This is a genomic window from Streptomyces sp. NPDC093149 (assembly GCF_044754145.1).
Classification (GTDB): domain Bacteria; phylum Actinomycetota; class Actinomycetes; order Streptomycetales; family Streptomycetaceae; genus Streptomyces.
This window is the reverse complement of sequence record NZ_JBIVON010000004.1, coordinates 480,858-676,070: the sequence shown is the minus strand read 5'-3', so window position 1 is coordinate 676,070 and position 195,213 is coordinate 480,858. Positions and strand designations below refer to the sequence as shown.

Genomic DNA, 195,213 nt, shown 5'->3' with positions numbered 1-195,213 from the left:
CTGCAGGGGGGACCCTGTGGGAGAGTAGGACGCCGCCGAACTCCTTTTACGGGAAGCCCCGTGTCCTTGTGGCACGGGGCTTTTCCGCGTTTCAGAACCCATTCATGCCGTCGTTCGGCTCTGCCGGCTCTGCCTGTCCTCCTCCGGGTCGGCGACATCGGTGCGACGTGGCGAGACGGCCAGTGGGGCGAGAGGGCCGGTGGGGTGGATGAGGGCTCATCAGAATCTTCTGTGGCCAGTGGTTTTGAGTACCCCTGAGTTCAGGGTATGCTTTACCTCGTTGCCACAGCGCAGCAGGCCCCAATAGCTCAGTCGGTAGAGCGTCTCCATGGTAAGGAGAAGGTCTGCGGTTCGATTCCGCATTGGGGCTCAGTGAAAACAAAGGCCCCCGCCGTTCGGCGGGGGCCTTTCGCATGTTCGGTGCGTCCTTACCCAGTGCCCGTGTGGTGCGAATCGAGGCGGGCGATCTCGTCGTTGAGAGGCGCAAGGCCCCTGCGGCCACGTTCTCCGCCAAGTGGTTCGGATTGCCGGTGCCGGGGATGGCAAGGACGTGTGAACCCTGATGCAGCGTCCAGGCCAGCCGTACCTGCGCCGCTGTCACACCGTGCGCGTGGGCGACGGCGAGCAGTTCGTCCGCGTCGGAGCCCCCGGAGCGTGTGGCACCCGCGCCCTGCTCACGTCCCTGGCCGGCCAGGGCGAAGAAGGGGGCGAATGCGATGCCTCGCTCACCACAGATTCGCAGGACGTTATCCGTGCCCGCGCTGGGCGTATCGAGGCCGTAGCGGTTCTGTACACAGACCACCGGGGCGATGGCCCGGGCCTCGGTCAGATGGACTGCCTTGACTCCGGAGATGCCGAGGTGGCGTACGAGGCCCGCCTCGCGCAGCTCGGACAGTGCACCGAAGTGCTCGGAGAGCGACTCCTGGCCCATGAGACGCAGATTCACCAGATCGAGGTGGTCGCGCCCCAGTTGGCGCAGATTCTCCTCGACCTGGCCGCGCTGCTCGTCCGGCCTCACGGGGGCGATCCACTCGCCCGAGGCGTCCCGTCGCGGACCGACCTTGGTGGCTGTCACCAGGTCCTCGGGGTACGGGGCGAGCGCCCGGTTGATCAGCTCGTTGGCAGACCGCAGAGACGAGAAGTAGAACGTGGCGGTGTCGATGTGGTTCACACCGAGCTCGATCGCCCGTCGGAGCACGCCGATCGACTGCTCACGGTTGCTCGGGGTGCCCAGATGGAAGGCTGCGTTGCCGGTCAGGCGCATCGCACCGAAGCCGAGCCGATTGACTGTCAGATCGCCGAGTTCCCACGTACCCGCGGCTGATGCGCTGATCGTCTTTGGGTTCATGGGCCGCAGTTCCGCAGCGGGCCCGAGCCTCGATGGAATGTGTTCAGAGGGTGGGGGGTTCGGGGACACGCATGGCGAGGATGGCCATGTCGTCGGAAGCCGGATCCACGGCGAAGCGTTCGACTGCCCGCAGGATGCGTGCCGCCACCGCGCCGGCCGTCAGACCGGTACACGTGGAGAGGACGTCCGCCAGACCGTCGTCGCCGAGCATGCGGGTGCCCTCACGGCGTTCGGTGACGCCGTCGGTCACGCACAGCAGGACGTCGCCCGGGGCCAGGGTGACCGTCTGCTCGTACAGTTCGAGGTCCTCGATCACGCCCAGCAGCGGCTGAGGTTCGGCCGCTGCCTCGACCGAGCCGTCCTGACGCAGGCGCAGCGGCAGGGGGTGGCCCGCGCAGACCACCTTCAGGAGCGCGCTCCCGTCCTCCTGGGGCCACAGCTCCCCGTACAGGAGGGTCAGGAAGCGGCTGCGGGCTCCCTCGTCCAGGATGGCGGCGTTGAGACGCTCGAGGACCGCCGGGCCGCCGAAGCCCTCGCGGGCGAGGAGGCGCAGGGCGTGGCGGGCGAGGCCCGTGACGGCCGCGGCCTCCGGACCCGTTCCGCAGACGTCGCCGATGGCGAAGCCGTAGGCACCGTCGCGGATCGGGAAGACGTCGTAGAAGTCGCCACCGACCTCGTTGCCCTCGCCCGCCGCGCGGTAGATGACCTCGATCTCGACATTGGGGACCTCGGGCAGCCCCGGCGGCAGCAGGCTGCGCTGGAGGGACTGACTGATCGCCATGCGCTCCGAGTAGAGGCGGGCGTTGTCGAGTGCGAGGGCGGCACGGCGGGAGAGGTCCTCGGCCAGTTCCAGGATCTCCTGGCGGAAGTGGTCGTCGGAGGGCTTTCCGAGCGTGAGCATGCCGATGACGCGGTTTCGGGCGACGAGTGGCAGGACCACTGTCTCTCCACCCACCGCGGCGGCGGTGGCGAGTGTCGTACGGGCGCCGGAGCCGAGCCCGTCGGGCTCACCGAGGCCGAGCGTACGCATCGAGGCGCGCAGGGCCGCCTGATGGGCGGCCGCGGTCGGGGCCGTCCAGACCCGGGCACCGGGGGTCGGTACGGGGTCGGGGGGAGCGATCCTGGAGAGCAGAGCCTTCAGACCGTCGATGCGCTCCTCGTCCTCGTGCAGGACGTAGGAGAGGTAGGGCTCCGAGGACTGGTCGGCGATCGTGTAGACGGCGCACCAGGTGGCCAGGGTAGGGACCGTCATCTGGGCCATCAGGGCCAGGGTCTGGTCCCGGTCGAGGGTGCCGGCGAGCAGATCGGACGCCTCGACGAGGAAGGAGAGGGAACCGCGGCGCAGGCGCTCCAGTTCGCCGAGCCGGGCCGACTCGACGGCCAGCGCGATGCGGTCCGCGGCGAACTGGAGGCGCAGGGCCTCCTCGTTGGAGTAGCGGCCGGCGGCTTCCGCGGCGACGCCGAGCGAGCCCGTCAGACGTCCCTCGACCTTCAACGGGACGGTGACGACCGAGCGCATCCCCGTACCCCCGAGCAGCGGGACGGCGCCGGGGACGTGGTCGAGGTCTTCGTGGACGGCGGGCATCCGTGCGGAGCCGTAACGTCCGGTACCGGCCTCCACCGGAACCCGGGCGAAACGCTGACGGGCGGAGGGCAGGCCGGTCGTGGCCCGTACCTCCAGTTCCGTCTCGTCGTCCGTCGCCAGCAGCAGGAAGGCCGAGTCGGCGTCGAGCATGTCGCGCGCCCGTTCGACCGTGCGCTGGAGCAGGCCGTCGAGGTCGTCGGGGGCGGGGGAGCCGATGAAGATCTCGAACGGGTCCGCCTTGCGGTGCTCGGTGTTCGCGTCGGACACGGGTGCGCGTGCGGGGGACTGGAGGACGGCGCGTTCGTAGTCGCGGACGAGCAGGCAGACCGTGGACGGTTCACCGCCGGTGTCGCGGACCCGGAGGTGCGAGGCGTAGACGGGGATGGTGCGGCCGTCGGCGCCGCGGATTCCGTAACTGCCCTCCCAGCGTGAGAGTTGCAGTGCTTCGACGATGCCCGTATTGGTGCCGGGTGTCTGCGGCCAGGCGGTGAAGTCGGTGAGCTGCTTCCCGGTGACCTGGTCCACGGCGTATCCGAAGAGGAACGCGGCGTCCTCGTTCCAGGCGGCGATGGAGCCGGTGCTGTCGATCTGCACGACGGCCACCCGGACGCGCTCGTCGGCGACCGGGAGCAGGCCGACCGGGAGCAGGGGACCGGCGGAACGGATGCCCACCGGGCGCTCGGGAAGATCGAGCTGGAACCAGACATGTTTGTGGGTGGGCGAATACTCGACGCCCCACCGGGAGGCGAGTGCCGCGCAGAGCAGCAGCCCGCGGCCGTTCTCACGGTCCGGGCTGCCGAATTGCGGCCCCGAGCTCTGGAGCGGGACCTCGCGCTCCGGATAGTGGTCGGAGACCTCGATGCGGACGCCGTCCTCCGTACGCAGGCACAGCACGTCCGCGGCGGTGCCCGCGTGCACCACCGCGTTGGTCACGAGCTCGCTGGTGAGGACGACGGCGTCGTCGACGACATCCGCGTATCCCCATCCCTGGAGCGTGTCACGGACGAATGCGCGGGCGGTCGCGACCGAGCGCCCGACCGGGTCGAAGGTGGCAGCCGCGCGCGCGGTGATCACAGCACTCCCCATTTGGTGTCTCGTCGCTTCCCCGAGTCCTGTGCCCGTTTCTCGCCGCTTCGATTCGCCTGCCAGGCTAGACGCTCGGTCTCGGTGCCGGATACACGAGGGCCGACTTCGGGCAGGAACGGTGAGGAACAGGAACGTGACGGGACAAGTGTGGGCTTCCCGACAGGGTGATGTGGGGCAACCCTTGGAGGCTGCACCCTGATCGGGTGGGGCCTGGTACGTTTCAACGATTTGACGTCCGCATGGTCACCCGTCGACGGTGGGCTGTGGCGGTGAGCCAATGAGGAACTGGGCAAGCTCCCAGACAAGGACCGAGCTAAACGGTCAACCCCTGCGGGAGGGATCACGGTGGAGTCTGGCGTGGCGGCGCGGGGATCAGGCACGCGCACAAAAGGCGGACAGTCCGTGAAGAAGCAGCGCAATGGAACCATCGAGGTCGACGCGGCGGCACTCAACAGATTGCTGGCGGGCCTGGTGGCCATGCGAGACGGGAATTTCCGCAGGCGCCTGACCGTCTCGGGCGACGGCGTGATGACGGAGATCGCGGCAGTCTTCAACGAAGTAGCCGACCGCAATCTCCATCTCACCGGCGAGCTGGCTCGGGTGCGGCGGGTCGTCGGGCGTGAGGGGAAGCTCGCGGAACGGCTGGAGACGGGTGCCTGCGAGGGCTCCTGGGCCGCAGCCATCGACGCCTCCAACGAACTGGTCGACGATCTGGCCCGTCCGGTCTCGGAGGTCGGCCGGGTGCTGTCGGCGGTGGCCGACGGTGATCTGGAACAGCGCATGGAGCTGCGGTCGCACACCTCCGACGAGACGGTGCGCCCGCTGCGCGGTGAGTTCCTGAAGGTTGCCCGTACGGTCAACAACCTGGTCGACCAGCTGTCGGCGTTCACCGAGCAGGTGACACGGGTCGCGGTCGAGGTGGGTACCGAGGGGAAGCTGGGTGGACAGGCCCAGGTGCGCGGCATGTCCGGTTCGTGGAAAGACCTCACGGACTCCGTGAACACCATGGCCTACCGGCTGACCGCACAGGTGCGGGACATCGCCCTGGTGACGACGGCAGTCGCCAAGGGTGATCTGTCACGGAAGGTCACCGTGCACGTGGCCGGCGAGATGCTTCAGCTGAAGAACACCGTCAACACGATGGTCGACCAGCTGTCGTCGTTCTCCTCCGAGGTGACCCGGGTCGCCCGCGAGGTGGGCACGGAGGGCGAGCTGGGCGGGCAGGCGACCGTGCCCGGTGTGGCAGGGGTCTGGAAGGACCTGACCGACTCCGTCAACACGATGGCCGGGAACCTGACCTCCCAGGTGCGCGGGATCGCCGAGGTGACGACCGCCGTCGCCAACGGTGACCTCTCCCAGAAGGTCACGGTGAGCGCCCGCGGCGAGGTCGCCCAGCTCGCCGAGACGATCAACCAGATGACCGAGACGCTGCGCACCTTCGCCGACGAGGTGACGCGTGTGGCGAGCGAGGTCGGCGGCGAGGGCCTGCTCGGCGGCCAGGCCCAGGTGCCGGGTGCCGCGGGCACCTGGAAGGACCTCACCGATTCGGTTAACACGGTCTTCCGCAACCTGACGACCCAGGTGCGCGACATCGCGCAGGTGACCACGGCAGTGGCCAGTGGTGACCTGTCGCAGAAGGTCACCGTCAACGTGGCCGGCGAGATGCTGGAGCTGAAGAACACCGTCAACACGATGGTCGACCAGCTTCAGTCGTTCGGGTCCGAGGTGACGAGGGTCGCCCGGGAGGTCGGTGTCGAGGGCCGGCTGGGCGGCCAGGCGGAGGTGCCGGGTGCCGCGGGCACGTGGAAGGACCTCACCGATTCGGTGAACACCGCTTTCCGCAACCTGACCGGTCAGGTGCGGGACATCGCCCAGGTGACCACGGCGGTCGCCAACGGTGATCTGTCGCAGAAGGTCACCGTCGACGTGGCCGGCGAGATGCTGGAGCTGAAGAACACCGTCAACACCATGGTGGCGCAGCTGTCCAACTTCGCCGACCAGGTGACGCGGATGGCCCGCGACGTGGGCACGGAGGGGCGCCTCGGCGGCCAGGCACGGGTCGACGGTGTCTCCGGTACGTGGAAGGAGCTCACCGACTCCGTCAACTTCATGGCAGGAAACCTGACCTCCCAGGTGCGCCAGATCGCGCAGGTGACCACGGCGGTGGCGCGGGGCGACCTGTCGCAGAAGATCGACGTGGACGCGCGCGGCGAGATCCTGGAGCTGAAGAACACCATCAACACGATGGTCGACCAGCTCTCCGCCTTCGCCGAGCAGGTGACGCGGGTGGCCCGCGAGGTGGGTACGGACGGGCGGCTCGGCGGCCAGGCACAGGTGCCCGGCGTCGCCGGTGTGTGGCGCGATCTGACGGACTCGGTGAACGGCATGGCCGGCAATCTCACCGATCAGGTCCGCAGCATCGCCCAGGTCGCCACGGCGGTGGCGCGGGGCGACCTGTCGCAGAAGATCGACGTGGACGCGCGCGGCGAGATCCTGGAACTGAAGAACACCCTCAACACGATGGTCGACCAGCTCTCGAACTTCGCCGAGCAGGTGACGCGGGTAGCGCGTGAGGTGGGGACGGAAGGCATGCTCGGCGGCCAGGCCGAGGTGCAGGGTGTGTCCGGTACGTGGAAGGACCTCACCCAGTCCGTCAACGGGATGGCGAACAACCTGACCCTCCAGGTCCGTAACATCGCCGAGGTCACCACCGCGGTCGCCAAGGGCGATCTGTCCAAGAAGATCACCGTCGACGCCAAGGGGGAGATCCTCGAACTCGTGACGACGGTCAACACCATGGTCGACCAGCTGCTCAACTTCGCCGACGAGGTGACGCGGGTCGCCCGCGAAGTGGGTACCGAGGGAATCCTCGGCGGTCAGGCCCGGGTGCGTGGTGCGACGGGTATCTGGAAGGATCTCAGCGACAACGTCAACCTGATGGCCAACAACCTGACCAGCCAGGTGCGGAACATCTCCCGGGTCTCGTCCGCGGTCGCCACGGGCGACCTGACGAAGAAGGTCACCGTCGAGGCGCGCGGCGAGATCGCCGAGCTCGCCGACACCGTCAACACGATGGTGACGACGCTGTCCTCGTTCGCCGACGAGGTGACGCGGGTCGCCCGTGAGGTGGGCACGGAAGGTGAGCTGGGCGGCCAGGCACGCGTTCCGGGTGTCTCCGGTACGTGGAAGGACCTCACCGAGTCCGTGAACTCGATGGCGTCCAATCTGACCGGTCAGGTGCGGCAGATCGCCACGGTCACCACGGCCATCGCCAAGGGCGACCTCACCAAGAAGATCGACATCGACGCGCGCGGTGAGATCCAGGAGCTGAAGAACACCATCAACACGATGGTCGATCAGCTGTCCTCGTTCGCCGAGCAGGTGACCCGTGTAGCCCGTGAGGTGGGCACGGAGGGGCAGTTGGGTGGCCAGGCCCGGGTCCGGGACGTCGACGGCACCTGGCGCGACCTCACCGAGTCGGTGAACGAGATGGCCGGGAACCTCACCCGTCAGGTGCGGGCCATCGCGGCCGTCGCCACGGCGGTCACCCGCGGCGATCTCAATCTCAAGATCGATGTGGACGCGTCCGGCGAGATCCAGGCACTGCAGGACAACATCAATACGATGATCGCCAACCTGCGTGACACCACGGCCACCAACAAGGAGCAGGACTGGCTCAAGGGCAATCTCGCCCGGATCTCCGGTCTGATGCAGGGTCGGCGTGATCTCGACGACGTGGCCTCGCTGATCATGAGCGAGCTGACTCCGGTCGTCTCCGCGCAGCACGGTGCGTTCTTCCTGGCCATGCCGACCGGTGACACCGACGCGGTGGGGCCGGAGAGTGACAAGGACAGCTCGTACGAACTCCGGATGAGGGGCAGCTACGGATACTCGGCGGGTTCGATGCCGACTTCGTTCCGGCCCGGTGAGACGCTGATCGGCACCGCGGCGGAGGAGAAGCGGACGATTCAGGTGGACAATGTTCCGCCTGGATATCTGAAGATTTCCTCCGGGCTCGGTGAGGCGCCGCCCGCGCATGTGATCGTGCTGCCGGTGCTGTTCGAGGGGAAGGTCCTCGGTGTGATCGAACTTGCCTCGTTCCAGCCGTTCACCCATATCCAGCGGGACTTCCTCAATCAGCTCGCCGAGATGATCGCGACGAGCGTCAACACCATCAGCGTCAACACGAAGACCGAGAAGCTCCTTGAGCAGTCGCAGGAGCTGGCCGAGCAATTGAGGGACCGTTCGAAGGAGCTGGAGATCCGCCAGCAGGCGCTTCAGGCCTCCAACGCCGAGCTGGAGGAGAAGGCCGAGCTGCTGGCCCAGCAGAACCGCGACATCGAGGTCAAGAACACCGAGATCGAGGACGCCCGGCAGGTCCTGGAGGAACGCGCCGAACAGCTCGCGGTCTCGATGCGCTACAAGTCCGAGTTCCTGGCAAACATGTCGCACGAGTTGCGTACCCCGCTCAACTCGCTGCTCATTCTGGCCAAGCTGCTCGCGGACAACGCCGAGGGGAATCTCTCGCCGAAGCAGGTGGAGTTCGCCGAGACGATCCACGGGGCCGGTTCCGACCTGCTGCAGTTGATCAATGACATCCTCGACCTGACGAAGGTCGAGGCGGGCAAGATGGATGTCAGTCCGACCAGGATCGCGCTGGTCCAGCTGGTCGACTATGTGGAGGCGACCTTCCGGCCGCTGACCGCGGAGAAGGGGCTCGACTTCTCCGTACGGGTGTCGCCGGAGCTTCCCGCGACGCTGCACACGGACGAGCAGAGGCTGCTCCAGGTGCTGCGCAATCTCCTTTCCAACGCGGTGAAGTTCACCGACAGCGGAGCGGTCGAGCTGGTGATCCGGCACGCCAGCACGGATGTGCCGAACGCCATCCGTGAGCAGCTGCTGGAGGCCGGATCGCTGCATGACGCCGACGCCGATCTGATCGCCTTCTCGGTCACCGACACCGGCATCGGGATCGCGTCCAGCAAGATGCTGGTGATCTTCGAGGCGTTCAAGCAGGCCGACGGGACGACCAGTCGCAAGTACGGCGGCACGGGACTCGGCCTGTCCATCAGCCGGGAGATCGCGCGGCTGCTGGGCGGTGAGATCCACGCGGCGAGCGAGCCGGGCCGCGGCTCGACGTTCACGCTGTATCTGCCGCTGCACCCGAGCGAGCTGCCGCCGCAGGGCTATCCGCAGGTGGGTCCGGGGGCCGTCGAGGCACACGGTGCAGTGGTCGAGGAGGGTCCGTTCACGGGCGTCCGTCCGGGCGTCGGCCCGGCGGTGAGTGTGCACGATCCGGCCGGAGCCGGCGGACCGGCGCGGAGCCGCAAGCCCCTGGGGAGCTCGGTGCGACGGCTCGCGCTGCCGTCGCGCGCCGCCGCACCGGCGTCTGCACAGGAGCCGTGGGCGCTCGGCGGGCAGGAGGAACCGGAGGTGCGCAGGACGTTCCGGTTCCACGGCGAGAAGGTGCTGATCGTCGACGACGACATCCGTAACGTCTTCGCGCTCACCAGCGTGCTGGAGCAGCACGGTCTCGCCGTGCTGTACGCGGAGAACGGGCGGGTGGGCATCGAAGTCCTGGAACAGCACGACGATGTGACGGTCGTACTGATGGACATCATGATGCCGGAGATGGACGGCTATGCCACGACGGCGGCGATCCGCAGGATGCCGCAGTTCGCGGGGCTGCCGATCGTCGCGCTCACGGCCAAGGCCATGAAGGGCGACCGGGAGAAGGCCATCGAATCCGGCGCTTCCGACTATGTCACCAAGCCTGTCGATCCTGATCATCTCCTCTCCGTAATGGAGCAGTGGATGCGCGGAGAGTGATCATTTATTGAGGGAATCGCGATGAGTTGATGATTGGCTGTGCTCACAGGGGTGTGAGAAGGCGCTGTACGGGGAACCTTCTGGTCCCCCACCGCGTTTTTCCTGTGTGCACAGTGACATCGCGGTGACAGGGTGTGGCGACGGGCGGGGTGCAGCTACCATGACCGGCACAAGGACGGACGGCGCAAGGGAGTCGTCCCCTGGGGCGGCGCCCGGTGCAATTCCGGGGCGAGGAGGACGGGCCATGGTGCAGAAGGCCAAGATCCTCCTGGTCGATGACCGGCCGGAGAATCTGCTGGCGCTGGAGGCCATCCTCTCTGCGCTCGATCAGACCCTGGTACGGGCATCGTCAGGGGAGGAAGCGCTCAAAGCGCTGCTCACGGACGACTTCGCGGTCATTCTGCTGGACGTCCAGATGCCGGGCATGGACGGTTTCGAAACGGCCGCGCACATCAAGCGGCGGGAACGGACCCGGGACATCCCGATCATCTTCCTCACCGCGATCAATCACGGTCCGCATCACACCTTCAGGGGTTACGCGGCGGGCGCGGTGGACTACATCTCGAAGCCGTTCGACCCGTGGGTGCTGCGGGCCAAGGTCTCGGTCTTCGTCGAGCTGTACATGAAGAACTGCAAGCTGCGCGAACAGGCGGCGTTGCTGCGGCTCCAGCTCGAAGGCGATGTCAACGGCGACACGGGCCACGAGAACGAGCCCGCGGGACTGCTGGCCGAACTCTCGGCGCGTCTCGCAGCCGTCGAGGAGCAGGCCGAAGCGCTGTCCAAGCAGCTCGACGACGAGTCGGCGGACGCCGCGGCCGTGGCCACCGCCGCCCACCTGGAGCGGAAGCTGACCGGCCTGCGCCGGGCGCTCGACGCGCTGGAACCCGGCACCGGAAGCGGCGCGAGCGTCGTTCCCTCGTAATATCGTGCCGCGGCGCGGAGCCACGGCGGGAGCGGTCCGGCCGTGCGACCTGCCGTCGGCCAACGGCGCTTGTCCGGGGCTTCGACCCAACTTCCCTGCCGCCCGGCCCGTTCGACAGCGGGAACGAGGGCTTCCACCGGTACGGACACGTGAGAGCGCGTCAGTTTGCTGCCTCTGCAAGGCGACACGGACGGGTGAAGCGGCAGGCGCGCGTGTTCACGGCCGTCGACACCGGTAACCTCGGCACCATGGCCTCACGTACGTCCGGCAAGGGTTCCCAGGGCACGGCGGGCACCGCGAAGCGCGTCGGCCGTACCGCGGGGCCGGCCAAGAAAGCCGCGCCCGCGAAGAAGACCGCCGCGAAGAAGACCGCGCCTGCGAAGAAAGCTCCCGCCAAGAAAGCGGCCGCGCCCAAACCGGCACCGTCGCCCACCGGTGGTGTGTATCGGGTGGCTCGTGCCGTCTGGCTCGGCGCGGCCCACGCCGTGGGTGCGATGTTCCGCGGCGTGGGCCGCGGTGCCAAGGGACTCGATCCCGCACACCGCAAGGACGGCGTCGCCCTGCTGCTGCTCGGCCTCGCGCTGGTCGTCGCCGCGGGTACCTGGTCGAATCTGCGCGGACCCGTCGGTGACCTCGTCGAGATGCTCGTCACCGGGGCCTTCGGGCGACTCGATCTGCTGGTGCCCATACTGCTCGGCACCATCGCGGTACGGCTGATCCGCTACCCGGAGAAGCCCGAGGCCAACGGCCGTATCGTCATCGGGCTCTCCGCCCTGGTCATCGGGGTGCTCGGGCAGGTGCACATCGCATGCGGATCGCCCGGCCGGGGAGACGGCACCACGGCGATGCAGGACGCGGGCGGACTCATCGGCTGGGCGGCCTCCAAGCCGCTGATCTACACGATGGGTGAGGTTCTCGCCGTACCGCTGCTGCTGCTGCTCACCGTCTTCGGGCTGCTGGTCGTCACCGCCACCCCGGTGAACGCCATTCCGCAGCGGCTGCGTCTGCTCGGCACCAAGCTGGGCATCCTCGACCCGGTCCACGACCCCGAGGCGGACGAGGAGAACGACGACGAGCGCTACGACGAGCAGTGGCGCGAGTCGCTCCCCGCCCGCTCCCGCCGCTCCTCCGCACGCCGTTCTGAAACATCCGCGGAGTACGACCCCGACCGGGCGGAGGCCGACGCTCTCTCCAAGCGCCCGAGGCCGCGCAGGCCTTCCGTGCAGCCCGCGATGAACCGCACCATGGACGCGGTGGATGTGGCCGCGGCCGCGGCCGCGGCGCTCGACGGGGCGGTGCTCAACGGCATGCCGCCCTCGCCGATCGTCGCCGACCTCACCCAGGGCGTCTCCGTCGAGCGTGAACGCCCGGGTACGCCGGTGCCGGGCGCCAGGGAGGGCGAACCCGCCACCGGGGGAGGCAAGCCGGACAAACGGGCGGTGCCCGCGGGTGGTGTTCCCGATCTGACGAAGCCCGCGCCCGACCGGTCGCAGTCCGAGCCGCTGCCGGCCCGCGCCGAACAGCTGCAGCTCTCCGGCGACATCACCTACTCGCTGCCCTCGCTCGACCTGTTGGAGCGTGGTGGCCCGGGCAAGACCCGCAGCGCCGCCAACGACGCGATCGTCGCGTCCCTGACGAACGTCTTCACCGAGTTCAAGGTCGACGCCGCCGTGACCGGCTTCACCCGCGGACCGACGGTCACCCGCTACGAGGTGGAGCTCGGTCCTGCGGTGAAGGTCGAGCGGATCACCGCGCTCGCCAAGAACATCGCGTACGCCGTCGCCAGCCCCGACGTCCGGATCATCTCCCCGATCCCGGGCAAGTCGGCGGTCGGCATCGAGATCCCCAACACCGACCGGGAGATGGTCAACCTCGGCGATGTGCTGCGCCTCGCGGACGCCGCCGAGGACGACCACCCGATGCTGGTCGCGCTCGGCAAGGACGTCGAGGGCGGCTATGTGATGGCCAACCTGGCGAAGATGCCGCACGTCCTGGTGGCCGGTGCGACGGGTTCCGGCAAGTCGTCCTGCATCAACTGCCTGATCACCTCGGTCATGGTGCGGGCGACGCCGGACGACGTCCGCATGGTGCTGGTCGACCCCAAGCGGGTCGAGCTGACCGCGTACGAGGGCATCCCGCACCTGATCACACCGATCATCACCAACCCCAAGCGCGCCGCCGAGGCTCTCCAGTGGGTCGTACGGGAGATGGACCTCCGGTACGACGACCTCGCCGCGTTCGGATACCGGCACATCGACGACTTCAACCAGGCCGTCCGCAACGGCAAGGTCAAGCCGCCGGAGGGCAGCGAGCGCGAGCTCTCGCCGTACCCGTACCTGCTCGTGATCGTCGACGAGCTGGCCGACCTGATGATGGTCGCTCCGCGTGATGTGGAGGATGCCATCGTCCGTATCACCCAACTGGCCCGCGCCGCCGGTATCCACCTGGTGCTCGCGACGCAGCGGCCCTCGGTCGACGTCGTCACTGGTCTGATCAAGGCGAACGTGCCTTCACGGCTCGCCTTCGCGACCTCCTCGCTGGCCGACAGCCGCGTCATCCTCGACCAGCCCGGTGCCGAGAAGCTGATCGGAAAGGGTGACGGTCTGTTCCTGCCGATGGGGGCCAACAAGCCCACCCGTATGCAGGGTGCCTTCGTCACCGAGGACGAGGTCGCGGCCATCGTCCAGCACTGCAAGGATCAGATGGCGCCGGTCTTCCGCGAGGACGTGGTGGTCGGAGCGGCCAAGAAGAAGGAGATCGACGAGGACATCGGCGACGACCTGGACCTGCTGTGCCAGGCCGCCGAGCTGGTCGTCTCCACCCAGTTCGGTTCCACCTCGATGCTGCAGCGCAAGCTGCGGGTCGGCTTCGCCAAGGCCGGCCGGCTGATGGACCTGATGGAGTCGCGAAACATCGTCGGTCCGAGTGAGGGATCCAAGGCCCGCGACGTCCTGGTGAAACCGGACGAGCTGGACGGGGTGTTGGCACTGATCCGCGGGGAATCCGCTTCGTAGGTGAAGTACGGGCAACCGTTTCGCCGGGTCGTACGTCAAGTTGAAGGGAGGGACGGCAAAATTGTCCTTCTCGGGGTGGCCCGGTGAAGCCGACGGCGTTCGAGTCTGATGGCGTACAAAGTCCTTCCTCCCGGTTGCCCCACCCTTTCGTACCCCCCCTAGACTGAACATCCAGCAGGTGGCTCACGCTCGAAAGGCGCCCCCGTGTCCATCGGCAACTCCCCCGAAGACGACCGGCCTTCGATCGGTCGAGTGCTCCAGCAGGCTCGTATCGCCGCAGGTATCACGGTCGAAGAAATCAGTTCGTCCACCCGGGTGCGCATCCCCATCGTGCACGCGATCGAAGAGGACGACTTCTCCCGCTGCGGCGGCGACGTGTATGCGCGCGGCCATATCCGTACCTTGGCGCGTGCCGTCGGCATCGATCCGGAACCGCTGGTTTCGCAGTTCGACGCCGAGCACGGCGGCCGTCCCGCACCCACGCCCGCGGCGCCGCTGTTCGAGGCCGAGAGAATCCGTTCCGAGCCCCGGCGGCCCAACTGGACCGCGGCCATGGTCGCGGCGATCGTCGCCGTCGTCGGGTTCGTCGGCTTCACCTTCTTCAAGGGCGGCGACGACACCCCCAAGACCACTCAGGTCGCCGAGGGCTCGACACCCAACACGAAGAGCCCCGCGCCGAAGACCAGCAAGTCCGTCGATCCGAAGCCGGCGCCCTCCGACAGCGCCATCGCCGCGGCACCCCGCGACAAGGTGACGGTGAAGCTCAGCGCCAACCAGGGCAAGAGCTGGATCTCCGCCAAGGACCACAACGGCCGGCTGCTCTTCGACGGTCTGCTCCTCCAGGGCCAGTCCAAGACCTTCCAGGACCAGGAGCGGGTCGACCTCGTCCTCGGTGACGCCGGGTCCATCGAGCTCTTTGTGAACGGCAAGAAGGTCGAGGACAAGTTCCAGCCCGGTCAGGTCGAGCGGCTCTCGTACACGAAGGGCGATCCGGCGGTCGGCTGACCAGTACACGCGAGGTTCCGAAGCGGGACCGGCGACAGGGCGGGTGCCCGGCAGGACTGCCGGGCACCCGCCCTGTTGTTACTCGGTGTAACGGGGGAACCCTGCACGGCAGGGCGAGTGCTGGGACAAAGTAGTCTTGAGCCCATGCCCGAACGCCGTACCGTCGCCCTTGTCACTCTTGGCTGCGCCCGTAACGAGGTGGACTCGGAGGAGCTCGCAGGCCGCTTGGCAGCGGACGGCTGGGAGCTCGTCGAGGACGCCTCCGACGCCGATGTCGCCGTCGTCAACACCTGTGGATTCGTCGAGGCCGCCAAGAAGGACTCCGTCGACGCCCTCCTCGAAGCCAATGATCTGAAGGACCACGGCAGAACCCAGGCCGTGGTCGCCGTCGGCTGCATGGCCGAGCGCTACGGCAAGGACCTCGCCGAGGCCCTGCCCGAGGCGGACGGCGTCCTCGGATTCGACGACTACGCCGACATCTCGGACCGCCTCCAGACCATCCTCAACGGCGGCATCCACGCCTCGCACACCCCGCGCGACCGCAGAAAGCTCCTGCCGATCAGCCCGGCCGAGCGGCAGGACGCCGCAGTGGCCCTGCCGGGGCACGCGCAGGACGCCGCACCGGTCCCCGCGCCCGCGGACCTCCCCGAGGGCGTCGCACCGGTCTCCGGACCGCGGGCGCCGCTGCGCCGGCGGCTGGGCACCAGCCCCGTGGCCTCGGTGAAGCTCGCCTCGGGCTGCGACCGTCGCTGCTCGTTCTGCGCCATCCCGTCCTTCCGGGGCTCCTTCATCTCGCGGCGCCCCTCGGACGTGCTGGGGGAGACCCGCTGGCTGGCCGAGCAGGGCGTGAAGGAGGTCATGCTGGTCTCCGAGAACAACACCTCGTACGGCAAGGACCTCGGCGACATCCGACTGCTGGAGACGCTGCTGCCGGAGCTCGCCGACGTCGAGGGGATCGAGCGGATCCGGGTCAGCTACCTGCAGCCCGCGGAGATGCGGCCGGGCCTCATCGACGTACTGACCTCGACCCCGAAGGTGGCGCCGTACTTCGACCTGTCCTTCCAGCACTCGGCTCCCACCGTGCTGCGGGCGATGCGGCGCTTCGGTGACACCGACCGCTTCCTGGAGCTTCTGGACACGATCCGCGGCAAGGCGCCGCAGGCCGGTGCGCGCTCCAACTTCATCGTGGGCTTCCCCGGCGAGACCGAGGAGGACCTGGCGGAGCTGGAGCGCTTCCTCACCGGTGCCCGGCTCGACGCCATCGGAGTCTTCGGCTACTCCGACGAGGAGGGCACCGAGGCGGTCGGTTACGAGAACAAGCTGGACGCCGATGTCATCGCGGAGCGGCTCGCGCACATTTCGCAGCTGGCCGAGGAGCTGACCTCGCAGCGTGCGGAGGAGCGCCTCGGGGAGACCCTGCAGGTGCTGGTCGAGTCCGTCGACCCCACCGAGGACGAGCCACGCGCGGTGGGGCGCGCGGCGCACCAGGCCCCCGAGACGGACGGCCAGGTCCTCTTCACCACACGCGAGGGTCTCGCGCCCGGCCGTATGGTCGAGGCAAAGGTGGTGGGCACCGAGGGAGTGGACCTGGTGGCCGAGTGTTCCGAGCTCGTGGAGGCAGCCAGATGACGGGAGTCCCGGCATCCGCGGCAGGCGGCTCCGGCGCGAAGCCGGTCCGCGGCGGCAAGCTGGGCAGTGCGGCCGTCAACCAGGCCAGCCTGTGGAACATCGCCAATCTGCTCACCATGCTGCGTCTGGTGCTGGTGCCCGGCTTCGTGCTGCTGCTGCTGCACAACGGCGGTTACGACCCGGTCTGGCGGTCGTTCGCCTGGGCGGCGTTCGCCGTCGCCATGATCACGGACCTGTTCGACGGTCATCTCGCGCGCACGTACAACCTGGTCACCGACTTCGGAAAGATCGCCGACCCGATCGCGGACAAGGCGATCATGGGCGCGGCGCTGATCTGCCTGTCGTACCTCGGTGATCTGCCCTGGTGGGTCACGGGTGTGATCCTCTTCCGCGAGATCGGCATCACTCTGATGCGGTTCTGGGTGATACGACATGCGGTGATTCCGGCCAGTCGCGGCGGAAAGATGAAGACTCTGGCGCAGGGGACGGCTGTCGGGATGTACGTCCTGGCGCTGACCGGTCCACTTGCCACCCTCCGCTTCTGGGTGATGGCGGTGGCCGTCGTGCTGACGGTCGTCACCGGGCTCGACTATGTGCGCCAGGCCGTCGTACTGCGGCGCAAGGGGCTCGCGGCCGAGCAGGCCGCTGGAGCGAAGGCCACCTCAGGGGCTGCCGCGGGGACCGCGGATTCTGCGGGGAATGCGGGCTCCGGGACGTCCGAGGGAACTGCCGGTTCCGAGGGAACTGCCGGTTCCGGGGGAGCCGGGGCGTCCGAGGGGGCCGGCCCGGTCTCCGGGGCCCGGGGTGGCCGTGGTTCGGCGGAGGCCGAGCGGTGACTGCCGCGGCCCAGGTGCTGGAGCTGCTGGAGCAACGCGGGGAGACCCTTGCCGTCGCCGAGTCGCTGACCGGCGGTCTGGTCGCGGCGGAGCTGACGTCCGTACCGGGTGCCTCCCACTCCTTCCGCGGGTCCGTGACGGCGTACGCAACGCCCCTGAAGAGGGAATTGCTGGGTGTGGACGGTGGCCTCCTGGCGGAACGCGGCGCAGTCGACCCGGAGGTGGCGCGCCAGATGGCGGCAGGCGTGCGCCGGGTTCTCGGTACAGACTGGGGTATGGCCACCACCGGCGTCGCGGGCCCCGAGTCACAGGACGGCAAGCCCGTAGGCACGGTCTATGTTGCGGTGGCCGGGCCGGACGGCGCGGAGAATGTGGCCGCGCTGCGATTGAACGGCGGGCGTGAGGACATCCGTAGAGAGAGCGTACGGAGCGTGCTCGCATTGCTCTGCGCCGAACTCGGCAAGAATGCAAGCGCACAGGATACGGAACAGAACGGGGGGAATTGATGTTTGCAGCCCTGAGTGAACACGACATCGCTCCCCGCACGGCCGCGGCGCAAGGCGGTACGGTGGGGCGTGAAGGATGCGGCTACGCGGTCCGAGGAGGGAGCCACCGATGATTCTGCTCCGTCGCCTGCTTGGTGACGTGCTGCGTCGGCAGCGCCAGCGCCAAGGCCGTACTCTGCGCGAAGTCTCCTCGTCCGCCCGAGTCTCGCTCGGCTATCTCTCCGAGGTGGAGCGGGGGCAGAAGGAGGCATCCTCCGAACTGCTCTCCGCCATTTGCGACGCGCTTGACGTACGGATGTCCGAGCTCATGCGTGAAGTGAGCGATGAGCTGTCGCTGGCCGAACTGGCCGAGTCGGCAGCAGCCGGCGATCAGGTGCCTGTGCCGGTACGTCCCATGCTCAATTCCGTCTCCGTGACGTCGGTCGCAGGTGTGCCGACGGGACGGGTGACCATCAAGGCGCCCGCGGAAGCGGTGGATGTCGTCGCCGCCTGACCCGCGCGGTCCGGTGTGAATCGGAGCCCCGGTCGGCCCCTCTGGGGTAGGCCGGGGCTTACGCATGTCCGGGTGATCCCGGGCGTGCAGAGGGCCAGGCGGAGAGCGCCTGGACCGTTCGGAGCGGGAGGTGCGCCCTGAACGGGGCAGAGCGGCAGATCGCCGTGCCCGAAGGGGCCGCGGTGGTTGAAGAAGGTTCCAAGGACGAGATCAAGGGCAAGGCCGAGGAGGCCATGGGCAGGATGACCGGCGACCGGCGCAAGGGGGCCGGAGGCAAGGCGGGCCGGGCCGAGGGGGCCGGCCGAGGACGCCGCGAGTGGGGTTCGGGAACGGACTGCGGGTGTCAAGGATCGCCTCCCCGCCCGTGACAAGCACTGAGCGTGGTTGTCGGGCCCCGTTCGAGGCGTTGGGGGCTCAGCGCCTCCGCGGCGTCGTTCGCTCTGGATGCGGTATGGGCACTACCGGGTGAGACTGCGGAGAGAAGGGCGCCGATCGGCGTGATCGCACAGGGGTCGCGCATCGGGCCCCCGCCGGCGAGTCTCCGGCAGAGGCAGGGCACAGCACGCTCGGGGAGTTCCAGGCGAGAGCGCACAACGGTATACGGCTGCGTACTGCGCGCCGGTGGTGCACCGGTGCGCCCTCCCGCCGCGCGAGCGGACCGGACTAGGTTCGGCCGGAGGAGGCAGCCATGGTACGGCGGTGGGTACCGGCGCTCGTTCTCGGCGGAGCGTGGTGGTGGGCCGTGCTGCGGCTCATGCTGGAACCGGCCCATGCGGGGCTTGTCGAGGGTGCGGTGGCGGCGGGCGGATGGGGGTTGAGCCTTCTGCCCGTGCATGCGGCCGCGACCGCCGGGTCCGCGGGGGCCGGCGGGGCGGATGCGGACACGGGACGGTGGTCCGGTGTCCCGGTACGGTGCGCGCGTTGGTGCTCTACTGCCGGGACGCGCTACGCGGGTCGATGGCCCGGTGCTGCGATACGCGGCGTCGACCGGGCTCGGCGGACTACCAGGGCATGGCTACGCCGCCGTTCGGGCGGAGGATCTGGCCGGTCATGAAGGCCGACGCGTCGGAGGCGAGATACAGCAGGGCATGGGCGACGTCCTCGGCTTCGCCGACCCGGCCGAGCGGGGACATCCGCGCCATCGTGGTCTCCGCCCGGTGTTGCAGGTCCGCGTCGTGGCGGGCGGTCATGGGTGTACGGATCCAGCCCGGGGCGACGGCGTTGACGCGGATCGAATGAGGTCCCAGCTCGGTCGCCAGGGTTTTCGTCAGCTGGACGACCGCCGCTTTGGCCGCGCTGTAGCAGAGCAGTCCCGGGCTTGCGGCGTCGACCGCCCCCGAGGCCATGGTGATCAGCGAGCCGGGCGCGCCGCGCGCGATCATGCTGCGCGCCACTTCCTGGCAGGCGGACAGAACACCCTTGAAATTGACGGAGAGCACCCGGTCGAGGTCCTCGTCCGCGGTCTCCAGGACGCTGCTCGTATGCATGATCCCGGCGACGGCAGCCAGTATGTCGAGGTCGCCCGCGGCGGCGACGGCGGCCCTGATCCGACTGCGGTCGGTGACATCGAGGGTGTGTACATGGGATGTGCCACCCGCTTCGGCGATCAGGTCCCGGGTCTCCAGCAGGCCCTTCTCGTCGCGGTCCGCACAGTGCACGGTGGCGCCCGCTGCCGCGAGCAGGACGGCTCCGGCGCGGCCGATGCCGCCGGCCGCGCCAGTGATGAACGCGGAGCGGCCGGTGAGGTCGTACGCGGTGAGGGACATGACCGGGACGTTACGACTGGATCTGACGGATCGTCAACTAGTGTGTGGGGCCCGATTGGCAGCGCGGACACCAGTAGGCGGGTCGGGAGTCCTGGTCCGCCGTGCGGATGGGTGTGCCGCAACGCAGGCACGGCCGGCCGGTCCTGCCGTAGACCCAGAGCCTTTCGTGCGGGCCGTGTCCGCGGAGTACGGCACCGGTGGTCGTGCGCATGGGGCGGTCACGGTTGGCTTCGAGGAGCCGCTTGGCCGTGGTGACGAGGCCGGCGGCGGTGGGGGCGGCCAGGTCGCCGGCGGGGAGCCAAGGTGTGACACGGGCGAGGAAGCAGAGCTCGGCCGTGTAGACGTTTCCGATTCCGGCAAGATTGCGCTGGTCCAGGAGGGCCTCACCGAGGGGGCGGGCGGGGTCGCTGAGCAGATTGCGCAGAGCGGTGTCAGGGTTCCAGTCGGGGCCCAGCAGATCGGGGCCGAGATGTCTGACCGCCTGATCCTCGTCGCGGGTGCGGAGGAGTTCGAGTACGGGGAGCCGGTAGCCGACGGCCGTGTGCTCCGTGTTGGCGAGGACGGCGCGGATCTGGTGGGCGGGTCCGCCGCGCCAGCGCTCACCAGGGGCGTAGACCCGCCAGGCGCCGTCCATCCGCAGGTGGCTGTGGAGGGTGAGACCGCCCTCGAGGCGGGTGAGGAGATGCTTTCCGCGCGAAGCGACGTCCAGAACCGCCCGGCCGGTGAGGTCTGCGGTGGCGAACCGCGGGACGCGCAGGTCGGAGCGGGTGAGGATCCGGCCGGCCAGCGCGGTGCGCAGACGTCCGGCGGTCTGCAGGACGGTGTCTCCTTCGGGCATGCCTCCATGATGCGGGGTGCGGGACGGTGGGGCGCGAGGTGAACGGAGCGCCGGGGGCGCGAGGCGTGCGGCGGTTCAGGCGCGCAGACGGAGTCCTCTCGGCGTGGCCAGGAAGCCGGCTGCCTCCAATGTGCGGCCGAGGGGAGAGGTCAGGGACGAGGCGCCGTTGGTGCGCTCCACCGTGACCGTGCCGAGCGCCCCCGCTCGGGCGGCGGCCGCCAGCGCCGCGGCTGCCGCGAGAAGCGTCGGATCCTCCGGATCGGTGGGCCAGGCCAGCAGCGTCTTGCCGCCGCGCTCCATGTACATCGTCAGCTCGCCGTCGACCAGCACCACCAGGGCGCCGGCCTTGCGGCCCGGCTTGTGCCCGGCACCGTCCGGCGGCTCGGGCCAGGGCAGCGCCGCGCCGTAGGCATTGGCCGGGTCCGCCGCGGCGAGAACCAAGGCGTGGGAGGCGGCGCCCGGTTGTGTACGGTCGTGTGCGGTGGAAATGGCACGCAACCGGTCGACCGCCCCGTCCATCGCGAACTGGGCCGCCCCCAGGCCCTCGACGACGTAGCCGCGCCGGGCCTGCCCGTTGTCCTCGAAGGCGGAGAGGACGCGGTATGTGGCGGAGAAGCCGCCCTCGACACCCTCGGCCTGGACCGCGCCGCGGGTCACCACCCCGTGACGGTCGAGGAGGGTGCGGGCCAGGGCGTGCGCACGGTGCGTGGGGTCGGGTTCGATGACGGGGAGCAGGGACCAGCGGCCCGAGACGGTCGGGGGGCCGGTGCGGGACGCGGGCCGGGCGGCGGCGGTGAGCGAGCCGTAACGCGCGCGCGGCACGCTCCGTTTGGCGCGGTGGGCGGTCGACCCCGCCGTGCGACCGGAGCCGAGGAGCGAACGCAGCGGGGCGAGTGTGTCATTGGTGAGCCGGCCCGACCAGGCCAGGTCCCATACGGCGTCCGCCAGTTGCGGATCGGTGCAGTCCGGGTGCGTGGTGGCGCGGACCTGATCGGAGATCTGCCGGAAGAACAGTCCGTAGCCACCGCTCAGGGCGGTCAGGACGGATTCGTGCAACGCGCTGAGTTCGAGCGGGTGCGGCGGCGGGAGGAGCAGAGGTGCGCTGTCGGCGAGGTAGAGGGAGAGCCAGCCGTCCTTTCCGGGAAGGGCACCCGCCCCGGCCCAGACGACCTCTCCGGTGGTGGTCAGCTCGTCCAGCAGCGCGGGGGTGTAGCCCGTGACCCGGTTCGGCAGGATCAGCTTCTCCAGAGCCGACGCGGGGACCGGCGCGCCCTGCAACTGCTCGATGGCGCGGGCCAGTCCGTCGATTCCGCGCAAGCTGTTGTTGCCGAGGTGCTGCCACTGCGGAAGGAATCCGGCGAGGGCGGTCGGCGGGACCGGCTCCAGCTCGTGGCGGAGCGCGGCGAGCGAGCGGCGGCGCAGTCGGCGCAGCACGGTCGCGTCGCACCACTCCTGACCGATGCCGGCGGGGTGGAACTCGCCCTGCACGATCCTGCCGGTCGCGGCGAGCCGCTGCAGTGCGCCGTCCGTGACGGCCGTGCCGAGGCCGAAACGTGCGGCGGCCTCGGTGGAGGTGAACGGCCCGTGCGTACGGGCGTACCGGGCGAGGAGATCACCGAGGGGGTCCTTCACCGGTTCGGTGAAGGCCTCGGGCACGCCGACCGGGAGGGCGGTGCCCAGCGCGTCGCGCAGCCGTCCCGCGTCCTCGATCGCGGCCCAGTGGTCCGCTCCGCCGATCCGGACCCGGATGGCCCGGCGGGCGGCGGAGAGCTCCGGAGCCCATGGAGGCCGGGCGCCGCGCTCGACCAACTCCGCCTCGGTGAGCGGGCCGAGAACGCGGAGGAGATCGGCCACCCCCTCGACGTCCTTGACCCGGCGGTCCTCGGTCAGCCACTGGAGCTCCTGCTCCAGCTCGGTCAGGACATCGGCGTCCAGCAACTCGCGCAGCTCGGCCTGGCCGAGGAGTTCGGCCAGGAGGTGGGAGTCGAGGGAGAGCGCGGCGGCCCGCCGCTCGGCGAGGGGCGAGTCGCCCTCGTACAGGAACTGGGCTACATAGCCGAACAGGAGCGAGCGGGCGAAGGGCGAGGGCTCCGGGGTGGTCACCTCGACCAGCCGGACCCGACGGGCTTCGAGGTCACCCATGAGTTCCGTGAGCCCGGGGACGTCGAAGACGTCCTGGAGGCATTCGCGGACCGCTTCCAGGACGATCGGGAACGAGCCGAACTCGGAGGCGACCTGGAGCAGTTGCGCGGCGCGCTGCCGCTGTTGCCAGAGCGGGGTGCGCTTGCCGGGGCTGCGTCGCGGCAGCAACAGGGCCCGCGCCGCGCACTCGCGGAACCGTGAGGCGAACAACGCTGATCCGCCTACCTGGTCGGTGACGATCTGACCGATCTCACCCTGGTCGAAGGTCACGTCCCCGGCGCCGACAGGCGGCTGCTCGCTGTCGTACGAAGGGCCCGGCAGCGGTACCGGATCCCGGACAGGGTCCTGCGCCGCGCCCTGCACCGGATCGAAGTCCAGGAGGTCCAGGCCCATCAGGTCCGCGTCGGGCAATCGCAGCACTATGCCGTCGTCGGCATGCATCACCTGGGCATCCAGTCCGTACCGCTCGGCGAGGCGGGCGTTCAGCGCCAGCGCCCAGGGGGCGTGCACCTGCGCGCCGAACGGGGAGTGCACGACGACCCGCCAGTCACCCAGCTCGTCACGGAAACGCTCGACGAGGATGGTCCGGTCGTCCGGCACATGACCACAGGCGCGGCGCTGTTCGTCGATGTAGGACAAGGTGTTGTCGGCGGCCCAGACGTCGAGGCCGGCGGCGAGCAGGCGCTGCCGGGCATCCTCCGGAGACATCCCGCCGATTTCCCGGAGGAACGCACCCAGCGCACGTCCCAGCTCCAGCGGACGGCCCAGTTGGTCGCCCTTCCAGAACGGCAGCCGGCCCGGAACACCGGGGGCGGGCGACACCAGGACCCGGTCGCGGGTGATGTCCTCGATCCGCCAGGACGTGGTGCCCAGCGTGAAGACGTCGCCGACCCTGGACTCGTACACCATCTCCTCGTCCAGCTCACCGACCCGGCCACCGCCCTTCTTGGGGTCGGCACCGGCGAGAAAGACCCCGAAGAGCCCACGGTCGGGGATGGTCCCCCCGGAGGTGACGGCGAGCCGCTGGGCACCGGGGCGGCCCGTGACCGTACCGGCCACCCGGTCCCAGACCACACGCGGACGCAGTTCGGCGAAGGCGTCGGACGGATAGCGGCCGGCGAGCATGTCGAGCACGGCGGTGAACGCCGATTCGGGCAGGGACGCGAAGGGGGCGGCGCGACGCGTCAACGCCAGCAGTTCGTCCACCTGCCAGCTGTCCAGGGCGACCATGGCGACGAGCTGCTGGGCCAGCACGTCCAGCGGGTTGGACGGGATACGGAGCGCCTCGATGGAGCCCTCGCGCATTCGCTCGGTGACCACGGCCGCCTGCACCAGATCGCCCCGGTACTTCGGGAAGACCACGCCGGTGGAGACCGCACCGACCTGATGCCCGGCCCGGCCGACCCGTTGCAGACCGGAGGCCACCGACGGCGGCGACTCCACCTGGATCACCAGATCGACCGCTCCCATGTCGATGCCCAGCTCCAGACTGGAGGTGGCGACCACGGCCGGCAGCCGCCCCGCCTTGAGGTCCTCCTCGACCTGGGCACGCTGTTCCTTGGAGACCGAGCCGTGGTGGGCGCGGGCGAGCAGCGCGGGGGCGCCCTTCGCCGCGCCGGACTCGGCCATGATCTCGGCGGGGGAGTGGGCCTCGGCGATCGTCTCACCGGTGAGCCGCTCGTACGCGATCTCGTTGAGCCGGTTGCACAGCCGCTCCGCGAGGCGGCGGGAATTGGCGAAGACGATCGTGGAGCGATGCTCCTGGACGAGGTCGACGATGCGTTCCTCGACGTGGGGCCAGATCGACGGCTTGTCCGCCTGGCCCGCCTGGTCGGTGTCGGTGGCGGGCGAGCCGCCGAGTTCGCCCAGATCCTCGACCGGCACGACCACCGACAGGTCGAACCGCTTGGTGGACGGTGGCTGGACGATCTCCACCTTCCGCTGCGGTGAGAGGAATCGCGCGACCTCGTCGACCGGACGCACCGTCGCCGACAGCCCGATCCGACGGGCGGGCCGCGGAAGCAGTTCGTCGAGACGCTCCAGCGATACGGCGAGGTGCGCGCCCCGCTTCGTACCCGCCACGGCATGCACCTCGTCGAGGATCACCGTCTCGATGCCGGACAGCGCCTCCCGGGCCGAGGAGGTCAGCATCAGGAACAGCGATTCGGGCGTGGTGATCAGGATGTCCGGCGGCCGGGTCGCCATCGAACGACGCTCGGCGGCGGGGGTGTCGCCGGAGCGGATTCCCACGCGGACCTCGGGCTCGGGCAGCCCCAGCCGCATCGACTCCTGGCGGATGCCGGTCAGCGGTGAGCGGAGATTGCGCTCGACATCGACCGCGAGGGCCTTGAGCGGCGACACGTACAGCACACGGCAGCGCTTCTTCGCCTCGGCGGGCGGCGGGACGGACGCCAGCCCGTCCAGCGCGGCGAGAAACGCGGCCAGGGTCTTGCCGGAGCCGGTGGGCGCGACGACCAGCACGTCCGAGCCCTCGCCGATCGCGCGCCAGGCGCCTTCCTGCGCGGCGGTGGGCGCGCTGAAGGCACCCGCGAACCAGCCGCGGGTCGCGGGGGAGAACGAATCGAGCGCAGAGCCGGCCATGTCCCCCATCGTGCACCCCGCCACTGACAACGGCCGTGACGGCCACCGTCGACCCTGTCGCGGGGCCTGCGAGAATTCGCCCGTGGGAGCCGGACCGGAGCCGGGGTCGGGAGAGTGGGCGAGGTACTGGCAGCACGCGGAGCTGCCCGGCCTCGATCTGCTGCGTGCCCGGTACGTGCGCCACACCTTCCCGCGCCACAGCCACGAGGGGTATGTCCTCGGCACCATCACCCGCGGGGTGGAGGACGTCGGGCTGCCGGGCGGCACCGTCCACGCGGGTCCCGGAGTCGTCGTCATGATCAATCCGGAGGTGCCGCACACCGCCCGCGCGGGTGTTCCCGAGGGCTGGGTGTACGCCACGCTGTACCCGTCCGCGCGGGTGATCAACGACATCGCGGCCGATACGACGAGCCTGCGCGGCACGGTCGGTTTCGCCGAGACCAGCGTCGTGGACGCGTACGCGGCCCGGCTGATCGGTGAGGTCCACCGGGCCGCGGAGGAGGGCAACGCGCTCGCCGCCGACACCGTGCTGCGGGTCATGGTCGCGCGGCTGCTCAGCCGGCACGGCGGCGCGCTGCCCGTGCACGCGCCCCGCTCGGCCGGTGCCCGCGACGCCGCGCGGGCCCGCGTGCTGCTGGAGGACCGGATGGTGCGGCCGCCCACGCTGGCCGCGCTGGCCGCGGAACTCGGCACCAGTCCGTTCGCGCTGCTGAGAGCTTTCAAGAAGCAGTACGGGATGCCTCCGCACGCCTGGCTCACCGATGCCCGTGTGCGGGCCGCACGCCGGATGCTCGACAAGGGGAGGGCGCCCGCGGAGGCGGCCGCCGAGGTCGGCTTCACCGATCAGCCGCATCTCAATCGTCATTTCACCCGGATTGTGGGGGTGCCACCCGGCGCGTACCAGCGCGAACGTGCGAGAACGAACCAGCGCGAACGTGCAAGGACCTGGAACCAGCGCGAACGTGCAAGAACGTACAAGACCGGTCAGGATCTGCCCCCGTAACGTTCCGGCCGTGGCAGAACAGACAACATTTCCAGAGGGCGTCGGCAGAGCAGCCGGCCCGCCCCACGGGAGCCCGGCGCTCCCCGGGGCGCAGCCGGACGTGGCTGCGACGAAGTCGGACGCGGCCGTGGTGCGCGACGCACTCGGGGTCGGCACAGCCGTCGGACTCTCCGGTTTCGCGTTCGGTGTGACCTCGGCCGGCTCCGGGCTGAGCCTGCTGCAGACCTGCGCGCTCAGCCTCGCCGTCTTCACCGGCGCCTCGCAGTTCGCTCTCGTGGGCGCTCTCGCCGCGGGCGGCAATCCGTACACCGCGGCGGCCGGGGCCTTCTTCCTCGGCGTACGCAACTCGTTCTACGGCCTGCGGCTGTCGCAGCTTCTCGCGCTTCCGCGCACGCTCCGCCCCTTCGCCGCCCAGTGGGTCATCGACGAGACCACCGCCGTCACACTGCCGCAGCCCACCCGGCGGGCCGCACGGATCGGTTTCGCCGTCACCGGACTCACCCTCTACGCCTTGTGGAACCTGACGACGCTGCTGGGGGCCCTCGGTGCCGAGGCGCTCGGCGACACCGACGCCTGGGGGCTGGACGCGGCGTCGCCCGCGGTCTTCCTCGCTCTGCTCGCGCCGATGCTCAGGACCACGACGGAGCGGATCACCGCCGCCGTCGCGGTTCTGCTGGCGCTCGGACTGCTGCCTGTTCTGCCCGCAGGTGTCCCCGTCCTGGTGTCCGCACTCGCCGCACCCGCCGTCCTCTTCCTGGGCGGGCGCCGGAACGGAACGAGCGGGAGCACGGCCACGACGCGGACGAACACGGCGGACTCGGCCACGGTGAAGACGACAACTGCGGATACGACAACTGCGGACACGACAACCGCGGGTACGACAACCGCGGACACGACCACGGTGGAGGAGAACCGATGAACGTCTGGATCGCCATCGCGCTGACCGCCGTCGGCTGCTACCTCGCCAAACTGCTCGGACTCCTGGTGCCCGCCGGTGTCCTGGAACGTCCGCTCGTGCAGCGGCTCGCCGCGCTCCTGCCCGTGGCACTGCTGGCCGCCCTCACCGCGCAGCAGACGTTCGGAGCCGGCCGGCACCTGACGCTCGACGCCAGGGGCGCCGGGCTCGCCGCGGCGGCGCTCGCACTCGTCCTCCGCGCGCCCTTCCTCGTGGTCGTGGGGGCCGCCGTGGGCGTCACCGCGGGGGTACGCGCCCTCGGTTAGACACCGCGGTCGGGCTCACGCTCCCCGATTCGTCGCTCCACGTCTCAGTCGAGGCTGCGTCCATGGGCCCGCAGTGTCATGAGCGCCTTGAGCGTCACGATGGGGCGCCCCTCCAGAGCCGTTCCCGGCGCCCACTGCCGCCAGTTCACCGGCCAGCCGCCGTCCGCCTGCTGCTCGGCGGCGAGATGGTCGAGCGAGCGCTCCAGCTCCTCGTCGGTGAACCAGCGGCGGGCGAGCGAGTCGGGTGTACGGGCGTAGTCGTACGGGAAGTGCTGCTCGGCCGGTGCGTATCCGGCCGCCACCGGGTACTCCGCGCGCCGCTGCGGATCGAGCACGGCGAGCCGCTGGTCCCGCACCAGTCGGCCGAGCCGGTCGGCCGCGGCCTCCGCGCGGGCCCGGTCCGGAGCGCCGTCCAGAAAGGCGATCGCCGCCTCGATCTCGTACGGATGCGACCGGTCCAGGGCGTCGATCGCGGCCCAGCAGAAATCGGTGGCCCGGAACAGCCAGGCATGCCACACCGCGTTACGGTGCAGAAGCCCGACGACGGGGCCGGTGGCCAACAGTTCCGCGGGTGGGTCGTCGAGGATCGGGATGAACGGCGCGGCCGGATAGCCGCGCTGCGACGGCAGGAGAGCGGGCAGCGCCCCCTCCTTGGTGGACACCTCGGTCAGGAAGCGGCAGATCCGCTCCACCCGGATCCCGCCGCAGTGGCCGATGGAATCGAGGACGTTGAGCGCGTGTGCGGTGTGCAGCGGCTGACTGACGGGGCCGCGCAGGTCGGGTTCGAGCGCGTGCCCGTACCCGCCGTCCTCGTTCAGATAGGCGGCGAGTGCCGTTTCCACGGCATCCGCACTTCCTTCCAGGAAGTGATGGGCGAACCGCCGCTGTTCCAGGGCACGGGCCGTGAGCCAAATGAACTGCTCGGCGCGGTTGAGGGGACTTGTTCCGGTTCCAGCCATGGACCGACCGTAGGGCGGTAAGCGCTCTCGGCAAGACGTAGCGGCCCGGCTGCACTCTCAGGAGCGGGATACTGAGGTCATGCGGTTGACGATTTTCTGGGAACGGATGGCGGACCACTTCGGCGCGGGTTACGCCGATTCCTTCGCGCGCGATCATGTGATGGCCGAGCTGGGCGGACGGACGGTGCACCAGGCGCTGGCCGCGGGCTGGGACGCCAAGGATGTCTGGCGCGGTGTCTGTGCGGCGGTCGACATTCCCGCCGACAAGCGCTGATCCCGGCCGGTCCGGTCGCTCCCGCCGATGAACGCCGACCCGGCCGGTCCGGTCGCACCCGCGGATGAACGCCGACCCTGCCGGTCCAGTCGCTCCCGCCGGCAGGCGCTGGTTTCCGGCTCGTCAGCCCCGGCCGGTCCAATCGTCCCCGCCGACGACCGCTGAGCCCGGTCGGCTCGGTCGTCCCCGCCGACAGGCGCCGATTTCCGGCTCGTCAGCGGCCGGACCTGTGCTGTTGTCCGGGGCGGGCCGCTGTTTGTCACTGCCGTAGGCGAGACTGGAGCCGTGTCACCGACAGACGAGACAGCCCAGACCCAGACGACTTTCCCCCAGCCCGCCCCGTCCCCCTCGCCGGCCGCGCCGTCCGGCAATGGGCCGACCCGTATGCCCGCATGGCTGCCGCGTGCCATGGTGCTCGCCCTGACGCTCTACGCCTGTTTCCAGCTCGGCAGCTGGGCGTTCGACCAGCTCATCGGGCTGCTGATCAACGTGCTGATCGCGTTCTTCCTGGCGCTCGCCATCGAGCCCGCGGTGAGCCGGATGGCAGCGCGCGGCATGCGTCGCGGCATGGCCACCTTCCTGGTCTTTCTTGTCGTACTGACAGCCGCCGCCGGTTTTGTCGTACTGCTGGGATCCATGCTCGCGGGCCAGATAGTCGACATGGTCGAGGAGTTCCCGAAGTATCTGGACTCGGTGATCAACTGGGTCAACCAGAACTTCCACACCGAGCTCTCCCGCGTCGAGGTCCAGGACAGCCTGCTGCACTCGGACTGGCTGCAGAAGTATGTCCAGAACAGCGCGACCGGGGTGCTCGACATCTCCACCACTGTGCTCGGAGGGTTGTTCCGTCTTCTGACGATCTTCCTGTTCTCGTTCTACTTCGCCGCCGACGGCCCCAGGCTGCGGCGTGCCCTGTGCTCCGTACTGCCGCCCGCCCGGCAGGCCGAGGTCCTGCGGGCCTGGGAGATCGCGGTCGACAAGACCGGTGGCTATCTCTACTCGCGCAGCCTGATGGCACTCATCTCCGGGATCGCGCACTACATCCTGCTGGTGATCCTGGGCGTTCCGTACGCACCCGCGCTCGCCATCTGGGTCGGACTGGTCTCCCAGTTCATCCCCACGATCGGTACGTATCTCGCAGGCGCCCTGCCGATGCTGATCGCGTTCACCGTCGACCCCTGGTACGCCGTGTGGGTGCTCGGCTTCGTCGTGGTTTATCAGCAGTTCGAGAACTACGCGCTGCAGCCCAAGCTCACCGCCAAGACCGTCGACATCCATCCGGCAGTCGCCTTTGGATCGGTCATCGCGGGCACGGCGTTGATGGGCGCTGTGGGCGCGCTGATCGCGATTCCGGCCGTCGCCACGCTCCAGGCGTTCCTCGGTGCCTATGTGAAGCGGTACGACGTGACGGACGACCCGCGGGTGCACGGCCGCCATCATCAGCAGCGTGGCGGGACGGTGCTCGCACGGCTGCGCCGCTCCCTGGGGGGCGTCGAGAGCGATGAGGCCCGGGGCGGACCGGGCGGGGCCGGGACACCGGAGGAACCGGAGCGTGCCTGACGGCCTCGATGGCGCCCGGCCGGCGAACGCCGGGCTCCCGGGGCCGGCGGAGCGGGGAGGGTCGCGCCTGCGTCACGTCGATCCGCGTCCGGTGACCATCGAACCCTGAGCGTGTGTCTTCGAACTCCCAGGGCCTCCGGGGCGGCCGTGGATGCCGGCATCTCCGATGAATATGCAGGCGAGGGCGCGCAGCACCGCCCAGCCGCGGGCGCGACGCAAGGTCGCGGCGTCCGGGGTCGGCTGATAGGTCCCGTAGAAGCGGTCGGCGGCGCCGTCCGGCAGCAGTACCCAAGGGGCGGCGAGGTCGCAGGCCGGATCGCCTGCGAAGAGGGCACCGAAGTCGATCACACCGCAGAAGGTGCCGTCCGCGGTGAGAACGTTGGCCGGATGCAGGTCGCCATGGAGCCACAGAGCTGGGCCCGCCCGGTCGGGCGCGGCGGCGGCGTTCTCTCAGACCGCGCGGACGGCGTCCGGGTCGGGGATCAGCCCCGGCTCGGTGGCCGAGGCGAGCATCTTGGCGAACCCCTCGGCATGGCCGGCCAGCGGCCCCCCGCGATCATGACTGGCGGGCGCCCCGGTGGGAGCAGGTCGGTGAAGAGCCGTCAGGAAGGCGGCCAAGGTGTCGGCCGCCTCCGCGGCCCGCGTGGCGGGGGCGGGGTCGGCGGGCTCGCCCGGCACCCACGTGGTGACGATTCAGGGGCGCGGAAACCGCTCGGAGGGCTCGCCGAGGCGCTGCGGGACGGGGACCGGCAGAGGAAGCCGCGGGGCGAGGGAGGGCAGCCAGGCATACTCCTTGCGCAGGAGCGCGTCCGCAGACAGCGTCGCCCAGGGCAACCGCACGGCGCGGTCGTCGCCGAGCCGGCACAGCTGGTTGTCCCAACCACGAGCGCCGAGCGTCACAGGGCGATCGGCCAGGTCAGGGTGCTGGTCACGCAGAAGGTCCCGGACCTACTCCGCAGTGATCTCGATCTCGGTATGGGCCATGCGGAGCGACGATAGCCGGACGGTGATCCACCGTTTGTGACCCCCAGCACTCAGTGCCGCTCAACTTTCGACTGCACGAACTCACGATCATCAACCTTCGACGGCCAAGACCTCGGTGGCACAGGACAGGGACACTTGAGGGGCGGTTCGGTCCGGCGCGGTGCGCTTGACACTAAAATCGAACATCCATTCTTATGGGATTCCGGCCGGGTTTTCCCGGGCCCGACCGTGGAGTTGTCCACAGGCCGGGAGGACGTCGAGGCCCATTGTCAGTGGCAGGGGTTAGCGTCTTTGACGTGAAGCGATCGACTCAAGCAAATCGGGTGGAACCCATGGCAGGAACCGACCGCGAGAAGGCGCTGGACGCCGCACTCGCACAGATTGAACGGCAATTCGGCAAGGGCGCGGTGATGCGCCTCGGTGAGCGGCCGAACGAGCCGATCGAAGTGATCCCCACCGGGTCGACCGCCCTCGATGTGGCCCTCGGCGTCGGCGGACTGCCGCGCGGCCGTGTGGTGGAGGTGTACGGACCGGAGTCCTCCGGTAAGACGACGCTGACGCTGCACGCGGTGGCGAACGCGCAGAAGCTCGGCGGCTCGGTGGCCTTCATCGACGCGGAGCACGCCCTCGATCCCGAGTACGCGAAGAAGCTCGGCGTCGACATCGACAGCCTCATCCTGTCCCAGCCGGACAACGGTGAGCAGGCTCTCGAGATCGTGGACATGCTGGTTCGTTCCGGCGCCCTCGATCTGATCGTCATCGACTCCGTCGCGGCGCTCGTGCCGCGTGCGGAGATCGAGGGCGAGATGGGCGACTCGCACGTGGGTCTGCAGGCCCGCCTGATGAGCCAGGCGCTCCGCAAGATCACCAGCGCGCTCAACCAGTCCAAGACCACCGCGATCTTCATCAACCAGCTCCGCGAGAAGATCGGTGTGATGTTCGGCTCGCCCGAGACCACGACCGGTGGCCGGGCGCTCAAGTTCTACGCCTCGGTGCGCCTCGACATCCGACGGATCGAGACGCTGAAGGACGGCACCGACGCCGTCGGCAACCGCACCCGTGTCAAGGTCGTGAAGAACAAGGTCGCGCCGCCCTTCAAGCAGGCCGAGTTCGACATCCTCTACGGCCAGGGCATCAGCCGTGAGGGCGGTCTGATCGACATGGGTGTGGAGCACGGCTTCGTCCGCAAGGCGGGCGCCTGGTACACGTACGAGGGCGACCAGCTCGGACAGGGCAAGGAGAACGCCCGTAACTTCCTCAAGGACAACCCCGATCTCGCCAACGAGATCGAGAAGAAGATCCTTGAGAAGCTCGGGGTCGGCGTCAGGCCGGATGCCGATGCCGGCGAAGCCGGTGCGGATGCGGCAGGCGGCGCCGCGGCTCCGGCCGACAGCGCGAAGTCGGTGCCCGCTCCGGCCGGCAAGACCAAGCCGGCCAAGGCTGCGGCCAAGAGCTAGACCGTGACGCGTCGTACGGAATGGCCGGTCAGCGCCCATGACGATGGCGCCGGTACCGGTCCCGGGTTCGCCGTCACGAGACACACGGCCGAGTCCGAAGGCGGGTACGAGCCGGAGGCCGGTCCAGGCCGTGGCACCGGCTCGGACGCCGGATTCGGTGAGGGGGCGGGGCGTCGTGCCCGCTCCCGCTCCAGGAGCAGCGGCTCCCCTTCCTCGTCGAGGGCCGAGAAGGGGGAGCCGCGAGACCCGGTCGAGCAGGCGCGCAACATCTGTCTGCGGCTGCTCACCGGGACGCCACGCACCCGAAAGCAACTCGCGGATGCCCTGCGCAAGCGGGAGATCCCGGATGAGGCGGCCGAAGAAGTGCTGTCGCGCTTCGAGGATGTCGGGTTGATCGACGATGCCGTTTTCGCGGACGCCTGGGTGGAGTCCCGGCATCACGGACGAGGGCTGGCGCGCCGCGCGCTCGTCCGTGAACTGCGTACCAAGGGGGTGGATTCCGCCGTCATCGACGAGGCGGTCGGGCAGCTCGACTCCGAGCAGGAGGAGCAGACGGCCCGTGAGCTGGTCGCGCGCAAGCTGCGTTCCACTCGCGGCCTGGACCGGGACAAGCGGATGCGCCGACTCGCGGGCATGCTCGCCCGCAAGGGATATGGGGAAGGCATGGCCCTGCGCGTGGTGCGGCAGGCGCTGGAGGAGGAGGGCGAGGACACGGAGGGCCTGGACGAGCCCTTCTGAACGGCGGCCCGCACCGCGCGATGAACGTGGGGGAACCATGACACGGGGCGGGCGAGGCACACGGGGCGGACGGGTACGGGACCGTCCGGGTACGGGACCACCCGGGTTGCTTCGTGCCGACGAGGCGCGGGCGAGGGACAGCGGAAGGCGCATTGCCGGGCACGGCCAGCCGTGCAGGACCGGAGCCTGGGACTGGCGTGCGCGATCAGGGCCGTCGTGTGGGACCGGAGCGTGGGACTGGCGTGCGCGATCAGGGCCGTCGTGCAGGACCGGAGCCTGTCGTTATGGGGATCGAGATCGGTCGTACGGCTCCGGAGTTCGGCGTTGTGCATCCGCTCCCGCTCCGATCCGCGGCTGAACCCGGGGCGGACGGCCCGGCGGTCGGCCCTCCGCGGGGTCGGGGACGGGGGGTGATCGGACGGTGGAAGCAGTTCGCGGGAAGCAGCCCGCGCCGGTCGCATACGACAGGGCACTTCGCGTCGATCTCGGGAAGCGGCAGGCGGATGAGGCGGTGGGAGACGGCCCGTGTCCGCTCCGGCCGGGGCGGACACGAGCCGTCGGTGTTCAGTGCCGTGCGGCCGCCGGGGCGTGCCGGAGGCCGGCCGCCGCGATGACGGCGCCCAGCAGGCAGAGCACCCCGGTGACGGCGACGGCCGTGTGCACACCGTTCATGAAGGCCTGGCCACTGCCTTCCACGACGGCCGCCCGGAGCCGGGCCGGCATGTCGGGCGAGACCGGCGCGACCCCCATCGCCACCGCGTCCTTGGCCTCCGTCATCCCGGCAGCCACCTCCGCCGGCACCCCTGCCCCGGTCAGCTCGCCGCTCAGTGTCGAGCCGACCCGGCTGCTGATCAGCGAGACCAGTACGGACGTGCCCAGTGCGCCACCGATCTGCAGAGCGGTGGCCTGGATGCCGCCCGCCACCCCGCCGTCCTCGACGGGTGCCTGGCCGACGATGGCGTCGGAGGAGGCGGACAGCACCATGCCGACGCCGAGGCCGAGCGCGACGAACGGCGGCCACATGGTGGCGTAGGAGGAGCCGGTGTCCCAGGTGAGCATGGCGAAGGCGGCCGCGGCCTGGAGCAGCATGCCCAGAGGCATGGAGAGCCGGGGTCCGAAGCGGGCGGTCAGGGCCGCACCCAGGGGAGAGGCCACCAGGGAGGCGAGGCTGAGCGGCAGCGTGCGCACACCGGCCCCGACGGGGGTGAAGCCCCGCACGTTCTGCAGGTACAGCATCACGAAGAAGATCAGGCCGAGCATCACGAAGAAGTTCAGCGCGGTGATGACCGTACCGGTGGTCAGCGCTCGGTTGCGGAACAGCCGCATCGGCAGCAGTGGGTGCTCGATCCGGTTCTCGTACCAGCCGAAGGCGGCCAGGATCAGCACGCCCGCCGCGACGAACCCCAGAGTGCCCGCCGAGGACCAGCCCCAGGTCTCACCCTTGACGACGCCGAAGACCACACACAGCAGCCCCAGCGCCAGCAGCACGACACCGGGGACGTCGAAGCGGTGCCGGCGGCCGGTCGCGTTCTTGCTCTGCGGCAGCACAGCAGCGCTGACCAGGAGTGCGATCACGCCGATGGGGGCGTTGATGTAGAAGACGGATTCCCAGTCGATGTGCTCGATCAGCAGGCCGCCGACGATCGGGCCGAGCGCGGTCGAGACCGCCGAGACCATGGCCCAGATGCCCACGGCCATGCCGAACCTCCGCGGTGGGAAGACCGCGCGCAGCAGGCCGAGTGTGTTGGGCATCAGCAGGCCGCCGAAGAAGCCCTGTGCCGCGCGGAAGGCGATGACGCCCTCGATCGAGCCCGACAGACCGATGGCGACCGACGCGAGGGTGAACCCGACGACGCCGACCAGGTAGTAGGTGCGCCGTCCGAAGCGGTCGCCGAGCTTGCCGCCCAGGATCAGCGAGGCCGCCAGGGCGAGCAGATAGGCGTTGGTCACCCACTGCAGGCCGGCGGTCGACGCCTTGAGAGCGCGGCCGATCTCGGGGTTGGCGATCGCCACGACGGACGCGTCGAGCTGGACCATGAAGAGGCCGAAAGCGACCGCAAGGAGGGTCAGCCAGGGGTTGGAGCGTCTGCCCCGGCGCGGGCTCGCGTCCGGCGGTGACGCGGCGGGCAGGGATGAGTGATCCACGGTGGTGGACGGCATGGAGGTGCCTTGTCTGTCGGGAGTGCTACGGGAATCGGGGCGGGAACAGGGCGCGCCGGGCCCCGGCCGCCGGTGCGGCCGGATTCGGACCTGCCTCCGGGCACGGGGGATTCCCGCGGGCACGGAGAAGGCCGTGCGCACGGTCGGTCGTGTCCCCGATGGGGAATCGCGGGGATCTACTCGGCGGCGGGCACGGGGCGCAGATGGCGCGTGAGCGATGTCAGCGCACCGACGGCCGAACCGAGAGCGTCCATCTCGCCGTCGGTGAGGGACCGGAGGGCATGGGCGAGGTGTGCGCCCTCGAGGCGTCGGACCTCGGCCAGCTCCCGCCGGGCCCTGGGGGTCGGATACAGGTGGGCGATCCGCTTGTCGCCGGTGTCCTGTCGGCGCTCCAGCAGTCCCTGCTCGGTGAGCTGGGAGACGAGCGCGCTGACGTTGTTCGGCCGCATCAGCAGTGCGTCGGCGGCCTCGCGCACGGTGGCGCCCTCCTGTTGCGACACGAAGCGCAGCAGCGCGAGCTGTCCCTCGGGCGGCTTGGGCCGCTCGAAGTCCTGGGCGATCCGCCGGTCGAGAGCCCGGTTCAGCGCGGGCAGGCACGCCGCGAGCGCAGAGGCCACACGGTCGAGATCCTGGACGGACGCGCGGGAATCGGACATGGTCCGACATATTAGTCTGAAGCCATAGCTATGTCAAAGGATGTATCGGGCCTCTGTGTGTGCGGTACATCCGTGCCGACGGACAAGGTCCTGCTCCCGTGCGCGGTACGCCGCCCGGAGGCTCGTCGGCCGACGTACCGGGTGGCGCCGGGCGGCTTCCGCCGGCCCTCCGCTGCGGGGGCCGGCGGGGTCGACGGAAGCCGCTGAGGGGCTGACGCCCGGATCAGACTTCGGCCGTGGCCTGCTCGGGTGCGGCCGCCCTGTTCCCGCCGTCGGCGCTCGACATGGCGCGGGCGGCCGGGATGACACTCGCGAAGACCGCGGCGACCAGTGCGATGCCGCAGCCGATGATCAGGCCCGTGCGGAAGCCGCTCTCGGAGGTGAAGGTGTGACCGCCCATGGTGACCGTCAGCTGGGAAAGGACCACGCCCATCACGGCGGCGCCGACCGAGGTGCCCAGTGACCGCATGAGGGTGTTGAACCCGTTGGCGGCGGCGGTCTCGGAGAGCGGCACCGAGCTCATGATCAGTGCGGGCATCGAACCGTAGGCGAGGCCCACTCCGCTGTTGATGACCATGAGGGCCAGCATGAGGCCCCACGCGGAGCCCATGAGCATCAGTGACAGGCCGTACCCGGCGGCGAGCACCAGGACGCCGCAGATCAGGGTGAACTTCGGGCCGCGGGCGTCGGTGAGCTTCCCGCCGAACGGCGAGACGATCATCATCATGACGCCGCCGGGCGCCATCCACAGGCCGGCGGCGAGCATCGACTGGCCCAGGCCGTAACCGGTGGCCTCCGGGAACTGGAGCAGCTGCGGCACGACCAGCATGCTCGCGTACATTCCGAAGCCGACGAAGATCGAGGCGACATTGGTGAGCAGCACCCGGGGGCGGGCCGTGGTGCGCAGGTCGATCAGCGGGTCCCGAGTGCGCAGTTCCCAGGCGCCCCAGGCCAGCAGGATCACGACGGCGGCGGCGAACAGTCCGAGGGTGGTCGCCGAACCCCAGCCCCAGTTGGCGCCCTTCGACACGGCGAGCAGCAGGCAGATCAGTCCCGCGCCGAGGCCGACCGCGCCGAGGGTGTCGAAGCGCTGACCCTTGGCGCCGGGCGGGACGTCGGGGATGAGGAACCAGATCGCCGCGGCGATCAGCACGGCCAGGACGGTGGAGCCCCAGAACAGCACGCGCCAGTTGGCGTACTGGGCGACCGCCGCGGCGATCGGCAGGCCGAGCCCGCCCCCGATGCCCATGGAGGCGCTCACCAGCGCGATGGAGGAGCTGAGCTTCTCCGCCGGGACCACGTCGCGCAGCAGGGCGATGCCCAGGGGCACCATGCCCATGCCCATGCCTTGCAGCCCGCGCCCGATGATCATGGGGACGACGGAGGAGGCGAGGGCGCAGACCAGTGAGCCGGCCACGAGCGGTACGGAGCACGCGAGAAGCATGCGGCGCTTGCCGATCAGGTCGCCGAGGCGCCCGGAGATCGGTACGCAGATCGCCCCCGCCAGCAGGGTGACGGTGATCACCCATGCCGCGTTCGACGAGGTGGTGTGCAGGATCTGGGGCAGCTCCGCGATGAGCGGCGTGACCAGCGTCTGCATGATCGCGGCAGTGATGCCGGCGAGGGCCAGCGTGGCGACCACACCGCCGGTGCGGGCCGTGGGCTGGGGGGCGTCCATTCGGGACTCCAGAAGGTGAGGGGGCCGCCGGGCATCTTTCGCTCGCCCGGAGCCATAAGTAAACATCTGCTTACATAGACGCTAGGGCAGGTGCGGGAGTGAGGTCAACATCTGTTTACACGCGGCGCGGGCGGTACCGTTCGAGCAGAGAGAGGACAGCCATGAAAGCCAGCAGTTCCCAGGCCGGTCCCGCGCCCCTGACGCCGACGGACAACAGCCCGCCGCCATCCCGGCGGGGTGCCGCTGCCAGGACCCGTGGGCTGTTGCTCGACTCGGCCCGCCGCCGCTTCGCGTACGACGGGTACGCGGCCACCACCGTGCGCGACATCGCCGATGACGCCGGCGTCAACGTTGCGCTCATCAACCGCTACTTCCGGTCCAAGGAAGGCCTCTTCGAAGCCTGTCTGAAGGCGGTCATCGACGAACTCGTCCACGCGGCCCGCACGGTGGCCGACCTGGAACAGATCCCGGAGATCATCGTCAGCCACACCGCGGGCGTGCTCGCCGTGGACGGTCCCAGGGACGCCCTTCTCCTGCTGCTGCGCTCCTCCGGAGACGAGCGCACCGAGCAGATGCGCACCGGCCTGTTGCGCACATTCAGCGAACGGCTCGCCGCGGCGGCCGGATGGCGGCCGGACGACCCCGCGGGCGACCAACTGCTCCTGCGCGCCCAACTCGTGCTGTCCGTGGCCTTCGGTATCACGGTGCTGCGCGCCTCTCCGGGGCTGGAGCCGCTCGGATCGGCCACCGAGCAGGACCTCACCGGGCCGCTGCGCGATCTGGTCGAAGCGCTGCTCACCCGTCACTGAGACGAGGCGCAGCGTCCGGTCACCGGCCGCGCCCCCGCCCTCGCACGCCCTCGTCGATCGCGGGACCCGGCGGTTCATGGCTGCCCTGGGGCGGGTCACTGCCCGGCGCGGGCGGCGCGTTCGATGGTGGCATCGATCAGGGCGAGCGCCTCGTCGGCCGTACGTCCGGGCTGCCGGTTCCACGGCCCGATCAGCCCCGTCCAGCCCCGTGAGCGGAGCTCGGCGACGAGCCAGGCGCCCGCCCGGTCCACGGTGTCGAGGGAGCCGTAGCCCAGACGGTGTGCGGTCAGCATGGCCCCGCAGACGCACCGGGCGCCGCGCGCGTTGCGGAGTCGGTACGGGGTGTTCTGCCAGCCCCACTCGGTCAGGACCCGTCGTGCGTGGGCGAGGTGGGTGGAGGGCCGCACCTCGGGCTGCCCGATGCGCCGCCAGGAGTGGAACCGGTCGGGGAGGATCGCGCCCAGCCGACCGGGAAGGGGCCGTTCGCGCGGTGCGGCGGCAGGCAGAGCACGCACGGATTCGGCGATGAGCTGATCGACGGGTACGGACAGCAGGCCGCGCCAGTCAGCCGGCTGACGGTCCGGCAGGTGATCCGCGGTGCCGAGGGAGACGGGGCGTGCGGGTTCGGCGGCGGTGAGATCCCATCCGGTGACGATCTGCTGCCATGCACCGGTGTCGTGGAGGCGGGCGACCCGGTCGTCGAGCCGGTCGGGAGTCAGGGTGGGCGTCGGCATGGGTGCGAGGTCTCCGTCACGTCGGTCCTTGGCGTTGAGCCGAATGTCCGTCGGTTACGGGGATCGCTCCACCGGAGCGTGGCGTTCGGGTGTGTCACCGCGGATTCGGGGCCGACGAACGGCGCGGAGGGCGGCGCGGCGCGATGCCGGGGCGCGCGAGCCCGGCATGATCCGAACGAGAGGCGCTGGCCGACGCGAAGGGCGGCGGGGAGCGGTTCCGCACCGCACGGAGCCCGGAGTGACCAGGAACACGGAGCGCGGGGGACCTGCCTACTGGCTGTTGTGCCCACCCACGGGGCGGGAACGCCCCGGATCAGGAGCAGGAGCCCTGGTCCCGGCACGTACGGATCCGGGGACGGCGCCTCCGGGGCGGGATGTCCCGCCCCGGAGACCCTCCCTCACGCCTCGACGGGAAGTCCCGCCGCGCGCCACGCCTGGAATCCGCCGATCAGATCCGTCGCCCGGTGCAGTCCCAGCTGACGCAGGGACGCGACGGCCAGGCTCGACGCGTAGCCCTCGTTGCAGACCACCACGATGCGCAGATCGTGGCTCACCGCCTCCGGAGCCCGATGGCTGCCCTGTGGATCGAGCCGCCACTCCAGTTCATTGCGCTCGACGACGAGCGCGCCCGGAATGAGTCCGTCCCGTTCCCGCAGCTCCGCATAGCGTATGTCCACGAGCAGCGCACCGTCCGCGGCGGCGGCGATCGCCTCCTGAGGGCCGACCCGGACGAACCCTGCCCGGACCCGTTCCAGCAGTTCGTCGATCCCCACCGGTCCCGAACCGCTCCCACGGCTGACGCTCACTGCCAGTCCTCCGGTCGTTCGACCTGTTCGAGGCGGAGCACCGCACCGGTCCGGCTGTAGCGCCGGATCCGCGGCAGCGGCGGGTAGTACGCATGGACGGAGACGGCGTGCTCGGTGCCGGATTCGTTCAGCACCTCGTGGACATGGTGGCGGCCGAACGTCCTGCCCTGCCCGGTGGCCAAGTGCCGGGAACGGTCGATGCCTTCGGTGAGTTCAAGGGTCTTCCAGCCGTCGGTGGGCAGCCGGGCGGCGAGCGACAGCTCCTTGAGGGTGCCGGCCGCGGTGGTGAAGGCGCCGATCGAGTCGGCGTGGTCGTGCCAGCCGGTGCCGCTGCCGGGCGGCCAGCCGATCAGCCAGGCCTCGCTGCCGCCGGGCCCTTCGAGAGGGATCCAGGTGCGGCCCTCGGGGTCGAGCGGGAGCGAGGCGACGATCTCGGTGTCGGCGGCGACGCGGCGGACGAATTCGAGCAGCTCCGCTGCCGACGGACCGGAGCCACGACCGCGTACGGATGCGGGCGTGCGTACAGAGGGTGATGAAGGGGCAGACACAGGGACCGTCCTGGGAGTTCGCGCGGATGCCCGGCCGCACGGTGGAGCGCACGGCGGGGCAGGGAGAGGCGATTCAGCAGGCCGGGCGACACACGCAGCCCGCATAGCGGACGAGGTCCATATGGACCCTCCGCCACAGGCGCACATCGGTGTCGGTCACGTTCCGGAGTACACCATGCGCGCCCGCGGCGGTCAATTGATGCCCGCAGTCTGGTCCGGGCGTACCGAGCCGCGCGCCGGTCCGCCGCGCACGGTGTCCGCCGCCGCGAAGAGCTCCCGGGGCCGGACCCCGCCGAACGACGCCACGAGATGACCGTCCGGCCTGATCAGCAGCACGGTGTGGGCCGCCGCCCCCGGATAGCTCTCGGTCACCAGCAGTTCGCCCTTCACCGGCATCGCGTCGACGGCCGCGACCAGACGGGGCATGACACCCGCGCTCATCCAGTGACGCCGGTCCCACACCCCTGTGCCGGGCGCCACCAGGACCACCAGCAGGTGCCCCTGTCCCAGCCGCTCGTGCAACCGCACGGTCGTGCCGTCGGGTGCGGTCACCCGTACATCGGCGACCGGCGCACCAGGGGGCGTATCCACGGACGTGTGCGCCTCGGCGCGTGGGGGCGCAAGGGGCGAGTGCGAGTACGAGGGGGGCGCACCGAGCGGGCCCCGGCCCAGATGTCCGTCGGTGAGCAGCGAGTCGTGCCCCCGTGCGCTCCCCGGGACCAGGGTCCGCAGACCTCCGCCGCCGCGCAGTATCGGCAGCGACTGGTCCGCGGCGCGCAGCCGTGCGGCGACGGCCGCCCGGCGCTCCGCCTGGTAACTGTCCAGCAGTACGTCCGAGGCGCCGTGGTGCCAGGCCTGGCCCAGCTTCCAGGCCAGGTTCTCGGCGTCCCGCAGTCCTTCGTCGAGCCCCTGGGTTCCGAGGGCGCCCAGCAGATGGGCGGCGTCCCCGGCCAGGAAGGCCCGGTCGACCCGCCAGCGCAGGGCGAGCCGGTGGTGCAGCGTGTACACGCCCGTGTCCAGCAGTTCGTACGGCGGTGTCTCGCCGCACCAGCCCGCCAGGGTGTCCCGGATCCGGGTGATCAAGGCATCCGGAGTGACGAGCTCACCGCGCGGCGGCAGCAGCCAGTCCAGCCGCCAGGCGCCGTCCGGCAGCGGTCGTGCGGTCACCTCGGCGCCCCCGGTGCGCCAGGGCGGCAGCCGGTGCAGCACGGCCTGCCCCGGCCAGGGAAGCTCGGCGCGCAGCGCCGCGACGGCGTGCCGCTCCACCGCCGTCCTGCCCGGGAAGCGGATGTCGAGGAGCTTGCGCACGGTGGACCTGGCGCCGTCGCAGCCCACCAGGTAACTCCCGCGCCACCAGGTCGCGTTCGGCTCCCTGGTGCGCACCGTGACCCCGGTCGCGTCCTGCTCCAGCGTGTCGATCCGGCTGTACGGTGCCACCCGCACCAGCTCCTGTGCGGCCACCGCGTCCCGCAGCCCGCGCGTCAGGACGTGCTGCGGCAGATGGATGGGGGCCGGCAACGGATCGCCCTCGGGGGATTCCTCGCCGAGCGACAGCTCGCGCACCAGCTGCCTGCGCCGCATGGACCGCCAGCCGGACCACCGGATGCTCTCGTGGTGGAGTGCCTTGCAGCCGAGCCGCTCCACCAGGGCCGCGGTGTCGTCGCGCAGCACCACCGTCCGGGCCGGACGGGTCTCGTCCTTGGCCGGGTCCTCGTCGAGAAGGACGGAGGGAACGCCCTGTGCCGCGAGGGCGAGCGACAGCGTCAGGCCCACGGGCCCGGCGCCGACGACGATCACCGGGTCCACGGAGCGGCTCCTCGGATCCGTGCGAACGACGCCGAGGACGCGGACGAAAGGAGCCGACGGCTCGAAAGAGGGGTAGGCGGCGGAGTATGTGTGGCGGCGGCGGGGGCTGGGGGCGCGATCACAGAACGTATGCAACCTACTGCCGGTGCCTGCGTCAAGCGACATCGGAAGGCGGCGAGGGGCGGTGGCTCATCTGCCACCGCCCCTCGGGAACCTCATGCGACGAGCCGTCAGACGGCGCGTCCGTCGTCGACGACGAGCGACGGCGTACCGATGGTCTCCGGTGCGCCCCCGGGCGCGGTGCCCTTCCCCTTCTTGTTGCGCCGGAGCCACCGCTCCAGCCAGCTCGCGAAGGAGGTGAGCGCGAAGTTCACCACGAGGTAGATCAGGGCGACGACGGTGAAGCACGCGATGGTGTTCGCGCCGTAGTTCGCAGCCATCGGGCGGATCGAGGCCAGCAGCTCGGGGAAGGTCATCACGGCACCACCGAGCGCGGTGTCCTTCACGATGACGACGAGCTGGCTGACGATCGCCGGCAGCATCGCCGTCACCGCCTGCGGCAGCAGCACGAACACCATGGTCTGGCCCTTGCGCATGCCGAGCGCCTTGGCAGCCTCGCCCTGGCCCTTCGGGAGGGTGTGGATACCGGCTCGCACGATCTCGGCCAGCACGGAGGCGTTGTACAGCACCAGGCCGGTCACCACGGCGTACAGCGGACGGTCGTCGGCGCTGATGGTCGTGTACTTCGAGTACACCGCGTTCGCGATGATCATCAGGATCAGCACCGGGATGGCGCGGAAGAACTCCACGACCACGCCGGCCGGCACCCGTACCCACCGGTGGTCGGAGAGTCGGCCGATACCGAAGAGCGCTCCGAGCGGCAGCGCGATGATCAGGGCGAAGAACGCGGCCTTGAGCGTGTTCTGGAGGCCGGGCCAGATGTACGTCACCCAGGGCTGGGAGCTGGTGAAGAAGGGCTCCCACTTGATCCAGTCGAGCTGGTGCTTGGAGGCGAGGCCGTCGTAGACCCACCACGCCACGGCCGCGGCGCACAGCACGAACAGCACCGTGTACAGGATGTTGCGCTTTTTGGCGCGTGGTCCTTGGGCGTCGTAGAGGACGGAACTCATCGCTTCACCGCCACCTTCTTGCTCACCCAGCCGAGGATCAGGCCGGTCGGGAGGGTCAGGACGATGAAGCCGAACGCGAAGACCACGGCGATGAGGATCAGCTGGGCCTCGGCCTCGATCATGCCCTTCATCAGGTACGAGGCTTCGGCGACCCCGATCGCGGAGGCGACCGTGGTGTTCTTCGTCAGCGCGATCAGCACATTGGACAGCGGGTTGACGACCGCGCGGAACGCCTGCGGGAGGACGATCAGCCGCAGCACCTGGGTGAAGCTCAGACCGAGGGCACGTGCCGCCTCGGCCTGGCCGACCGGGACGGTGTTGATGCCGGAGCGCAGGGCCTCGCACACGAACGCGGAGGTGTAGGCGATCAGGGCGAGCACCGAGAGCCGGAAGTTGATGTCCTTGGAATCGCTGGCGCCGAGGGTGATGCCCAGGGTCTGGTAGAGGCCCAGCGACGAGCACACGATGATCACGGTCAGTGGAATGTTCCGGACCACGTTCACATAGGCGGTGGCGAAGCCGCGCATCAGGGGGACCGGGCTGACCTTCATGCCGGTCAGCAGCGTTCCCCATATGAGGGAGCCGAGGGCGGAGTAGACGGTCAGCTGCACCGTCACCCAGAAGGCCCCCAACAGGTCGTAACCTTCAAGAAAGTCGAACACGATCTCCCGCGCTTCCGCGTGTAGGAGGGCACGGCGCGCCGCCGTTCACGGACGGCGCGCCCGGTCAGCCCTGCTTCACTTGACGATGTTGCCGATCTTCGGGGCGGGCTCGTTCTTGTAGTTCGCCGGGCCGAAGTTGGCCTTCACGGCCTTGTCCCAGGAACCGTCCGAGACCATCTTGGTGAGCGCGTCGTTGATCTTCTTCTTGAGGTCGGCGTCGCCCTTCTTCAGGCCGATGCCGTAGTTCTCGTTGCTCATCTTGAAGCCGGCCAGCTTGAACTTGCCCTGGAAGTTCTGCTGTGCGGCGAAACCGGCCAGGATGGAGTCGTCGGTGGTCAGTGCGTCGACGACCTTGTTCTCCAGGCCGGTCAGGCACTCCGAGTACCCGCCGAACTCCTGGAGGTCGGCCTTCGGGGCCAGCTTGTCCTTGACGTTCTGCGCCGAGGTGGAGCCGGTGACCGAACAGAGCTTCTTCTTGTTCAGGTCGGCCGGCGACTTGATCGAGTCGTCGTCGGCACGGACGAGGATGTCCTGGTGCGCCAGCAGGTACGGGCCCGCGAAGTCGACCTTCTGCAGCCGCTCGTCGTTGATCGAGTAGGTGGCGGCGATGAACTTCACGTCACCGCGCTCGATCGCCGTCTCGCGGTCGGCGCTCTTGGTCTCCTTGAAGACGATGTCCTTGGCGTCGTAGCCGAGTTCCTTGGCGACGTACGTGGCGACGTCGACGTCGAAACCGGTGTACTTGCCGTCGGGGGTCTTCAGACCCAGGCCCGGCTGGTCGATCTTGATGCCGATCGTGATCTTCTTGCTGCCGCCCGCACTGTCCGAGCCGCCGTCCTTCTTGTCGGAACCACAGGCGGTGGCGGTCAGGGCGAGGGCGAGCACGGCGGCCGAGGCGGCGGTGACCTTACGAAGCTGCATGGTGAGATTCCCTAGAGTTGACGCGATGTGAGTGATCGGCCGGTCCGGGTACCGGCGGTGAAGGATCAATCAGTGGTGAAGGATCTTCGACAGGAAGTCCTTGGCCCGGTCGCTGCGCGGGTTGCTGAAGAACTGGTCGGGCGTGGCCTCTTCGACGATCTTTCCGTCGGCCATGAAGACGACGCGGTTCGCGGCCGAGCGCGCGAAGCCCATCTCATGGGTGACGACGACCATCGTCATGCCGTCCCGGGCGAGCTGCTGCATGACGTCCAGCACCTCGTTGATCATCTCCGGGTCGAGCGCGGAGGTCGGCTCGTCGAAGAGGATCACCTTCGGATCCATCGCCAACGCCCGTGCGATGGCCACGCGTTGCTGCTGACCGCCGGAGAGCTGGGCGGGGTACTTGTCGGCCTGCGTCGCCACGCCCACCCGGTCCAGCAGCGAACGGGCCTTGTCCTCGGCCGCCTTCTTGTCCGTCTTGCGGACCTTGAGCTGGCCCAGCATCACGTTTTCGAGCACCGTCTTGTGCGCGAAGAGATTGAACGACTGGAAGACCATGCCGACATCGGCGCGCAGCCTGGCCAGCTCCCTGCCCTCCTCGGGCAGCGGCTTGCCGTCGATCGATATGGCGCCCGAGTCGATCGTCTCCAAGCGGTTGATCGTGCGGCACAGCGTGGACTTCCCGGACCCGGAGGGCCCGATGACGACCACGACCTCGCCACGGGCGATGGTCAGGTCGATGTCCTGGAGCACATGCAGCGCGCCGAAGTGCTTGTTGACGTTGCTCAGTACGACAAGGTCGTTCGCCGCAGGTGCGGCGTCCTCGGCGCCCTTGGTCACTGAAACTCCGCTCATCGGCTTCTTGCTCCGTCCTCCTCGGTTGGGAAGGACCCTAGGACGCGGTGAGATCAGCGTCATCACATCTGAGCGAGAATTGAGGATAACGATCCGGCGGCACTCGGACACACCGTGTGAACAGGGCGGCAGGCGGTGCGCCCCGGGCGTACCGGGTGCATAACGGATGGCTCGATGCGAGGGGCGGGCCCTTGACTGACGTACCGGTCATCGGAGTGGATGCCCTGGTACGCCATGACGTGAAACACCTCGGTACGGGGAAGTGACGAGAGGTGTACGAAGGCGTACAGGAGACCGCACCGGCAGCCCGTCCACGGGAACCGGCATCGCACCATCGGAAAGGAGGGGGCATGAGACTGCTGCTCGTCGAGGACGACAACCATGTCGCGGCCGCCCTCTCCGCGGTCCTCGCCCGGCACGGCTTCCGGGTCGTGCACGCCCGCAGCGGCGAGGAGGCGCTGCAGGCGCTGCTGCCCGCGGACACGGAGCCCTTCGGCGTCGTGCTCCTCGACCTCGGCCTGCCCGACCAGGACGGCTACGAGGTGTGCGGGAAGATCCGCAAGCGCACCTCCACCCCGGTGATCATGGTGACCGCGCGCGCCGATGTCCGGTCGCGGATCCACGGCCTCAACCTCGGGGCCGACGACTACGTGGTCAAGCCGTACGACACGGGCGAGCTCCTCGCCCGCATCCATGCCGTCAGCCGCCGCAAACCGGCCGGCGAGGACACCGTGCCCACGCCCGTCGCCGCCCTTCGGCTCGGCCACGTCCGGATCGAGCTGCCGACCCGGCGGGTCAGTGTCGACGGCTGTGAAGTCCAGCTCACCCGCAAGGAGTTCGACCTGCTCGCGCTGCTCGCCCAGCGCCCCGGGGTGGTCTTCCGCCGGGAGCAGATCATCAGTGAGGTGTGGCGCACGAGCTGGGAGGGAACGGGGCGCACACTCGAAGTGCACGTCGCGTCCCTGCGTTCCAAACTGCGCCTGCCCGCACTGATCGAGACGGTGCGCGGGGTCGGCTACCGCCTCGTCGCCCCGTCCGCGTAGAGGCGTACGTCCCAGGTGCGCACCCGGCTGCTACCCCTGCTCATCGTTCTCATGGCGAGCGTGCTGCTCGCACTCGGCTTCCCGCTGGCCGTCAGCGTGGCCGGCGCCCAGCAGCAGCGCGTCGTCATCGACCGCATCGACGACACGGCACGCTTCGCCGCGCTCGCCCAGTTCATCGCCGAACGGACCCCCGGTTACGACGAGCGCCGCCGCACCCTGCGCAGCGAACTGGACACCTACGCCTCGGTGTACGGCATCCGCGCCGGTGTCTTCTACCGGGACGACAGCGCCATGGCGAAGGCCCCGGCCACCTGGCAGCTGCCGATCGAGGGGGAGGGGAGGGAGGCCTTCAAGGAGGCGCTCCTCGGGCGTCGCAGCCACGATCCGCCGCAGGTCTGGCCCTGGCAGCGGGGCAGGGTCGTCGTCGCCTCGCCCGTCGTACGGGACGGCGATGTGGTCGCCGTCGTCGTCATCGACTCGCCCACCACCGAGATGCGCGCGCGCACGCTGCGCGGCTGGCTGCTCATCGCGGCCGGTGAAGTGGTCGCGATGCTGGTGGCGGTCGGCGCCGCGATCCGGCTCACCGGCTGGGTGCTGCTGCCCGTGCGGACCCTGGACGCGGCCACCCACGACATCGCCAGTGGCCGGATGCGATCCCGGGTCGCGGCCTCCGGAGGGCCGCCCGAACTCAGGCGTCTGGCCCGCTCGTTCAACGAGATGGCCGACAACGTCGAGAACGTGCTGGAGCAGCAGCGCGCCTTCGTCGCGGACGCCTCGCACCAGCTGCGCAACCCCCTGGCCGCTCTGCTGCTCCGCATCGAGCTCCTCGCGCTCGAACTCCCCGAGGGCAACGAGGAGATCGCCTCGGTGCGCACGGAGGGCAAGCGCCTCGCACAGGTCCTGGACGACCTGCTCGATCTGGCGCTGGCCGAGCACGCCGGGGCCGACCTGCAGCTCACGGACATAGGTGCCCTCACCGCGGAACGCGTCGCCTCCTGGCGGCCGGTGGCCGAGGAGAGGGGGGTGGCGCTCAGGGCGGACGGTTCGGCCGCCGTGACGGCCTGGGCGGACCCCATCGCGCTGTCGAGCGCCCTCGACGCCATCATCGACAACGCCCTGAAGTTCACCCCGGCCGACGAGGAGGTCCGCGTCACGGTCGCCTCCGGCCGCGACGACGTCACGGTCGTCGTCGCCGACCGCGGACCGGGCCTCAGCGCACAGGAGATGGAACGCGTCGGCGACCGCTTCTGGCGCAGCACCCGGCACCAGAACGTGCAGGGTTCCGGCCTCGGGCTCTCCATCGCCCAGGCCCTCCTGGCCGCCGGGGGCGGCTCCCTGAGCTATGCCGCCCATGAGCCGCACGGGCTGCGGGTGACGGTGTCGGTGCCGCGCGACAACCCGCAGGGCTGAGAGCCTGTCGGGCGACCACCGATCGAAGGTCACCCGGCCGACCCTGGGCGGGGCGGGCAGGGGAGCGGACCGGCGATCAGGGCTTGACCGACCGGTAGTAGCGCCTGGCCCCCTCGTGCAGCGGCAGCGGATCGGTGTAGATCGCCGTACGCAGATCCACCAGCTGGGCGGCGTGCACCTCGCGCCCGATCCGGTCCCGGCTGTCGATCACGGTCCGGGTGAACGCCTCGGTCATCGCCGGATCCGTACGGTCCGTGGTCACCAGCACATTGGCGACCGCCACCGTCGGCACCGCCTGCCCCTGCTGGGCGTTGCGGTAGGCGTCGGCGGGCATCACGGCCGAGCGGTAGTAGCGGGCGGAGCCGCCCACGGCCTGGAGCTCCTTGATCAGGGGGGCCTCCAGCGGCACCAGCCGGATCGCGAACCGGTCCGACAGTTCCTGCACGGCGGAGGTGGGCAGTCCGCCGGACCAGAAGAAGGCATCGATCCGGCCGTTCTCCAGCTCCTTCGGCATGGTGTCGATGCCGTTGGGGACCGGCGTCACATCGTCGGTGGGATCGAGACCGGCGGCCGTCATCAGCCGGTCGGCGACCAGCCGCACGCCCGACCCCGGCTGACCCACTCCGACGCGCTTGCCGAGCAGGTCCGAGACCTTCCGTATCTCCGAGTTCCGGGGCACGACCAGCTGGATGTAGTCGTCGTACAACCGCACACAGCCCCGCAGTCGTTCGGCTCCGGGACCGCCGTTGCGCAGATAGGTGGCGAGGGCGTCGGTGGTGGCGATGGTGAAGTCGGCCTTGCCGGTCGCCACCCGAGCGATGTTCTGCTGCGAGCCCTCACTGGTCTGCAGCTGTATCGACACCTTCGGCAGGTCCTTGGCCAGATCACCCCGGAGCCGCTCGCCGTAGCGCTGGTAGACGCCGCTGCGCACGCCGGTGCTGAAGGTCAGCGTGCCGCTCGGCGCCGGTTTCCCGAGCGGGAGCAGCCACCACAGCAGCAGCCCGAGCACGACGACGAGGGCCGCGCACGCCTGGAGGGTGCGCCGCCGGCCGATACGGGACAGTGCCTGGAGCATGGCGGCGATCCTGCCAGCCCGTCCCGGGGATGACCAGGGCCGGGCGCCGGGACGCCGGCCGGTGGGGCGTCCGTCGTCGCGGCCCGGACGGAGCCCTCAGGGCCTGGTGCACGATGGCGAGCGGGTCCACTCTCCCTCGTCCACCGGACCGTTACCCTGGACGGGTGAGCGGCAACGACGTGGCTGGTGGAGTAGTGGACGGTTTGAAAACGTACGAGGTGCGCACCTACGGGTGCCAGATGAACGTCCACGACTCCGAGCGGCTGTCGGGGCTGCTGGAGGACGCGGGTTACGTACGTGCCGCCGAGGGCTCCGACGGCGACGCCGACGTCGTCGTCTTCAACACCTGCGCGGTCCGGGAGAACGCCGACAACAAGCTCTACGGCAACCTCGGCCGGCTCGCCCCGATGAAGACCAGGCGCCCCGGCATGCAGATCGCCGTCGGCGGCTGCCTGGCGCAGAAGGACCGCGACACCATCGTCCGGCGGGCCCCCTGGGTGGACGTCGTCTTCGGTACGCACAACATCGGCAAGCTGCCGGTGCTGCTGGAGCGCGCCCGTATCCAGGAGGAGGCGCAGATCGAGATCGCCGAATCCCTGGAGGCCTTCCCCTCCACGCTCCCCACCCGTCGCGAGTCCGCCTACGCGGCGTGGGTCTCCATCTCCGTCGGCTGCAACAACACCTGCACCTTCTGCATCGTCCCGGCGCTGCGCGGCAAGGAGAAGGACCGCCGCACCGGCGACATCCTCGCCGAGATCGAGGCGCTGGTCGCCGAGGGCGTCTCGGAGATCACCCTGCTCGGCCAGAACGTGAACGCCTACGGCTCCGACATCGGCGACCGCGAGGCCTTCTCCAAGCTGCTGCGCGCCTGCGGGAGGATCGAGGGCCTGGAGCGGGTCCGTTTCACCTCGCCGCATCCCCGCGACTTCACGGACGACGTGATCGCGGCGATGGCCGAGACCCCCAATGTGATGCCTCAGCTGCACATGCCGATGCAGTCGGGTTCGGACACGATCCTCAAGGCGATGCGGCGCTCGTACCGCCAGGAGCGTTTCCTCGGCATCATCGAGAAGGTGCGCGCCGCGATGCCGGACGCCGCCATCTCCACCGACATCATCGTGGGGTTCCCCGGCGAGACCGAGGAGGACTTCGAGCAGACCATGCACGCGGTCCGCGAGGCGCGCTTCGCCAACGCCTTCACCTTCCAGTACTCCAAGCGCCCCGGAACCCCGGCCGCCGAGATGGACGGGCAGATTCCCAAGGAGGTCGTCCAGGAGCGGTACATGCGCCTGTCCGCCCTCCAGGAGGAGATCTCCTGGGAGGAGAACAAGAAGCAGGTCGGCCGGACGCTGGAGATCATGGTCGCGGAGGGCGAGGGCCGTAAGGACGGCGCCACCCACCGACTCTCCGGCCGTGCCCCCGACAACCGCCTGGTCCACTTCACCAAGCCGGACGAGGACGTGCGGCCGGGCGACGTGGTGACCGTCGAGATCACCTACGCCGCCCCGCACCACCTGCTCGCCGAGGGCGCTCCGGTGGGCGTGCGGCGGACCCGCGCCGGGGACGCCTGGGAGAAGCGGACCGCCACCGAGGCCGCCAAGCCGGCCGGAGTGATGCTGGGGCTTCCGGGTATCGGCGCCCCGGCGCCGCTGCCGGAAGCGGCCGCCCCCGGCTGCGGCTGCGACTGACGCCGCGAGGAGCGGTCGGCGGCGGTGGCCGACGGCGGCGTCGTGCCCACGCAGTACGCTGCCCACCATGCTTGTCGCCGCCGCTGTCTGCCCCTGTCCGCCGCTGCTGGTGCCCGAGGTCGCGGCCGGTGCCGCCCCCGAGCTGGACACCCTGCGGGACGCCTGCGCCGATGCCCTCGGCGTACTGGCCGCCGCCCGGCCGGATCTGCTGATCGTGATCGGGGCCGCGGACCACGAGGGCCGTGGCCCGCACCCCGAAGGGGCCACGGGCACCTTCCAGGGCTTCGGCGTCGATCTCGGCGTACGGCTCGGGCGTGACCGCGGACCCGTGGCGGACCGGCCGCTTCCGCCGTCCCTGGCCGTCGGTGCCTGGCTGCTCGCCCGCGCGGGCTGGGCCGCCGCGCCGGTCGAGGGGCTCGCCGTGGGGGCGCCACTCGAAACCGAACGCTGCATGAGCACCGGACGGGACCTCGCCGCCAGGGCGGACCGGTTGGCGCTGCTGGTGATGGGCGACGGCAGCGCCTGCCGCACGCTCAAGGCCCCCGGCTACCTGGACGCCCGCGCCGAGGCGTTCGACGCGGCGGCCGCCCGCGCGCTTGCCGCGGCGGATCCAGAGGCGCTGTCGGCGCTGGACGCGTCGCTGGCGTACGAACTGAAGGCGGCGGGCCGGGCGCCGTGGCAGGTGCTCGCGGGCGCGGCCGAAGAGGCGGGCCTGGGCGGCCGGCTGCTGTACGAGGACGCCCCGTACGGCGTGGGCTACCTGGTCGCCGCCTGGTCCTGAGTCCGTGCCGCACCCGGTGCGGACGGCTGACGGCGGCCGTGCGGCGCTGTTGCCGTACGGCCGCCGGTCGGTGCCGACCGTTTGAACGGCCGCTGTTCAGGAAGCGGGCGGCGTACCCGGCGGCGTACCACCCTCGTCGTGTTTGGGCGTACCGCCCTCGTCGTGTCTGTGGGACAGGCGCTCGACCGCTTCCTTGGCCTTCCTCGTGCCGGACTCGATCTTGTCGCTGTACTTGCCCTTGGTCTTTTGGTCGACCGTCCGTGCGGCTTTTTCGAGCCCGTGGTCGATCTTCTCCCCGTGCTGCTGCGCGAGATCGCCGACCTTGTCCTTGGCGGGGCTCAGCTTCGCCTTCAGATTGTCCAGGAAGCCCATCGGACACCTTCCCTGCTGGGGGACTACGGTCAGGCGCCCTCTCCGGCCGTGCAGGACCGCCTCGTCGGGCGGTCCTGCACAAACGACAAACCAGGAAAAACGCCCTCATTCACCTACGAATTCTACTGGTATGGGCGTGGATCCGCGTCGGCCGGAACGTGCCGGCTCCCTGTCTCGCGCAGGCCCCGGGGCCTGCGCGGCAACCGGTTCCTCGTCCGGATGCCGCTTCCTGGCCCGCATCGCTTCCCGTGCCGGGAGGCCGTGTCCGCCGCGCCCGGAAGGGGGGACCGGCAGGGCTGGCATCATGCTGCACGTCGAGGGGGCGGGGGCGGGATGCGCCGCCCGATCGCTCAAGGCCGTCAGGGCTCGACCGGGCGGTGCGGGACGGCGTGAAAAGGGGCAACTCCCACCTCGGAGGCGGGCGAGTTCCCTCGCGGGGCCGTCCGGGCGGGAAGTGGGAGTCACAATTCCGCTGTCAGTACCTTGTCAGCGCAGTTCCCTGCCGTTGAATCCGCTGGTCTCCGGTGGAGGGTTTCGGCGAGGATTCCATCACCGGCCGACGCGAGTCGGGCCAGGGAATCGGCAAGGAATCCATACTCCCGGGGGGGCGTACGTTTCATGGGCAAGATGCAGGTGCGTGCTGTTGTTGTCACACTGGCCTTCTTCGCTGCGGCTTTCGGTGCCGCCGGCACCGTCGGTGCGGCTGCGGCCGACCGCTCGAATGCGTTGTCCGCGATGGTTTCGGTGACAACTCCGCAGGACCCCATCTGGGGAGTGGAGCCGACCGACCCCCAGGACCCGATCTGGGGATGACATTCGCATCGTGAGACATGAATAGATGCAGGGTTGCGCAACTGTGCAGCCCTGCACCCATGTCTGCTCTGTGCTACCGTGCGGTTCATACGTATGTTCGTTGCTAAATCCTTTCGAATTCTTCATGATGCTTCATGCTTCGTGGAGATCGGCGAAGGGTGGGGGACGTACATGCTTGAACCGTTGGGGATCGGACCCCGTGCGGCGGAGGTCTATCGAGCCGTACTCGGACGGCCGAATTCCGATGTGGAGAGCCTCGCCGAGGCGTTGGGCTGGAATGTGGAGCAGGTCCGTTCCGCGCTCGACGAATGTGTGCGCCTCTTACTTGTGAAACCTTCGTGGGACTCGCCCGGAAGGGTCAGACCGGTCAGTCCCGAAGTCGGCCTGCAGGCGCTTCTCGCGCGTCAGGAGAGTGAACTCCTGGAGCGGCAGCAGAAAATAACCGAGACGCGGGTCGAAGTTGCTCGTTTTATCGACGAGTACACCGAAGTGCAGCAGAAATTACGGAGTTTCCTTGTGGAGCGACTCACAGGGATCGAGGAAATCCGTTCCCGTATCGAGGAACTCACCCAGGACTGCTCCTCCGAACTGCTCACCTTCGCGGCCGGAGGCCGGCAGGCCGAGGCCAGCCGGCAGGCCAGTCGCCCCTTGCTGGAGGATCTGGCCGCGCGTGGTGTCGTGATGCGCAGCATCTATCTGGACAGCGTCCACAACGACCCCGCCACCGTCGAGCACCTGCGCTGGCTGCACACCCATGGCGATCAGGTGCGCACCACTCCCTCGCTGCCGTCGCGCATGCTCCTGTTCGACCGCACCCACGTGGTCCTGCCCATCGATCCGGACGACTCCGCTTCCGGCGCACTCGTGTTGAGCGGTGCGGGCGTCATCACGGCGCTGTGCGAACTCTTCGACCGGATCTGGGACAGCGCCGTCCCGTTCAGCGGCTACCGGCCGCCGTCGCGCGAACCGGGGAACGAGAGTCTCTCCGTGCAGGAGCAGGCCGTGCTGCGGTTGCTCAGCGAGGGGCTCACCGACGAGGTCGTCGCCCGCAAGCTGGGCATCTCCGTGCGCACCGGGCGTCGTATCACCGCCGATCTCATGGGGCGGCTCGGCGCGCGCAGCCGTTTCCAGGCGGGCCTGCGAGCCGTGCAACTGGGCTGGCTGGAGGGGCCAGAAACCGTATAGGGCGCGTATAGCCGCCGATCCCACTCTCGACTCATCACATGGATGGCGGAGTCGCCCGACTCCGGTTCCGATCCTGAGGGAGTCGAGATGACCAACGCGAACGTGACGACCGGACTTGACGCTGCCCGCAAGCAGGAGATCAAGGAGATCGTCTGCGACATTCTTGAGATCGACGAGGACGAGGTCACCGAGACCAGCCTCTTCAAGGAGGAGCACGACGCGGACTCGCTCCGCGCCATCGAGATTCTCGCCGCTCTTGAGCGCACCCAGAAGGTGACCATCGACCAGGCGGAGCTGAGCCGGATGGTCAACCTGGAGGGTGTGTACGTCGTGGTGTCCGAAGCCGCCCGCAACTGATCTGCCGTCCCGAACGCCAGCAGATGGGTGAGCTTCGATGAACGCTTCGATCAAGACAGACGCGCGAGGTCACGGCGGACACGACGGTCCTTCCTCCGAGACCGCAGGACGACGGGTGGTCATCACCGGACTCGGTGTGGTCACCAGCATCGGGATCGGTGTCGAGGCCTTCACCGCCGGCCTTCGCGAGGGACGCAGTGGCGTCAAGCCGATCACCGCGTTCGACACGACCGGGTTCGCCCATGCCAACGGCTGCGAGGTCACGGACTTCGAGCCGGAGCGCTGGATCGCCGGGCAGCCCGTGGAGGAGCTGGGCCGGGCCGCCCAGTTCTCGGTGGCGGCCGCCCGCATGGCGGTCGAGGACGCGGGGCTGAGCGCGCAGGACGTGCGGGCCCGCCGTTCCCTGGTGTCAGTCGGCACCACGGACGGTGAGTCCCGCGACCTCGACCAGCTCGTCGCCACGGGCCTGGAGGGCGGGCCCGAGGAGTACGACCCGGTCGTCGCCCGGCGCTTCTCCGCCGGACGGCTGTCCGCGGGCATCGTGCGCGAGCTGCAGCTGGAGGACGTGGAGGCCGTGACCATCCCGACCGCGTGCGCGGCCGGCAACTACGCGGTCGGATACGGCTACGACGCGCTGCGCAGCGGGGACGTGGACATCGCCCTGTGCGGCGGCGCCGACGCGGCCTGCCGCAAGACGTTCACCGGGTTCTACCGGCTCGGCACCATCGCCCCCGAGGTGTGCCGGCCCTTCGACAAGGACCGGGAGGGCATCCTCACCGGTGAGGGAGCCGGCATCCTCCTCATGGAGAGTCTCGACTCGGCACTGGCGCGCGGTGCCCGCATCTACGCCGAGGTCCTCGGGTACGGGCTCGCCTGCGACGCCCTGCATCCCGTCGCCCCGGACCGGGACAGCATCGCGCGGACCATCCGCATCGCCCACCGGAACGCGGGCATCACGCCGGACCAGGTCGATTTCGTGTCCGCGCACGGCACCGGCACCAAGGCCAACGACATCACCGAGGCCGGCGCCATCCGCCAGGTGTTCGGCGCGGACACCATGCCCCGCACCGTGTCCATCAAGTCGATGATCGGCCACAGCATGGGCGCGGCCAGCGCCGTCTCCGCCGCGGCCTGCGCGCTCGCCCTGACGGAGGGCTTCATCCCGCCGACGGTCAATCACCGGGAGACCGATCCGGAGTGCGGAGTCGACTGCGTACCCAACGAGGCGGTCGAGGCGGAACTGTCCGTCGTGCAGAACAACGCGCTCGCCTTCGGCGGCAACAACGCGGTCCTGGTCCTCGGGGCCCACCGGAGCACGTCATGAGCTGGATCGTGACCGGCATGGGCGCCGTCGCCAGCATCGGCGACAGCGTCGAGGAGATCTTCGGTTCGCTGGTCGCGGGCCGCAGCGGGCTCGCCCCGCTGCGCGGCTACGACCCCGCCAACTTCCGTGCGCGGGTGGCCTACGAGATCGACGACCGGCCCGCGCCGGGCGTCGACGAGCCGCTGCGCGCCACCCGCTGGCTGGAGCGGGCCGTCGCACAGGCGGCGGCGGACGCCGGACTCGGCGACGACCTGTCCGGGGTGCCGGTCCTGATCGGCACCACCCTGCGCGAACTGCGGTCGGTGGAACTGTCCTGGCGCGACGACGTGCCCTTCGACGTACGGGACCTGCACTTCGGAACGGCCCTGCGCAGGCGCTTCGGCGCGGACGACACCCACACCGTCGCCAACGCCTGCTCCGCCTCGCTGTACGCGCTCGGCCTCGGCGCCGACCTGCTCGACCTGGGCGCCGCGGACACCGTCGTCGTCGCCGGGGTCGACACCATCACCGAGAGCACCTACGGCCTGCTCGACCGCTGCTACCCCGAACCCCCCGACCGGGTCCGGCCGTTCGACCGGGCCCGGCGCGGCATGCTGCAGGGCGAGGGCGCGGTGGCCGTGGTGCTGCGCAGGGAGGCGGACGGGCCCGGAGCGGGCGCCCGGGTCCACGCGCGGGTGCGGGGCGTCGCCGTCAACTGCGATGCCCACCACCCGTCCGCACCCGATGCGAAGAACATCGCCGCGGCCGTCCACGAGGCGCACGAGCGGGCCGGGGTACGGCCCGCCGACATCGATCTCGTGATGCTGCACGGCACCGGCACACCGCTCAACGACGAGGCCGAGTCCACGGCCCTGAACACCGTGTTCGCCGGCCTCGACCCCTCCCCGTACATGACGGCCATCAAGTCGATGACCGGACACACCGCCGGGGCCTCCGGACTGCACAGCCTGGTCGCCGCCGTGGACGCGATGCGCACGGGGACCGTCCCGCCGACGGTGTACCTCGACGACCCGGTGGACGCCGTGGCCGGATTCCGGCTGGTCCGGGGCCGTGCCGAGCGGCCCGGACAGCCGCTGGGGCTCGCGCAGATCGACTCGTTCGGATTCGGCGGGCTCAACGCGGTCGCGGTCGTGGAACGGGTCGACGGACACCCGGCCGGCCCCGGGGAACCGGACGAAGGAGCGGGCCAGTGAGCACCACACCCACGGCACGCGCCGTGATCACCGGGATCGGCACGGCCGTGCGCGGCCTGACGGAGCCCGCCGGACTGCTCGGGCCGCTGCCCGAGAACCACCGGGCGGCGCCCGACCCCGTGTCCCGGCTCACCGGACGCGGCCTGCGCTACAAGGACCGGGCCACGAAGCTGGCCATGGCCGCCGCGCGGGACGCGCTGGCCGAGGCCCGACTGGTGGACGCCAAGGGAGAGTTGACCGTTCCGGGCGAGAGCGTCGGGGTGGTCACCAGTACCAACTACGGCAACGCCGACACGGTCTGCGAGACCGTGCGGACCATCGCCGAGTCCACCTATCTGGCGACCAGCCCGATGATGCTCCCCGCCACTTCCAGCAATGTGGTCGCCTCGTGGCTCGCCATCACGCACGGCCTGCGCGGCGCCAACCTGACCCTGTGCAACGGGCCGACCTCCGGGCTCGACGCCGTCCACTGGGCCCGGCTGCTGATCGGGGCGGGCCGGGTGGAACGGGTGCTCGTCGTCGGCACCGAACCGGACAACGACCCCGTGCGTCACCTCACCGAGGTGCCGGACGACGACGGCACCGGCGCGCCCGCGCTCTTCGACGGCGCGGTCGCCCTGGTCGTCGAGTCCGACGCTTCCGCCACGGCCCGTGGAGTGGACGCGCTGGCCGCGATCGGACCGTACGCACGCCGCGGCGACCACGCCGTCGCCGTCGCCGACGTGCGCGGCAGGCTGCCGGGACCGGTCGGCCTGTGGTGCGTGCCGCAGCACCCGGACGGGGTGCGCGCCCCCGCACCCGGTCTCGGCGCCGGGGCCGGAACGGCCCCGGTCCACGACCTGTCCGCGCTGTACGGCCCGTCGTCGGGCGCGCTCGGCGTGCTCCAGTGCGCGGCGGCGGCCCTCTGGTTCGACGACGCGGAGGCGGGCTCCGGGACCCTGGTCCTGGCCAGCGCGGGTACGGGCGACGCGGGCGGGGACGACGCCAGCGCGGCCCTGCTCCTGGCGGCCCCCGGTGCCCCGGTACCCGGTCCGGCGGGCGCGGCGCGATGACCCACCACGACGGGGAGGACAGCCCGGAGCCCATGGCCTCGGTACGGCTGCGGCGTGCCGCCCGCGGACCGGAGGGCGCCGTGCGCGTGCTCGCGCTGCACGGTCTCGCCGGGAGCGTGTCCAGCTGGGCGCCGTACGAGCGACTCGCCCTCGACGAGGTCGAGTTGTGGGACGGGGAGCTGCCCTGGGGCTCCACCGGCGACCCCGGCTGGAGCCTGCGGGACGACCCGGCCGACCATGTGGAGCGCGTGCTCGGCGCGGTGCCCGGAGGCGTCGACCTCCTCATCGTGCATTCCTTCACCGCGGGCCCCGCGCTGGAGGCCCTCGTACGCCGGGCACACTCCGGCGGCCCCCGGGCCGCCGTGGTCGTCGCCCCGTTCCACCGGCGCCGTACCGACGACTTCTCCTGGGACGACGCCACGTACTACCTGGGCGGCTTCCACCGCATCCTGGAGGAGGGCCTGCGGATCGGCGGCGGCGAGCGGCTGCCGGCCGAGGTGCGGGCCGCGATGGCGCTGCGGGTCCGCGACCGGGTCGGCCCCTACGGCTGGCAGCAGTTCTTCGGCGCCTATCTGCGCAGCCCCTTCCTGGACGTCGCCTCCTTGCGGCTTCCGGTGCTCGTCGTGGCCGGGAGCGAGGACTTCGCGGCCCCGCCGGACGACGCCCGCGCGCTGGCCGCCGCCCTGCCCGACGGCAGGTTCCGGCTCTTCGACGACTGCGGCCACTTCGCGATGGCCGAACAGCCGCAGCGCTTCGCCGACGCGGTGCACGAACTGCTCCGCGAGACCTTCCCCGCCGCTCCCGCCACCCCTTCCCCATCCGATGTCCATCCCTACGTACCGGAGTTGACGTGACAACGAACACCGCTGGCATCGAGGCCGCGGCTCTCGCGCTCCAGGAGCCCAGCACCCTGGAGATCCGCCCTCGCTACGAGGGTTCCAACATCTGCACCTGGATCGGCTTCAAGCACGTCAACTACCTCGTCGAGGAAGCCGTCCTGAACCATCTCAGGCAGGCCGGGATCGCCCCGGGCGCGATCTACGAGACGTACGGCCTGTGCACGGACATCGTCGACATCGACACCCGCATCCTGCACGCCTTCCACATCGACGACACGGCCGTCGCCGAGGTCAGGCCGCACCGCAGGGCCAAGGACGGCGAGCTCGTCCTCGCCGTCACGCTCCAGGTGCAGCGCGAGTCCCTCCTGAAGGCGGTCACCTCCACGGTCCGTGTCCAGTTGCGCCTCGACCCGCGCGGCGGCGGCGAGCAGCCCGTCCCCGACGCGCTCGCCCCCTACGCCGTCGACCGGCTCGGCGCCGTGCCCGGCTGGACGCCGGAGCCCGTCGCGGCGGACCCGGCCGCCGCCGACCTGGTCAAGGAGCTGACAGCCGGACGCAACGCGTACGCCTGGAAGTTCCGCATCCCCTACTGGTACTGCCACTTCACCGAGCGTCAGCAGATGTCCGGCTATCTGCGGCTCATGGAGGAGGCCAAGGACCGGCTCGTCGCCGACCGCGGGGTCTCCATCAAGACGCTGCTCGACGAGCAGAACTGGATCCCCGTCGTGCCGCACTCGCGGATCACCGTGCTCGACGAGGCGCGGATGGAGGAGGACCTGTATGTCGTCCTCACCGTGGAGAACGTCTTCAAGGGCTTCACGTACGACTCCCGCATGGACACCTACGTCGTCCGTGACGGGAAGCTGCTGCAGACCGCGACCGGCCGGATCACCCACGGCTACGCGGTGATCGAGAACCGCCGCGACTGGAGCCTCGTGCCCTTCGACGACCGCATGAACGCGGCCCTGGAGGGCCGGACGGCATGAATACCGAGGTCGAGGTCGTGGTCACCGGGATCGGCGCCGTCACCTGCCACGGTGCGGGTGCCGACACCCTGTGGCGGGCCATGACGGCGGCCGGGGTCCGTCGGCCCGACCGGCCGTCGGACCCGCTCGCCCGGATGGACCTGCCGCTGATCAACCTGGTGCCCGACCTCGGCCCCGACCCCGACCCGGCGGCCGAGCGGGCGACCCGCTTCGCCTCCCGCGCCGCCACCGAAGCCCTCTCCGACGCCCGCCACGACGCCGCGTCACTGCGCGCCTGCCGCACCGCCGTCGTCATCGGCAGCTGCATGGGGGAGCCCGGACCGAACGAGCGCGGACGGGGACGCGGGGTGCACGGCGACGGCTTCGACTGGACGCCTCCGTTCCGGCTCGCTGGCCGACTCGCCTCCGAACTGGGCGTGTTCGGGCCGGTGCACGACATCGCCAACGCCTGCGCGGCCGGCGGCTACGCCCTCGGCATCGCCGCCGACCTGATCCGCGCGGGGCAGGCCGACGTGGTGATCGCGGGCGGATCCGACGCGTACTCACGCGTCGCGCTCGGCTGCTTCAACCGGCTCGGTGCCGTGGACCCCGAGCGGTGCCGCCCCTTCGAGAGCGACCGGGCCGGCACGGTGTTCGCCGAAGGCGCCGGAATCCTCGTCGTCGAATCGGCCGCGCACGCCGGGTCCCGGGGGGTACGGCCCGCACTGCGTCTGAGCGGGACCGCGTGGAGCTGCGACGCGGGCCACCCGACGGCCCCCGAAGCGGACGGCGAGCAGATCGTACGGGCGATGCGGCAGGCCGTCGGCGATGCGCCGGAGACCGTCGGCTGTGTGATCCCGCACGGCACCGGCACCCGCCTCAACGACGTGCTGGAGAGCCGCGCGCTGCACCAGGTGTTCGGCCCGCGCGCGGCACGCGTCCCCGCCTACAGTCTCAAGGCACTGCTCGGTCACGCGGGCGGCGCGTCCGCGGCGCTCGGCGCGGTGGCGGCGGCCCTGATCCTGCGGCACGGCTCCGTCCCCGCGAACGTGCCGCTCAAGGACCAGGACCCCGAGTGCGAGGTGCTGCTCCCGCAGGGGGCAGCCGTCCCGCTGCCGCCGTCGCGGCGGCGCGTACTCGTCAACGCGTACGGGTTCGGCGGCAACAACGCCTCGCTCGTTCTCGCGGGAGGTGAGGACCGGTGAACGGCCCGTACGGACAGCAGCTCGCCGTCACCGGCGTCGGCGTCGTCTCACCCTGGGGCGACGGGCCCGGACCCGCCCACGCCGCACGGGGAGCCGCCCCGGCCGGGAACGCCGACTGGTTCGACCACCGGGACCGGCTCGGGCCGCGCGGCTACAAGTACCTGCCCGCCGCCGCCCAGTACGCGCTGGCCGCGGCCCGAGCCGCGCTCGCCGACGGCGGGCGGCCCGACGCGGTGCCCGACCACCGGCGAGGTCTGCTGCTCGCCACCAACGCCGGGCTCGCCGGGCTCTTCGACACCATGGACGCGACCGTGGCCGAGGACGGCGGCACGGCACGCCTCTCCCCGGCCACGGCCCCCTACTTCGCCGTCAATGTCCTCGGCAACCGGCTGGCCGCCGAACTCGGGCTCAAGGGCTTCGCGCTGACGGTCGCGAACGAGCGCACCGCCGCCGCCGACGCGCTGGCCACCGGCGCGCTCGCCCTGGCGGCGGGCCGCTGCGACACGCTCCTGATGGCCGCGGCCGAGGAGCCGCCGCCCGGGGGGCGGGGCGAGCAGGGGGCCGCGGCCCTCGCGCTGGAGCCGCTCGCCGCCGCGCGGGCCCGGGGAGCCGGGGTGCACGCCCTGGTGGCGGCCCGCTCCCTGTTCCTGCCGCCGCGGGCGCTGGAGAGCCCCGCGGGCCGGGACGGCGCGGTGAACCGTCTCGCGGAGGTTCTCGCGGCGGTACCGGGCCCCCGCACCGTACATCTGGACCTCGACGGGTCCGCGGTGTCCGAGACGGTGGCGCTCGCCGTGGCCCGGACCGCGGCGGGCCGGACCGTGCCGCCGCCCGGCGGCGCGACGGCCGAACCGCGCCGCACGCAGCCGCAGTCGCCGCAACGCGGGGCCGGCTGCCTCGGGCCCGCGTTCGCCGTCGCGCACGCCGTCACCACAGCCCACGAGGAGGACCGGATCGTCGTCACGGCCGACGGCGCCGGACACGTCGCCCTGGTCCGGATCTCCTCCGCGCCGGCCCACCACACACAGGAGTCGCAGCATGCTGAAACCGCTTGAGGGGAGCTGGAGCCTGGTCCTCGGAGCGTCCAGCGGGATCGGCCGGGCCATCGCCCTCGGACTCGCCCGCGAGGGCGTGCACATCGCCGGGGTGCACTTCGACACGGCCTCCCGCACCGAGGAGATCGAGGCCGTCGTCGACGAGATCCGGTCGCTGGGTGTCGAGGCGCACTTCTTCAACGCCAACGCCGCCGCCAGGGCCACCCGGGCCGACATCGTGCCGCGGCTCGCCGAGCTGACCGGATCGGGCGGCGGCATCCGGATCCTCGTCCACTCGCTGGCCTTCGGCACCCTCGTCCCGTTCACGCCTCGCGAGGGCTGGGACAAGCAGGTCGGCTCGCGCCAGCTGGAGATGACGCTCGACGTCATGGCCAACAGCCTCGTGTACTGGACCCAGGACCTGCTCGCCGCGGGCCTGCTGCGCAGCGGCGCCAAGGTGTACGCGATGACGAGCGCGGGCACCTCCCAGGCGCTGCCCAGTTACGGCGCGGTCTCCGCGGCCAAGAGCGCCCTGGAGTCCCATGTGCGCCAACTGGCCTGCGAGTTGGCCGTCAGCGGCATCGCCGTCAACGCCCTGCGCGCCGGTACCACCGTCACCCCCGCGCTGCGGCGCATCCCGGAGCACGCCGGCTACATCGAGCGCGCGGCGGAGAACAACCCGCACGGCCGTCTCACCCGGCCCGACGACGTCGCCGAGGCGGTCGCCCTGCTCTCACGCAGCGACTCCTCGTGGCTGACCGGCAACACCATCGGCGTCGACGGGGCGGAACTGCACGCCGCCGCCGGGGCGTGGGGCTGAGAGCCTGCCGGGCGACCTCCGCTCTCCGGCCGAAGGTCACCCGACAGCCTCTGAGCACCACCGGCCTCCCGCGCCCGTCGGCCCCCAGGGGCCTCCACCGGATCCCCCTCGTCCGGTCCGCCCGCCCCCGGCCGGGTCGGGCACCGGACGGGGAACCACACCGGCCAGGTATTCGACCGACGGGTCCTCACCACGGATCCTTCACCGACAGGAGCAGAACGCGATGAGTGCCAGTCTTGCCACCGGGGCGGACCCGGACACCCTGGTCGTATCCGGCTGGTCGGCGTCCTCCCCGTACGGCCTCGGCGCGGCGGCCTTCACCGAGGGCATCCGCGCCGACCGGGACGGGACGCGGGCCGCCGACGGCACCGCGGACCTCGGACCCTACGAACGGGCGGGCCGCATAACCGACTTCGACGCCCGGTCGGTACTCGGCCGCAAGGGCACCCGTGCCATGGACCGCGCCACGGCCATCGCCGTCGCGACGGCCGGGATGCTCCTCGGCGAGGCCGGGTCCGGTCTCGCCGAGGACGTCCCGGAGGCCGTCGGCATGGTCCTCGGCACCGGACACGGCAGCGTCCAGAGCATCATGGACTTCACCCGGGACTCCCTCACCGGCGAGAAGCCCTTCCACGTCGACCCGGCCCTGTTCCCGAACACCGTGATGAACCGCGCGGCGGGCCAGAGCGCCATCTGGCACACCCTGCGCGGTCCCAACACCACGGTCGCGGGCGGCGCCCCGACCGGGCTGCTCGCGCTCAACTACGCGGCCAGGCTGCTGCGGCAGGGGCATTGCGAGGCCGTGCTGTGCGGAGCCGTGGAGGAGTTCTCGGCCGAGCGGGCCTGGCTGGAGTACCGGGCCCGCACCGGCGGCCCGCACCGCAGGCCCGCGGGGCCGCTCGGCGAGGGCTGCGCCCTGTTCCTGCTCGAATCGCCGGACCGGGCCCGCTCCTACGGGCGGACCCCGCTCGCCACGCTGCTCGGTACCCGCTTCATGGCGTTCACCGACCCCGAGCGTGCCCAGGACGCGGTGTCCCGCGCCGTCACCGAGGCGCTCAAGATCGCCGACGTACGTCCCGACGAGATCACGCTGATCGTGCCGTCGGACAGCGGCGGCCCGCTCGGCGCCCGCGAGGACGCCGCGCTCGCCGCGCTCTTCGGCGGCCGGCTGCCGCCGCGGCTGCGGCTGCGCAAGCTCCTCGGCGACGCCGGGGCGGCGTCCGCGTCGCTGCAGCTCGCCGGCGCTCTCGCCGCCGACGCCGCGGCCGGGCCCGTGCTCGTCACCTCCATCGATCCGGACGGCCAGACCGGTGCGGTCGTACTGCGCACCGGCGCGTCCTGACCGCCGCCACGGCACTCCGCGCGGCGTGCCGGCCGCACCGGATCCCCGACCACTGCCCGTATGCCGAACCACACCCGGAAGGACGTGTCCCGCTCATGCCCGAGACCACCACCCCCGCACTCGACAAGGAAGAACTGCGCGACCTGGTCGCGGATGTCCTCGACCTGGACGTCGCCGAGGTCACCGACACCGCCCACTTCATGGAGGACCTGGAGGTCGACTCGCTGATGGCACTGGAGATCGTCGTGCGCCTGGAGAAGGAGTACGGGGTCCGGCTCGCCGAGTCCGAACTGACCTCGATCACCTCGCTGCTGGGCACCTACGAGCTGCTCGCCGACAAGCTGCGGGACGCACGGTGAGCGCCGCCACGCCCCTAGGCGACATCGAGCTGATCCGCACCGGCGCGCAGGGCGCGATCGCCGCGTTCGACGCTCCCGTCGACGGCCCGGTCGTCGACGGGCACTACCCCGGCTTCCCGCTGCTGCCCGGCGTGTTCCTCATCGAGGCCGCCGACCGCACGGTCCGGCAGTGGGCCAGGAGCAACCGCGCCACCCCCGGCGGCGACGACGGAGAGGTGGAGCTGGTCGCCATGGACCGCTGCCGCTTCCACCGCCCGGTCTACCCGGGCGACCGGGTGCACACCGACATCGGCGTCACGGAGAGCGCCGCCGGGCTGCTGTTCAAGGCGGCCGTCACCACCAACCGCGGCAAGGTGGCCGACATCCGGCTGCGCTACCGCGACAAGGACCGGCACGAGGAGGTCCGATGACCGTCCACGGCGTCGACCGGATCAAGGGCACCATCCCGCACCGCGGCGAGATCCTGCTGGTGGACCGGGTCGCGGACGTGGTGCCGGGCGAGAGCCTGACCGCGTACAAGGCCGTCTCCGGCAACGAGCCGGTGTACGCGCCGCTCGGCCAGGACGCCACGGCGTCCGACTACGCCTACCCGACCTCGCTCGTCATCGAGTCGTGGGCCCAGTCCGCGGTGCTGCTCTCCGTGTGGGAGAAACCCAACCCCGACGTGCTGGCCGGGAAGGTCGAACTGGCCGGGGCCATCAACGAGGTCGTCGTCGGCGGGCGCGCCTGGCCCGGCGACGTGCTGGAGCACCGGGTGCGCCTGGTGAAGGCCGCCGGGGAGACCTCGGTCCTGGCCGGCGAGACGCTCGTCGGCGGGCGCGAGGTGCTGCGGGTCGGCGCGTTCGTGGTCGCGCTGCGCGACATGACCGAGCTGCTTCCGGCGCCCGACCGCGCCCTGCTGAAGGTGTGAGGAGAGGACGCGATGAGTGCGCACAGCACTGCACGGAACCAGGCCACCGCACAGAGCGGCGGCGAACCGCACGGGGACAAGGTCGCACTCGTCACCGGAGGGTCGCGGGGCATCGGCCGCGCGGTCGTCGGGCGGCTGGCCCGCGACGGCTACGACATCGGCTTCTGCTACCGCTCCGACGACCAGGCGGCGGCCCTGGTGGAGAAGGAGGTACGTGAGCTGGGGCGCCGCGTCCTGGCGCGGCGGGTGGACGTCACGGACCGCACGCAGGTGCGGGACTTCGTCGCCGCCGCCGAGGACCGGCTGGGCCCCGCGTCGGCGGCGGTGACATCGGCCGGCATCACCCGGGACTCCCCGCTGGTGCTGATGCCGGACGAGGACTGGGACGCCGTCCTGCGCACCAACCTCGACGGCACGTACAACCTGTGCCGCGCGGTGGCCTTCCCGATGATCAAGCGCGGCGGCGGCGCCGTCGTCACGCTGTCGTCGGTGGCGGGCGTCGCGGGCAACGCGGGCCAGACCAACTACTCGGCGTCCAAGGCGGGGATCATCGGCTTCACCCGGTCGCTCGCCAAGGAGGGCGGGCGGCACGGCATCCGTGCCAACACGGTGGCGCCGGGCTTCATCGACACGGACATGACCTCGGAGCTGCCGCCGAAGGTGGCCAAGGAGATGCTGGGCCGGATCCCGCTGAAGCGGTTCGGGCGACCCGAGGACGTGGCGTCGCTCGTGGCGTTCCTGGTGTCGCCCGAGGCGTCGTACGTCACCGGGCAGGTGTTCCAGGTGGACGGCGGGATCGCGCTGTGAGCGGCGCCGCCCGCGAGCAGCGCCGTCGCAGGCGCCCCCCGCGGTTCTACTTCTCGCTGCGCAGCCCGTACTCGTGGCTGGCGTGGCGGGATCTGCTCGACCGCTATCCGGCCACCGCGGCGGCCGTGGAGTGGGTGCCGTTCTTCGAGCCGGACGAACTGAGCCGGAAGCTGCTCGCCGAGGCGGGCGGCGCCTTCCCCTACACGCCGATGTCCCCGGCCAAACACCGCTACATCCTCCAGGACGTGCGGCGTCTGGCCGCCGAACGGGAACTGTCCTTCACCTGGCCGGTGGACCGCGATCCGGTGTGGGAGGTGCCGCATCTGGGCTACCTCGCGGCTCACCGGCACGGCAGGGGGGCCGAGTTCATCGCGCTCGCCGCACGGGCCCGCTGGGAACGGGGACAGGACATCTGCGACCGCTCGGTGATCGGCGGCTTCGGCCCCGAACTGGGCCTGGACGGCGAAGAGCTGGCGTCCGCCGCCGACGACCCGGGACTGCGGGCCGAGGGCGTGCGGGTGCTGCTCGACATCCAGCGGGACGGAGTCTTCGGCGTACCGTTCTTCGTCGACCACTTCGACAAGTACTGGGGCGTCGACCGGCTGCCGGCCTTCGCCGCGGCACTCGCAGCCCAGCCCCCCGAGGCCCGGCCTCCCGAGGACGCGGTCCCGCCGCCCGCCCCCGCGGCCTCGGTGGACGACGGCCACGCGGGCGGCTGCGGCTGAGAGCCTGTCGGGCGGCCTTCGAACGGACAGCGGACTCGGTCCGGTGCGTGCGATTCCAAGGCGCCGGAATGTCCTCGCAGCAGAGCTGCCAGTGCCGTGACCGGCAATGTTTGCCCCGTAAGGGTCGTCCAGTGCGTGCGATCGCAAGGCGGCCGGAATGTCCTCGCAGCAGAGCTACCAGGACTTTCGGCCAACGCCGCGAGCGTGCGTGCTTGACGGTGCGGGGCAAAGCTTGCCGGGAGGGGCACCAGGGCATTTCGGCAACGCGCGAAGCGTGCGTGCCAGGGTGTGACCGCCCGGTCAGGGGCCGCCCGACAGGCTCTGATTCGCCCCGGGCCGGCGCGGCCCGGAGCAGGCCGCGCCCAGGGCCGCCGCACGACGCCTCCCCCGCGTCGTGCGGCGGCCCTTCCGTGTCCCCGGACGGCCGCGTCCGCGTATAGGTGCCGCATAGCGCACGGCTGTTGCCTGGGGATCCGTAACTCTACGAGAAGGTGGGTGGTTGGGTGTCCGGCTTCGAGAGCTTCGTCAGCGCGCTGCGCCGCGGGGCGGCGGCGGCGCCCGAGCGCCGCGCCGTCGTGTTCGGTGCCGCGTCCGGCGAGGAGGAACTGTCCTACGCGTCCCTGGACACCGGGGCGCGGGCCGCGGCCGTGACGGTCGCGGAGCTGGTGGCGCCGGGCGACCGGGTGCTGGTCTCCTGCCTGCCCGGCACCGGCTTCCTCCGCGCCTTCCTCGCCTGCCTGTACGCGGGTGCGGTCCCGGTCCCGGTCCCCGCCCCCGGAGGGTTCGGCCGGCAGGAGTCCCGGACCAACGCCATCGCCGTGGACACCGGGGCCCGGCTGGTCCTCACCGACGAGGCGAGTGCCGTCGTCGTCACCCGCTGGATCGAGGACGAGCGTGCCGCACTGCCCGGCCTCGACGCCGTCACGGTGGAGTCCGCCGAGCGGGCGGGCGATCCGGACGCGTGGAGCGAGCACTCCGTCGAACCCGAAACGCTCTGCTTCCTGCAGTACACCTCCGGGTCGACCGGCGACCCGAAGGGCGTGATGGTGCCGCACGGCGCACTGGTGCACAACCTGCGTCTGATGCGGGACAGCCACGGCTGGCACGGCGGCATGACGTGGTGCAGCTGGCTGCCCGCCCACCACGACATGGGCCTCATCGCGATGATGCTCGCCCCGCTGTACCTGGGCGGCACCGCGGTCCTCATGTCGCCCACCGACTTCCTCAAACGGCCGGTGTCCTGGCTGCGGTTGATCGCGCGGCACGGCGCCGAGATCAGCTGTGCCCCGAACTTCGCCTACGACCTGTGCGCCCGTCGCCTCACCGAGGAGCAGACGGCCGGACTCGACCTCTCACGCTGGCGATACGCCTGCAACGGCGCCGAGCCCGTCGACGCCGCGACCCTCGCCCGCTTCGCGCAGCGGTACGCCAAAGCGGGTTTCGAGGCGCGCTCCCTGCTGCCCGGCTACGGCCTCGCGGAGGCCACCCTGTACGTCAGCGGAACCCGCGCGCAACTGCCTCCGACGGTGCTCCGCGCGGATTCTGACGCGCTGGCCCGCGGCGAGCTGACCGAGGCCCGGCAGGGCGTGCCGGTGCAGGAACTGGCGAGCAGCGGCGTCGTGCGCGGACTCGACGTCCGGGTGGTCGACCCCGCCACGCGCGCCGAACTGCCGGACGGGCGCGTCGGCGAGATCTGGATCCGCGGCGGCAGCGTCGCACTCGGCTACTGGAACCGTCCCGAGGAGACCGCCGCCGTCTTCGGCGCACGCACCGCCGCCGGCGAGGCCGGCTTCCTGCGCACCGGCGACCTGGGCGCGCTGCGCCTCGGCGAGCTGTATGTCACCGGGCGCATCAAGGAAATGATCATCGTGCACGGACGCAACCTGTACCCGCACGACATCGAGCGTGAACTCCGCGAAGCGGTACCCGCGTTCGCCGAGCACACCGCGGCCGTCTTCGCGGTGCGTCCGGGCGGCAGCCACGCGGCGGAGGAGATCGTCGCCGTGCAGGAGACCCGTGCGCGCGGCCTGTCGGGGGAGGAGCTCACCGCCCTCGCGCGCGGCGCCCGCGGCGCTCTCGCCCGGCGGCTCGGACTGCGGGTCGGCGGTCTCGTCCTGGTCAGACCGGGACGGGTCCGGCGCACCACCAGCGGCAAGGTGCGGCGCGCGATGATGCGAGAACTCTTCGAGCGCGGTGAGCTGGAGGTCCTGCACGAGGAGCTGGCGCCGGAGGTGGCCGCCGCGTTCCGGGGACCGGCCGCGGCGGGGCGGGCCCGCCCCGTGGACGCGCTGAGCGTGCCGGCCGACGAGCCCTGGCACCCGTACGCGCTCAGCCGCGAACTGGAGGCGAGGCTGGGCGACCCCGGCGACGGGAGCGGGGTGTTCTCCCGTTCGGCCTGCGCACGGCTGGACCGGGCCGAGGAGTTCCCCGCCGCGATCTGCCGGGAGCTGGACGCCCTCGGGGTGCCGCGCTGGTTCGCCCCCGCCCGGCACGGCGGCGAACTCCGCTCCGGCGAAGAGCTGGCGCAGCTCATCAGGACGCTGGGACGGCGCGACTTCACCGTCGCCCTCGGACACGTCAAGACCTATCTGGGGGCCGTCTCGGTGTGGGTGGCCGGAACTCCCGAACAGGCCCGGACCCTCGCCTCGCGCGTCGCCTCGGGCGCGGTCGTCTCGCTCGCGGTCACCGAGCGGGAGCACGGCAGCGACCTGCTCGCAGGGGAGCTGCGGGCCACGCGCACGGAGCGCGGATGGCGGCTCGACGGTGAGAAGTGGCTGATCAACAACGCGACGCGGGCCGATTTCGTGACCGTGCTCGCCCGCACCACCGACCAGGGGGGAAGCCGGGGCTTCAGCCTCTTCCTGGTCGACACGTCCCGGCTGGGGACGGGGAGCCGGCGCGCCCTTCCCCGAGTGCCCACGCACGGCGTGCGCGGCGCCGACATCAGCGGCATCGCCTTCGACAGCGCCGAGGTGCCCGCCGACGCGCTGATCGGCGCCGAGGGCGAGGGCCTGGAGATCGTCCTCAAGGGATTCCAGATCACCCGGACCCTCTGCTCGGCGATGTCGCTCGGCATGACCGACCACGCGCTGCGCATCGCGCTGGACTTCGCCCGCACGCACCACCTCTACCGGCGTCCGCTCGCCGAACTGCCCTACGCCGCACGCACCTTGGCCGAGTCCTACGCCGACCTGCTCGCGATGGAGGCGGTGAGCCTCGTCGCGACCCGCTCGATCCACACACTCACCGATGAGCTGGCCGCGGTCTCCGCCGTCGTCAAGTACCTGGTGCCGACCCTGGGCGACGAGACGATCGGGGCGCTGCGGGGACTGCTCGGGGCACGCGCGATGCTGGTCGAGGACTTCGCCGACGGCGCGTTCCAGAAGCTGGAGCGCGATCACCGCATCGTCGGCATCTTCGACGGCAGCACCGCCGTCAACCTCAACTCCCTGATCAACCACTTCCCGGTGCTCGCCCGCGGCTACCGCGACGGCACCGCCGACCGGGACGCGGTCGCGGCGGCCGCCCGCCTGGACGGGCCGCCGCCCGAGCTCGACCACGGACGGCTCGCGCTGTACGCGCGGTCGGGCTCCGGCGTCGTGCAGTCCCTGCCGGACGCGGTGGCGCGGATCAGGTCGGCGGCGCCGTCCCATGTCGCCGAGCGCGCCGGCCGGCTGCTCGCCCTGGCCACCGAACTCCACGAGGAGCTGAAGGCGTCGCGGCACAGCCCCCGCGCGGTGCCGCCGGAGGCGTTCGCCGCGGCGCGCCGCTACGCCCTCGTGTACGCGGGCGCCGCCGCGGTGCACCTGTGGCTGGAGAACGCCGGCACCGTCCGGGCGAGCGGCCCGCTCTGGCAGGACGCGGCATGGCTCGACGCGGTCCTGGCCCGTCTGCTGCGCCGCCTGACCGGCGCCCCCGACCTGGAGGACGAGGACGGGACCGCCCTCGACGCCCTGCTGCCCGCCCTGTACGCCCAGCACGAGGAGGGGCTGCTGTTCTCGCTGCTTCCCTGCCCGCTGGGCGAGGGGCGCCGGGTGCCCGGCGGCGGGCCGGCGAGGGACGCGGCGTGACGCACCCGACCACCACCCCGACATCGACGAAGGACCTGGCATGACGGACCTGTTGACCACCGGCGCCCGCGAGGCCCCGCACCTGGCCGGGGAGGGTCCGGTGTCCGACCCGGACCTGGCGCGCGTCGACCGACTGGAGACCCTGCTGGGCGATCCGCGGGACGCCGCCAATCCGCTCGGTCTGCGAGCGGTGCTCGCCGCCGACGAGCGCGGCGAGCTGTCGGCCCAGGGGGAGCGCGCGCTCGCGGACTTCGGGCTGGGTGCCGAGTTCGTGCCGGTCCGTCTGGGCGGCCGGTTCGCGCGCGCCGACCGGTTCGCGCTGCTCATGCGCTCCCTGTTCCGGCGCGACTGCGCGCTCGGCATCGGCTACGGCGTCACCAGCTTCATCGCGGGCCTGCCCATCTGGGCCGACGGCAGCGACGAACAGCGCCGTCGAGCCGCCGAACTGCTCATCGGCGGCGGCCGGATCGTCGCCGCGTACACCGAACTCGACCACGGCAGCGACTTCGCCCGTATCTCGCTGACCGCCGGGCCGACACCCGGCGGATATCTCCTGGACGGCGGCAAGCAGCTGGTGAACAACATCGGCCGCGCCGAGGCCGCCGTCCTGTTCGCCCGCACGGGCGAGGACACCGGCAGCCGCGCCCATGCGCACTTCCTGGTCGATCTCGACGCGCTGCCCACGGACCGCGCGGACCGCTCCGCCCGGTTCGCCACATCGGGCGTACGGGGATGCCGCCTCGGTGGCATCGACTTCGACGCCTGCCGGGTACCGGCCGATGCGCTCCTCGGCGTCGAGGGGGGTGCCATGGAGACCGTCCTGAAGGTCTTCCAGGTCACCCGCAGCGTGCTGCCGGGCATGGTCGTCGGCGTCGGCGACACCCAGCTGCGCACGGTGCTCGACTTCGCCCGGCAGCGCCTCCTCTACGGACGGCCCATGTCCGAACTCCCCGAGGTGCAGGGCGTGCTGGCGGAGTCCTTCCTCGATCTGCTGATCTGCGACGCGCTGTCGGTCGTGGGAGCGCGGACACTGCATCTGGCACCGGGGGAGGCGAGCGTACGCGCCGCGGCGGTGAAGTACCTGGTGCCGAAGCTGCTTCAGGACAACTCCTACCGCCTCGGTGTGACGCTGGGCGCCCGCAGCTATGTGCGTGAGGGGCCGTACGCCGTCTTCCAGAAGGCCGCCCGGGACCTGCCGGTCGTCGCCCTCGCGCACGCGAGCGGAGCGGTGTGCCTGTCGAACATCGTTCCCCAGTTGCCGCGGCTCGCGGAGCGGTCCTGGCGGCCCGCCCTCGACGGCGGCGGGACGGCCCTCCCCTGTGCCGCGGCGCTGTTCCGGCCCGACGACCCGATGCCCGACCTCGACCTCGGCCTGCTCGAACTGTCCGCGCGAGGCGCCGACGGCCTCGCGGCGAGCCTGCCCGCGTTCGCCCGCGACCTCGCCGAACGCGCCGTCCGCGAACCCGAACTCGCTGAACTCGCCTCACTGGCGGGCCTGTTCGCCGAGGAACTGGCCGGCCTCGCCGACCGGGCCGCCGCCCTGCCGCCGCGCGACCGCACTCCGCTCGCGAGCCGTCGGGCCTTCCTGCTCGCCGAGCGCTGCACCCATCTGCTCGCGGCCGCCGCCTGCCTCGGCATCTGGCACGCGGCCACGCCCGCCGACGGCTTCGCCGCCGACCCGCTGTGGGTCACCGGCGCGCTGCACCGGCTCGCCGACCGGCTCGGGCCGCGCCGCGGCCCGCTGCCCGGACACCTGGTCCGGGGCCTGACGGCGGAACTCGCCACCAGACACGAACACCACCGCACCTTCGACCTGTTCCGCGGACGGCTCGCCCACGGGCCGGTCCCCGCCAAGGGAGTCATCGCATGACCGAGACCACCGCAACCAGCCCCGACCCGGCCATCCGCACGCCGCAGGCGATCAGCTCCTGGCTCGTCGACCGCGTCTCCTACTACCTGGAGCGCCCCGCCTCGGAGATCGACGAGGGCGTCCAGCTCGCCGAGATGGGCCTGGACTCGGTGTACGTGTTCACGCTCTGCGGTGACATCGAGGACCGGTTCGGCCTCGTCGTCGAACCGACGATGGCGTGGGACCACCCGACGGTCGAGGCCATCACCGCCCACCTGGTGGCCGAGCTGGCCGGCCGGGCCGCGTCCGACCGATAGCGCCGTCCGGCGCATGCAATCGCGAGACGGAGGACCGTCACCGTACCGGGCGTACGTGGACGATTCCGGCAATGCGGGGAGTGTGCGTGCCGGGCCTCGCACGCCAGGCGGGATCCGTCAGACACGACCTGGTCCGGCGGACCGGGGCCGGACAGGGCCCCGGTCGCGCCCAAGTACGCGCTTCGCAGTGACTATCCGGGAAGGGGCAGCCATGCCCGAAAAACCGTTCCCAGGCATTCTGTCGACCGTGGGGAACACCCCACTCGTGGAATTGGAGAAACTGCTGCCGGATTTCGGCTCCCGGGTCTTCGGGAAGGTCGAACGCTTCAATCCGGGCGGCAGCATCAAGGACCGCTCAGCCCTCGGCATGCTGCGCGAGGCCATCCGCAGCGGCGAGGTGGAGCCCGGCCGTTCGGTGATCGTCGAGTCCAGCTCCGGCAACCTGGCCGTCGGACTCGCGCAGATCTGCCGCTACTACGGACTGCGCTTCGTCTGCGTCGTCGACGCGAAGACCACCGAGCAGAACCTCGCGATCCTGCGCGCCTTCAGCGCCGAGGTGGAGGTCGTCACCGAACGCGACCAGCTGACCGGGGAGTACCTGCCCGTGCGGCTGCGCCGGGTACGCGAACTGGTGGCCTCCATCGACGGGGCGTACTGGCCCAACCAGTACGCGAGCCTGCTCAACCCCAAGGCACACGAGACCACCATGCGCGAGATCGAGGAAGCCCTCGACGGCAAGGTCGACTACCTCTTCTGCTCGGTCTCCACCTTCGGCACCCTGCGCGGCTGCCGCGACCACATCAGGGCCCGGGGCCTGGACACCACGATCGTCGCGGTGGACGCCCAGGGCAGCGCGATCTTCGGCCTGGAGTCGACCCAGCGCCTCATCCCCGGGCACGGCGCCTCGGTGGTACCGCCCCTGATGGACGCGTCGGCGGCCGATGAGGTGGTGCACATATCCGATCTGGAGTGCGTGGTCGCCTGCCGCCGTCTCATCGCCCGCGAGGCCGTCCTCGCGGGCGGATCGTCGGGCGCCACCGTCGCCGCACTGTGGAAGTTCAAGGACCGCGTCCCCCGGGGTTCCCACTGCGTGCTGGTCTTCCCCGACGGCGGCGACCGCTACCTCGACACCATCTATTCCGACAACTGGGTGAGCCGGAACTTCGGCGACGTGGCACACCTGTGGAAGGACTGACCTGCATGTCCACCGGGCTCATCTCCACCGGCCAGGAAGGACTCTGGCTCGCCCATCAACTCGACCCGGACAGCTCCGCGTACAACGTGGTTCTCGCGGTGCGGCTGCGCGACCCGGTCCGTACCGACGTCCTCCAGGACGCGCTCACCGCGCTCGTGCTCCGGCACGAACTGCTGCGCTCCCGCTTCCCCGGTACGGACGCGGGGCCGACACGGGTGACCGATCCCGCCGACTCCGTACGGCTCGACGTGCGCGACGTACCGGGAGCGGACGAGGAGGAGCTGTTCCGGCTGGCCCGGCGAGCGGCCGAGGAACCGTTCCGCCTCGCCGAAAGGAGCGCCTTCCGGGCGGTACTGCTGCGCGGCGCGCCCGACGACGCCGTGCTCGTCACCGTCACGCACCACATCGTCAGCGACGCCACCTCGCAGTGGCTGCTCGTCAGGGACCTGTTCGCCGAGTACGGCGCACGCACCGGTCAGGGCGGCGCGACCCGGCCCCCGGCCCCCGCCGGCTGGGACCAGCACGTCCGCGCGGAGAACGAGTTCATCGCCTCACCGCGCGGCGAGCGGTCGGCGGCGCACTGGCGCGACCTGTGCCGGGGTCTGCCCGCGGCGGCTCTGCCCACCGACCGGCCGCGCCCGGAACAGCCCACCCTCAACGGGGCCACTGCCGAACTCACCCTGCCCGCCACCACCACCCGCCGGCTGCGCGAGGCCGCCGCCGAACGCGCGCTGACGCCGTTCGCGTGGCTGCTGGGCACCTTCCAGTCCGCGTTGCACCGCTGCGGCGCCGGGGACGCCTTCCTGGTCGGCTGCCCGGTCACCACCCGGTTCACGCCCTCGACCCGCGAAGCCGTCGGCTACTACGTCAACTCCCTCCCGGTGGCAGGCCGGTTCGTGCCCGCCACCACGTTCCTGGAGACCTTCGAGGCGGCACAGCGCCAGCTGCGCACCGGCATCGCGCACGCCCGCCACCCGGTCGAGCTCCTGCCGGGCGGTGCCGAGCGCGGTCCGCTCTTCCGGATCGTCTGCACCCTCATCGCCGTGGACCGGCTGCCGATCCCCGGGCTCTACGAGGGCCCGGTGCGCCTCGGCGGGCTGCGGGCCGAACTGTGCGACGTGCCGCAGCAGGAGGGCCAGCTCGACCTCGCCGTCGAAGTCCTCCAGAACAGCGCGGAGTTCAGGGCCGTTCTGCGCTACAACACCGACCTGTTCGACCGGGAGACCATCGAGCGGTTCCGCGACACCTGGCGGCGGCTGATCGACGTGTCCCTCGACACGCCCGCGGCCCGCGTCGCAGATGTCGGCCTCGTCGCCGTCGACGACCTGGCACGTCTGATCGCTCTCGGGGCAGGTGCGCCATGAGGGGGGAAACGGTCCAGGCCGGTCCGGACGAGCAGCTCCGGCTGCGGCTTCCCGCAGGACCCGCCGTCTGGTGCACCAACGGGCCCGCCGCCGTGGCGATGTGGCGCGAGATGCAGCCGCCCGGCGCCTACCACCGGGTGGCGCACAGGCTGCCGGCCGCCGCCACCGTTCTGGACATCGGCGCGAACATCGGGCTCATGGCGGTGCACTGCGCCCGCGTCCGGCCCGACGTCCGCGTCGTCGCGGCCGAGCCGGCCCCCGACCTGCACGCCTGTCTGGTCCGCAATCTCGCCGAACACGCGGCCCCCGGATGGCAGGCGGAGTGCGCGGCCGTCGCGGACCGCCCCGGCGAGCTGCGCTTCACGTACTACCCGCAGGCGCCGGGCAACTCCGGCGTCTACGCCGACCGGCGTGCCGACGACGAGATAACCCTGGCGTACCTGCGCAACAGCGGCGTCGACGCCGAGGACGCCGAGGAACTGGTGGAAGGGCTCCACGACGGCGTCGAGTTCACGGTCCCCGCGCTCACCGTCTCCGAGCTGGTCCGCCGCCACGGCGTCGCCCGGGTCGACCTGCTGAAGGTGGACGTGGAACGTGCCGAGATGGATGTGCTGCGGGGCGTCGAGGACGAGCACTGGCCCCTGATCGGCGCGGTCGTCGCCGAGGTCCACGACGAGGACGAGCGCCTCGCCCGTTTCACGGCCCTGCTGCGCTCCCGGGGCTTCACCGTCACGGCCCGCCAGGACCCGCTGCTCAAGGGGACGGGACTGTACGACGTGGAAGCGGAGCGGCACGGGTTCTGAGCCGGCACGGGTCCTGAACGGCGCCGCACGCCGAACGGGGCGGTTCCGGACGGCGCCGTGCCCCGAGAACGGTTCGTGGCCCGAGGGCGGTCCGTGGCCCGAGGACGGCTCGTGCCCCGAGGACGGTCCGTGCCCCGGCGGGGAGGCATGCCGCCGGGGCGCGGACCGTCCGTATAGGCCGTATATAGCGGCCTCTCGCACCATCTCCGCATCACCGGGCTTTGCCTCCCCCCCCCGTCAGCCCCGCAGGAAGGGAACCTCATGCTGATTCTCCGGCGCGCCGATGTGGCGGACGTCCTGGCCGACCGCGAGGCGGAGATCACCGAGCTCGTCGGCGAGACCTACCGGCTGCACGACGAAGGGCTCACGTCCCTGCCGCACTCGACGTTCCTGCGCTTCCCCGAGGAGCGGCACGGCCGGGACCGGATCATCGGCCTGCCGGCCTACCGGGGCGGCGGCCGGCCCGTCGCCGGGATGAAGTGGATCGCCTCGTTCCCCGGCAACGTGGAGGCGGGCACCGAGCGGGCCAGCGCGGCCATCGTGCTCAACTCGCTGGACGACGGCCGCCCGACGGCGTTCGTCGAGGGCGCGGTGATCTCCGCGAAGCGCACCGCCGCGAGCGCGGCTCTCGCCGCCCGGGAGCTGACCGCGGGAAGCGCCCCGGACTCCGTGCTGCTCATCGGCTGCGGCGTGATCAACCTGGAGGTCCTGCGCTTCCTGGCCGCGGCCCTGCCCGGGCTGCGCGAGGCCGCCCTGTACGACACCGATCCGGCGCGCGCCGCGGCGTTCACGCAGCGGTGTGCCGAGGCGGCCCCGAAGGTCACGACGTCCGTGGTGACCGACCTGACCGAGGCCCTCGGCGCGCACCGGCTCATCTCGCTCGCCACGACCGCCGCGGCCCCGCACATGGACCTGGCGGCCTGCGGCCCCGACACCACCGTGCTGCACGTCTCGCTGCGGGACCTGACGGCCGACACGGTCCTCGGCGCGGTCAACGTCGTCGACGACGCCGACCACGTCTGCCGTGAACGCACCTCTCTCGACCTGGCCCAACAGGCCGTGGGGAACCGCGACTTCGTGGCAGCGCCGATCGGGGCGCTGCTGCGCGGCACGGCCACGCTGCGCCGCGAGCCGCACCGCCCCGTCGTGTTCTCGCCGTTCGGCCTGGGCGTGCTCGACATGGCGCTCGCGGAGTACGTGCGCGAGCGGGCCGAGGAGCGCGGCCTCGGCGTCCGCGTCGAGGACTTCCTGCCCGCCTGATCCCACGGGCTCCGACCGGATCCCGTACCCACCACCCCATCCACACCAAGGAGTCAGTCATGACCGCAGAGCAGTCCGAAGGCCCCGTCCAGCGCGTGGTGTTCAACGACGAGGAGCAGTACTCGCTGTGGCCCGCCGGGCGCGAGCTGCCCGCCGGCTGGCACGCCGAGGGCACGGAGGGCACCCGTGAGGAGTGCCTGGCCAGGATCAACGAGGTGTGGACGGACATGCGGCCGCTGAGCCTGCGCCGCCGCATGCACGAGTCCTCCGCGGCCTGAGCCCGTTCGCCCGCCCACCCGGATCTGTGACAGGAGTTACCGTGAACGCCGAACTGCTTTCGGAACGCTTCGCCGAGCAGGCGTTCCGTACCCCGCACGCGGTCGCCGTCGTCGACGGCGACCGGGCGGTGACGTACGAGGAGCTGGACCACGCGTCGCTGCGCCTGGCCCACCACCTGCGGGATCTGGGTGCCGGGCCCGAGACGCTGATCGGGGTCGGCCTGCCGCGCGGCGTCGATCTGGTCGTGGCGCTGCTCGGGGCGTGGCGCGTCGGCGCCGGCTACGTCCCGCTCGACCCGGCACAGCCGCCCGCGCGGCTGTCCGGCCTGGTCCGCGACAGCGGGGCACACCTGGTGCTGGCGGGGCCCGAGCTGGCGGACGCGGTGCGCGACGCCGGGGCCCGGCGCGTGGGACCCGAGGAGGTCCCGGCCGGCGATGCGCCCGACGGGCCGCCGCTCGCCGCCGCACACCCCGACAACGTCGCGTACGCCGTCTTCACCTCCGGTTCGACCGGAAAGCCGAAGGCCGTCGTCATCACCCACGCGGGCATCGCCCACCGGGTCGGCTGGACCGTGGACCGGCACCGGCTGGGGGCCGACGACCGCGTCCTCCAGAAGACCACCATCGGCTTCGACGCCGCGGCCTGGGAGATCTTCGCGCCGCTCGTCAGCGGCGGCACCGTGGTGCTCGCCCCGGCCGGTGCCGAGCGCGATCCGGCCGGACTCCTGCGCACGGTCGCGGAGACCGGTGTCACGGTGCTCCAGGTCGTGCCGTCCGTGCTGCGCCTCCTCGTCGAGGAGGGCGACTGGAGCGGCTGCGGCTCGCTGCGGTTGCTCTTCTCGGCCGGCGAGGCCCTGCACGCCGAGCTCGTCGCCCGGGTGCGCGAACGGGCGGGCACCGGGCTGGAGGTGTGGAACACCTACGGGCCGACCGAGTGCTCCATCGACGTCACCGCCCAGCAGGTCGCCGCGGACATCATCACGGGGCCCGTGCCCATCGGCCGTCCGCTGCCCGGCATGCGGGTCATGGTCCTGGACGCCAACGGCGCGCCCGTACCGGTGGGCGTGCCCGGTGAGCTGTACGCCGGGGGCACGGGAGTGGCCCGCGGCTACGCGGGACGCCCCGATCTGACCGCCGAACGCTTCGTGCCCGACCCGTACGCCCCCGAGCCCGGCGGGCGGTCGTACCGCACCGGCGACCAGGTGCGCTGGCGTGCCGACGGCACCCTGGAGTACCTGGGCCGGCTGGACCACCAGGTCAAGATCAACGGGGTGCGGATCGAGCCCGGCGAGGTCGAGGCGGCCCTCGCGGCGCACCCGGCGGTCACCGGCGCCGTCGTGACGCCGTACACGGTCGACGGCGGCAAGCGGCTCGCCGCGCACCTCACCGTCGGCGCCCCCGTCGGCGCGGCCGAGCTGCGCGGGTTCCTCGCCGAGCGGCTCCCCGACAGCCATGTCCCCGCCTTCCTCCACACCCTCGACGCCTTCCCGCTCATGGCGAACGGCAAGGTCGACCGGGCGCAGCTGCCGACACCGGACGAGATCCTCGCCGCGGAGCAGCCGGCGTTCACCGCGCCGCGCGACGCGGCCGAGGAACTGGTCGCCGGGGTGTGGGCGGAGCTGCTGGGCCTGGAGCGGGTGGGCGCGCACGACGACTTCTTCGCCCTGGGCGGCACCTCGCTGCAACTGACGCGCCTGGCCGCCCGGCTGCGGGCCGCCTCCGGCGAGAAGGTGTCGCTGCGCGGCCTGTTCGCGGCCACCACGGTCGAGGCGCAGGCCGGGCTGATCGGCTCGGCACCGCGGACGCGGACCGAGGAGCCCGGCATCGTGGCCGTGCCGCGCGACGGCGAGCTGCCGCTGTCGTCCGGCCAGCGCCGCCTGTGGTTCCTGGACCGGATGCACCCCGGCAGCCCCGAGTGGGTCGCCCCGCTCTTCCTGCGGTTGCCGGCCGGTCTCGACGCGACGACGGTCCGGCGTGCCCTGGACGCTCTCGCCGCGCGGCACGAGCCGCTGCGGACCCGGTACGCCGACAGCGACGGGGAGCCGCGCCAGATCATCGACGCCCCGGACGGCACGAGCGTGGAACTGCGCGTCGAGTCCACCACTCGGGCCCACCTGCCGGCCCTGTTCGGCGAGCAGTTCCGGCGGGGTTTCGACCTGGCACGGGGACCGTTGTGGCGGGCGCTGCTCGCCCGGGTCGACGGCCACGGCGACATCCTGCTCCTGACCATGCACCACATCACCTGCGACGGATGGTCGACGGTGATCCTGGAGCGCGAACTGCGCGACCTGTGCGAGGCGTTCGCCGCGGGCGAGGCGCCCCGGCTGCCCGCGCCGGCCCTCCAGTACGCGGACTACGGCGCCTGGCAGCACGCCCGGCTCACCGACGAGGTGATCGACAGGGAGCTGGCCCACTGGCGGGTCGCGCTGGAGGGGATCGCCCCGCTCGCCCTGCCCACCGACCGGCCGCGCCCGGCGGTGCGCGACCCGCACGGCGCGGTCGTACCGTTCCGCATTCCTGCCGGACTGGCCGCGAGATTGGGCGAACTGGGCAGGACGCATGGTGCGACACCGTTCATGACGCTCCTCACCGCGTACGCCACGCTGGTGGCCCGCTACAGCGGTCAGTGGGACGTCCCGGTCGGCACCCCGGTGGCCGGCCGCACCCGGCCCGAGACCGACGGCATGGTCGGCTTCTTCCTCAACTCCCTCGTCGTGCGCTGCGGACTGCGGCCGGGGATGAGCTTCGTCCAGGCACTCGGCCGGGTCAGGGACACCGCCCGCGCGGCCTTCGTCCACCAGGAGCTGCCCTTCGAACGGCTCGTCGACGAGCTGCAGCCCGAACGCGACCTGTCCCGCACCCCGCTCTACCAGGTGGCCTTCGACCTGCACAGCGAGGGTGTGACCAGCGTCGTCACGCACGACGCGGACCTCGCGGCGTTCACCGAGGCCTGGCAGGTGGCCAAGACCGACCTGTCGCTGTTCATGCGGCAGACCCCCGAGGGCGGCCTCGACGGCGTCCTGGAGTACGCCACGTCACTGTTCGAGCGGGCCACGGCCGAGCGGATGACCGGCCACTTCCTGAGCCTGCTGGACGCGGTGGCACACGACCCCGGCACCGTGCTGGGGGAGGTGCCGCTGCTGTCGCCGGACGAGCGCCGGCGGATCCTCGTGGACTGGAACGACACGGCGTACGCCACCGACGAACGCTCCGTACTCGAACGGTTCGAGGAGCAGGTCCGCACCGCGCCGGAGCGCACCGCACTGACGCACGGCGCGCAGACGCTCACGTACGGGGAGCTCGACGCCCGTGCCAACCGCCTCGCCCACCATCTGCGCACCCTGGGCGTGGGCGCCGAGTCACGCGTCGCCGTGCTGCTCGACCGGGGGCCCGACCTCGTGGCGGCGCTGCTCGCGGTGTGGAAGGCGGGCGGCGCGTACGTGCCGGTCGATCCGTCCCACCCGGCCGGACGCGTCGCCGAGATGTGCGCGACGGCGCGCGTGCGCACGGCGGTGACCGTCGCCGGGTACGCGAGCCGCTTCCCCTCGCGCGGACCGCGCCTGCTGTGCCTGGACACCGACGCCGGGGCCGTCGCCGAGCGGCCCTCGGCGGTACCGGCCCGCACCAGGGACCTGGACCGGCTGGCGTACGTCGTCTTCACCTCGGGCTCCACCGGCACGCCCAAGGGGGTCGAGGTGCACCACCGGGGCCTCGCGAACCACATCGACTGGGCGGCCAGGGAGCTGGCCGGGGGTGACTGCGGCGGCGGCGCCCTGTTCTCCTCCGTCGCCTTCGACTTGGTCGTCCCCAACCTCTGGGCGCCGCTGGTCACCGGGCAGCGGCTGTTCCTGCTGCCGCAGGACACCGACCTCTCGGAGCTCGGCAAACGCCTCGCGGAGGCCGAGCCGTTCAGCTTCCTGAAGCTGACGCCCGGACACCTCGACATCCTCGCGGCCCAGCTGACCGCGACCCAGGCGGGCGCGCTCACCCCGGTCCTCGTCGTGGCGGGCGAGGCGTTCACCCGCGCCGGCCTGGAGCGCTGGCGCGAACTCGCCCCGGACATGAGGATCCTCAACGAGTACGGGCCCACGGAGGCCTCGGTCGGCGCGACCGTCCACCCGGTACCGCCGGACGGCGAGACGCCCGACGCCGACGTGCTGCCGATCGGGCGTCCGCTGCCGAACACGACGGTGCACGTCCTGGACGCGGCGCTGGCCCCGGTGCCGGTCGGGGTGGCGGGCGAGCTGTACGTCGGCGGTACGGGTGTGGCGCGTGGCTACGCGGGACGCCCGGACCTGACGGCGGAGCGCTTCGTGCCCGATCCGTACGCGAAGGACCCGGGCGCCCGCCTCTACCGCACCGGCGACCTGGCGCGCCGACTGCCCGACGGCACCGTCGAGTTCCTGGGCCGCGTCGACGACCAGGTCAAGATCCGGGGCTACCGCGTCGAGCTCGGTGAGATCCGGGCCGTGCTCGCCGCCCACGACGCCGTGCGCGACGCCGTCGTCACCGTGCACCGGGCCGAGGGCGCCGAACCCCGCCTCGCCGCGTACGTGGTGCCCACGGACACGGACGCACCGCTGCCGGACCTCGCCCCGCACTGCGCCGAGCGGCTGCCCGACTACATGGTCCCGGCGACGTACACCGCCCTCGACGTGATTCCCGTCAACGCCAACGGCAAGGTCGACCGACGCGCCCTGCCCGACCCCGTACGGCCCGAGCAGGACGGCGGACACGTCGCCCCGAGCGGCCCCGTCGAGGAGCGCATCGCCGGGATCTGGACCGAGCTGCTCGGCGTCCAGGCCGGCGCGCACGACAACTTCTTCCACGTGGGCGGCAATTCGATCCTCGCGATCCGGTTGATCTCGGAGATCCAGCGCGCGTTCGACATCGACTTCACCGTCCGCGCGGTCTTCGAGGGCCCGACCGTCCGGCGGCTCGCCGAAGTGGTCGAGGAGCACATCACGGCACAGATAGCAGCGCTGACCGACGACGACCTCCGCGCGGCGGTCGAGGACACGGACAACGCACCGCAGACATCCAAGGAGCACCAGGCATGAGCACCGGGGAAATGGAGAGGCCCGCTGTCCCGGGCGTCGACGCCGAAGCACTCCGCGCCGAGCTGCTGCGCCGCCGCCTCGCGGGTCGGCGCACCACCGCCCGCCGCACCGGGATCCCGCGGGCCGACCGGGGGGAGCCGCTGCCGCTCTCGTACGGGCAGCAGCAGATGTGGTTCCTCGGACGCCTCGAACCCGACAGCCCCGAATACCTCGTGCCGCTGGTGCTGAGGCTGCGCGGCGACCTCGACACCGAGGCCCTCGGCCAAGCCTGGCAGACGGTGCTCGACCGGCACGAGATCCTGCGCACCCGCTACGAACTGCGGGGCGACGAGCCCGTCCAGGTGATCGACCGGCCGCGGGAGTTCCCGATCGTCGTCACCGACGCGGCCGACGAGGACGCGGCCCGCGCCCTGATCGAGGCCGACCTGGCCGAACCGTTCGATCTCGCCGGCGGCTGGCCGGTGCGGGCCCGGCTGATCCGGCTCACCGCCGACGAGCACGTCCTGGCGGTCGTCCTCCACCACATCGCCTGCGACGCCTGGTCGACCGGCGTCCTCGGACAGGAACTGAGCGAGCTGTACCGGGGAGACGTGCCCGCGCCGCTCGCCGTGCAGTACGCCGACTACGCGGCCTGGCAGCGCGGTGAGCTGACCGGCGACGTGGTGGGACACCACCTGGACTACTGGCGCGGGCAGCTGGCCGGCCTGGCCCCGCTCGAACTGCCCACCGACCGGCCCCGCCCCGCCGTGCGGGACGGGGCGGGCAGCGCCGTCGCGTTCGAAGTGCCCGGCCCGCTCGCCGCCCGGCTGCGCGACCTGGCCGCCCGGCACGACGCCACCCTGTTCATGCTGTTCCTCGCCGCCTACCAGTCGCTGCTCGCCCGCTGGAGCGGCCGCACGGACATCGCCGTCGGTACGGTCGTCTCCGGCCGGGGCAGGCCCGAGCTGCAGCAGCTCATCGGCTACGGCATCAACAGCCTGGTGCTGCGCGCGGACGTCGGCGGCGACCCCGCCTTCACCGAGCTGCTCGCCCGCACCCGCGCCACCGTCCTCGACGCCTACGACCACCAGGACGTGGCTTTCACCCAGGTCGTCGACGCACTTGGCCCCGAGCGCGACCTGTCGCGCACGCCGCTGTTCCAGGTGGCGTTCACGATGCACGGCGACCGCGGCTCGTCCTTCACGTTCCCCGGTGTCGAGACCTCCCCGTTCGAGGGTTCGGGCCGGGTCGCCAAGTTCGACCTGGACCTGCAGGTCCGGGAGGGCGCCGAAGGCTCGCTCGGCGGCCACCTGGAGTACGCGACCGCCCTCTTCGACCGGGCGACCGTGCAGCGCTTCGCCGGTCATCTGCTGCGACTGCTGGAGGGGATCGCCGCCACGCCGGACGCGGCACTGTCCTCGTACGACATCTTCGACGCGCGGGAGCGGACCGTACTGCTCGGCACCCCGGCGAGGACGCGGCCCGTGACGCGGCGTGTGCACGAGGTCTTCGAGGAGCAGGCGGCCCGCACCCCGCACCGCGTCGCCGTGACCTTCGAGGGCACCGACCTGACGTACGCGCAGCTCAACGCCCGCGCCAACCGCATCGCGCACGCCCTGATCGCACGGGGTGCCGGCCCGGAGGTCCTGGTCGGCCTGAGCCTGGAGCGCGGCATCGAGCTGCTGCCCGCGCTGCTCGGCATCCTCAAGTCCGGGGCCGGATACCTGCCCCTCGACCCGGCCAATCCCGCCGACCGCCTGGCCTGCATCCGTCAGGACGCCCAGGCCCCCGTCGTCGTCACCACAGCGGCGCACGCCGGGCCGTTCGACGTGGACCTGCTGCTCCTGGACACCGACGCCGAACTGATCGAGGCCCAGCCGGACACGGACCCGGCCGTGCCGGGCAGCCCCGACAACCTCGTCTACACGATCTACACCTCGGGCTCGACGGGCCGCCCCAAGGGCGTCGCGCTCACCCACCGCAATGTCGTACGTCTCATGGAGCGCGGCCACGAGCACTACGCGTTCACCGAGACCGACGTATGGCCGCTGTTCCACAGTTATGCCTTCGACGTGTCGGTGTGGGAGATGTGGGGCGCGCTGCTGCACGGCGGCCGGCTCGTCGTGGTCCCGCACGCCGTCACCCGTTCCCCCGACGAGTTCCTCGACCTGCTGAAGCGCGAGCAGGTCACGGTGCTCAACCAGACGCCGTCCGCGTTCCGCTCGCTGGTGGACACGGACATTGAACTCCCGCTGCGGGCCGTGGTGTTCGCGGGGGAGAAGCTGGAGGTCTCCGAACTGAGCCCGTGGACCGACCGGTTCGGCCTGGAGCGCACCGCCCTGGTCAACATGTACGGGATCACCGAGACGACGGTCCACACCACCTACCACCGGCTCACCGGGCGCGACCTGGACCCGCGGGCCGGCAACCCCGTCGGACATCCGCTGACCGACCTGGACGTGTACCTCCTGGACGCCCAGGGCGCCCTGGTGCCGATCGGGGTGCCGGGAGAGATCCACGTCGGCGGGCCCGGCGTGGCCCGAGGCTACCTGGGCCGGCCCGCGCTGACCGCCGAGCGCTTCGTGCCCGACCCCTACGGGCCCGCGGGCGCCCGCCTCTACCGCAGCGGCGACCTGGCCCGGCGGCTGCCCGACGGCAGCCTGGAGTTCCTCGGCCGCATCGACGGCCAGGTCAAGATCCGCGGCTTCCGCATCGAGCTCGGTGAGATCGAGACCGCCCTTGCCACGCACCCCGCCGTGCGCGACGCCGTCGTCCTCGCCCGTGAGGACACCCCCGGCGACAAGCGCCTCGTCGCCTACGTGACCCCGGCCGCGGACGCGGCCCCCACCCCGGCGGAGCTGCGCACGCACCTGTCCGGGGTACTGCCCGAGTACATGGTCCCCGCGGCCTTCGTCGCCCTGGACCGGCTGCCGCTGACCACCAACGGCAAGCTCGACAAGCGGGCCCTGCCCGAACCGGGACAGGACGCGCTCGGCGCCGGGGGGCACGTCGCGCCCCGCACCGTCGCCGAGGAGCGCATCGCGCAGGTGTGGGCCGAGGTCCTCGGGCTCGACCGGGTGAGCGTCGAGGACGGCTTCTTCGAGCTGGGCGGACACTCCCTGCGCGCCGTGACGCTCGTGGGCCGGCTGCGCGCCATCGGCTACGACCTCGCGGTGCGCGACGTCTTCGAGCACCGCACCGTCGCCCGGATCGCCGAACTCGTCACCGGCCGCCCGGCACCCGCCGAGGCCGTCCGGACCGTCGAGCCGTTCGCACTGGTGACCGCCGAGGACAGGGCGCTGCTGCCCGAGGGGCTCGTGGACGCCTATCCGCTCTCCCAGGTGCAGCTCGGCATGGTCGTGGAGATGCTGACGGACGACGGCAAGCACCCCTACCACAACGTGACGTCCTTCCGGATCCGTGACGAGCGGCCCTTCTCCCTCGACGCGCTGCGCGCCGCCGCGGCCGCGGTCGTCGCCCGGCACGAGGCGCTGCGCACCTCCGTCGCCCTCACCGGCTGCTCCGTGCCGCTGCAACTGGTCCACGAAGCGGCCGAGATGTCGGTCGGCGCCCGCGACCTGTCGCACCTGACCGAGGAGGAACTCCAGGCCTCCCTGAAGGAGTTCACCCTCAAGGAGCGCGGCGAGCTGTTCGACCTGGCCGCGCCGCCGCTGCTGCGCCTGTACGCGCACGTCGCGGGCGACGGCAGCTGGTGGATCACGCACACCGAGTGCCACGCGATCCTCGACGGCTGGAGCCACCACTCCCTCCTGATGGAGGTTCTCGACGACTACGGCCGCCTCGTCGACGGCGAGGAGCCGGCCGCACCGGAGCGCCCCGCCGTCCGGTTCGCCGACTTCGTCCGTGCCGAGCTGGACGTCCTCGGCTCCGCGGAATCGCGCGGGTACTGGCAGTCGGTCGTCGACGGCCACGCCAGGCTCACCGTGCCCGCGCCCTGGCGCGGCGACCCCGCCGACGAAGGGGCCCCCTACCGGGTTCCGGTGCCCTTCCACGACCTGGAGGACCGCCTGCGCGCGCTGGCCGCGAAATCGGGCGCCTCCCTCAAGAGCGTGCTGCACGCAGCCCACCTGAAGACGCTCGGCATGCTCACCGAGGAGGAGCGCTTCTTCACCGGACTGGTGTGCAACGCGCGCCCCGAGGTGCTCGGCGCGGACCGCGTCTACGGCATGCACCTCAACACGCTGCCGTTCGCGCACGACCGCACGGCCGCCACCTGGCGCGAGCTGGTCGCCGCGGTGTTCGCCCGTGAGATCGAGCTGTGGCCGCACCGGACCTTCCCGATGCCGGTCATCCAGCGGGAGCTCGCCGACGGCGAGCGGCTGATCGACATGCGTTTCAGCTATCACGACTTCGACCAGGTCGACCGCGAGCAGGTCGACTACCTGGCGAGCATCGACGACAGCCCCACGGAGTTCCCGCTGGGTGTCTCCGCACGCGTCGGCCACCTCGTCCTGACGGCGTCGCCGCGCGCGCTCAGCCGGTCGGGCACGGACCGCCTCGCGGCCATGCTGCGTCAGGTCCTGGAGGCGATGGCTGCGGATCCGGAGGGCGACGCGCAGGCGTCGTTCCTGCCGCAGGGCGAACGGGAGCGCCAGCTCGTCGAGTGGAACGACACGGCGTACGAGGCGGAGACGGCGACGGTGCTGCGGCGTTTCGAGGAGCAGGCGGTCCGCACCCCGCACGCCCCGGCCGTCACCCTGGACGGGCGGAGCCTGTCGTACGCCGAGCTCGACGCACGGGCCAACCGGCTGGCACACCATCTGCGCGGGCGCGGCGTCGGCGTCGAGTCCCGGGTCCTGGTCCGGCTCGACCGCGGCCCCGACCTGCTCACCGCCCTGCTCGCGGTGTGGAAGGCAGGCGGCGCCTACGTCCCCGTCGACCCGACCCACCCGGACGAGCGCATGGCCGTGATGCGCGAGGCGGCCGGTGCCACGGTGGTTCTCACGGAACTCCCCGAACAGGCCCTGAACTCCCTGCCGGCCACGGCGCCGGAGCGCGTGGACGATCTGGACGCTCTGGCGTATGTCGTCTTCACGTCCGGTTCGACGGGGGTGCCCAAGGGTGTGGAGGTGCCTCACCGGGGTCTGGTCAATCATGTGGCGTGGGCGGCGCGGGAGCTGGCCTCCCGCGGTACGGGGGGTGCGCCGCTGTTCTCCTCGGTCGCGTTCGACCTGGTCGTGCCCAATCTGTGGGCACCGCTGATCACCGGCCAGGCGGTGCACGCGGTCGGCGGCGACGTCGACATGGCCGACCTGGGGGAGCGTCTCGTCGCCTCGGGACCGTACAGCTTCATCAAGCTCACCCCGGGCCACCTGGACGTGCTGGCCGGGCAGCTCACGGCGGAGCAGGCGGCCGCGCTCGCCCCGGTCCTGGTCGTGGCCGGCGAGGCGTTCACGCGCGGCACGCTGGAACGCTGGCGCGCGCTCGCCCCGCACACGGAACTGATCAACGAGTACGGGCCGACCGAGGCGTCGGTGGGGTCGACGGTGTTCCCGGTGACCGGGCCGGTCGATCTCGACGTGCTCCCGATCGGGCGTCCGCTGCCGAACATGACGGTGTACGTGCTGGACGCGGCGCTGGCTCCGGTGCCGGTCGGGGTGGCGGGCGAGCTGTATGTCGGTGGTACGGGTGTGGCGCGTGGGTACGCGGGGCGTCCGGATCTGACGGCGGAGCGTTTCGTGCCGGATCCGTATGCGCAGCGGCCCGGTGTCCGGCTGTATCGCACGGGTGACCTGGTGCGTCGACTCGTCGACGGGAACGTGGAGTTCCTCGGCCGGCTCGACGACCAGGTCAAGATCCGGGGCTATCGTGTCGAGCTCGGTGAGATCCGGGCGGTGCTCGCCGCCCACGACGCCGTGCACGACGCCCATGTGACCAGCACCGACGGCGAACTGGTCGCGTACTACGCACCCGCGACGGCCGCCGCCGACGAGATCCGCGCCCACCTGGCCGGGCGCCTGCCCGACTACATGGTCCCCGCGGCCCTGATCCCCCTGGACGCCCTGCCGCTGAACGCCAACGGCAAGGTCGACCGCAGCGCGCTGCCCGCGCCCGACCCCGCCGGCACGGTGGACGACGGCTACGTGGCGCCGCGCACCGGCACGGAGGAGCGCGTCGCCGCGGTCTGGGCCGAGGTCCTCGGCCTCGAACGGGTCGGCGTCCAGGACGAGTTCTTCGCCATCGGCGGCCACTCGATCCGTGCCGTCGCCCTCGTCGGGGCGCTGCGCGCCGCCGGGTTCGACATCGGGGTGCGCGACGTGTTCGAGTTCCGCACCGTCGCCGCGCTCAGCGAGCACCTCACCGGCAGGCCGGCGCCCACCGAGGCCGAAGCCCCCGTCGAGCGGTTCGCGCTGGTGTCCGTCGAGGACCGGGCGCTGCTGCCCGAGGACGCCGTGGACGCGTATCCGCTGACCCAGGTGCAGCTCGGCATGGTCCTGGAAATGCTCGCCGACGACACCAAGCACGCGTACCACAACGTGTCGTCGTTCCGGATCACCGAGGACGTGCCGTTCTCGCCCGACGCGCTGCGCGCCGCGGCCCGCGCCGTCGTCGCCCGGCACGAGCTGCTGCGCACCTCCTTCCACCTCGACACCTGGTCCCAGCCGCTTCAGGTGGTGCACGCCGAGGCGGACATCCCCGTCGCCGTGCACGATCTGAGCGGGCTCGACGGGACGGGACTGCGGGACGCCGTGGGGGAGTTCATCTCCCGGGAGCGGGCCGACCTCTTCGACCTGGAGCGGGCGCCCCTGCTGCGGATGACCGCCCACGTCGAGGGACCCGGTGCCTGGCGGCTCGGCCTCACCGTGTGCCACGCGATCACCGAGGGCTGGAGCCACCGCGCGCTGTTGATGGAACTGCTCGACGACTACCGGCGCGTCCGCGACGGCGGCGCCCCTTCCGACGCGCCCGCGCCCGCCGTCCGCTACGCGGACTTCGTGGCCGCCGAGCAGCGCTCCCTCCGGTCCGACGACGACCGTGCGCACTGGGCCGGCGTCACCGGCGGCCATGCGCGCTTCACCCTGCCGACGGCGTGGGCGGGCGACCGCTCGGCACCGCGCGAGACCTTCCGGGTCGCGGTGCGGCTGGCCCCGTTCGAGCAGGGGCTGCGCGCAGTGGCCGCACGGGCCCGCGTCTCCCTGAAGAGCGTGCTGCTCGCCGCTCACCTGAAGGTCCTGAGCATGCTCACCGAGGAGACCCGCTTCCACTCCGGGCTGGTCTTCAGCGCCCGCCCCGAGGCGCCGGGGGCCGAGCGCGTGTACGGCATGTACCTCAACACCCTGCCGTTCGCCTTCGACGCCGACCGCGAACGCAGCTGGGAGGGACTGGTCCGTGACGTCTTCGCCCACGAGGCGGGGATGTGGGAGCACCGGCGCTACCCGATGCCGGCGATCCAGCGCGACGCCGGGGTGGAGCGCCTGCTCGACGTCCGGTTCAGCTATCAGGACTTCGATCACGTGGACACCGAGCGCGTGGATGTCGGCGACAGCTCGGGGGAGGGCGCCACGGAGTTCGGCCTGGCCGTGTCCGCGGTCTCCGGCCACCTCCTGATGACGACGCACACCCACGCCCTGTCCCGTCACCACGCCGACCGGCTCACCGCTCTGTACGAGGGTGTCCTCACCGCCATGACGCGGGACCCGGCGGGTGACGCCCGGACCGTCCCGCTGCCCGAGGACGAGCTCCGGCGCCAGCTCGTCGAGTGGAACGACACGGCGTACGAGGCGGAGACGGCGACGGTGCTGCGGCGTTTCGAGGAGCAGGCGGTCCGCACCCCGCACGCCCCGGCCGTCACCCTGGACGGGCGGACCCTGTCGTACGGCGAACTCGACACGTACGCCAACCGCCTGGCCCACGCGCTGCGTTCGCGCGGCGTGGGCGCGGAGTCCAGGGTCGCCGTCCAGCTGGACCGGGGACCCGCCCTGGTGGCGGCGCTGCTCGCGGTGTGGAAGGCGGGCGGCGCGTATGTGCCGGTCGACCCGTCGTACCCGGCCGAGCGGGTCGCGGCGATCGTGCGTACCTCGGGGGCCGGGACGGCCGTCACGTCCGAGGCGTACGAGGACCGCTTCGGCGCCGCGGCCCGGGTACTGCTCATCGGCGACGACGTCGGCTCCCTGCCGTCCACGGCGCCGGAGCGTGTGGACGATCTGGACGCCCTGGCGTATGTCGTCTTCACCTCCGGTTCGACGGGGGTGCCCAAGGGTGTGGAGGTGCCTCACCGGGGTCTGGTCAATCATGTGGCGTGGGCGGCGCGGGAGCTGGCCTCCCGCGGCACGGGGGGCGCGCCGCTGTTCTCCTCGGTCGCGTTCGACCTGGTCGTGCCCAATCTGTGGGCACCGCTGATCACCGGCCAGCGCGTCTTCGCCGTGTCCCAGGACACCGAACCGGGCGCCCTGGGGCGGAAGTTGCTGGCCGGAGCCCCGTACAGCTTCATCAAGCTCACCCCCGGCCATCTGGAGCTGCTGACCGCGCAACTCACCACTGAACAGGCGCAGGAGCTGGCCGAGGTCACGGTGGTGGCGGGCGAGGCGCTGCCCGGCACGGTCGCCGACCGCTCCCTGGACATCCTGGGACCCGGCCGGCTGATCAATGAGTACGGGCCGACCGAGGCGTCGGTGGGGTCGACGGTGTTCCCGGTGACCGGACCGGTGGGCCGGGAGGTGGTGCCGATCGGGCGTCCGCTGCCGAACATGACGGTGTACGTGCTGGACGCGGCGCTGGCTCCGGTGCCGGTCGGGGTGGCGGGTGAGCTGTATGTCGGTGGTACGGGTGTGGCGCGTGGTTATGCGGGGCGTCCGGATCTGACGGCGGAGCGTTTCGTGCCGGATCCGTATGCGCAGCGGCCCGGTGCCCGGCTGTATCGCACGGGTGACCTGGTGCGTCGACTCGGCGACGGGAACGTGGAGTTCCTCGGCCGGCTCGACGACCAGGTCAAGATCCGGGGCTATCGTGTCGAGCTCGGTGAGATCCGGGCGGTGCTCGCCGCCCACGACGCCGTGCGCGACGTCCATGTGACGGTGCACGAGCCGGTGCCCGGCGACCGGCGTACGGTGGCCTACTGGACGCCTGCTCCGGACACCGCCGCACCGGACCCCCAGGCACTGACCGAGCACTGCGCGCTGCGCCTGCCGGACTACATGGTGCCGTCGGCCTTCGTCGCCCTGGACGCCCTGCCGCTGAACGCCAACGGCAAGGTCGACCGCAAGGCGCTGCCGGTACCCGACCGCGGCGCGCTGCGCACCGGTACGCAACACGTGCCGCCGCGCACTTCGACGGAGAAGACCCTGGCCGCCATCTGGTCCGACGTCCTGGGCGTCGAAGAGATAGGCGTCCACGACCGCTTCTTCGACCTCGGCGGCCATTCCCTGCTGATGATCAAGGTCCTGGCCGCGGCCCGCGCGGCGGGTCTGACGGTCTCCGTCTACCGCATGTATCAGCACGACACCCTGATCGACCTGGCCGCGGCGGTGGACGAGGACGCGGCGGGCTCCCCGACGGGCGACACCGCACCGGCCGCCTCCCCGGCCGAGTCGCCGGTGGCTGCCTCCCCGGCAAAGGACGACCACCCGGCGGCCGGTGCCGCCGCCACCGTGGAGGTGCCCGCGGAACTCCTCGCCGCGCTGCTCGCGCAGGCGTCCGGAGGCGGACACGCGGACCACGGCGCCGTCGCACGGGCCGCCGCGCTGCTCGGTCCGGCGCCCGAGGACGTGGACCCCGACCCGCTCGCCGCGCGGCTCACCGACGTCATGGCCGAGCACCACGTGCCCGGCGTCGCCCTCGCGGTCATCCGCGACGGCGCGCTCGCCGAACTGCGGACCCACGGGGTCCTCACGGCCGGGGGCGACGGGCCGGTGACCCGGCGCACGCTCTTCCAGGTCGGCTCCGTCAGCAAGCACCTCACCGCGTTCGCGGTGCTGCGCCTCGTCGACCAGGGCCTGATCGACCTCGACACGGACATCGACACGTATCTGCGCTCCTGGCACCTGGACGACGACCCGGCGGCGCCGGGGCCCGTCACGGTCCGCGCGCTGCTCGGGCACCGGGCCGGCCTCGCCCGGCACCGCAGCGTCGGATTCCGGCCCGGCGAGCAACTGCCCACCCTGCTGGACCTGCTGGAGGGAAGCGGCCCGGTCGGCACTCCGCGCGTGCGGCGCGAGCTGACACCGGGCGGGACCTTCCGCAAGAGCAGCACGCACTACTGGGTGCTGCAGCAGGTGCTGGAGGACGTCACGGGGGAGCCCTTCGAAGCCCTGATGCGCCGACTGGTCCTGGACCCGCTCGGCCTTGCCGACAGCAGCTTCGACCAGGACCACCCGCGCACCTGTGGTCTCCCGGTGGCGCTCGGCCACGACGCGCACGGCACCCCTCTCAAGGGCGGCTGGCGCAACCGCGCCCACCTCGCCGCCGCCGGTCTGTGGGCCACCGCGGGCGACATCGCCGGGTTCGCACTCGCCGTCCGGGACTCCCTGCTCGGCACGCCGGGCGCGCTCGTTCCCCAGGCCCTGGCGCGGGAGCTGCTCGCGGGGGAGGCCGGCACGTTCTACGGGCTCGGCACCATCGTCGACGACACCGGCGACGATCTGGAGTTCGGCCACGGCGGCGAGCCGTCGGGCTACTGGAACATGGCGATCAGCCGGATGCACGGCGGCACGGGGTTCGTCGCCCTCACCAACGCCGACTCCGGCAAGGCGGTCGTCAAGCACCTCACCGCCGAACTCACCGCCCACGACGCCCGGTTCGGCAGCGGCAGGCTCGCCTCCGGCTGGCGCGACGCCTCCGGCACGGGCGAACTCCCCGCGGTCCTGGCCCCGGTCGTCACCGACGAGGACCGCGCGTCGCGGAACGACGCATGACGACATGTCATCCACATCTTCGGTACCTCAGGAGGACACCGTGGCCCATGTACGGCATCTGATCTCCATCGACGACCTCACCGACACCGACCTGCACGCCCTCGTCGCCCGCGGCGCCGCCTTCTCGGCGGGCGGCGCGGGCCGCCCCGCCCCGCTCACCGGGTCCGTCGTCGGCATCTACTTCAGCAAGACCTCCACCCGTACCCGTACCGCCTTCTCCAGCGGCGCACTGCGGCTCGGCGGGCAGATCGTCTCGTACGGGCCCGGAGACCTGCAGCTCAACACGGGCGAGACCAGCGAGGACACCGGACACGTCATGTCCCGGATGCTCGATGTGCTGGTCGCCCGTACCGCGGGCGACCCCGCCGAGATGCGGGCCTGGGCGGCGCAGGACCGCATGGCGGTCGTCAACGCCATGAGCGCTCAGGAGCACCCCACCCAGGCGCTCACCGATCTCACCACCCTGCACAGGCAGTTCGGCCGCATCGAGGGACTGCGTGTCCTGTACGTGGGCGAGGGCAACAACACCGCCTCGGCGCTCGCGCTCGCCCTGACCCGCTTCCCCGGCGCCACGCTCGAACTGCGCACCCCGCCCGGCTACGGCCTCGCCCCGTACTACCGCGAGCGCGCCACCGAGCAGGCGGCCCGGTACGGGGCCATGTTCCGGGAGCGGCACGACATGGACGAACCGCCCACCGACCAGGACGTCGTCTACACGACGCGCTGGCAGACCACCGGCTCCAGCAAGCCCGACGCCGACTGGCGGGACGTCTTCGCTCCGTTCCGGGTGACCGCGGCCCTGTGGGAGAGCAGCCCCAAAGCGGTCTTCATGCACGACCTGCCGGCGCACCGCGGCGACGAGGTCACCGCCGAGGTGCTCGACGGCCCCGCGAGCATCGCCTTCGCGCAGGCCGAGAACAAGATGCACAGCGCGATGGCGGTCCTGGAGTGGTGCAGGACATGACGCTCGTGGACGGCGCGGCGCGGGGGGCCGGAGCACCGGCCGGGCCGTTGCGCCGCAACCGGGAGTTCCTGCTGCTGTGGTCGGGGGCGAGCATGTCGTTCCTGGCCGCGCGGGTCACCACCGTCGCGTATCCGCTGATCGTGCTCTGGCACACCGGCTCGCCGCTCGCCATGTCCGCGGTGACCACGGCGGCCCTGCTGCCCCTGCTCCTGGTGCAGTTGCCCGCCGGGGCCCTCGTGGACCGCTGGGACCGGCGCCGGGTGATGCTGGTCTGCGAGGCGGGCCGGGTGCTGGTGGTCGGCGGCGTGGCGTTGTCGCTCGCCGCCGGCCGCGTCTTCGTGGTGCACCTGGCGGCGGCCGCGTTCGCGGAGGCGTCGCTCTCGGTGTTCTACCGGCTCGCCGAGCGCGGCGCGGTACGCAATCTGGTGCACCCGGACCACCTGCCCGCCGCGCTCGCGCAGAACGAGGCGCGCGGGCGCGCGGCAGGGCTGCTCGGCCAGCCGGGCGGAGTGCTGCTGCACTCGCTGGGCCGCTCGTTCCCCTTCGGGTTCGGGGCGCTCGGCTATCTCCTGTCGCTGCTCTCGCTGCTGTTCATCCGCAAGGACTTCCAGACGGAGGAGACCGGCCGGCGGGACGGCTCCCGGCTGACCGGTGAGGTCGTCGAAGGGATGAGGTGGCTGTGGCGTCAGCGGTTCCTGCGCTCAGCGCTCGGCTACGTGGCCGGAACCAACGTCCTGTTCCAGATGCTGGCGCTCGCCCTGATCGTGCGGGTCAAGGAGTCGGGGCTGTCGGCCTCGGCCCTCGCGGTGATCGTGGGCATCGGCGGCGTCGGCGGACTGTGCGGGGCACTGGCCGGCGGCAGGGTGCGGCGCCGGATGCGCCAGCGCACCCTGCTGATCGGCGGAGCCGCCGCCTGGGCGCTGCTCATCGGCGCCATGGCCCTGACCGCGCACCCGGTGCTGCTCGGCGCCCTGTACGCGGGGACGGGATTCGTCGGCGCCGTGTTCAACGTGGCCGCCGCCGTCTACCAGGTGAGCATCACACCCGACGCGTTCCAGGGCCGGGTCGCTGCCACGGCGACCCTCATCGGCTCGGGCACCAACGCGCTCGGGTCCTTCGCGGGCGGCCTGCTGCTCGCGGCGTGGGGCGCACTGCCCACCGTCCGCGTGATCGCCGCGGCCATGGGCGTGCTGGCCCTGCTCGCCGTACTGGCACCGGACCTGAAGCGAGAGGTGACACATGAACCGGCCAAGGGGAGCGAGTGAGCGGACGGTGCGCGACGAGCCGTGGCTACGGCGCTACCCGGCCCCGTCCGGGCGGCCGCGGCTGCGCCTCGTCTGCTTCCCGCACGCGGGCGGCAACGCGCAGCTCTTCCACGGCTGGCCGGCGCGCCTGCCGTTCGACGTGGAGCTGCTCGCGGTGCGCTACCCGGGCCGCCAGGAGCGGCTGAGCGAACCCTGTGTGGAGTCCATGGCCGCGCTCACCGACGCCGTCGACGCCGCCCTGCTGCCCGAACTCGACGTGCCCCTCGCGCTGTTCGGGCACAGCATGGGCGCGTCCGTGGCGTACGAGACGGCCCTGCGGCTGGAGCGCCGGCACGGCGTCGTACCGCGCCGCCTCCTGGTGTCGGCCCGCTCCGCACCGCACCGTGCCCGCCCCACCGGACTGCATCTGCGCGGCGACGACGACCTGGTCGCCGGAGTGCGCAGGCTCGGCGACCTGGGCTCTGAGGCGTACGACATCCCGGAGCTGCGCGAACTGCTGCTGCCCGCGCTCCGCGCCGACTACCGGCTCATCGAGGAGTACCGGCCCGCGTCGCCACCGCCAAGGGTGTCGGCGCCGGTCACCGCGTACCTCGGCCGCGACGACCCGGGCTGCTCCCGCGAGAACGTCCTCGCCTGGTCCGAGCTCACCTCGGCCGGGGACTTCGCCCTGCGCACCTACCCGGGCGACCACTTCTACCTCGCTCCCCGCGAGGCCGAACTGGTCGCCGACATCACCAAGGATCTGGAGGCATGAACCCATGACGCACACACAGGCCTGGACTCCCCTGGAGATCGAGACCGAGAGCATCGGCGGCTCCGAGGAGCTCGTCGAGCGGATCACCGGCATGGGGGAGGAGTTCGACAAGCTGCTCGTGGCGGAGAAGGGCCTGGTCTTCCGCGGCTTCGGAGTCACCCCCGCGGACCTGGACCAGGTGCTCGACACCCTGCTGCCCAACCGGCTCGCCTATGTGCACGGCAACTCGCCGCGCACCAAGGTCGGCAGCAACGTCTACACGTCCACGGAGTACCCGCAGGAATTCACCATCTCCATGCACAACGAGATGAGTTACGCGCACGCCTGGCCGTCGCGGCTCGCCTTCTACTGCCAGGTGCAGCCCGGCAGCGGTGGCGCGACACCTGTGGTCGACGCGGCCGTGTGGCTCGAGTCCCTGGACGCCGAGGTGCGCGAGGCCTTCGCCGACGGCGTGCGCTACGTCCAGAACCTGCACGACGGATACGGCTTCGGCAAGAGCTGGCAGGACACCTTCGAGACGACGAGCCGGGCGCAGGTGGACGCCTTCCTCGACCGGACCGGCGCCACCTGGGAGTGGAAGGCGGACGGCGGCATCCGCGTCTCCTCGCTGCGCCCCGCCACCACCCGGCACCCGGTCACCGGTACCGAGGTGTGGTTCAACCAGTCCGACCAGTGGCACCCGGCCGGGCTCGGCGACGACACGGCCGGCGCCCTCGCGCAGATCCTGCCCGAGGACGAGCTGCCGCAGAACGTCACGTTCGCCGACGGCAGTCCCATTCCCGCCGAGTACGTCGCCCAGATCCGCGACCGCGGCCTGGAGCACGCCGTCGACGTGGACTGGCACCCCGGCGACCTGCTGCTCATCGACAACGTCCTGCTCGCCCACGGACGGCGCCCGTTCACCGGCGACCGCCGGGTGCTCGTCGCGATGTCGGACTGACTTCCGTGGGCGAGAACCACGGACCCGGGAGAACGGACTGAGGCGATGACAGCCGCATACGAGTACCTGAGGGACCGCGACGCGGCCCACATCTGGCACGGCAGGGCCCCCGACGAACCCGCCCCCGGCGACGCCGTCCTGCTCGGCGAGGACGAACTGCGCAGCGTGCGGCGGATGTCCTCGCGCGCCGCGGCGCGCTACACCGCTTCGCACGCGGCACTGCGCAGGGTGCTCGCCCGGTATCTGGACGTGGCACCGCAGGAGGTCGTCCTCGGGCGCCGTCCCTGCCCGCGCTGCGGCCACCCGAGGCACGGCAGACCGCGCATCGACGCTCCCGTCACCGACCTGGACTTCAACTTCTCGCGGTCCGGGGGGCACTGGCTGCTCGCCGTGGTCGTCGGCCGGCAGGTCGGAGTGGACGTCGAGGACGGGCGCCGGCTCGATGTCGAGGGGGCCTCGAAACTGGTGATGAGCGCGTCCGAACTCGCGCACGCCCGCTCCCGGCCGGACGAGGCGGCGCGCCTCGACGCCTTCTTCCGTGCCTGGACGCGCAAGGAGGCCGTCGTCAAGGCGAGCGGCGTCGGCATCATCACGAACCTGAAGGCGGTCGACGTACAGCCCCACCGGGACGGCCCCGTCGTGGTGCGGCACACGGAGCCGACGGGCCCCGGCACCTGGCTGGTGCAGGACCTGCCGACGGCCGGCGGAGCGTTCGCCGCGCTGGCCCGCGAGGCGGGCTCGACGGGGCCGGTGGAACTGTGCGACTACGAGGAGCCGCGGAACGAGGAGCGGCAGTGGAGAGGGGTACTGGTCCCATGACCGCGATCGCGTACACGGCGGAGCCGGGCACGAAGGTGCACGAGTACATCGCCGGGAACCGGACGAAGCTGCGGCGGATCCTCGGCGAGCGCGGGGCGATCCTGCTGCGCGGCTTCGAGGTGGGCGGCGTCGACGGCTTCGACGCAGTGGTGCGGGAGTTCTCCGGCACCGGCCCCCTGAGCTACACCGAGCGGTCGTCACCGCGCTCCACCATCAAGGGCCAGGTGTACACGTCGACGGACTATCCCGCCGACGAGGAGATCTTCCTGCACAACGAGAACTCGTACCAGGCCGTCTGGCCGCTCGCGCTGTACTTCTACTGCGTCGAGCCGGCCCTGACCCGGGGCGCCACACCGCTCGCCGACATCCGTGAGGTGTACCGGGCCATCGACCCCGAGGTCCGCGAGGAGTTCGCCCGGCGCGGCGGCTGGCGGGTGGTGCGCAATTTCCACGGCGACTTCGGAGTGCCGTGGCAGGAGGCGTTCAGCACCCATGACCGGGCCGCGGTCGAGGCGTACTGCCGGGACAGGGGGATCTCGCCCGAGTGGCGCGAGGACGGCGGTCTGCGCACGACGACGACGCGGGACGCGGTCCACACGCACCCGGTCTCCGGCGAGCGGGTCTGGTTCAACCACGCCACGTTCTGGCACGTCACCTCGCTGGCGCCGGAGGTGCAGGAGGGACTGCGGGAGATCTTCCCGGACGAGGACCTGCCCACCAACACCTACTTCGGCGACGGCACCCCGATCCCGGACGGGACGGTCGCCCATCTCAGGGCCGCCTACCGCGCGGCGACGACCCGCTTCGACTGGCAGCGCGACGACGTGCTGATCGTGGACAACATGCTGGCCGCACACGGCCGGGAGCCGTTCACCGGACCGCGCAGGATCGCGGTGGCGATGGCCGAGCCCTCGGCCTGAGCCCGGTTACGCGAAGAGCCGGGCACCGATCTCACGAGGTCGGTGCCCGGCTCTTCGCGTCCGCTCACTCCCGCATGCCGGCCAGCTCCACCGCCCGGCGCCGCAGGGAGAACCAGGCCGGGGTCATCGCCGAGACGACGGCGAGGACGGCGCAGGCGCCGACGGTCGCGCCGAGCGTCGACCACGGGACCTCGATACTGGTCCACACCTCGAGGATGCCGAGGGCGCTCCAGATGCCGAGCAGGTTGAGCGCGGCGACGAGCAGACCGAGCACCCCGCCGACCGCCACCACCATCAGCGCCTCCGCACCGACCAGCCGCAGCACCTGCCACTTGGTCGCCCCGGCCAGACGGAGCACCGCCAGGTCGCGCACCCGGTCGGACGTCGCCATGACCAGGGTGTTGGCGAGGGCGATCCCCGTGTAGAGGAGAGCGATGCCGAGGACGAGCAGGAAGCCCAGACGGGTGGTCCGGTTGGTCTCCGGGTAACTCGCCCGCACCCATTGTTCCTCGGTGCGCACCTGTCCGCCGCCCGCGACGGCCGCGCGCAGCCCCGCGGCGACCGCGGTGGCGTCCGCGCCGCCCGCGACCTTGACGTCGACCCGGTCGACACTCGCGCCCGGGGCGTTGCGCGGAGTGACGTAGACGCCGTTGTTGCCGGTGCCGGTGCGCATCACCGCCGCGATCCGCAGCGACTTCTTCGTGCCGTCCCCGAGCCAGACGTCGACGCGCTGTCCGACGGTGTGCCGCGCCCACTCCTCGTTGACGATGATCGAGTCGTCGCGGAGATCGGCGACGCGGCCCGATGCGATCGGCAGCCGCGTGGTCCTGGCGAGCATCGCCGGATCGGCCGCCCGCGCTTCGGACTTGACGAGCGCCACGCCGTCCTCCAGGACGTAGACGGCGCTCGCGGAGGTCGCGGACACCTCGGCGCCCTCGACCTTCCGCAGCCGTTCGACGGTGGCCGCGTCGAAGCCGGCGGGACCCGCGGGCGACACCACGTAGTCGGCGGCGGCCTGGTCGCGGGTCTCGGTGGCCTTGGCCTCGTTGAGTGTCGCGGTCGCGCCGAGCAGGGAGCCCGCGAGGGCGACCGTGACCAGGACGGGGGCCGCGATGGCCGCGGTGCGACGGATGCCCGCCGCCGCGTTCTCGCGCACCAGCATCCCTCCCGCGCCGGGGAGTTGGGCCGGGAGCCAGGCGACGATCCGGGTCAGCGGGCGCACCAGGACCGGCGCGAGCAGGGCGACCGCGGTGATCAGGAGCATCGGGCGGCTCACGTACGTCTTGCGGTGGAGCAGTTCGCCCGGTTCCGTGGACAGTGCCATGGCGAGCGTCACGACCGCGGCGAGCAGCAGGCCTCCGCCGAAGAGCCAGCGGCCCCAGGTCATCGTCCTGGTGTCCACGGACGCCTCGCGCAGCGCCTGGGCCGGGCCGGTCCTGCCCGCCCGCCACGACGCGGCGACCACTCCGCAGAGCGCCACCAGCAGGCCGGTCCAGAAGGCCATGTGGTACGGCCAGGTGTAGTCACCGATGGTGAACCAGCTCGGCGCCAGCTCATTGTCGACGACCCACCGGGCCAGCCGGGGGGCGCCGTACGAGCCGAGGACACAGCCGGCGGCCGACGCTAGGACACCGACGAGCAGTGCCTCGGCGAAGACCATCCGGCGGATCTGTCCGGGGGTCGCGCCCGCCGTGCGCAGCAGACCGAACTCGCGGCGCCGCTGGGCGACGGCGAACGCGAACGTCGATGCCACCACGAAGACCGATACGAAGCCGGTGACGCCGGCGGCCGTGCCGAACATGGCGTTCATCGCGACCAGGGCCTCGCTGTCGCGGTCCGGGTCGGCGTCCGCGAGCCTGCGGTCGTCCCCCGTCAGCACGCGCACACCCGGGCTGCCCTGCGCCGCCCGGCGCACCGCGTCCGCGTCGGCATCGACGACCAGCTGGACGCTGTGCGGCGAGAGCCGGGCGGCCCGCGCATCCGTGAAGAAGAGCGCGTCCTCGAAGCCGAGCCCCTTCACGGTGCCCGTGACCCGCACGGTGCCGTGGTCCGTGGCGATGCGCTGCCCCACAGCGGCCCAGTCGCCGCCGGCGACGACCTCGTCGGCGGCCCGGGGCGCGCGCCCCTCGCCGATCCGGTACGGGGCGAAGGCGGCGGTGGACCAGGGATGGCCCACCAGGTCACCGGGCCCGCCTTCGGCGCGTACGGCGAACGAGCGGTCCTCGACCACCCGGCCGAGCTCGCGCAGCTTCACCACGAGGGGTTCCGGCACGGCGCGCGGCGCGGCCAGTTTCTTGACCCGGTCGCCGATCCGGGTCGGTACCCGGAGCTCGTCCGCGCCCTTCACCACGACCGGAGCGGCGGCGAACCGCTCCGGCACCCGGCCGGGCGCGTCGAGCGAGGAGGCGAGGGCCAGCCCCATGACGGCGATCAGCGCGACACCGAGCGACAGCGCGACGAAGCTGCCGACGAAGGTGATCCAGCGGGTGCGCAGGGTCCGCAGGGCGATGCTCAGCACGGCACGGCCTCCAGCTTGGTCATGCGGGCGGCGATCTCCTCGGCGCTCGCCCCGACCAGCTCGCCGTTGACGCGCCCGTCGACGAGGAAGACGACGCGGTCCGCGTAGGCGGCGGCCACCGGATCGTGCGTGACCATGATGATCGTCTGCTGCTCCCGGTCGACCATGCCGCGGAGCAGGGCGAGCACCTCGCGGCTGGTCTGCGAGTCGAGCGCACCGGTCGGTTCGTCGCCGAAGAGCACTTCGGGGCGGGTGATCAGCGCGCGTGCCAGCGCCACGCGCTGCTGCTGGCCGCCGGACATCTCCGAGGGCCGGTGCCCCGCGCGCTCGTCGAGGCCGACCTGGTGCAGCACCTCACGGACCCGGGCCCGCGAGGGCCGCCGCCCGGCCAGGCGCAGCGGCAGCGCCACGTTCTGCTCGGCGGTCAGCGAGGGCAGCAGGTTGAACGCCTGGAACACAAAGCCGATGCGGTCGCGGCGCAGCAGGGTCAGCTTGGTCTCGCTCAGCCCGGTCAGTTCGGTGCCGCCCACGGTGACCGAGCCCGAGGTGGGCCGGTCGAGCCCGGCCGCGCACTGCAACAGAGTCGACTTGCCCGAACCGGACGGGCCCATGACGGCGGTGAACGTGCCCTTGGGAAAGCCGAGAGAGACCTGGTCGAGGGCGGTCACCGCGCCGCCCCCCGACCCGTACTGCCTGCTCACGGAGCGCAACTTGATCGCGTCGTCAGTCATCTTTCCACTCATTCGGTGTCGGTCACCCCGCACATCGGGCGGGACGGATGTTCGGGAGCGCGTCGGCCACCTTGCCCTGGCCGGGCCGTCGCCGGGCGGCCGGAAGGCGGTGCGCGGGGTGCAGGAAGTTGCGACGGCAGGAGGTTGCACACGGCACGGGTCAGCCCGGCCCCGCGGGGCCCATGGCGTACCCGATCAGGACGAAGGCGGGTGCCCACACGGCACTGCTGACCAGCGACCAGCCCAGGTAGCGGCGCAGCGGCATCCGGGTGGCCCCGCACAGCGCCGGCACGAGGGTGCGCAGGACGGCGGTGAAGCGGCCGACGAACACCGCCGCGCCGCCGCGCCGTTCGATCAGGCCCAGGGCCCGTTCGGTGTACCGCCGGCACCGCCCACCGTCCGGGATCCGGCTCAGGACCCGGGTGTTCCAGCGTCGCCCCACCGCGTAACCGATGAGGTTGCCCGCGACGGCTCCGGCGACCGCGGTCAGCAGCGCCGCCGCCACGGTCACCTGTCCGTGCCAGGCGAGGACTCCGCCCATCAGCACGGCGGTCTGCCCCGGCATCAGCGCACCCACCAGCGGCAGCGCCGCCTCCAGTGCGGGCAGGAGCAGCACCGCCGCCAGGACGCCGGGGCTTCCGTGCACCAGCGTGTGCTCGGTCAGCCAAGCCACCATCGGGATGCCGCCTTCCTCGCAACTTCGATGACTCAACGAAACCGTGTCGCGGGGGGTCGGCGCAGTGCGGCAGGACCGAGACCTGGGGTAGGGCCAGGCATACCCTCCGCGGTCGGTTCAGCTCGCCCCGGTGAACGTCCGGTTCGCGACGAGCGCGAGCCCTCCGGAGTCCAGGGCGGCCAGCCGGACCAGTTCGTGGAACCGGTAGTGGGGTTCACCCGCCGCGTCGACGCCCGACATCTCCAGGAGCGACTCCTCGACGAGGCGCTCCAGGAATTCCTCGGTCGCCGACTCGGACCTGCAGAGCAGCGGCGCGGCAGCCGACGCGGAGAAGACCGCGGGGCCGCAGGAGGCGAGCGCCCGGGTGAACTCCAGCTCGTGAGGAGGCAGCAGACGCAGTGCGGAGTCGAGGCGGCCGCCGATGTCCAGATCGCCGACATGCAGTTCCGCGAGGCGCGTCACCGGCTGCGCGAGATTGCGGACGAGGCGGGAGGCGGGCCAGTGCGGCCGCGCGGCGAGCCGGGTGGCGGCGGCCCGCAGCGCGAGCGGAAGCCCCCCGCAGGCGTCGACCAGGGCCCGGGAGGCCTGCGGCTCGGTGACGATGCGGGAGACCCCGGCGATCGCCGAGAGCAGGGCGAGCGACTCGCTGCCGTCCATGGGGTAGAGGGGGGTGGTGCGGAAGCCCGGCACCGCGCTCTGCCTGTTGCGGCTGGTGACGAGGACGGCGGCGTCCGCCGTGGCCGGAAGCAGCGCGTCGAGCTGGAGCTCGCTCGCCGCGTCGTCGAGGAAGAGGAGGAGCCTGCGCCCCGCGGTCCTCGTGCGGTAGAGGCGGATCAGTTCGTCGAGCTGGAGCCGGCTGCCGTCCGGGGAGAGAAGGGCCTCGGGCCGCTCACCGAGCGCTCGCAGCAGATGCGAGAGCACCTGTCCGGAGTCCTTGACCGTGCCGTCGCGGTGGCGCAGCCGCGCGTGGAGCAGTCCGTCGGGGAACTCGGCCGCGACGGCGTGCGCCACACGCACCGCGAGCGCGGTCTTGCCGACGCCCGCCATCCCGGAGATCAGCAGTCGCCGTGGCCGCGCCCCGGCACGCCGATCCGCCGGGGTGTCGGTCAACTGCGCGCACAACTCGGTGAACTGGCTCTTCCGGCCGGCGAAGTCCGCGATGTCGGGCGGCAGCATGACCGGTGACATCGGCGCGACGGCGGAGGGGGGCGCGGAGTGCGGGGCCGAGGTGGGCAGGTGCGCAGGCTCCGGCAGCAGGCTCAACTCGCCCGACAGCACGGCCTGGTACTTGGCCGTCAGTTCGCTGCCCGGATCCACCCCGAGCTCCTCGGCGAGCACCTTGCGGCCCTCGTGGTACGTGCGCAGGGCCTCGGCCTGCCGCCCGCACCGGTACAACGCCGTCATCAGCTGGCCGCGCAGCCTCTCCCGCACCGGGAACTCGCCGACGAGTCCGGTGAGTTCCGGGACGAGCCGCCGATGCCGCGCCAGTGCCAGATCGGCTTCGATGCGGTGCTCCACCGCACTCATCCGCGCTTCCTCCAGCTGCGGCAGCTCCGCCTCGGCGAGATAGGGCGTCACGTTCGCGAGCGCGGGACCCTGCCACAGGTCGAGCGCGCGCCGCAACAGCTCCTCCGCCTCCGCGAACCGCCGTTCCTCCAGGGCCTTGCGCCCCTGCCGGTCGAGGCGCTCGAACTCGACGGCGTCGACCGTCGCGCCCTCGGCGATCAGCTGGTAGCCGGGCTGTCTGCGGACCAGCTCGACGCCGGGCCCGAGCAGCTTTCTGAGTCTCGATATGTAGGTGTAGATCTGGGCGTTCATGGTGACCGGTGGCTCCCACCCCCACAGCAACGAGCTCAGCCGATCGTCCCCCACCACCCGGCCGCGCGCCAGAAGCAGCACGGCCAGCACGGTGTGGGCCTTCGATCCCGACAGTGCGATGCGACGTGTTCCCTCTCTTGCCTCGACCGGTCCCAGAAGCTGGAATTCCATGTGTGCCCCCCTTGTACGGCCGTGGCCGCCCTGTGCGGCCACGGCCGATCAGCACGCCGGAGCGTGAACTACTGGCCATTGTTCGGCCAAGTTGTGGCGGAATTGAGCCTTCGGAAATGGCAACAGGCTGCGGTGGCAAGTCCTTGCCGCCGCCCTCGCTGGGCCGGCCGCCACCGCCGTGCACAGGGCCTCAGCGGGGAAGGTGGGGCCGGCCCCACCCCGTCGTGCACCCGCCGATGGGCTACGGGACAGCCCTTACGGCCGGGTGCGCGACGGCGAGCGGGCTCCCGGCGCCATGCGGCTTCGCCTCCGGCGTCGTCGTCGGCCGACGACGCTCCGCGTCGCCTCCCTCCTCCGCCTCGGATCCGAAGCCGCGTGACACCGCTCGCCGAGCCACTCTCCGGCGTGAACCAGGCCGTTAGGGTGACGCCATGCACCCCCGGAATGTGTGGCAGGCCATGACCGGGCCGGACTTCCTGCGTTCGGCGTGGCCCTGGCGGTCGGTGGCGTACCTGGGCACCGGCGTGGTGGCCGGTGCCGTCGCGCTGGTCTCGATCGTGACCGCGGCCGCGGTCGGCGGGGTACTCGCCGTCGTCCTGGTGGGTCTGCCGCTCCTCGTGCTCGCGGCGCTCGGCGGGATCCCGGTGGCGTCCGTGGAACGGCGCAGGCTGCGCCTCATCGACCTCGACCCGGCCGCCGACCCGCACCGCATGCCGCCCGTGCCGGGTCTGTGGGGATGGCTGCGCACGCGGCTGCGGGAGCAGGCGACCTGGCGTGAACTCGGGTACGCGCTGCTGTTCGCGGTGGTGCTGTGGCCGCTCGACGCACTCGCCGTCATGGTGGCTCTGCTGTGCCCGGCGTCGATGGCCGCCACGCCGGTCCTGCTGGCGACCCTCGGGGACGGCCGGGAGACGAAGGTGCTCAAGCAGTGGACGGTCACCACCTGGCCGGCGGCGTTCGGTGTGGCCGTGCTCGGAGTGGTGCTCCTCGCGCTGGGCGCCTACCTCCTGGGGCTCGTCGCCGGGGCGCGGGCCGAGCTGACGCGCCTTCTGATCGCCCCGAGGGATGCCGGCCTGGGCGCCAAGGTCACCGAACTCGTGCGTTCCCGGGTGCGGCTGGTGGACGCCTTCGAGACGGAGCGGCGCCGCATCGAACGGGATCTGCACGACGGGGCGCAGCAGCGCCTGGTCGCGCTGACGATGACGCTCGGCCTGGCCCGCCTCGACGCACCCCCGGGGCCACTGGCCGACCAGCTCGCCAAGGCCCATGACGAGGCGGGCCAGGCGCTCACGGAACTACGTGAACTCATCCACGGCATCCACCCCAGGGTGCTCACGGACTACGGCCTGGAGGCGGCGGTGGCGGACGCCGCCGACCGCTCGGCGACTCCGGTCGAGACGGCCCTGCGGGTCCCGGAGCGACTGCCCCAAGCGGTGGAGGCCGCAGCGTACTTCGTCGTGTCCGAGGCCCTGGCCAACGTCGCCAAGCACAGCGGGGCGAGCCGCGCCGAGGTGACCGGTGGGCACCGGGACGGACGGCTGGTCCTGGAGGTGCGCGACGACGGCCGGGGCGGTGCGAGCGAGGAAGGCGGCAGCGGCCTCACCGGACTCGCGGACCGGGTGTCGGTCCTTGATGGCAGACTTGTCCTGTCCAGCCCGCCGGGTGGGCCGACCCTGTTGCGTGTGGAGATTCCTTGCGACCCCTGCGAGCGGACCGACCCCTCCGCGTAGTTCTGGCCGAAGACAGCGTGCTGCTGCGCGAGGGACTCATCGGCCTGCTGACCCGCTGCGGCCACGAGGTGGTCGCGGCGGTCGGCGACGCGCCGGGGCTGCTCACCGCGGTCGCCGAGCACCACCCGGACATCGTCGTGACCGATGTGCGGATGCCGCCCGGCTTCCAGGACGAGGGCCTGCACGCGGCGGTCCGACTGCGCGAGAAACAGCCGACGTTGCCCGTCCTGGTGCTGAGCCAGTACGTGCAGCGGGCCTACGCGTCCGAGCTGCTCGACTCCGGCGACGGATCGGGCGTCGGCTATCTCCTCAAGGACCGTGTCGGCCAGGTCGAGGAGTTCGTGCACGCGCTGGCCGAGGTCGCCGACGGCGGCACTGTCGTCGACCCCGAGGTGGTACGCCAGTTGCTGCGCCGTCGCCGGGACCCGCTGGAGCGGCTGACGCCGCGTGAGCGGGAGGTCCTCGCCCTGGTCGCCCAGGGCAGGTCGAACGGCGCGATCGCCCGCGAGCTGGTCGTCTCCGAGGCGGCGGTCGGCAAGCACATCGGCAGCATCCTCACCAAGCTCGACCTGCCCCCGGCGGACGAGACGCACCGTCGGGTGCTCGCGGTGCTCGCTTTCCTGAGGGCCTGACACCTCCCCGGCCCTTCCCGGCCCTCTGCCTCCCCTTCCCGGCCTTCTGCGGCGGCGCGGCAGGCCGATATAGCTCCGGTGCACATCCGCCGTATGCCCGTGGCGGAAGCTGGGCGCGCCCCGACGAACCCACGTCGCGGTCGCCCCCACCCGCCATGGAGGACATTCATGCGTCGGCACATCCCCGTCTCGCTGGCCGGCACGGCACTCGCCATGACCGTCTCCCTGATGTCCGTGACCCCCGCCTCGGCCGCCCCCGCCGACAAGGACGCGGTGCTCGCCCGCTGGACCCAGTCCGGTGCGACCAGTTATGACGCGTTCTTCGCAGCCCGCGCCGACCAGGGGGCCTGGACCGCGTACGGCTTCGACTGGTCCACGGACTACTGCACCACCTCGCCGGACAACCCCCTGGGCTTTCCCTTCCGGAACGCCTGTGCCCGCCATGACTTCGGCTATCGCAACTACAAGGCGGCCGGCTCCTTCGGTGCCAACAAGTCCCGCCTGGACGACGCCTTCTACGGCGACCTCAAGCGGGTGTGCGCGACCTACTCGGGCGTGAAGAAGGCCACCTGCGACGCGACCGCCTGGACGTACTACCAGGCGGTCGACAAGCTCGGCTGAGGACGGCCCGGAAGGCGTTCCTGAGCGTCTGCGGGCCCGGCCCGTCCTTCCCGGCCCCGTGCCGTCGGGGCCGGGCCCGTCGGGCCGCGCAGCCGCGCGTACGGGGCGCGCGGCCCGATCCTGTCGACGGGACCGGCCCCGCCTCTCCGCCCCGCCCGCACTCCGCCGCGGCCGGGTGCGTGCGGCCGGGAGACGCCCTCTTTTCCTTGTTTCCCACTCCTTTATGGATTTCTTATCTTTGATCCCGTGAGATTCAGGTCCGGAGGTTTGCGAGACTGGGGCGGTGAGAAGTTCAGCTCCCGCGCCGCGGGTCATCGCCGTCGTCGGTCCCACTGCGGCCGGAAAGTCCGATCTGGGGGTATTCCTTGCTCAGCGGCTCGACGGTGAGGTGGTCAACGCCGACTCCATGCAGCTCTACCGGGGCATGGACATCGGCACCGCGAAGCTGACGCCCGCCGAACGCGGTGACATTCCGCACCGGCTGCTGGACATCTGGGACGTCACCGAGACCGCCAGCGTCGCCGAGTACCAGCGGCTGGCCCGTGCCGAGATCGACAGACTGCTCGCCGCGGGCCGCACCCCCGTCCTGGTCGGCGGCTCCGGTCTCTATGTGAAGGGCGCCATCGACGCCCTGGAGTTCCCGGGTACGGACCCCGACGTACGGGCCAGGCTGGAGGAGGAACTGCTCGAACGCGGCTCCGGGGTGCTGCACGCCCGCCTCGCCACCGCCGATCCCGAAGCGGGCCGGGCCATCCTGCCCAGCAACGGCCGCCGAATCGTCAGGGCCCTCGAAGTCATCGAGATCACCGGCAAGCCCTTCACCGCCAACCTCCCCGGTAACGATGCGGTGTACGACACCGTCCAGATCGGCGTCGACGTGGCCCGCCCCGAACTCGACGAACGCATCGCCCTGAGGGTCGACCGGATGTGGGCGGCCGGACTCGTGGACGAGGTGCGCGCGCTGGAGGGGCACGGGCTGCGCGAAGGACGCACCGCGTCCAGGGCACTCGGCTACCAGCAGGTGCTGGCCGCGCTGGCCGGGGAATGCACCGAGGACGAGGCGCGCGCCGAGACCGTCCGCGCCACCAAACGATTCGCGCGCCGTCAGGACTCGTGGTTCCGTCGCGACCCGCGGGTCCACTGGCTGAACGGCGCGGCGGAGCACCGCGGGGAACTCCCGCGTCAGGCGCTGGCGTTGGTCGAACGGGCGGTTACAGCCTGATCACGTGATGGCATCGGGAAGCCCTGCCCGTCATTTCGGCGGTCAGGACCGTGCCATCATCGAGCATCGATCGACCAGTGGAGTCCGAGTTGGGAGGGCGCGTGGCGATGGAGGCCGGCCCTCGCGACACGGAACAAGACGCACCGGAAACGCCGCACGAGGCGGTACGGCTGAGCCCCGACGGGCCCGACGAGCCCGAGGCGACCCCCGAGGTCGAGGTCGAGTTGCGGCCTGCGCGGCGGCTGCGCATCTGGCAGCTCGCGCCGATCGTGATGCTTGCCGCCGTGGGTTCGCTGATGTTCGCGTTCCCGCTGGCCTTCGAGTTCGGCGACGGCGGGCCGGTCGTCGCCATGCTGGGCCTGCTGATCAGCTGCTGCGCCGCCGGCTGGGGGATGATGGCCGCCCGCCGCGTGGGCCACACCTGGCCCGGACTGCCGCAGCGGGGCTCGGGCGAGCGCTCCGACTGGCGCGTGATCGCCCTGTACGTCGTTGTGTGCGCCGTGCTGGTCTCCCTGGCCGTCTGGCGCGTGGCACGGCTGCGCCACTGACGGGCGGAGCCCCCGCCACGCTGCCGTCCGGCCGCCGCGACGCTCCGTCGCCCACCCGCGTGCGCCGTCGCGCGGCCCGCTTTCGCCGACTGCCGGTGACTCCTCGTACAGTTGCCCCGTGAGCACATCCCGGATCCCCTTCCTCAAGGGCCACGGCACCGAGAACGACTTCGTGATCGTTCCCGACCCGGACAACGCCGTCGACCTGCCCGCCTCCGTCGTCGCGCGACTGTGCGACCGCCGGGCCGGCATCGGCGGTGACGGACTGCTGCACGTCGTACGGTCCGCCGCGCACCCGGAGGCGCGGGCCATGGCGGGCGAGGCCGAGTGGTTCATGGACTATCGCAACGCCGACGGTTCGATCGCCGAGATGTGCGGCAACGGCGTACGTGTCTTCGTCCGCTTTCTGCAGCGCGCCGGGTACGTCGAGGAGGGCGATCTCGCCGTCGCGACCCGCGCCGGCGTGAAGGAGGCGCACATCGCCAAGGGCGGCGACGTCACGGTCTCCATGGGCCGCGCCACCCTCCCCGAGAACGGCGTCACGGTCAGCCTGGACGGCCGCAGCTGGGACGCCCGCAACGTGAACATGGGCAATCCGCACGCGGTCGCCTTCGTGGACGACCTGGCGCACGCCGGTGATCTGCTCGCCGTACCGCCGTACAGCCCCGCGGCCGTCTACCCCGACGGCGTCAACATCGAGTTCGTCGTGGACCGCGGACCGCGCCATGTCGCGATGCGGGTCCATGAGCGCGGCTCCGGCGAGACCCGCTCCTGCGGGACGGGCGCCTGCGCCGTGGCCGTCGCCGCGGCCCGCAGGGACGGCGCCGACCCCGCGCAGACCGGTACCCCGGTCACGTACACGGTCGATGTGCCCGGCGGCACCCTCGTGATCACCGAGCGGCCGGACGGCGAGATCGAGATGACCGGAGCCGCCGAGATCGTCGCCGAAGGCCTGATCGACCCGGCCTGGCTCGAAACGCCGATCGGTTAGACCTTCGCTCGAATGGGTGATCCGTTTCACGCTGAGCGAGAGCCGGACTCCGCCACGTGGTGGGCTCGGTAGCATCAAGCACCGGCCCGGAGGAGCGACCGCACCTCCCCACCGCCGGTCGACGCTGCCGGAGGTGCCCCATGAGCGCAGAGGCCACCAACCCAGATGTGCCCGTCCGCAGGCGGGGCCGTCCCCGGATCGATCTCCGCAGGCTCGGCCGCGTCGCGCTGCTCGGCCCCGTCTCCCGCGACCGGCTGCCCGACGCGATCGGCCACGTCGCCGAGGCCCACCGGGCCCACCACCCCGACGCCGACCTCTCCGTCCTGCACAGGGCCTACGTGCTCGCGGAGTCCTCGCACCGCGGACAGATGCGAAAGAGCGGCGAGCCGTACATCACGCACCCGCTCGCCGTCACGCTGATCCTCGCCGAGCTCGGCGCCGAGACCACGACGCTCACCGCCTCCCTGCTCCACGACACGGTCGAGGACACCGACGTGACCCTCGATCAGGTGCGCGAACAGTTCGGCAAAGAGGTCTGCTACCTCGTCGACGGCGTCACCAAACTGGAGAAGGTCGACTACGGAGCGGCGGCGGAACCCGAGACCTTCCGCAAGATGCTCGTCGCCACCGGGGACGACGTCCGCGTGATGTCGATCAAGCTGGCCGACCGGCTGCACAACATGCGCACCCTCGGCGTGATGCGCCCCGAGAAACAGGTCAGGATCGCCAAGGTCACCCGTGACGTGCTGATCCCGCTGGCCGAACGGCTCGGCGTGCAGGCCCTCAAGACCGAGCTGGAGGACCTCGTCTTCGCGATCCTCCGCCCCGAGGAGTACGAACACACCCGCGCACTGATCGCCGCCGCGTCGGCGCGGCCGGACGCCCCCGCCGCCGCGGCCGTCCGGGACCCGCTCGCGGCCGTCGCCGAGAGCGTGGCGACGGTGCTGCGGGAGGCGGACATCCCCGCGGAAGTCCTCATCAGGCCGCGCCACTTCGTCTCCGTGCACCGGGTCAGGATCAAACGCGGCGAATTGCGCGGCACCGACTTCGGCCGACTGCTGGTGCTCGTCGGCGACGACGCCGACTGCTACGCCGTGCTCGGCGAACTGCACACCTGTTTCACCCCGGTCATCTCCGAGTTCAAGGACTTCATCGCCGCACCCAAGTTCAACCTGTACCAGTCACTGCACACCGCGTTCGTGGGCCCCGACGGGGCGGTCGCCGAAGTGCTCATCCGTACGCACCGGATGCACAAGGTCGCCGAGGCGGGTGTCATCGCCCTCGGCAACCCGTACGCCGCGGACACCGGCTCCGCCACCCAGGCCGTCGAGCCCGCGGACGGGGAGCGCGCCGACCCGACCCGGCCCGGCTGGCTCTCCAGGCTCCTCCAGTGGCAGCAGTCCGCCCCGGATCCCGACACCTTCTGGACCACGCTCCGCGCCGACCTCGCCCAGGACCGCGAGATCACGGTCTTCCGCACGGACGGCGGCACGCTCGGGCTGCCCGCCGGAGCCAGCTGCGTCGACGCCGCCTACGCGCAGTACGGCGACGAGGCGCACAGCTGCATCGGCGCCCGGGTCAACGGCCGGCTCGCCACCCTCGGCACGGTGCTGAGCGACGGCGACACCGTGCAACCGCTGCTCGCCGAGGACTCCGCCTCCGGCCCGTCGCCCGACTGGCTCGACCACGCCCGCACCCCCGCCGCCCGCATCGCCATCACCGGCTGGCTGGACGCCCACCCCGAGGACACCCGGGGCCCGCACAGCAGCAGTACCGCGGAGCCCAGGTCCGAGCCGCAGGCCCAGGAAACCGGTGGCCCCGCGGGCGACGGGGCCGAGCCCCGTACCGCGAGCGCCGTGGTGGACCGGCCGGACGCCGACGTACGACTCGCGGGCTGCTGCACGCCCGCACCCCCCGACGCCGTCACCGGATTCGTCGTGCGCGGCGGCGCCGTCACCGTGCACCGGCTGGAGTGCTCCGCGGTGTCCCGGATGCGGTCCGTCGGCCGGGTGCCGGTCGGGGTGAGCTGGGAAGACACGGTCGGCTGCCGCGTCACCCTGGTCGCCGAGTCCTTCGGACGGGCCCGGCTGCTCGCCGATCTCACCGAGGCGATCGCGACGGCGGACGCGGCGATCATCTCCGCCACCGTCGAACCACCCAGCGAACAGCGCGTCCGGCACACCTACACCCTGCAGCTCGCCGACGCCGCCGGACTTCCGGCGCTGATCCGCGCGATGCGCGACGTACCGGGCGTCTACGACGTGAGCCGCGCCCAGCACCCCGCCGCCGTCTGACGCCCGCCGCCGTCCGGCCCCGCCGCGCAGCCGTCCGTCGGGACGATCTCGTTCGAGTGGCGCGGCGCGCGCCGCGCCTGCTCGGGCGGGAGTCGCTGGTAGCGGTAGGTCATGCCGTTCATCTCCCGCCGCCTGCGGGCCGCTCTGCTGGCCACCGCATCGGCCACCCTCGTCGCCGCCGCCCTCCCCCCACCCGTGCCGCTCGGTATCGGCGATCCGCTCTTCCCGCACCTCGGCAACCCCGGGTACGACGTCCTCTCGTACGACATCGGGCTGACCTACCGCGGCAGCAACAGCAAACCGCTGGACGCCGTCACCACGATCGACGCGCGGACCACCGAGCAGCTGGACCGGATCAACCTCGACTTCACCCACGGCAAGGTCCGCGAGGTCCAGGTCAACGGTCTGCGGGCCGACTTCGCGACGGCCGACGAGGATCTGGTCATCCGGCCCCCCGCCCGGCTCCCCGCCGGAGTACCGCTGCACATCACCGTCCGGCACACCAGTGACCCGAGCGGGAAGAAGGAGAGCGGCGGCTGGGTGCGTACCGCCGACGGTCTGGCCATGGCCAATCAGGCGGACGCCGCGCACCGTGTCTTCCCCAGCAACGACCACCCCGCCGACAAGGCGTACTTCACCTTCCGGATCACCGCCCCCAAGGGTTTCACGGTGGTGGCCAACGGCCTGCCCACCGGCACGGCCCGGCACGGTGCCGAGACCACCTGGTCCTACCGGACCGAGCACCCCATGGCCACCGAACTGGCCCAGGTCACCATCGGCCGCTCCACTGTCCTGCGCCGCACCGGACCGCACGGTCTGCCGGTCCGCGACGTGGTGCCGAGCGCCGACCGGAAGCGCCTGGAGCCCTGGCTCGGCAAGACGCCCGCCCAGCTGGACTGGATGGAGCGGCAGGTCGGCCGCTTCCCCTTCGAGACATACGGACTGCTGGTCGCGGACACCGAAACCGGCTTCGAGCTGGAGACCCAGACGCTCGCGCTCTTCGAACGGTCCCTGTTCACCCGCACCGCCTACCCGGAGTGGTACGTCGACTCGATCATGGTGCATGAACTGGCACACCAGTGGTTCGGCGACAGCGTCTCGCCGCGTGCCTGGTCCGACCTCTGGCTCAACGAGGGACACGCCACCTGGTACGAGGCCCGCTACGCCGAGGAGCACGCCGGCAAGAAGCTGGAGAGCCGCATGCGTGAGGCCTACACCAGGTCCGACGACTGGCGCGCCGCCGGCGGCCCGCCGGCCCGCCCCGACACTCCGGCGCCCGGACAGAAGCTCAGCCTGTTCCGGCCGGTGGTGTACGACGGCAGCGCGCTGGTCCTCTACGCGCTGCGCAAGGAGATCGGAGAGAAAGCGTTCGATCTGCTGGAGCGGAGCTGGGTGAAGGAACACCGGGACTCCAACGCCGCCACCGCGGACTTCGTCCGGCTGGCCTCGCAGACGGCCGGCCGCGATCTCACCAGGTTCTTCGACGGCTGGCTGTACGGCAAGAAGACCCCGCCGATGCCGGGGCACCCGGACTGGCACAGTGCCGAGCCCGCCGGACAGCGGTAAACCAGGGTGACGGGCGCGGCGGACCATGCCACTATCGACGAGTCGCCGCGGCGGCCGGATCGGTGATTCCCGACAGTGGGAATCATCGGGAGAGGTCACGCGTTGTGACTGACGTAACGGACTTCCATCGACGTAAGGATCCAATGACCTCCTCTTCTTCCCTTCCCCAGGACGCGCAGCACGCGCAGAGCGCTACGGAGAATGTCACCGAGAGCCTCACCGAGAGCCTTCGGGCCGACGCCCTGATGGAAGAGGACGTCGCCTGGAGCCACGAGATCGACGGAGAGCGGGACGGCGAGCAGTTCGACCGTTCCGAGCGTGCCGCGTTGCGGCGAGTGGCGGGCCTCTCCACGGAGCTCGAGGACGTCACCGAGGTCGAGTACCGACAGCTGCGCCTGGAGCGTGTGGTGCTGGTCGGTGTCTGGACGTCGGGGACCGTGCAGGACGCGGAGAATTCCCTCGCGGAGCTGGCCGCACTCGCGGAGACAGCTGGTGCCCAGGTGCTCGACGCCGTCTTCCAGCGCCGCGACAAGCCCGACCCGGCCACCTACATCGGCTCGGGCAAGGCACTGGAGCTGCGCGACATCGTCCTCGAATCCGGGGCCGACACCGTCGTCTGCGACGGTGAGCTGAGCCCCGGCCAGCTGATCCACCTGGAAGACGTCGTCAAGGTCAAGGTGGTCGACCGGACCGCTCTGATCCTCGACATCTTCGCCCAGCACGCCAAGTCCCGAGAGGGCAAGGCGCAGGTCTCGCTGGCACAGATGCAGTACATGCTGCCGCGGCTGCGAGGCTGGGGCCAGTCGCTCTCCCGTCAGATGGGCGGCGGCGGTTCCAGCGGCGGTGGCGGCATGGCCACCCGTGGCCCCGGTGAGACCAAGATCGAGACGGACCGGCGTCGGATCCGCGAGAAGATGGCGAAGATGCGCCGGGAGATCGCGGAGATGAAGACCGGCCGCGAGATCAAGCGGCAGGAGCGCAAGCGCAACAGGGTGCCGTCGGTCGCCATCGCCGGCTACACCAACGCGGGCAAGTCCTCGCTGCTCAACCGCCTGACCGGGGCCGGTGTCCTGGTGGAGAACGCGCTGTTCGCCACGCTGGACCCGACTGTGCGCCGGGCCGAGACGCCGAGCGGCCGCATCTACACCCTGGCCGACACCGTCGGGTTCGTACGGCATCTGCCGCACCACCTCGTCGAGGCGTTCCGCTCCACCATGGAGGAGGTCGGCGAATCCGACCTGATCCTGCACGTGGTGGACGGCTCCCACCCGGTGCCGGAGGAACAGCTCGCCGCGGTGCGCGAGGTGATCCGCGAAGTGGGTGCGGTGGACGTACCCGAGGTCGTGGTCATCAACAAGGCGGACGCGGCCGATCCGCTGGTGCTGCAGCGGCTGCTGCGCATCGAGAGGCACGCGATCGCGGTCTCGGCGCGCACGGGTGTCGGCATCGACGAGCTGCTGGCGCTCATCGACAGCGAACTGCCCCGGCCGTCGGTCGAGATCGAGGCGCTCGTGCCGTACACCCGGGGCGGGCTCGTCTCCCGGGTGCATGCCGAGGGCGAGGTGATCTCCGAGGAACACACGTCGGAGGGCACCCTGCTCAGGGCGCGGGTCCATGAGGAACTGGCAGCCGACCTCTCCGCGTACGTGCCCGTGGCGCACTGACCGCGACACGGCGCGGCCCGGTACGGACCGAAGGCCCGCTCCCTCGTTCGGGAGCGGGCCTTCGGGCGTCCTTGGTGCGGGAGGCCGTCAGCGGCCGCCGAACTTCTCGCTCATCATGGTGAAGACGTCCTGCGCGCCCCTGCCCAGGTGCGGACCTGCGAGCCAGCCCGAAGTCACCGGTCCGATGGAGGTGTTCGAGACAAGGGCGAGCTTGCCGTCAGCGCCCTTGCTGAACCATCCGCCGCCCGACGAACCGCCCGTCATGGTGCAGCCGATGCGGTACATCGTCGGAGTGCTCGGGCTGATGGAGAGCCGGCCGGGGCGGTCGACGCACTTGTGCATGATCAGGCCGTCGTACGGCGGGGCGGCGGGGTATCCCCAGGCGCCCATGGCACTGATCCGCGGGATCTCGGGGGCGTCGAAATCGACCGGCAGGGCGTTGCCCACGGTCTCCTCCAGGGACTTGGTGCCCCGCTCCGGCTTCACATGCAGCACCGCGTAGTCATAGGGGGCGCCCTCACCTCCGGTGGGACCGCCGTCGGCGAGCCATTCACCGGACGTCGTGGCCCAGTCGGCCCAGTACGCGCCGTACGGGGCGATCTCCTGCGGCTGCGCGCTCTTCAGCGCGGCGGCGGACCGGCCCTTGTCGTTGTACGCGGGCACGAAGACGATGTTGCGGTACCAGCCGCCCTTCGAGCCGGCGTGCACACAGTGTCCGGCGGTCCACACCAGATTGGACCGGCCCGGGTTCTTCGGGTCCTTGACGACGGTGCCCGAGCAGACCATGGAGCCCTCGGGGGAGTCGAAGAACACCTTCCCGACCGGGGCGGCGTAGTCGTGGTAGGGAGTCCTCTCGCGCTCGGCCTTGACCGGGGCGGGCTCCGGGTCGGTGACGCCCCGGTCGCCGGAGAGGTCGCCGGCCGCCATGGTCTTCGCGGGATCCTTGGCCGACTTCATCCGCTCGGGCTTCCACAACCCGTCGATGACCGGGTTGACGAAGTCCTTGGCCTCACGCAGCCACTTGTCCTTGTTCCAGTTCTTCCACTCGCCGTTCTTCCACTTCTCCGGGTCGACACCGTGCTTCTTCAGCTTCTCGGCCAGGCCGCCGGAGAGCGAACCGCCGGAATCCTGGCCACCGGCGGAGTCGGCGGCGGGCTTGTCGGCCGCCGTGTCCTCGCTCGGACCACAGGCCGTGGCCGTCAGCGCGAGCGCGGCGACGAGGCCGGTCGCGGCGAGGAGCGGACGCATGGATCGCATGGAAAGGAATCCCCCTGAAATCTCTGAAAATGCCATGAACCTGTCATACGAAACGGCGGCCGGACCAATGGCCGCCGCGAATGCAGGCCCACCCTATGACGGGGTGGACCATGGTCCTCGCCACGGAGGAACCGGCCGCGGGCGGCCCATGGCCACCGCCCGACGGCAAGGGCTCCCGGCGGGCGATTGCCGCACCGGGAGCCCCTGAAAATCCGTCATCCGTCATCCGGAAGACCCGGCTGACGGACCGTCGTCACTGCCCCGCGTACTTCTTGCTGACCGACTCGTAGACGCCCTTGGCCTCCTTGCCGAAGCGCGGCCCCGCCAGCCAGCCGGCCGTCACCGGGCCGATGGAGGTGTTCGAGACCAGCGCGGGCTTGCCGTCCTGGCCCGCTGCGACCCAGCCGCCACCGGAGGCTCCGCCCGTCATGCTGCAGCCGATGCGGTACATCGTCGGGTCCTGCGCGGTCAGCGAGAGCCGGCCCGGCCTGTCCGCGCACTGGAACGCCTTCTGGCCGTCGTACGGCGGGGCGGCCGGGAAGCCGGTGGCCGTCATGCTGCTGATCTTCGGCACGGCCGGTGCGTTGAACTCGACCGGCAGCGCGGAACCGACCGTCTCCTCCAGCGACTTGCCCGTGGATCCCTTCTCCGGGGTGACATGCAGCACCGCGAAGTCGTACGGGGCGCCCTGGCCGCCGACCGAGGCGCCCTGGGAGATCCACTGGTCGGACGTCTGCGCCCACTGGCCCCACCACACGCCGTACGGGGCGATCTCCTGCTTGGTGGCCGTCTTCAGTTCCGCCAGTGACAGACCCTTGTTGTTGTACGACGGAACGAAGGCGATGTTGCGGTACCAGCCGCCCTTCTTGCCCGCGTGCACACAGTGCCCCGCCGTCCACACCAGATTGGACTTGCCGGGGTGGGCCGGGTCCTTCACCACCGTCGCGGAGCAGACCATGGAGCCCTCGGGGCTGTCGAAGAGCAGCTTCCCGGACTCCGCGGCGTTGGCGTGGTACGGCGTTCCGACACCGGCGGCCCGCACCGGCGTGGGGGTCGGGTCCGTCACGCCCACATCACCCGAGATGTCGTTGTCGACCGGCTTCTCCGGCGACTTGTCGGCATCCCGCATCCGGTCCGGGTCCCAGAGGCCCTCGATGATCGGGTTGACGAAGTCCTTCGCCTCGCGCAGCCACTTGTCCCTGTCCCAGTTCTTCCACTCGCCGTTCTTCCACTGGTCGAGGTCGATTCCGTGTTCCTTGAGCCGGTTCTTCAGATCGTCCGGAATGGTGATCTTGCCGTCCGCGGCCTGGCCTGCGGGACTGCTCGGCTTGTCACTCGCTTCGTCCTCGCCGGGCCCGCAGGCGGTGGCGGTGAGCGCGAGGACCGCGGTGACCGCGGCCGCGGCGAGCACCGAGGAGCGCCTACGGCGTGTGCCCCCCTGACGTGCGGCGAGAGCCGGTCGAATGAGTCGCATGTGGTGATCCCCCTGGGACTTCGTAACTCAACACTTCTGTACTGCACTTCGGTACTGCCGCGAGCCGTTCGCTCCGAACACCATTCGAGCTGCCGGAAATCTGCCCGAGCCCTCCGTGCGGCCCCCACTATGCCGGTGCCGATGGGGACGGCACGCGGCAGGGCCACGGTTCCGCCTCCGCAAGGATCTTCGGATTCGGCCGTGATCCCCGGCGTCCGGCGTCGTTGGTACGTACGAGGGACTCGCGGACAGCGTTCATCCCCCCAGTCCGTCCGTGCGCCGACGTACCGACGTGCAACGCAACTGTTACAGCGGGAGGACCAACAGCCGTGGCCGTGACCGAACCAGCTCCGGTGGCAGCACCGGCGGTGCACGAGGGGATCCTGCGCCGCCAGTCACTGCGTGAATCCGCCGCCCGTACCTATGCGCGTTCACTGCCGATCGTGCCGGTACGGGCCCGTGGGATGACCATCGAGGGCGCGGACGGGCGGCGATACCTCGACTGTCTCTCGGGGGCAGGCACCCTGGCGCTCGGGCACAACCACCCGGTGGTCCTGGAGGCGATCAAGAAGGTGATCGACTCGGGCGCACCGCTCCAGGTGCTCGACCTCGCCACCCCGGTCAAGGACGCCTTCACTACGGAGCTGTTCGCCACCCTGCCGAGGCGGTTCGCCGACAACGCCCGGATCCAGTTCTGCGGACCGGCCGGCACGGACGCCGTCGAGGCGGCGTTCAAGCTGGTGCGTTCCGCGACCGGCCGCAGCGGGCTTCTCGCCTTCACCGGCGCCTACCACGGAATGACGGCCGGAGCCCTGGCCGCCTCGGGAGGCGCCGAGGACACACGCGTGACACGACTTCCCTTCCCCCGCGACTACCGCTGCCCCTTCGGTGTCGGAGGCGGGCGCGGCGCGGAGATCGCCGCCCGCTGGACGGAGAACCTGCTGGACGACCCCAAGGGCGGCACACCCCCACCGGCCGGCCTGATCCTCGAACCCGTGCAGGGGGAGGGCGGCGTGAACCCCGCCCCCGACGGCTGGATGCGCCGGATGCGTCAGATCACCGAGACCCGCTCCGTCCCCCTGATCGCCGACGAGGTCCAGACGGGTGTGGGGCGCACCGGTGCCTTCTGGGCGGTGGAACACAGCGGGATCGTGCCCGACGTGATGGTGCTCTCCAAGGCCATCGGCGGTTCCCTCCCGCTCGCGGTGATCGTCTACCGCTCCGAACTCGACACCTGGCAGCCGGGCGCCCACGCCGGTACCTTCCGGGGCAACCAACTCGCCATGGCGGCGGGCACGGCCACCCTCTCCTTCGTACGGGAGAACCACCTCGCCGAGCGTGCCGCGACGCTCGGCGCCCGGATGCTCGCGCGCCTCCAGGCGCTGGCCACGGACCACCCGTCCATCGGAGACGTCCGTGGACGGGGCCTGATGATCGGGGTGGAGCTCGTCGACCCCGAGGCCCCGGCCCGGGGCGACGGCCCCGAGCCACCGCCCGCCCCGGCCCTCGCCGCCGCCGTCCAGCAGGAATGCCTGCGCCGCGGGCTCATCGTCGAACTCGGCGGACGCCACTCCACCGTCGTACGCCTCCTCCCGCCCCTCACTCTCACCGACGAACAGGCGACAGCGGTCGTGGACCGCCTCGCCGACGCCCTGGCAGCCGCCGAGCGCCTGCCGCACCGCCGGACCACGACCGGGGCGATTCGCTGACCCCCCTCACAAGGAAGACCGCCGTGAACCCCACCCCCGCGCCCCAGGCCGACGGCCCTCCCCCCACCCCGCAGCGAGGACCGGCCGGGCTCACCGGCAACCTCGTCGTGGAGCACACCATCGTGCCGCGCCAGAAGGCGGCACCGCACGACGAGCAGTACCTCCCGATGCACAGGGAGGGCGCCGAGGCACCCACCGACCTCCTCGACCATCCGGACCCGCTGCGCGCCGCCGACACGGCCGGTGTCGAGAATCTGCTCCGCTGCTGGGTCCGGGAGAGCGATCTGTCCCGACCGGCCGGGGAGACCCTCCGTATCCCCCTTCCCGCGAGCGGAACCGCTCTGCTCGCCCCCGTCGTCTACTGGTCCGCCACGGGCTGGCACCGCTTCGGCATGCCCGTCCTGGAAGGCGCACCCGAAGGTGCGCCACCCGTCGACGCCGTGACGGTCGCCGCGCTCCTGAGCCGCGAGGCCGACCACGACGGGGGCACCGACATGGTGGCCCGGGTCGCCGACTCCGTACAGCGAACCGCCGGCTTCATCGCCGAGCGGCGCCGCACCCCCGAGGCCCCGGCCGAAGCGGACCTCTTCCTCACCGCCGAGCAGTCACTCCTCCTCGGACATCCGCTCCACCCCACGCCCAAGAGCCGCGAAGGCCTTTCCGACGCGGAGTGCCGCCGCTATTCACCCGAGTCGCACGGCTCCTTCCCGCTCCACTGGATGGCTGTCCACCGGTCCGTACTGGCCACCGACTCCGCCTGGACCGAGGGCGGCCGTCCGGTACCGGCGGCGGAACTGGTCACCTCCCACACCGAGGGGCTTCGACTCCCCGACAACACCGCACCGATTCCGCTCCACCCCTGGCAGGCCCGCGAACTCGGACACCGGCCCGAAGTCGCCGCCCTGCTCGACGCCGGACTCCTCCACGACCTGGGGCCGCACGGGAAGCCCTGGCACCCCACCTCCTCCGTCCGTACCGTGCACCGGCCGGACGCCGCCGTGATGCTCAAGCTCTCCCTCGGCGTCCGCATCACCAACTCCCGCCGGGAGAACCTCCGCAAGGAACTCCACCGCGGGGTAGAGGTGCACCGGCTGCTCCGCAGCGGCCTCGCCGCGCGGTGGCACGCGGTCCACCCGGGCTTCGACATCGTCCGTGACCCCGCCTGGCTCGCCGTCGACGGCCCGGACGGCGAGCCCGTCGCGGGTCTCGACGTGATGCTGCGGCACAACCCCTTCGGGCCGTTCGACGACGCGGTCTGCATCGCCGCGCTCACCGCCCCACGCCCCTGGCCGGGCCGGACGGGTACGCACTCACGCCTCACCGGGATCGTCCTCGCCCTGGCCGCCGCCACCGGACGAGCCGTGGGGGCGGTCGCCACCGAGTGGTTCCTGCGCTATCTCGACCGCGTCGTACGTCCGGTTCTCTGGCTCGACGGTCACGCCGGTGTCGCGCTCGAAGCCCACCAGCAGAACACCCTGGTGCTGCTCGACCCCCACGGCTGGCCCGTCGGCGGCCGATACCGTGACAACCAGGGCTACTACTTCCGCGAGTCCCACCGCACGGCGCTGGAGCACCGGCTCCCCGGTATCGGACGGGTCAGCGACACCTTCGTCTCCGACGCGGTCACCGACGAACGCTTCGCCTATTACGTCGGCATCAACAACGTGTTCGGCCTGATCGGCGCCTTCGGCGCACAGCGCCTCGCCGACGAACAGGTGCTCATCGCCGCGTTCCGCCGATTCCTCGACTCGGCCACCGCACTGGGCTCCCCCCTGCCCGCGCATCTGCTGGAGAACTCCCACCTGCGGTGCAAGGCCAACCTGTTGACCCGGCTGCACGGCCTCGATGAACTCGTCGGGCCCGTCGACACCCAGTCCGTCTACGTCACCATGGCCAATCCCTTGTACGCCTGAAAGAACTTGGCAACCATCTGATCCGCCGAGAGGAGAGCGACACCGTGGCTCCCGCCGATGCGCACACCGAAGCCGGTGCCGGCCCTGCCCCGCCGACCGACACGGGCGCCGAGGACACCCTGGACCTGCCGCTCCCCGAAGAACTCCTCGCTCTGTTCGAGGAGGAGACACCGGCCGCGCCCGGGGAGGACGCATCGGCCACCCCGGCGCTGTCCCTGCCGTCGAACACGTCCGTGTCGTCCGCGTCGCCCGCGTCGTCCGAGCCGGGCGACGCGGGCCCGGCCGCAGGCCGACGGACGGCCACGAGCAGTGCGGCCCTCGCCGATCTGCTCGACCACCCGGCCGACTGGGGACCGGCGACCACCCCGGCCGGAGTGTTCCAGCTCGTCCCCGTACGGCTGGAACGCGACCTCGCTGTGATCAGCCGCTGGATGAACGACCCCGCGGTCGCCGCTTTCTGGGAACTCGCCGGATCCGAAGCGGTCACCGCCGACCACCTGCGTCCTCAACTCGACGGCGACGGACGCAGCGTCCCATGTCTCGGCGTGCTGGCCGGGATTCCCATGAGCTACTGGGAGATCTACCGGGCGGATCTCGATCCGCTGGCACGTCACTACCCAGCCCGCCCGCACGACACCGGAATCCACCTGCTCATCGGCGGTGTGAACAACCGGGGACGCGGGGCCGGCACCACCCTGCTCCGGGCCGTCTCCGACCTCGTGCTCGACAACCGCCCCCTGTGCGCGCGTGTCGTCGCGGAACCAGACCTGCGAAACACCCCCTCCGTCTCCGCCTTCCTGAGCGCCGGCTTCCGCTTTTCCGCGGAAGTCGAACTCCCCGACAAGCGAGCTGCCTTGATGGTCCGCGACCGAACCCACCGTGCCCAGCTGTGAACGATCTGCCGCCTTGCGTATACCGCAACCACCCCATCGGTTCCGTCCCGAGGAGGCCCTGTGCCGAAATATCCCGCGAGCCATGATTCAGCGGAGTCAGCCCCATCGCTCAGCACACCGGAACTGAACCGGGCGGCCTGGGACGGAGCCGCCGCGCGGCTGCTCGCGAAGATGCTCGGTCAGTTCGCCTACGAGGAAGTCGTCGAACCGGTCGCACAGGCCGACGGGAGCGACACGTACACCCTCGGACTCGACGACGGCGGAACCCTGAGCTTCAGCGCCCGACGGGGCGTGTACGGCGGCTGGCTCATCGCTCCCGATTCGATTCGTGAGAAGCGCGGGAGCGCCGGGGCCGCGCCTGCGGAATCGACGCGCGGCAGTGACGGGAGCGCGTCCGCCGACTCGACGCACGGCAGTGACCGGGACACGTTCGCCGAGCAGCTCCGGGACCGGAACAGCGACACCGTCCCCTTTCACGACCCGTTGAGCTTCCTCGCCCGCGCCCGCCACCTTCTCGGGATCGACGGCGCCACCCTCGGCCACCTCATCCGCGAGATCACCACCACCCTCGCCGCCGACGTCCGGCTCGACCACACCGCGCTCCCCGCCGCCCGGCTGGCCGATCTCGACTACGCCGAGCTGGAAGGGCATCAGACAGGCCACCCCTGGCTCGTGGCCAACAAGGGGCGCCTCGGCTTCTCCGCCACCGACGCCTCCCGCTACGCCCCCGAGGCCCGCACGCCGGTCAGGCTGCCGTGGATCGCCGTCTCCACCCGGATCGCCGCCTACCGCGGAGTGACCGGCCTGGCCACCCCCCGGCAGCTGTACGCGCAGGAACTCGACCGGTCGGTCCGCGACTCCTTCGCCGCCGTGCTCCACACCCGCGGTCTCGACCCCGACAGCTATCTCTGTCTCCCCGTGCACCCCTGGCAGTGGGACGAATGGATCGTTCCGGTCTTCGCCCCGGCCATCGCCGCGGGCGACATCGTTCCGCTCCACGCCGACGCGGACGACCGGTTGCCGCAGCAGTCCATCCGTACCTTGACCAACGTGTCCCGTCCCGACCGGCACACGGTCAAACTGCCCCTGTCGATCCTCAACACGCTGGTCTGGCGGGGCCTGCCGACCGAGCGCACCCTCGCGGCCCCCGCCGTCACCGGGTGGGTCCAGGGCCTGTGTGACCAGGACACCTTTCTGCGCGACACCTGTGGGGTCATCCTGCTCGGCGAGGTGGCCTCCGTGACCGTCGAGCACCCGCTCTACGACCACCTTCCCGAGGCCCCGTACCAGTTCAAGGAGATCCTCGGCGCGATCTGGCGAGAACCGCTCCAGCCCAGACTCGCGCCGGGCGAACGGGCCCGGACCCTCGCCTCGCTGCTCCACACCGATCCCCGGGGACGCGCCTTCACGGCCGAACTCGTCGCCCGCTCCGGACTGACCCCCACCGTCTGGCTGACCCGGCTCTTCGCCGCGTTGCTCCCGCCGCTGCTGCACTTCCTCTACCGCTACGGCACCGTGTTCTCCCCGCACGGCGAGAACGCCATCGTCGTCTTCGACGACCAGGACGTACCCGTGCGCCTGGCGATCAAGGACTTCGTGGACGATGTGAACATCAGCGCCCAGCCGCTGCCGGAGCACGCGTCGATGCCGCAGGACGTGCGCAGCATCCTGCTCACCGAGCCCCCCTCGTTCCTCACCCAGTTCATCCACGCCGGACTGTTCATCGGTGTCTTCCGATTCCTGTCCCTGCTCTGCGAGGAGCAGCTGGGAGTCCCGGAAGCCGATTTCTGGTCACTCGTGCGGGCCGAGATCCTGCGGTACCACGCCCGCTTTCCCGAGCTCAAGGAGCGTTTCGAGATGTTCGACATGCTGACGCCTCGCATCCAACGCCTCTGCCTGAACCGCAACCGCCTCCATGTGGACGGTTACCGGGACCGCCCCCGGCGGCCGCACGCCGCCATCCACGGAACCGTTCCGAACCCGCTCCACCCCTCCGTCCGAGTCCGGGAGTGATCGCCGTTGTCAGTGGTGCACCGTAGGGTGGTCGGGCTATGACGAAGCCATCCCTCCCCGAGCTCCTCCACGCCGCCGTGACCGCCGTCGGCGGTACGGAACGGCCCGGCCAGGCCGCCATGGCCGAGGCCGTCGCCGAGGCTGTCGACGACCAATCCCATCTGCTCGTCCAGGCCGGCACCGGCACGGGCAAGTCCCTCGGCTACCTGGTGCCCGCGCTGGCGCACGGGGAGCGCGTGGTGGTGGCCACGGCGACGCTGGCGCTGCAGCGCCAGCTCGTGGAGCGCGATCTTCCGCGCACGGTCGACGCCCTGCACCCGCTGCTGCGCAGACGCCCGCAGTTCGCCATGCTCAAGGGCCGGTCCAACTATCTCTGCCTGCACCGGCTCCACGAAGGAGTGCCGCAGGACGAGGAGGAGGGACTCTTCGATCAGTTCGAGGCCGCGGCTCCGTCGAGCAAACTCGGCCAGGATCTGCTGCGGCTGCGGGACTGGTCGGACGAGACGGAGAGCGGGGACCGTGACGACCTCACCCCCGGCGTCTCCGACCGCGCCTGGGCGCAGGTCTCGGTCTCCTCGCGCGAATGTCTGGGCGCCTCCAAGTGCGCGTACGGCGCCGAGTGCTTCGCGGAGCTCGCCCGTGAGCGTGCCAAGCTCGCCGATGTCGTGGTCACCAATCACGCCCTCCTCGCCATCGACGCCATCGAGGGCGCCCCGGTGCTCCCGCAGCACGAGGTGCTGATCGTCGACGAGGCCCATGAGCTGGTCTCCCGGGTCACCGGAGTGGCCACCGGAGAGCTCACCCCCGGTCAGGTCAACCGCGCTGTGCGCCGAGCGGCGAAGCTGGTCAACGAGAAGGCGGCCGACGCCCTGCAGACCGCGTCGGAGGGCTTCGAGCGGGTGATGGAGCTGGCGCTCCCCGGCCGGCTGGAGGAGGTCCCCGAGGACCTCGGTTACGCACTGCTGGCGCTCCGGGACGCCGCGCGTACGGTGATCTCGGCCCTGGGCGCCACCCGGGACAAGTCCGTTCAGGACGAGGACGCCGTCCGCAAGCAGGCACTCGCATCGGTGGAGACGATCCACGGCGTCGCCGAGCGGATCACCCAGGGCTCGGAGTACGACGTCGTCTGGTACGAGCGACACGACCGTTTCGGCGCCTCCGTGCGGGTCGCCCCGCTCTCCGTCTCCGGACTTCTCCGCGAGAAGCTCTTCGCCGAACGGTCCGTCGTCCTCACATCGGCGACGCTCAAGCTCGGCGGGGATTTCAACGGGGTGGGGGCGTCGCTCGGGCTCGCTCCCGAGGGCACTGCGGGCGATGACCTTCCGCAGTGGAAGGGACTCGACGTCGGGTCACCGTTCGATTACCCGAAACAGGGCATCCTCTACGTCGCCCGGCATCTGGCGACGCCCGGCAGGGAGGGATCGCGCACCGACATGCTGGACGAGCTCGCCGAGCTGGTGGAGGCGGCGGGCGGGCGCACCCTCGGGCTGTTCTCGTCCATGCGGGCGGCTCAGGCCGCCGCCGAGGAAATGCGGGGGCGACTCGACAAGCCGATCCTGCTGCAGGGCGAGGAGACCCTCGGAGAGCTGATCAAGAACTTCGCGGCCGACCCCGAGACCTGTCTCTTCGGCACGCTGTCCCTCTGGCAGGGAGTCGATGTGCCCGGGGCCAGCTGTCAGCTGGTGGTCATGGACCGGATCCCGTTCCCGCGTCCCGACGATCCGCTGATGAGCGCGCGCCAGAAGGCGGTCGAGGAGGCGGGCGGCAATGGGTTCATGGCCGTCGCGGCCACGCATGCCGCGCTGCTGATGGCCCAGGGGGCCGGCCGACTGGTCAGGGCCACGGGCGACAAGGGCGTGGTCGCGGTGCTCGATCCGCGCCTGGCCAACGCCCGGTACGGCAGCTATCTGCGCGCCTCGCTGCCCGATTTCTGGTACACGACCGACCGTAATCAGGCGCGCCGCTCGCTCGCGGCGATCGATTCGGCCGCCAAGGCCGACGGCCGGTAGTCCGTCCGGTTGTCGGGGGGCATGGGCAGGCCCCGGGATCGGCGCAGTGAATCCCGGGGCCCGGTCGGAGCCGGCGAGTCGTCACACTCGCCGCAGCACCGCCACCACCTTGCCGAGAATCGTCGCCTCGTCGCCCGGGATCGGCTGATAGGCGGAGTTGTGCGGGAGCAGCCACACATGGCCGTCCTCGCGCTTGAAGCGCTTGACCGTGGCCTCGCCGTCCAGCATGGCTGCCACGATGTCGCCGTTCTCCGCGACGGGCTGGCGACGCACGGTGACCCAGTCGCCGTCACAGATCGCCGCCTCGATCATCGAGTCACCGACGACCTTGAGCACGAACAGCTCTCCGTCGCCGACCAGCTGGCGGGGGAGCGGGAAGACGTCCTCGACCGACTCCTCGGCGAGGATCGGGCCACCGGCCGCGATCCGGCCCACCAGCGGTACATACGAAGCCGCGGGCTTCCCGGTCGTGTCGGTGGGCTGCGAGGCGGGCTGGTCCGAGCCGCGGACCTCGTACGCACGCGGGCGATGGGGGTCGCGACGCAGGAAACCCTTGCGCTCCAGGGCCATCAGCTGATGGGCGACGGAGGACGTGCTGGACAGGCCCACCGCCTGACCGATCTCCCGCATCGAGGGCGGATACCCGCGTCGCTGCACGGAATCCCGGATCACCTCGATCACTCGCCGCTGCCGGTCCGTGAGCCCCGAGCTGTCCGCCCGGATCCCTGGAGGCCGGCCGGGCAACGAGCGCGCTGGGCGCATGGGCTCGGGCCCCTCCGCGTTCGTGACTGGGTCATTCATGGCATGCACCGGCTCGAGTCGGCTCTGGGAGCGGTCCTGGGCAGTGATGGTGGCACTGTCTGCGGTGGTGGTCACGTCGGCCCCTCTCGAATGGTCTCCCTAGCTGGACAACGGTAGTGGCTTTCGAAAGGTTGCGCCAAACACACGTTCGAGTGAAAAACGAATAAAAGTCTGTCGCGTGTTCACTGCCGGGTGTATGCGCGGCGCCGGGTCGGTCGGGCCCCGGCTCGGAGTGGTCCGTCGGGTCGAGGAGGAATCCGGATCGCTCTCCCGTGGCAATTCGGACCATTACGGTAACGTTCGCCGGCGCGATCCCGCCGGGCGGGGGCCCTCCCCGGGTGTTGTCCGAGTCCGACAGCGGGAGCCCCGCAATCCTGGCGGCCTCGCGGTTCCCGTAACCTCGTGCTCGGCCGTACGCTGCCTGCCGATCGCCCGCGATGCGCGACACGCGCTAGGGCCGAATGCGCGGCCAAACCCAAGATCTAGTGGTTGGATTGCTCCAGTCACCCAGAAGTTGTGGTCCCCGGTCCGCCGGGGGTGTGGCCATCGCCTATGCTTGTCACTGCTTCGAGGGGCCCCGGCGGGCCCTGAAGAGGCTATTCAGTCGTGCTGTGAAGGAGGGTTGGGAGCCATGCACTGCCCCTTCTGCAGGCACCCCGACAGCCGGGTCGTCGACAGTCGCACCACCGATGACGGCACGTCGATCCGTCGACGCCGCCAGTGCCCCGACTGCGCCCGCCGCTTCACCACGGTGGAGACCTGTTCGCTGATGGTGGTCAAGCGCAGCGGTGTGACCGAACCCTTCAGTCGTACCAAGGTCATCTCCGGCGTACGCAAGGCGTGCCAGGGGAGGCCGGTCACCGAGGACGCCCTCGCCAAGCTCGGCCAGTGGGTCGAGGAGGCGGTGCGTGCCACCGGCAGCGCCGAGCTGACCACTCATGACGTGGGCCTGGCCATCCTCGGCCCCCTGCAGGAACTCGACCTTGTCGCGTACCTGCGTTTCGCGTCCGTGTACCGGGCGTTCGACACACTCGAAGACTTCGAGGCCGCCATCGCGGAACTCCGCGAACGGCGACCTCCCGTGGAGGAGCGCGGGACCGGAGAGACCCTTGAGGTCCCCGTTCCCGCCGTCGCCGCCGACTGAGCGACACCGGCCGATCGGCGCGGATGTGCGGATCGGCGACAGGGCGGCTTTATGGACCCGCTCCGGGCGCTGTGCGTGGCGCCCGAAGCATCAGAGACAGACTGTGCCCCGGGAAGTTCTGGGCACTTCAGGGCGTTTTTGCCCACATATGGGAGGCGGCATGACAGAGACGGCGAGCGGCCCGGCACGAGGTTCCCGAGCCAAGGGATCCAAGTCGAGCAAGGGTCTGCGTATCGAGCGCATCCACACCACCCCCGGCGTGCATCCGTACGACGAGGTGGCATGGGAGCGCCGTGACGTCGTCATGACCAACTGGCGCGACGGTTCGATCAACTTCGAGCAGCGTGGCGTCGAGTTCCCCGACTTCTGGTCGGTGAACGCGGTCAACATCGTCACCAGCAAGTACTTCCGCGGGGCCGTCGGCACCCCGCAGCGCGAGACCGGTCTGCGACAGCTCATCGACCGGATCGTGAAGACGTACCGCAAGGCCGGCGAGGAACACGGCTACTTCGCCTCTCCCGCGGACGCCGAGATCTTCGAGCACGAGCTGGCGTACGCCCTCCTGCACCAGATCTTCAGCTTCAACTCGCCGGTCTGGTTCAACGTCGGCACGCCCCAGCCGCAGCAGGTCTCCGCCTGCTTCATCCTGGCCGTCGACGACTCCATGGAGTCGATCCTCGACTGGTACAAGGAAGAGGGCATGATCTTCAAGGGCGGCTCCGGCGCCGGCCTGAACCTCTCCCGTATCCGCTCCTCCAAGGAGCTGCTGTCCTCCGGCGGCAACGCCTCCGGCCCGGTCTCCTTCATGCGCGGTGCCGACGCCTCCGCCGGAACGATCAAGTCCGGTGGCGCCACCCGGCGTGCGGCCAAGATGGTCATCCTCGACGTCGACCACCCCGACATCGAGAACTTCATCGAGACCAAGGTGAAGGAGGAGGAGAAGATCCGCGCCCTGCGCGACGCGGGCTTCGACATGGACCTGGGCGGCGACGACATCACGTCCGTCCAGTACCAGAACGCCAACAACTCGGTCCGTGTGAACGACGAGTTCATGAAGGCCGTCGAGTCCGGTGGCAAGTTCGGGCTGCGCGCGCGGATGACCGGTGACGTCATCGAAGAGGTCGAGGCCAAGTCCCTCTTCCGCAAGATGGCCGAGGCGGCCTGGGCCTGCGCCGACCCGGGCATCCAGTACGACGACACGATCAACCAGTGGCACACCTGCCCGGAGTCCGGCCGGATCAACGGCTCGAACCCCTGCAGCGAGTACATGCACCTGGACAACACCTCGTGCAACCTGGCCTCGCTGAACCTGATGAAGTTCCTCAAGGACGACGGCAAGGGCAACCAGTCCTTCGAGTCCGAGCGCTTCGCCAAGGTCGTCGAGCTGGTCATCACCGCGATGGACATCTCCATCTGCTTCGCCGACTTCCCCACGCAGAAGATCGGTGAGAACACCCGCGCCTTCCGCCAGCTGGGCATCGGTTACGCCAACCTCGGCGCCCTGCTGATGGCGACCGGCCACGCGTACGACAGCGACGGCGGCCGCGCCCTCGCCGGTGCCATCACCTCGCTGATGACCGGCACCTCGTACAAGCGCTCCGCCGAGCTCGCCGCGGTCGTCGGCCCGTACGACGGCTACGCCCGCAACGCCGAGCCGCACCAGCGCGTCATGAAGCAGCACGCCGACGCCAACGCCGCAGCCGTCCACATGGACGACCTGGACAACCCGATCTGGGCCGCCGCCACGGAGGCCTGGCAGGACGTGATCCGCCTCGGCGCGAAGAACGGTTTCCGCAACGCGCAGGCCTCGGTCATCGCGCCCACCGGGACCATCGGTCTCGCCATGTCCTGCGACACCACCGGCCTCGAGCCCGACCTCGCCCTGGTCAAGTTCAAGAAGCTGGTCGGCGGCGGTTCGATGCAGATCGTCAACGGCACCGTTCCGCAGGCCCTGCGCCGCCTGGGCTACCAGGAGGAGCAGATCGAGGCGATCGTCGCCCACATCGCCGAGCACGGCAATGTGATCGACGCCCCCGGTCTGAAGACCGAGCACTACGAGGTCTTCGACTGCGCGATGGGCGAGCGTTCCATCTCCGCGATGGGCCACGTGCGCATGATGGCCGCGATCCAGCCGTGGATCTCCGGCGCGCTCTCCAAGACGGTGAACCTGCCGGAGACGGCCACCGTCGAGGACGTGGAAGAGGTCTACTTCGAGGCGTGGAAGATGGGCGTCAAGGCGCTCGCGATCTACCGCGACAACTGCAAGGTCGGCCAGCCCCTCTCCGCGAAGACCAAGGAGAAGGAGAAGTCCGCGACCGACGCGGTCGCGGCCAAGGCCGAGGACACCATCCGTACCGCGGTCGAGAAGGTCGTCGAGTACCGCCCGGTCCGCAAGCGTCTCCCCAAGGGCCGTCCCGGCATCACCACCTCCTTCACGGTGGGCGGCGCCGAGGGTTACATGACCGCCAATTCCTACCCGGACGACGGTCTCGGAGAGGTCTTCCTGAAGATGTCCAAGCAGGGCTCCACCCTCGCGGGCATGATGGACGCCTTCTCCATCGCCGTCTCGGTCGGTCTGCAGTACGGCGTCCCGCTGGAGACGTACGTCTCGAAGTTCACCAACATGCGCTTCGAGCCGGCCGGCATGACGGACGACCCGGACGTGCGGATGGCGCAGTCGATCGTCGACTACATCTTCCGCCGTCTCGCGCTGGACTTCCTGCCCTTCGAGACCCGTTCGGCACTCGGCATCCACTCGGCCGAGGAGCGTCAGCGTCACCTCGACACCGGTTCGTACGAGCCCTCCCTGGAGGACGACGAACTGGACGTCGAGGCGCTGGCCCAGTCCGCCCCGGTGCGGACGGAGCCGCTGAAGGCGGTCGCGGCCGTGCCGGAGGCCGAGAAGCCGGCCCCGCGGACGGCGCACACCTCGGCGGAGCTCGTCGAGATGCAGCTGGGCATCAGCGCGGACGCGCCGCTCTGCTTCTCCTGCGGTACGAAGATGCAGCGCGCCGGGTCCTGCTACATCTGCGAGGGCTGCGGCTCGACCAGCGGTTGCAGCTGAGAAAGAGCCCCAAGGCGTCTGACGCGTTGAGCGCCCCCCGCCGAGGGCATTGAGCCGCACTGCACAGAGGGTGCCGACCACAGGTCGGCACCCTCTGTCGTGCTCTGTCGCGGGGGTACGGGCTGCCGGGTGTCCGACGCGTCGACGGTGCGTCGAGCGTGCGGCCCGGACTCTTCCCCGTGACCCGTCACTCTCCGGGTGTACGGCCGCCCATCATCTCGGCGAAGGTACCGGGGTCCCCGTCGAAGCCCCGGACCGTGGAGTGGAACTCCCAGACACCGGAGGCGCCGCGGACGAACTCGGCGACGGTCGCCGCGGTGGCGCTGCCGACCGAGGAGAAGTCGTCCTCGGCCAGATTCGTATAGCCCTCCCGGACCTGTACGCCCGTGTTCGCTATCTCGGCGAACGTCTTGCGGCCGTCGCGCTGCTGAATGACGACGCCGACGACGACCCGGGTGTACGTGGCCGACAACCGGTGCAGTTCGAGCGTCATCACCTCGTCGAAACCGAAGCCCTGGCCGGTCCTGCTGTCGCGGTCGAGATTGATGGTGCCGTCCGGCGAACGGCTGTCGAAGTGCACGAGGTACGCGGGACTGCCGTACGGCGCTTCCGCGAAGTAGGTGGCCGCGATGATGTCGAGGTCGTGGGCCGGGGCACCCGGCGGGCTGGGATCCCATTTCAGCCTGACTTCGACCTTTTCGAGGTCCTTGTTGGGCGTGCTCATCGGACTTCCCTCCCTGGTGCGCCGCTGGGCCGTCGGGCCGTTCGTACCACCTGATCATGTCCGTAATCGGCTGTGGATCCAACCGGCTCGGTCATCGACGACGGATTCGGGCCACTGGCGTTCATTCCGTTCAGCCCGTTCAGCCCGTTCAGTGCGTCAGTGCGTCAGTGCGTCAGTGCGGAATGCGGCGCGGCGGTCGCTGTCGGACCTCGTCCCGGAACTCCGCGATGGAGCTGCTGACCTGACGGATGAGATGGGTGTCCTCGATGCGGTCGAGGTAGAGGCAGTGGCGGGCCACTCCGTCCAGCTCGAAGGCGAAGCAGAGAGTCATCAGGGGATTGATGAACAGTTCACTGCCACGGGTGCGCGAGGTGAACTGGACGTCTCCGAAGGCTCCCTGGACGGCCGCGGCGATCGACCCGTTGACGATACTGGGGTGGTCGGGGGTGTGGTGCTGCGCGTGCGCCACCGCGTCGACGAACAGCGCCCCTTCACGGGTCGTACGGGAGACGGAGAATGCTCCGAGGCAGGAACCGTCCCGTTCGAGCGCTGCGATGTTCTCCAGTACGAGGCCGTGACTCACCCCGTGATAGGCGTCGATGCCGAAGCCGATGGACACAACCAGGCGTTCCGGTACGTCGATTGCGGCGAGCGCCGCGACGCTGGTCAGGTCCTCCTCCGGCGTGCCGAGGCCGGATTCGTCGCCGCGCATCAGGATGTCCGTGCCCCCGTCGACCAGGACGACCGCATCGATGTCGTACTTCTCGATCAGTGCCCGGTAGGCGGCTCGCAGCGGCTGTACTCCCACGCGCGCGAGGGCGTGCACCGTGCTCGGGTAGCCGTGCAGTTCGAGCCACTGGGCGAGGGTCCGCTCCGGGAAGTACGCCTGGTGGAGGGCTGTTTCGGGAGTGATGACCGCGACATCCGGCGCGAGCCAGGCGTCGAGGGGCAGTCCTTCGAGAGCGCTGAACGAGAGATTGGCGAGTCGGACCTGCTTGCCTTGGTGGAGGAGGGAGAGCGCGACAGGGAGTCCCGCGTAGATGTCGAAGCCACCGCCGGCCCCGGCGACGAGGACGCGTTCCGCGGAATCGAGCCGGGCGAACAGGGGGTTGGAGTGCAACGAAGCCATGGAGATCATTCTGTGCTTCGTGCCGTTCGGTTCGTGTGTACTCCATCAGAGCGTGACCCGCGGCATGTTCGGCACCGTACGATGGCGCGGTGCTGGTCAAGTGGATTCGTTGCACCGTGGTGGACCGTCGAGGATTTGAACGGGGACAGCGAAAGTGGGCGGGGCTGCTGGGTGAGCCGGGGTTCAGGGGACAGGGCGGCGGCTGGAGTCGAGGGCGTCCGGAAGTGGCGCATGTCTTCGCCTTCTGGGAGAACCGTGTCTTCTACGACTCGTTCATGGCACGCGCGCACGACCAGTTGGCCGCCGCGCAGTCCGGTACGTACAGCAGCATCCAGGTCAAGCTGTTCGAGTACCGCTTCGACGTGAAGACCGGTTTCGAGCCGCGCTTCACCGACGCGGATGTCGTCAGGGTGGCGCACAGCAAGGTGCACGAGGACCGGGTCGAGCATTTCGCCCTGATGCAGGAGAGGGTGTGGAATCCGGCGATGGCCGGGTCGCCCGGCATGCTGCGAGGGGTGTTCGGGGAGGCGCCGGGGCACGAGTTCCTCGTGTTGTCCATGTGGCAGTCCAGCGCCGAGCGGGGCAAATACCGGGCGGGGAGCATCGATCGGCTGACGCAACGGGCGCAGACCGAGGACGATGTGGCCGCGGTCGCGGGAGACGTTGTGCAGCTGGAGCCGTCCTGGACGGTGTGACCGGACCGGATCGGTCACACCGTCCAGGACCGGATCCGGGGCGGATCCGGGGCGGATCCGGGGCAGGCCGGGCCGGGAAGCTCGGCAGCCTCTCCGGTGGTGAGCAGGCACGGCTCGGCACCACCCGCCTCATCGTGGCGTCCCCCGACCATGGAGGAGGCGCCGGGCCTCTGGCGGGGTGCGCCGGTGGTGGTCCCCCACGACCGGCTGCTGCGCCGCCGCTTCACCGGCGACATCGGGCGGGCGGAGTCCGGACAACTGCTCGAATGAGCCGGGGTCGATCCGGGGCCTTCCGGCCGGATCGGCCGGATCGGCGAGCGGCGCCGTGTGCCGCGGGGTGGAGGAGGGAGCCCGGACGCGGCTTCCTCAGCCCGAACGGAGCCGGGAGCCCGGGGGAAGGCGCCGTGGTGACCGACGACAACGCCGCGGGGTGGGGCACCGGCCCACGCGAGCCCGGTATGACCGGAACGAGAGGCCCTACTAGGGTCTGTACATGGCACGACCGCAACGCATTGTCCTCGTCCGGCACGGGGAGTCCGAAGGCAACGTCGACGACACGGTGTACGAGCGTGAGCCGGACCACGCGCTGAGGCTCACCTCCGCCGGGCTGCGGCAGGCCAGGCAGACGGGGGTGCGGCTGCGCGAGATGTTCGACGGCGAGCGGGTCAGCGTGTACGTCTCCCCCTACCGCCGCACGCACGAGACGTTCAGATCCTTCGGCCTCGACCTTGAACGGGTGCGGGTGCGGGAGGAGCCGCGGCTGCGGGAGCAGGACTGGGGGAACTGGCAGGACCGGGACGACGTGAGGCTGCAGAAGGCGTACCGGGACGCCTACGGTCACTTCTTCTACCGCTTCGCGCAGGGAGAATCCGGAGCTGATGTCTACGACAGGGTCGGCGCCTTCCTGGAGAGTCTGCACCGGAGTTTCGAGGCCCCCGACCACCCGCCGAACGTGCTGCTGGTCACGCACGGACTGACCATGCGGTTGTTCTGCATGCGCTGGTTCCACTGGTCGGTTGCCGAGTTCGAGTCGCTGTCCAATCCGGGCAACGGGGAGACGAGAACGCTGATCCTCGGGGAGGACGGGCGCTACACCCTTGACCGGCCGTTCGAACGCTGGCGCGTACCCGAGCCGTACGGCATCACCGGATAGAGTGGAAGGGCGATGACAACCGCTGACTCTGCAACCGATCAACGTCTCGAACGCGCCTTGGCCAGCTTGCGTGGGCTGGCTGTGGGGGACGCGCTGGGTTCCCAGTTCTTTGTGCCGGCCAACTACCCGCTGCTGAAGCGGCGCGAACTTCCCCCCGGCCCCTGGCAGTGGACGGACGACACCGAGATGGCGTCTTCCGTGCTGGCCGTGCTGGCGGAGCACGAGCGGATCGACCAGGACGCGCTCGCGCGTTCCTTCGCCGAGCACCACGACTTCGACCGCGGATACGGCCCTGCCGTGAACCGGCTGCTCAGGCTGGTACGGGAGGGCGGCGACTGGCGGGAGCTGGCGTCCGCGCTGTTCAAGGGGCAGGGCTCCTGGGGCAACGGCTCGGCGATGCGCATCGCGCCGCTCGGTGCCTGGTACGCGGACGACCCGGAGCAGGCCACGCACCAGGCCGAGATCTCTTCGTACACCACGCACCAACACCGCGAGGCGGTCGTGGGTGCGATGGCCGTTGCGGGCGCGGCCTCACTGGCGGCATCGACCACGGGACCGCCCACCCCGACAGAGCTTCTCGACGGTGTGATCGCGCTCGTGCCGCGCAGCGCGGTCGGTGCCGGGCTGCGCCGGGCACGCGACATGCTCGACTACGGCGACGCGGGAACGGTCGCCGCGGTTCTCGGCAACGGCAGGCGTACCAGCGCACACGACACCGTCCCGTTCGCCCTCTGGTCGGCGGCGCGAAGCCTCGGCGATTTCGAGCAGGCCTTCTGGGTGACCGCCCAGGCAGGCGGCGATGTCGACACCACCTGTGCCATCGTCGGCGGGATCCTGGCGGCGGGAAGCGCGGGCGCGCCACCTGCCCACTGGTCGGCGCAGACGGAGGAACTGCCGGACTGGCTGCTGCGGTAGGACGAGGGCGACGACGGCGTCGTCGTCATGGTGCGTCAGCCGGACCTCCGACTGTCACGGTACTGCCACAGCCCTTCCGCGCACGGCCGGTGACCGTGAGGGGAAGCTACTCTTTCGGCCACGCCGCCCATGGTGATCATCCTTGCGGGCGTGCACCGAATGAGACGCCGGGGTGTTCCCGTGCTGCCCAGCGGCGGTGCGCGCGGATCCCGGTGGGGGAGGGGTCCCATGTCCGATCAACCATCAAAGACGCCCCGGCCGGAGGCTGCCCCCGAGCGGCCCGAGCCGCCGGGGCGGGCCGAGCCGTCGGAGCGGCCCGCGACGTCAGGGCCGGCCGCGTCCGCTCCGTCCGCTGCGTCGTCCATGCCGTCGGAGGGGCGGCTGCCGGAGTCCCGCGGCGCCGCCCCGCAACCGCAGAAGGTGCCGGCCGGCGTACGACCGGGCGGACAACAGCCACCCCCCACCCCTTGGCAGCACGGCAACCCCCAGCCCTCGGTGCTGTCGCGGCTGCGCCCGGCCGAACCCACCACCATCGGGAGTGCGACGCTCTGCTGCGTCCTCGCCACCGCGATACTGGGCGCCCTGCTGCTGGGTGAGGGCCTCGGTCCGAACCTGTTGATCGTCGCGGTTCCCGCCGCGCTCGCGGCCTTCTTCGCCGCGCGGGCGGCCGGTCGCCGCCTCCGTCCCTGGACAGCTGTCTGGGCGGTCGGTGGCCTGGCTCTCCTCGTCGTCCCGGCCCTTCGGGACGCCGGATGGCCCACCTTCCTCGCCGTCGTGTCGGCTGTCGCCCTGGGCTCGCTCGCTCTGCACGGCAGTCGTGGCTGGCTCGGGGTGCTGCTCGGCTCACTGGGCCTCTTCGGTTCCGTCACCAAGGGTGTGGCCTGGGGAGCGCGCGGCGTGCGCGAACGGATGGCGGACTCCCGAGGCCGGTGGGGCGTCGTCTTCCGCACCACCGCGGTCGCTGTCGTCCTGCTCATCGTGTTCGGGGCGCTCTTCGCGAGTGCCGATGCCGCCTTCGCCGATGTGCTCGGCAACCTCGTCCCCGATGTGTCGGTGGGCGACAGCCCCTGGCGGTCGTTCCTCTTCGTGGTCGGCCTGGTCGGCGCACTCGCCGCCGCGTACACGGCGGCCGCACCGGTGCGCTGGGACGCCATCACCGTTCGTCCGGGGAGGGCCCGCGGGCGGTTGGAATGGGCACTGCCGCTCATTGTGCTGAATCTGTTGTTCGCCGCCTTCATCACCATCCAGCTCACCGTGCTGCTCGGCGGATACGACAAGGTGATGGCCGAGACCGACCTCAGCTACTCCCAATACGCTCGGCAAGGGTTCTGGCAACTGCTGTGGGCCACGCTCCTCACGCTGTTGGTGATCGCGCTCGCCCTGCGTCTGGCTCCCCGAGGGCGGGGGAGTGACCGCACTCTCGTACGGAGCGTGCTCGGCGTGCTGTGTCTGCTCACCCTTGTCGTCGTGGCCTCCGCGCTGAGGCGCATGGACCTGTACGTGGAGGCGTACGGCCTGACACGGCTGCGCATATCCGTGGCCGCGGTCGAACTCTGGCTGGGCGTGGTGCTCGTCCTGATCATGATCGCCGGCGTGTTCGGTGCCCGACTCCTGCCGCGCGCCGTCGCCGCGAGCGCGGCCGTCGCCGTGCTGACGTTCGGCCTGATCTCGCCCGACGGCCTGATCGCCGAACAGAACGTCCAGCGGTACCGCAATGACCGCTCCATCGACATCGACTACGTACAGCGCCTCTCGGCCGACGCCGTGCCTGCCCTGGACACACTGCCGGAGCCACTGCGCTCATGCGCCCTCATGGAGATCGATCGGTCGCTGCGATCGTCCGACACCCCTTGGTATGCCACGAGTTGGTCCGAGGCACGGGCCCGCGACATCCTGGGAGAACGGGGTTCGGGCGATCTCGCGCGGGTGTGCCGTGCGTCGCGCACGGGCGGCGGCTTCGGTGCTGACGAAGGCGATCCGTACGACCCCTACGACCCGTACTGACGCGAGCGGAACGGGAGAGGTGCTGCCGCGTGTGTGCGGCGGCCCGCATGCGCCGCGTTCCGTGATTCACGAATCCGGCATGCTGAACGTGTTCGGCCGGTGATCCTGGCCGCCTCCTCGGGGCGTCGGCACACGCATTCGTGATCACCGTCCCGTATGCGCGGCGCTTCGGACACATGGCTCTCAGGCTTCGGGCATGTGGCCCTCCATGAAACGGAATGCTGCGGTCCACGATCTTGTTGCAATCCGTTCTGCGACTCCGTGCGCGGCCCGGCCGGTCGTCGGGCGACCCGGGGTGTTGTCGGCGTTCCCATCGGCGTACGCTGACAGGCGCCATGCCGTACGAACCACCCACGCACACCGTCGAGCGCTCACTGCGCGCTACCACTGGTGCCAAGACCGTCGCCGGTGTCGACGAGGTCGGACGCGGAGCGTGGGCGGGACCGGTCACCGTGTGTGCGGCCGTCACCGGCCTTCGCAGACCCCCTGCCGGACTCACCGACTCCAAGCTGATCAGCCCCAGGCGCCGCGCGGAGCTGGCCCCGTTGCTGGAGCGCTGGGTCACCGCGTTCGCTCTGGGGGACGCCTCTGCGCAGGAGATCGACGACCTGGGCATGACGGCTGCGCTTCGGCTGGCCGCCGTGCGCGCACTCGAAGCCCTGCCGGTGCGTCCCGACGCGGTGATACTCGACGGCAAACACGACTACCTGGGACAGCCCTGGCAGGTCCGCACGGTGATCAAGGGCGACCAGTCCTGTATCGCGGTCGCGGCGGCTTCGGTGATCGCGAAGGTGCGACGGGACACGATGATGGCCGAACTGGGCGCGGAATCCGGCGAGTACGCCGCCTTCGCCTTCGACGCCAACGCGGGTTACCCGTCGCCTGTGCACAGGGCCGCGCTGGAGCAGTGGGGGCCCACGCCCCATCACCGTCTCTCGTGGTCCTACCTGGACGCGCTGCCCAGGTGGCAGCACCTCAAGAAGGTCCGTTTCTCCGCCGAGGCGGCCGCACTGGAAAGCGGGGGCCAACTCGGCTTCGATTTCTGATCGCGCACATGTACCCACCCGCTGATGCCTCGTGCGTCGGCGTTTGATAGACAACCACCCATGCCTCTCATCCCCGAGGAGCCTCAGATTCACGAGAGCGCCCAGGGTCCCCGCGTCACTCCGGCCGCAGGCCGCACCGCGCCGACCCCCCGTCCCGTACCCGGCCCGCGTTCAGCGGCCACGCCGCGCCCCGGTCGTCCGGGTCCCGGCCCCGCGCGGCCCGCGCCCCCGGCGCAGCGCCCGCACCCCACCCCCGGTCAGTCCAAGCCGGCCCGGCCGGAGAATCGTTCCGCGCCGCAGATCCAGCTCATTCCCGCCTCGGCCGCCGGCGCTCTCGACGCCGCCGACGAAGCGGTGGATCTGCTGCTCGAATCCGGGCGCGCACCGGGCGACATCCTGGTGCTGACCACCGGTGAGCAGCACCCGTGGGCCGTGCACGAACTCTCCTTCGGCGACGCCGCCTACTGGGCGCAGCACGAAGCGGGCGACGACGTCTTCTTCGCCGGTGCCGGTGCCGTGGCCTCGGACCGGCTCGAGCCGCGGCCCGTGGTCGTCGTCGCCGTCAACGGCGGCGACACGGTCGCCGACGCGCTGTCCGGTGCCCGTGAACGTGCCGGAGCCCTGTTGATCGTCTGCGGGGATCCTCAGACGATCAACGCGGTGCTCGGCGCCGGCGTCTGAGCCGCAGGACACCCCGAAGTGTGGTGACCCGGCTGCCCGATGGGGCGGCCGGGCCCGCGACCACGCGTCAGCGTGCCGCGGTCCGCCGTTGCGCCTGAGCGGCGCCGCCGCCTGTGCGCAGTGGCACGGAATCGCGGCCGAGCGTCGTGTCGGCGAGCGCGGACGGCTGCGATGCGGAGTCGGGCCGGCGTCCGCCCCGGCCCTCGCCCAGCACCTGCCAGCCGCCGCGGGTGAGTGTGATGTACGAGCCGCACCGCAGGCCGTGCAATGTGCAGGCGTCCCGCAGGCCCCACATCCACGCGCCGTCCTCCTCCGTCCAACGCTCGTCGCCCTCACGGCAGTAGAGCAGTACCGCGGTACGGACGGGAGTGCGGCGGCGGAGGTCGTGCGGGATGACCCGGCGCAGATTCGACAGCAACGCGTTGCGGAACTCCCAGCCGTCCGCGGTCATGGAGCGGCGCGCGAACGAGGCGCTGGCCGCGAGGCGTTCCTCGTGGTCGAGTACGGCGACGACAGCGGTTGTCGGTGTCGGCCGGTGGCGGGCGTGCAGCCCGCTGACAACCTCGCGCGGGCTGCGCAACAGGGGTATGCCCGCCTCTGCCCACTCGGCCGGTTCCAGCATCCGGGCCAGGCGGTTGGTGGATTCGGTGGACGCCGAAGACATCGGCATCGAAGTGTCTGCGGACGGAGCGAATCCGAAGGTCACGGTCCTCCCTTCGCATACGCGCCCACGGTGCGGGCAAGGTCGAGTGGGGGCGCGCCGCGGCACAGCCCTTCCGGGCCGCGAAAGGACCGTGCGGGGAGCGAGCCCAATTCTTCCTGGCGTATCGGCGGGCGGCAACGAGCAATTGGCACGGCTGACGGGTATCAGGGGAAATGACTCTGATATCCCTGCCCACGCCGTGCCCGGGTAACGCCTTCCGTCACGTCCGAACGGCCGGTACCAGCGGAAACACCGCCGACGCCGCGGCGGTGCAACAGCCGCAGCCCCGGTCGCCGCGGCAGGCCGGGGCGGGAACCGGCCCCGGGAATCGGGTTCGTCGAGCCGCTCGGCCGCCGAACCGGAAGGCGCCGGGCTCCAGGTGGAACTGGCGTCCTGACCTGCAGGGACGCAACCATCGGTGAGGGGTGTGGTCGAGCGCCCCGGCCTGAGGTCCGCGATCGATGCATGGCCGACACCGTTGGTGATCCGATTGTCACGCGGGGTGAATTGGTCGATTGTCCTTGCCATCGGGTTGCATGGGGGCATGGACAATCTGGAGCTCCGCACCGAAGCCGATACCGTTCTCGCTGAGCTCGTCGGTGACCCGAGCGGTTCGGCACGGCTCCGGGAGGACCAGTGGCAGGCGGTGGCGGCTCTGGTGGAGCAGCGCCGTCGTGCGCTGGTGGTGCAACGCACGGGTTGGGGCAAGTCGGCGGTGTACTTCGTGGCCACTGCTCTGCTGCGTCGGCGTGGCGCCGGCCCGACGGTGATCATCTCGCCGCTGCTGGCGCTGATGCGCAACCAGGTCGAGTCGGCGGCGCGGGCCGGCATCCACGCGCGCACCATCAACTCGGCCAACCCGGAGGAATGGGAGACGATCTACGGGGAGGTCGAGCGCGGTGAGACCGACGTTCTCCTCGTGAGCCCGGAGCGCCTCAATTCTGTGGATTTCCGCGATCAGGTGCTGCCCGAGCTCGCGGCCACGACCGGTCTGCTCGTGGTCGACGAGGCACACTGCATCTCCGACTGGGGCCACGACTTCCGCCCCGACTACCGGCGGCTGCGGGCGATGCTGACCGAGCTGCCCGCCGGGGTGCCGGTGCTGGCCACCACGGCGACCGCCAACGCGCGGGTCACCGCGGATGTGGCCGAGCAGCTGGGTACCGGTGCCGGCGAGGCCCTGGTGCTGCGCGGCCGGCTGGACAGGGAGAGTCTGCGGCTGGGTGTGGTCCAGTTGCCGGACGCCGCGCACCGCCTGGCCTGGCTCGCCGAGCACCTGGACGATCTGCAGGGTTCCGGGATCATCTACACCCTCACTGTCGCCGCGGCCGAGGAGGCCACCGCCTTTCTGCGTCAGCGCGGCTTCCGCGTGGCCTCGTACACGGGGAAGACGGAGAACGCGGACCGGCTGCAGGCCGAGGTCGACCTGCAGGAGAACCGGGTGAAGGCGCTGGTCGCGACGTCGGCGCTGGGTATGGGCTACGACAAGCCGGACCTGGGTTTCGTGGTGCATCTGGGTTCGCCGTCCTCGCCGATCGCCTACTACCAGCAGGTGGGCCGCGCCGGCCGCGGTGTCGAGCATGCCGATGTCCTGCTGCTGCCGGGCAAGGAGGACGAGGCCATCTGGCGCTACTTCGCCGATACGGCCTTCCCGCCCGAGGCGCAGGTCCGTCAGACCCTCTCGGCCCTCGCCGGTGCGGGACGGCCGCTGTCGGTGCCTGCCCTGGAGGCGGCGGTGGATCTTCGGCGCAGCCGACTGGAGTCGATGCTGAAGGTGCTCGATGTCGATGGCGCGGTCAAGCGGGTGAAGGGCGGTTGGACCGCCACGGGAACCGAGTGGGTGTACGAGGCCGAACGTTACGCGTGGGTGGCTCGGCAGCGGGCTGCCGAGCAGCAGGCCATGCGCGATTACGCGAGCACGTCCCAGTGCCGGATGGAGTTCCTGCGCCGGCAGCTGGACGACGAGGGCGCCGCCCCGTGCGGTCGTTGCGACAACTGCGCGGGAGCCTGGGCCGATCCCGCTGTCTCGGCGGAGACGTTGACGGGGGCGACGAAGGAACTGGACCGCCCGGGGGTGGAGGTCGAGCCGCGCCGGATGTGGCCGACGGGGATGCCCGCACTGGGCATCGACCTCAAGGGGCGCATTCCGGCCAAGGAGCAGTGTTCCACCGGGCGTGCCCTCGGACGGCTCTCGGACATCGGCTGGGGCAATCGACTGCGTCCGCTGCTGGCGGAGAACACGCCCGACGGTCCGGTCCCCGACGACGTTCTGCGGGCCGCGGTGGCGGTCCTCGCCGACTGGGCACGCTCCCCGGGCGGTTGGGCACCTGGCGTCGCGGACGCCTCGGCCCGGCCGGTGGGAGTGGTCGCCGTACCGTCCCTGACCCGACCCCGGTTGGTGGGCTCCCTCGCCCAGGGAATCGCGACCACCGGCCGCCTCCCCTTTCTGGGCACCCTGACGTACACCGGCCCGAGCGGCGCGCACGCGGCACGCCGCAGCAACTCCGCCCAACGCCTCCGGGCGTTGTCCGGCAGCTTCACTGTCTCCGAGGAGCTGGCCGATGCCCTGGCGAGTTCTCCGGGGCCCGTCCTGCTCGTGGACGACTCCACCGAGTCCGGCTGGACCCTCGCAGTCGCTGCCCGCCTGCTGCGCCGGGCAGGCAGCGAACAAGTCCTTCCGTTGGTCCTCGCCGCGGCGGGCTGAGTCGTCCCGTGCCCATGCCCGACGAACCACGGCTCGGCGTGGCGAGTTCGGGGGTGACGACGCCGAAGCACGGCCCCGGCCCGGCGTCCCCGCCGCTCATGAGGACCTCGTCCCGGCCCCCATGCCGAGGATCCGACTGCCGAGGATCCCGACAAGCGCCCCGCATCAGCGGGCGGGGTCTGCGACCGCCTCCGTGAACTTGCCACCGCAATCACAGCACCCGGTGCCGGATCCCGTCGGCCCGGCGCGGACACGAAGCCTGTCCCCCGCACGCCAGTGCCGGCCCCGGTGCGGCCCGAACGCCGGTGACGGTGCCTGGACCGGCCGCAAGGCCCCGACATCGGCGGCAGTGGTCCGGGCCGACGCTCGGGAGGCGGGCCTGGGCTCTTGCGCCAGCGTCCCGCTGCCCGCATCCACCCAGACCCGGGTGTCGCCGCTGGACACCAGATAGCCGGAGCACGGGTTGTCCACGCTCGCATAGGGCCTCGCAGACCCCAGGACGGTGAGACGGAGAAGATCGCCGGCCATCCGAGGAGTCTGGAGAACGCTTGATCCATAAGACCGACCGGCACATGGGGGGTGGAAGAAGGAGCGGGGCCGGGTGCGTGCGTCTGCAAGGCGGAGGAGGGAGGCAACGCGGAGCATTGTTGACCGACGACAACGCCGCGGATGTGCGTGCCCAGCCCCGCGACGCCGCCCCCCATTTGCCGGTCGGTCTAAGTGGTGACCTCTCTCCATGAAAACGGCATTGTGCGGCTGAGCGCCGGGGTGTCGTCTGTCGCTGGGCGATCCGCGGCTGTGCTGCCGACGGGGCCGGGGTGAGAGACCATGGTGGTGATCGGCCGGTGACACGGCGGGGAGCGAGGTGGCGACCGGTGGGGTCTGCCGAACCCTTCGTGAGAGGTGCCGGGCGCGCGCCCGGGGCTCCGTCCGGCGGCCTGATCGATCTGCTCGGTGTTTCGGCGGTGGTGCTGGACGCACGGGGGCGCGTGGTGTTCTGGAGCCCACAGGCACAGCAGATCTTCGGCTACAGCGCCCGGGAGGCCCTGGGACGGTCCGCGGCCCGGCTGATGGCCGACGAGCAGCACCTGGGTCTGGTCACCGAGCTGTTCTCCAAGGTGATGGCAGAGGGTACGAGTTGGGCGGGGGCCTTTCCCGTCCGGCACAAGGACGGCAGTACCCGCCTGGTGGAGTTCCGGAACGTGCGGCTGGAGGGCGAGCACGGGGTTTTCTACGCGCTGGGGATCGCCACGGATCAGGCCGTTCTCCAGCGTATGGAGCGCGACCTTGCGCTCTCCGCCCGACTGGTCTCGCAGTCTCCGACAGGGCTCGGGATCCTGGATCCCGATCTGCGGTACCTGGTGGTCAATCCCACGCTGGAGCGCATCAACGGCCGACCGGCCGACCGGCAGGTCGGCCGCCCCGTGCGTGAGGTGCTGGACTTCATGGACGCCGGCCCGGTCGAGACCGCGATGCGACGCGTACTGGACAGCGGAGACCCGCTGGTCAACCAGTTCGCGCTCGCCCCCACCCCCTCCGACCCGGGCCGCGTGCATGCCTGGTCGGCCTCCTACTACCGGCTTGAGGACAGCGCCGGGCAGGTGCTCGGACTCGCCCTGGAACTCGTGGACGTCACCGAACAGCACCGCGCGTCCTCCGAGGCAGCCGCGGCGCGGCGGCGCCTTGCCCTGATCGCAGACGCCTCGACACGCATCGGCACCACTCTGGACCTGGACACCACCGCCGACGAACTCGCCCGCACCTGTGTGCCCGAACCGGCAGACCTCGCCGCGGTCGACCTCTTGGAGGCCGTGCTCCAGGGCGGCGACAGCGACCGGGCGCCCGATGGCCCGGTCGCCCTCCGCACCCTGGCCGTCGCCGCCCACCCCGCCCCGGCCGTCTTTGTGCCCTCCGGACATCCCGCCCGGTACGAGCCCGACCACCTGATCACCCGCTGCATCACCACCGGCCGCCCGGTCCTCGCTGCCCACGTCACAGCCCAGGAACTCGCTCGCATCGCCCCCTCCCATGCCGCCGCCGTCCTCACCGAGGCCGGGGCGCACTCCTGCCTCGCCGTCCCGCTCATCGCCCGCGGCCGCGTGCTCGGCGCGCTGGGCCTCGCCCGCGCCCGCAATCCGCTTCCCTTCGGCGAGGACGACACCACCCTGGCCCTGGAACTGGCCTCCCGCGCCGCCGTCAGCATCGACCACGCCCGCTGGTACCAGAACCAGCGTCAGGCCGCCGAGAACCTCCAGCGCAGCCTCCTGCCCCAGAAACCGCCGTACCGGCCGGGACTGGACATCGCCTGCCGCTACCAGCCCGCCTCGACCATCTGCGGAATAGGCGGCGACTGGTACGACGTCATCGCGTTGTCCGGCGACAAGACCGCCCTGGTCATCGGCGACGTCATGGGCAGCGGCACCGGCGCCGCCGCCACCATGGGGCAGTTGCGCACCGCTACCCGTACTCTGGCCGCGCTCGACCTGGACCCCGCCGCGGTCCTGCGCCACCTCGACCGCATCACCGGCGACCTGGAGCAACGGTTCGCCACCTGCACATACGCCGTGTACGACGCGTCCCGCGCCTGCTGCAGCATCGCCACCGCCGGTCACCTGCCGCCGGTCCTGATCCCCGCCGTCGGTGCCCCGCGCTTCCTCGACCTCCCCACCGGAGCGCCCCTCGGCGTGGGGAGCGTCCCCTTCGAGACCAGCCGGTTGCGGATCGAGCCCGGCGACGCGTTGCTGCTCTACACCGACGGACTGATCGAAACCCGCAGCCACGCACTCGACACGCGACTGGCCGCCCTCCTGCGGCTCCTCGCGAGATCGCCGCGTCGGCCGGAGGAAACCTGCGACCACCTGTTGGACGCCCTGCGTCGCCGTGACGAGCCTGACGATGTCGCCCTGCTCCTCGCCCGAGCCCGCCCCGTCGGCCCGCACACCACAGTCGCTACGGGGACGCCGGAAACACGTTGACGGGCTTCCTTGAGACCTGGACGTCGCACTTCCGGAGACGGACTGCCGCAGATCACCCACACCACCCAAGCTGTTCGGTCCCAGGGCGGCGAAGGCACTCGGTACGGGCTCCTCCGCGCTCAGCGAAAAGACGCGCCGACGATCCCTCACCGAGCGGAACTTCCCCCAGCCCCTGCCGCCGGACCGGAACCCGCACCACCGCATCCGGTGCTCCCGTACCGGTAGCCGACCGCGATGTCAGTGCGGCCTGCCATCCTGGTGAGATGCCTGGCGGCGCCCATCACCGAAGCCGATGCCGCCGCCGGGCACACCCCTGCGCGGCGCCAACACGGAGCACGGCACCCTGCCCCGCCTCCTCGGCCCGGACGGTGTGCCCCCATGCAACCCGACGGCTACGACAAACCGCCAACGACCTCGCGACCCCTGTGGACAACTTTATCCACAGGGGTCGCGGAAATAGGCCGCCCGCGGGACGGTCATGTCATGAACCAGCACGACGAAACCAACGGTCCGGTCGACGAGCAGCAGATCACCCTGCGGGGCCCTGCCGAGCTCGCCGACGCCCTCCCGTACCTCATGGGGTTCCACCCGAACGACAGCGTGGTCATGGTTGCCCTGCACGGTGGCCGGGGTCGTTTCGGCGGGCGGCTCAGGCTCGGCATCCCGCAGTCACCGCAGGAATGGTCGCCCGTCGCCGAGCAGCTCGCCGAGTGCCTGATCAAGGGGAGCGAGCGGCGAGGACGGCGTCCTGACGCGATCGTCATCTTTCTCTGCCAGGACCCTGCCGAAGGCGAGAGCAGCAGTCAGACCATGGAGCGGCTCCGGCCCCTTGCCCAGCGCCTGCGTACGGCGTGCGGCGCGCTCGACGTGCCCGTTCTCGAAGCACTCTGCATCTCGGACGGCCGGTACTGGTCGTACTGCTGCCCGGATGAGCGCTGCTGCCCGACCGAAGGGAACCCATTGGCCTTGCCCGGCACCTCGGTGATGGCGGCCGCCGCCGCATACGCGGGTATTCAAGTGCGCGGAACGCTGCGGGAGATGGAAGCCAGGCTCATGCCTCTGCGCACCCCGGCCGCTGCGGAGCAGCAACGGGCTCTCGACTCGGCCGGGGCCGAGCTGGTGCCGAAGATCTTGGACGAGGTGGGACGCAAGGACGTGGCCCGGGAGACCCTGGGGCTTGCCCGGAGGCTCATGAAACGGCTCAGCGAGGCGCCGGTCGCGGTGCCATCCGCATCGGACTTCGACGACGACCGGTTGATCAGTCACGACGAGGCCGCCACGGTGATTCTCGGGCTGCAGGACCGGGACACCCGCGACAGGGCCGCCGAATGGATGGAAGGGCCGGAGGCAGGCTCCGCGTTGCGGCTCTGGCAGGCGCTGTCCCGTCGTTGCGTCGCACCGTACGAGGAACACGCCGCGGCGCCGCTGACCTTGGCAGGGTGGGTCTCCTGGTCGACGGGGGACGAGCCGGGAGCACGGGTCGCGCTGGGGCTCGCCCTGCGTGTGGACCCCGGGTACACCTTTGCTCAACTTCTCCACGAGGCGTGCAACCAAGGGCTCGATCCGGAGACGCTTCGCCGTTGTCTCCGAGGGGAACGCCGCGCCCGGACGATCCGGCGAGTCCAACGCACGGACCGGAGCACACGGCCTCGCACAGTACGTCGGACCGCCACGCGACCGAGGAAGACTCCAACCGGCTCCGCCCGACCCGGCACAACTGCTGCCCGACGGCGGTCCGGGCAGGCCTCTCCCGGCCGCCGCGGATCCAGGGACGGTCGTTGATCCCCGTGCCTCTCCGCTCCGCGACACGTCTGATCGGCGTTCCGACAGGGAGAACCCCCTGATCGGAACCGCGCGGGGAGCGACGGTTGCAAGATCCTGCCGCAAGCACTTTCCGGCCCGCTCGGGCCTCACCCAGCAGCTTCTCTTGCTGAGGCATCCAGGGATCCCGGAGCGGCGGTCGAGGATCACTGCCGCCCCCTTCCCGCCCTGCGCGCGAAGTGCCGGACGGCGCCGGGGCCTGCCGTTGCCGAGGGTCCACAGCCGGAGACCGCAGCGCAGGCCCCGGTACCGTTCCGGAACCCGGCGTGGACGGCCGGTGCCCCGTACGGCGTCGGCGTGACGGCACGTACGAACCGTCGAGGTGGAACCGGTGCCGGCTCTTGCAAGGCCGACGTGCGTTCCCCGCACCGTGGGGGACGGCTCAGGAGGGGTCCACGGGGTGCATGGACTCGGTGATCTCCAGGGCCGCTGGTCGGCGTCCAGGGATTCCCGGCCGGTGGCCTGCCGGGGGTGCCGAACGTCCCGCCCCGCGTCGCAGCGGCGCTCGGGCCGGGGCTCTGCCCTCCGGATGCTTCCGGGCAACGCCGTCGGGCCCCGACAAGGAATCCGGCCCTTTGACGGACGACGAGTACGGCGCCGAGCGGCGCGACGAGCACGGCGAAAACAGTCGGGCCGAAGAGCACGGCGAAGGGAGTGTTTATCGTCAGGCAGACGACTATGATCACCGCATGCCGCCCTACGACCCGTCGACCTTCCCGCCCTTCGCTGTCACCGTCGACCTGGTTGTGCTCACGGTGCGCCGCCATGCGCTCTGTGCGCTGGTGGTTCGCCGCGGTGAGCCGCCCTTCCAGGGGCGATGGGCACTGCCCGGCGGGTTCGTCAAAGCCGATGAGGATCTCGGGGCCGCGGCAGCGCGTGAACTCGTCGAGGAGACCGGGCTGTGTGCCCAGGATCCGGCCGCGCCGGCCGTGGGCAATGGCGCGCATCTGGAACAGCTGGCCACCTACGGCGACCCCGGGCGCGACCCCCGGATGAGGGTGGTGAGCGTCGCTCACCTCGCTCTGGCCCCCGATCTGCCGGCCCCGCGGGCGGGCGGCGATGCGAACAGTGCGCGTTGGGCGCCAGTGGGGGATCTGCTCGGCCCGGAGGGCGGGGTAGGCCATGAGGGCGAAAATCAGGCTCCGCTGGCCTTCGACCACGCGCAGATTCTTGCCGACGGTGTCGAACGGGCGCGTTCCAAGATCGAGTACTCCTCTCTGGCCACCGCTTTCTGCCCGCCGGCGTTCACGGTCGGTGAGCTTCGGAGGGTGTACGAGGCGGTATGGGGCGTGGTCCTCGACCCGCGGAACTTTCACCGCAAGGTGACAGGAACCCCCGGATTCCTGGTGCCCGCGGGTGGGACGACCACGCGACAGGGCGGCCGTCCTGCCCAGCTCTTCCGTGCCGGAGCGGCCACGGTCCTCAACCCGCCGATGCTGAGGCCGGAAGTCTGACCCCACGGAACACCGTAAGGTCAGTGCTGCACGAAAAGTCGGATATGTCGCGTTATCTTGCTGCGGTACCCGCCCTGCCGCCGAGCGGTCTCACCTCCCGCGAGAGAAGCGATGCTCCAGGCCATCGGACTCACCAGCTCCCCCCGCCGCGGCCTTCCGGTCGCCGTGGACGATCTCACCTTCGAAGCCCGGCCCGGCCGCGTCACCGCACTTCTGGGGGCTCCCGGTTCGGGCAAGACCGCGGCTCTCCGCCTGATGCTCGAACTCGACTCGGGCCGGGGGGTCACCTACTTCCGGGGAAGACCGCTGCACCGCATCCGCCACCCGGCGCGTGAGGTGGGCGTACTCCTCGGGGACGTGCCGGGGCACCCCGCCCGCACCGTCCGGGGCCAGCTCCGCATGCTCTGCGCCGCCGCAGGCGTGCCGGCGTCCCGGGCCGACGAATTGCTCGAAGCCGTCGGTCTCGCCGGACTCCGGGACCAGCGCATGGGCACGCTCTCCCTCGGCATGGACCGCCTGCTCGCCCTCGCTTCGGCGCTGCTCGGTGACCCGCACACGCTGGTCCTCGACGCCCCCGCGGAAGGCCTCTCTTTGCGCGAGGAGTGCTGGGTGCATGAGCTGCTGCGGTCCCATGCGGGCCAGGGCGGGACCGTTCTCTACACCACGGCCGACCCCAAGGAGGCCGCGCGAGCTGCCGACCATGTGGTCACCATCGAGCACGGACGCCTCGTCGCGGACCGGAGCGCCGACGACTTCTCCCGGACCCGTCTCCGTCCCCGGGTCTCGGTACGGACCCCGCACGCGGCCCGCCTCGCTGCCGTCGTCGGTCGCGAGGCCCGAGCGGCCAGACGCTCGGTCGAGGTGGTCACCGAAGCGAGCGGCCGCCTCTCCGTGTACGGCTCCACCTGTGCGGAGATCGGCGATGCGGCGTTCCGGCACGGGCTCCCGGTGCATCAACTCGCCGACGAGGTCGCCGACACCGGTCCCGCAGGCGCTATGACCCCCACGGACCACGCTCACGGCGAGAGAGAAGCCGCACCGCAGCCCGCCGCGCGTGCGTCCGGCCCGGAACCGCTGCCATCGATCCGACGCCGCCCGGCCCGCAGCCCGCTCCGCCCCCTGCGATACGAACTCCGTCGCCTCCTCGGGGTCAGAACGGCAATCCTGGTCATGGCCGCCGTTCTTGTCGCCTCGGTCGGACTCTCCGTCCTCCTTGCCCGCTCCGGCCACGCTCAGCTGCCGAAGGTGCTGGCGGCGTGGCCGTCATCGCTGCCGTTGCCACCTGCGGCAATCGGCGCAGGAGTGCTCGGCGCCATCTCCTTCGGCGACGAATTCCGCTACCCCGCGCTCGCGGCGGGCCGAGGCACCGTCCCCCGCCGCCTGGGGCTGCTCCTCGCCAAGCTGCTGGTATCGGCGGGCGTCGCCCTGGTGCTCGCCCTGGCCGTCGTGCTGGCCGCAGCCGAAGCTCTCCACCTGGTCTATGGCGACGATTTGCTGCGGATTCCGCCGAATCCGGTAGCCATGGGTGCTAGTTGGGGAGCGCTGACCGTGGGCTGCGCCTGGGCGGGTCTCCTGGCTGCCGGAGTCTTCAGAGTGGCGACGGCGGGCGTTGCCGCGGTGCTGGCCGTTCCCGTGCTCGTTGTTCCGCTTGTCCAGAACGTGCTGACGGGATCGGTATCCCGTCCGATCGACGGCCTTCCGGGCAGGCTTCGAGAGCTGATGTGGCCGCGCTGGCCGCACGAGACGGACCGATGGGTGGCGGCCCTCGTGCGCGTGGTGACGCACCCGGTGGGGACCGCGCTGTCACTTTCGTTGTCGGTCCTGATCTGTGCGTATCTGTTCACCAGCCTTCGCAGCAGGGTCCGTTGGTGATCGCGGCGCCGTGATTGAGTGCTTGCCGCCCCGCAACTTCCTGAAAGTTGCCCGATTTCCACCAATAAGGCGTCAATTGGGGGGTGGGTGCCGATCACCCTTTCGTGTGCTTTTCACCAAAGACCTCAAGGGCCGGGCGAGCCGCGCCGACAAAGGATGCGTGAGTACCCTTGCGCACACCATGATGACCGCCGCCCGCTCCGCCGATTCCGGCCTCGCCGGCCCGGGTGAACTCGATCGCTACCCGTACGCGGAGGCGCCGGCCGGCGAGCGCGCCCCTCTTCGTTCCTGGGACGGCCCCGATGCCGAGCTCGGCCGGGCGGGCCGGCGGGGCTCGGCCAGTCGTGGCCGCGGCCTCCACGGCCAACTCGTTCAGCAGTTGGGTCAGATGATCGTCTCCGGCGACCTGGGCGCCGACCGTCCTCTGGTGCCGGAGGAGATCGGCCAGCGTTTCGAGGTCTCCCGCACCGTCGTACGCGAATCGCTGCGCGTCCTCGAGGCCAAGGGCCTGGTCAGCGCCCGGCCCAACGTGGGTACCCGGGTCCGCCCGGTCAGTGACTGGAATCTGCTGGACCCCGACATCATCGAATGGCGCGCCTTCGGCCCTCAGCGCGAGGACCAGCGCCGCGAACTGGGGGAGCTCCGGTGGACGATCGAGCCGCTCGCTGCCCGTCTCGCCGCAGGTCATGGCCGCGAGGACATTCAGCAGCGCCTCGGTGACATGGTCGAGATCATGGGGCATGCGCTCGGGCAGGGTGACGGGATCACCTGCTCCAGGGCCGATGTGGAATTCCATTCCCTGCTCATTCAGGCGGCTGGCAATCGCATGCTCGAGCACCTCTCCGGCATCGTTTCCGCGGCCCTGCAGGTCTCCGGCGGCACCGTCACGGGCTGCGACCGCCCCACTGAGGCATCCCTCGGTCACCATGCGCGCATCGTCGACGCCCTCGCGTCCGGTGACTCGGCGGGTGCCGAGGCGGCCATGCGTCAACTGCTCGTCGTCCACCCCGAGGTGGAGCGGGTGGTGCCCGCGCCCCGCGAGCACTGAGGGCAGCACGGCCAGGGTGTACGAACCACGTGTCGCCGGGCCCGGACGGTCCGGCGGCACAATTGTGGCGGGATGGCACCCCTGGTCACGTTCGTCGCAAATGAGGTGTGACTCGGGCCACGCGGATTGGGCGTAACACTCCTCGAAACAGTGCGATGACTTAAGAGGTGACCGCCGCGGAAGGAATACAGCAGCCGTTCAGTGCGCTGTGCAGTTCTGAGGCCAAACCCGCGCCGTCGGTACATTCCCAGCCCGACGGTCGTCGGCTCCAGCCCTCTCCAGGGCCGGGCCGGAAGCCGTTTCCATCGTTCCGAGAGGTTGTTCGTGTCGGCCAGCACATCCCGTACGCTCCCGCCGGAGATCGCCGAGTCCGAGTCTGTGATGGCGCTCATCGAGCGGGGAAAGGCTGATGGGCAGATCGCCGGCGATGACGTGCGTCGGGCCTTCGAGGCTGACCAGATTCCGCCAACCCAGTGGAAGAATGTTCTGCGCAGCCTCAACCAGATCCTCGAGGAAGAGGGTGTGACGCTGATGGTCAGTGCCGCGGAGCCGTCGAAGCGTGCCCGCAAGAGCGTCGCAGCAAAGAGCCCGGTCAAGCGCACCGCCACCAAGACTGTCGCGGCCAAGACGACCGTGACCAGGACCGTCGCGGCCACTGCCGCCTCGTCGGCAGAGACCGTGGACGTGGTGGCTGAGGACGCTGCCGCTACCGGCCCTGCGAAGAAGGCAGCAGCCAAGAAGACGGCCGCCAAGAAGACCGCCGTGAAGAAGACGGCGGCCAAGAAGACAGCAACGAAGAAGTCCGGAAAGCCGGACGACGAGCTCCTCGACGGCGACGAGGCGGCCGAGGAAGTAAAGATCGGCAAGGGCGAGGAAGAGGAGGCAGAGGGCGAGAACAAGGGTTTCGTCCTCTCCGACGACGACGAGGACGACGCCCCCGCGCAGCAGGTCGCCGTCGCCGGTGCCACCGCCGACCCGGTCAAGGACTACCTGAAGCAGATCGGCAAGGTTCCCCTCCTCAATGCGGAGCAGGAGGTCGAGCTCGCCAAGCGCATCGAGGCCGGTCTGTTCGCCGAGGACAAGCTGGCGAATTCGGACAAGCTCGCGCCGAAGCTCAAGCGCGAGCTGGAGATCATCGCCGAGGACGGCCGCCGAGCCAAGAACCACCTGCTGGAGGCCAACCTCCGTCTCGTGGTCTCCCTGGCCAAGCGCTACACCGGTCGCGGCATGCTCTTCCTGGACCTGATCCAGGAAGGCAACCTCGGTCTGATCCGCGCGGTCGAGAAGTTCGACTACACCAAGGGCTACAAGTTCTCCACGTACGCCACCTGGTGGATCCGTCAGGCGATCACCCGCGCCATGGCCGACCAGGCCCGCACCATCCGTATCCCGGTGCACATGGTCGAGGTCATCAACAAGCTCGCCCGTGTGCAGCGTCAGATGCTCCAGGACCTGGGCCGCGAGCCCACGCCGGAGGAGCTGGCGAAGGAACTCGACATGACCCCCGAGAAGGTCATCGAGGTCCAGAAATACGGTCGTGAGCCGATCTCCCTCCACACCCCGCTGGGTGAGGACGGAGACAGCGAGTTCGGTGACCTGATCGAGGACTCCGAGGCGGTCGTCCCGGCCGACGCGGTCAGCTTCACGCTCCTCCAGGAGCAGCTGCACTCGGTGCTCGACACGCTCTCCGAGCGTGAGGCGGGCGTGGTCTCGATGCGCTTCGGTCTCACCGACGGCCAGCCGAAGACGCTGGACGAGATCGGCAAGGTCTACGGGGTGACGCGTGAGCGCATCCGTCAGATCGAGTCGAAGACCATGTCGAAGCTGCGCCACCCGTCGCGTTCGCAGGTGCTGCGCGACTACCTCGACTAGGGATTTCCGTTTGGATCGGGGAGCGACACCGGGCACGTGAGCCCGGCCCGATCCAGAAGAGATCCTGGGTCCCAGAAGTACGAGCCGAGGGCCGGGTTCCCACGAGGGAGCCCGGCCCTCGGCCTATCTGGGGGTGCGAGGGACGGCAAGTGGGATGACTCTGGGTGGTGATGGTCCATCACAGAGTCAGGAGTGCGCATGTCCCGTACCGTCTTCCGTGCCATCGCCGGGGTGTTCGCCCTGGTTGCCGCCACGGCCGTGTTACCGCTCGGATCCCCCGCTCAGGCCGTTGCGAACAGCGTCGTCATCGGTGGTGAGCCGGCGCACGTCAAGGACAGTCCCTGGGTCGTGGCGCTGTCCAGCCGCGACCGGTTCGGAGGCACACGCGCAGGCCAGTTCTGCGGGGGCGTCGTCGTGGGCCCGAAGAAGGTGTTGACCGCTGCGCACTGCCTGAGCCGGGAGGCTCTCGGTGTCGAGTTCGGCAAAGTGCGCGACCTTCGGGTCATCACCGGCCGGGACTCCCTGCTCGGGACCGAGGGCAAGGAGATCGCGGTGCAGAAGGCGTGGAGCAACCCGGGATTCGACCCCGACACGAACGCGGGAGACCTGGCGGTGCTCACCCTGGCCGATGCGTTGCCTGCCAAGAGCGTGGTCCCGATGGCCGAGTCCGGTGACTCGGCGTACACGCCGGGCACCGGCGCCGTCGTCTACGGCTGGGGCGACACGACCGGCAACGGGGACTACGCGTCGTCCCTCCGCTCCGCCAAGGTGAACGTTCTGCCGGACAGTCTCTGCGCGCAGGCCTACCCGGGGGGCAGCGACGGCACGTACGACCCCTCAGTGATGCTCTGTGCGGGCGAACTGCTGGGCCGGTATGACGCATGCCAGGGCGACAGCGGAGGGCCGCTGGTGGCCGGTGGGCGGCTCATCGGACTGGTGTCCTGGGGGAACGGTTGCGCTCGGATGGGGAGCCCGGGTGTCTACACGCGGATCTCCGCCGCGATCGGCTGGATGCCGGGTGGTGACTGAACGGCATCGTCGCGCGGCTACGAGAACGGGCGGCTTCCCTCTTCGGGAAGCCGCCCGTCGGCCGGTCCGGGACCTGCCCCAGGCTCGTCGTGGATGCGAGGTGTCAGTGTTCCTCTTCGGTGGCTTGGGCCTGTACGGCCGTCAGCCGGTCCGTCTCATCCTGTATTTCCGCGGCGATCTTCTTGAGTTCCGGCTCGAACTTGCGACCGTGGTGGGCGCAGAAGAGCAGTTCACCGCCGCTGATCAGGACGACGCGCAGATATGCCTGGGCGCCGCAACGGTCGCAGCGGTCTGCTGCGGTCAGCGGGCTCGCGGGGGTCAGAACAGTAGTCACGTCGCCTCTTCTCTAGCTCGACGAGCTGTCGTACCAGGGTCAACATCCAACCAGGCCGAAAACGTTCCCGCTCGTGGCTTTTCTTCGAAACTTCTTCTCAAGATGGCTGTTTGTTGCCGATTGGCGGCGAATGTGCCGTATTGCGTAGCGCTACGGTTTCGCGTTGCTTGTCGTTGGTGGATCCTCCCGGCCGGCTTGCCGGTTTGTTCATGAGGACGTGCCCGGAGCCTAAATGGTTCATGCCTGGAAGGGAACGTGATGTGCGCGTCACTCCTGCGAGGGATCGAACGTGTATGCGAGGCTGGACTAGTGTGAGGGTTGTCGGAGGGTGGCGTTACAACCGCTCTACCAGGCCTCGGTACCCTCTCAGCGGCGACCGAAGCCGAGCCCGATACCCATCTGGGCCCCAAATGAAATTCAGCGAGGAGCGAACCGCGTGACCGCCGATACGTCCGTGCCGTCCACTGCGCTGCTGACCGGAGCAGACCGAGACGGTTCCAACTACACCGCGCGGCACCTGCTCGTACTCGAGGGGCTCGAAGCGGTTCGCAAGCGTCCCGGGATGTACATCGGATCCACCGACAGCCGCGGTCTCATGCACTGCCTCTGGGAGATCATCGACAACTCCGTCGACGAAGCTCTCGGCGGCTACTGCGACCACATCGAGGTCATCCTCCACGACGACCAATCCGTGGAGGTCCGGGACAACGGGCGCGGCATCCCGGTTGACGTCGAGCCCAAGACGGGTCTGTCCGGCGTCGAAGTCGTGATGACCAAGCTGCACGCCGGCGGAAAGTTCGGCGGCGGCTCCTACGCGGCGTCGGGCGGTCTGCACGGAGTGGGCGCTTCCGTGGTCAACGCGCTCTCCGCCCGGCTCGACGTCGAGGTCGACCGCAACAGCGCGACCCATTCGATCAGCTTCCGGCGCGGAGTGCCCGGGATCTTCACCGAGCAGGGGCCGGACAGTCCGTTCGACCCGGCCAACGGCCTGCTCAAGGGCAAGAGGGTGCCCAAGGCGCGCACCGGTACCAGGGTGCGCTACTGGGCGGACCGGCAGATCTTCCTCAAGGACGCCAAACTCAACCTGGAGACGCTCCACCAGCGGGCCCGGCAGACGGCCTTCCTCGTCCCCGGGCTCACGATCGTCGTCCGCGACGAACGGGGTCTCGACGGCGAGGGCAAGACCGAGGAGACCTTCCGCTTCGACGGCGGGATCAGCGAATTCTGCGAGTACCTCGCCGAGGACAAGGCGGTCTGCGACGTCCTGCGCCTGACCGGCCAGGGCACGTTCAAGGAGACCGTGCCGGTCCTGGACGAGCGCGGGCACATGACGGCGACGGAGGTCACCCGTGAACTCGCCGTCGACATCGCCCTGCGCTGGGGCACCGGATACGACACCAACCTCAAGTCCTTCGTCAACATCATCGCCACCCCCAAGGGCGGCACGCATGTGACCGGATTCGAACGCTCCGTGACCAAGACGGTCAATGAGGCGCTGCGCTCCGCCAAGCTGCTCCGCGTCGCCGAGGACGACATCGTCAAGGACGACGCGCTGGAGGGCCTCACCGCAGTCGTCACCGTGCGGCTGGCGGAGCCGCAGTTCGAGGGCCAGACCAAGGAGGTGCTCGGCACCTCGGCGGCCAACCGGATCGTCGCCAATGTCGTGGCCAAGGAACTGAAGGCGTTCCTGACCTCGACGAAGCGCGATGCCAAGGCCCAGGCCAGGGCGGTCCTGGACAAGGCCGTGGCGGCCGCACGCACCCGTATCGCGGCCCGCCAGCACAAGGACGCGCAGCGTCGCAAGACGGCGTTGGAGTCCTCCTCGCTGCCGGCGAAGCTCGCCGATTGCCGCAGCGACGACGTGGACCGCAGCGAGCTCTTCATCGTCGAGGGCGACTCCGCGCTCGGTACGGCCAAGCTCGCCCGGAACAGCGAATTCCAGGCACTGCTGCCGATCCGGGGCAAGATCCTCAACGTCCAGAAGGCGTCCGTCTCGGACATGCTGAAGAACGCCGAGTGCGGGGCGATCATCCAGGTCATAGGAGCCGGGTCGGGGCGCACCTTCGACATCGACGCCGCTCGCTACGGGAAGATCGTCCTGCTCGTGGACGCCGATGTCGACGGCGCGCACATCCGCATTCTGCTGCTGACGCTTTTCCAGCGCTACATGCGGCCCATGGTCGAGGCGGGCCGGGTCTTCGCCGCGGTACCCCCGCTGCACCGGATCGAGCTGGTCCAGCCCAAGAAGGGCCAGGACAAGTACATCTACACGTACTCCGACAACGAGCTGCGCCAGCGGCTGCTGGAGCTTCAGCGGAAGAACATCCGGTACAAGGAGTCGATCCAGCGCTACAAGGGGCTGGGCGAGATGGATGCCGACCAACTCGCAGAGACCACGATGGACCCCCGGCACCGCACCCTGCGGCGGATCAACATCGGCGATCTGGAATCGTCCGAGCAGGTCTTCGACCTGCTGATGGGCAATGAGGTGGCGCCGCGCAAGGAATTCATCACCAGCTCGGCCGCCACCCTGGACCGCTCGCGCATCGACGCCTGAGCGATGCCGTCTCCACCCGTGGGTGGAGACGGCGACTCCACCCACGATCAACCCCTGAGCCGATCCCCCGACCTGGCTGTTTCCGTAGCGTCGAAGGCGTCCAACCTTCTCGCGTCTCGGAGGCAGCCATGTCCGGGCTGATCGACATCCTGGTGATCGTCGCCGTCGTCGTTGTTGTCGTGATCCGCCAGTGCTCGGCACGGCGGATCTCCGACAGCAAGCGTTGGTGGATCCTGCCGGGCGCTCTCCTCGTCATGTCGCTGCGCGGGCCCGGGCTGCTCGACCCGCGTCACTCGGCGCTGTCCGCGGCGGTCCTGGGCGCAGAGCTGGTGGTGGGGCTGGTGACCGGCGCAGGCTGGGGCTGGACGTCACGGCTGTGGCGCGAGGCGGACGGCTCGCTGTGGAGCAGGGGTACCAAGGCCACCGTCTTCGTCTGGACGGGCGGGCTGGCGCTGAGGGCGGCCCTCTACGGGGCTGCGGCGCTGATGGGCATACATCAGGGCAGCGCGGCTCTGCTGTCGGCTCTCGCGGTCACACTGGCGGTGCGCAGCGGCGTGCTGATGTGGCGGGCCGGGTCGATGCGTCCGGCGTACGGTGGCTGTGCCGACGGGGAGCCGTCGCAGCAGGTGTGGAAGGACCGCGTGTGACGCGCACGACCTGGACGGCCTGGCCGTCCCGTGAAGCCCTCTCGCCGGGGCATCGCACCCGCCCGCGAGCGGTGATCGCCTGGTCCGTCCGGGTCGCGCTGCTCACGGCCATGCTGTGGGGCACTTTCACCAGCGGACGATACGGGCCCTGGGAGGTGACCCTCGGGCTGGTGTGCGTCGTGGGCTGTGCGGTCGCCGCGTGGGCCTTCTTCCGGACCAGCCTGGAACACCGGCTGTGGCCTTCGCTGGGACTCCTGGCGCTGCTGATGGCGGCGGCGTTCGGGGCGCAACAGGCCGGCGCCGGGGTGCCCGCGGTGATCCTGTGGTGCGGTTGCGCGGTTGTCGCTCTGGAGCGGCTGCCCCTCACGGCAGGCATTCCGGCCACCGCCGTGGCGCTCGGCGCGTACGCCGCCGTCAACACGGACGGCTGGCTGAACACGGCCATAACCACAGCGGGTCTGTGCCTGGCGGGCTATGTACTGAGGCTGGATGCCGAGGCCCGTGGCAGCGCCCGGAGACTCCTCGCGCAGGAGCGAGCGGCCCGCGCGGCGGAGGCGGAGACCGCTGCCCTGGACGAGCGGGCCAGGATCGCCAGGGAGATCCACGACGTGCTCGCCCACAGCCTCTCCGCGCAGTTGGTGCACCTGGAGGCGGCGCGGCTGCTGATCGAGCAGGAGCCTGCGGGCGGGTTCCGGGACCAGGTCCTGGAGCGGGTGGTGGCGGCACGTTCCATGGCACGTGAGGGGCTTGCGGAGACCCGTCAGGCGCTTTCGGCGCTCCGGGGGGAGGTGTCCCCCGTGGAGGACTTCCTGCGGGAGCTGGTGGTCGCGGAGCCCGCCGAGATGAGTGTGGCGGGGGAGCAGCGAGCCTTGACCGCGGAGGCGTCGCAGACGGTTCGGCGGGTGGCACAGGAGGCCCTGACCAATGTACGTAAACATGCGCCGGGGGCCAGGGTCCTCGTTCGGCTGGAGTACCTGCCCGACGAAATCGCCCTGGAGGTGCGGGATTGGGGCGGGCACGGAGCCGAGGAGGAACTCGCCGGCAGTGGCTCCGGATACGGTCTGCTGGGGATGAGGGAGCGGGCCGAGCTGATGGGCGGGACGCTGGAGGCCGGTCCCGGGGAGGAGGGTTTCGTGGTGAGTCTGCGGGTGCCGGCGTGAACGCGCGGGTCGTGGTTGCGGATGACCAGTCGGTGGTGCGCGAGGGAATCGTGATGCTGTTGGGGCTGCTGCCCGGAATCGAGGTGGTGGGATCGGCGAAGGACGGCGAAGAGGCCGTCGCACTTGTGGCCGAGCTGGACCCTGACGTGGTTCTGATGGATCTGCGGATGCCCCGTTGCGACGGGGCGGAGGCGACACGGCGGATTCGCAAGGAATATCCGAGGACCCAGGTGGTGGTGCTCACGACGTTCGCGGACGACGACTCGCTCTTTCCCGCGCTGCAGGCAGGGGCCCGGGGTTACCTCACCAAGGACGCCGGAGGCGATGAGATCGTGCGGGCCATTCAGGCCGTGCTGTCGGGCGAGGCCGGGCTCTCGCCTTCCGTCCAGCGCCGCCTTCTGGAGCGCGTCACCACGCAGACCCCGCCGCCCGGCCCGGCTCCCGAGCCGCAGTTGCCCGACGGACTGACCCCACGTGAAATCGAAGTGCTGGTCCTGATCGCGGAGGGGCTGTCCAATCCGGAGATCGCCCGCAGGCTGCACATTTCACAAGCGACCGTGAAGAGCCACATCAACAATCTCTTCGCCAAGGCCGGTGTGCGCGATCGGGCACAGGCCGTTCGCTACGCGTACGTTCGGGGCCTCGCACAGCCGCCCGGGTCGGCCTTCACCTGAAGAGGTGAAGACGGCCGAATGAAGCGCTCGGGATCTTCCCCATCTGCCCATTCTTGGGTACGCGGCCGAAGTGGTCCGTGGACAAGGGGAGTTGTTCGGTGGAGAAGGAAGCAGGGCGCGAGGCCGTAGCGACGCGGCTCGACGACCCGTGGTACGACGAGTCCGCCTCCGGATGGGGCGAGCCGAACGGCGCGGGGAGCTTCGCCCCCGCAGGGACGCCCGGGCCCGCGAACCCGCGGTGCGGCCACAGCGCGGCGGACATCTATCTGGAAGTGCAGCACAGCGAGGCATTCCGGGAAGTGCGCCGTCGCTACCGGCGGTTCGTCGTCCCCGCCACCCTGGCCTTCCTCGTCTGGTATCTCGCCTATGTCGTCGTCGCGACCACGGAACCCGGGCTGATGGCCCGTCCGGTGGCCGGAGCGGTCAATGTCGCGATGGTCGCGGGGCTCGGACAGTTCCTCTCGACCTTTCTGCTCACCGGGGCGTACGCACGACACGCACGGCTGCGCAGGGACCGGGCCGCGCTCGAATTGCGCTGGGAGACGCAGGAGATGACGCGGGGGATCGGGCGTTGAACGGGAACCATGAGACGTTGGCGCTCCTGCTGTTCAGCGCCTTCATCGCAGTGACGCTCGCCATCACCACCTGGGTGAGCCGCAACCGGCACGGCTCGGCCGAGGAGTTCTACGCGGGCGGCCGGTTGTTCTCCCCCATGGAGAACGGTTTCGCCATCGCGGGCGACTACATGTCGGCTGCGTCCTTCCTCGGTATCTCGGGCCTGATCGCACTCTTCGGCTATGACGGCATGCTCTACTCGGTCGGCTTCCTCGTGGCCTGGCTCGTCGTCCTGCTCCTGGTCGCCGAACTGGTCCGCAACTGCGGCCGTTTCACTCTCGCCGACGTGGTCGCGGCGCGGATGGCGCAGCGCCCGGTCCGGATCGCCGCGGGCACCTCGTCCGTGACCGTCTCCGTGCTCTATCTGGTGGCACAGATGGTGGGCGCGGGCAGTCTGGTCGCGCTGCTGCTCGGCGGTACGAGCGGCGCGGCCCGCTCCTGGACGGTCATCGGTGTCGGGGCGCTCATGGTGATCTATGTGTCGCTCGGCGGGATGCGTGCCACCACCTGGATCCAGATCGTCAAGGCCGTTCTGCTGATGGCGGGAGCGGTCGTGCTCACCGTCCTCGTCCTGGTTCACTTCCACGGCGACTTCAACGCCTTGCTCAACTCCGCAGCCGAACGGAGCGGCCACGGGGGCCGGTTCCTCTCGCCCGGCCTCCGGTACGGCGGAACCTGGACGGCACGCGTCGACTTCGTCAGTCTGGGTCTGGCCCTGGTGCTCGGCACGGCAGGGCTGCCGCACATCCTGTCGCGGTTCTACACCGTGCCCACCGCCCGTGCGGCCCGACGCTCGGTCGTCTGGTCCATCGGGCTCATCGGCAGCTTCTATCTGATGACGATCGTGCTCGGATTCGGGGCGGCGGCACTGGTCGGCACGGCTGAGGTGCGGGCGTCGAACCCCGCGGGGAACACTGCCGTGCCGCTGCTGGCCCTGGTGCTCGGCGGCGGCGAGGGGTCCACCGGGGGAACGATTCTGTTCGCCGTGGTCGCCGCTGTCGCGTTCGCGACCATCCTCGCCGTTGTCGCGGGGATCACCCTCGCCTCGTCCGCCTCCGTGGCCCATGACCTCTATGCCTCGCTCAGGCGTCCGGGCGCCAAGCAGCACAGCGAGGTCGCTGTGGCCCGGGTCGCCGCGGCCGGGATCGGGGTGGCCGCCATCGGGCTCGGTCTGGTCGCCCAGGACCTGAATGTGGCGTTCCTGGTGGGGCTGGCCTTCGCCGTCGCCGCTTCGGCCAACCTTCCGGTACTGCTGTACTCCCTGTTCTGGCGCGGGTTCACCACGCGGGGAGCGGTCTGGTCGGTCTACGGCGGGCTGATCCCGGCCGTGCTGCTCGTGATCCTCTCCCCGGTGGTTTCCGGCAGCCCCACCTCGCTCTTCCCCGGCGCCGACTTCCAGCTCTTCCCCCTGGAGAACCCCGGCCTGGTCTCCATTCCTCTGGGTTTCCTGGCCGGCTGGATCGGAACGGCCACCTCCACCGAGCCGCCCGACGCCGCCAAGCATGCGGAAACCGAGGTGCGGGCGCTGACCGGGGCCGGAGCGGTGTAGCCGCGCGCTCGCGTCGTGCGGCCCGGGGATCTCAGGCCTGTCCGCCGGTGGACCAGGTGCAGCGGTGTTCCGGGCGGCCCTTCCCGCCGTACCGCAGCGTCAGCGGCACCCTGCCGGTCCTTTCCAGCAGCTTCGGACAGTGCTGGGTCGTCTGCCGACTCATCCCGGCGCTTTCCGCGATCTCCTGCGCGGAGAGCGGCCCTCCGGCACTGCGAAGCGCGCGCCCGACCAGTTCCGCAGTCGTCTGTGTGGGGCCCTTGGGCAGGTCGGGTTCGCCCGCTGCCCACAGGGCACCGAAGAGTCGGTCCACCTCGCCCTGCTCGGCCGCGCCGCCGCGTTCAAGGGTGTGGCGCAGCGTCGCGCAGGCCTCCGGCTCGGTGCGCAGCCCCGCGTGGGTGAACGGCTTCACCAGGTACTGCAGCGCGCCGACCACGAGGTCTCCGGTGTTCAGGTTCTTCCTGGCCGATGAACCCTCCACCGGAGACCTCGCTTACTCCACGATCACGACATGCCCGTCACACCGGACTTCGAGGCAGACCCCGGTACCTGGTGCCGAGGCATGACCGATGAGCATCAGAGCGGGGCGAGGCGAGCCTTGAGCAGGCAGAACTCATTGCCTTCGGGGTCGGTGAGGACATGCCACGGCTCGTCCCCCGTCTGGCCGATGTCGGCCGGGCGCGCACCGAGTTTCAGAAGGCGTTCGAGCTCGGCGTCCTGATCGCGGTCGGTGGCGTTGACGTCGATGTGCAGCCGGGATCTCCCCTTCACCGGCTCGTCGCTGCGACTGAGGACGATCGTCGGCTGCGGACCACCGAAACCTTCGCGCGGCCCGATCTCCACCGAGCCGTCGTCCTCACGATCGAGCACGACGAAGTCCAGGACCTCACACCAGAACCGCGCCAGCACCTCAGGGTCGCGGCAATCGAGCACGAGCTCGCTGATACGACATGCCATGACGAAACCTGCTCTCAGCCAGGGAACTGCCGGGGGATGCCCAACGCGAACCTCATGGGCTCCCAGCAGCGAAAACAATCCCGCGACCGTACCGGGCGAGGCGAGCACGGGGGAAATGATTTCAGGGCCCACCCTCGACGACGTCGAGCAGCAGATCGTGGACCACCTGAAGGTGCCGATGGGGCGCCCCGGTGAACCCGAGGACGTCGCAGAGCTGATCGCGTTCCTCGCCTCCGGCCGCGCCAAATGGCTCGCCGGTGCTCAGTTCCGGGTCGACGGCGGCATCATCCCCGGGCAGCGGGTGTGTGCTCGTCGTCGTCTTCAGCCGCTCGATGCACCGCTTCGCGGCCGCTGCTCGACCACCGGTCCGGGCACCACGAGGGGGTCCTCCAGAAACAGCCCTCGCGTAGCGGACCGTGCGCAACTGGAGTGCGAAGCCCCGCTGATGACACTTCGTGTGCCGCAGCACGACCAGGTCCCGGTCGACGGCGTCCGGGGAGAAGAACCGCGAGCCGGTACTGGTGGTGCGAGGCGTGCCGCCGCCGAGCGGACCCGCACCGTTCCGCTCCAGCCGTCACCGCTGCGCGCTGTGCGGGCCGTATGAAGAACGGGGCGGGACATCCGTGGCGGTGGGCAGGGGCTGAGGGGGCCGGGGGCCTGTGTACTGGCCGCTGGGCCGCATACGCAACGGCCGTTCCCCGTACTCCTCCAGTGCGTGCGCGATCCAGCCCGCCGTGCGCGACACGGCGAACACGGTCTCGCCCGCATCCGCGGCCATGCCGGAGGAGACCGAGAGCACGGCCAGCGCCAGGTCGACATTGGCGTGCAGGGGTGCATGGCGAGCGGTCGTCGTGACCACGTCGCGCGCCGCAGCGAGCGCCCGAGCCGCTTGCGGAACGTCCGCGAGCAGGGCGAACAGGGCCTGCGCCCGAGGGTCCTCGGAGATGTAGAGGCGATGACCGAGTCCTGGCACCCTGCGTCCACTGCGGAGATGGTCCGCGACCACCGGGACCGCGCTGCCCCGCTCCAGGACCTCGGTCAGCATCCGGTGCGCCAGGCCGCTCGCCGCGCCGTGCAGGGGGCCCTCCAGAACCCCGAGGCCCGCGGAGACCACCGCGTACGGATGGGCATGGGCGGACGCCGCGACCCTGGCCGCCAGCGTCGACGCCGCGAGATCGTGGTCGATCAACAGGGTGAGGGCGGTGTCCAGTGCGGCGATCGACGGCTCGTCGGCCGGACGGGTGGTGAGTTTCGGCCACAGCCGCCGTGCCAGTTGAGCCCCGGTCCCGTCCGCCGCACCCTGTGACGCGACACCCTCCGAACCCTCCGAACGCCCGCCCGCGGCCAGGGGCAGGGCTTCGACCAGGGTCGGGATCAGGCTCCGTGCGCCGGCGAGCACCGCTTCGCGCGAGAGGTCGAAGCGGAGCGGATCGGCCGTCGCCGCGGCGATCGCGGCCACCCGCAGCCGGTCCGTCGAGCCACTGTGCGCGGGCAGCGACTCGACTGCCCGGTGCGCCGCGGACAGCGCTTCTGCGGGTGCCATGAATCGGATGCCGGGCCGCAGCACGCCGGTCCAGAGCCATTCGGCGACCTCTTCGTAGGGGTACTGACCGGCCAGTTCGGTCGCGTCGACGCCGCGGAAGTAGTAGCGGTCGCCCTCGATCAAGGTGATGCCGGTACGGAAGACCAGATCGCCGGTGGCGGGGGAGGGCTCCCTGCGGCCCGTGCGCCGGGCCAGCGCATCGACCTCCGCGGCATCGAACGTGCTGCCGCGCCCATCAGGGGCGCGTGTGCTGCTGAGCTGCCCCCGGCTGACGTACGCGTACACCGTCTCGGGTTTCACACCGAGCCGTTCGGCCGTCTCGCGGGTGCTGAGCCGTTGCGGAGCGGACGCGGCCGGGACGTCGCCGGGCGCTGCTTGATCCTTCATGTCGTCAACCGTATCCATATTGATTCAATCAACATTGACAGCATTGAAGTCAATCATGGATGGTCAAATCAATATCCATGAGTCCACCGGGACGCAGACGGAGGAAGAGATGCAGACCACCACCGACGGAACCCCGCTCGGCGTGCCCCGAGGGCTCGCGGGTGTCGTCGTCACCGACACGGCCCTCGGCGACGTCCGAGGGCGCGAGGGCTTCTACCACTACCGGCAGTACTCGGCGATCGAACTCGCACAGACCCGCAGCTTCGAGGACGTCTGGTACCTGATGTCCGAGGGCACGCTGCCCGATGCCGCAACGCGCGCCGAATTCGCCGCCCGCACCGCGGCGCTGCGCCGGCTGCCCGCGGAAGTGCGGGAGGCCCTGCCCGCCATAGCCCGAGCGGGAGCCGTCTCCGGCCCCCTGGCCGGTCTGCGTACCGCCCTCTCGCTCCTCGGCGCCTCGGCCGGCTTCCGACCGGTGTACGACATCGACGCCGACCGGCGCCGCGGTGACGCCCTGGCAGCCTGTGCCGCCGTTCCCACCGTGCTGACGGCCCTGCACCGGCTCGGCCGGGGCCTCGAACCGGTCGAGCCGCGTGACGACCTGCCGTACGCTGCCAACTACCTGTACATGCTGACCGGTTCCGTGCCGGACGCCGCACGCGTCAGGGCCGTGGAGCAGTATCTGATCTCCACGGTCGACCACGGCTTCAACGCCTCGACCTTCACCGGCCGGGTGGTCGCCTCCACCGGTGCCGACGTCGCGGCCTGCCTGGTGGCGGCCGTCGGCGCGCTCTCCGGACCGCTGCACGGCGGAGCGCCCAGCCGCGCCCTCGACACCCTGGACGCCATCGGCACCCCTGACCGCATCGACGGCTGGATCCGCGAACGGGTGCTCGTCGGCGAGCGGATCATGGGATTCGGCCACCCCGTCTACCGCACCGAGGACCCCCGCTCACGCATGCTCCGGGGCATCGCGCAGGGCTTCGGCGGCCCGCTCGTCGACTTCGCCGTCGAGGTCGAGCGGCGGGTCGAGGCGATCCTCGCCGAGCTCAAGCCGGGCCGTGAGCTGCACACCAACGTCGAGTTCTACGCCGGAGTCGTCATGGAGCTGTGCGGGCTGCCGCGAGAGATGTTCACGCCGACGTTCTGCGCCGCGCGGGTGGTCGGCTGGAGCGCCAATATCCTGGAGCAGGCGGCGGACTCGAAGATCATCCGTCCGGCGGCCCGATACGTCGGCACGCCCCCGCCGCAGCCGGTCCCGGCGCCCTGACGTCCCCGAGGAAGGTCCCTGTTGAGCCCGTCGTCCCCGCCCCGCAAGCAGCAGATCCCGGTCATCGTCCTCGCGGGGTTCCTGGGATCAGGCAAGACGACGCTGCTCAACCACCTTCTCCGCAACCGTGCCGGGAACCGGATCGGTGTCATCGTCAACGATTTCGGTTCCATCGAGATCGATGCCATGACGGTCTCCGGGCAGGTCGGCTCGACGGTCTCGCTGGGCAACGGATGCCTGTGCTGCGCGGTCGACGCGAGCGAACTCGACGCCTTCCTGGAGACACTGACCAGGCCCGCCGCCCGCCTCGACGTGATCGTCATCGAGGCCAGCGGACTGGCGGAGCCGCAGGAGCTCGTACGCATGCTCCTGGCCAGCGACAATCCGCACATTGTGTACGGGGGACTGGTGGAGGTCGTCGACGCCGCGGAGTTCGATGCCACCCGGCGGCGCCATCCGGAGATCGACCGCCATCTCGCTGTCGCCGATCTTGTCGTCCTGAACAAGACGGACCGGGTCGGAAGCGAGGAACAGGCCCGTATCAGGGACGCCATCGCGGCGACAGGCGCCCCGGCCGCCGGTGAAGGGGCGGGCGGCGGCGCGGCCGCCGTCATCTGTGCCACGTACGGACGCATCGATCTCGAACTGCTCTTCGACCCGGCGCTGCGACCGGACGGCGAGGAGAAGGCGCGCCAGCTCACCTTCGAGGATCTGCTCCTGGCGGAGCGCGCACAGGAGGGGACCGACGGGCACGAGCATCATCTGCACGCCGCGTACGAGAGCCTCTCCTTCACCGCGGCCGTCCCCATGAATCCCCGTCGGCTGATGGAGTTTCTCGACTCCAGGCCGCAGGGCCTCTACCGGATCAAGGGGTTCGTCGACTTCGGCGTGGGCGACCGCGGCAACAAGTACTCGCTGCACGCGGTCGGCAGGTTCCTGCGCTTCGACCCGCAGCCCTGGACACGCGACGAACCGCGACTCACCCAGCTGGTGCTGATCGGCTCGGGCATCGACCCCGAGGCCCTGCACAAGGAGCTGGCCGACTGCCGCGAGAGCACGGCACCGGCGCCCGACGCGACGCAGGACGCCGCACATGAGCGAAGCATGTGGGGCGTCCTGCGGTATGTACAACGGCCCGACGACGAAGCCTGAGAAACCGGCCCCGTCTCCGGTCCGGCCGCCTACACCGGGCCCGCGATCACCGCGACCGGCTTGACCAGGGGCGTCCCCGAGCCGTCGCGCCTCGGGTCCGGCTCCGGCAGCTCGGTCGGCGCGCCGTTCTTCTGTGCGGCGCGGGCAGGTGTCGCGCCCGCCCAGCCGAACACCAGGACGTCCTCGCCCTTGAGGAACCGCTGACAACGCACCCCACCGGTGGCCCGGCCCTTGCGCGGATACTGGTCGAACGGGGTGAGCTTGCACGTCAGCACCGAGTCGTCCAGCGTGCCGTGCGAACCGGCCACCGTGAACACCACCGCGTCCGCCGCCGGATCCACCGCGGTGAACGAGATCACCTCCGCGCCGGCCGTGAGCTTGATCCCCGCCATGCCTCCTGCCGGCCGTCCCTGCGGCCGCACCTGCGCCGCCGGGTAGCGCAGCAACTGCGCATCGGACGTGATGAAGACCAGATCCTCCTCGCCCGTGCGCAGCTCGGCCGCGCCGACGATCCGGTCACCGTCCTTGAGGGCGATGACCTCCAACTCGTCCTTGTTGGCCGGGTAGTCCGGCACCACCCGCTTGACGACTCCCTGCAGGGTGCCGATCGCGAGGCCGGGGGAGGCCTCGTCGAGGGTGGTGAGGCAGATGACCTCCTCGTCGCTCTCCAGCGTGAGGAACTCCGACACCATCGCCCCACCCGAAAGGCTGGGTGCCGCGTGGGTGTCCGGCAGCTGGGGCAGATCGATCACCGCGAGCCGCAGCAGCCGTCCCGCCGACGTCACCACGCCCACATCACCGCGAGCCGTCGCCGGCACGGCCGAAACGATCACATCGTGCTTGGCACGCTTGGCGTCCTCGGCGAAGACGATCGGATCGTCATTGGCGGTACGGGCCAGCAGCCCGGTCGACGACAACAGCACCCGGCACGGGTCGTCCGCCACCTCCAGCGGCACCGATGCGACCTGTGAACCGGCCGACTCCAGCAGCACCGTACGCCGGTCGGTACCGAACTTCTTCGCGACCGCGGCCAGTTCGGAGGAGACGAGCTTGCGCAGCTCGGTGTCCGAATCGAGGATGGTGGTCAGCTTGTCGATCTCGTCGTTGAGCCGGTCCCGCTCGCTCTCCAGCTCGATCCGGTCGAACCGGGTCAGACGGCGCAGCGGGGTGTCCAGGATGTACTGCGTCTGGATCTCGCTCAGCGAGAAGCGCTCGATGAGCCGCTCCTTCGCCTGCGCCGAGTTGTCACTGGACCGGATGAGCCGGATGACCTCGTCGATGTCGATCAGCGCGACGAGCAGGCCCTCGACCAGATGCAGCCGGTCACGGCGCTTGCCACGGCGGAACTCGCTGCGCCGGCGCACCACGTCGAAGCGGTGGTCGAGATAGACCTCGAGCAGCTCCTTGAGCCCCAGCGTGAGCGGCTGCCCGTCCACCAACGCCACATTGTTGATGCCGAAGGAGTCCTCCATCGGCGTCAGCTTGTACAGCTGCTCCAGCACGGCCTCCGGGACGAAGCCGTTCTTCACCTCGATGACCAGGCGCAGGCCGTGCTCGCGGTCGGTCAGGTCCTTCACGTCCGCGATGCCCTGGAGCTTCTTCGCCGAGACCAGGTCCTTGATCTTGGCGATCACCTTCTCCGGCCCCACGGCGAAGGGCAGTTCCGTCACGACCAGACCCTTGCGGCGCGCCGTCACGTTCTCCACGGAGACGGTCGCGCGGATCTTGAACGTGCCGCGCCCACCGGCGTACGCGTCCTTGATGCCGCCCAGGCCGACGATCCGGCCACCGGTCGGCAGATCGGGGCCGGGGACGAACCGCATCAGGGTCTCCAGGTCCGCGCCCGGATGCTTGATCAGATGCCGGGCGGCGGCGATGACCTCGCCCAGGTTGTGCGGCGGCATATTGGTGGCCATGCCGACCGCGATCCCGGACGACCCGTTGACCAGGAGGTTCGGGTACGCGGCCGGGAGGACGGTCGGCTCCTGCTCCTGGCCGTCGTAATTCGACTGGAAAGCGACGGTGTCCTCGTCGATCGACTCCGTCATCAGCGACGTCGCGTCCGCCATCCGGCACTCGGTGTACCGCATGGCGGCCGGCGGGTCGTCGTTTCCGAGCGAGCCGAAGTTCCCGTGGCCGTCCACCAGGGGGAGCCGCATGGAGAACGGCTGTGCCAGACGGACCAGCGCGTCGTAGATCGACGCGTCGCCGTGCGGGTGCAACTTGCCCATGACCTCGCCCACGACACGGGCGCACTTCACGAAGCCGCGGTCGGGGCGCAGGCCCATCTCGTTCATCTGGTACACGATGCGGCGGTGCACCGGCTTCATGCCGTCACGGGCGTCCGGCAGGGCCCGTGAGTAGATCACCGAGTACGCGTACTCGAGGAAGGAGCCCTGCATTTCGTCGACGACGTCGATGTCGAGGATCTTCTCCTCGAAGTCGTCCGGCGGCGGGGTCTTCGTGCTGCGGCGGGCCATCGCTGCTGCGACTCCTTCACGGATTCTGTTCGGGCAACCTGAGGTTCTGACGCCGACCATTGTGGACCGCCGCACTGACATCGCCGACCTCGACCCGTCCCAGGAGCCGCTCCGGACCCCTGTCGGGGTGGTTCCACGACCCGCCGGGAGGGGAGCACGCCCCTCTTTCACGCGAACTTCCGCGGTATGGGAACTTCGTCAGGTGTCTGTGCGCTTGCTTACAGTGGCAGGTCTCGCAGGAAATCCAGTATCGCGATCGAAGGGACGTACATGCCCATGGGTCACACGGCCACAGCCCGGCCCGGCTCCGGCGGCTTGACAGCGACCGAGCACCGTCTGGCCAACGGCCTGCGCGTGGTGCTCTCCGAGGACCATCTGACCCCGGTCGCCGCGGTCTGCCTCTGGTACGACGTCGGTTCGCGCCACGAGGTCAAGGGACGCACCGGTCTGGCTCACCTCTTCGAGCACCTGATGTTCCAGGGCTCCGGCCAGGTCAAGGGGAACGGCCACTTCGAGCTCGTGCAGGGGGCCGGCGGCTCGCTCAACGGGACCACCAGCTTCGAGCGCACCAACTACTTCGAGACGATGCCCACGCACCAGCTGGAGCTGGCCCTCTGGCTGGAAGCCGACCGCATGGGCTCGCTGCTCGCCGCGCTCGACGAGGAGTCCATGGAGAATCAGCGGGACGTCGTCAAGAACGAGCGACGCCAGCGCTACGACAACGTTCCCTACGGTACGGCGTTCGAGAAGCTGACGGCCCTGGCCTATCCCGAGGGCCACCCGTACCACCACACGCCGATCGGCTCGATGGCCGACCTGGACGCGGCGACCCTTGAGGACGCGCGCGCCTTCTTCCGCACGTACTACGCGCCCAACAACGCCGTACTCTCGGTCGTCGGCGACATCGATCCCGAGCAGACGCTCGCCTGGATCGAGAAGTACTTCGGCTCCATCCCGTCCCACGACGGCAAGCAGCCGCCGCGCGACGGCACGCTCCCCGAGACCATCGGCGAGCAGCTGCGCGAGGAGGTGCACGAGGAGGTTCCGGCGCGGGCGCTGATGGCCGCCTACCGGCTGCCGCACGACGGCACCCGTGAGTGCGACGCGGCGGATCTCGCGCTGACCGTGCTCGGCGGCGGCGAGTCGTCGCGGCTGCACAACCGTCTCGTGCGCCGCGACCGTACGGCCGTGGCGGCCGGATTCGGGCTGCTGCGGCTGGCCGGTGCTCCCTCGCTCGGCTGGCTGGACGTCAAGACGTCCGGCGGTGTCGAGGTGCCGCAGATCGAGGCCGCGGTCGACGAGGAGCTGGCCCGGTTCGCGGCCGAGGGCCCCACGCCCGAGGAAATGGAGCGTGCGCAGGCCCAATTGGAGCGGGAGTGGCTGGACCGGCTCGGTACGGTCGCGGGCCGCGCCGACGAACTCTGCCGGTTCGCCGTGCTGTTCGGTGACCCGCAGCTCGCCCTGACCGCGGTACAGCGGGTGCTCGACGTCACCGCGGAAGAGGTCCAGGCCGTCGCCAAGGCCCAGCTGCGCCCCGACAACCGGGCGGTGCTGGTCTACGAGCCGGTCGAATCGGCCGAGCCCGCGGACGCAGCGGACACCGACGAGACCGACGCCGACGACACCGAAGCGCACGAAGGGGCGGACAAGTGACCGACGCTGCCGCGACTGGAGTTTCGATGCAGTACCACCCGCAGCCCGCCCCCGGCGTCGCGCGGCCCTGGGCCTTCCCCGCGCCGGAGCGCGCCGCCCTGCCCAACGGCCTCACGGTGCTGCGCTGCCACCGCCCCGGCCAGCAGGTCGTGGCGGTCGAGATCTTCCTCGACGCCCCTCTGGACGCGGAGCCCGAGGGCCTCGACGGCGTGGCCACGATCATGTCGCGGGCACTGTCCGAGGGCACCGACAAGCACACCGCCGAGGAGTTCGCCGCCGAACTGGAGCGCTGCGGCGCCACCCTCGACGCGCACGCGGACCACCCTGGAGTCCGGGTCTCCCTGGAGGTCCCGGCCTCCCGGCTGGCCAAGGCGCTCGCGCTGGTCGCCGAGGCGCTGCGGTCGCCCGCCTTCGCCGACAGCGAGATCGAACGGCTGGTGCGCAACCGGCTCGACGAGATCCCGCACGAGCAGGCCAACCCGGCCCGGCGAGCCGCGAAGCAGCTCTCCAAGGAACTCTTCCCGGCCACGGCGCGGATGTCGCGCCCGCGCCAGGGCACCGAGGAGACGGTGGAGCGGATCGACCCGGCGGCCGTGCGCGCCTTCTTCGACGCCCACGTCAGGCCGTCCACGGCGACCGCCGTGGTCGTCGGTGACCTCACCGGCATCGACCTCGACGCGCTGCTCACCGACACCCTCGGTGACTGGTCGGGCGACGCCGCCGAGCCCCGTCCGGTCCCGCCGATCACCGCCGACGACACCGGCCGAGTGGTGATCGTCGACCGTCCCGGCGCGGTGCAGACGCAGCTGCTGATCGGCCGGATCGGCGCCGACCGGCACGACAGCGTGTGGCCGGCCCAGGTGCTGGGCACGTACTGCCTGGGCGGCACGCTCACCTCCCGGCTGGACCGTGTGCTGCGCGAGGAGAAGGGCTACACCTACGGCGTGCGGGCCTTCGCCCAGGTGCTGCGGTCGTCGGCCCCGGACTCCGCCTCGGGGGCGACCGGTGCCGCGATGCTCGCCATCAGCGGATCGGTGGACACGGAGTCCACCGGACCGGCGCTGGAGGACCTGTGGACGGTCCTGCGGACCCTCGCGGCCGAGGGGCTGACCGATGAGGAGCGCGAGACGGCCGTACAGAACCTCGTGGGTGTCGCACCGCTGAAGTTCGAGACGGCGGCCTCCGTCGCGGGCACTCTCGCCGACCAGGTCGAGCAGCACCTCCCGGACGACTACCAGGCACACCTGTACGCCCGGCTCGCGGAGACCGGAACGGTCGAGGCGACCGCAGCGGTGGTCAACGCCTTCCCGGTCGACCGCCTGGTCACGGTCCTCGTCGGTGACGCTGCGCAGATCGAGGAGCCGGTCCGCGCCCTCGGCATCGGAGAGGTGTCGGTGGTCGCCGGCTGACGGCCGTCGTACGCCGTCGCGGATGCCGGACGACCGGCCCGGCGCGGGAGCGGGCGCCGACCGGCCGGCTGCCCGGTCGCGTGTGACAGACCGCCGCGCGACTGTCACGTTCGATCGGACACCGGCGGAGCCCCCGGCCACGCGCGCGTGGGTCGGCCCGGCGGAGCCCCCGGTTGCTCGGGCCGGCCCGTCGGCGTTCCCGGCCTTGCACGGGCCGGCCCGGCGGAGCGTCCGCAAGAGCAGGTCGCACCGGCTGAGTGCCGGTCGCCCCGGTAGGCCCACGATTCGCCATGGGTGTGCATACCGGGACAAGAGGGAGGCCCTGTGCGTCACGTCTCGCCAGGGTCTCCCTTTTGTCCGTTCTGGGAGGAGGTTGCCTGTCTGCCCTGTGGGATGCGCTACAAAACGGCCTGTCCGTTTGGTGAATGAAAGCGACCCCGCTTAGCGTCGGCCGGGCTGTCCGCCACTCGTATGCCGCAACCGTGACATACCGGGCAGCCATCGCCGAGTCCCCGTCAGGCGCGAGCCTGGGGAGCCGGGGACCCACGCAGTCCCTGGGGTGAATCGGATGCCTGATCCTCGGTGAGGCCGGGGCGTCCGTAGGAGACCTTCCTGCTCCGAACCCGTCAGCTAACCCGGTAGGCGAGAAGGAAGGAAAGGATCAGCCACCACATGGCCTTCACCCGTGCCGCCGGGAAGCATCGTGCCCCGAGCCGACTGACCCGCGGGAGCGCGAAGATCGCCGGCGCCGCGGCTCTGGCTACCACCGGAGTCATCGGTGGCATGGCCTCTCCGGCCCTCGCCGCGGACACCGGGACTCCCTCCGTCAGTGAGACCGGTCTGAACCAGATCATCGCCATCGAGGGCGTACTCGCCGACCGGATCGCCGCCCAGGCCGACGCGCAGAAGCACCAGGCCGATGTCGCGGCCGAGGCGAAGGCGGAGGCCCGGCGCAAGGCCGAGGCCGAGAAGAGGGCGGCGGAGGCGAAGGCCAGGGCGGAGCGCGCGGCCGAGGCACGTGCCGAGAAGGCGCGTGCCGCCCGGTCCGCCGAGCGCACCCGTCTGGGCTCCTTCCAGCTGCCGGTCGCCGGCTCGTACGTCACCACCGGCTACAAGTCCAGCGGCTCGCTCTGGTCCTCCGGCAGCCACTCGGGCATCGACTTCCATGCCGCGTCCGGCAGCACCGTCGTCGCCGTCGGCGCGGGAACGGTCGTCGAGGCCGGCTGGGGTGGTGCCTACGGCAACAACATCGTCCTGCGCATGACGGACGGTACGTACACGCAGTACGGCCACCTCTCCTCGATCGGTGTCTTTGTCGGTCAGAGCGTCGGCGCCGGTCAGCGGATCGGCCTCTCCGGCTCGACCGGCAACTCCACCGGGCCGCACCTGCACTTCGAGGCCCGGACCACGCCCTCGTACGGCTCCGACATGGACCCGGTCGCGTACCTGCGCGCCCACGGAGTCAACGTCTGACCGGCGCTCGTCCGCAACACCCCTTCGAAGGCCTCGGCGTCACGCCGGGGCCTTCGCCGTGCCCGGCATCCGTGCCCGGCATCCGTGCCCGGCATCCGTGCCCGGGATCCGCGCCCGACACCCTGGCTCGACCGCCGAACCGCCCGTGGTGCTGTCCGCCGGGCCGGTCCCGCGCGACCAAAAGATATTCATGAATTTCCATCCGGCATCGGAAATGTGGCCGCATTGCAATAGAGTCGCAGAACAGGCGTCGGTCGGCCGCGTTGCGCGGGGGATTAAGGCGGAGGTTCGGACATGCGCATTCCGGCGCATTCGGTATGCACGGCAATCCGTGACGACATCGTCTCCGGCGTCTTCGAACGCGGCGGCCGGCTCACCGAGGAGTTGCTGGCGCGCCGTTACGGGGTGTCCCGCGTCCCGGTACGGGAAGCGCTGCGCACCCTGGAGTCCGAGGGATTCGTGGTCACCCGTCGGCACGCGGGAGCCTGTGTCGCCGAGCCCACCGAGCAGGAGGCGGCCGACCTCCTGGAGGTCCGGGCGCTGCTGGAGCCGCTGGGCGCCGCGCGCGCCGCGCAGCGGCGCACCGAGGCGCATCTCAAGGTGCTGCGCGGTCTGGTCAGACTCGGTCAGGAGCGGGCCAGGCGGGGTGAGGGAGAGGATCTGCGCTCGCTGGGAGGCTGGTTCCACGAGACGTTGGCGCAGGCCTCGGGCAGTTCCAGCCTGATCGCGACGCTCACCCAGCTGCGGCACAAGATCGCCTGGATGTACGTGATCGACCAGCCGGTCCGCCCGGTGGATTCCTGGGCGGAGCACGGAGCCATCGTGGACGCGGTGGCGCGCGGCGACGCGGAACGGGCGAGGGTGCTGACCACCCAGCACGCCGAGCGGGCCACGACCGTGCACCGGCTGCGCGGCGCCGACCGGCCGGGCCGTCCGTCGGCCGCTTCCCGCGCCGGCCGGGTGAGGACTTCGCAACACTCCGTAAACACTTCAGGTGTTCGGAATTAATAATCACGCCGTATACAAAGGGTGGTAATTCCGTTCGGGTCTCTTCGGGTTGCCCGAATTTACTTCGATCGCCCCTGTGCGGAAAAGAATGGAGCCGCGGTCCCGAATAAGGGTGCCGCGGCTCTCTTGCAGGAAATGGTTCAGACGGTCTCCGGAAGCTCGTCGAGACCTTCGGCGACCAGCTTCGCCAGACGGTCCAGGGCGGCCTCGGAGTCGTCGGCCTCGGATGCCAGCACGATCTCCTCGCCGCCGTGCGCGCCGAGACCGAGCACCGCGAGCATCGAGGCGGCGTTCACCGGGTTGCCATCGGCCTTGGAGATCGTCACGGGTATGCCGGAAGCCGTGGCGGCACGGACGAAGATGGAAGCGGGACGGGCGTGCAGGCCCTCGGCCCAACCGACGTTGACGCGGCGCTCAGCCATGGTTCTGCCCTTCAGGAATCCAATGGTTGTCTAGACCAGTCTCTCATGTGGTGCGCGATGCTCGGGCCGAGCCGCGGCACGCCCAGAACCTGTGCTGCACCGCCGATCGGCCCCCTCAGACTGCCCCGGCCCCAGGCCCTACGCGACCGCTGACGGAGCCGTAGTCTTGGCCCATGCAGCCCTCGCCGGAGCAGAGTCCGCAGCACGCGTATCCCGACCACTGGGAAGCGGACGTCGTACTCCGGGACGGGGGAACCGCGCGGATCAGGCCCATCACCACGGACGACGCCGAACGGCTGGTCAGCTTCTACGAGCAGGTCTCCGACGAGTCGAAGTACTACCGCTTCTTCGCTCCGTACCCGCGTCTGTCCGACCGTGATGTGTACCGCTTCACCCATCACGACTACGTCGACCGGGTGGGCCTCGCGGTCACGGTCGGCGGCGAGTTCATCGCGACCGTCCGCTACGACCGGATCGACGAGCGGGGCAGGCCCGCCTCCGCGCCCGCCGACGAGGCCGAGGTCGCCTTCCTCGTACAGGACGCGCATCAGGGCCGGGGCGTGGCCTCGGCGCTCCTCGAACACATCGCGGCCGTCGCCCGAGAGCGGGGCATCCGCCGCTTCGCGGCCGAGGTGCTGCCCGCCAACAACAAGATGATCAAGGTGTTCCGGGACGCCGGCTACACCCAGCAGCGCAGCTTCGAGGACGGTTCCGTCCATCTCACCCTGGACCTCGAACCGACCGCGGAGTCGCTCGCGGTCCAGCGCGGCCGCGAACAGCGGGCCGAGGCGCGTTCCGTGCAACGGCTGCTCGCCCCCGGATCCATCGCCGTCATCGGCGTCGGGCGCACTCCCGGCGGGGTCGGCCGCACGGTCCTGCGCAATCTGCTCGGTGCCGGCTTCACCGGCCGCGCCTACGCCGTGAACCGCGCCTTCCCCGCCGACCAGGGCACGATCGACGGCGTCCCCGCGCACCGCTCCGTCGGCGAGATCGACGAGCCGGTCGACCTCGCGGTCGTCGCCGTCCCCGCCGACCGGGTTCCGGAGGCCGTGGCCGACTGCGGCGAGCACGGCGTCCAGGGCCTGGTCGTCCTCTCCGCCGGATACGCCGAATGGGGTGCCGAAGGCAGGGAACGACAGCGGGAACTCGTCCGTCAGGCCCGCTCGTACGGGATGCGGATCATCGGCCCGAACGCCTTCGGCGTCATCAACAACGCCGAGGCCGTCCGGCTGAACGCCTCTCTCGCCCCCGAGCCGCCCGCGCCCGGACGCATCGGCCTGTTCACCCAGTCCGGCGCGATCGGCATCGCACTGCTCTCCGGGCTCTACCGGCGCGGAGCCGGCCTCTCCACCTTCATCTCCGCAGGCAACCGCGCCGACATCTCGGGCAACGACTTCCTTCAGTACTGGTACGAGGACCCGGACACCGATGTCGCCCTGCTGTATCTCGAATCGATCGGCAATCCCCGCAAGTTCACCCGCCTCGCACGGCGCACCGCGGCCGTGAAGCCGGTGGTCGTGGTGAAGGGTGCCCGGCACAGCGGCTCCACTCCGCCAGGCCACGCGGTGCCGGTCAGCAGGATCCCCGACGCGACGGTCTCGGCGCTCATGCGGCAGGCGGGCGTGATCCGCGTCGACACGGTGACGGAGATGGTCGACGCGGGCCTCCTCCTCGCCGACCAGCCCCTCCCCGCGGGGCCGCGGGTCGCGATCCTGGGCAACTCCGAGTCGCTCGGTCTGCTCACGTACGACGCCTGCCTGGCCGAGGGGCTGCGCCCGCGCCCGCCCCGCGACCTCACCACCGCCGCCACCCCGCAGGACTTCCGCGACGCACTGACCGAGGCACTCGCCGACGAAGGCTGCGACTCGGTCGTCGTGACGGCGATCCCGTGGGTGGGAGAGGACGGCGAGGCCGAATCGGGCGACGGGGAGGTGCTGGCGACCGCACTGCACGCGGCCGCGGCCGCCGGCCCCGCCAAGCCGGTGGCCGTCGTCCATGTGGAGATCGGCGGCCTGGCGGAGGCTCTCGCCGCGGCCACCAGTACGGTCGCGCTGCCGCGCCCCGTCGCCGCCCCCGCCTCCACGCACACCGGAACCACCGCCTCCGCGCAGGCAACCGCCACCGGCCCCGGGCCCGCTCCTGCGGCACCCGGCCCCGGACCCGGGTCCACCGGCCCCGCGCGGCCCGCGGCACCGCGTTCCGCCGCCACCGGAGCGGACGGAGCGGACAGCCCCGGATCCGGCCCCCGCAACGGCCGGATCCCCGCCTACCCCGCCGCCGAGCGTGCCGTGCGGGCCCTGGCCGAAGCGGTGAGGTACGCGCAGTGGCGACGGCAGGCCGCCGTGCCGGGCAAGGTGCCCGAGTTCCTCGACGACACCATCGACGAGCCGGGTGCCGCCGATCTGATCCATGCCCTGCTCGGCCCCGACCCCGACCCGCGGGGCCGGCCGCTCGCGCCCGACGAGGCGCGGGAACTCCTGGGCCGCTACGGCATCACCGTGCGACCGACCCTCCCGGCCCCCGACCCGGAGGCCGCCGTCGCCGCGGCGGCCCGGCTCGGCTACCCCGTGGCCCTCAAGACCACCGCCCCCCATCTGCGCCACCGGGCCGATCTCGGCGGTGTCCGGCTGGACCTCGGCAACGAGAACGCACTTCGCCGGGCGTACGGCGAACTGACCGACCTGCTCGGCAAACCTGCCGAACTCCAGCCCGTCGTCCAGGCCATGGCGCCGCGCGGCGTCGACACCGTCGTCCGGGCCGCGATCGACCCGGCGGCCGGCGCCGTCCTCTCCTTCGGACTCGCGGGCGCGCCCTCCGAGCTCCTCGGCGACACCGCCCACCGCCTCGTTCCGGCCACCGACCGCGACGCAGCCGAGCTGATCCGGTCCATCCGGGCCGCCCCGGTGCTGTTCGGCTGGCGTGGAGCGGCGCCCGTGGACACCGCGGCGCTCGAAGAGCTGCTGCTGCGGGTGTCCCGGCTGGTCGACGACCACCCCGAGGTGGTCTCCATCGCCCTGGAACCGGTCGTGGTCGCCACCCAGGGGCTGACCGTTCTCGGTGCGAGCGTCCGGCTCTCGCCGCCCCCGGCCCGCACCGACCTCGGCCCCCGCCGGCTCCCCAACTACTGACCCGGGCGGCAGGCTTCGTCATCCGTCGCCGGACGGGGGTGAACGCGCGCCTCCGCTCACCGCTCGGGCCCAGGTCGGCCCTGCGCACAACGTCCCCGGCAGTCGTCCGTCCCCCGTAGGATGGTCCTCATGGCTAAGACCGGTACGACGACCCAGGGGCTGCGCGCGGCGATCGAGCGCAGTGGCTACTACCCGGCCCTCGTGGCCGAGGCGGTGGAGGCCGCCGTGGGCGGTGAGCCGGTCGCTTCGTACCTCGTGCACCAGGAGACCACCTTCGACTCCAACGAGGTGCGGCGCCATGTCACGGTCCTGGTCCTGACGGACAACCGATTCATCGTCAGCCACACCGACGAGCAGAACGCGGACACCAGCTCCCCCACGCCGTACGCCACCACCTCCACGGAGTCGGTCAAGCTGGACCGGATCTCGTCGGTCGTGGTGAGCCGTGTCGTGGCCAACCCCGAGAAGTACGTTCCGGGCACGCTGCCCCGCGAGGTCGTCCTCACCATCGGCTGGGGCGCCGTCTCCCGCATCGACCTGGAGCCGGCCGCCTGCGGCGACCCCAACTGCGAGGCCGACCACGGTTACACCGGCAGCTCCACCGCCGACGATCTGAGCCTGCGGGTCAGCGAGGCCGGTGACGGTCCGGACACCGTGCGCCAGACCCTCGCCTTCGCGCAGTCGCTGTCCGAGGCCACGGCCGCGACCGCGGCGACCGGCCGCTGATGGCCCAGCCGGCCTGGCAGGACCCTGTGCTGCTCCCCGTCGACACCGCCCCGGTCCCGGAGTACGGCAGCGGCTCGCTCTGCGATCTGCTGCCCACGCTCGTCGCCGGACAGGGCGTGCCGGGCTTCACCGCGGCGATCCCCGAACTCGCCCCGGCCGACCGGAACTGCGTGTTCCTGATCGACGGCCTCGGTTGGGAGCAGATCAAGGCCCACCCGGACGAGGCACCGTTTCTGCACTCCCTGCTCCCCACCTCGCGCGGCGGCACCGGCCGTCCGTTGACGGCGGGCTTCCCGGCCACCACCGCGACGTCGCTGGCCTCGGTCGGCACCGGCCTTCCGCCCGGCGAGCACGGCCTGCCCGGCTACACCGCGCGCAATCCGGAGACCGGCGAGCTGATGAACCAGCTCCGCTGGAAGCCCTGGACCTCGCCGAAGGCCTGGCAGCCGTACCCCACCGTCTTCTCGCTCGCCGAGGCCGCGGGGGTGTGCACCGCCCAGGTCTCCGCACCCGCCTTCGAGCAGACCCCGCTGACCGAGGTCGCACTCAGCGGGGGCTCGTTCCTCGGCCGGCTGTCCGGCGAGGAGCGGATGGACGTCGCCGCCGAACGGCTCGCCGCGGGTGACCGCTCGCTCGTCTACACCTACTACAGCGAGGTCGACGGCAAGGGGCACCGCTTCGGCGTGGACTCCGACGCCTGGCGGGGGCAGCTGATGTACGTGGACGGCCTGGCACGGCGGCTGGCCGAACAGCTTCCGCCCCGCTCGGCGCTGTACATCACCGCGGACCACGGCATGATCGACATCCCCTTCGACGAGCGGTCCCGGATCGACTTCGACGAGGACTGGGAGCTGCGTGCGGGCGTCGCCCTGCTCGGTGGCGAGGGCCGGGCACGGCATGTGTACGCGGTCCCGGGGGCCGAGAGCGACGTACTGACCGTCTGGCGGGAAGTGCTCGGGGAACAGTTCTGGGTGGCGAGCCGGGACGAGGCGATCGCGGCCGGCTGGTTCGGTCCGAGGATCGACGAACGTGTCCACGGGAGGATCGGCGATGTCGTCGCGGCGGCCCACGACGACGTGGTGATCACCGCCTCGGTCAATGAGCCGCACGAGTCCGCGATGGTCGGCATGCACGGCTCGATGACCCCCGTCGAGCAGCTCGTGCCACTGCTCGAAGTACGCTCGTAACCGCGTTTTTCCCATCGCAGGTCCGTCATCACCGTTTCGCGGCCCTGCCTCGCCCCGCCCGAAAGGTCCTCAGCCCCTCATGCCCGAGCTTGTGTTCTTCTCCGGAACGATGGACTGCGGAAAGAGCACGCTGGCGCTGCAGATCGGCCACAACCGTTCGGCGCGTGGCCTGCAAGGTGTGATCTTCACCCGTGACGACCGGGCGGGGGAGGGGAAGCTCTCCTCACGCCTGGGTCTCGTCACCGAGGCCGTCGAGGCCGATGAGGGCATGGACCTGTACGCGCACCTCGTCGACCGGATAAGCCGGGGCGGCCGGGCGGACTACGTGATCGTGGACGAGGCACAGTTCCTGGCCCCCGTCCAGATCGACCAGCTCGCCCGTGTCGTCGACGACCTCGACATGGACGTCTTCGCGTTCGGTATCACCACGGACTTCCGGACCAAGCTGTTCCCCGGATCCCAGCGGCTGATCGAACTGGCCGACCGGGTCGAGACGCTCCAGGTCGAAGCGCTCTGCTGGTGCGGTGCCCGGGCCACGCACAATGCCCGGACGGTCGGGGGCGAGATGGTCGTCGAAGGCGCCCAGGTGGTGGTGGGAGACGTCAACCAGCAGGCGGGCGAGGTCGGTTACGAGGTGTTGTGCCGCCGTCACCACCAGCGCAGGACGACCAGCGCGAGCGCCCGCGCGGGCGCGCTCTCCCCGGACGTGCTGCCCGTCTCTCCTGCCTGAACCGTCCCCTCCGGTGTCGGGTACGGATGCTTAGGATGACGCTGTGAACACGGTGAGCGCAAAAGAGGCCGAGTCCGAATCGGGCCCGCTGGGCAAGGTGCAGCCGAGGCAGCTGATCGTGACGGTCTACGGACTGTACGCGCGCGACACCGACGGCTGGATGTCCGTGGCCTCGCTGATCCAGCTGCTGGCCGACCTCGGTGTCGAGGGCCCCACCGTGCGCTCCTCGGTCTCCCGGCTGAAGCGCGCCGGACTGCTCGACGCGGAATCGGTCTCCGGAGCCGCCGGATACCGGATCTCACCCGAGACCGAACGCATTCTGCGCGACGGTGATCCACGCATCTTCGCGGCCCGCAGGGCCACGGTGGACGAGGGCTGGGTGCTGGTGGTCTTCTCCGTGCCCGAGTCCGAACGGGCCAGGCGACACACCCTGCGCACCCAGCTGACGCGGCTCGGCTTCGGGTCCGTGTCGGCCGGGGTGTGGATCGCACCGGGACACGTGCACGACGAGGCGGAGGACATGCTGGCCCGGCACGGGCTGCGTTCGTACGCCGACCTGTTCCGGGCCGACTACCTCTCCGTGGCCGGGGGCGAGGACGGCGCAGCGGACCTGGCCGCGAAGGTCCGCTCCTGGTGGGACACCGTCCGCCTGCAGCGGCTGTACGTCGAATTCCTCGCGGCGCACCGTCCGGTGGCCGAGCAGATCGCGAGCGGTGGGGCGGTGACGGACCGCGAGGCGTTCACGACGTACATCAGGGTGCTCACCGACTGGCGTCGGCTCGTCTACCTCGACCCGGGCGTGGCGCGTGAACTGCTGCCGACGGAGTGGAGCGGAACCGAAGCATCCGAACTCTTCGACGAGATACATGCCCGACTGGCCGGCCCCGCCCACCGCCATGTCGAACGGGTCCGGGCCGGCTGACCGCCCCGCGGCCCGACGGCTCAGCGAGCCGCCGACCGCAGGATCGTGAACGCGGCGCCCTCCGGGTCCGCCACGGTCGCCACCCGGCCGCTCGATCCCTCGCGGGGCGGCTGCAGGATGTATCCGCCGAGGTCCACCACACGATGGGCGGCCTCGTCGGTGTCGTCGACCTCGAAGTACGTCATCCAGTGCGGCCCGCGGTCGCGCGGCAGGGCGCGTCCGACACCGTGCAGCGAGGCCACCGGGCGGCCGTGCAGATGCAGGGTCTGGTAGTCGAAATCGGCCGAGACCACGGCCTCCGGCTCGTAGCCGAAGACCGTCTGGTAGAACTTGCAGACCGTCGACGTCTCGCGGGTCACCAGCTCGTTCCAGACCGGGGTGCCGTGGGCGCCCGCGAGTGCCGTACCCATGTGCGCGGCGGCCTGCCAGATGCCGAAGACCGCGCCACTGGGATCGGAGGCGATGGCGAGCCGGCCCGCCGCACCCGCGTCGAGCGGTCCGACGGCCACCGTGCCGCCGCAGGAGCGGATCACCTCCGCCGTGACATCGGCGTTGTCGGTGGCCAGATACGTCGTCCAGGCGACCGGCAGATGGCGTTCGGGCGGCAGTTGTCCGATGCCCGCGACCACTTTCCCGTCGATCAGTGCGCGGACGTACGGACCCAGCTGATCCGGTCCGGGCACGAACTCCCAGCCGAACAGGGCGGCGTAGAAGTCCTGGGTCGCGCTCAGTCCGTGCACGATCAGACTCACCCAGCAAGGTGTTCCAGGCGTGCGCCGGGCGGCAGCCTCGGTCATCGTCACTCTCTCCTCGGACCATCGTGGTGGCCGTACGGGGGGAACGGGGCCGGTGTGCCGCCGTGCGGTACAGGATGTGTACGCCCCGTGCAGATGCTTGCACCACCCGGCGCACGATGTGCCCCGGCCGCGCCGCACTTTCCGGGATCTCGACTGAGGGAGACCGGTTTTGTGTGGTACGTCCGCTTCGACGGTATGACGAGTGGGGCGGCTCCTGCGCGAGGATGGCACCCATGAAGCCCATCATCACGGCATCCGAATACGCGAGCGAGTCGACGGGGCCACGTCCGCCGGTGCTCCTGGACGTACGTTGGCAGCTGGGCGGCCCGCACGGCCGACCCGATTACGAGGCCGGGCACATTCCCGGCGCGGTCTTTGTCGACCTGGACGCGGAACTCGCCGGTCCGGCGGGCGCCGGCGGCCGTCATCCGCTGCCCGATCCGGAGGAGTTCGGTGCGGTGATGCGCCGGGCCGGTGTCTCCCGGGACACCCCGGTGGTCGTGTACGACGGCGGCCAGGGCTGGGCGGCGGCGCGCGCCTGGTGGCTGCTGCGCTGGACGGGGCACGAGGACGTGCGCGTCCTGGACGGCGGTCTCGCCGCCTGGAAGGGAGATCTCCAGAAGGAGGCCCCGATCCCGGCCGAGGGCGACTTCCGGCCGGTCCCAGGTGCGCTGCCGCTGCTGGACGCGGACGGGGCGGCGGCGCTGGCTCGTACCGGACTGCTGCTCGACGCGCGGGCCGCCGAGCGCTACCGGGGCGATGTGGAGCCGATCGACCGGGTGGGCGGGCACATCCCGGGTGCTGTCTCGGCCCCGACCTCCGAGAACGTGCGGGACGACGGCCGATTCCTGCCCGCCCGGTCGTTGGCGGCCCGTTTCGAGGGGCTCGGTGCCGACCGGGCACCGGAGGTCGGCGTCTACTGCGGCTCCGGCGTGTCCGGTGCCCACGAGGTGCTGGCCCTGGCCGTCGCCGGGATCACTGCGGCGCTGTACGCGGGTTCCTGGTCCGAGTGGTCCGCGGACGAGTCCCGCCCGGTGGCCACGGGACCCGACCCTCAGTAACGAGACCTGCGCCGCGCGGATCGGCCGGCACCGCCGCAGGGCGCCCCGGCCGCGCGCGGCCGGGGCGCATCCGTCACGAGGGGTGCGTAAGAAATGAGGGGTGCGTAAGACACGGGGGCCCGTACGCAGTGGCGTACGGGCCCCCGTCATGCTGCGGTCACCCCGCTCAGTCCTGCTTTTTGCGGCGCGTACCGAAGACGATCTCGTCCCAGCTCGGCACGGCGGCACGGCGGCCCGGACGGACGCCGTCCGCCTCGGCCTGGCGATCCGTCGTCCCGGTCAGCCGGTCGCGGTGACCCGCCACCGCCCGCGGCATCAGCACATCCGCATAGGCGGAACCGGCGCCGGCGGAGGCCGCCGCGGCGGGCGGCTCATCGGCCTCCGGTTCCTGCGCGGCGGGTTCGATGGCCGGAGGCTCGGGCGGCGCGGGCCGCTCGGGCACCACCATGTCGCCACGGAAGCTCGGTACCGCCTCCAGCAGGCTGGTCAGCGAATCGCGCTCGCCGGCCGAGATGCCGCCGATGTGTTCCTCGGGCTCGGGGACCGGGGCCGTCGGGCGCTCCATCTGGCGGTCCAGGGCGCGGTCGAGCGGCCTGTCGCGAGGCAGCCTGGCGATCCGCGGCACGAACGGGAAGCTCGGCTCGGGCGCGGCGACGTCGTCGGTCTCGCCGATCAGCGAACGCGCCTCGTCGTCCACGGCCTGAACCAGTCGGCGCGGTGCGTCGTACGTCCAGCTCGCCGAGTGCGGCTCGCCCGCGACCCGGTAGACCAGCAGGACCTCCCAGGTGCCGTCGTCACGGCGCCAGGAATCCCACTGAACGGTCTCCTTGTCTGCGCCGCGCAGCAGCAGCCGCTCCTTCACCGCCTCGCCGAGCTGGGGGCCGGTGTTCTCGCCGGGACGGCGCACAGGAGTCTTCCGGGCCCGCTCGGCCATGAAGGCGCGCTCCGCGAGCACGGGGCCCTCGAAGCGGCGGACACGGTCGACCGGGATGCCGGCGAATTGGGCGACCTCCTCCGCGGAGGCACCGGCTCGTATCCGGGCCTGGATGTCGCGGGGGCGGAGATGGCTCTCCACCTCGATCTCGATCTGGCCGAGCCGCGCGCGGTCGTTGCGCACGGCGGCTCGCAGCCGCTCGTCGATCGGAAGCGTGTATTCCGTGCTGTCTGCAGCCTTGAGCACCAGTCGTGTGCCGTCGTTGGAGACGGCCACGACACGCAGTTCGGGCATGGGGACCTCCCGGGTGGTGCCTGCCGACGTCACGTGCGTCGCTGCTTCCGCTAGTCGAGTGTGGCCTGCCCGGGTGCAGCCTGCCACAACATTGCCGTGTTGCCCGGCGTGTCGGGCGTGAGCCCTTGATCGCCGGTATGACACGGTGACCTATTGTGCAACACAAAGTGACCGCTGGTCACCTCGTGTAGCCAGTCCCCGTGCGATGCCGTGGCGCCGCCGGATCGAGTGCCTCCTTCGGCCCCCTCCCGAAGATCCCGGACACCCATGCGGGAGTCCGGCCCCAGGGCTCGCCACAGTACTCCATTCGGGCCATGTGGGTGGACCGCCGCGCCGCCGAAGTTCTCGTGAGGTGCGGGAGTTGAGCCGCCCGGTCCGGCGCGGGCGACCTTCAGGCGTGTCCTGCTTCACAGAATCTCCTGAAGCGGAACTATTCACTTCGTTCAAATGTCCCTTCCTGTTGCATGGTGGGAGAGATGTCAATCAAGGGCTGGAAATGGTGCAGAAGCCGGAAAGTGACATAGAACCCAAAGAAAGGCGTATAGATCTGAGCCTGCCGCAGGTGGCGGGCAGCGCGGTGGCAGCGGTCGCGGCGGCCGTGGCCGCCTCCCAGCTGGGGGTGTACGGAACGATCCTCGGCGCGGGCGTCATGAGCGTCGTCGCCACCTGTGGCGGTTCGGTCTTCCAGCACTTCTTCCGCCGCACGGGGGAGCAGATCCGCGAGGTCACGGTGCAGGTGAAGCACCCGGGCCGGGAGGTGACCGTGCGTACGCGGGAGGCCGTCGACGCGCGCGGGGCACAGGGGGGACGGCGGCCACCGGCCGGGACCCCCGACGGTGCCGCGGACGCCACCACGGTGATGCCCGCCATGGACGCCACGACCGTGCTGCGCGGCGTGCCGGTGGATCCGGACCGTACGCGGCTGCTGCGGCGGTTCGACGGGACGCGGTCGGTCACGGCGGGCCCTCCGGACCAGGACGAGGAGTTCTCCGAAGCCACCACCCACGGCACCCGGCTCCGGGGCTGGAAGCGGTCGGCGCTCGGGGCGGCCGTCGTCTTCGCCGTGACGATGGCCGGGATCACCACGTTCGAGCTGGTCTCCGGCAATGGCCTGAGCGGCGGCCAGGGAACCACCGTGGGCTCCGTCGTACGCGGTGGGGAACGGGGCTCGGGGTCGAAGGACCCGGCGCCGTCGACCAGCGAGGGACCCGGCCGGGGACAGAACCCCGGCAAGGAGAGCGGCACGACGCCCGGCACGAGCCCGCAGGACGGGCGGAGCGGGAACCCCGACGCCGGTCAGGGCGACCGTTCCTCGGCCGATCCGACGCCCAGCCCCACGCCGTCCGACAACACCGGAAGCGTGACCGGCCCGTCCCCGGCGGCCACGCCCTCCCCGGCGGCGCCCGGCAACGGCGGCAGCACCGGCCCGGACACCACGGGCGCGGGCGACGCCCCCGCACAGGGCGACGGAGCCACCGCGGGCACGGGCACCGGGCAGTGAACGGTCATGGCGCTCAGCCGCCCAGTACCCGGCGCAGATAGTCGTTGCCGAAGAGCCGGTCCGGGTCCAGCCGGTCGCGTACGGCGGTGAACTCGCCGAACCGCGGGTACACCCCGGCGAGGTACTCGGCATCGCGGGTGTTGACCTTCCCCCAGTGCGGCCGGCCGGCATGGGCCGTCATGATCCGCTCGACCGCCGTGAAGTACGCCTGGTAGGGCGTGCCCCTGTAGAGGTGGACGGCGATGTACGCGCTCTCCCGGCCCGAGGCCGTGGAGAGCGCGATGTCGTCGGCGGGGGCGGTGCGGACCTCCACCGGGAAGCTGATCCGCAGGGGCGAACGCTCGACCATGGCCTTGACCTCGCGCAGTGCCTCCACGGCCGCCTCGCGCGGCAGCGCGTACTCCATCTCCACGAAGCGCACGCGGCGCGGGCTGGTGAAGACCTTGTACGGGATGTCGGTGTACGTACGGGCCGACAGGGCGCGGCTGGAGATCTTGGCGATCGAGGGAATGGCGGCCGGGACCGCCCGGCCGAGCGAACAGGCCACCTGGAAGATCCCGTTGGAGAGGAGCTCGTCCTCGATCCAGCCGCTGACCCTACCGGGTGGGGCGGCGGGGCCCGCGCTGCGGTTGTTGCGCTTGGTGTTGCAGTTGCCGGTGTGCGGGAACCAGTAGAACTCGAAGTGCTCGTTCTCGGCGACCAGCTCGTCGAAATCCGCCGTGACCCGGTCGAAGCCCATCGGTTCCTCGCGGGCCGTCAGCAGGAAGACGGGTTCCACGGCGAAGGTGATCGCCGTGACGACGCCCAGGGCACCCAGCCCGATCCGGGCGACGGCGAAGACGTCGGCGTTCTCCTTCTCCGAACAGGTCAGCACCGTGCCGTCGGCCGTGACGAGTTCGAGGGCGCGGATCTGCGCGGATATGGACGCCGAGTCACGACCGGTGCCGTGGGTTCCGGTGGAGGTGGCCCCGGCGACCGTCTGCTCCATGATGTCGCCCATGTTGGTGAGCGACAGGCCCTCCCTGGCCAGAGCGGTGTTCAGCCGCTTCAGCGGGGTGCCGGCCTCGACGGTCACCGTCATCGCCTCGCGGTCGATCTTCCGGATGCCGGTGAGCAGATCCGGGCGGATCAGCACGCCGTCCGTGGCCGCCGCCGCGGTGAAGGAGTGCCCGGTGCCGACCGGCTTCACCTTCAGCCCGTCCTCGGACGCCCGGCGCAGCGCCTCGGCGAGTTCCGGCACGGAGGCGGGGGACACGGCCCGTACCGGGCGGGCGCTGACGTTCCCAGCCCAGTTACGCCACGCGTTCGTCGTCGTCCGTGCGTCGGTGTCGGTCATCTGCCCCGCGCCCTTCCGTAGGAACCGGCCCGCTGAGCCGGCGATACCCCAGGAACGCCACCGCGGCCGCGAGCGCTCCCGCCACGGCGGGCACCGCGTACCCCGCCTCGGCCCCGGACGCGTCGACCACCCAGCCTGCGGCCGAGGAGCCGAGCGCCACGCCGACGGCGAGCCCGGTGCTGGTCCAGGTCATGCCCTCGGTCAGTTTGGTGCGCGGTACGTGCTGTTCGACGAGGGCCATGGTGGTCACCATCGTCGGTGCGATGGCGAGGCCCGCGACAAAGAGCGCCACGGCCAGAAACGGGAGGCTCCCGGCCAGTTGGAGGGGGATCATACTCACGGCCATCGCACACACACCCACCAGCCACCGGGTGGCAGCCCGCCCCTTGAGGTGAAGCAGGCCGAAAACGGCTCCGGCCAGACAGGAGCCCAGCGCGTACACGGCCAGCACAAGGCTCGCCGCGGCCTTGTGGCCCCGCTCCTCGGCGAAGGCCACCGTCACGACGTCGACGGCCCCGAAGATCGCCCCCGTCGCCACGAACGTCACCACCAGCACCCTCAGCCCCGTGGAGCGCAGCGCGGAGCCGTCGGTGTGCTGCTCGCGCGGATGCGGCACCGGCTCGGTGGCACGCTGCGCGGTCAGCCAGAAGACGCCGACCAGCAGGAAGCCGGCCGCGAGCAGCGGTCCCGCCTCCGGGAACCAGGCGGTGGACAGACCGATCGAGATGATCGGCCCGAAGATGAAGCACACCTCGTCGACGATCGACTCCCACGAGTACGCCGTGTGCAACTGCTGCGGCGATCCGCGGTAGATGTCCGCCCAGCGGGCCCGGATCATCGAGCCCACGCTGGGGACGGCGCCGGCGCCCGCCGCGAAGACGAAGAGCGTCCAGTCCGGCAGCCGCTGCTGCGCACAGATCAGCAGGCCGGCCACCGCCGCCAGCGCGACCAGGGTCACGGGGCGCAGCACGCGGCGCTGCCCGTGCCGGTCGACCAGCCGGGAGATCTGCGGCCCGATCACCGCCGCCGACATCGCCAGCGTCGCGGAGAGCGCGCCCGCGAGCCCGTAACGGCCGGTGAGCTGGGAAACCATGGTCACCACGCCGATGCCCATCATGGACAGCGGCATCCGGCCTAGGAATCCGGCCGCCGAGAACCCCTTGGTGCCGGGGGCGGCGAAAATCGCGCGGTAGGGACTGGGCAAGGAGGGCTCCGGAACAGCGTGATCGCACGCGCCAGTAATGCGTGAATATGGCCGGTACAGCTTACGGTCGGATCGGGCGCCCCGACACGGGGGTGGGCCGGGAGCCGATGTCGGTGGGAGCGCCGTCCGAGGCGGGTGGCAGGATCGGTGCCATGTCCGATCTGCGCGATCCCGCTCCCTACGACGCCCTCCTGCTCCTCTCCTTCGGTGGCCCCGAAGGCCCGGACGACGTGGTCCCGTTCCTGGCGAATGTGACCCGTGGCCGCGGCATCCCCGAGGAGCGGCTGAAGGAGGTCGGCAAGCACTACTTCCTGTTCGGCGGCGTCAGCCCGATCAACGCCCAGAACAGAGCCCTGCTGGACGCCCTGCGCACGGACTTCGCGGAGCACGGGCTCGATGTGCCGGTGTACTGGGGAAACCGCAACTGGGCGCCGTACCTCACCGACACCCTGCGTGAGATGGTCGCCGACGGACACCGCCGCATCGCCGTCCTCGCCACCAGCGCCTACGCCTCCTACTCGGGCTGTCGGCAGTACCGCGAGAATCTGGCCGAATCCCTGGCCGCCCTGGAGGCCGAGGGCCTGCCGGTGCCCCGGGTCGACAAGCTCCGGCACTACTTCAACCATCCCGGGTTCGTGCAGCCCATGGTGGACGGTGTCCTCGCCTCGCTGGCCGGCCTCCCCGAGGACGTACGGGACGGGGCGCACCTCGCCTTCACCACGCACTCCATCCCCGTCTCCGCCGCCGACACCTCCGGCCCGGTGGAGGCGCACGGCGACGGCGGCGCCTATGTCGCGGAACACCTCGACGTCGCCCGGCTGATCGTCGACGCGGTGCGCGAGGAGACCGGCGTGGAGTACCCCTGGCAGCTCGTCTACCAGTCCCGCAGCGGTGCCCCGCACATCCCGTGGCTGGAGCCCGACATCTGCGACCACCTGGAGACACTGCACGGCGAGGGCGTACCCGCCGTGGTGATGGCCCCCATCGGTTTCGTCTCGGACCACATGGAAGTGCTCTACGACCTCGACACGGAGGCCACCGCGAAGGCCGCCGAGCTCGGCCTCCCGGTGCGCAGGTCCGCGACCGTGGGCGCCGACCCCCGGTTTGCCGCCGCCGTGCGGGAGCTGGTGCTGGAGCGCGCGGCCGCCGAACAGGGTCGCGGCGCGCGGCCGTGCGCGCTGGGCGGGCTCGGCCCGAGCCATGACCTCTGCCCGGTCGGCTGCTGCCCGGCGCGGGCTCCCAGGCCCGCCGCCGCGGGCGCCGACAGCCCGTACGCGTGACAAGCCCCCTGCCGCACGTCTGAGCACCCTGGAGCGCCGTGACCGACCCGAACCCCACCGAACTGCTCGACCTCGCCCTGGAGGCCGCCCACCGGGCCGGTGCGCTGCTGCGCGACGGCCGTCCGGCCGACCTGGGAGTGGCAGCGACCAAGTCCAGCCCCATCGACGTCGTCACCGAGATGGACATCGCAGCCGAGAAGCTGATCACCGGCTTCCTCGCCGATCGCCGCCCCCAGGACGGCTTCCTCGGTGAGGAAGGGGCCAGCGCGGCGGGCAGCAGCGGAATCCGCTGGGTCATCGATCCGCTCGACGGCACGGTGAACTACCTGTACGGACTGCCGACATGGGCCGTCTCCATCGCCGCCGAACGGGACGGCGAACGGATCGTGGGAGTGGTGGAGGCCCCGATGCGCCGCGAGACGTACCAGGCGGTGCTCGGCGGCGGGGCGTACGCGAAGGGCGGTGCGTACGGTGCGGGCACCGCGCTGCGCTGCCGGCCCGCGCCGCCGCTCGACCAGGCGCTCGTCTCGACCGGCTTCAACTACGTCGGTCACGTCCGGACGCACCAGGCGGACGTGGCCCAGAAGCTGATTCCGCGGCTGCGTGACATCCGGCGCAGCGGTTCCGCCGCCGTGGACCTCTGCGACGTCGCGTCCGGCCGTCTCGACGGCTACTACGAGCGCGGGCTCCACCCGTGGGACCTTGCCGCCGGGGACCTCATCGCCAGGGAGGCGGGGGCGTGCACCGGCGGCCGTCCTGGGCTGCCCGCCGACGGCGACCTGACGGTGGCCGCGACACCAGGTGTCTTCGAGCCGCTGCAGAGCCTCCTGGAGGAGTTCGGAGCCTGGCACGACTGAAACCCGGCCGCCGGAGTCCTCCGGCGCGGGGGGGGGGGGCCCCCCCCCCCCCCCCCCCCCCCGGGGGGGGGGGGGGGGGGGGGGGGGTGTGGGGGGGCCGCGGCGCCCCAACCCCGAGGG

Annotated in this window: 142 protein-coding genes, 1 tRNA gene, 8 pseudogenes and 1 riboswitch; of the genes and pseudogenes, 108 read left to right on the top strand and 43 right to left on the bottom strand. The window is 71.0% G+C overall.

What is annotated here, in order from left to right; translation table 11 throughout:
• Positions 1–297: 297 nt before the first annotated feature.
• Positions 298–370, top strand: a tRNA-Thr gene (locus ACIQCZ_RS16505).
• A 58-nt stretch (positions 371–428) separates the two neighbouring features.
• Here the strand turns inward: ACIQCZ_RS16505 and ACIQCZ_RS16500 are convergent.
• Together ACIQCZ_RS16500 and ACIQCZ_RS16495 are read right to left on the bottom strand one after the other, a co-directional pair.
• A pseudogene (locus tag ACIQCZ_RS16500) lies at positions 429–1,348 on the bottom strand (aldo/keto reductase).
• A 43-nt stretch (positions 1,349–1,391) separates the two neighbouring features.
• A complete protein-coding gene (locus tag ACIQCZ_RS16495) occupies positions 1,392–4,007 on the bottom strand; it encodes a SpoIIE family protein phosphatase (RefSeq protein ID WP_402282907.1) in 2,616 nt (871 codons plus the stop codon).
• A gap of 414 nt (positions 4,008–4,421) precedes the next feature.
• Here ACIQCZ_RS16495 and ACIQCZ_RS16490 point away from each other — a divergent pair, with 414 nt between their 5' ends.
• The 10 genes and pseudogenes from ACIQCZ_RS16490 to ACIQCZ_RS16445 form a co-directional block, all read left to right on the top strand.
• Positions 4,422–9,848 carry a HAMP domain-containing protein gene (locus ACIQCZ_RS16490; RefSeq protein ID WP_402282905.1) on the top strand — a complete coding sequence of 1,809 codons (5,427 nt, stop codon included), beginning with the start codon at positions 4,422–4,424 and terminating at the stop codon, positions 9,846–9,848.
• A gap of 244 nt (positions 9,849–10,092) precedes the next feature.
• Positions 10,093–10,770, top strand: a complete 678-nt coding sequence (locus tag ACIQCZ_RS16485; protein ID WP_402282903.1) for a two-component system response regulator — start codon at positions 10,093–10,095, stop codon at positions 10,768–10,770.
• 248 nt (positions 10,771–11,018) lie between these two features.
• Positions 11,019–13,784 carry a DNA translocase FtsK gene (locus ACIQCZ_RS16480; protein WP_402282901.1) on the top strand — a complete coding sequence of 922 codons (2,766 nt, stop codon included), beginning with the start codon at positions 11,019–11,021 and terminating at the stop codon, positions 13,782–13,784.
• Between the two features lie 204 nt (positions 13,785–13,988).
• Positions 13,989–14,789: a helix-turn-helix domain-containing protein gene (locus ACIQCZ_RS16475; protein WP_402282900.1), complete on the top strand. Its 801-nt coding sequence runs from the start codon at positions 13,989–13,991 to the stop codon at positions 14,787–14,789.
• A gap of 144 nt (positions 14,790–14,933) precedes the next feature.
• The gene (gene rimO / locus ACIQCZ_RS16470; protein ID WP_376284243.1) at positions 14,934–16,418 is read left to right on the top strand and encodes a 30S ribosomal protein S12 methylthiotransferase RimO; all 1,485 of its coding nucleotides are present in this window, start codon (positions 14,934–14,936) and stop codon (positions 16,416–16,418) included.
• On the top strand, positions 16,415–17,254 hold the full coding sequence (pgsA, locus tag ACIQCZ_RS16465; RefSeq protein WP_402282898.1) for a CDP-diacylglycerol--glycerol-3-phosphate 3-phosphatidyltransferase: 840 nt from the start codon (positions 16,415–16,417) through the stop codon (positions 17,252–17,254). The genes rimO and pgsA overlap by 4 nt, the downstream gene beginning before the upstream one ends.
• Entirely contained in the window at positions 17,251–17,760 is a 510-nt protein-coding gene (locus ACIQCZ_RS16460; RefSeq protein ID WP_402282896.1) for a CinA family protein, read from the top strand. The genes pgsA and ACIQCZ_RS16460 overlap by 4 nt, the downstream gene beginning before the upstream one ends.
• A gap of 109 nt (positions 17,761–17,869) precedes the next feature.
• On the top strand, positions 17,870–18,253 hold the full coding sequence (locus ACIQCZ_RS16455) for a helix-turn-helix transcriptional regulator (RefSeq protein WP_351086112.1): 384 nt from the start codon (positions 17,870–17,872) through the stop codon (positions 18,251–18,253).
• Between the two features lie 182 nt (positions 18,254–18,435).
• Positions 18,436–18,621: a CsbD family protein gene (locus tag ACIQCZ_RS16450; protein WP_402282894.1), complete on the top strand. Its 186-nt coding sequence runs from the start codon at positions 18,436–18,438 to the stop codon at positions 18,619–18,621.
• Positions 18,622–18,941: 320 nt separating this feature from the next.
• Positions 18,942–19,142, top strand: a pseudogene (locus ACIQCZ_RS16445) (hypothetical protein); the annotation flags it as partial.
• Between the two features lie 112 nt (positions 19,143–19,254).
• Here the strand turns inward: ACIQCZ_RS16445 and ACIQCZ_RS16440 are convergent.
• The 3 genes from ACIQCZ_RS16440 to ACIQCZ_RS16430 form a co-directional block, all read right to left on the bottom strand.
• Positions 19,255–20,019, bottom strand: a complete 765-nt coding sequence (locus ACIQCZ_RS16440) for an SDR family NAD(P)-dependent oxidoreductase (RefSeq protein WP_402282893.1) — start codon at positions 20,017–20,019, stop codon at positions 19,255–19,257.
• Between the two features lie 37 nt (positions 20,020–20,056).
• Entirely contained in the window at positions 20,057–20,857 is an 801-nt protein-coding gene (locus tag ACIQCZ_RS16435) for a DNA-formamidopyrimidine glycosylase family protein (protein ID WP_402282891.1), read from the bottom strand.
• A gap of 75 nt (positions 20,858–20,932) precedes the next feature.
• Positions 20,933–25,600, bottom strand: a complete 4,668-nt coding sequence (locus ACIQCZ_RS16430; RefSeq protein WP_402282889.1) for a DEAD/DEAH box helicase — start codon at positions 25,598–25,600, stop codon at positions 20,933–20,935.
• Between the two features lie 82 nt (positions 25,601–25,682).
• On the opposite strand from ACIQCZ_RS16430, the gene ACIQCZ_RS16425 reads away from it, so the two are divergent.
• From ACIQCZ_RS16425 to ACIQCZ_RS16415, 3 genes and pseudogenes are all read left to right on the top strand, one after another.
• Positions 25,683–26,603, top strand: a complete 921-nt coding sequence (locus ACIQCZ_RS16425) for an AraC family transcriptional regulator (protein WP_402282887.1) — start codon at positions 25,683–25,685, stop codon at positions 26,601–26,603.
• A gap of 10 nt (positions 26,604–26,613) precedes the next feature.
• Positions 26,614–27,396 (top strand): annotated as a pseudogene (locus ACIQCZ_RS16420) (AzlC family ABC transporter permease); the annotation flags it as partial.
• A 122-nt stretch (positions 27,397–27,518) separates the two neighbouring features.
• The gene (locus ACIQCZ_RS16415) at positions 27,519–27,824 is read left to right on the top strand and encodes an AzlD domain-containing protein (RefSeq protein ID WP_402282886.1); all 306 of its coding nucleotides are present in this window, start codon (positions 27,519–27,521) and stop codon (positions 27,822–27,824) included.
• Between the two features lie 44 nt (positions 27,825–27,868).
• Here ACIQCZ_RS16415 and ACIQCZ_RS16410 read toward each other — a convergent pair whose 3' ends face one another.
• On the bottom strand, positions 27,869–28,783 hold the full coding sequence (locus tag ACIQCZ_RS16410) for a hypothetical protein (protein ID WP_402282885.1): 915 nt from the start codon (positions 28,781–28,783) through the stop codon (positions 27,869–27,871).
• 79 nt (positions 28,784–28,862) lie between these two features.
• On the opposite strand from ACIQCZ_RS16410, the gene ACIQCZ_RS16405 reads away from it, so the two are divergent.
• Together ACIQCZ_RS16405 and ACIQCZ_RS16400 are read left to right on the top strand one after the other, a co-directional pair.
• Complete coding sequence (locus ACIQCZ_RS16405) at positions 28,863–29,057, top strand: DUF3046 domain-containing protein (protein ID WP_351082710.1); 195 nt, start codon at positions 28,863–28,865, stop codon at positions 29,055–29,057.
• Positions 29,058–29,441: 384 nt separating this feature from the next.
• A complete protein-coding gene (locus ACIQCZ_RS16400) occupies positions 29,442–30,617 on the top strand; it encodes an AI-2E family transporter (protein WP_402282939.1) in 1,176 nt (391 codons plus the stop codon).
• Positions 30,618–30,689: 72 nt separating this feature from the next.
• Here the strand turns inward: ACIQCZ_RS16400 and ACIQCZ_RS16395 are convergent.
• Positions 30,690–31,553 (bottom strand): annotated as a pseudogene (locus ACIQCZ_RS16395) (phosphotransferase).
• A 380-nt stretch (positions 31,554–31,933) separates the two neighbouring features.
• Between ACIQCZ_RS16395 and recA the strand changes: the two are divergent.
• Entirely contained in the window at positions 31,934–33,058 is a 1,125-nt protein-coding gene (recA, locus tag ACIQCZ_RS16390; protein WP_391744749.1) for a recombinase RecA, read from the top strand.
• 3 nt (positions 33,059–33,061) lie between these two features.
• The gene (recX, locus tag ACIQCZ_RS16385) at positions 33,062–33,796 is read left to right on the top strand and encodes a recombination regulator RecX (RefSeq protein ID WP_402282883.1); all 735 of its coding nucleotides are present in this window, start codon (positions 33,062–33,064) and stop codon (positions 33,794–33,796) included.
• A gap of 564 nt (positions 33,797–34,360) precedes the next feature.
• On the opposite strand, the gene ACIQCZ_RS16380 is transcribed toward recX, so the two are convergent.
• The 3 genes from ACIQCZ_RS16380 to ACIQCZ_RS16370 form a co-directional block, all read right to left on the bottom strand.
• Complete coding sequence (locus ACIQCZ_RS16380; RefSeq protein ID WP_402282881.1) at positions 34,361–35,956, bottom strand: MFS transporter; 1,596 nt, start codon at positions 35,954–35,956, stop codon at positions 34,361–34,363.
• A gap of 176 nt (positions 35,957–36,132) precedes the next feature.
• Complete coding sequence (locus ACIQCZ_RS16375; protein WP_402282880.1) at positions 36,133–36,612, bottom strand: MarR family winged helix-turn-helix transcriptional regulator; 480 nt, start codon at positions 36,610–36,612, stop codon at positions 36,133–36,135.
• 223 nt (positions 36,613–36,835) lie between these two features.
• The gene (locus tag ACIQCZ_RS16370; protein ID WP_402282878.1) at positions 36,836–38,290 is read right to left on the bottom strand and encodes an MFS transporter; all 1,455 of its coding nucleotides are present in this window, start codon (positions 38,288–38,290) and stop codon (positions 36,836–36,838) included.
• Between the two features lie 161 nt (positions 38,291–38,451).
• On the opposite strand from ACIQCZ_RS16370, the gene ACIQCZ_RS16365 reads away from it, so the two are divergent.
• On the top strand, positions 38,452–39,099 hold the full coding sequence (locus ACIQCZ_RS16365; RefSeq protein ID WP_402282876.1) for a TetR/AcrR family transcriptional regulator: 648 nt from the start codon (positions 38,452–38,454) through the stop codon (positions 39,097–39,099).
• A 95-nt stretch (positions 39,100–39,194) separates the two neighbouring features.
• On the opposite strand, the gene ACIQCZ_RS16360 is transcribed toward ACIQCZ_RS16365, so the two are convergent.
• The 9 genes from ACIQCZ_RS16360 to ACIQCZ_RS16320 all read right to left on the bottom strand — a co-directional run bounded on the left by ACIQCZ_RS16360 (position 39,195) and on the right by ACIQCZ_RS16320 (position 46,561).
• Entirely contained in the window at positions 39,195–39,833 is a 639-nt protein-coding gene (locus ACIQCZ_RS16360; protein ID WP_402282874.1) for a hypothetical protein, read from the bottom strand.
• 398 nt (positions 39,834–40,231) lie between these two features.
• Positions 40,232–40,639, bottom strand: a complete 408-nt coding sequence (locus tag ACIQCZ_RS16355; RefSeq protein ID WP_376211565.1) for a rhodanese-like domain-containing protein — start codon at positions 40,637–40,639, stop codon at positions 40,232–40,234.
• Positions 40,636–41,187: a cysteine dioxygenase gene (locus ACIQCZ_RS16350; RefSeq protein ID WP_402282873.1), complete on the bottom strand. Its 552-nt coding sequence runs from the start codon at positions 41,185–41,187 to the stop codon at positions 40,636–40,638. Before ACIQCZ_RS16350 ends, ACIQCZ_RS16355 begins: the two co-directional genes overlap by 4 nt.
• Before the next feature lie 73 nt (positions 41,188–41,260).
• Positions 41,261–41,332, bottom strand: a complete 72-nt coding sequence (locus tag ACIQCZ_RS16345; RefSeq protein ID WP_324838480.1) for a putative leader peptide — start codon at positions 41,330–41,332, stop codon at positions 41,261–41,263.
• Between the two features lie 47 nt (positions 41,333–41,379).
• The gene (locus tag ACIQCZ_RS16340) at positions 41,380–42,993 is read right to left on the bottom strand and encodes an FAD-dependent monooxygenase (RefSeq protein ID WP_402282872.1); all 1,614 of its coding nucleotides are present in this window, start codon (positions 42,991–42,993) and stop codon (positions 41,380–41,382) included.
• Positions 42,994–43,223: 230 nt separating this feature from the next.
• Positions 43,224–44,123, bottom strand: a complete 900-nt coding sequence (locus tag ACIQCZ_RS16335; protein WP_402282870.1) for an amino acid ABC transporter permease — start codon at positions 44,121–44,123, stop codon at positions 43,224–43,226.
• Positions 44,120–44,785, bottom strand: a complete 666-nt coding sequence (locus tag ACIQCZ_RS16330; RefSeq protein ID WP_402282868.1) for an amino acid ABC transporter permease — start codon at positions 44,783–44,785, stop codon at positions 44,120–44,122. The genes ACIQCZ_RS16335 and ACIQCZ_RS16330 overlap by 4 nt, the downstream gene beginning before the upstream one ends.
• A 75-nt stretch (positions 44,786–44,860) precedes the next feature.
• The gene (locus tag ACIQCZ_RS16325) at positions 44,861–45,706 is read right to left on the bottom strand and encodes a glutamate ABC transporter substrate-binding protein (RefSeq protein ID WP_402282866.1); all 846 of its coding nucleotides are present in this window, start codon (positions 45,704–45,706) and stop codon (positions 44,861–44,863) included.
• A gap of 69 nt (positions 45,707–45,775) precedes the next feature.
• On the bottom strand, positions 45,776–46,561 hold the full coding sequence (locus tag ACIQCZ_RS16320; protein WP_114247035.1) for an amino acid ABC transporter ATP-binding protein: 786 nt from the start codon (positions 46,559–46,561) through the stop codon (positions 45,776–45,778).
• A 350-nt stretch (positions 46,562–46,911) separates the two neighbouring features.
• On the opposite strand from ACIQCZ_RS16320, the gene ACIQCZ_RS16315 reads away from it, so the two are divergent.
• Together ACIQCZ_RS16315 and ACIQCZ_RS16310 are read left to right on the top strand one after the other, a co-directional pair.
• Complete coding sequence (locus ACIQCZ_RS16315) at positions 46,912–47,604, top strand: response regulator transcription factor (RefSeq protein ID WP_376211552.1); 693 nt, start codon at positions 46,912–46,914, stop codon at positions 47,602–47,604.
• 15 nt (positions 47,605–47,619) lie between these two features.
• Positions 47,620–49,014 (top strand): ATP-binding protein, encoded by a 1,395-nt coding sequence (locus ACIQCZ_RS16310; protein WP_402282863.1) that lies wholly within the window; start codon positions 47,620–47,622, stop codon positions 49,012–49,014.
• A gap of 76 nt (positions 49,015–49,090) precedes the next feature.
• On the opposite strand, the gene ACIQCZ_RS16305 is transcribed toward ACIQCZ_RS16310, so the two are convergent.
• Entirely contained in the window at positions 49,091–50,089 is a 999-nt protein-coding gene (locus ACIQCZ_RS16305) for a TAXI family TRAP transporter solute-binding subunit (protein ID WP_402282862.1), read from the bottom strand.
• Between the two features lie 194 nt (positions 50,090–50,283).
• Here ACIQCZ_RS16305 and miaB point away from each other — a divergent pair, with 194 nt between their 5' ends.
• Both miaB and ACIQCZ_RS16295 read left to right on the top strand, forming a co-directional pair.
• The gene (miaB, locus tag ACIQCZ_RS16300) at positions 50,284–51,777 is read left to right on the top strand and encodes a tRNA (N6-isopentenyl adenosine(37)-C2)-methylthiotransferase MiaB (RefSeq protein ID WP_351082783.1); all 1,494 of its coding nucleotides are present in this window, start codon (positions 50,284–50,286) and stop codon (positions 51,775–51,777) included.
• 67 nt (positions 51,778–51,844) lie between these two features.
• Positions 51,845–52,558, top strand: coding sequence for a class III extradiol dioxygenase subunit B-like domain-containing protein (locus ACIQCZ_RS16295; protein ID WP_402282860.1), 714 nt, complete (start codon positions 51,845–51,847; stop codon positions 52,556–52,558).
• A gap of 96 nt (positions 52,559–52,654) precedes the next feature.
• Here ACIQCZ_RS16295 and ACIQCZ_RS16290 read toward each other — a convergent pair whose 3' ends face one another.
• Entirely contained in the window at positions 52,655–52,930 is a 276-nt protein-coding gene (locus ACIQCZ_RS16290; RefSeq protein WP_402282858.1) for an antitoxin, read from the bottom strand.
• 618 nt (positions 52,931–53,548) lie between these two features.
• Here ACIQCZ_RS16290 and ACIQCZ_RS16285 point away from each other — a divergent pair.
• From ACIQCZ_RS16285 to ACIQCZ_RS16125, 33 genes are all read left to right on the top strand, one after another.
• Complete coding sequence (locus ACIQCZ_RS16285) at positions 53,549–53,743, top strand: hypothetical protein (protein WP_402282857.1); 195 nt, start codon at positions 53,549–53,551, stop codon at positions 53,741–53,743.
• A 141-nt stretch (positions 53,744–53,884) separates the two neighbouring features.
• Positions 53,885–54,928 (top strand): DUF6879 family protein, encoded by a 1,044-nt coding sequence (locus ACIQCZ_RS16280; protein WP_402282855.1) that lies wholly within the window; start codon positions 53,885–53,887, stop codon positions 54,926–54,928.
• An 87-nt stretch (positions 54,929–55,015) separates the two neighbouring features.
• Positions 55,016–55,285, top strand: coding sequence for an acyl carrier protein (locus ACIQCZ_RS16275; RefSeq protein ID WP_351082751.1), 270 nt, complete (start codon positions 55,016–55,018; stop codon positions 55,283–55,285).
• Positions 55,286–55,322: 37 nt separating this feature from the next.
• Positions 55,323–56,609, top strand: coding sequence for a beta-ketoacyl-[acyl-carrier-protein] synthase family protein (locus tag ACIQCZ_RS16270; protein WP_402282853.1), 1,287 nt, complete (start codon positions 55,323–55,325; stop codon positions 56,607–56,609).
• Entirely contained in the window at positions 56,606–57,802 is a 1,197-nt protein-coding gene (locus ACIQCZ_RS16265) for a beta-ketoacyl synthase N-terminal-like domain-containing protein (RefSeq protein ID WP_402282851.1), read from the top strand. The genes ACIQCZ_RS16270 and ACIQCZ_RS16265 overlap by 4 nt, the downstream gene beginning before the upstream one ends.
• A complete protein-coding gene (locus ACIQCZ_RS16260; RefSeq protein WP_402282850.1) occupies positions 57,799–58,854 on the top strand; it encodes a beta-ketoacyl synthase N-terminal-like domain-containing protein in 1,056 nt (351 codons plus the stop codon). Before ACIQCZ_RS16265 ends, ACIQCZ_RS16260 begins: the two co-directional genes overlap by 4 nt.
• On the top strand, positions 58,851–59,708 hold the full coding sequence (locus ACIQCZ_RS16255) for an alpha/beta fold hydrolase (protein ID WP_402282849.1): 858 nt from the start codon (positions 58,851–58,853) through the stop codon (positions 59,706–59,708). Before ACIQCZ_RS16260 ends, ACIQCZ_RS16255 begins: the two co-directional genes overlap by 4 nt.
• Positions 59,705–60,679 (top strand): acyl-CoA thioesterase, encoded by a 975-nt coding sequence (locus ACIQCZ_RS16250; RefSeq protein ID WP_402282847.1) that lies wholly within the window; start codon positions 59,705–59,707, stop codon positions 60,677–60,679. Before ACIQCZ_RS16255 ends, ACIQCZ_RS16250 begins: the two co-directional genes overlap by 4 nt.
• Positions 60,676–61,863, top strand: coding sequence for a beta-ketoacyl-[acyl-carrier-protein] synthase family protein (locus ACIQCZ_RS16245; RefSeq protein WP_402282846.1), 1,188 nt, complete (start codon positions 60,676–60,678; stop codon positions 61,861–61,863). Before ACIQCZ_RS16250 ends, ACIQCZ_RS16245 begins: the two co-directional genes overlap by 4 nt.
• Positions 61,860–62,915, top strand: coding sequence for a beta-ketoacyl synthase N-terminal-like domain-containing protein (locus ACIQCZ_RS16240; protein WP_402282844.1), 1,056 nt, complete (start codon positions 61,860–61,862; stop codon positions 62,913–62,915). Before ACIQCZ_RS16245 ends, ACIQCZ_RS16240 begins: the two co-directional genes overlap by 4 nt.
• Entirely contained in the window at positions 62,899–63,714 is an 816-nt protein-coding gene (locus tag ACIQCZ_RS16235; RefSeq protein ID WP_402282843.1) for an SDR family oxidoreductase, read from the top strand. Before ACIQCZ_RS16240 ends, ACIQCZ_RS16235 begins: the two co-directional genes overlap by 17 nt.
• A 223-nt stretch (positions 63,715–63,937) precedes the next feature.
• A complete protein-coding gene (locus ACIQCZ_RS16230) occupies positions 63,938–65,056 on the top strand; it encodes a beta-ketoacyl synthase N-terminal-like domain-containing protein (RefSeq protein WP_402282841.1) in 1,119 nt (372 codons plus the stop codon).
• A gap of 95 nt (positions 65,057–65,151) precedes the next feature.
• Positions 65,152–65,415, top strand: a complete 264-nt coding sequence (locus tag ACIQCZ_RS16225) for an acyl carrier protein (RefSeq protein WP_402282840.1) — start codon at positions 65,152–65,154, stop codon at positions 65,413–65,415.
• Positions 65,412–65,825, top strand: a complete 414-nt coding sequence (locus tag ACIQCZ_RS16220; protein ID WP_376211507.1) for a 3-hydroxyacyl-ACP dehydratase FabZ family protein — start codon at positions 65,412–65,414, stop codon at positions 65,823–65,825. The genes ACIQCZ_RS16225 and ACIQCZ_RS16220 overlap by 4 nt, the downstream gene beginning before the upstream one ends.
• On the top strand, positions 65,822–66,325 hold the full coding sequence (locus ACIQCZ_RS16215) for a 3-hydroxyacyl-ACP dehydratase FabZ family protein (RefSeq protein WP_376211504.1): 504 nt from the start codon (positions 65,822–65,824) through the stop codon (positions 66,323–66,325). Before ACIQCZ_RS16220 ends, ACIQCZ_RS16215 begins: the two co-directional genes overlap by 4 nt.
• Before the next feature lie 12 nt (positions 66,326–66,337).
• A complete protein-coding gene (fabG, locus tag ACIQCZ_RS16210) occupies positions 66,338–67,132 on the top strand; it encodes a 3-oxoacyl-[acyl-carrier-protein] reductase (RefSeq protein ID WP_376211502.1) in 795 nt (264 codons plus the stop codon).
• Positions 67,129–67,857: a 2-hydroxychromene-2-carboxylate isomerase gene (locus ACIQCZ_RS16205; protein ID WP_402282837.1), complete on the top strand. Its 729-nt coding sequence runs from the start codon at positions 67,129–67,131 to the stop codon at positions 67,855–67,857. The genes fabG and ACIQCZ_RS16205 overlap by 4 nt, the downstream gene beginning before the upstream one ends.
• A gap of 503 nt (positions 67,858–68,360) precedes the next feature.
• Positions 68,361–71,927 (top strand): AMP-binding protein, encoded by a 3,567-nt coding sequence (locus ACIQCZ_RS16200; protein WP_402282835.1) that lies wholly within the window; start codon positions 68,361–68,363, stop codon positions 71,925–71,927.
• Between the two features lie 40 nt (positions 71,928–71,967).
• On the top strand, positions 71,968–73,797 hold the full coding sequence (locus ACIQCZ_RS16195) for an acyl-CoA dehydrogenase family protein (RefSeq protein ID WP_402282834.1): 1,830 nt from the start codon (positions 71,968–71,970) through the stop codon (positions 73,795–73,797).
• Positions 73,794–74,093: an acyl carrier protein gene (locus ACIQCZ_RS16190; protein WP_402282832.1), complete on the top strand. Its 300-nt coding sequence runs from the start codon at positions 73,794–73,796 to the stop codon at positions 74,091–74,093. The genes ACIQCZ_RS16195 and ACIQCZ_RS16190 overlap by 4 nt, the downstream gene beginning before the upstream one ends.
• Positions 74,094–74,304: 211 nt before the next feature.
• Positions 74,305–75,288 (top strand): 2,3-diaminopropionate biosynthesis protein SbnA, encoded by a 984-nt coding sequence (gene sbnA, locus ACIQCZ_RS16185; protein ID WP_402282830.1) that lies wholly within the window; start codon positions 74,305–74,307, stop codon positions 75,286–75,288.
• Positions 75,289–75,293: 5 nt separating this feature from the next.
• Positions 75,294–76,652: a condensation domain-containing protein gene (locus ACIQCZ_RS16180; protein WP_402282828.1), complete on the top strand. Its 1,359-nt coding sequence runs from the start codon at positions 75,294–75,296 to the stop codon at positions 76,650–76,652.
• A complete protein-coding gene (locus ACIQCZ_RS16175) occupies positions 76,649–77,455 on the top strand; it encodes an FkbM family methyltransferase (protein WP_402282827.1) in 807 nt (268 codons plus the stop codon). Before ACIQCZ_RS16180 ends, ACIQCZ_RS16175 begins: the two co-directional genes overlap by 4 nt.
• Positions 77,456–77,716: 261 nt before the next feature.
• The gene (gene sbnB / locus ACIQCZ_RS16170) at positions 77,717–78,715 is read left to right on the top strand and encodes a 2,3-diaminopropionate biosynthesis protein SbnB (protein WP_402282826.1); all 999 of its coding nucleotides are present in this window, start codon (positions 77,717–77,719) and stop codon (positions 78,713–78,715) included.
• A 59-nt stretch (positions 78,716–78,774) separates the two neighbouring features.
• On the top strand, positions 78,775–78,993 hold the full coding sequence (locus tag ACIQCZ_RS16165) for an MbtH family NRPS accessory protein (RefSeq protein ID WP_351075194.1): 219 nt from the start codon (positions 78,775–78,777) through the stop codon (positions 78,991–78,993).
• A 41-nt stretch (positions 78,994–79,034) separates the two neighbouring features.
• Positions 79,035–84,053, top strand: a complete 5,019-nt coding sequence (locus tag ACIQCZ_RS16160; RefSeq protein WP_402282825.1) for an amino acid adenylation domain-containing protein — start codon at positions 79,035–79,037, stop codon at positions 84,051–84,053.
• Positions 84,050–94,903 (top strand): amino acid adenylation domain-containing protein, encoded by a 10,854-nt coding sequence (locus tag ACIQCZ_RS16155; protein ID WP_402282823.1) that lies wholly within the window; start codon positions 84,050–84,052, stop codon positions 94,901–94,903. The genes ACIQCZ_RS16160 and ACIQCZ_RS16155 overlap by 4 nt, the downstream gene beginning before the upstream one ends.
• Positions 94,904–94,907: 4 nt before the next feature.
• On the top strand, positions 94,908–95,867 hold the full coding sequence (locus tag ACIQCZ_RS16150; RefSeq protein ID WP_402282822.1) for an ornithine carbamoyltransferase: 960 nt from the start codon (positions 94,908–94,910) through the stop codon (positions 95,865–95,867).
• Positions 95,864–97,132 carry an MFS transporter gene (locus ACIQCZ_RS16145; RefSeq protein WP_402282820.1) on the top strand — a complete coding sequence of 423 codons (1,269 nt, stop codon included), beginning with the start codon at positions 95,864–95,866 and terminating at the stop codon, positions 97,130–97,132. Before ACIQCZ_RS16150 ends, ACIQCZ_RS16145 begins: the two co-directional genes overlap by 4 nt.
• Entirely contained in the window at positions 97,107–97,886 is a 780-nt protein-coding gene (locus tag ACIQCZ_RS16140; RefSeq protein WP_402282819.1) for a thioesterase II family protein, read from the top strand. The genes ACIQCZ_RS16145 and ACIQCZ_RS16140 overlap by 26 nt, the downstream gene beginning before the upstream one ends.
• A gap of 4 nt (positions 97,887–97,890) precedes the next feature.
• Entirely contained in the window at positions 97,891–98,826 is a 936-nt protein-coding gene (locus ACIQCZ_RS16135; RefSeq protein ID WP_402282817.1) for a TauD/TfdA family dioxygenase, read from the top strand.
• A gap of 45 nt (positions 98,827–98,871) precedes the next feature.
• Complete coding sequence (locus tag ACIQCZ_RS16130; protein ID WP_402282816.1) at positions 98,872–99,645, top strand: 4'-phosphopantetheinyl transferase family protein; 774 nt, start codon at positions 98,872–98,874, stop codon at positions 99,643–99,645.
• On the top strand, positions 99,642–100,565 hold the full coding sequence (locus ACIQCZ_RS16125) for a TauD/TfdA family dioxygenase (protein WP_402282815.1): 924 nt from the start codon (positions 99,642–99,644) through the stop codon (positions 100,563–100,565). The genes ACIQCZ_RS16130 and ACIQCZ_RS16125 overlap by 4 nt, the downstream gene beginning before the upstream one ends.
• Before the next feature lie 64 nt (positions 100,566–100,629).
• On the opposite strand, the gene ACIQCZ_RS16120 is transcribed toward ACIQCZ_RS16125, so the two are convergent.
• The 4 genes from ACIQCZ_RS16120 to ACIQCZ_RS16105 form a co-directional block, all read right to left on the bottom strand.
• Complete coding sequence (locus ACIQCZ_RS16120) at positions 100,630–103,083, bottom strand: FtsX-like permease family protein (RefSeq protein WP_402282813.1); 2,454 nt, start codon at positions 103,081–103,083, stop codon at positions 100,630–100,632.
• Positions 103,077–103,814: an ABC transporter ATP-binding protein gene (locus tag ACIQCZ_RS16115; RefSeq protein WP_402282810.1), complete on the bottom strand. Its 738-nt coding sequence runs from the start codon at positions 103,812–103,814 to the stop codon at positions 103,077–103,079. Before ACIQCZ_RS16115 ends, ACIQCZ_RS16120 begins: the two co-directional genes overlap by 7 nt.
• A 160-nt stretch (positions 103,815–103,974) precedes the next feature.
• On the bottom strand, positions 103,975–104,490 hold the full coding sequence (locus ACIQCZ_RS16110) for a DedA family protein (protein ID WP_402282809.1): 516 nt from the start codon (positions 104,488–104,490) through the stop codon (positions 103,975–103,977).
• Between the two features lie 117 nt (positions 104,491–104,607).
• A complete protein-coding gene (locus ACIQCZ_RS16105; protein WP_402282807.1) occupies positions 104,608–106,479 on the bottom strand; it encodes a BTAD domain-containing putative transcriptional regulator in 1,872 nt (623 codons plus the stop codon).
• Positions 106,480–106,910: 431 nt separating this feature from the next.
• On the opposite strand from ACIQCZ_RS16105, the gene ACIQCZ_RS16100 reads away from it, so the two are divergent.
• The 9 genes from ACIQCZ_RS16100 to hflX all read left to right on the top strand — a co-directional run bounded on the left by ACIQCZ_RS16100 (position 106,911) and on the right by hflX (position 117,747).
• Entirely contained in the window at positions 106,911–108,209 is a 1,299-nt protein-coding gene (locus tag ACIQCZ_RS16100) for a sensor histidine kinase (RefSeq protein WP_402282806.1), read from the top strand.
• Positions 108,182–108,841 carry a response regulator gene (locus ACIQCZ_RS16095; RefSeq protein ID WP_376218075.1) on the top strand — a complete coding sequence of 220 codons (660 nt, stop codon included), beginning with the start codon at positions 108,182–108,184 and terminating at the stop codon, positions 108,839–108,841. Before ACIQCZ_RS16100 ends, ACIQCZ_RS16095 begins: the two co-directional genes overlap by 28 nt.
• A 168-nt stretch (positions 108,842–109,009) precedes the next feature.
• On the top strand, positions 109,010–109,462 hold the full coding sequence (locus ACIQCZ_RS16090) for a phospholipase (RefSeq protein WP_402282804.1): 453 nt from the start codon (positions 109,010–109,012) through the stop codon (positions 109,460–109,462).
• A gap of 283 nt (positions 109,463–109,745) precedes the next feature.
• Positions 109,746–110,684, top strand: coding sequence for a tRNA (adenosine(37)-N6)-dimethylallyltransferase MiaA (miaA, locus tag ACIQCZ_RS16085; RefSeq protein ID WP_402282802.1), 939 nt, complete (start codon positions 109,746–109,748; stop codon positions 110,682–110,684).
• Positions 110,685–110,791: 107 nt separating this feature from the next.
• Positions 110,792–111,232: a hypothetical protein gene (locus tag ACIQCZ_RS16080; RefSeq protein ID WP_402282937.1), complete on the top strand. Its 441-nt coding sequence runs from the start codon at positions 110,792–110,794 to the stop codon at positions 111,230–111,232.
• Positions 111,233–111,350: 118 nt separating this feature from the next.
• Positions 111,351–112,223: a diaminopimelate epimerase gene (gene dapF / locus ACIQCZ_RS16075; protein WP_402282800.1), complete on the top strand. Its 873-nt coding sequence runs from the start codon at positions 111,351–111,353 to the stop codon at positions 112,221–112,223.
• A 140-nt stretch (positions 112,224–112,363) separates the two neighbouring features.
• A complete protein-coding gene (locus tag ACIQCZ_RS16070; protein ID WP_402282799.1) occupies positions 112,364–114,517 on the top strand; it encodes a RelA/SpoT family protein in 2,154 nt (717 codons plus the stop codon).
• A 111-nt stretch (positions 114,518–114,628) separates the two neighbouring features.
• Positions 114,629–116,083: a M1 family metallopeptidase gene (locus ACIQCZ_RS16065; protein WP_402282797.1), complete on the top strand. Its 1,455-nt coding sequence runs from the start codon at positions 114,629–114,631 to the stop codon at positions 116,081–116,083.
• 143 nt (positions 116,084–116,226) lie between these two features.
• Entirely contained in the window at positions 116,227–117,747 is a 1,521-nt protein-coding gene (gene hflX / locus ACIQCZ_RS16060; protein ID WP_402282795.1) for a GTPase HflX, read from the top strand.
• Between the two features lie 87 nt (positions 117,748–117,834).
• Here hflX and ACIQCZ_RS16055 read toward each other — a convergent pair whose 3' ends face one another.
• A complete protein-coding gene (locus ACIQCZ_RS16055) occupies positions 117,835–119,004 on the bottom strand; it encodes a trypsin-like serine peptidase (RefSeq protein ID WP_402282792.1) in 1,170 nt (389 codons plus the stop codon).
• A gap of 253 nt (positions 119,005–119,257) precedes the next feature.
• Positions 119,258–120,478 carry a trypsin-like serine peptidase gene (locus ACIQCZ_RS16050; protein ID WP_402282790.1) on the bottom strand — a complete coding sequence of 407 codons (1,221 nt, stop codon included), beginning with the start codon at positions 120,476–120,478 and terminating at the stop codon, positions 119,258–119,260.
• 329 nt (positions 120,479–120,807) lie between these two features.
• On the opposite strand from ACIQCZ_RS16050, the gene ACIQCZ_RS16045 reads away from it, so the two are divergent.
• From ACIQCZ_RS16045 to ACIQCZ_RS16025, 5 genes are read left to right on the top strand one after another with little or no spacing between them, the layout of a single operon-like run.
• Entirely contained in the window at positions 120,808–122,187 is a 1,380-nt protein-coding gene (locus tag ACIQCZ_RS16045; RefSeq protein WP_402282789.1) for a diaminobutyrate--2-oxoglutarate transaminase family protein, read from the top strand.
• A 23-nt stretch (positions 122,188–122,210) separates the two neighbouring features.
• Positions 122,211–124,100, top strand: a complete 1,890-nt coding sequence (locus ACIQCZ_RS16040; RefSeq protein ID WP_402282787.1) for an IucA/IucC family protein — start codon at positions 122,211–122,213, stop codon at positions 124,098–124,100.
• A gap of 44 nt (positions 124,101–124,144) precedes the next feature.
• On the top strand, positions 124,145–124,993 hold the full coding sequence (locus ACIQCZ_RS16035; protein ID WP_402282785.1) for a GNAT family N-acetyltransferase: 849 nt from the start codon (positions 124,145–124,147) through the stop codon (positions 124,991–124,993).
• A gap of 60 nt (positions 124,994–125,053) precedes the next feature.
• A complete protein-coding gene (locus ACIQCZ_RS16030) occupies positions 125,054–127,006 on the top strand; it encodes an IucA/IucC family protein (RefSeq protein ID WP_402282783.1) in 1,953 nt (650 codons plus the stop codon).
• A 38-nt stretch (positions 127,007–127,044) separates the two neighbouring features.
• Complete coding sequence (locus ACIQCZ_RS16025) at positions 127,045–129,015, top strand: ATP-dependent DNA helicase (RefSeq protein ID WP_402282782.1); 1,971 nt, start codon at positions 127,045–127,047, stop codon at positions 129,013–129,015.
• Positions 129,016–129,096: 81 nt separating this feature from the next.
• Here the strand turns inward: ACIQCZ_RS16025 and lexA are convergent, their stop codons facing one another.
• Positions 129,097–129,891 carry a transcriptional repressor LexA gene (gene lexA, locus ACIQCZ_RS16020; protein ID WP_402282780.1) on the bottom strand — a complete coding sequence of 265 codons (795 nt, stop codon included), beginning with the start codon at positions 129,889–129,891 and terminating at the stop codon, positions 129,097–129,099.
• 556 nt (positions 129,892–130,447) lie between these two features.
• Here lexA and nrdR point away from each other — a divergent pair.
• Positions 130,448–130,960 (top strand): transcriptional regulator NrdR, encoded by a 513-nt coding sequence (gene nrdR, locus ACIQCZ_RS16015; RefSeq protein ID WP_351075152.1) that lies wholly within the window; start codon positions 130,448–130,450, stop codon positions 130,958–130,960.
• A 160-nt stretch (positions 130,961–131,120) separates the two neighbouring features.
• Positions 131,121–134,024 carry a vitamin B12-dependent ribonucleotide reductase gene (locus tag ACIQCZ_RS16010; RefSeq protein WP_376211890.1) on the top strand — a complete coding sequence of 968 codons (2,904 nt, stop codon included), beginning with the start codon at positions 131,121–131,123 and terminating at the stop codon, positions 134,022–134,024.
• A 187-nt stretch (positions 134,025–134,211) separates the two neighbouring features.
• Here the strand turns inward: ACIQCZ_RS16010 and ACIQCZ_RS16005 are convergent, their stop codons facing one another.
• Both ACIQCZ_RS16005 and ACIQCZ_RS16000 read right to left on the bottom strand, forming a co-directional pair.
• Positions 134,212–134,748 carry a TerD family protein gene (locus tag ACIQCZ_RS16005; protein WP_402282777.1) on the bottom strand — a complete coding sequence of 179 codons (537 nt, stop codon included), beginning with the start codon at positions 134,746–134,748 and terminating at the stop codon, positions 134,212–134,214.
• A 172-nt stretch (positions 134,749–134,920) separates the two neighbouring features.
• The gene (locus ACIQCZ_RS16000) at positions 134,921–135,877 is read right to left on the bottom strand and encodes a DUF1152 domain-containing protein (RefSeq protein WP_402282775.1); all 957 of its coding nucleotides are present in this window, start codon (positions 135,875–135,877) and stop codon (positions 134,921–134,923) included.
• Positions 135,878–135,966: 89 nt separating this feature from the next.
• On the opposite strand from ACIQCZ_RS16000, the gene ACIQCZ_RS15995 reads away from it, so the two are divergent.
• The 6 genes from ACIQCZ_RS15995 (at position 135,967) to ACIQCZ_RS15970 (ending at position 142,371) form a co-directional block, all read left to right on the top strand.
• Entirely contained in the window at positions 135,967–136,572 is a 606-nt protein-coding gene (locus ACIQCZ_RS15995) for a YdbC family protein (protein WP_351075144.1), read from the top strand.
• A 493-nt stretch (positions 136,573–137,065) separates the two neighbouring features.
• Positions 137,066–137,725, top strand: coding sequence for a histidine phosphatase family protein (locus tag ACIQCZ_RS15990; protein ID WP_351075142.1), 660 nt, complete (start codon positions 137,066–137,068; stop codon positions 137,723–137,725).
• Positions 137,726–137,737: 12 nt separating this feature from the next.
• Positions 137,738–138,640: an ADP-ribosylglycohydrolase family protein gene (locus tag ACIQCZ_RS15985; protein ID WP_376272412.1), complete on the top strand. Its 903-nt coding sequence runs from the start codon at positions 137,738–137,740 to the stop codon at positions 138,638–138,640.
• Positions 138,641–138,868: 228 nt separating this feature from the next.
• The gene (locus ACIQCZ_RS15980) at positions 138,869–140,644 is read left to right on the top strand and encodes a DUF4153 domain-containing protein (protein ID WP_402282772.1); all 1,776 of its coding nucleotides are present in this window, start codon (positions 138,869–138,871) and stop codon (positions 140,642–140,644) included.
• 335 nt (positions 140,645–140,979) lie between these two features.
• Positions 140,980–141,690: a ribonuclease HII gene (locus ACIQCZ_RS15975; RefSeq protein ID WP_402282770.1), complete on the top strand. Its 711-nt coding sequence runs from the start codon at positions 140,980–140,982 to the stop codon at positions 141,688–141,690.
• Between the two features lie 60 nt (positions 141,691–141,750).
• Complete coding sequence (locus ACIQCZ_RS15970) at positions 141,751–142,371, top strand: hypothetical protein (RefSeq protein ID WP_402282768.1); 621 nt, start codon at positions 141,751–141,753, stop codon at positions 142,369–142,371.
• 67 nt (positions 142,372–142,438) lie between these two features.
• Here ACIQCZ_RS15970 and ACIQCZ_RS15965 read toward each other — a convergent pair whose 3' ends face one another.
• Positions 142,439–143,077 (bottom strand): hypothetical protein, encoded by a 639-nt coding sequence (locus ACIQCZ_RS15965; RefSeq protein WP_402282766.1) that lies wholly within the window; start codon positions 143,075–143,077, stop codon positions 142,439–142,441.
• A 541-nt stretch (positions 143,078–143,618) separates the two neighbouring features.
• Between ACIQCZ_RS15965 and ACIQCZ_RS15960 the strand changes: the two genes are divergently transcribed.
• On the top strand, positions 143,619–145,778 hold the full coding sequence (locus tag ACIQCZ_RS15960) for a RecQ family ATP-dependent DNA helicase (RefSeq protein WP_402282764.1): 2,160 nt from the start codon (positions 143,619–143,621) through the stop codon (positions 145,776–145,778).
• A 390-nt stretch (positions 145,779–146,168) separates the two neighbouring features.
• Here the strand turns inward: ACIQCZ_RS15960 and ACIQCZ_RS15955 are convergent.
• Positions 146,169–146,306: pseudogene (locus tag ACIQCZ_RS15955) on the bottom strand (MBL fold metallo-hydrolase); the annotation flags it as partial.
• Positions 146,307–146,653: 347 nt separating this feature from the next.
• On the opposite strand from ACIQCZ_RS15955, the gene ACIQCZ_RS15950 reads away from it, so the two are divergent.
• From ACIQCZ_RS15950 to ACIQCZ_RS15920, 7 genes are all read left to right on the top strand, one after another.
• A complete protein-coding gene (locus tag ACIQCZ_RS15950) occupies positions 146,654–148,753 on the top strand; it encodes a SpoIIE family protein phosphatase (RefSeq protein WP_402282763.1) in 2,100 nt (699 codons plus the stop codon).
• 483 nt (positions 148,754–149,236) lie between these two features.
• The gene (locus ACIQCZ_RS15945; protein WP_402282761.1) at positions 149,237–150,535 is read left to right on the top strand and encodes a DUF4192 domain-containing protein; all 1,299 of its coding nucleotides are present in this window, start codon (positions 149,237–149,239) and stop codon (positions 150,533–150,535) included.
• 728 nt (positions 150,536–151,263) lie between these two features.
• Complete coding sequence (locus tag ACIQCZ_RS15940; RefSeq protein WP_376272453.1) at positions 151,264–152,028, top strand: NUDIX domain-containing protein; 765 nt, start codon at positions 151,264–151,266, stop codon at positions 152,026–152,028.
• A 111-nt stretch (positions 152,029–152,139) separates the two neighbouring features.
• Positions 152,140–153,900 (top strand): ATP-binding cassette domain-containing protein, encoded by a 1,761-nt coding sequence (locus ACIQCZ_RS15935; protein ID WP_402282760.1) that lies wholly within the window; start codon positions 152,140–152,142, stop codon positions 153,898–153,900.
• A 160-nt stretch (positions 153,901–154,060) separates the two neighbouring features.
• The gene (locus ACIQCZ_RS15930) at positions 154,061–154,948 is read left to right on the top strand and encodes a FadR/GntR family transcriptional regulator (RefSeq protein ID WP_351075127.1); all 888 of its coding nucleotides are present in this window, start codon (positions 154,061–154,063) and stop codon (positions 154,946–154,948) included.
• A 324-nt stretch (positions 154,949–155,272) separates the two neighbouring features.
• Positions 155,273–156,820, top strand: coding sequence for an RNA polymerase sigma factor (locus ACIQCZ_RS15925; RefSeq protein WP_402282759.1), 1,548 nt, complete (start codon positions 155,273–155,275; stop codon positions 156,818–156,820).
• Between the two features lie 198 nt (positions 156,821–157,018).
• Entirely contained in the window at positions 157,019–157,849 is an 831-nt protein-coding gene (locus tag ACIQCZ_RS15920) for a S1 family peptidase (protein ID WP_402282758.1), read from the top strand.
• 103 nt (positions 157,850–157,952) lie between these two features.
• On the opposite strand, the gene ACIQCZ_RS15915 is transcribed toward ACIQCZ_RS15920, so the two are convergent.
• Positions 157,953–158,183 carry a hypothetical protein gene (locus tag ACIQCZ_RS15915; protein ID WP_283854449.1) on the bottom strand — a complete coding sequence of 77 codons (231 nt, stop codon included), beginning with the start codon at positions 158,181–158,183 and terminating at the stop codon, positions 157,953–157,955.
• 436 nt (positions 158,184–158,619) lie between these two features.
• Here ACIQCZ_RS15915 and ACIQCZ_RS15910 point away from each other — a divergent pair, with 436 nt between their 5' ends.
• The 6 genes from ACIQCZ_RS15910 (at position 158,620) to ACIQCZ_RS15885 (ending at position 165,385) form a co-directional block, all read left to right on the top strand.
• Positions 158,620–160,740, top strand: a complete 2,121-nt coding sequence (locus ACIQCZ_RS15910; RefSeq protein WP_402282757.1) for a type IIA DNA topoisomerase subunit B — start codon at positions 158,620–158,622, stop codon at positions 160,738–160,740.
• A gap of 128 nt (positions 160,741–160,868) precedes the next feature.
• Positions 160,869–161,387, top strand: coding sequence for a DUF1453 domain-containing protein (locus ACIQCZ_RS15905; protein ID WP_402282756.1), 519 nt, complete (start codon positions 160,869–160,871; stop codon positions 161,385–161,387).
• On the top strand, positions 161,384–162,547 hold the full coding sequence (locus ACIQCZ_RS15900; protein WP_402282755.1) for a sensor histidine kinase: 1,164 nt from the start codon (positions 161,384–161,386) through the stop codon (positions 162,545–162,547). The genes ACIQCZ_RS15905 and ACIQCZ_RS15900 overlap by 4 nt, the downstream gene beginning before the upstream one ends.
• Positions 162,544–163,221, top strand: coding sequence for a response regulator (locus ACIQCZ_RS15895; RefSeq protein WP_402282753.1), 678 nt, complete (start codon positions 162,544–162,546; stop codon positions 163,219–163,221). The genes ACIQCZ_RS15900 and ACIQCZ_RS15895 overlap by 4 nt, the downstream gene beginning before the upstream one ends.
• 98 nt (positions 163,222–163,319) lie before the next feature.
• Positions 163,320–163,796 (top strand): DUF485 domain-containing protein, encoded by a 477-nt coding sequence (locus tag ACIQCZ_RS15890; RefSeq protein ID WP_402282752.1) that lies wholly within the window; start codon positions 163,320–163,322, stop codon positions 163,794–163,796.
• Positions 163,793–165,385 carry a cation acetate symporter gene (locus tag ACIQCZ_RS15885; RefSeq protein WP_402282751.1) on the top strand — a complete coding sequence of 531 codons (1,593 nt, stop codon included), beginning with the start codon at positions 163,793–163,795 and terminating at the stop codon, positions 165,383–165,385. Before ACIQCZ_RS15890 ends, ACIQCZ_RS15885 begins: the two co-directional genes overlap by 4 nt.
• A 31-nt stretch (positions 165,386–165,416) precedes the next feature.
• Here ACIQCZ_RS15885 and ACIQCZ_RS15880 read toward each other — a convergent pair.
• A pseudogene (locus tag ACIQCZ_RS15880) lies at positions 165,417–165,812 on the bottom strand (two-component system response regulator); the annotation flags it as partial.
• 146 nt (positions 165,813–165,958) lie between these two features.
• Positions 165,959–166,339 carry a VOC family protein gene (locus ACIQCZ_RS15875; RefSeq protein WP_402282935.1) on the bottom strand — a complete coding sequence of 127 codons (381 nt, stop codon included), beginning with the start codon at positions 166,337–166,339 and terminating at the stop codon, positions 165,959–165,961.
• A gap of 142 nt (positions 166,340–166,481) precedes the next feature.
• On the opposite strand from ACIQCZ_RS15875, the pseudogene ACIQCZ_RS15870 reads away from it, so the two are divergent.
• Positions 166,482–166,631: pseudogene (locus ACIQCZ_RS15870) on the top strand (SDR family oxidoreductase); the annotation flags it as partial.
• A gap of 62 nt (positions 166,632–166,693) precedes the next feature.
• Here ACIQCZ_RS15870 and ACIQCZ_RS15865 read toward each other — a convergent pair.
• A pseudogene (locus ACIQCZ_RS15865) lies at positions 166,694–166,847 on the bottom strand (DUF4158 domain-containing protein); the annotation flags it as partial.
• 66 nt (positions 166,848–166,913) lie between these two features.
• On the bottom strand, positions 166,914–168,269 hold the full coding sequence (locus ACIQCZ_RS15860) for a citrate synthase (RefSeq protein WP_402282750.1): 1,356 nt from the start codon (positions 168,267–168,269) through the stop codon (positions 166,914–166,916).
• A gap of 109 nt (positions 168,270–168,378) precedes the next feature.
• Here ACIQCZ_RS15860 and ACIQCZ_RS15855 point away from each other — a divergent pair, with 109 nt between their 5' ends.
• The gene (locus ACIQCZ_RS15855) at positions 168,379–169,539 is read left to right on the top strand and encodes a citrate synthase/methylcitrate synthase (RefSeq protein WP_402282748.1); all 1,161 of its coding nucleotides are present in this window, start codon (positions 168,379–168,381) and stop codon (positions 169,537–169,539) included.
• A gap of 21 nt (positions 169,540–169,560) precedes the next feature.
• A complete protein-coding gene (locus ACIQCZ_RS15850; RefSeq protein WP_402282747.1) occupies positions 169,561–170,691 on the top strand; it encodes a CobW family GTP-binding protein in 1,131 nt (376 codons plus the stop codon).
• A 29-nt stretch (positions 170,692–170,720) separates the two neighbouring features.
• Here ACIQCZ_RS15850 and ACIQCZ_RS15845 read toward each other — a convergent pair whose 3' ends face one another.
• A complete protein-coding gene (locus tag ACIQCZ_RS15845; RefSeq protein WP_402282746.1) occupies positions 170,721–173,171 on the bottom strand; it encodes a DNA topoisomerase (ATP-hydrolyzing) subunit A in 2,451 nt (816 codons plus the stop codon).
• Between the two features lie 270 nt (positions 173,172–173,441).
• Between ACIQCZ_RS15845 and ACIQCZ_RS15840 the strand changes: the two genes are divergently transcribed.
• The 4 genes from ACIQCZ_RS15840 (at position 173,442) to ACIQCZ_RS15825 (ending at position 178,714) form a co-directional block, all read left to right on the top strand.
• Positions 173,442–174,824 (top strand): M16 family metallopeptidase, encoded by a 1,383-nt coding sequence (locus tag ACIQCZ_RS15840; protein WP_402282744.1) that lies wholly within the window; start codon positions 173,442–173,444, stop codon positions 174,822–174,824.
• Positions 174,825–174,850: 26 nt separating this feature from the next.
• The gene (locus ACIQCZ_RS15835; protein ID WP_402282933.1) at positions 174,851–176,233 is read left to right on the top strand and encodes a M16 family metallopeptidase; all 1,383 of its coding nucleotides are present in this window, start codon (positions 174,851–174,853) and stop codon (positions 176,231–176,233) included.
• A 492-nt stretch (positions 176,234–176,725) separates the two neighbouring features.
• Positions 176,726–176,892, top strand: a riboswitch (cyclic di-AMP (ydaO/yuaA leader).
• Between the two features lie 13 nt (positions 176,893–176,905).
• On the top strand, positions 176,906–177,706 hold the full coding sequence (locus tag ACIQCZ_RS15830; protein ID WP_402282743.1) for a M23 family metallopeptidase: 801 nt from the start codon (positions 176,906–176,908) through the stop codon (positions 177,704–177,706).
• 294 nt (positions 177,707–178,000) lie between these two features.
• Positions 178,001–178,714 (top strand): GntR family transcriptional regulator, encoded by a 714-nt coding sequence (locus ACIQCZ_RS15825; protein WP_402282741.1) that lies wholly within the window; start codon positions 178,001–178,003, stop codon positions 178,712–178,714.
• A 140-nt stretch (positions 178,715–178,854) separates the two neighbouring features.
• Here the strand turns inward: ACIQCZ_RS15825 and ACIQCZ_RS15820 are convergent, their stop codons facing one another.
• On the bottom strand, positions 178,855–179,136 hold the full coding sequence (locus tag ACIQCZ_RS15820; protein ID WP_376211814.1) for an HPr family phosphocarrier protein: 282 nt from the start codon (positions 179,134–179,136) through the stop codon (positions 178,855–178,857).
• A 173-nt stretch (positions 179,137–179,309) separates the two neighbouring features.
• Here ACIQCZ_RS15820 and ACIQCZ_RS15815 point away from each other — a divergent pair, with 173 nt between their 5' ends.
• The 5 genes from ACIQCZ_RS15815 to ACIQCZ_RS15795 all read left to right on the top strand — a co-directional run bounded on the left by ACIQCZ_RS15815 (position 179,310) and on the right by ACIQCZ_RS15795 (position 185,829).
• Positions 179,310–182,264: a GNAT family N-acetyltransferase gene (locus ACIQCZ_RS15815; RefSeq protein WP_402282739.1), complete on the top strand. Its 2,955-nt coding sequence runs from the start codon at positions 179,310–179,312 to the stop codon at positions 182,262–182,264.
• Positions 182,265–182,393: 129 nt separating this feature from the next.
• On the top strand, positions 182,394–182,990 hold the full coding sequence (locus ACIQCZ_RS15810) for a DUF5998 family protein (protein WP_376272361.1): 597 nt from the start codon (positions 182,394–182,396) through the stop codon (positions 182,988–182,990).
• Positions 182,990–184,177, top strand: coding sequence for an alkaline phosphatase family protein (locus ACIQCZ_RS15805; protein WP_402282737.1), 1,188 nt, complete (start codon positions 182,990–182,992; stop codon positions 184,175–184,177). Before ACIQCZ_RS15810 ends, ACIQCZ_RS15805 begins: the two co-directional genes overlap by 1 nt.
• A 79-nt stretch (positions 184,178–184,256) precedes the next feature.
• Positions 184,257–184,907 (top strand): thymidine kinase, encoded by a 651-nt coding sequence (locus ACIQCZ_RS15800; RefSeq protein WP_402282736.1) that lies wholly within the window; start codon positions 184,257–184,259, stop codon positions 184,905–184,907.
• Positions 184,908–184,950: 43 nt separating this feature from the next.
• Positions 184,951–185,829 carry a PaaX family transcriptional regulator C-terminal domain-containing protein gene (locus ACIQCZ_RS15795; protein WP_402282734.1) on the top strand — a complete coding sequence of 293 codons (879 nt, stop codon included), beginning with the start codon at positions 184,951–184,953 and terminating at the stop codon, positions 185,827–185,829.
• Between the two features lie 20 nt (positions 185,830–185,849).
• Here ACIQCZ_RS15795 and ACIQCZ_RS15790 read toward each other — a convergent pair whose 3' ends face one another.
• A complete protein-coding gene (locus ACIQCZ_RS15790; RefSeq protein ID WP_402282733.1) occupies positions 185,850–186,626 on the bottom strand; it encodes a VOC family protein in 777 nt (258 codons plus the stop codon).
• Between the two features lie 233 nt (positions 186,627–186,859).
• On the opposite strand from ACIQCZ_RS15790, the gene ACIQCZ_RS15785 reads away from it, so the two are divergent.
• Entirely contained in the window at positions 186,860–187,687 is an 828-nt protein-coding gene (locus tag ACIQCZ_RS15785; protein ID WP_402282732.1) for a sulfurtransferase, read from the top strand.
• A gap of 166 nt (positions 187,688–187,853) precedes the next feature.
• Here the strand turns inward: ACIQCZ_RS15785 and sepH are convergent, their stop codons facing one another.
• Positions 187,854–188,915, bottom strand: a complete 1,062-nt coding sequence (sepH, locus tag ACIQCZ_RS15780) for a septation protein SepH (RefSeq protein ID WP_376211799.1) — start codon at positions 188,913–188,915, stop codon at positions 187,854–187,856.
• Between the two features lie 496 nt (positions 188,916–189,411).
• Here sepH and ACIQCZ_RS15775 point away from each other — a divergent pair, with 496 nt between their 5' ends.
• Positions 189,412–190,416: a hypothetical protein gene (locus tag ACIQCZ_RS15775; protein WP_402282731.1), complete on the top strand. Its 1,005-nt coding sequence runs from the start codon at positions 189,412–189,414 to the stop codon at positions 190,414–190,416.
• Positions 190,417–190,429: 13 nt separating this feature from the next.
• Here ACIQCZ_RS15775 and ACIQCZ_RS15770 read toward each other — a convergent pair whose 3' ends face one another.
• Both ACIQCZ_RS15770 and ACIQCZ_RS15765 read right to left on the bottom strand, forming a co-directional pair.
• On the bottom strand, positions 190,430–191,752 hold the full coding sequence (locus ACIQCZ_RS15770; protein ID WP_402282729.1) for a D-arabinono-1,4-lactone oxidase: 1,323 nt from the start codon (positions 191,750–191,752) through the stop codon (positions 190,430–190,432).
• Entirely contained in the window at positions 191,709–192,956 is a 1,248-nt protein-coding gene (locus ACIQCZ_RS15765) for an MFS transporter (RefSeq protein WP_402282728.1), read from the bottom strand. Before ACIQCZ_RS15765 ends, ACIQCZ_RS15770 begins: the two co-directional genes overlap by 44 nt.
• Positions 192,957–193,108: 152 nt before the next feature.
• Between ACIQCZ_RS15765 and ACIQCZ_RS15760 the strand changes: the two genes are divergently transcribed.
• Both ACIQCZ_RS15760 and ACIQCZ_RS15755 read left to right on the top strand, forming a co-directional pair.
• On the top strand, positions 193,109–194,236 hold the full coding sequence (locus tag ACIQCZ_RS15760) for a ferrochelatase (RefSeq protein ID WP_402282727.1): 1,128 nt from the start codon (positions 193,109–193,111) through the stop codon (positions 194,234–194,236).
• Between the two features lie 38 nt (positions 194,237–194,274).
• Positions 194,275–195,093 carry an inositol monophosphatase family protein gene (locus ACIQCZ_RS15755; protein ID WP_402282726.1) on the top strand — a complete coding sequence of 273 codons (819 nt, stop codon included), beginning with the start codon at positions 194,275–194,277 and terminating at the stop codon, positions 195,091–195,093.
• Positions 195,094–195,213 lie beyond the last annotated feature (120 nt).

Excerpts from the sequence above, each read along its gene's own strand:
- ACIQCZ_RS16485 (WP_402282903.1), top strand. The coding sequence starts at position 10,093 with ATGGTGCAGAAGGCCAAGATCCTCCTGGTCGATGACCGGCCGGAGAAT.
- ACIQCZ_RS16480 (WP_402282901.1), top strand. The coding sequence starts at position 11,019 with ATGGCCTCACGTACGTCCGGCAAGGGTTCCCAGGGCACGGCGGGCACC.
- rimO (WP_376284243.1), top strand. The coding sequence starts at position 14,934 with ATGCCCGAACGCCGTACCGTCGCCCTTGTCACTCTTGGCTGCGCCCGT.
- pgsA (WP_402282898.1), top strand. The coding sequence starts at position 16,415 with ATGACGGGAGTCCCGGCATCCGCGGCAGGCGGCTCCGGCGCGAAGCCG.
- ACIQCZ_RS16455 (WP_351086112.1), top strand. The coding sequence starts at position 17,870 with ATGATTCTGCTCCGTCGCCTGCTTGGTGACGTGCTGCGTCGGCAGCGC.
- ACIQCZ_RS16440 (WP_402282893.1), bottom strand. The coding sequence starts at position 20,019 with ATGTCCCTCACCGCGTACGACCTCACCGGCCGCTCCGCGTTCATCACT.
- ACIQCZ_RS16435 (WP_402282891.1), bottom strand. The coding sequence starts at position 20,857 with ATGCCCGAAGGAGACACCGTCCTGCAGACCGCCGGACGTCTGCGCACC.
- ACIQCZ_RS16430 (WP_402282889.1), bottom strand. The coding sequence starts at position 25,600 with ATGGCCGGCTCTGCGCTCGATTCGTTCTCCCCCGCGACCCGCGGCTGG.
- ACIQCZ_RS16415 (WP_402282886.1), top strand. The coding sequence starts at position 27,519 with ATGAACGTCTGGATCGCCATCGCGCTGACCGCCGTCGGCTGCTACCTC.
- ACIQCZ_RS16410 (WP_402282885.1), bottom strand. The coding sequence starts at position 28,783 with ATGGCTGGAACCGGAACAAGTCCCCTCAACCGCGCCGAGCAGTTCATT.
- ACIQCZ_RS16405 (WP_351082710.1), top strand. The coding sequence starts at position 28,863 with ATGCGGTTGACGATTTTCTGGGAACGGATGGCGGACCACTTCGGCGCG.
- ACIQCZ_RS16400 (WP_402282939.1), top strand. The coding sequence starts at position 29,442 with ATGCCCGCATGGCTGCCGCGTGCCATGGTGCTCGCCCTGACGCTCTAC.
- recA (WP_391744749.1), top strand. The coding sequence starts at position 31,934 with ATGGCAGGAACCGACCGCGAGAAGGCGCTGGACGCCGCACTCGCACAG.
- ACIQCZ_RS16380 (WP_402282881.1), bottom strand. The coding sequence starts at position 35,956 with ATGCCGTCCACCACCGTGGATCACTCATCCCTGCCCGCCGCGTCACCG.
- ACIQCZ_RS16375 (WP_402282880.1), bottom strand. The coding sequence starts at position 36,612 with ATGTCCGATTCCCGCGCGTCCGTCCAGGATCTCGACCGTGTGGCCTCT.
- ACIQCZ_RS16370 (WP_402282878.1), bottom strand. The coding sequence starts at position 38,290 with ATGGACGCCCCCCAGCCCACGGCCCGCACCGGCGGTGTGGTCGCCACG.
- ACIQCZ_RS16365 (WP_402282876.1), top strand. The coding sequence starts at position 38,452 with ATGAAAGCCAGCAGTTCCCAGGCCGGTCCCGCGCCCCTGACGCCGACG.
- ACIQCZ_RS16360 (WP_402282874.1), bottom strand. The coding sequence starts at position 39,833 with ATGCCGACGCCCACCCTGACTCCCGACCGGCTCGACGACCGGGTCGCC.
- ACIQCZ_RS16335 (WP_402282870.1), bottom strand. The coding sequence starts at position 44,123 with ATGAGTTCCGTCCTCTACGACGCCCAAGGACCACGCGCCAAAAAGCGC.
- ACIQCZ_RS16325 (WP_402282866.1), bottom strand. The coding sequence starts at position 45,706 with ATGCAGCTTCGTAAGGTCACCGCCGCCTCGGCCGCCGTGCTCGCCCTC.
- ACIQCZ_RS16320 (WP_114247035.1), bottom strand. The coding sequence starts at position 46,561 with ATGAGCGGAGTTTCAGTGACCAAGGGCGCCGAGGACGCCGCACCTGCG.
- ACIQCZ_RS16315 (WP_376211552.1), top strand. The coding sequence starts at position 46,912 with ATGAGACTGCTGCTCGTCGAGGACGACAACCATGTCGCGGCCGCCCTC.
- ACIQCZ_RS16305 (WP_402282862.1), bottom strand. The coding sequence starts at position 50,089 with ATGCTCCAGGCACTGTCCCGTATCGGCCGGCGGCGCACCCTCCAGGCG.
- ACIQCZ_RS16295 (WP_402282860.1), top strand. The coding sequence starts at position 51,845 with ATGCTTGTCGCCGCCGCTGTCTGCCCCTGTCCGCCGCTGCTGGTGCCC.
- ACIQCZ_RS16290 (WP_402282858.1), bottom strand. The coding sequence starts at position 52,930 with ATGGGCTTCCTGGACAATCTGAAGGCGAAGCTGAGCCCCGCCAAGGAC.
- ACIQCZ_RS16285 (WP_402282857.1), top strand. The coding sequence starts at position 53,549 with ATGGGCAAGATGCAGGTGCGTGCTGTTGTTGTCACACTGGCCTTCTTC.
- ACIQCZ_RS16275 (WP_351082751.1), top strand. The coding sequence starts at position 55,016 with ATGACCAACGCGAACGTGACGACCGGACTTGACGCTGCCCGCAAGCAG.
- ACIQCZ_RS16270 (WP_402282853.1), top strand. The coding sequence starts at position 55,323 with ATGAACGCTTCGATCAAGACAGACGCGCGAGGTCACGGCGGACACGAC.
- ACIQCZ_RS16265 (WP_402282851.1), top strand. The coding sequence starts at position 56,606 with ATGAGCTGGATCGTGACCGGCATGGGCGCCGTCGCCAGCATCGGCGAC.
- ACIQCZ_RS16255 (WP_402282849.1), top strand. The coding sequence starts at position 58,851 with ATGACCCACCACGACGGGGAGGACAGCCCGGAGCCCATGGCCTCGGTA.
- ACIQCZ_RS16245 (WP_402282846.1), top strand. The coding sequence starts at position 60,676 with ATGAATACCGAGGTCGAGGTCGTGGTCACCGGGATCGGCGCCGTCACC.
- ACIQCZ_RS16235 (WP_402282843.1), top strand. The coding sequence starts at position 62,899 with ATGCTGAAACCGCTTGAGGGGAGCTGGAGCCTGGTCCTCGGAGCGTCC.
- ACIQCZ_RS16230 (WP_402282841.1), top strand. The coding sequence starts at position 63,938 with ATGAGTGCCAGTCTTGCCACCGGGGCGGACCCGGACACCCTGGTCGTA.
- ACIQCZ_RS16225 (WP_402282840.1), top strand. The coding sequence starts at position 65,152 with ATGCCCGAGACCACCACCCCCGCACTCGACAAGGAAGAACTGCGCGAC.
- ACIQCZ_RS16215 (WP_376211504.1), top strand. The coding sequence starts at position 65,822 with ATGACCGTCCACGGCGTCGACCGGATCAAGGGCACCATCCCGCACCGC.
- fabG (WP_376211502.1), top strand. The coding sequence starts at position 66,338 with ATGAGTGCGCACAGCACTGCACGGAACCAGGCCACCGCACAGAGCGGC.
- ACIQCZ_RS16195 (WP_402282834.1), top strand. The coding sequence starts at position 71,968 with ATGACGGACCTGTTGACCACCGGCGCCCGCGAGGCCCCGCACCTGGCC.
- ACIQCZ_RS16190 (WP_402282832.1), top strand. The coding sequence starts at position 73,794 with ATGACCGAGACCACCGCAACCAGCCCCGACCCGGCCATCCGCACGCCG.
- sbnA (WP_402282830.1), top strand. The coding sequence starts at position 74,305 with ATGCCCGAAAAACCGTTCCCAGGCATTCTGTCGACCGTGGGGAACACC.
- ACIQCZ_RS16180 (WP_402282828.1), top strand. The coding sequence starts at position 75,294 with ATGTCCACCGGGCTCATCTCCACCGGCCAGGAAGGACTCTGGCTCGCC.
- ACIQCZ_RS16175 (WP_402282827.1), top strand. The coding sequence starts at position 76,649 with ATGAGGGGGGAAACGGTCCAGGCCGGTCCGGACGAGCAGCTCCGGCTG.
- sbnB (WP_402282826.1), top strand. The coding sequence starts at position 77,717 with ATGCTGATTCTCCGGCGCGCCGATGTGGCGGACGTCCTGGCCGACCGC.
- ACIQCZ_RS16165 (WP_351075194.1), top strand. The coding sequence starts at position 78,775 with ATGACCGCAGAGCAGTCCGAAGGCCCCGTCCAGCGCGTGGTGTTCAAC.
- ACIQCZ_RS16155 (WP_402282823.1), top strand. The coding sequence starts at position 84,050 with ATGAGCACCGGGGAAATGGAGAGGCCCGCTGTCCCGGGCGTCGACGCC.
- ACIQCZ_RS16150 (WP_402282822.1), top strand. The coding sequence starts at position 94,908 with ATGTCATCCACATCTTCGGTACCTCAGGAGGACACCGTGGCCCATGTA.
- ACIQCZ_RS16145 (WP_402282820.1), top strand. The coding sequence starts at position 95,864 with ATGACGCTCGTGGACGGCGCGGCGCGGGGGGCCGGAGCACCGGCCGGG.
- ACIQCZ_RS16140 (WP_402282819.1), top strand. The coding sequence starts at position 97,107 with ATGAACCGGCCAAGGGGAGCGAGTGAGCGGACGGTGCGCGACGAGCCG.
- ACIQCZ_RS16135 (WP_402282817.1), top strand. The coding sequence starts at position 97,891 with ATGACGCACACACAGGCCTGGACTCCCCTGGAGATCGAGACCGAGAGC.
- ACIQCZ_RS16130 (WP_402282816.1), top strand. The coding sequence starts at position 98,872 with ATGACAGCCGCATACGAGTACCTGAGGGACCGCGACGCGGCCCACATC.
- ACIQCZ_RS16125 (WP_402282815.1), top strand. The coding sequence starts at position 99,642 with ATGACCGCGATCGCGTACACGGCGGAGCCGGGCACGAAGGTGCACGAG.
- ACIQCZ_RS16115 (WP_402282810.1), bottom strand. The coding sequence starts at position 103,814 with ATGACTGACGACGCGATCAAGTTGCGCTCCGTGAGCAGGCAGTACGGG.
- ACIQCZ_RS16110 (WP_402282809.1), bottom strand. The coding sequence starts at position 104,490 with ATGGTGGCTTGGCTGACCGAGCACACGCTGGTGCACGGAAGCCCCGGC.
- ACIQCZ_RS16105 (WP_402282807.1), bottom strand. The coding sequence starts at position 106,479 with ATGGAATTCCAGCTTCTGGGACCGGTCGAGGCAAGAGAGGGAACACGT.
- ACIQCZ_RS16100 (WP_402282806.1), top strand. The coding sequence starts at position 106,911 with ATGCACCCCCGGAATGTGTGGCAGGCCATGACCGGGCCGGACTTCCTG.
- ACIQCZ_RS16090 (WP_402282804.1), top strand. The coding sequence starts at position 109,010 with ATGCGTCGGCACATCCCCGTCTCGCTGGCCGGCACGGCACTCGCCATG.
- ACIQCZ_RS16080 (WP_402282937.1), top strand. The coding sequence starts at position 110,792 with ATGGAGGCCGGCCCTCGCGACACGGAACAAGACGCACCGGAAACGCCG.
- ACIQCZ_RS16070 (WP_402282799.1), top strand. The coding sequence starts at position 112,364 with ATGAGCGCAGAGGCCACCAACCCAGATGTGCCCGTCCGCAGGCGGGGC.
- ACIQCZ_RS16065 (WP_402282797.1), top strand. The coding sequence starts at position 114,629 with ATGCCGTTCATCTCCCGCCGCCTGCGGGCCGCTCTGCTGGCCACCGCA.
- hflX (WP_402282795.1), top strand. The coding sequence starts at position 116,227 with ATGACCTCCTCTTCTTCCCTTCCCCAGGACGCGCAGCACGCGCAGAGC.
- ACIQCZ_RS16055 (WP_402282792.1), bottom strand. The coding sequence starts at position 119,004 with ATGCGATCCATGCGTCCGCTCCTCGCCGCGACCGGCCTCGTCGCCGCG.
- ACIQCZ_RS16050 (WP_402282790.1), bottom strand. The coding sequence starts at position 120,478 with ATGCGACTCATTCGACCGGCTCTCGCCGCACGTCAGGGGGGCACACGC.
- ACIQCZ_RS16025 (WP_402282782.1), top strand. The coding sequence starts at position 127,045 with ATGACGAAGCCATCCCTCCCCGAGCTCCTCCACGCCGCCGTGACCGCC.
- nrdR (WP_351075152.1), top strand. The coding sequence starts at position 130,448 with ATGCACTGCCCCTTCTGCAGGCACCCCGACAGCCGGGTCGTCGACAGT.
- ACIQCZ_RS16010 (WP_376211890.1), top strand. The coding sequence starts at position 131,121 with ATGACAGAGACGGCGAGCGGCCCGGCACGAGGTTCCCGAGCCAAGGGA.
- ACIQCZ_RS16005 (WP_402282777.1), bottom strand. The coding sequence starts at position 134,748 with ATGAGCACGCCCAACAAGGACCTCGAAAAGGTCGAAGTCAGGCTGAAA.
- ACIQCZ_RS16000 (WP_402282775.1), bottom strand. The coding sequence starts at position 135,877 with ATGGCTTCGTTGCACTCCAACCCCCTGTTCGCCCGGCTCGATTCCGCG.
- ACIQCZ_RS15990 (WP_351075142.1), top strand. The coding sequence starts at position 137,066 with ATGGCACGACCGCAACGCATTGTCCTCGTCCGGCACGGGGAGTCCGAA.
- ACIQCZ_RS15985 (WP_376272412.1), top strand. The coding sequence starts at position 137,738 with ATGACAACCGCTGACTCTGCAACCGATCAACGTCTCGAACGCGCCTTG.
- ACIQCZ_RS15980 (WP_402282772.1), top strand. The coding sequence starts at position 138,869 with ATGTCCGATCAACCATCAAAGACGCCCCGGCCGGAGGCTGCCCCCGAG.
- ACIQCZ_RS15975 (WP_402282770.1), top strand. The coding sequence starts at position 140,980 with ATGCCGTACGAACCACCCACGCACACCGTCGAGCGCTCACTGCGCGCT.
- ACIQCZ_RS15970 (WP_402282768.1), top strand. The coding sequence starts at position 141,751 with ATGCCTCTCATCCCCGAGGAGCCTCAGATTCACGAGAGCGCCCAGGGT.
- ACIQCZ_RS15960 (WP_402282764.1), top strand. The coding sequence starts at position 143,619 with ATGGACAATCTGGAGCTCCGCACCGAAGCCGATACCGTTCTCGCTGAG.
- ACIQCZ_RS15945 (WP_402282761.1), top strand. The coding sequence starts at position 149,237 with ATGAACCAGCACGACGAAACCAACGGTCCGGTCGACGAGCAGCAGATC.
- ACIQCZ_RS15940 (WP_376272453.1), top strand. The coding sequence starts at position 151,264 with ATGCCGCCCTACGACCCGTCGACCTTCCCGCCCTTCGCTGTCACCGTC.
- ACIQCZ_RS15935 (WP_402282760.1), top strand. The coding sequence starts at position 152,140 with ATGCTCCAGGCCATCGGACTCACCAGCTCCCCCCGCCGCGGCCTTCCG.
- ACIQCZ_RS15920 (WP_402282758.1), top strand. The coding sequence starts at position 157,019 with ATGTCCCGTACCGTCTTCCGTGCCATCGCCGGGGTGTTCGCCCTGGTT.
- ACIQCZ_RS15905 (WP_402282756.1), top strand. The coding sequence starts at position 160,869 with ATGTCCGGGCTGATCGACATCCTGGTGATCGTCGCCGTCGTCGTTGTT.
- ACIQCZ_RS15875 (WP_402282935.1), bottom strand. The coding sequence starts at position 166,339 with ATGGCATGTCGTATCAGCGAGCTCGTGCTCGATTGCCGCGACCCTGAG.
- ACIQCZ_RS15860 (WP_402282750.1), bottom strand. The coding sequence starts at position 168,269 with ATGAAGGATCAAGCAGCGCCCGGCGACGTCCCGGCCGCGTCCGCTCCG.
- ACIQCZ_RS15855 (WP_402282748.1), top strand. The coding sequence starts at position 168,379 with ATGCAGACCACCACCGACGGAACCCCGCTCGGCGTGCCCCGAGGGCTC.
- ACIQCZ_RS15845 (WP_402282746.1), bottom strand. The coding sequence starts at position 173,171 with ATGGCCCGCCGCAGCACGAAGACCCCGCCGCCGGACGACTTCGAGGAG.
- ACIQCZ_RS15840 (WP_402282744.1), top strand. The coding sequence starts at position 173,442 with ATGCCCATGGGTCACACGGCCACAGCCCGGCCCGGCTCCGGCGGCTTG.
- ACIQCZ_RS15835 (WP_402282933.1), top strand. The coding sequence starts at position 174,851 with ATGCAGTACCACCCGCAGCCCGCCCCCGGCGTCGCGCGGCCCTGGGCC.
- ACIQCZ_RS15830 (WP_402282743.1), top strand. The coding sequence starts at position 176,906 with ATGGCCTTCACCCGTGCCGCCGGGAAGCATCGTGCCCCGAGCCGACTG.
- ACIQCZ_RS15825 (WP_402282741.1), top strand. The coding sequence starts at position 178,001 with ATGCGCATTCCGGCGCATTCGGTATGCACGGCAATCCGTGACGACATC.
- ACIQCZ_RS15820 (WP_376211814.1), bottom strand. The coding sequence starts at position 179,136 with ATGGCTGAGCGCCGCGTCAACGTCGGTTGGGCCGAGGGCCTGCACGCC.
- ACIQCZ_RS15815 (WP_402282739.1), top strand. The coding sequence starts at position 179,310 with ATGCAGCCCTCGCCGGAGCAGAGTCCGCAGCACGCGTATCCCGACCAC.
- ACIQCZ_RS15810 (WP_376272361.1), top strand. The coding sequence starts at position 182,394 with ATGGCTAAGACCGGTACGACGACCCAGGGGCTGCGCGCGGCGATCGAG.
- ACIQCZ_RS15805 (WP_402282737.1), top strand. The coding sequence starts at position 182,990 with ATGGCCCAGCCGGCCTGGCAGGACCCTGTGCTGCTCCCCGTCGACACC.
- ACIQCZ_RS15800 (WP_402282736.1), top strand. The coding sequence starts at position 184,257 with ATGCCCGAGCTTGTGTTCTTCTCCGGAACGATGGACTGCGGAAAGAGC.
- ACIQCZ_RS15790 (WP_402282733.1), bottom strand. The coding sequence starts at position 186,626 with ATGACCGAGGCTGCCGCCCGGCGCACGCCTGGAACACCTTGCTGGGTG.
- ACIQCZ_RS15785 (WP_402282732.1), top strand. The coding sequence starts at position 186,860 with ATGAAGCCCATCATCACGGCATCCGAATACGCGAGCGAGTCGACGGGG.
- sepH (WP_376211799.1), bottom strand. The coding sequence starts at position 188,915 with ATGCCCGAACTGCGTGTCGTGGCCGTCTCCAACGACGGCACACGACTG.
- ACIQCZ_RS15775 (WP_402282731.1), top strand. The coding sequence starts at position 189,412 with ATGGTGCAGAAGCCGGAAAGTGACATAGAACCCAAAGAAAGGCGTATA.
- ACIQCZ_RS15770 (WP_402282729.1), bottom strand. The coding sequence starts at position 191,752 with ATGACCGACACCGACGCACGGACGACGACGAACGCGTGGCGTAACTGG.
- ACIQCZ_RS15760 (WP_402282727.1), top strand. The coding sequence starts at position 193,109 with ATGTCCGATCTGCGCGATCCCGCTCCCTACGACGCCCTCCTGCTCCTC.